Annotated in this window: 189 protein-coding genes, 1 tRNA gene, 1 pseudogene and 1 riboswitch (1 of these 192 only partly in view); of the genes and pseudogenes, 90 read left to right on the top strand and 101 right to left on the bottom strand. The window is 52.0% G+C overall.

Translation table 11 applies throughout. The annotated features are described in order from the left end of the window. Nucleotides 1-221: 221 nt before the first annotated feature. The gene (locus Q4E40_RS12680; RefSeq protein ID WP_303412618.1) at nt 222-1,442 is read right to left on the bottom strand and encodes an NAD(P)-dependent oxidoreductase; all 1,221 of its coding nucleotides are present in this window, start codon (nt 1,440-1,442) and stop codon (nt 222-224) included. 256 nt (nt 1,443-1,698) lie between these two features. Here Q4E40_RS12680 and gcvP point away from each other — a divergent pair, with 256 nt between their 5' ends. Together gcvP and Q4E40_RS12670 are read left to right on the top strand one after the other, a co-directional pair. After that, entirely contained in the window at nt 1,699-4,617 is a 2,919-nt protein-coding gene (gene gcvP, locus Q4E40_RS12675) for an aminomethyl-transferring glycine dehydrogenase (protein ID WP_303412616.1), read from the top strand. Nucleotides 4,618-4,847: 230 nt separating this feature from the next. Next, nucleotides 4,848-5,435 (top strand): DUF4136 domain-containing protein, encoded by a 588-nt coding sequence (locus Q4E40_RS12670; RefSeq protein ID WP_303412614.1) that lies wholly within the window; start codon nt 4,848-4,850, stop codon nt 5,433-5,435. Nucleotide 5,436: 1 nt separating this feature from the next. Here Q4E40_RS12670 and Q4E40_RS12665 read toward each other — a convergent pair whose 3' ends face one another. Next, nucleotides 5,437-7,737 (bottom strand): TonB-dependent receptor domain-containing protein, encoded by a 2,301-nt coding sequence (locus Q4E40_RS12665; RefSeq protein WP_303412613.1) that lies wholly within the window; start codon nt 7,735-7,737, stop codon nt 5,437-5,439. Between the two features lie 177 nt (nt 7,738-7,914). On the opposite strand from Q4E40_RS12665, the gene Q4E40_RS12660 reads away from it, so the two are divergent. After that, nucleotides 7,915-8,220, top strand: a complete 306-nt coding sequence (locus tag Q4E40_RS12660) for a hypothetical protein (RefSeq protein WP_303412611.1) — start codon at nt 7,915-7,917, stop codon at nt 8,218-8,220. 99 nt (nt 8,221-8,319) lie between these two features. Here the strand turns inward: Q4E40_RS12660 and Q4E40_RS12655 are convergent, their stop codons facing one another. The 9 genes from Q4E40_RS12655 to Q4E40_RS12615 form a co-directional block, all read right to left on the bottom strand. Further along, entirely contained in the window at nt 8,320-10,302 is a 1,983-nt protein-coding gene (locus Q4E40_RS12655; protein ID WP_303412610.1) for an OmpA family protein, read from the bottom strand. 18 nt (nt 10,303-10,320) lie between these two features. Next, the gene (locus tag Q4E40_RS12650) at nt 10,321-11,256 is read right to left on the bottom strand and encodes a PorP/SprF family type IX secretion system membrane protein (RefSeq protein WP_303412609.1); all 936 of its coding nucleotides are present in this window, start codon (nt 11,254-11,256) and stop codon (nt 10,321-10,323) included. A gap of 31 nt (nt 11,257-11,287) precedes the next feature. Then, entirely contained in the window at nt 11,288-15,346 is a 4,059-nt protein-coding gene (locus tag Q4E40_RS12645; RefSeq protein WP_303412607.1) for an ice-binding family protein, read from the bottom strand. A gap of 496 nt (nt 15,347-15,842) precedes the next feature. Next, the gene (gene lipA / locus Q4E40_RS12640; protein WP_229733858.1) at nt 15,843-16,745 is read right to left on the bottom strand and encodes a lipoyl synthase; all 903 of its coding nucleotides are present in this window, start codon (nt 16,743-16,745) and stop codon (nt 15,843-15,845) included. 134 nt (nt 16,746-16,879) lie between these two features. Then, nucleotides 16,880-17,608 carry a hypothetical protein gene (locus Q4E40_RS12635; protein ID WP_303412605.1) on the bottom strand — a complete coding sequence of 243 codons (729 nt, stop codon included), beginning with the start codon at nt 17,606-17,608 and terminating at the stop codon, nt 16,880-16,882. A 169-nt stretch (nt 17,609-17,777) separates the two neighbouring features. Next, on the bottom strand, nt 17,778-18,119 hold the full coding sequence (ytxJ, locus tag Q4E40_RS12630; RefSeq protein ID WP_303412603.1) for a bacillithiol system redox-active protein YtxJ: 342 nt from the start codon (nt 18,117-18,119) through the stop codon (nt 17,778-17,780). Nucleotides 18,120-18,135: 16 nt separating this feature from the next. Beyond that, nucleotides 18,136-18,483, bottom strand: coding sequence for a hypothetical protein (locus Q4E40_RS12625; RefSeq protein ID WP_303412602.1), 348 nt, complete (start codon nt 18,481-18,483; stop codon nt 18,136-18,138). 54 nt (nt 18,484-18,537) lie between these two features. Then, on the bottom strand, nt 18,538-18,741 hold the full coding sequence (locus Q4E40_RS12620; protein ID WP_303412601.1) for a hypothetical protein: 204 nt from the start codon (nt 18,739-18,741) through the stop codon (nt 18,538-18,540). Between the two features lie 36 nt (nt 18,742-18,777). Then, nucleotides 18,778-20,757: an alpha-ketoacid dehydrogenase subunit alpha/beta gene (locus Q4E40_RS12615; RefSeq protein ID WP_303412600.1), complete on the bottom strand. Its 1,980-nt coding sequence runs from the start codon at nt 20,755-20,757 to the stop codon at nt 18,778-18,780. Between the two features lie 297 nt (nt 20,758-21,054). Here Q4E40_RS12615 and Q4E40_RS12610 point away from each other — a divergent pair, with 297 nt between their 5' ends. The 9 genes from Q4E40_RS12610 to Q4E40_RS12570 all read left to right on the top strand — a co-directional run bounded on the left by Q4E40_RS12610 (nt 21,055) and on the right by Q4E40_RS12570 (nt 30,347). After that, nucleotides 21,055-22,320 carry a M16 family metallopeptidase gene (locus tag Q4E40_RS12610; protein ID WP_303412599.1) on the top strand — a complete coding sequence of 422 codons (1,266 nt, stop codon included), beginning with the start codon at nt 21,055-21,057 and terminating at the stop codon, nt 22,318-22,320. A gap of 165 nt (nt 22,321-22,485) precedes the next feature. Beyond that, the gene (locus Q4E40_RS12605; RefSeq protein WP_303412598.1) at nt 22,486-22,938 is read left to right on the top strand and encodes a PepSY-like domain-containing protein; all 453 of its coding nucleotides are present in this window, start codon (nt 22,486-22,488) and stop codon (nt 22,936-22,938) included. 246 nt (nt 22,939-23,184) lie between these two features. Beyond that, on the top strand, nt 23,185-23,625 hold the full coding sequence (locus tag Q4E40_RS12600) for a PepSY-like domain-containing protein (RefSeq protein ID WP_303412597.1): 441 nt from the start codon (nt 23,185-23,187) through the stop codon (nt 23,623-23,625). A gap of 109 nt (nt 23,626-23,734) precedes the next feature. Next, nucleotides 23,735-24,184, top strand: a complete 450-nt coding sequence (locus tag Q4E40_RS12595) for a MarR family winged helix-turn-helix transcriptional regulator (RefSeq protein WP_303412596.1) — start codon at nt 23,735-23,737, stop codon at nt 24,182-24,184. 58 nt (nt 24,185-24,242) lie between these two features. Continuing rightward, nucleotides 24,243-25,070: an aldo/keto reductase gene (locus Q4E40_RS12590; RefSeq protein WP_303412595.1), complete on the top strand. Its 828-nt coding sequence runs from the start codon at nt 24,243-24,245 to the stop codon at nt 25,068-25,070. A 214-nt stretch (nt 25,071-25,284) separates the two neighbouring features. Further along, nucleotides 25,285-26,385 carry an alkene reductase gene (locus tag Q4E40_RS12585; protein ID WP_303412594.1) on the top strand — a complete coding sequence of 367 codons (1,101 nt, stop codon included), beginning with the start codon at nt 25,285-25,287 and terminating at the stop codon, nt 26,383-26,385. A gap of 199 nt (nt 26,386-26,584) precedes the next feature. Continuing rightward, nucleotides 26,585-27,070, top strand: a complete 486-nt coding sequence (gene ispF / locus Q4E40_RS12580) for a 2-C-methyl-D-erythritol 2,4-cyclodiphosphate synthase (RefSeq protein ID WP_303412592.1) — start codon at nt 26,585-26,587, stop codon at nt 27,068-27,070. 34 nt (nt 27,071-27,104) lie between these two features. Then, the gene (locus Q4E40_RS12575) at nt 27,105-28,760 is read left to right on the top strand and encodes a M28 family peptidase (protein WP_303412591.1); all 1,656 of its coding nucleotides are present in this window, start codon (nt 27,105-27,107) and stop codon (nt 28,758-28,760) included. Between the two features lie 210 nt (nt 28,761-28,970). Next, nucleotides 28,971-30,347, top strand: coding sequence for a LutB/LldF family L-lactate oxidation iron-sulfur protein (locus Q4E40_RS12570; RefSeq protein WP_303412590.1), 1,377 nt, complete (start codon nt 28,971-28,973; stop codon nt 30,345-30,347). 869 nt (nt 30,348-31,216) lie between these two features. Here Q4E40_RS12570 and Q4E40_RS12565 read toward each other — a convergent pair. Further along, nucleotides 31,217-32,170 carry an asparagine synthetase A gene (locus Q4E40_RS12565; RefSeq protein WP_303412588.1) on the bottom strand — a complete coding sequence of 318 codons (954 nt, stop codon included), beginning with the start codon at nt 32,168-32,170 and terminating at the stop codon, nt 31,217-31,219. Nucleotides 32,171-32,324: 154 nt separating this feature from the next. On the opposite strand from Q4E40_RS12565, the gene Q4E40_RS12560 reads away from it, so the two are divergent. Continuing rightward, the gene (locus Q4E40_RS12560) at nt 32,325-32,789 is read left to right on the top strand and encodes an Lrp/AsnC ligand binding domain-containing protein (RefSeq protein WP_303412587.1); all 465 of its coding nucleotides are present in this window, start codon (nt 32,325-32,327) and stop codon (nt 32,787-32,789) included. An 87-nt stretch (nt 32,790-32,876) separates the two neighbouring features. Here the strand turns inward: Q4E40_RS12560 and Q4E40_RS12555 are convergent, their stop codons facing one another. The 3 genes from Q4E40_RS12555 to sdaAA all read right to left on the bottom strand — a co-directional run bounded on the left by Q4E40_RS12555 (nt 32,877) and on the right by sdaAA (nt 37,115). Beyond that, nucleotides 32,877-34,133 carry a pyridoxal phosphate-dependent aminotransferase gene (locus tag Q4E40_RS12555; RefSeq protein WP_303412586.1) on the bottom strand — a complete coding sequence of 419 codons (1,257 nt, stop codon included), beginning with the start codon at nt 34,131-34,133 and terminating at the stop codon, nt 32,877-32,879. A gap of 486 nt (nt 34,134-34,619) precedes the next feature. Next, the gene (locus Q4E40_RS12550; RefSeq protein WP_303412584.1) at nt 34,620-35,795 is read right to left on the bottom strand and encodes a DUF4407 domain-containing protein; all 1,176 of its coding nucleotides are present in this window, start codon (nt 35,793-35,795) and stop codon (nt 34,620-34,622) included. 411 nt (nt 35,796-36,206) lie between these two features. Further along, nucleotides 36,207-37,115 (bottom strand): L-serine ammonia-lyase, iron-sulfur-dependent, subunit alpha, encoded by a 909-nt coding sequence (gene sdaAA, locus Q4E40_RS12545; protein WP_303412583.1) that lies wholly within the window; start codon nt 37,113-37,115, stop codon nt 36,207-36,209. 203 nt (nt 37,116-37,318) lie between these two features. Between sdaAA and Q4E40_RS12540 the strand changes: the two genes are divergently transcribed. From Q4E40_RS12540 to Q4E40_RS12525, 4 genes are all read left to right on the top strand, one after another. Continuing rightward, nucleotides 37,319-37,606: an acylphosphatase gene (locus tag Q4E40_RS12540; protein WP_303412581.1), complete on the top strand. Its 288-nt coding sequence runs from the start codon at nt 37,319-37,321 to the stop codon at nt 37,604-37,606. Between the two features lie 69 nt (nt 37,607-37,675). Next, nucleotides 37,676-38,791 carry an EVE domain-containing protein gene (locus Q4E40_RS12535; RefSeq protein ID WP_303412579.1) on the top strand — a complete coding sequence of 372 codons (1,116 nt, stop codon included), beginning with the start codon at nt 37,676-37,678 and terminating at the stop codon, nt 38,789-38,791. A gap of 4 nt (nt 38,792-38,795) precedes the next feature. After that, nucleotides 38,796-39,347, top strand: coding sequence for a Crp/Fnr family transcriptional regulator (locus Q4E40_RS12530; RefSeq protein ID WP_303412578.1), 552 nt, complete (start codon nt 38,796-38,798; stop codon nt 39,345-39,347). Nucleotides 39,348-39,434: 87 nt separating this feature from the next. After that, a complete protein-coding gene (locus Q4E40_RS12525) occupies nt 39,435-39,992 on the top strand; it encodes a DinB family protein (RefSeq protein WP_303412577.1) in 558 nt (185 codons plus the stop codon). A 27-nt stretch (nt 39,993-40,019) separates the two neighbouring features. Here the strand turns inward: Q4E40_RS12525 and Q4E40_RS12520 are convergent, their stop codons facing one another. Beyond that, nucleotides 40,020-40,700: a hypothetical protein gene (locus Q4E40_RS12520; protein ID WP_303412576.1), complete on the bottom strand. Its 681-nt coding sequence runs from the start codon at nt 40,698-40,700 to the stop codon at nt 40,020-40,022. Nucleotides 40,701-40,730: 30 nt separating this feature from the next. Continuing rightward, complete coding sequence (locus Q4E40_RS12515; protein WP_303412574.1) at nt 40,731-41,366, bottom strand: hypothetical protein; 636 nt, start codon at nt 41,364-41,366, stop codon at nt 40,731-40,733. Nucleotides 41,367-41,594: 228 nt separating this feature from the next. On the opposite strand from Q4E40_RS12515, the gene Q4E40_RS12510 reads away from it, so the two are divergent. Further along, nucleotides 41,595-42,227 carry a YczE/YyaS/YitT family protein gene (locus tag Q4E40_RS12510; RefSeq protein WP_303412572.1) on the top strand — a complete coding sequence of 211 codons (633 nt, stop codon included), beginning with the start codon at nt 41,595-41,597 and terminating at the stop codon, nt 42,225-42,227. Between the two features lie 526 nt (nt 42,228-42,753). Here the strand turns inward: Q4E40_RS12510 and Q4E40_RS12505 are convergent. Next, the gene (locus tag Q4E40_RS12505; protein ID WP_303412571.1) at nt 42,754-44,166 is read right to left on the bottom strand and encodes a thioredoxin-like domain-containing protein; all 1,413 of its coding nucleotides are present in this window, start codon (nt 44,164-44,166) and stop codon (nt 42,754-42,756) included. Nucleotides 44,167-44,365: 199 nt separating this feature from the next. Between Q4E40_RS12505 and Q4E40_RS12500 the strand changes: the two genes are divergently transcribed. From Q4E40_RS12500 to Q4E40_RS12490, 3 genes and pseudogenes are all read left to right on the top strand, one after another. Beyond that, nucleotides 44,366-44,881, top strand: coding sequence for an NADH-quinone oxidoreductase subunit A (locus Q4E40_RS12500; RefSeq protein WP_303412569.1), 516 nt, complete (start codon nt 44,366-44,368; stop codon nt 44,879-44,881). Between the two features lie 85 nt (nt 44,882-44,966). Further along, nucleotides 44,967-45,485, top strand: a pseudogene (gene nuoB / locus Q4E40_RS12495) (NADH-quinone oxidoreductase subunit NuoB); the annotation flags it as partial. Nucleotides 45,486-45,666: 181 nt separating this feature from the next. Beyond that, nucleotides 45,667-46,263 carry an NADH-quinone oxidoreductase subunit C gene (locus Q4E40_RS12490; protein ID WP_303412566.1) on the top strand — a complete coding sequence of 199 codons (597 nt, stop codon included), beginning with the start codon at nt 45,667-45,669 and terminating at the stop codon, nt 46,261-46,263. A 45-nt stretch (nt 46,264-46,308) separates the two neighbouring features. Here Q4E40_RS12490 and Q4E40_RS12485 read toward each other — a convergent pair whose 3' ends face one another. The 6 genes from Q4E40_RS12485 to Q4E40_RS12460 all read right to left on the bottom strand — a co-directional run bounded on the left by Q4E40_RS12485 (nt 46,309) and on the right by Q4E40_RS12460 (nt 50,157). Next, nucleotides 46,309-47,301 (bottom strand): NAD(P)-dependent alcohol dehydrogenase, encoded by a 993-nt coding sequence (locus Q4E40_RS12485; protein ID WP_303412564.1) that lies wholly within the window; start codon nt 47,299-47,301, stop codon nt 46,309-46,311. A 4-nt stretch (nt 47,302-47,305) separates the two neighbouring features. Continuing rightward, on the bottom strand, nt 47,306-47,893 hold the full coding sequence (locus tag Q4E40_RS12480; protein WP_303412563.1) for a hypothetical protein: 588 nt from the start codon (nt 47,891-47,893) through the stop codon (nt 47,306-47,308). 212 nt (nt 47,894-48,105) lie between these two features. Next, complete coding sequence (locus Q4E40_RS12475; protein ID WP_303412562.1) at nt 48,106-48,498, bottom strand: hypothetical protein; 393 nt, start codon at nt 48,496-48,498, stop codon at nt 48,106-48,108. Between the two features lie 153 nt (nt 48,499-48,651). Continuing rightward, a complete protein-coding gene (locus Q4E40_RS12470) occupies nt 48,652-49,104 on the bottom strand; it encodes a GNAT family N-acetyltransferase (protein WP_303412560.1) in 453 nt (150 codons plus the stop codon). 167 nt (nt 49,105-49,271) lie between these two features. Further along, complete coding sequence (locus Q4E40_RS12465) at nt 49,272-49,664, bottom strand: hypothetical protein (protein WP_303412559.1); 393 nt, start codon at nt 49,662-49,664, stop codon at nt 49,272-49,274. A gap of 172 nt (nt 49,665-49,836) precedes the next feature. Next, nucleotides 49,837-50,157, bottom strand: a complete 321-nt coding sequence (locus tag Q4E40_RS12460; RefSeq protein ID WP_303412557.1) for a hypothetical protein — start codon at nt 50,155-50,157, stop codon at nt 49,837-49,839. 228 nt (nt 50,158-50,385) lie between these two features. On the opposite strand from Q4E40_RS12460, the gene Q4E40_RS12455 reads away from it, so the two are divergent. The 4 genes from Q4E40_RS12455 to Q4E40_RS12440 all read left to right on the top strand — a co-directional run bounded on the left by Q4E40_RS12455 (nt 50,386) and on the right by Q4E40_RS12440 (nt 56,745). Then, complete coding sequence (locus Q4E40_RS12455) at nt 50,386-51,591, top strand: NADH-quinone oxidoreductase subunit D (RefSeq protein ID WP_303412556.1); 1,206 nt, start codon at nt 50,386-50,388, stop codon at nt 51,589-51,591. 137 nt (nt 51,592-51,728) lie between these two features. Next, the gene (locus tag Q4E40_RS12450; protein WP_303412555.1) at nt 51,729-52,592 is read left to right on the top strand and encodes a phosphatase PAP2 family protein; all 864 of its coding nucleotides are present in this window, start codon (nt 51,729-51,731) and stop codon (nt 52,590-52,592) included. Between the two features lie 81 nt (nt 52,593-52,673). Further along, nucleotides 52,674-55,088: a DUF5686 and carboxypeptidase-like regulatory domain-containing protein gene (locus tag Q4E40_RS12445; RefSeq protein ID WP_303412554.1), complete on the top strand. Its 2,415-nt coding sequence runs from the start codon at nt 52,674-52,676 to the stop codon at nt 55,086-55,088. Between the two features lie 145 nt (nt 55,089-55,233). Next, entirely contained in the window at nt 55,234-56,745 is a 1,512-nt protein-coding gene (locus Q4E40_RS12440) for an NAD(P)H-hydrate dehydratase (RefSeq protein WP_303412553.1), read from the top strand. Here Q4E40_RS12440 and Q4E40_RS12435 read toward each other — a convergent pair. From Q4E40_RS12435 to Q4E40_RS12385, 11 genes are all read right to left on the bottom strand, one after another. Further along, nucleotides 56,742-57,626, bottom strand: a complete 885-nt coding sequence (locus tag Q4E40_RS12435; protein WP_303412552.1) for a UbiA family prenyltransferase — start codon at nt 57,624-57,626, stop codon at nt 56,742-56,744. The two genes, Q4E40_RS12440 and Q4E40_RS12435, sit on opposite strands and share 4 nt — an antisense overlap. 113 nt (nt 57,627-57,739) lie before the next feature. Then, a complete protein-coding gene (locus Q4E40_RS12430; RefSeq protein ID WP_303412551.1) occupies nt 57,740-58,312 on the bottom strand; it encodes an inorganic diphosphatase in 573 nt (190 codons plus the stop codon). A 46-nt stretch (nt 58,313-58,358) separates the two neighbouring features. Further along, a complete protein-coding gene (pafA, locus tag Q4E40_RS12425) occupies nt 58,359-60,071 on the bottom strand; it encodes an alkaline phosphatase PafA (protein ID WP_303412550.1) in 1,713 nt (570 codons plus the stop codon). Between the two features lie 169 nt (nt 60,072-60,240). Then, complete coding sequence (atpG, locus tag Q4E40_RS12420) at nt 60,241-61,128, bottom strand: ATP synthase F1 subunit gamma (RefSeq protein WP_303412547.1); 888 nt, start codon at nt 61,126-61,128, stop codon at nt 60,241-60,243. Nucleotides 61,129-61,196: 68 nt separating this feature from the next. Beyond that, nucleotides 61,197-62,777, bottom strand: a complete 1,581-nt coding sequence (gene atpA, locus Q4E40_RS12415) for a F0F1 ATP synthase subunit alpha (RefSeq protein WP_303412546.1) — start codon at nt 62,775-62,777, stop codon at nt 61,197-61,199. Nucleotides 62,778-62,779: 2 nt separating this feature from the next. Beyond that, nucleotides 62,780-63,337: an ATP synthase F1 subunit delta gene (gene atpH, locus Q4E40_RS12410; RefSeq protein WP_116544052.1), complete on the bottom strand. Its 558-nt coding sequence runs from the start codon at nt 63,335-63,337 to the stop codon at nt 62,780-62,782. A 52-nt stretch (nt 63,338-63,389) separates the two neighbouring features. After that, nucleotides 63,390-63,884: a F0F1 ATP synthase subunit B gene (locus Q4E40_RS12405; RefSeq protein ID WP_303412545.1), complete on the bottom strand. Its 495-nt coding sequence runs from the start codon at nt 63,882-63,884 to the stop codon at nt 63,390-63,392. Between the two features lie 132 nt (nt 63,885-64,016). Further along, on the bottom strand, nt 64,017-64,280 hold the full coding sequence (gene atpE, locus Q4E40_RS12400) for an ATP synthase F0 subunit C (RefSeq protein WP_007653345.1): 264 nt from the start codon (nt 64,278-64,280) through the stop codon (nt 64,017-64,019). Between the two features lie 37 nt (nt 64,281-64,317). Further along, the gene (gene atpB / locus Q4E40_RS12395) at nt 64,318-65,352 is read right to left on the bottom strand and encodes a F0F1 ATP synthase subunit A (protein ID WP_303412543.1); all 1,035 of its coding nucleotides are present in this window, start codon (nt 65,350-65,352) and stop codon (nt 64,318-64,320) included. Nucleotides 65,353-65,396: 44 nt separating this feature from the next. Then, complete coding sequence (locus tag Q4E40_RS12390) at nt 65,397-65,780, bottom strand: hypothetical protein (protein ID WP_188500942.1); 384 nt, start codon at nt 65,778-65,780, stop codon at nt 65,397-65,399. A gap of 5 nt (nt 65,781-65,785) precedes the next feature. Continuing rightward, nucleotides 65,786-66,016, bottom strand: a complete 231-nt coding sequence (locus tag Q4E40_RS12385) for an AtpZ/AtpI family protein (protein ID WP_303412539.1) — start codon at nt 66,014-66,016, stop codon at nt 65,786-65,788. 315 nt (nt 66,017-66,331) lie between these two features. On the opposite strand from Q4E40_RS12385, the gene porW reads away from it, so the two are divergent. From porW to uvrC, 3 genes are read left to right on the top strand one after another with little or no spacing between them, the layout of a single operon-like run. Next, nucleotides 66,332-69,208: a type IX secretion system periplasmic lipoprotein PorW/SprE gene (porW, locus tag Q4E40_RS12380; RefSeq protein ID WP_303412537.1), complete on the top strand. Its 2,877-nt coding sequence runs from the start codon at nt 66,332-66,334 to the stop codon at nt 69,206-69,208. A gap of 1 nt (nt 69,209) precedes the next feature. Continuing rightward, the gene (locus Q4E40_RS12375) at nt 69,210-71,516 is read left to right on the top strand and encodes a penicillin-binding protein 1A (RefSeq protein ID WP_303412536.1); all 2,307 of its coding nucleotides are present in this window, start codon (nt 69,210-69,212) and stop codon (nt 71,514-71,516) included. 12 nt (nt 71,517-71,528) lie between these two features. After that, nucleotides 71,529-73,352, top strand: coding sequence for an excinuclease ABC subunit UvrC (gene uvrC / locus Q4E40_RS12370; protein ID WP_303412535.1), 1,824 nt, complete (start codon nt 71,529-71,531; stop codon nt 73,350-73,352). A gap of 337 nt (nt 73,353-73,689) precedes the next feature. Here uvrC and porN read toward each other — a convergent pair whose 3' ends face one another. From porN to lipB, 9 genes are all read right to left on the bottom strand, one after another. Continuing rightward, nucleotides 73,690-74,547: a type IX secretion system ring subunit PorN/GldN gene (gene porN / locus Q4E40_RS12365; RefSeq protein WP_303412534.1), complete on the bottom strand. Its 858-nt coding sequence runs from the start codon at nt 74,545-74,547 to the stop codon at nt 73,690-73,692. A 25-nt stretch (nt 74,548-74,572) separates the two neighbouring features. After that, nucleotides 74,573-76,171, bottom strand: coding sequence for a type IX secretion system motor protein PorM/GldM (gene porM / locus Q4E40_RS12360; RefSeq protein ID WP_303412533.1), 1,599 nt, complete (start codon nt 76,169-76,171; stop codon nt 74,573-74,575). 51 nt (nt 76,172-76,222) lie between these two features. Then, nucleotides 76,223-77,023: a type IX secretion system motor protein PorL/GldL gene (gene porL, locus Q4E40_RS12355; RefSeq protein WP_303412531.1), complete on the bottom strand. Its 801-nt coding sequence runs from the start codon at nt 77,021-77,023 to the stop codon at nt 76,223-76,225. A 76-nt stretch (nt 77,024-77,099) separates the two neighbouring features. Then, a complete protein-coding gene (gene porK, locus Q4E40_RS12350; RefSeq protein WP_253401808.1) occupies nt 77,100-78,119 on the bottom strand; it encodes a T9SS ring complex lipoprotein PorK/GldK in 1,020 nt (339 codons plus the stop codon). A 225-nt stretch (nt 78,120-78,344) separates the two neighbouring features. Beyond that, nucleotides 78,345-79,304 carry a PorP/SprF family type IX secretion system membrane protein gene (locus tag Q4E40_RS12345; RefSeq protein WP_303412530.1) on the bottom strand — a complete coding sequence of 320 codons (960 nt, stop codon included), beginning with the start codon at nt 79,302-79,304 and terminating at the stop codon, nt 78,345-78,347. A 143-nt stretch (nt 79,305-79,447) separates the two neighbouring features. Then, on the bottom strand, nt 79,448-80,239 hold the full coding sequence (locus Q4E40_RS12340) for a uroporphyrinogen-III synthase (RefSeq protein ID WP_303412529.1): 792 nt from the start codon (nt 80,237-80,239) through the stop codon (nt 79,448-79,450). Between the two features lie 62 nt (nt 80,240-80,301). Beyond that, the gene (locus tag Q4E40_RS12335) at nt 80,302-81,468 is read right to left on the bottom strand and encodes a DUF4271 domain-containing protein (RefSeq protein WP_303412527.1); all 1,167 of its coding nucleotides are present in this window, start codon (nt 81,466-81,468) and stop codon (nt 80,302-80,304) included. A gap of 30 nt (nt 81,469-81,498) precedes the next feature. Next, the gene (locus Q4E40_RS12330) at nt 81,499-81,903 is read right to left on the bottom strand and encodes a hypothetical protein (RefSeq protein ID WP_303412526.1); all 405 of its coding nucleotides are present in this window, start codon (nt 81,901-81,903) and stop codon (nt 81,499-81,501) included. Then, nucleotides 81,904-82,641 (bottom strand): lipoyl(octanoyl) transferase LipB, encoded by a 738-nt coding sequence (gene lipB / locus Q4E40_RS12325; RefSeq protein ID WP_303412525.1) that lies wholly within the window; start codon nt 82,639-82,641, stop codon nt 81,904-81,906. A 147-nt stretch (nt 82,642-82,788) separates the two neighbouring features. On the opposite strand from lipB, the gene Q4E40_RS12320 reads away from it, so the two are divergent. Next, entirely contained in the window at nt 82,789-83,151 is a 363-nt protein-coding gene (locus Q4E40_RS12320; RefSeq protein ID WP_253401796.1) for a YraN family protein, read from the top strand. Nucleotides 83,152-83,209: 58 nt separating this feature from the next. Here the strand turns inward: Q4E40_RS12320 and Q4E40_RS12315 are convergent, their stop codons facing one another. From Q4E40_RS12315 to htpG, 3 genes are all read right to left on the bottom strand, one after another. Next, entirely contained in the window at nt 83,210-83,494 is a 285-nt protein-coding gene (locus tag Q4E40_RS12315) for a hypothetical protein (protein WP_303412522.1), read from the bottom strand. 73 nt (nt 83,495-83,567) lie between these two features. Continuing rightward, on the bottom strand, nt 83,568-84,470 hold the full coding sequence (locus Q4E40_RS12310) for a toxin-antitoxin system YwqK family antitoxin (RefSeq protein ID WP_303412520.1): 903 nt from the start codon (nt 84,468-84,470) through the stop codon (nt 83,568-83,570). Between the two features lie 229 nt (nt 84,471-84,699). Then, nucleotides 84,700-86,523 (bottom strand): molecular chaperone HtpG, encoded by a 1,824-nt coding sequence (gene htpG, locus Q4E40_RS12305; protein ID WP_303412519.1) that lies wholly within the window; start codon nt 86,521-86,523, stop codon nt 84,700-84,702. Nucleotides 86,524-86,839: 316 nt separating this feature from the next. Here htpG and Q4E40_RS12300 point away from each other — a divergent pair, with 316 nt between their 5' ends. The 4 genes from Q4E40_RS12300 to Q4E40_RS12285 all read left to right on the top strand — a co-directional run bounded on the left by Q4E40_RS12300 (nt 86,840) and on the right by Q4E40_RS12285 (nt 91,196). After that, entirely contained in the window at nt 86,840-87,166 is a 327-nt protein-coding gene (locus Q4E40_RS12300) for a hypothetical protein (protein ID WP_303412517.1), read from the top strand. A gap of 295 nt (nt 87,167-87,461) precedes the next feature. Further along, the gene (locus Q4E40_RS12295) at nt 87,462-89,747 is read left to right on the top strand and encodes a TonB-dependent receptor (RefSeq protein ID WP_303412516.1); all 2,286 of its coding nucleotides are present in this window, start codon (nt 87,462-87,464) and stop codon (nt 89,745-89,747) included. A gap of 52 nt (nt 89,748-89,799) precedes the next feature. Further along, nucleotides 89,800-90,369 carry a hypothetical protein gene (locus Q4E40_RS12290; protein WP_303412515.1) on the top strand — a complete coding sequence of 190 codons (570 nt, stop codon included), beginning with the start codon at nt 89,800-89,802 and terminating at the stop codon, nt 90,367-90,369. A 260-nt stretch (nt 90,370-90,629) separates the two neighbouring features. Continuing rightward, complete coding sequence (locus Q4E40_RS12285) at nt 90,630-91,196, top strand: hypothetical protein (RefSeq protein ID WP_303412514.1); 567 nt, start codon at nt 90,630-90,632, stop codon at nt 91,194-91,196. A gap of 210 nt (nt 91,197-91,406) precedes the next feature. On the opposite strand, the gene Q4E40_RS12280 is transcribed toward Q4E40_RS12285, so the two are convergent. After that, on the bottom strand, nt 91,407-92,042 hold the full coding sequence (locus tag Q4E40_RS12280) for a YdeI/OmpD-associated family protein (protein WP_303412513.1): 636 nt from the start codon (nt 92,040-92,042) through the stop codon (nt 91,407-91,409). 49 nt (nt 92,043-92,091) lie between these two features. On the opposite strand from Q4E40_RS12280, the gene Q4E40_RS12275 reads away from it, so the two are divergent. After that, nucleotides 92,092-92,415 carry a DUF4286 family protein gene (locus Q4E40_RS12275; RefSeq protein WP_303412512.1) on the top strand — a complete coding sequence of 108 codons (324 nt, stop codon included), beginning with the start codon at nt 92,092-92,094 and terminating at the stop codon, nt 92,413-92,415. Between the two features lie 147 nt (nt 92,416-92,562). On the opposite strand, the gene Q4E40_RS12270 is transcribed toward Q4E40_RS12275, so the two are convergent. The 5 genes from Q4E40_RS12270 to Q4E40_RS12250 form a co-directional block, all read right to left on the bottom strand. Beyond that, a complete protein-coding gene (locus Q4E40_RS12270; protein ID WP_303412510.1) occupies nt 92,563-93,036 on the bottom strand; it encodes a GNAT family N-acetyltransferase in 474 nt (157 codons plus the stop codon). Between the two features lie 469 nt (nt 93,037-93,505). After that, nucleotides 93,506-94,258 carry an acyl-[acyl-carrier-protein] thioesterase gene (locus tag Q4E40_RS12265; protein ID WP_303412508.1) on the bottom strand — a complete coding sequence of 251 codons (753 nt, stop codon included), beginning with the start codon at nt 94,256-94,258 and terminating at the stop codon, nt 93,506-93,508. Between the two features lie 120 nt (nt 94,259-94,378). After that, a complete protein-coding gene (locus tag Q4E40_RS12260; RefSeq protein WP_303412506.1) occupies nt 94,379-94,822 on the bottom strand; it encodes a DUF5362 family protein in 444 nt (147 codons plus the stop codon). 150 nt (nt 94,823-94,972) lie between these two features. After that, a complete protein-coding gene (locus Q4E40_RS12255; protein WP_303412505.1) occupies nt 94,973-97,168 on the bottom strand; it encodes a prolyl oligopeptidase family serine peptidase in 2,196 nt (731 codons plus the stop codon). Between the two features lie 84 nt (nt 97,169-97,252). Continuing rightward, a complete protein-coding gene (locus Q4E40_RS12250; RefSeq protein ID WP_303412504.1) occupies nt 97,253-98,254 on the bottom strand; it encodes a sugar phosphate nucleotidyltransferase in 1,002 nt (333 codons plus the stop codon). A gap of 1,051 nt (nt 98,255-99,305) precedes the next feature. On the opposite strand from Q4E40_RS12250, the gene Q4E40_RS12245 reads away from it, so the two are divergent. From Q4E40_RS12245 to Q4E40_RS12230, 4 genes are all read left to right on the top strand, one after another. Next, nucleotides 99,306-99,884 carry a LemA family protein gene (locus Q4E40_RS12245; protein WP_303412503.1) on the top strand — a complete coding sequence of 193 codons (579 nt, stop codon included), beginning with the start codon at nt 99,306-99,308 and terminating at the stop codon, nt 99,882-99,884. A gap of 90 nt (nt 99,885-99,974) precedes the next feature. Then, complete coding sequence (locus Q4E40_RS12240) at nt 99,975-100,412, top strand: TPM domain-containing protein (RefSeq protein ID WP_303412501.1); 438 nt, start codon at nt 99,975-99,977, stop codon at nt 100,410-100,412. 6 nt (nt 100,413-100,418) lie between these two features. Then, entirely contained in the window at nt 100,419-101,180 is a 762-nt protein-coding gene (locus Q4E40_RS12235) for a TPM domain-containing protein (RefSeq protein ID WP_303412499.1), read from the top strand. A gap of 101 nt (nt 101,181-101,281) precedes the next feature. After that, entirely contained in the window at nt 101,282-104,002 is a 2,721-nt protein-coding gene (locus Q4E40_RS12230; RefSeq protein ID WP_303412498.1) for an ATP-binding protein, read from the top strand. Between the two features lie 638 nt (nt 104,003-104,640). Here the strand turns inward: Q4E40_RS12230 and Q4E40_RS12225 are convergent. From Q4E40_RS12225 to Q4E40_RS12215, 3 genes are all read right to left on the bottom strand, one after another. Beyond that, nucleotides 104,641-106,020, bottom strand: coding sequence for a sigma-54-dependent transcriptional regulator (locus Q4E40_RS12225; protein WP_303412497.1), 1,380 nt, complete (start codon nt 106,018-106,020; stop codon nt 104,641-104,643). Between the two features lie 206 nt (nt 106,021-106,226). Then, nucleotides 106,227-106,802 carry a hypothetical protein gene (locus Q4E40_RS12220; RefSeq protein ID WP_303412496.1) on the bottom strand — a complete coding sequence of 192 codons (576 nt, stop codon included), beginning with the start codon at nt 106,800-106,802 and terminating at the stop codon, nt 106,227-106,229. A gap of 205 nt (nt 106,803-107,007) precedes the next feature. Further along, nucleotides 107,008-107,634 carry a hypothetical protein gene (locus Q4E40_RS12215; protein ID WP_303412495.1) on the bottom strand — a complete coding sequence of 209 codons (627 nt, stop codon included), beginning with the start codon at nt 107,632-107,634 and terminating at the stop codon, nt 107,008-107,010. A gap of 233 nt (nt 107,635-107,867) precedes the next feature. Here Q4E40_RS12215 and polA point away from each other — a divergent pair, with 233 nt between their 5' ends. Next, nucleotides 107,868-110,717 carry a DNA polymerase I gene (gene polA / locus Q4E40_RS12210; protein ID WP_303412494.1) on the top strand — a complete coding sequence of 950 codons (2,850 nt, stop codon included), beginning with the start codon at nt 107,868-107,870 and terminating at the stop codon, nt 110,715-110,717. Between the two features lie 108 nt (nt 110,718-110,825). On the opposite strand, the gene Q4E40_RS12205 is transcribed toward polA, so the two are convergent. Then, nucleotides 110,826-112,268: an SGNH/GDSL hydrolase family protein gene (locus tag Q4E40_RS12205; protein WP_303412492.1), complete on the bottom strand. Its 1,443-nt coding sequence runs from the start codon at nt 112,266-112,268 to the stop codon at nt 110,826-110,828. Nucleotides 112,269-112,286: 18 nt separating this feature from the next. Continuing rightward, nucleotides 112,287-113,525: an OmpP1/FadL family transporter gene (locus Q4E40_RS12200; protein ID WP_303412491.1), complete on the bottom strand. Its 1,239-nt coding sequence runs from the start codon at nt 113,523-113,525 to the stop codon at nt 112,287-112,289. 232 nt (nt 113,526-113,757) lie between these two features. Between Q4E40_RS12200 and Q4E40_RS12195 the strand changes: the two genes are divergently transcribed. Further along, nucleotides 113,758-114,666, top strand: coding sequence for an NAD(P)/FAD-dependent oxidoreductase (locus tag Q4E40_RS12195; protein WP_303412490.1), 909 nt, complete (start codon nt 113,758-113,760; stop codon nt 114,664-114,666). Here Q4E40_RS12195 and Q4E40_RS12190 read toward each other — a convergent pair. After that, a complete protein-coding gene (locus Q4E40_RS12190; RefSeq protein WP_303412489.1) occupies nt 114,663-115,508 on the bottom strand; it encodes a cyanophycinase in 846 nt (281 codons plus the stop codon). The two genes, Q4E40_RS12195 and Q4E40_RS12190, sit on opposite strands and share 4 nt — an antisense overlap. 343 nt (nt 115,509-115,851) lie before the next feature. On the opposite strand from Q4E40_RS12190, the gene Q4E40_RS12185 reads away from it, so the two are divergent. Genes Q4E40_RS12185 through Q4E40_RS12175 form a run of 3 tightly spaced genes read left to right on the top strand, consistent with a single transcriptional unit; the run spans nt 115,852 to nt 116,473 of the window. Continuing rightward, nucleotides 115,852-116,028 carry a hypothetical protein gene (locus Q4E40_RS12185; RefSeq protein ID WP_303412488.1) on the top strand — a complete coding sequence of 59 codons (177 nt, stop codon included), beginning with the start codon at nt 115,852-115,854 and terminating at the stop codon, nt 116,026-116,028. A gap of 51 nt (nt 116,029-116,079) precedes the next feature. Continuing rightward, nucleotides 116,080-116,256, top strand: coding sequence for a hypothetical protein (locus tag Q4E40_RS12180; protein WP_303412487.1), 177 nt, complete (start codon nt 116,080-116,082; stop codon nt 116,254-116,256). Between the two features lie 52 nt (nt 116,257-116,308). After that, nucleotides 116,309-116,473, top strand: coding sequence for a hypothetical protein (locus tag Q4E40_RS12175; RefSeq protein WP_303412486.1), 165 nt, complete (start codon nt 116,309-116,311; stop codon nt 116,471-116,473). A 175-nt stretch (nt 116,474-116,648) separates the two neighbouring features. Here Q4E40_RS12175 and Q4E40_RS12170 read toward each other — a convergent pair whose 3' ends face one another. Together Q4E40_RS12170 and arfB are read right to left on the bottom strand one after the other, a co-directional pair. Continuing rightward, nucleotides 116,649-117,296: a hypothetical protein gene (locus tag Q4E40_RS12170; protein WP_303412485.1), complete on the bottom strand. Its 648-nt coding sequence runs from the start codon at nt 117,294-117,296 to the stop codon at nt 116,649-116,651. Between the two features lie 324 nt (nt 117,297-117,620). Continuing rightward, nucleotides 117,621-118,037: an alternative ribosome rescue aminoacyl-tRNA hydrolase ArfB gene (gene arfB, locus Q4E40_RS12165; RefSeq protein WP_303412484.1), complete on the bottom strand. Its 417-nt coding sequence runs from the start codon at nt 118,035-118,037 to the stop codon at nt 117,621-117,623. Between the two features lie 265 nt (nt 118,038-118,302). Between arfB and Q4E40_RS12160 the strand changes: the two genes are divergently transcribed. The 3 genes from Q4E40_RS12160 to Q4E40_RS12150 all read left to right on the top strand — a co-directional run bounded on the left by Q4E40_RS12160 (nt 118,303) and on the right by Q4E40_RS12150 (nt 122,809). Further along, nucleotides 118,303-119,283 (top strand): TIGR03885 family FMN-dependent LLM class oxidoreductase, encoded by a 981-nt coding sequence (locus Q4E40_RS12160; protein WP_303412483.1) that lies wholly within the window; start codon nt 118,303-118,305, stop codon nt 119,281-119,283. 87 nt (nt 119,284-119,370) lie between these two features. Beyond that, on the top strand, nt 119,371-120,450 hold the full coding sequence (locus tag Q4E40_RS12155; RefSeq protein ID WP_303412482.1) for a site-2 protease family protein: 1,080 nt from the start codon (nt 119,371-119,373) through the stop codon (nt 120,448-120,450). Between the two features lie 187 nt (nt 120,451-120,637). Continuing rightward, a complete protein-coding gene (locus Q4E40_RS12150) occupies nt 120,638-122,809 on the top strand; it encodes an IPT/TIG domain-containing protein (RefSeq protein WP_303412481.1) in 2,172 nt (723 codons plus the stop codon). Nucleotides 122,810-122,864: 55 nt separating this feature from the next. On the opposite strand, the gene Q4E40_RS12145 is transcribed toward Q4E40_RS12150, so the two are convergent. Beyond that, the gene (locus Q4E40_RS12145) at nt 122,865-124,106 is read right to left on the bottom strand and encodes an IS4 family transposase (RefSeq protein WP_303412480.1); all 1,242 of its coding nucleotides are present in this window, start codon (nt 124,104-124,106) and stop codon (nt 122,865-122,867) included. Nucleotides 124,107-124,256: 150 nt separating this feature from the next. Continuing rightward, on the bottom strand, nt 124,257-124,730 hold the full coding sequence (locus Q4E40_RS12140) for an Hsp20/alpha crystallin family protein (protein WP_303412479.1): 474 nt from the start codon (nt 124,728-124,730) through the stop codon (nt 124,257-124,259). A 601-nt stretch (nt 124,731-125,331) separates the two neighbouring features. On the opposite strand from Q4E40_RS12140, the gene Q4E40_RS12135 reads away from it, so the two are divergent. From Q4E40_RS12135 to Q4E40_RS12115, 5 genes are all read left to right on the top strand, one after another. After that, a complete protein-coding gene (locus tag Q4E40_RS12135; RefSeq protein ID WP_303412478.1) occupies nt 125,332-126,225 on the top strand; it encodes a DUF3667 domain-containing protein in 894 nt (297 codons plus the stop codon). An 18-nt stretch (nt 126,226-126,243) separates the two neighbouring features. Beyond that, on the top strand, nt 126,244-127,614 hold the full coding sequence (gene dgt, locus Q4E40_RS12130) for a dGTP triphosphohydrolase (RefSeq protein WP_303412476.1): 1,371 nt from the start codon (nt 126,244-126,246) through the stop codon (nt 127,612-127,614). 10 nt (nt 127,615-127,624) lie between these two features. After that, complete coding sequence (locus Q4E40_RS12125; RefSeq protein ID WP_303412475.1) at nt 127,625-128,830, top strand: hypothetical protein; 1,206 nt, start codon at nt 127,625-127,627, stop codon at nt 128,828-128,830. A 191-nt stretch (nt 128,831-129,021) separates the two neighbouring features. Then, entirely contained in the window at nt 129,022-130,359 is a 1,338-nt protein-coding gene (locus Q4E40_RS12120; RefSeq protein WP_303412474.1) for a M16 family metallopeptidase, read from the top strand. Between the two features lie 10 nt (nt 130,360-130,369). Then, on the top strand, nt 130,370-132,454 hold the full coding sequence (locus Q4E40_RS12115) for an insulinase family protein (RefSeq protein WP_303412472.1): 2,085 nt from the start codon (nt 130,370-130,372) through the stop codon (nt 132,452-132,454). Nucleotides 132,455-132,554: 100 nt separating this feature from the next. On the opposite strand, the gene Q4E40_RS12110 is transcribed toward Q4E40_RS12115, so the two are convergent. Both Q4E40_RS12110 and Q4E40_RS12105 read right to left on the bottom strand, forming a co-directional pair. Further along, the gene (locus Q4E40_RS12110) at nt 132,555-132,728 is read right to left on the bottom strand and encodes a hypothetical protein (protein WP_303412470.1); all 174 of its coding nucleotides are present in this window, start codon (nt 132,726-132,728) and stop codon (nt 132,555-132,557) included. A gap of 138 nt (nt 132,729-132,866) precedes the next feature. Next, a complete protein-coding gene (locus tag Q4E40_RS12105) occupies nt 132,867-133,778 on the bottom strand; it encodes a DUF72 domain-containing protein (protein ID WP_303412468.1) in 912 nt (303 codons plus the stop codon). 318 nt (nt 133,779-134,096) lie between these two features. Here Q4E40_RS12105 and Q4E40_RS12100 point away from each other — a divergent pair, with 318 nt between their 5' ends. Beyond that, a complete protein-coding gene (locus Q4E40_RS12100) occupies nt 134,097-134,741 on the top strand; it encodes a septal ring lytic transglycosylase RlpA family protein (protein WP_303412466.1) in 645 nt (214 codons plus the stop codon). A 135-nt stretch (nt 134,742-134,876) separates the two neighbouring features. On the opposite strand, the gene Q4E40_RS12095 is transcribed toward Q4E40_RS12100, so the two are convergent. The 5 genes from Q4E40_RS12095 to Q4E40_RS12075 form a co-directional block, all read right to left on the bottom strand. Next, nucleotides 134,877-135,584, bottom strand: coding sequence for a DUF4097 family beta strand repeat-containing protein (locus Q4E40_RS12095; RefSeq protein WP_303412465.1), 708 nt, complete (start codon nt 135,582-135,584; stop codon nt 134,877-134,879). Nucleotides 135,585-135,611: 27 nt separating this feature from the next. Further along, a complete protein-coding gene (locus Q4E40_RS12090) occupies nt 135,612-136,469 on the bottom strand; it encodes a DUF4097 family beta strand repeat-containing protein (RefSeq protein WP_303412464.1) in 858 nt (285 codons plus the stop codon). 47 nt (nt 136,470-136,516) lie between these two features. Continuing rightward, complete coding sequence (locus Q4E40_RS12085; RefSeq protein WP_303412463.1) at nt 136,517-137,308, bottom strand: HEAT repeat domain-containing protein; 792 nt, start codon at nt 137,306-137,308, stop codon at nt 136,517-136,519. Beyond that, nucleotides 137,295-137,807, bottom strand: coding sequence for an RNA polymerase sigma factor (locus Q4E40_RS12080; protein ID WP_303412461.1), 513 nt, complete (start codon nt 137,805-137,807; stop codon nt 137,295-137,297). The genes Q4E40_RS12085 and Q4E40_RS12080 overlap by 14 nt, the downstream gene beginning before the upstream one ends. A 114-nt stretch (nt 137,808-137,921) precedes the next feature. Next, entirely contained in the window at nt 137,922-139,604 is a 1,683-nt protein-coding gene (locus Q4E40_RS12075) for a S41 family peptidase (RefSeq protein ID WP_303412459.1), read from the bottom strand. 331 nt (nt 139,605-139,935) lie between these two features. Between Q4E40_RS12075 and Q4E40_RS12070 the strand changes: the two genes are divergently transcribed. The 12 genes from Q4E40_RS12070 to Q4E40_RS12015 all read left to right on the top strand — a co-directional run bounded on the left by Q4E40_RS12070 (nt 139,936) and on the right by Q4E40_RS12015 (nt 154,087). After that, nucleotides 139,936-141,582 (top strand): TldD/PmbA family protein, encoded by a 1,647-nt coding sequence (locus Q4E40_RS12070; protein ID WP_303412457.1) that lies wholly within the window; start codon nt 139,936-139,938, stop codon nt 141,580-141,582. A 149-nt stretch (nt 141,583-141,731) separates the two neighbouring features. Further along, the gene (locus Q4E40_RS12065) at nt 141,732-143,048 is read left to right on the top strand and encodes a TldD/PmbA family protein (protein WP_303412456.1); all 1,317 of its coding nucleotides are present in this window, start codon (nt 141,732-141,734) and stop codon (nt 143,046-143,048) included. A gap of 91 nt (nt 143,049-143,139) precedes the next feature. After that, nucleotides 143,140-143,643, top strand: coding sequence for a hypothetical protein (locus tag Q4E40_RS12060; protein ID WP_303412454.1), 504 nt, complete (start codon nt 143,140-143,142; stop codon nt 143,641-143,643). A 57-nt stretch (nt 143,644-143,700) separates the two neighbouring features. Then, a complete protein-coding gene (locus Q4E40_RS12055; protein ID WP_303412452.1) occupies nt 143,701-144,318 on the top strand; it encodes a DUF4159 domain-containing protein in 618 nt (205 codons plus the stop codon). Between the two features lie 130 nt (nt 144,319-144,448). Further along, complete coding sequence (locus tag Q4E40_RS12050) at nt 144,449-145,444, top strand: AAA family ATPase (RefSeq protein WP_303412450.1); 996 nt, start codon at nt 144,449-144,451, stop codon at nt 145,442-145,444. 81 nt (nt 145,445-145,525) lie between these two features. Continuing rightward, nucleotides 145,526-146,065 carry a hypothetical protein gene (locus tag Q4E40_RS12045; RefSeq protein WP_303412448.1) on the top strand — a complete coding sequence of 180 codons (540 nt, stop codon included), beginning with the start codon at nt 145,526-145,528 and terminating at the stop codon, nt 146,063-146,065. Between the two features lie 12 nt (nt 146,066-146,077). Further along, complete coding sequence (locus Q4E40_RS12040; RefSeq protein ID WP_303412446.1) at nt 146,078-146,977, top strand: DUF58 domain-containing protein; 900 nt, start codon at nt 146,078-146,080, stop codon at nt 146,975-146,977. Between the two features lie 58 nt (nt 146,978-147,035). Continuing rightward, nucleotides 147,036-147,803: a class I SAM-dependent methyltransferase gene (locus tag Q4E40_RS12035; RefSeq protein WP_303412444.1), complete on the top strand. Its 768-nt coding sequence runs from the start codon at nt 147,036-147,038 to the stop codon at nt 147,801-147,803. 30 nt (nt 147,804-147,833) lie between these two features. Continuing rightward, nucleotides 147,834-149,372: a BatA domain-containing protein gene (locus tag Q4E40_RS12030; RefSeq protein ID WP_303412442.1), complete on the top strand. Its 1,539-nt coding sequence runs from the start codon at nt 147,834-147,836 to the stop codon at nt 149,370-149,372. Next, nucleotides 149,372-151,549, top strand: coding sequence for a DUF4175 family protein (locus tag Q4E40_RS12025; RefSeq protein WP_303412439.1), 2,178 nt, complete (start codon nt 149,372-149,374; stop codon nt 151,547-151,549). Before Q4E40_RS12030 ends, Q4E40_RS12025 begins: the two co-directional genes overlap by 1 nt. Nucleotides 151,550-151,594: 45 nt before the next feature. Beyond that, the gene (locus Q4E40_RS12020) at nt 151,595-152,254 is read left to right on the top strand and encodes a hypothetical protein (protein WP_303412437.1); all 660 of its coding nucleotides are present in this window, start codon (nt 151,595-151,597) and stop codon (nt 152,252-152,254) included. A 30-nt stretch (nt 152,255-152,284) separates the two neighbouring features. Then, on the top strand, nt 152,285-154,087 hold the full coding sequence (locus Q4E40_RS12015; RefSeq protein WP_303412435.1) for a hypothetical protein: 1,803 nt from the start codon (nt 152,285-152,287) through the stop codon (nt 154,085-154,087). 58 nt (nt 154,088-154,145) lie between these two features. Here Q4E40_RS12015 and Q4E40_RS12010 read toward each other — a convergent pair whose 3' ends face one another. Next, entirely contained in the window at nt 154,146-154,967 is an 822-nt protein-coding gene (locus Q4E40_RS12010) for an alpha/beta fold hydrolase (RefSeq protein WP_303412433.1), read from the bottom strand. Nucleotides 154,968-155,491: 524 nt separating this feature from the next. Beyond that, nucleotides 155,492-157,657: a sensor histidine kinase gene (locus Q4E40_RS12005; protein WP_303412431.1), complete on the bottom strand. Its 2,166-nt coding sequence runs from the start codon at nt 157,655-157,657 to the stop codon at nt 155,492-155,494. Between the two features lie 282 nt (nt 157,658-157,939). Between Q4E40_RS12005 and Q4E40_RS12000 the strand changes: the two genes are divergently transcribed. The 5 genes from Q4E40_RS12000 to Q4E40_RS11980 all read left to right on the top strand — a co-directional run bounded on the left by Q4E40_RS12000 (nt 157,940) and on the right by Q4E40_RS11980 (nt 165,037). Next, complete coding sequence (locus tag Q4E40_RS12000) at nt 157,940-158,695, top strand: LytR/AlgR family response regulator transcription factor (protein ID WP_303412429.1); 756 nt, start codon at nt 157,940-157,942, stop codon at nt 158,693-158,695. 383 nt (nt 158,696-159,078) lie between these two features. Next, nucleotides 159,079-160,635, top strand: a complete 1,557-nt coding sequence (locus Q4E40_RS11995; protein ID WP_303412427.1) for a sodium:solute symporter family transporter — start codon at nt 159,079-159,081, stop codon at nt 160,633-160,635. Further along, nucleotides 160,613-161,647, top strand: a complete 1,035-nt coding sequence (locus tag Q4E40_RS11990) for an alpha/beta fold hydrolase (RefSeq protein WP_303412425.1) — start codon at nt 160,613-160,615, stop codon at nt 161,645-161,647. Before Q4E40_RS11995 ends, Q4E40_RS11990 begins: the two co-directional genes overlap by 23 nt. A 38-nt stretch (nt 161,648-161,685) precedes the next feature. Beyond that, complete coding sequence (locus Q4E40_RS11985; RefSeq protein WP_303412423.1) at nt 161,686-164,187, top strand: TonB-dependent receptor; 2,502 nt, start codon at nt 161,686-161,688, stop codon at nt 164,185-164,187. A gap of 82 nt (nt 164,188-164,269) precedes the next feature. Then, nucleotides 164,270-165,037 (top strand): 3-hydroxybutyrate dehydrogenase, encoded by a 768-nt coding sequence (locus tag Q4E40_RS11980; RefSeq protein ID WP_303412421.1) that lies wholly within the window; start codon nt 164,270-164,272, stop codon nt 165,035-165,037. A 385-nt stretch (nt 165,038-165,422) separates the two neighbouring features. On the opposite strand, the gene Q4E40_RS11975 is transcribed toward Q4E40_RS11980, so the two are convergent. The 8 genes from Q4E40_RS11975 to Q4E40_RS11940 form a co-directional block, all read right to left on the bottom strand. Next, nucleotides 165,423-167,414: an OmpA family protein gene (locus tag Q4E40_RS11975; RefSeq protein WP_303412419.1), complete on the bottom strand. Its 1,992-nt coding sequence runs from the start codon at nt 167,412-167,414 to the stop codon at nt 165,423-165,425. A gap of 19 nt (nt 167,415-167,433) precedes the next feature. Continuing rightward, nucleotides 167,434-168,387, bottom strand: a complete 954-nt coding sequence (locus Q4E40_RS11970; RefSeq protein WP_303412417.1) for a PorP/SprF family type IX secretion system membrane protein — start codon at nt 168,385-168,387, stop codon at nt 167,434-167,436. Between the two features lie 26 nt (nt 168,388-168,413). Further along, a complete protein-coding gene (locus Q4E40_RS11965) occupies nt 168,414-172,610 on the bottom strand; it encodes an ice-binding family protein (protein WP_303412415.1) in 4,197 nt (1,398 codons plus the stop codon). Between the two features lie 468 nt (nt 172,611-173,078). Further along, entirely contained in the window at nt 173,079-174,038 is a 960-nt protein-coding gene (locus Q4E40_RS11960) for a PorP/SprF family type IX secretion system membrane protein (RefSeq protein ID WP_303412413.1), read from the bottom strand. 5 nt (nt 174,039-174,043) lie between these two features. Further along, complete coding sequence (locus Q4E40_RS11955; RefSeq protein WP_303412411.1) at nt 174,044-177,700, bottom strand: Ig-like domain-containing protein; 3,657 nt, start codon at nt 177,698-177,700, stop codon at nt 174,044-174,046. A 596-nt stretch (nt 177,701-178,296) separates the two neighbouring features. Then, nucleotides 178,297-179,700: a hypothetical protein gene (locus Q4E40_RS11950; protein WP_303412410.1), complete on the bottom strand. Its 1,404-nt coding sequence runs from the start codon at nt 179,698-179,700 to the stop codon at nt 178,297-178,299. A gap of 183 nt (nt 179,701-179,883) precedes the next feature. Next, a tRNA-Met gene (locus Q4E40_RS11945) sits at nt 179,884-179,956 on the bottom strand. Nucleotides 179,957-180,039: 83 nt separating this feature from the next. After that, the gene (locus Q4E40_RS11940) at nt 180,040-181,839 is read right to left on the bottom strand and encodes a BamA/TamA family outer membrane protein (RefSeq protein WP_303412409.1); all 1,800 of its coding nucleotides are present in this window, start codon (nt 181,837-181,839) and stop codon (nt 180,040-180,042) included. Nucleotides 181,840-182,050: 211 nt separating this feature from the next. On the opposite strand from Q4E40_RS11940, the gene hemW reads away from it, so the two are divergent. From hemW to Q4E40_RS11920, 4 genes are all read left to right on the top strand, one after another. Further along, nucleotides 182,051-183,178: a radical SAM family heme chaperone HemW gene (hemW, locus tag Q4E40_RS11935; protein WP_303412408.1), complete on the top strand. Its 1,128-nt coding sequence runs from the start codon at nt 182,051-182,053 to the stop codon at nt 183,176-183,178. An 80-nt stretch (nt 183,179-183,258) separates the two neighbouring features. Beyond that, entirely contained in the window at nt 183,259-183,678 is a 420-nt protein-coding gene (locus Q4E40_RS11930) for a hypothetical protein (protein WP_303412407.1), read from the top strand. Nucleotides 183,679-183,681: 3 nt separating this feature from the next. Next, nucleotides 183,682-184,452 carry a cyclase family protein gene (locus Q4E40_RS11925; protein WP_303412406.1) on the top strand — a complete coding sequence of 257 codons (771 nt, stop codon included), beginning with the start codon at nt 183,682-183,684 and terminating at the stop codon, nt 184,450-184,452. A 30-nt stretch (nt 184,453-184,482) separates the two neighbouring features. Then, complete coding sequence (locus Q4E40_RS11920; protein ID WP_303412405.1) at nt 184,483-184,662, top strand: hypothetical protein; 180 nt, start codon at nt 184,483-184,485, stop codon at nt 184,660-184,662. A 59-nt stretch (nt 184,663-184,721) separates the two neighbouring features. On the opposite strand, the gene metF is transcribed toward Q4E40_RS11920, so the two are convergent. Both metF and metH read right to left on the bottom strand, forming a co-directional pair. Beyond that, entirely contained in the window at nt 184,722-185,678 is a 957-nt protein-coding gene (gene metF, locus Q4E40_RS11915) for a methylenetetrahydrofolate reductase [NAD(P)H] (RefSeq protein ID WP_303412403.1), read from the bottom strand. Nucleotides 185,679-186,010: 332 nt separating this feature from the next. Further along, a complete protein-coding gene (gene metH / locus Q4E40_RS11910; protein WP_303412402.1) occupies nt 186,011-189,727 on the bottom strand; it encodes a methionine synthase in 3,717 nt (1,238 codons plus the stop codon). A gap of 70 nt (nt 189,728-189,797) precedes the next feature. Beyond that, nucleotides 189,798-189,907: riboswitch (SAM riboswitch) on the bottom strand. A gap of 513 nt (nt 189,908-190,420) precedes the next feature. Between metH and Q4E40_RS11905 the strand changes: the two genes are divergently transcribed. Further along, complete coding sequence (locus tag Q4E40_RS11905; protein WP_303412401.1) at nt 190,421-191,053, top strand: hypothetical protein; 633 nt, start codon at nt 190,421-190,423, stop codon at nt 191,051-191,053. 73 nt (nt 191,054-191,126) lie between these two features. Here the strand turns inward: Q4E40_RS11905 and rpmA are convergent, their stop codons facing one another. Both rpmA and rplU read right to left on the bottom strand, forming a co-directional pair. Continuing rightward, on the bottom strand, nt 191,127-191,396 hold the full coding sequence (gene rpmA, locus Q4E40_RS11900; RefSeq protein WP_303412400.1) for a 50S ribosomal protein L27: 270 nt from the start codon (nt 191,394-191,396) through the stop codon (nt 191,127-191,129). A 68-nt stretch (nt 191,397-191,464) separates the two neighbouring features. Continuing rightward, entirely contained in the window at nt 191,465-191,773 is a 309-nt protein-coding gene (rplU, locus tag Q4E40_RS11895; RefSeq protein WP_303412629.1) for a 50S ribosomal protein L21, read from the bottom strand. Between the two features lie 646 nt (nt 191,774-192,419). On the opposite strand from rplU, the gene Q4E40_RS11890 reads away from it, so the two are divergent. The 3 genes from Q4E40_RS11890 to Q4E40_RS11880 all read left to right on the top strand — a co-directional run bounded on the left by Q4E40_RS11890 (nt 192,420) and on the right by Q4E40_RS11880 (nt 197,269). Continuing rightward, nucleotides 192,420-193,379 (top strand): ribonucleoside-diphosphate reductase small subunit, encoded by a 960-nt coding sequence (locus tag Q4E40_RS11890; RefSeq protein ID WP_188500856.1) that lies wholly within the window; start codon nt 192,420-192,422, stop codon nt 193,377-193,379. 351 nt (nt 193,380-193,730) lie between these two features. Then, nucleotides 193,731-196,109, top strand: a complete 2,379-nt coding sequence (locus Q4E40_RS11885; RefSeq protein ID WP_303412398.1) for a ribonucleoside-diphosphate reductase subunit alpha — start codon at nt 193,731-193,733, stop codon at nt 196,107-196,109. A gap of 137 nt (nt 196,110-196,246) precedes the next feature. Then, nucleotides 196,247-197,269 (top strand): hypothetical protein, encoded by a 1,023-nt coding sequence (locus tag Q4E40_RS11880; protein ID WP_303412397.1) that lies wholly within the window; start codon nt 196,247-196,249, stop codon nt 197,267-197,269. Between the two features lie 378 nt (nt 197,270-197,647). On the opposite strand, the gene Q4E40_RS11875 is transcribed toward Q4E40_RS11880, so the two are convergent. Further along, nucleotides 197,648-198,079 (bottom strand): hypothetical protein, encoded by a 432-nt coding sequence (locus tag Q4E40_RS11875; RefSeq protein ID WP_303412628.1) that lies wholly within the window; start codon nt 198,077-198,079, stop codon nt 197,648-197,650. A gap of 643 nt (nt 198,080-198,722) precedes the next feature. Continuing rightward, nucleotides 198,723-200,183, bottom strand: a complete 1,461-nt coding sequence (locus tag Q4E40_RS11870; protein WP_303412396.1) for an Ig-like domain-containing protein — start codon at nt 200,181-200,183, stop codon at nt 198,723-198,725. A 474-nt stretch (nt 200,184-200,657) separates the two neighbouring features. On the opposite strand from Q4E40_RS11870, the gene Q4E40_RS11865 reads away from it, so the two are divergent. From Q4E40_RS11865 to Q4E40_RS11840, 6 genes are all read left to right on the top strand, one after another. After that, on the top strand, nt 200,658-201,044 hold the full coding sequence (locus tag Q4E40_RS11865; RefSeq protein WP_303412395.1) for an Hsp20/alpha crystallin family protein: 387 nt from the start codon (nt 200,658-200,660) through the stop codon (nt 201,042-201,044). 822 nt (nt 201,045-201,866) lie between these two features. Beyond that, on the top strand, nt 201,867-202,172 hold the full coding sequence (locus tag Q4E40_RS11860; protein WP_303412394.1) for a hypothetical protein: 306 nt from the start codon (nt 201,867-201,869) through the stop codon (nt 202,170-202,172). 39 nt (nt 202,173-202,211) lie between these two features. Next, the gene (locus Q4E40_RS11855) at nt 202,212-202,961 is read left to right on the top strand and encodes a hypothetical protein (RefSeq protein WP_303412392.1); all 750 of its coding nucleotides are present in this window, start codon (nt 202,212-202,214) and stop codon (nt 202,959-202,961) included. A gap of 8 nt (nt 202,962-202,969) precedes the next feature. Next, entirely contained in the window at nt 202,970-203,668 is a 699-nt protein-coding gene (locus tag Q4E40_RS11850) for an alpha/beta fold hydrolase (RefSeq protein WP_303412391.1), read from the top strand. A gap of 38 nt (nt 203,669-203,706) precedes the next feature. After that, a complete protein-coding gene (locus tag Q4E40_RS11845) occupies nt 203,707-204,111 on the top strand; it encodes a septal ring lytic transglycosylase RlpA family protein (protein WP_303412389.1) in 405 nt (134 codons plus the stop codon). Between the two features lie 117 nt (nt 204,112-204,228). Then, nucleotides 204,229-204,588 (top strand): hypothetical protein, encoded by a 360-nt coding sequence (locus Q4E40_RS11840; protein WP_303412388.1) that lies wholly within the window; start codon nt 204,229-204,231, stop codon nt 204,586-204,588. 192 nt (nt 204,589-204,780) lie between these two features. On the opposite strand, the gene Q4E40_RS11835 is transcribed toward Q4E40_RS11840, so the two are convergent. The 6 genes from Q4E40_RS11835 to Q4E40_RS11810 form a co-directional block, all read right to left on the bottom strand. Continuing rightward, nucleotides 204,781-205,536, bottom strand: coding sequence for a ZIP family metal transporter (locus tag Q4E40_RS11835; RefSeq protein ID WP_303412385.1), 756 nt, complete (start codon nt 205,534-205,536; stop codon nt 204,781-204,783). Nucleotides 205,537-205,542: 6 nt separating this feature from the next. Next, nucleotides 205,543-206,277 (bottom strand): class I SAM-dependent methyltransferase, encoded by a 735-nt coding sequence (locus tag Q4E40_RS11830; RefSeq protein WP_303412383.1) that lies wholly within the window; start codon nt 206,275-206,277, stop codon nt 205,543-205,545. A gap of 163 nt (nt 206,278-206,440) precedes the next feature. Then, nucleotides 206,441-206,743: a hypothetical protein gene (locus Q4E40_RS11825; RefSeq protein ID WP_303412381.1), complete on the bottom strand. Its 303-nt coding sequence runs from the start codon at nt 206,741-206,743 to the stop codon at nt 206,441-206,443. A gap of 101 nt (nt 206,744-206,844) precedes the next feature. Further along, complete coding sequence (locus tag Q4E40_RS11820; protein WP_303412380.1) at nt 206,845-207,426, bottom strand: hypothetical protein; 582 nt, start codon at nt 207,424-207,426, stop codon at nt 206,845-206,847. 51 nt (nt 207,427-207,477) lie between these two features. After that, nucleotides 207,478-208,335, bottom strand: coding sequence for a carboxylating nicotinate-nucleotide diphosphorylase (nadC, locus tag Q4E40_RS11815; RefSeq protein ID WP_303412379.1), 858 nt, complete (start codon nt 208,333-208,335; stop codon nt 207,478-207,480). Between the two features lie 66 nt (nt 208,336-208,401). Then, nucleotides 208,402-208,824 carry a DUF4783 domain-containing protein gene (locus tag Q4E40_RS11810; RefSeq protein ID WP_303412378.1) on the bottom strand — a complete coding sequence of 141 codons (423 nt, stop codon included), beginning with the start codon at nt 208,822-208,824 and terminating at the stop codon, nt 208,402-208,404. 317 nt (nt 208,825-209,141) lie between these two features. Between Q4E40_RS11810 and gpmI the strand changes: the two genes are divergently transcribed. The 3 genes from gpmI (at nt 209,142) to Q4E40_RS11795 (ending at nt 212,881) form a co-directional block, all read left to right on the top strand. Further along, entirely contained in the window at nt 209,142-210,674 is a 1,533-nt protein-coding gene (gpmI, locus tag Q4E40_RS11805; protein WP_303412377.1) for a 2,3-bisphosphoglycerate-independent phosphoglycerate mutase, read from the top strand. Between the two features lies 1 nt (nt 210,675). Continuing rightward, nucleotides 210,676-211,251, top strand: coding sequence for a hypothetical protein (locus Q4E40_RS11800; protein ID WP_303412376.1), 576 nt, complete (start codon nt 210,676-210,678; stop codon nt 211,249-211,251). A 136-nt stretch (nt 211,252-211,387) separates the two neighbouring features. Further along, a complete protein-coding gene (locus Q4E40_RS11795; protein WP_303412375.1) occupies nt 211,388-212,881 on the top strand; it encodes a M43 family zinc metalloprotease in 1,494 nt (497 codons plus the stop codon). 13 nt (nt 212,882-212,894) lie between these two features. On the opposite strand, the gene Q4E40_RS11790 is transcribed toward Q4E40_RS11795, so the two are convergent. The 4 genes from Q4E40_RS11790 to prfA form a co-directional block, all read right to left on the bottom strand. Next, on the bottom strand, nt 212,895-213,320 hold the full coding sequence (locus Q4E40_RS11790) for a secondary thiamine-phosphate synthase enzyme YjbQ (RefSeq protein WP_303412373.1): 426 nt from the start codon (nt 213,318-213,320) through the stop codon (nt 212,895-212,897). A gap of 299 nt (nt 213,321-213,619) precedes the next feature. Next, complete coding sequence (locus tag Q4E40_RS11785; protein ID WP_303412372.1) at nt 213,620-214,990, bottom strand: hypothetical protein; 1,371 nt, start codon at nt 214,988-214,990, stop codon at nt 213,620-213,622. Between the two features lie 41 nt (nt 214,991-215,031). Continuing rightward, nucleotides 215,032-215,427 carry a hypothetical protein gene (locus Q4E40_RS11780; RefSeq protein ID WP_303412371.1) on the bottom strand — a complete coding sequence of 132 codons (396 nt, stop codon included), beginning with the start codon at nt 215,425-215,427 and terminating at the stop codon, nt 215,032-215,034. A 125-nt stretch (nt 215,428-215,552) separates the two neighbouring features. Further along, nucleotides 215,553-216,626, bottom strand: a complete 1,074-nt coding sequence (prfA, locus tag Q4E40_RS11775; protein ID WP_303412369.1) for a peptide chain release factor 1 — start codon at nt 216,624-216,626, stop codon at nt 215,553-215,555. A 136-nt stretch (nt 216,627-216,762) separates the two neighbouring features. On the opposite strand from prfA, the gene Q4E40_RS11770 reads away from it, so the two are divergent. From Q4E40_RS11770 to Q4E40_RS11760, 3 genes are all read left to right on the top strand, one after another. Continuing rightward, nucleotides 216,763-217,437, top strand: a complete 675-nt coding sequence (locus tag Q4E40_RS11770; RefSeq protein WP_303412368.1) for a Tll0287-like domain-containing protein — start codon at nt 216,763-216,765, stop codon at nt 217,435-217,437. Between the two features lie 152 nt (nt 217,438-217,589). Then, nucleotides 217,590-217,910: a thioredoxin domain-containing protein gene (locus tag Q4E40_RS11765; RefSeq protein WP_303412366.1), complete on the top strand. Its 321-nt coding sequence runs from the start codon at nt 217,590-217,592 to the stop codon at nt 217,908-217,910. Nucleotides 217,911-217,913: 3 nt separating this feature from the next. After that, entirely contained in the window at nt 217,914-218,156 is a 243-nt protein-coding gene (locus Q4E40_RS11760) for a DUF6952 family protein (protein ID WP_188500833.1), read from the top strand. 82 nt (nt 218,157-218,238) lie between these two features. On the opposite strand, the gene Q4E40_RS11755 is transcribed toward Q4E40_RS11760, so the two are convergent. From Q4E40_RS11755 to crtD, 3 genes are all read right to left on the bottom strand, one after another. Beyond that, nucleotides 218,239-218,847 (bottom strand): TetR/AcrR family transcriptional regulator, encoded by a 609-nt coding sequence (locus tag Q4E40_RS11755; RefSeq protein WP_303412363.1) that lies wholly within the window; start codon nt 218,845-218,847, stop codon nt 218,239-218,241. Nucleotides 218,848-219,012: 165 nt separating this feature from the next. Continuing rightward, the gene (locus Q4E40_RS11750) at nt 219,013-219,696 is read right to left on the bottom strand and encodes a carotenoid biosynthesis protein (RefSeq protein ID WP_303412361.1); all 684 of its coding nucleotides are present in this window, start codon (nt 219,694-219,696) and stop codon (nt 219,013-219,015) included. Then, nucleotides 219,689-221,185: a 1-hydroxycarotenoid 3,4-desaturase CrtD gene (gene crtD / locus Q4E40_RS11745; protein WP_303412360.1), complete on the bottom strand. Its 1,497-nt coding sequence runs from the start codon at nt 221,183-221,185 to the stop codon at nt 219,689-219,691. The genes Q4E40_RS11750 and crtD overlap by 8 nt, the downstream gene beginning before the upstream one ends. A 167-nt stretch (nt 221,186-221,352) precedes the next feature. Here crtD and Q4E40_RS11740 point away from each other — a divergent pair, with 167 nt between their 5' ends. Further along, nucleotides 221,353-222,021 carry a SanA/YdcF family protein gene (locus Q4E40_RS11740; RefSeq protein WP_303412359.1) on the top strand — a complete coding sequence of 223 codons (669 nt, stop codon included), beginning with the start codon at nt 221,353-221,355 and terminating at the stop codon, nt 222,019-222,021. A 1-nt stretch (nt 222,022) separates the two neighbouring features. Here Q4E40_RS11740 and Q4E40_RS11735 read toward each other — a convergent pair whose 3' ends face one another. Then, nucleotides 222,023-222,463: an SRPBCC family protein gene (locus Q4E40_RS11735; protein ID WP_303412357.1), complete on the bottom strand. Its 441-nt coding sequence runs from the start codon at nt 222,461-222,463 to the stop codon at nt 222,023-222,025. 687 nt (nt 222,464-223,150) lie between these two features. Continuing rightward, a protein-coding gene (locus Q4E40_RS11730) for a DEAD/DEAH box helicase (RefSeq protein WP_303412356.1) crosses the window boundary here: on the bottom strand, nt 223,151-225,757 show its 3' portion. The gene runs 330 nt beyond the window's last position; the window shows 2,607 of its 2,937 coding nt (coding positions 331-2,937); its start codon lies off the right edge, out of view; its stop codon occupies nt 223,151-223,153.

The raw sequence follows: 225,757 nt of genomic DNA, 5'->3' as shown, positions 1-225,757 counted from the left end.
CCCGCCGCCCCCGGGCGGTTCCGCCTAACTGTCTGTGTGGCACCACCGAAATCTTTCAAATAATCTCAAAGTTTTTTGTTGTAACTTCAGTCGACCTCTTATTAGATCGTTTTTTACAGCTATTCCCTGTTTTCACCCTCTCTTTAAAACAAAACAAGGTATAGACTTTTGCTTTGTCTATACCTTGCCTGCTATAACTCTATTATATAGAGTCTCACTTCTTATACTGTTGCTGCCTCCGCATATTCCTTCAGATACTTATACCTTTCAGTCAGTTTTCCTCCTTTCGCTATGGTAGCCCTTTCCAGCATACCGCCTTCATCTTTATTAAAGAACTGCGGGAACACATAATCTATAATGTTTCGGCCGAAGTCGCGGGAGGCGTTGCGGGGTAACTCGCAGGGCAGGTTGTCGACGGCCATTACGGTGATGTTGTCTTTTCTACTATAGGCGGGCTCGATCCCTCCTGTTTCCGGGTTGTAATCGTAGGCGGGCTCAGGTATGGTGGTTGCATGCTTGGTAGTGGGTATAGAGCCATCCACGTCGCAGGTGATATCGGCAATGGTATCGATTTTGAAATCGGGCTGACGTGTGTCTTCTTCCGTGAACAGCTTCGGCGCACGCGGATGCCAGTAGGCGCAGGCCAGCAGCAGGTCGGTTACTTTGGTAAACTTGCGGAAGGTGGACTGGTATAGCTCCGGGTGAGCGTAGAAATCCGGCGAGTCCCATACCTCTACATCGGGGCGGTTGTTGTAGTCGCCGGAGTGCAGCTGGGCGTACACGGGCTCGTTGAACTGCTTGTACAGGTAGTCGAAAACGCTCACCTTTCTTATTTCCATTTTGTCGAGTACTTCCATGGCACCGCCTGCCACACGTCCACCGCCAGTCACGGCGATCTTGATTGGCGGCAGCTTCACCTTAAAGTATTCTTCCTGCATGTCTTCCATCTCGTGGCAGAGGTAGGCGGGCTTCAGATCGAAGAGCTTCCATTTTTTGCCATAGGTGAGGATGCCGTTATATGCGCCCACTATACCTGCATACCTGCCAAAGGCCACCACGCGCTGCCCCTGTGCATTGGTCAGGAGTTCATAGTCTATCAAGGTGATGTTCTTGTCGAGCACCGCCCGCAGAAGTTTGGCGTTGTGCGGCTGCTTCTTGATGGTATGCGAGAAGAAGAAATAAGTCTTGTCCGGGATCAGCTGGTCTATCGGCACTTCCTTTACGCCCATCAGCGCGTCGCAGTCGCTCAGGTCCGGCTGCAGGGCTATACCTAGCTCGGCATACTCTTCGTCCGTAAAGCAGCGCACCTCGCTGGGCTGCACCACTACCTCTGCCCCCGGAAACTCCTGCATGGCCTCTTCACACTTCTTAGGAGTGAGCGGCACGCGCTTGTCCACTGGTATTTTGCCTTCTCTGATAATGCCAATCTTAACTTTTTCCATCGATGCGTCTTTCTGAATTCTTCTGTCGAATTTTGTGTTTGTCAGTCTGGGGAATGTTGTCAACTACACCTTATATATAGACAGGTCATTTGTACCACCCTTTAAGGTCACTTACCACACCCCGAACTATTTAGCTTTCAAGCTTCAATATAATAAACAATTACTATTACTTTTGTAGAAATTATTGAAAGAGAGCCTTTGGCTTGTCTTCCACTGGAAAGTTAAAACCCAAATTCCCAATCAATACTTCATCATTATGATTCTTAAAACAAAACCTGCTGACACTTTTAAGGAGCGCCACAACGGTCCTGACAAAGAGCAAATGCAGGACATGCTTAAAACCATCGGGGTGAACTCGCTGGACCAACTGATTGAGGAGACCGTACCGGCCGCCATTAGACTTAAGAAGCCGCTGAACCTGCCAAAGGCTCTTTCTGAAACCAACTTCCTGAAGAAATTCGGTGAGATTGCCAGAAAGAACAAGGTATACAAATCGTATATCGGCTTGGGCTACAACGACACCATCATGCCACCGGTAATCCTCCGCAACATTATGGAGAACCCGGGTTGGTATACTGCCTATACCCCGTACCAGGCGGAAATTGCGCAGGGCCGTCTGGAGGCGCTGATCAACTACCAGACCATGGTGATGGACCTGACCGGTATGGAGATCGCCAACGCCTCTTTGCTGGACGAAGGCACTGCTGCCGCTGAGGCCATGGGTATGTTCTTTGCACAGCGCAAAGGCGCACGCAAGAATGCCAACCGCTTCTTCGTGTCGAACCTGGTACTGCCGCAAACTTTGGATATCCTTACTTCACGCGCTATACCTATCGGCATTGAGCTGGTGATCGGCGATCACCGCGAGGTAGATTTTTCTGACGAGACATTGTTTGGTGCCCTGGTGCAGTACCCTGCTGCCGACGGTGCCATTTTCGATTATACTGACTTCATCAGCAAAGCGCACGCCCAGGATATCCTAGTAGCTGTAGCGGCTGATATTCTTTCTTTGACATTGCTCACACCTCCGGGTGAAATGGGCGCCGACGTAGTGGTAGGTACTACACAGCGTTTCGGTGTGCCAATGGGCTTTGGTGGTCCGCATGCGGCTTACTTTGCTACGAAGGATGCCTTCAAGCGTGTGATCCCGGGCCGTATCATCGGTATTTCGGTGGACGCCGCCGGCGACAGAGCCTACCGTATGGCGTTGCAGACACGTGAGCAGCACATCCGTCGTGAGAAAGCTACTTCGAACATCTGTACCGCGCAGGTACTGCTGGCGGTAATCGCCGGTATGTATACCGTGTACCATGGCCCACGTCGCCTGAAGTACATCGGTCTGAACACGCACTCTTTGGCGCAGCAACTGGAGAAAGGCCTGAAGGCACTTGGCTTTGAGCAGCTGAACGAAGCTTACTTCGATACGCTGAAAATTGCAGTGGAGAGCGCTGACATGAAAGCAGCCATCCGCACAGAGGCAGAAGCGGCAGGCATCAACTTCCGTTATTTCGAAGAGAACTTCATCGGTATTTCCCTGCACCAGAACACAGAGCTGGAAGACGTGCAAGACATCCTGGCCGTGTTTGCGAAAGTGGCCGGCAAGTCTGCTGACGTGCTGGGTATAGACGAGCTGCCAGAAGAGACAGAGATTACCTGGTCTGAGAAACTGATCCGCACGAGTGATTACCTCACGCACGAGGTGTTCAACAAGCACCACTCCGAGCACGAGATCCTGCGCTACATGAAGCACCTGGAGAACAAAGACATTTCATTGGTTCACTCCATGATCTCTTTGGGTTCTTGCACCATGAAGCTGAACGCCACAGCCGAGATGATTCCGGTTACCTGGCCAGAAATCGGTCAGTTGCACCCATTCGCACCTGCCGACCAGACACAAGGCTATGCCGAGATCTTCAAGAACCTGGAAGCCTGGCTGTGCGAAATTACCCGTTTCGACGCGATGTCGCTGCAGCCTAACTCAGGCGCACAAGGCGAGTACGCTGGTCTGATGGTGATCCGTGCGTACCACGAGTCGCGTGGTGATCATCACCGTAACGTTGCCCTGATCCCTTCTTCTGCACACGGCACCAACCCTGCTTCGGCGGTAATGGCCGGTATGAAAGTGGTGATCGTGAAGTGCGACGAGAAAGGTAACATCGACGTGGCGGACCTGCGCGCGAAAGCCGAGCAACATAAGAATGAGCTGTCTTGCCTGATGGTGACTTACCCGTCTACACACGGTGTATATGAGGAGTCCATCATCGAGATCTGCCAGGTTATTCACGATAACGGTGGCCGTGTTTACATGGACGGTGCCAACATGAACGCTCAGGTAGGCCTTACTTCGCCAGCCCACATCGGTGCTGACGTTTGTCACCTGAACCTGCACAAGACGTTCTGTATCCCTCACGGTGGTGGTGGTCCTGGCATGGGCCCAATCGGAGTTGTGAAAGACCTGGCTCCGTTCCTGCCGGGTCACGCGGTGGTTGACCTTGGTCGTCCGGAAGCGATCCACGCGATTTCGGCTGCTCCCTGGGGTTCTGCTTCTATCCTGCCGATCTCTTATGCTTACATCGCCATGATGGGCGGTGATGGTCTGACAGAGGCTACCAAACTGGCGATCCTGAACGCCAACTACATCAAGGCACGTCTGGAGAAACACTACCCGGTGCTGTATGTAGGGGCTAACGGCCGCTGCGCGCACGAAATGATCCTCGATTGCCGTGAGTTCAAGAAGTTCGGCGTAGAAGTAGAGGACATTGCCAAGCGCTTGATGGACTACGGTTTCCACGCGCCAACCGTGTCGTTCCCGGTAGCGGGCACGCTGATGGTGGAGCCAACCGAGTCAGAAGCACAGGAAGAGCTGGACAGATTCTGCGAGGTGATGATCTCGATCCGTGAGGAAATTCGTGAGATTGAAGCTGGCAAGGCTGACCAGAAAGACAACGTGCTCAAGAACGCACCGCATACCTTGAAAGTGGTGATGGTGGAGAACTGGGAGCGTCCTTACTCTCGCGAGAAGGCAGTATTCCCGATGGCATACCTGCGCGACAACAAGGTATGGCCAACCGTTAGCCGCATCGACAGTGCTTATGGCGACCGTAACCTGGTATGCTCTTGCGCTCCGATCGAGGCCTACAACGAGAATGAAAGTGAGATGGTAGCCATCGGCTAATCCATTTTTAGACTTATACCTGAAAAGCCTGGCCCTCGTGGTCAGGCTTTTTTGTTTTTGGTGGTGTGGGTGTTAAGTCTATCCAGATCTCTCAATTCTTTCGAGATGACAATATTGCTGTTCGCTCCCTAGGTTGACGACATTGCCCCTAGCCCTTCGCCTATACCTACTCATTGCATCATCCCGTATACCTGTTGTAGTCACAATCCTATACCTAAACCAACAGTCTTATGCGAAACGCTATACCTAATCTGAGCCAGTGGCTATACCTTCTACCTGCTTTTTTGATCGGTTTGGGCGGCTGTATACCTTCTATGGTAGCTGACAGTGCCTACGACCGCAGCGTGGATTTCCAGATTTACCGAACCTTTGCGCTCTTGGAGCCGGAGATGGCCAATACCTCTGCCGATCCGAACCTGTACGAACCATTGCTGGACCGGCGGGTGCGCGATGCCATTGCTGCAGAACTGGTCAAGAAAGGTATGACGTTGGATGCTGAGAACCCGGATCTGTTGGTAGCTTATGATGTGTCGGTGGCGCAGGACGCGTCTACTGCTTCGCCTGATTTTGGCTATGCTTATTGGTTCGGCTACCGCAACAACTACAGCACCTCCGACTTTCCCAACTACAGGCCCGTAGGCCAGTATGCGCCCGGCTCCATGCTCATCGATCTGGTATCGGCCAGCACCAACGAACTGGTTTGGCGCGGTGTGGCAGAAGGTGACATACTAGCGACGCAGACGGACGAGCGCAAGATCAGAAGAGCCATCATCAGCATCTTGTCGCTATACCCGCCTAACCAACCGGTCAGAAGGTAAATCACAGCCGATACGACAGACTCAGCCCACCATAATAGTTTCGTGGAGAAGCCGGCTGAAAGTAGCGTCCGCCAAAAGCATTCAGGTCGTTGCCCAGGCTATACTTCTGATCTGTCAGGTTTTCAGCGCCTGCAAAAACATCCAGCGCAAAGTGTCTCCCCAGTTCACGTTTCAGCCCGAGTCGGGCACCTGCTACCACATAGGCATCGGCATACACGGTGTTTTCGTCGGTGAGCGGAATCTCATCCACGTAGTTGGCCGTCAGGTATAGGTATAGCCCGAAGCGGGTGGCCAGGTCAAGGCCAGCGGTTAAGGTGTGCGGGGCCACGCCGGTGAGTTGGTTGCCGCTCAGATCAGCCTCATCTTTCTGGTAATCGCGGAAACGGAAGTGGCTGTAGGTATAGCTGCTCCATACCTTGAGCAAGCTCACTAGCTGTGTGGCATCTTCCAGCAAGGTATAGCCCAGGGCAGCTTCGAGTCCGCTCTGCGAAGTCGCACCCACGTTTCTGAACACAGCTATACTGGATAAGTCCTGCCGGCTTGCAATCGTTTCGCGCAACCGGAAATGAAAGGCCACCACATCAAAGCTCAACTTTCTGCCCAAGGTATAGCCGCGTATACCTGCCTCGTAGTTAATGCCTTTCTCTGCTTCCAAATCCTGATTGAGCGCGCCATCGGAGGTAAGCAACTCTTCTTCGGAGGGTGGTGAAAAACCCGCACTTACGCTACCATGCAACGACACCTGATCGGTCAGGCGCTTGAGCAAGGCCACACGTGGCGAAAGCACCGCGCTGAAATCGCGGGTATACTGGTAGGGGCCACCATCGGGAGCCTGGTGCAGGCGCGTGATCTCATACCGGGTGTCGTTCAGGCTGAGGGCAGCCGTTGCGATCCAGTTGCTGGGTAGCTCGAATTCAGCTTGCGTGAAAAGCAAGCCGGTTTTGGCCAGCACTTCGTCGTCGGTACGCAGCGAATCGGTGCGGCCGCGGTTGTTATCGTATGTGCGGGCAGCCTCAAAGCCGCGCTGGTATTCCCCTCCGAAGGTGATCGTTGTTCCTATATCGCCTAAGTTGGTAGTATACAGAAATCGGCTTCGGGCCCCGTATTCCTGGTTGGTGTTGCGCTCGTAGTCGGTATTGAACGGGTGGTCTCTATATCGGAACAGGCCATACAGGGCGGTCGTGTTTTTCCAGTTGTCGCTAAAGCGGTACTCCTGCGACAGGCCAAGGTTTATACCTTGCTGGTTCATGGAGGCATTTTGTGCCACGCTCCCGAACGTGCCGCCGCGTGCCTGCCGCGGGTTTTGCTCATACTGCTCCCGGGTCAGTCCGCCAGGGAGCTGGTAAAACAGATCGGAGTAAACCAGGTTAGCCTGGATCGTGCTCTTCCCGGATGGATTGAAAATAGAGGTGAGCAGCAGTGTCTGGCGGTCCATGCCCGATTGCTCCCGGTAGCCGTCGAGTCGCTGGCGGGTATACTGCAGGTATAGACTCTGCTTCTCGCCACCCACGCTAGCACTGGCGGTATAGCGTTTCAATCCAAAAGACCCGAAGGTGGTGCCCACCTGTAAAACCCTCTCCCCGGAAGCCGCCCTCCGCGGTTCAAGCAACACCGTGCCGCCTGTTCCCGCTCCGTAAATGCTTCCTGTTGGGCCTTTCAGAATTTCGACGCTATTGAAGTTGGCCGCATCCAGCAGGTTCAGATTCGTGATGCCGTTCGACTCGGTAAACGGAATCTCGCCCAGGTATATCTTCACGTTGCGGATGCCATAAGGCGAGCGTAAACTACTACCCCTGATAGAAAGCCGATAACTGGCCGTAGCCCGCTCCTCCATCCGCACACCTGGCACGGTGTTCACTGCCCGCACCAGAGAACTTTCGTCAAAACGCTCGATTACTTCCCGGTCGATGATACTGATGGCGCCGGCAGTTTCCAGCAAAGGTCGGTTGCTCTCATAGCCTGTTACGACTACTTCCGATAGGTTTGCTGCTAATGGCTGCAGGTATACCTGCAGTGCTATACCTGGCTGTAAGTGCTGCATTAACACCGTATCCGGCTTATACCCGATGTGTGAGATCAAAATGAAAGCCGCCTGGTCTTCTACAGTTAAATCAAAGCGACCGGAAGCGTTGGTCAGCGTTTGTTCGCCGCTACTGGCCGTGATGGTCACTCCTTCCAGCGGCTGTCGGGTTTGGGCGCGCAGTACCTGGCCCGTGACCTGCTGCTGGGCATAACTCAACAGGGGCAACAGCAGCAGGATAGTCAGGAAACAGAGGCGTAGCGGGAGTAGCGTTGGGTTCATGGGTGCAAGTTAGCTGCTAACAAAACGGCTTATACCTGTAAAGGGTTAAAATTATGCAGGATTTGCTAAGCCTTCCCATTTACAACCATCATAACTGGCGTTCGGTTAATTCAAATCACCAATCATTTTCCTGAATTTAATCGAATAAAGATCATCTGAAAAATACTTACGACTGCCTTGGCAACGGCACTCACCCGCACTTCAGCCTTTGATCAGGGAAGTGAGAAACTAGTCAGCGCATCCGTAGAAGGCCATACCTTTAAACAAGCCCGGCCTGAAGCGACCGATGCGCACGTGAAACAACTTAGTCAGCCAAAAGAGTTTGTAGATTTTGTGACGGCCTTTTTGGTAGATGACACCGAAGCGCAGTTTGGACGAGTGGTTGGACGAGCTGCCCATAATGACGATTCACTCCTGATCACCGACAACTCAAATGGAGTCATATATTGGGTGGTACATAGTGCAGCTGGCAACAAACGTTAAATCATCAGGAAGCTATAAATGAAAAAAGGCTCCGTAGAATCTGCGGAGCCTTTCCAAACTATGAAAGCTAATGAAATTAAATTCTGTTAAAGGGAGTCCTTACCTGATTCGGAACTCGGTTCTTCTGTTCTGCTGATGCATTTCCTCCGGACAAGACACGCCATCGGTACATTTATTCACCAGCTTGGTCTTACCGTAACCTTTGGCTGTCAGCCTGTCTTTGGCTATACCTTTCCCGATCAGGTAATCCACGGCGGCCTGGGCTCTGCGCTCTGAAAGCACCTGGTTGTAGTTCAAACTTTCACGACTATCGGTATGCGAGCTCAGCTCAATCTTGATCGTCGGGTTTGCCACCAGCACTTCGGCGAGTTTATCCAGTTCTTTGGCAGCATCCGACCGGATATCCCACTTGTCCAGGTCGTAGTAGATATTCTCCAGCACAATGGCTACGTTCTTCTCGTCACGGTCAAACACCATGGCTACCTGCAAGGTATCCGGAGCGGTTTTGGGCACCACCACCAGCGCGTGCTGATTCAGGTAGCCTTGCTTGGAGCCTTGCATGACATATGAGTTTCCTTTGCGGCCATCCATAAAGTACTGCCCTTTTGTGTTTGTCACAACTGTGCTGCTATCGTTCACGTTTTGTAGCGCGATCAGGAGCTGCACCTGTGGCAGCGGGAGTTGCACGTTTTTCTTTTGCGCATTCTGCTTGCGCTCCAGCGTAGTCACAGCGATCACGACGGGCTTCTGCAACACTTTGAAGCTGTAGATATCATCGGTGCCGTTGCTGCTTTCGCGGTTAGACGACAGCAGACCGGTTTCTTCGTCTTCGTTGAACATGATGCCGTAGTCATTCTTCGACGAATTGATCGGGTGGCCCATGTTGTTCACAGCCGTCCAAGCAGCGTGTTTGCCCTCTGCCGCGAAAACGTCCAGACCGCCCATGCCCATGTGCCCGTCAGACGAGAAGTACAGTTTGCCATCCTGGTCCACGTAAGGGAAGCTTTCGCGACCCGGCGTGTTGATCAGGATACCGGCATTCACGGGCTCTCCCCAGCTTCCGTCCGGCTGACGCAAGGTATAGTAGATGTCCGTCTCGCCCACACCACCCGGCATGTCCGACACAAAGTACATGATCTTACCATCAGGCGAAAGGGCCGGATGGCCCACGGAGTATTCTGTCACTTTGTTAAAAGCGAATGGCTTGATCTCTGTCCAGGTAGTGCCGCGTCGTTGTGAGGAGTAAATCTCCAGACGGTTGATGTATTCTTCCACCTGCGACTTGTCTACCCAACTCGTCGGGTCGGCATTGCCGGACTTGCGCTGCTGCACCAGTTGGGTACGGGTGAAGTACAGCGTTTGTCCGTCTTCCGTGGCCGAAGCTGTGGCGTTGTGGTACTGGTCGTTGATCATTTCGTGCAGCGCCGTGGGTTTGCCCCAATTGCCGTTGCCATCGCGACTGGCCATAAAGAGCTGCAGATAGGGGCGACCGGTCCAGCCGTAGGTGCCGGTAGTTTTTCCCTCCTGATCTACCCCACGGTCTGATGTGAAAATGATCGCGTCTTTGCCGTAGTTCATCGGGCTGAAGTCAGAGAAGCCTTGGGCGTTCAGTCCGCTCAGGCGCTGTACTTCGGCCAGTGGCATTTTCTGGTTTATCCAGTTCATGGCTTTGTCGCAGGAGGCCATCAGGTATTGCGCGCGTTCCTCTGCAGCCGGCACTTCCTCGGCCCACAACATGTACTGCTGCTTGGCTTCGTCGTAGTTGCCATTGCTGCGCAGCGCCTCTGCATAATGGTAAATGTTCTGCGGATCGCGGCCCGGCATGGCCACCACCTGTGCATACCAGCGCTCCGCTTCCACGGTCTGGCGTGTCAGGCGGTAAGAGTCGGCGATGCGCTCGGCTGTTTTTACATCCGGCTTGCGCTTCTCAGCTGCTTTTTTGTACTGCTCTAGAGCCAGCGCAAATTCAAACTTTTCGTAGTGCTTGTTTGCCTTGCGAAGCTCCTGCTGCGCTTCGGCCACAGGGGCTGCGCTCAGGATCAGAGCAGCAGTAAGGTATAAGGGTATATGTCTGAAATTCATATGCGGTAAGAGCTAATATTAAAAGTATTGCGGCGTCAGCATTTTCGTGTCCTGCTTCTTGAAGAAGTAGTAACCCACTGAGATCTCGTGTGAGTGAAAACCATTCAGGTCGTTGAGCATGCGGTCGTAAGAGTAACCCAGGCGCAAGGCATTGGTCACCTGCAGTTCTGCGATCAGGGCCATGGCCGTGCGCTTCGTCACAGGATCGGCTTCCTCGTTCTTGTTGAACAGGTTCATGCTGGTGCGGTAAGAACTGCCCAGCCACAGGCGGTCGCCCAGTAGCACAAAACCGTTCAGGTCCACATTGGCAGGGGCATTGAAGTCCTCCTTGATCAGCACGCTTGGCTTCAGCTTCACAAAGCTGCTCACGTCAAACACATAGCCTGTTGTGAAGTAGTAGTGGCGAACCGGCTCGATCTGGAAAACGTCTTTGTATTGGATCAAATCGGAGGCGGATATACCTGCGTAGAAACGCGGCGTGTTAAAGTACACACCCAATTTCACATCCGGGCGGTAGAACACATCTTTTCCGGCAGGTATGCTCGGATCATCCACTATACCCAGCTCTGAACCATCCACCACGCTCTGCACTACACCAGCTGCTATACCCAGGCTCAGCGTTCCACGGGCGCTCACCGATACACGGGCCGCCGCATTGGCATAAGCCGAAGTGGTGGAATAGGCGCCGATCTTGTCGCGGGTGAAGTTCAAGCCCAGGCCCAGGCGCTCGTGGCTGGTCAGGCCATCCACACTCAGGGCCTGTGTCGTAGGCGCTCCGTCTATACCCGTCCACTGCGAGCGGTGGAAGGCGTTGATGTTGAGCACACCTTTGGTGCCAGTATAAGCCGGGTTAATGGCCATACTGTTGAAGATGTACTGCGAGTACTGCGGGTTTTGCTGGGCGTTCGCGGCAAAGGTGAAGAGCAGCGCCAGCAGGGTATAAAGTATTCTCATGGTAATAAAATTTTCAAATGAATGCACTCGCTTATCGGAAGATGGTCACGTAACCGGTGTAGTCCTGGTACTTGCCATCGCATAGCTTCACCCTTACTTTGTAGAAGTAAGTACCTTGTTCCAGTCCCTTGGCGGCCCAATCGTTCTTGTAGTTCTTCTGCTTGAACACCTCAGACCCCCAGCGGTTGAAAATCACCATTTCATTGTCCGGGAACTTGTCCAGGTTCTTCACCAGCCAATCGTCATTCTTGCCGTCGCCGTTCGGGCTGAAGGCTTTCGGGAAGTCCAGCTGTCCATCGGCTACCTTGGCATCCATGTCGATGCTAAACTCGGCCGAGCCTGCGCAGCTGCCGTTGTAGGCAATTACACTCACGCGGCCTGTTGCAGTCGGGCTGCTGGCTTTCACCTTAATAGTAGTAGTACCTTGACCAGACTCGATGGTGAAGCCCTCTGTTACCGTCCAGGTATAAGAAGTAGCTCCCTGTACCGGATCAGCGGTATAGATCAGGCCTTCGCACACGCTGCTGTTGTCCGTGATGCGGGTAACAGGAGCAGGAGGCATGGTGATGTCGATGTTCAGGCTAGACCAGTCGCTCATACCGCAACCGTTGATGGCACGTACACGCACGGTACCGCCTGTTTCAGCCGCTTTCACTGTAATGCTTGTGCCGTTGCTGGCTCCTTCTATCGTCAGGCCGCCGGTCGTTTCCCACTCGTAAGTGGTAGCGCCATGTATAGCCTCGATGCTGAAGGAGTTGCCGGTACTGTTAAGGCACACGTTTAGGTTGCTCTTGATCGCGCCAGGTGTTGCCGGCTTCAGCGACGGCGAAACAGCTAGCTTCGTTACAGCACCCGCACCGCAGTTTTTCACCGTGTTGGTTGCGTATACCTCAATATCGCCGCTTGTCTCACCTACTGTTACAATGATGCTGGTACCCGTCAGTTTGTCGGCGCTCCAGCCCTGCGGCACTGCCCAGGTATAGGCCATGCCTACTTCCGGGGATGCGATGCTGAACGTGAGCTTAGCGCCGATACAGCCGGTAGTTGCCGTGTTGGAAATAGATGGTGCTACTGGTTTCAGGGTCACTTTCACAGGTACACTGAGGGCTGCACTTGTATTACAGTCATTCCCGGTTTTCACCGTGATCTGATCTCCTGTTTTACCAACTTTCACTTTTACTACTCTGCCATTTTCCTCTTTACTTACAATGGTCCAATCAGCCGGGAAGGTCCAGGTATAGCTGGTGGCACCTGTTACTATTGGCGTGCTGAAAGTCGTTTCCTCGCCTTCGCATAAGTCCAGGTTACCTGTGATGATTTTCGGTATAGCCGGTGTTGGCGTCACGATCAGCACCTTCTCGGTGGTGGTGCTAAAGCCGCAGGCATTGGTCACCGTCAGGTATACCTTGCCGCCCAGCAGGCTCTGTCCTTTCGGACGAACACGCACGCTGGTGCCGGCATCGTTAGTACCTTCTACAAACTCGAGGTTGCTGTCCAGCGTCCACTTATAGGTAAGCCCTTCCACAGATGCGGCGCTCAGCGCTATACCTGTCGTGCTGTTGAAGCAAATGAGAGCCTCTCCGGTAATCGCTACTCCTGTTGGTTCGCCGGTCACATTCACAGTGGTTTCGGCAGTCTTGTTAACATCCTTACACTGGGTGTTCACGGTTACTTTTACCGTCTGAGCGTTCAGCGTGGTGCCCGCCGTAACGGTTATGGTGCTGCCGTCAGCTGATTTGCTTACCGTTTTCCAGCCTGCTGGCAGTGACCAGGTATAGGTACCCCCGATCACATCCGACGTTGCTTTGAATGTAAGCTCCCCGCCACGGCATACCGAAGTGGGCGCATCTACAAATGACAGCGTAATGTTTGAACTACATTTCACCTCCGGAATCACTACCTCGTCTTCGTCGTTGTCCGGGTCAGAATCATCAGGGTCGCCCGGGTTATCTGGATCGTCAGGGTTGTTCGGATCATCCGGGTTATTTGGGTCCGTAGGAGTTGGTTTATCTTTGCTGATGATACGGGCAATGTTGCGCACCTGGCCAGCCTTCATTAACTGAGCATTAATCACAAGCACGGCCGTTGCTTTTGCCTCCAGCGAAGGAACTTTGAATGCGCCGGTTGCCGGATCATACGAAGTGCCATTGCTAACATTGAAGTCTACCAACCGAAGGCCTGCAGGCAATTTCTCGCCGACCACGATATTCTTCTCTACTTTAGCACCGTTGTTAGTCACCACAATGCGGTACTGCACCATTTCGCCTACCATGTATTCTGCCTTGGCATTTACCAGTTCCTTGGTCACGCCCAGGTCTGGCAGGATGATCTCCACCTCGTCTTCGTCGTTGTCCGGGTCTTTGTCATTGTCCGGCGTGCGGTCGATGATCGTGGCCACGTTACGGATCGCTCCCGTGCCCACAATTTTGGCGTAAACAATCAGTGTCGCCGTGGTTTTTCCGGCCAGCGTTGCAATGTTGAGGATACCTGTTTTGGCATCGTACGTGGCACCACTCGTAACGGTATGTCTTACATACTCCAGCTCCTTCGGCAACTGCTCACGCACATTTACATTGGTCTGAGGTGCAGAGGCGTTGTTTGAAACCTTGATCTCAAAAGCCAGCACGTCATTTACTTTGTAATTTTCCTTCGGATCAATAAGTTTCTTAGTCACGCCCAGGTCAGGCAGGACGATCACTACTTCTTCTTCGTTGTCATCCGGATCCTTGTCATCCGGACGGTCGATGATCGTGGCCACGTTACGGATGTTGCCCGTGCTTATGATCTGGGCATACACGATGAGTGTAGCATATGCATTGCCCGCCAGGGTGGGGATGTTATAAATGCCTGTAGCCGGGGTATAGGTGGTGCCCGCAGTCGCCTCGTGGCGCACATACTTAAGCCCGCTTGCCAGCTGCTCGCTAACGTTTATGTTCTTTTCCTCTTTGGATGACGTGTTTACGATCTTGATCTCGTAGGCAATCACATCGCCCAGGTTATAGCTCGATTTCGGATCGACAATGCGTTTGGTCAGCCCTAAATTTGGCAGCACTATTTCTTCCTCGTCTTTATCATCATCAGGATTAGGATCCGGGTTATCTCCGATAATGATTACCTCGTTTGTGATATTGCCGGTACCGGTTACTTCAAATACCAGGCGGAGGCTTTGCTCTTCATACACCCCCATATCACCAATCACCCATTCGTTCTTCACCTGGTCGTAAGTTCCTTTTGTAGCAGGCTTTACTTCCACCAACTTCAACCCGGTTGGGATGCGCTCCTTCACTGCCACGTTGCGGGCTATACCCGGTCCGTTGTTGATGGCCGTAATGGTATAGGTCACGCGCGAGCCCAGCGATACGTTTGTGTTGTCAACATTCTTCTTGACATACAGGTCGGCGTTCGTCACGTTCTGCAGCACCGTCGGGTTGTTCTCGAAATAGATGGTGCCTCCCAGTGAGATGGCCCGACCATACAGCGAAACGCCTTTGCCAAAGGTGATGTCGCCTGTGGCAATGATGTTGCCGTACAGGCTGCTTGGGGCCTGAATCTCTACGTCACCGTCGACAACCCAGTAGATATTTTTAGTTTCAACACCTACGCCAGAAAGGCTGAGAGCGCCCGGGTTTACTTTCAGGTTACCGCTGATCTTAAACACGAAAATAGGAGAGCTGCCATCCTGTGTCACCAACAGCGAAATACCACTGATCGTGGCATTGCCCGTGATGCTGTAAACACCAGGGTAGATCTCGCGTCCATTGCCCAGGTCAGGGTTTAGGTTCTCGATCTCCTGAAGGGCGATCAGTTCCTGATACAGCCTGTTCGCGTCAGCCATCGCCTCCGCTGCTATTTCAGTACCTTTCTCTTTCTTGCCGGTTACTTCAAGGAATTCCTCTCCGACAATGACCTTGCCGGGGCTGATGCCGATGTCGCCGCGAATCCATGTTTTGTCGGGGCCTTTAACGACGATCTGTTCATTGGCCAGCGCAATGAACCTGTTAACGCGGCCTAAGTTGATTTCTGACTGCCCGAAGCTCAGGGTGGTAGCAGTAGTCAGAAAAAGGGTGAGAAGCAGTAGAATTCTACTCATAGGGAATATGTAAAAAAGCGTAATGAATCAGGCATAAATATAAACGTATTTCCATAAATTTTTACTATATCATGATACTTATATATTGTAAATAAGTTTAGTACAATATAAAAAATACAATATATAGCTTCTAATAGAATGTTATAACAGCAATTGCATAACATTATTCCCAGATCGTCCAGGTAAATATTTTTTTCAATAAAGTGGATTTACAGTACAAAGATTCGAATATGGGCATATAGCGTTGCACCACTACTTGAATATCTGGATATACTAATTAAACGCCCTTTAGTTGCAGGAAATGCTTATTTTATACACCTTTTGTTACTGAAGTGGGCAAAGGAACTGAAAAAATCTTAAATAAAATAGGGAAATTTAGGGAAGGAAAACAGTGCAATAAAAAAGTGCCCTATCGGCTTTTGCATACCAATAGGGCACTCGGAGAATTAAAATAAAACTTTCTAAAAATTCTTTAAAAGTTTATATAAAATTCTGGCTATACATTTACGTGACGTTCAGCGTGGTACGATGAACGCACCAGTGGGCCAGACTCTACGTATTTGATCCCCCGCTTCAGGCCTTCTTCCCTGTAGTGCTCAAACAGATCCGGGTGAATAAACTCAGCCACCTCAATATGAAGCTTGGTTGGCTGCAGGTATTGGCCCAGTGTCAGGATGTCGCACCCGTTGGCAGCCAGGTCATCCATGGCCTGGTATACCTGCTCGCGTGTTTCGCCCAGGCCCAGCATAATGCCGGTTTTGGTGCGCTTGCCATACTCCTTGGTGCGGCGGATCTGCTCTATGCTACGCTCGTACTTTGCCTGCGGACGTACACGGCGATAGAGCTCTTTCACGGTTTCGACGTTATGCGAAACCACTTCCTGGCCCGGCGAGATCATGGTGATCAGCGCATCCCAGCTGGCTTTCACATCAGGTATAAGGGTTTCGATGGTAGTGGCAGGAGAAAGCTCTTTTACCATGCGCACGGTCTCGTGCCAGATGGCGGCACCGCGGTCTTTTAGTTCGTCGCGGTTTACAGAAGTGATTACGGCGTGCTTCACGCCCATCAGCTGTATGGCTTCGGCCACACGGCGCGGCTCGTCTACGTCGTATTCGTTAGGGCGGCCCGTGGCCACGGCACAGAAAGAGCAGCTGCGCGTACACACATTGCCCAGAATCATGAAAGTGGCTGTGCCGGCTCCCCAGCACTCGCCCATGTTCGGGCAGTTACCGCTCTCACAGATGGTATGCAGCTTATACTCGTCTACGATGTTTCTTACCTTCGCATACTCTTTCCCTACCGGCAGCTTCACGCGGAGCCAGTTTGGCTTGCGGGGCTGACCCAAAGCATTGAGCCCCTCGGGCTTAGCGTTGGGTTGTATTACCGGAAGTGTCATCATTTCATCCATGCTGCAAAGATAGGTATAATGCGTTAAGACTTCAGCAAATGCACCAGGAAATTAAGGCAACACCGCCTATGCCCGGGGCACTTCCTTCTCAACAAACGGTTGCATGGAAATGTTCTTGGCGCCGCTTATTTGCGACGGCCGTAGTAGATGTTCAGGTACACGGAGGTGAAGGTGCTGTAGTTTTCGGTCTGCGGGATCATGACCATGTCTTTGAAGAACTTCTCCACCATAAACCCAGCCTCTATACCTGTGATGCTCTCGCGGTAGCGGCCATATTCGAAGCTAAGGCCTACCTTGGCATGCACGCCCAGGTTAACGTTGGTTTCGCCCAGACCGGTAAGCACGTTGGCATTACCCAGAGTGTTCTCAAAGCTCAGGTGCTTGTTCGGATCATAGGCCTCCGTGCGAACGTCGTTGCCCAGGCCGCTGCCATAGTCGTAGCGGATGTAGTAAGGTATAAGCAGGCCCAGGGAGGGGCCGACTGCGCCCAGGGCGTTCACCTGCACACCGCTCTCGGCAGCCTTGCGGAAAAGCACGTGCTCCAGACCGTAATGCGGGCGCACCGAAAAGAAGTGGTTTTGCTTGCCTGCTATGAAATGGTCGCCGGAGCCCGGGTTATACAGCCTGTTTTCTTTCGGGTGCTTGATCTCCACGATCTCGAGTCCGCCGAAACGGTAGAGCCGCTCTTTCATAAACCAGGAGCTGCGCACAAACGCGCCACCCAGCAAACCACCGTTCGAGTTCAGGTTGATGCCGTAGCTCAGCTCATTGCTGAAGTCATCGTCAGACTGAGCTGTTGCCGGCAATACCAGCAGCAGCGTCATAGCAATTGTGAGTACCAGGTTTCTTGCCACCTTTATACAGTTTGGGTTAGGTATGTTCTATCAAAAAGCCAGATCCAAAAGCAGGCAGGTATCAGGCATTCGAAGCCACACAGCCCGGCAAAAAACCCCAGGCAGGTAGGGCCGCTTATAAGGAGTATTACGAATTATCGGTGTGGCCTGTCTTCTGCGCGACTTCGCCTCAAACCGCCAGGCTCTTTTTCATAGAATCGATGCTGATGCCTAAATGCGAGGCGTCATACGTGCACATACCGTCCTGGATAAGCAACAACTGGGGCGATTGGTGCTGTACCTGAAACACTTCCGCTATTTCGTTCGAAACCGGGCGGTAGCGCAACAGGTCGAGGTAGTAAGGCTTTATATGGTCTACACTGGCACCGTCCCACTGGCGCTCCAGCCTGCTCTTGGCAGTGGAACTGATAGAACAGGACGTACTGTGCTTGAATATCACCACCGGGGTGTGCTTTGACTCTTCAATTATGTTATCTAACTGTTCTGCGCTTGTAAGCGGATGCCAATTCATTGCTATCTGGTTAGGTTTACTTCTCCTTCTTCCGGAAAAGCCTGAGTTTCTTTTTCTCACGGTCAGCCTGCCCACGCTGCACAGCATCTTTGCTACTGTGCCTGGACTTGAAGAAACCCGAACGCTTACGCACTTTGCCGGATTCGCCCTTCTTCAAGGTATAGGCTTCCATGTTCAGGTGGGTTTCCTTGTAGGTGGCGGCCTCTACCTGGTCGGCATCGCGCAGGGCCTGACGCATCAGGCGCCCGTGCTTGTCCGTCATGGTATAGGTAATCTGACCGAACGCAGGAAAAACTGCCAGAAGCAGCATACCTGTCATTACCACCAAACATTTCGTTTGTTTATCAAATCCCAGCTTCTTCATAACAGCTTTCCGTCTACAGTTGTTATACTGAATTCGGGAATAGGGGTTGCTCCCTTAAAAAATTCCCATGCGCTTCTTCTTCACACGGCCGTTCTTGTCCATGCTCACCTTCACCGACTCCAGCCCGGTGGCGTTCTTGCCCGACACCTTGGCCGTCTTACCCGGCTTCGGACAAGGTATACCCTTGCGCTGGCAGCCCGTTCCGAATAGCAGTGCTATGCACAGCAGGCCTAGTACCCAATATCTACTTTTCTGCATCACACTGCAATATAAGTTTATCTAAGCTAATCTCCGCTAAAATGCCATGATGCTCTCCACCTTCTCGCGCAGGCGCTGCTTTGGCAGGAACTCCTGCTCCAGCGGCGGCGCAAACGGCACAGCCGTATCCAGGCTGGCAACCCGTGTTACCGGGCCATCGAGCAGCTCAAAGCAATGCTCGCCGATCCAGGCCGCTATCTCACCGCCTATGCCGCCCGTCATGGTGTCTTCGTGCAGTACAATAACGCGTCCGGTGCGGGCCACGGTGTCGCGCACGGCTTCTTTGTCCCAGGGCAGCAGCGAGCGCAGGTCGAGGATGTCGAAGCTGATGTCCGTCATTTCCTGCTGCAGTTGCCTGGCCCAGTGCACGCCCATGCCGTACGTGATGATCGAAATATCAGACCCTTCGACCACCAATCTGGCCTTGCCGATCTCGACAGTATAGTAATCGTCCGGAATCTCCTGCGAAATGGAGCGGTAAAGCATCTTGTGCTCAAAGTACATCACCGGGTTCGGGTCTTCGATGGCAGCATTCAGCAAGCCTTTGGCATCGTAAGGGGAGGACGGGTACACAACCTTCAGGCCCGGGGTATGGAAGAACCAGGCTTCGTTGCTCTGCGAGTGGAATGGACCAGCGGCCGTACCGGCTCCTGTTGGCATGCGCACCACCACATCGGCGTTCTGGCCCCAGCGGTAGTGGCTCTTGGCCAGGTTGTTCACGATCTGGCTGAAACCGGCGCTCACAAAGTCTGCAAACTGCATTTCCACCATGCTCTTCTTGCCCTTCACCGACATACCCAGGCCTATACCTAGAATCGCCGATTCGCAAAGCGGGGTGTTGCGCACGCGGTCTTTGCCGAATTTATCCACAAAGCCTTCTGTTATTTTGAACACGCCGCCGTACTCGGCAATGTCCTGCCCCATCAGCACCAGTTCCGGGTAGCGCTCCATGCTCTGGCGCAAGCCATCCGAAATGGCGTCGACATAGCGTCGCTCGGTTTTGGCTTCCGAAGCCGGTTTGATCACTTCCTGCTCGAAAGGACGGTACATGTCCTCGATTTCCTCCTCGCGGTTAGCCTCTGGCATCGGCGTGGCAAAAGCGGTCTGCAGTCCTTCTTCGATCTCGGCCTTTATCTCTTCGCGTATACCTTCAATGGCTTTGGGTGTCAGGATCACTTCATCCAGCAGGTACTTTTCGAAGTTCTCCACCGGGTCTTTCTTGGCCCACTTCTCAAACAGCTCCTGTGGCACGTACTTGGTACCACTGGCCTCTTCGTGGCCGCGCATGCGGAAGGTGATCGCCTCGATCAGCATCGGACGCGGGTTCTTGCGCATGCTGTAGGCGGCCTGGCGTACCGTATCGTATACCTCTACAATGTTGTTGCCGTCGATCTGCAGGGCGTCTATACCGTAGGCCGGGCCTTTGTCAGTGAAATGCTTGAACTTGAATTGCTCGTTGCTCGGTGTGGAAAGTCCGTAGCCGTTGTTCTCGATCATGAAAATAACCGGTAGGTTCCAGACAGCCGCCACGTTGAGCGCCTCGTGAAAGTCGCCCTCCGAAGCACCGCCGTCGCCGCTGAACACCAGCGCCACTTTCTCCTTATTATCGAGCAGATCGGCCAAGGCTATACCGTCGGCCACCGCCAACTGCGGACCCAAATGCGAGATCATGCCCACGATGTGGTGCTCGTTGGTGCCAAAGTGGAAAGAACGGTCGCGGCCTTTGGTAAAGCCGGTCTTCTTGCCCTGGAATTGCGCAAAGAGTCTGTCCAAAGGCACTTCGCGGCTCGTGAACACACCCAGGTTGCGGTGAAGCGGCAGGATGTACTCGTCTGATTCCAGCGCCATGGCAGAGCCTACCGAGATAGCCTCCTGGCCTATACCTGAAAACCACTTGCTCACTTTGCCCTGGCGTAGCAGCACGAGCATGCGCTCCTCGATCATGCGGGGTTTCAGGATACCTTTATATAAGGCGATCAGTTCGTCGTCAGAATATTCTTTGCGGTTATAGTTCATCTTGTGATGCGAAAAATTCGTTGTGGTATGGCAGCATAACGTTTGCTTAGGCCACCGATTATGGTGCTAATTTATAAATTTGTTCGGTACTTCGTGCCTTACCGGCCCCGGCATACGCAACAAGCGGCGTCCGAAAGCCCGTAAAGAGAGCAAAAGCTACAGAAAACCTGTCAGGCCTGCAAGTGTTTGCCGGTTTTGATTGAACAGGGCACAAGCTATACCTGTTGAAAAAGAAATGACAGGAAAGAAATCAGGCAAAGGTAACACGGGTTGCCACCCTTTAAAGAGAAGAAGATTATGATACATTTCGAGGAATTTACGCTGGATAACGGCCTGCGTGTGATCGTGCACGAAGACCACACCTCTCCCATGGCCGTGCTGAACGTGCTGTATGACGTGGGCTCCCGCGACGAGGTAGAGCAGCATACCGGCTTTGCGCACCTGTTTGAGCACCTGATGTTCAGCGGCTCCAAAAACATACCCGTATACGACGAGCCCCTGCAGCGTGTGGGCGGCGAAAACAACGCCTTCACCAGCCCCGATATCACCAACTATTACCTCTCCCTGCCGGCCCAGAACATCGAGACGGGCTTTTGGCTGGAGTCGGACCGCATGCTGGACCTGGCTTTCAGTGACAACGGCCTGGAAGTGCAGCGCAAGGTGGTGGTAGAGGAGTTCAAGCAGAACTACCTGAACCAGCCCTATGGCGATGTGTGGCTGAAACTGCGTCCGCTGGCCTATGAGCAGCACCCCTACAAGTGGGCGACCATCGGCAAGGAGATCGCCCACATCGAGGACGCGACCATGGACATTGTGAAAGCGTTCCACAGGAAACATTACTCCCCAAGCAACGCCATCCTAGTGGTAGCTGGCAACGTGACCTTTGACAAGGCGAAGGAGCTGACCGAAAAGTGGTTCGGCCCTATACCTGCCGGCGAGAAATACGAGCGCGCTATACCGCACGAGCCGAAGCAGCAGGCGCCGCGTGTACTCGAGACCAGTGCCGACGTGCCGCTAAGCGCCATCTACAAGGCTTATCACATGCCGCACCGCAATCACGAAGACTACTATGCTGTTGACCTAATCAGTGATATACTGGGTCGTGGCAAATCGTCGCGCCTGTACGAGCAACTGGTAAAAGAGCAGAAGCTGTTCAACTCCATCTCCGCCTCTGTGACGGGTTCCATCGAGCCGGGCTTGCTCATCATCCAGGGCAAACTCAACGAAGGCGTGGACCTGCAGGAAGCCAATACTGCCATCGAGGCCATTAATAAAGATTTGATGGAGCAGCTAGTGGAGGAAGAAGAACTGAACAAAGTAAAGAACCAAGCCGAGACCTCGATCGTCTTCTCGGAGATCGAACTCCTGAACCGCGCCATGAACCTGGCTTACGGCAAGCTGCTGGGCGACGCCAACTTCGTAAACACCGAGGGCGAGAAGATACAGGCCATCACGCCGCAGGACATCCTGCGCTGCGCCAGGCAGGTACTCGACCCGAACAACTGCTCTACTTTGCTTTACAAGGCGGAGAAAAAGCAACAAGTAGTGGAGCAGGAAGCGTAGGGAAGGTATAGCCCCGGATTAAAACATTAGAAAAGCGACTGTCAGTTATCCGGTAGTCGCTTTTTTATTCCCGCTAATTCTCAAAAAACCCCACCCCTTCAGATTTCCTTCAAAATCGCTCAGTAAATAGGTATAAGTAATTTTTTAAACATAAAACTTAATACCATGAGAGCAACCGCTTTTGCATTCCTTTTAATGACCGGGACCTTACTATCTTGCGATAACAACGACGATGACATAAAGATCGAGGATGTGCCTGCCACTGTGCGTGAAGCATTACTGAGCAGCTTCCCGAACGCAACAGGTATAGACTGGGAGAAGAAGGGAGAAGACTTCGAGGCTGACTTTGATGTAGACAGAGTGGATTACAACGCCATGCTCAATGCATCGGGCACTGTGCTGAAACACAAGTACGACATACCTGAAGCCGAACTTCCGGAGGCCATCCGGGCAACCATCAGCCAGAATTACGCCGATCACAAAATAGACGACCCCGAAGTGCTGGTGCAGGATGGCGACACCTTGTATCAGGTAGAACTTGACCATATGACCAGCACGGACGAAAAACTCGTTTTCTCTGCCGATGGTCAGAAGGTAGACCAAGCCTACTGGGATTAATTACCTGACGGATACTTTTTAAAGAAGGCCCGGGGCAATACGCCTTGGGCCTTTTTTAGATTTATACCTGCTCTATTGTTGCCTGTCCTGTTCCTGTACTTTTTCTGCCCGCCTTTTTACCTCACCCATCGACCTCAAAGGCTTCAATTACTTTAAAATTAGCATTCTACAAATTTTCTTCAGATTTGCTTTGTAATCTTAGCCCCAATTACCTACTTGTCCTTTATTCTTTATTATAGCTCACTCATGAAGCAGCAACTCATCACCATCGTTCTGTTGTCAGCAACCCTGATTTCCTGTGATGACGACGTCATGCCTGAGAAAGTACCGCTGGAAGTGCGAAAAAATTTACTGGCCACCTTTCCGCTTGCCTTCGACATAGCCTGGGAAAAAAGCGGGAAAGACTACGAAGCTGACTTTACGGTGCATGCCGCAGCGCACAGTGCCCTTTTCCAGCATGCAGGAGCACTGACGCAGTACAAGCGCGCTATACCTGCAGCGCAACTACCAGAAGCCGTCGCTAATTCCATTGCCAAGAAATACCCGGGATATCAGATTTCGGAAGCAGAGGCTTTCGTAAAAAATCACAACACTTCTTTCCAGATCGTCCTTAAAAACCAGACAGCAGAAATGGAGGTTGTTTTTTCAGCAGATGGCCAGCAACTCCAGCAACCTTTCTGGGACTAGGGAAAACCCCTTTCTAATCTGGAGTCAGACAAATGGCCAGGTGCAACTTTTCAGGCATAACATTTGTATATACAAACAATGACATTAACTTTGCACCTACATTCAGCCTATGCGGATAGAAGACGAAATACAGCAGAAAGACTTTAAGGACGATCATCGTCGGATGGTGATTAACCTGTTGTTCACGAACAATTGGCTGAATCAGCAGTTTATACCATTCTTTAAGCAGTTTGGCCTCACGCTACAACAGCACAACGTGCTGAGCATTGTGCGGGGGCAGCACCCGAAGCCCGTTTGTTTTGGCGAGATGCAGGAGCGTATGGTGGACCGCAACTCCAACGTGACCCGCCTCGTGGACAAGCTGATCGAGAAAGGCTACGTGACCCGCGACATCTGCCAGGCGAATCGCCGCATGATCGAGGTGAGGCTGACCCCGAAAGGCACCGATTTTCTGAACCAGATAGACGAGCAAATGCCCGCCTTCTTTCAGCGCTTCCATAACCTGACAAAGGAAGAGGCAGTGTTAGTAAGCCAATTGCTGGACAAGCTCAGGGGCTAAGCTTTTTTTTACACTAATATTTGTACACACAAATAATGTACATGCTGAAATTAAAACTATGAAGAACATCACCATAAAGAACGCCACTATACCTGCTCTGGGCCTGGGCACTTTCCAATTAGAGAACGATTTGGCCCGCAAGATAACGGCCGCTGCCATCTCGGAGGGCTACCGCCACATCGATACGGCGCAGGCATACAAGAACGAGGCTGGCGTTGGCGCGGCCATCAAGGATTCAGGTATAGCCCGCGACGAGATTTTCCTGACCACGAAGGTGTTCCGGGAGCGTCTGTCAAAGAAGGATTTTATGCCATCGGTAGAGGAAAGTCTGCGCGGGCTCAAAACAGATTATGTGGACCTGTTGCTGATCCACTGGCCGAACCGCAACGTGCCCGTGGCCGAGTACATGGACCAGCTGATGGAGGCGCAGCGAAAAGGCTACACCAAACACATCGGCGTGAGCAACCATCCCACTGCCCTCCTCGACGAGGTGCTGGCCACAGGTGCCGACATCATCACCAACCAGGTAGAGTATCACCCGCTTATTAACCAAACCAAGCTCTATACCTACCTGCGCGGGCATGGCATTTCGCTGACGGCCTACAGCCCGATCGCGCAAGGCAAAGTGCTGGGCAACGCTGTGCTGAAAGGTATAGGCGAGCAGTACGGCAAGAACGAGGTGCAGGTATCGCTGCGCTGGCTCGTGCAGCAGGACGGCGTGATGGCTATACCCAGAACTTCAAAAACTGAGCGCCTGAAAGACAACCTGAACATTTTCGACTTTGAGTTGTCAGCAGAAGACATCACCCGGATCGACCAGCTGAAAAAGGATCACCAACGCGTGGTCAATCCGTCTTTCGCTCCGGATTGGGACCAGGGAAGTTAGAAAGTTTAGAAGGTAGAAAGTTAAAAATCTCTCAATAACGCACACGCCTGGGAGTCGAGCGAGGGCAGTGGATTAGCTTGGCATTTTCAGAAATCCTGAAGATTCGACAAATCCTGATTGATACAGGATATGCAGGCGCAAATCCCGACTTACCCGAGTCATGCACCCAACAATTTAACAATCAACAATTCATATAATCAACAATTCATATAAAATGTCACAACCACTTTTAAGACCGATAAAACTCCACGATTTAGAACTGAAGAATCGCGTGATCATGGCACCCATGACGCGCAGCCGCGCTGCCAACGAGGGCAACGTGGCCAACGACCTGATGGTGACCTACTATAGCCAGCGTGCGAGCGCCGGATTGATCATCTCCGAGGGGTCGCAAATCTCAGAGCAGGCTGTTGGCTACATCAACACGCCCGGCATCCACAGCGCCGAGCAGGTAGCGGGCTGGAAGAAAGTAACCAAGGCCGTGCATGCCAAAGGTGGAAAGATCTTCGCGCAGCTGTGGCACGTGGGCCGTATGTCGCACCCTGATTTCCATGGCGGAAAGCTGCCGGTTTCCGCATCGGCCATCAACCCGAATGACAAGGCCTTTACGCCGGAGGGCTTCAAAGACACCGTAACGCCGCACGAACTGACCATCCCGGAGATCAAGCAGATCGTGCAGGACTTTAAAATGGCCGCCCGCAACGCCATCGATGCCGGTTTTGACGGTGTGGAAGTACACGCCTCCAATGGTTACCTGTTGCACCAGTTCTTTGTGAGCACGGCCAACGTGCGCACCGATGAGTATGGTGGCTCTGTCAAGAACCGCGCCCGCATCCTGTTCGAGGTGTTGGATGCCATTAAGGAAGTAGTGCCGCAGCACCGCATCGGCGTGCGCCTGAACCCTAGCATGCACGGTGGTTTCGGCATCACGCTAAACGAGGACACCATCCCGACCTTCGACTACATTGTAGAGCAGCTGAACAGGTATAGCCTGGCCTACCTGCACCTGACCGAGGCCTCGCCGGCCAACAAGGATGTGCCCCACATAGAGCCGCAAGTGGCCAAGCGCTACCGTCCGATATATAACGGCAACCTGATCATCAACGGGGGCTTTAACCAGGAAACCGGCAACCAGGTGATTGCCGATGGCGACGCTGACATGGTGGCCTTTGGGGTACCGTTCATTGGCAACCCTGATCTGGTGGAGCGCTTTGCCGAGAATGCCGAGTTACAGCAGGCAGACCCGAGCAAGTTTTACGCTCCCGGTCCGGAGGGCTACGTGGATTACCCTACGCTGGCAGAAGTGGAAGCCTAAGGCGATCCCATAAATCAGCATACCCAAGAGCCAGCCACCTTAACCGGTGGCTGGCTCTTGCTTTTTAAACCTTTCTGTTTGATTTGAGTCTATACCCTTTAAAAATGCTCCTGCCCATTAATGACAAAAGCGTAAAAGAAACTATATTTACTTTTTATACCTGCCGTATAAGGCATGCGCTATACCTTCAACTCGCACTATGAAATTTAAAATAAGAACGGGCTTCGGCTACGACGTGCACCAACTGCAGGAAGGGCTGGACTTCTGGCTCGGTGGCATCAAGATTCCACACACGCACGGCGCACTGGGCCACTCCGACGCCGATGTGCTGACCCACGTCATCTGCGACGCCCTGCTGGGTGCCGCCAACATGCGCGACATCGGTTTCCACTTCTCCGACCGCGATCCGCAGTACAAAGGCATCGACAGCAAGATTCTCCTCAAAGAAGTCATACACCTGCTTTCCCGCGAAGGCTACGAGATCGGCAACATCGACTCGACCATTTGCCTGCAGGAGCCAAAAGTGAATCCGCATATACCGGACATGAAGGCCTGCCTGGCCAAAGTGATGGGTATACCTGAGCACGACATTTCCATCAAGGCCACCACCACCGAGCACCTGGGCTTTGTGGGCAAAAAAGAAGGCGTGGCCGCTTTCGCCACGGTACTCATCTATAAACAATAACAATCACTAACCCTTTTCTTCACCTAACACAGACATGAAGTATAACAAGTTTTATGTGTATGCGCTGGCTGCTTTCCTGACCACAGGTTGCGCCCAGACGCCTACCACCACAAGTACCACCACTACAGCTGAGGCCCCGGTTGCAGATGCTAACCGCCTCAGCGAAGCTGCTCCTAAGTATGCGGCCACTATTACGGCCGCCGATCTGTCCAAGCACCTGCACATACTTGCTTCAGACGAGTACGAAGGCCGCGACACAGGTTCTAAAGGTCTGCAGATGGCAGCTGAGTATATCTCCCGCGAGTTTAAGGAAGATGGCCTGGTTGGTCCGGTGAAAGACAACGCCAACCCATACTATCAGCCAGTAAATCTGGAGCGCAGCCAGTGGGGCGAAGGCTACCTGATGGTGGGCAAGCAAAAGTTCATGATGGGGCAGGACTTCTTCGTGCTGGGTGCTTCGCCATACCAGACCGAGCAAACTGCTGAGGTCGTGTTCGCGGGCTACGGCATCGATGCGGACAACTACTCTGACTACGCTAACCTGGATGTGACCGGCAAAATGGTTGTGGTGCTGGGCGGTGAGCCGAAAAGCGCCGACGGCAAGTTCCTGATAAGCGGTACTGACAAGGCTTCTGACTGGGGCAACGACTTCCGTACCAAGCGCAATGCTGCCACCAAGCGCGGAGCCAAGAGCGTGCTGGTGGTAACAGGCAACAACGCGGATGAATTCAAGACCATGACACAGCGCTACCGCAATTTCCTGACGCGTCCGTCTATCGGCCTGAAAGGCAATGGCGCACAAGGTGGAGCTACGGCAGCCATGATGGTATCCCCACAGGTAGGCGCGGCTCTGCTGGGTACCACGCCTGAGAAAATGCTGGCCTACGCCAACGCAGTAGCCAAAGCAGGCAAACCAACTGCAGGTACCTTTACAGCTGTAAAAGACGTGAAGGTGAAGACCGAGCGTAACAGCACAGCGCTTCCATCTGAAAACGTGCTCGGCTACATCGAGGGCACTGACAAGAAAGACGAAGTGATTGTGGTAACCGCTCACTACGACCACGTAGGTATAGAGGACGGTCAGATCTTTAACGGTGCCAACGACGATGGCTCAGGTACAGTAGCCGTGATTGAACTGGCTGAAGCTTTCGCGCAGGCTAAGAAAGACGGCATGGGCCCACGTCGCAGCATTTTGTTCATGACCGTGACAGCCGAGGAAAAAGGCCTGTTGGGCTCTGAATACTATGCTAACAATCCGGTTTTCCCACTCGAAAACACTGTAGCGAACGTAAACATCGACATGATCGGCCGCATGGACTTCGACGCTGAGAAGACCAACGACCAGAACTACATCTACGTGATCGGTGCTGACAAGCTTTCTTCTGAGCTGCACCAGATCAACGAAGAAGTAAACCAGAAGTACGTAGGGCTGCGCCTCGACTACAAGTTCAACGACGAGAACGACCCGAACCGCTTCTACTACCGCTCTGACCATTATAACTTCGCCAAGCACGGCATTCCGATCGTGTTCTACTTCAACGGGGTACACGCCGACTACCACAAGGAAAGTGACACAGTAGACAAGATCATCTTCGAGAAAGCCGAGAAAGCCGCCCGTCTGGCGTTCCACGTGACCTGGGAGCTAGCCAACCGCGAAAACCGCATTGTAGTGGACAGCAATAAAAAATAGGTTTTTTGAGTTAAGAGTTATGAGTTAGAAGTTAAGAGTTGGGCAGCGCGGACTTATCGACACCCATACCCTCCACTTTTAACTCATAACTTTCAACTCTCAACTAATTATATTGGTTTTGAGGAAAACACCCTAACTTTAAGGGTGTTTTTCTTTTTACAGCACTTCCTGAAATCAGCCATTTTCGGGAACGACCATAGGGTTTAACTTATGAGTAGACTAAAACAGTTTCTGCAGGACGCCGAAACGAAATCATTTGACCTGGGCCACCGCTCCACTATTAAGTTTAACATCGGCAAGTACAACGCCGCTGTACAGCGAGGCCTCACCCAATACAGCGATCACGAGCTCGCCCGCGAACGGGCTTCTTTTATAAAAACGAACGCCATCAACAACCTGGACAAGTACCTGATGGAGTTTGAGTCGAACTTCACGTCCCGTGGCGGCAAAGTGATCTGGGCCCGCAACGCTGAAGAGGCCCTGAAGGAAATCGGCCAGATCATGAAGCGCAAGCGTGCCCGTTCGGTGGTGAAGTCGAAGTCGATGACGACGGAGGAGATTCACCTGAACAACTTCCTGGAGAAGAACGGGATCGAAACGGTGGAGACGGACCTGGGCGAGTACATTGTGCAGTTGGCTGAGCAGCGGCCCTACCATATTGTGACGCCCGCCATGCACATGTCCAAAAAGGACATTGCCGACCTCTTCGTGAAGAAGCTCAATATAGCGCCAACCGACAGCGCCGAAGAACTGGTAGCCACAGCTCGTCGTTTGCTCCGCGCCAAGTATACCGAGGCTGAGGTAGGTATAACGGGCGGCAACTTCCTGCTGGCTGACATCGGCGGTGTAGCCATAACCGAAAACGAAGGCAACGGCCGTTTGTCCACCGCCTTCCCGAAGACACATATCGCCATAGTAGGCATAGAGAAGATCCTGCCCTCCGTGATGGACCTGGACCTGTTCTGGCCATTGCTGAGCACCAGCGGCACCGGTCAACAAGTGACGATCTACAACACCATCTTTACAGGTCCGCGCCAGGCAAACGAGAAGGACGGTCCGGAGGAAATGTATGTGGTGCTGCTCGACAACGGACGCACTGAGTTGCTGGCTTTGCCTGAGAAGCGCGAGGCACTCAACTGCATCCGCTGCGGTGCCTGCCTGAACGTGTGCCCGGTATACAAGAACATCGGCGGCCATACCTACGAAAGCACCTACAGCGGCCCCATTGGTTCTGTGATCACGCCGCACTACAATGGCATGGCTGAGAACAAGCATCTGAGTTTTGCTAGTTCACTTTGCGGCGCCTGCACCTCGGTGTGCCCGGTCAAGATCAACATCCACAACCTTCTGCTGCTCAACCGCCGCCAGAGTGTGGAGCAAGGCTACACAGAAAAGAGCGAGCGCACCACCTTTAAGCTGTGGCTGAAGGCCATGAAGAGCCGCAAGCTGCTGAACATGGCACCCGCCGGCGTGAAGAACTTCGTGTTGAAGCAGGTGTTGAAAGACACGTGGAGCAAACGCAGAGAGCCGCTTCAAGTAGCGCCAAAGTCGTTTAACCAACTTTGGAAAGAGCGGGAGGGGAAGTAGTCCGAATCAGGATTGACAGGATTCCAGTGCATGGTTATACCTGCCCTTCCTGAGAGAGGAATCACCTCCCCTAGCCCCTCCTAAAAACAGGAGGGGGATTTGCGAACGATTGTCATCCCCCTGCCCCCTTCTTTATAGAGGGCCCCTACCCCCAAGGGAAACTCTTCTTTAATAGTGCTTTAAAAGGTATAGCATCTTAGCAACTGCCTTTAATCACTCCCACAGATTATACCCACCCCTGCCCCTCCCGAGAGGGGAATCTCGGCAGCCGCCAACTTGCAGGTATAAGCTTTGTAGTTTCTGTTTTGCTAGACCGGGTCCAACCACCCCTAACCCCTCAGAGCTAGGCTCGCTACTTTCGAACTCTCGTTCTCAGCAGTCCAAGGAGGGGAGCCTGCTACTGCACAATTCAAAGGCAAAAGCCTTATAGTGACTGTTACACACCGCTGACAGGTATTGAAGTACTAACTTGCACCAAACCTACAAAGCAGAAAGCTGTGCCAGGTGCACAAAATGATTACCCACTGTTTGAGCGTTCAGCGAGTTTGGGGAATCTTGACTTTTTTGCCTACTTTTTGTGTCAAGACAAAAAGTAGGGCCCGCCCGGCCAGGGCAAGCTATAGAACAAGTTCGCTTAAAGCATAGAATGCCTGAAGCTACGCTAGGTATAGGTATAGACATCCCACGCTAGCAATACTTGGTACGGGCCAGAGGCCCCACCATATTAGACACGAACGAAGACACTCGCGCTATGCAATAGCTACAAAAAGCAAAAAGGCCTGCAAACTCAGTGTTGCAGGCCTTTTACATTCCATTGCGTGCCCGGTCTCCCAGGCAATTATTATTACCGTCGTCCATACCTTATACCTTTAAAAAATGGCAGGTGTGCAGGGTTTGCGCGAGAAGACCGTTACTTCACTCACATCTTTCAGGCGGCAGATAAAGCGCGTCAAACGCTCCACGCCGAAACCGGCACCGGCAGTTTTAGGCAGCAAACCCGCTTTGGCAATTTCCAGGTAATGTCTGAAAATCTCCTTGTTAGAGCCCACTTCCTCCATCCGCTTCAGAATCTGCTTATACTCATGTTCACGCTCGCCACCGGACAAACCTTCGCCGAAGCCCTCCGGCCAGATCACATCGTAGTTCAGGTAGGTGCCGCGACGGCTCGGATCTTCTTTGTCGTAGAACTCACGCTTGTGGTTGATCAGCCAGAACGGCTCTGTCGCCTCCTCGGATTTAATCGCTTCATAGTCCGGGCCTAGAGCAGCTTCCAGCTTTTCGGTGCGGTATACCGACCACTTTTCGTACTGTGGCAGCAACTCGCCACGCAACTCTATCAAAAGCTCAGGAATATCTTTGTTCAAACTCGCGAAGATGTGGTTAACCAGTTCCTCCATAAACTCCATCACAAAAAAGCGGTCTTTGCCACGGAACTCGAAGTCTACCTGCGTGAACTCGAACAAGTGGCGACCTGTATTGGCACGATCCGAGAACTCAAGGCGTACGTTGGGCGACACAATGTAGAGACTGTCCAGTTCGGGGTTCACCAAAGCCAGCTGCTTGTGGAAAATCATCGACTTGGTGAGGCTCCAGCGCTGGTCCGCATACCCGATAGAGGCATCTACCACGCCGTGGTTGAGCGGATCGGTGATGGGCGAGAGCATGAGCGGCATCAGCTGCGTCAGGCCTTTTTTGAACATGAAGTCGTGCGTGGCACGGATAATCCCCTGCTGTACCTTAAGCACTTTGGGAAGGGACGGGCGGCTCAGGTGCTTCATCGTAGCTTCCAGGGCTGTTGGTTCTGTGAGTGTTTGCAATTCCATTCTATCTAATTATTAATGAATTGGTGTATTGCAAACTTACTTAATCATTATTTTTATTGAAAATCATTTAACATTTAAATACATTTGTTGAAAATAAGACAATATATAGCATTCGTTTTTGCTGAACCTCTAAAAATTAGCTTTTATTAAGGGAATGGATTCACAAATTGATAAACTCGACCGCCAGATTCTGCACCTGCTCATGCAGAATGTGAACCGCGCTTACACAGATATCGCGAAAGAACTAGGCGTTTCGGGTGGCACGATACATGTGCGCCTCAAGAAAATGACGGAGATGGGCATTGTGCAGGGAGCACAACTGCTGATAAACCCAGCAGCCATAGGCTATGATATCTGCGCCTTTATCGGGGTGTTTCTGGAGAAGGGATCGGCTTACAAAGAGGTGGTGGAGAAGATGCGCCTTATACCAGAGATTGTAGAGCTGCATTACACCACCGGCGAATACAGCATGTTCGTAAAGATCATCTGCCGTGACACGAAACACCTGCGCGAGGTGCTCAACGAGAAAATGCAAGGTATAGCGGGCGTGCACCGCACCGAAACGTTCATCTCCCTGGAAGAGAGCATTACGCGGCAGATTTCGGTTGGGGTAGAGTAGGTATAGCAAAGCCGCTTCGAACTGATCCAAAGCGGCTTTGCGTTTATCCGGGCTTTATGTTTTGCTACTTTCGTATTGAGCTATACCTTATCTCAACTTCTGCAGTGCTTCCCTCAACCTGCCCAGCGAGTCTTTGATGCTCTCCAGCGAGGCACCCCCTACCGACAGTCGGAACCAAGCCAACTCGGGAGCGGAACCGAAGGCGGAGAAAGGTACGACAGCCAGTTTGGCCTCTTCAAGAATATAAAAGCTGATGTCTTTGCTGGTTTGCAGTAGCTGCCCTGATGGGGTGGTTTTACCGGCCAGGTCGAGTTTGGCGGAGAGGTAAATGGCACCCATCGGCTCGATGGCGTCCACGTTATAGCCTTCGTTTTTCAGGTCTTTGAAAGCGTGGTAGAGCATGTCCAGGCTCGCGCGCACATCATGCTTGAATTCGTCCAGGAACACATCCACTGCATCGGTCTGGTGCAGGAAGCGTGCGGTTGCCATTTGCTCAGCTTTCGGCGCCCAGGCACCCACATGGCCGAGTATCGCCTTCATCTTGTCGATCACCACCGTCGGGCCGAACGCGTAGCCAACCCGAACACCGGTAGCGGCGAAGCACTTGGAAGTGCCGTCGATGTAAATGGTATAGTCGCGTAGCTCGGGGCGCAGGTTCACCGGATCGTAGTGCTGGTGTTCACCAAAAGTCAGCATCCAGTAAATTTGGTCATAGAGGATGTAAAGCGGCTTCTCGCCTGCTCCACGGCTTTTGTTTTCGGCAATCACCAGGTCGCAAATATCCTCAAGGTCTTTTTTGGAGAACATCGTGCCCGTTGGGTTAAGTGGTGAGCACAAAGCCAGCAGGGTCGCACCTTTCAAGCTGGAGGCTACATCGGCAGCGGTCGGCATGAAGTTGTTGTCCGGGCTGGTCTCAACCATCACGGGTGTTGCGCCCGAGAGGTGGCAGTAATGGTTGTTGTTCCACGATGGCGTCGGAAAAACCACTTTGTCTCCCGGGTCCACAAGGGCCAGGTAGGTCGCGTAAATCAGCGGACGAGAGCCACCTGCTATCAGAATATCATTCTCGGAGTAAGCCAGGCCCAATCGGTCGCGGGTGAAGTCGGCTACAGCTTTGCGCAGCACGGCCACCCCGTTAGCGGGTGGGTAATTGGTATGCCCTTCGGCGTAGGCTTCGGCAATGCCAGCCCGCAGTTCGCCAGGTATAGGGTATATCTTAGGGTCGAAGTCGCCGATGGTAAGGTTGCAGATTTGATCGCCCTTGGCAATCATTGCGTTGACTTCACCGGCGAGTTTGATGATCTCGGAACCGATGAGGTTTTGGGCCATTTTTGAAACAGTCATGCGCCAGTAAGTTAGTACGCAACAAGATACTAACTTCTGGAAAAAGTATGGCCCAAACGCGCTACAAAAACTGATTTTTAGCTAAGGAGGTGCTATTGGGCTATACCTTATGCAGTGTGATCACACAGCGGAAGCTAACTATCCCCTTGAGGGGATTATAGGGGTGTGAACTCGGTGGCGAATTACCATTAGCAGGCTTCTTTACGATTTTTCCGCAACCAAGACACCCCTCTACGCTCCCCTCAAGGGGAGAATTTCCTGGAATGAAACAAACCCATCCCTCAAGGGGACAGTTTTGGGTTAATGCGAAAGGCTAATACTCAAAGGGACAGTTGCTCGACGGCGATGCATTTAAATAAGAAATCTGGGAGAAGACACAGCATTCTCGCTTGTGCTCTAAGTACAGAACCAGTACGTAAATCCTATACCTTACTCAGATAAGAAGAGCACCAGCAAAAGCTATCTAAGATAACTTCAAGACCTTGCTTACCACTTATAGTAACTGCTCTCCTCACCGTCATTCAAAATATCGGCGGCGGTGTTAGGACTGCGGCTGATATCGGCCAGTTTGCGCTCGCGCCACACGGCGGCTGATTCGCGGACCACGTCGAGGTGGGCGTCTGACTTCAGGCGTTCTTCTTCCCGCTTGGCTTCGATTTCAAACTCCTGACGGGCGGCAAATTTGGCTTCGGCTACGGCTTGGCGGGTATCGTACTGCTTCTGGCGCTCCTGCACCCGGTGCATTTCCTGCGTGGTGCGCTCGTGCTCGAGCCCTTTCAGAATATCATCGTAAGGGCCTTTGCTGGTGATCAGCTTGGTAAAAATAGGTGCTGTCTCCAGACAGATGAACAGCAGCGTGATAAAGAACACCGGTAGCCACGGCAACGTGTTCAGGGCGTCGATCCGGGCCATCAGGCCATCGTAGTTCGAGAAGCTTTGCTGTCCTTCGGCCACGGTGCTGTCGTACTGCTTCATGAGGTCGGCAATGCGCTGCTCTTTTACCAGAATCCGGTCGGCGGCGCTCGCTTGCAGGAGCTTTAGTTCTTCGTCCACCTTGTCGTACTGGCGCTTTTTCTCTTCGTAGATAGGGCCTCTGCCTATTTTACCGGTGCCACCCGTGCCATCGGACTCAGCGGCCACCATTTCGTAGAGTTTGTTGCGCTCCTGTATTTTGGCTTCTATCTCTGCCCGTATACCTGCAATCTCTGACTTCACGGAATCCACCTCGGCAAACTGTTTGTTCACCAACGATTTGTGCTGAATAGCGAGCTCTGCCTGCTTTTCCTTCAGGACGGCCTGTATCTCTTTGTCAAAAATTTTCAGCTCCAGTGGTTTGGATATAACCACGGCTAGCACCAGTGCCAGCAAAATTCGGGGCGTCACCATCAGCAGCTCTTTCCAGAATTTGCCTTCTTTGCGGATGGTGGAAACAATGAAACGGTCGAGGTTGAAGATAACAGCGCCCCACAACAGACCAAAGCCTACTGCCATCGGCACGGAATCGAAGACGGTATAGAGGGCATACCCGCCCGACAAGCTGGCCAGCACACCTGTGAATAGAACGGTCGCGCCAACACCGGCATATTTAATGTGCTCCGACTTAGAGCACTTTTCGAGTATAGTGTCGTCGGCACCGGCGCACCACCAAAAAAATTTCTTCATGTATGATCCTGTACAGGTTAAAACTGATGCAAAGGCAGCATGCAATAACAACGCCTAACTTACTGGCTTTAATACTTTTATCCTTTAAAATGTGACGAACCACCCCTAAAATGTGATGAACTCGCGCACTAAAGCGGCAACAGCAATTGTACTTGGTTAAGTTCAGCTGATTGATGGGACGTTATACCTGCTTTATATTTCAGGAATACAGGTATAGCCATTGGTCTGAATCATCCGACAAAGCCACCAGATTTAGGGATTTCAGGTATAGGAATCGTGGCCAGAGTAAAGGCGACAAGGCACCAGGTATAGGTATAAAAAAGAGGCAGCGACCTCTCCAGCCACTGCCTCTCCATACCTATCAGCTAGAAAACTTTCTAACTTTATACTTTTCTACCTTATTAACTTAAATCAGCTGTTCTCGTCTTCGTCCGGCAGGATCTCCACGTCCTGCACCAGCACGAACTTTTCTATTTCGCGGGCTCTTGGGGTGTTGGCGAGTCCGCCGAGGGCTGTTTCTTTGTACTTACGTTCCATGCTCTCGCCTACCTCGCCGAGGGCCGCCACGCACTGGTCAACCGGGATAACAGCATTCACACCGGCAATGGCCAGTTGCGAGGAAGAATAGGCGATAGCGGCCGCGCTGGCGTTGCGCACAATGCACGGCACCTCTACCAGACCCGCTACCGGGTCGCATACCAGGCCCAGCATACACTGGATCGTAATGGCCACCGCCGTGAACACCTGGTCCACGTTACCGCCCAGGCAATACACAATGGCGCCAGCCGCCATGGCTGCTGCACTGCCCGTCTCGGCCTGACAACCGCCCACGGCACCGGCCAGCGAAGCGTTCTGCTCAATGATCAGCGCTATACCTGCTGCAACGAGCAGGCCTTCATGTATGCTGCGGTCATCGAGTCCGTGTAGTTCCTGCAGCGTGGTGAGCGTACCGGGCAGTATACCGGAGGCACCGGCTGTAGGAGCGGCCACTACGCGGCCCATGCAGGAGTTCACCTCTTTGGCTCCCAGCGCACGCGACACCAGCATCTGAAACTCCGGCGACAGCACCGTCACCGGCGACTTAGCCACTTTTTTGGCGCTGTTGTTCACCATACCTGAGCGGGAGGTCATGTCTTCGGTAAGGCCCGTGTGCACGGCGTCCTTCATCACCTCGTAGGCTTTGGCGATGTTCTCCCAGATAAACTCCTCTGTGCGACCTTTTTGCTCTATTTCGTAGTCCAGCACAGGCTGGTATAGTGGTTCGCCGGTTTCTGCGCAATGCTTTTCCCAGCTCTTAAAATCGTTGAATAGTAATGACATATCGTATGGCTTATACCTGCCCTGCGGCCTAGGCGCAGGGACGTGTTAAAGTTAATCTAAATTTCAGGAATCAGCTAGACTCCCGCTCCATTTGATAACACGGCTCACGGGGTTAAACGTTCTGTTTCAACTGATGCTTCTGGTTATCCTAACCTATACCTGCCGCCTCCGTTTTCTGAGTAGACGAGCTATACCTATACCTGATGGAAAACAAAGACAAAAAGCGTGTGGCCATGCGCATACATGGCCGGGTGCAAGGCGTATTTTTCAGAGCCAGCACCCAAGGCAAAGCATTGGAGTTGGGCCTGTACGGCTTTGTGCAGAACGAGCCCAATGGCACCGTATACCTGGAAGCCGAAGGGAAACCCGAGGCGTTGAAAAAACTGGAGGAATGGGCACACCAGGGCCCCGACCGCGCGCAGGTGGAGAAAGTAGAGGTAGAGGAGAAGGAGGGGCTGAAAGGGTTTGACCGGTTTGAGCAGAGGAGGTAAAAGAATGCCAATTTTACATTAAAATCTATATATTATTGTATACTTTCACGTGAGACAATGATCTTGATTATGGCATACTTTGTAAATCTTTTCTCACCTGACACACTTGAAGCTTTTAATAAATCAGACCAGACTATATCAGGTTTTAGAGAAGGCCAGAAATCCGCTGCCTCTAAAATCAAAGTTGGGGATAAGTTGATTTGTTACGTAACAAGACTTTCGAGATGGATCGGCATACTAGAGGTTACAGACAAGTTCTTTATAGATGATTCTCCCATCTTTCAATCTGAGGATGACCCATTCATATTGAGGTTCAAAGTAAGGCCTGTAGTATGGTTGCCCCTAGACTTAGCTGTTCCGATTTATGAAGACATTTGCTGGAACAACCTTACATTCACAGCTAATCAGCCGAAAACAAGCAGCAAATGGACAAGTATGGTCCGAGGTAGTTTAAGAAAATTCGATGATTTTGACGGGCAATTTTTAGAACAGTTACTTTATAAACAGACTCAAAAGCCTACTGATTTTCCTTTAAGCGATAGCGATAAGAAGAAATCGAAAGGACCTACTGTAAAAACACAGCATAATAAAAAAGTTACTGTATCCATTCCTGAGAATGATGAGACTCCGATTTCACCAGAACAACCTTCACAAACTCGCGATTCTATAAAAATTCAAGGCTTACTTGCCGGGATTGGTGAGCGTATGAATTATAAGATCTGGATTCCCAAGAATGATAGAAGTAGAGTACTTGAGGTCTGGAGCCCTGTAAAGCAGGGCTCTGTATTACAGGACCTTCCGCTGAATTACGATAGCGCTACTCTGAAGACTATTGAGAACATTGATATTCTTTGGATTAAAGGGCGGTCTATTATCAGAGCCTTTGAAGTAGAACACACAACTTCTATCTATTCCGGCATTTTAAGAATGGCTGACTTAATGGCTCTTCAACCCAACTTGAAAATCCAGGCACATATAGTGGCTCCAAATGAGAGAAAAGAAAAGGTTCTGCAGGAAATTACCCGTCCTGTTTTTACTTTTTTAGAAAGCGGTCCATTATCTGAGTCATGTACATTTATTTCTTATGATTCAGTTGAAGAGCTCGCCGAAGAGAAAAGATTAGAATATATGACAGACGCCGTTTTAGAAGAATTTTCTGAAGTGGCAGAAGACTCATATTTTTAACCAAATGCCCCTCTCCCTCCTCAGTCAAATCCCCTACCTCACCCCCGACGACATAGCTGCTTTCCTGCCGCTGTGGAAGAAGAAGGTACAGCTGAACCGGTATGACTTTCTGATTCGGCAGGGGCAGGTGGAGCAAGGGCTATACCTGGTGATGAGCGGGGCGCTGCGCATTTACTACCCGCTGCCTGACGAGGAGATCTGCGTCGGTTTCGGCTACCCGCATACCTTGCTGGTGTCGTTCCCGTCCTTTGTCGATGGCAAACCCTCCGACTACTACATACAGGCCCTCCGGAAAAGCGAGCTATTAGGTATAAGCAAAGCCGATCTGATGCAGCTGATCGAGCAGCGGCCGAACATCAGGCGTTTCTGGTACGAGCAGCTCGAGAAGGCGCTGGTTGGCAAGATTGAGCGGGAAGTGGACCTGCTACTGCCCGAATCGGAGCAGCGGCTGCAGCGCGTCATGCAGCGGAGTCCGCACCTGTTCCAGCACATCCCCAAAAAGTACATCGCCTCATACCTGCGCATGTCCCCCGAAACACTGAGCCGGATCAAGTAGTCGCTTTCGTAAATCTTGATGCTCGTCAAGGATTGGGGTTAACCCATCCTATACCTTTGGTGCGTACACTATAAAACGATGAACGCTATGAACACCTTAGAACAAATCTCCCGCACCGTCCACAACCAGAAGCACACTGCCATAGCGGCTTTTGTGCCGCTGGAGCTTTCCCTCCTCAACTACAAACCTGCCCCCGACAGTTGGAGCATACTCGAGTGCCTGGAGCACCTCAACCGCTACAGCCGCTACTACAACCCGGTTTTGGCCAAGGCCATCGCCGCTAACGATGGTGGCAACGCCGGGCAAACGATAAGGTATAGCTGGCTTGGCAAAAAGTCGCTGGATATGGTGCGGCCGGAGAATGGCAAAAAGAGCAAAACCGTGAAGCACATGAACCCCAACAACAGCCAGCTGGGCCGCCAGACGCTGGAGGAGTTTCTGGACCACCAGACTGAACTGCTGCAACTCCTCGACAAAGCCAAAGGTGCCAACCTGAACAAAAAAACTATACCTGTGGAGTTCTTCAAGCTACTAAAACTCTACACCGGAGAAACGCTGGCGTTTGTGGCGCTGCACCAGGAGCGGCATTTGCAGCAAGCCCTCAATGTAAAAAAGCAGCTACCCGTCAACCAGGCAGCTGCTTAAAATATGCTCAACAAGCTTTATGAAAGCCTACAGCGAGTTGTAGTAAGCCACCAGTTTGGCCATGTCGGTGTCGTTGCGCAGGTTCAGCGCGTTTGACTTGATGTAGGTCTCCAGGTAGTCTTTCTTGTCCGGTATGGCAGCCAGCAGGGAGCTTTTCGATTTCTTCACTTTTACCGCCTTGTCGCCTTTGGCAATGTAATAGTCTTCGCTTGCCTGCACCTCTCTGTCGATGGTGGCCGAGCTGTAGTTCTTGCGGTCGAATATCTTTTTGGAGGTACGCTTTAGCAGCACCACATCCCCGTCGGCCAGCACTTCCATAAAGGCATTCGGCTGCACCCCGTCGCCGCTATACCCGGAGCGGAAGGTACGCTCTAGCTGCTTGTTGTTTTCGATGTAGCCGATCTTAAACTCCTGCACCGGCTCCAGCAGCTCCTTCACCTCTCCGTTCTTTGCCTTGAAAATGATGGCGTCCTTCACCTGGTCATACATCAGGTCGATGCCCTGGTACACGGTGCCGTTTTTGAGTGTCAGCGAGCCCTTTGCCCAGTCTTTGAAGAGGTATGGCGAGCCAATCATGGTGATGGTGTTGTACTCGTGCACCGGGCGTGCCTCCATGTCGTTGGTGTGCGTATACTGCGCCTCTGCACTTGCACTGAACAGGCAGATGGCCAGCATAGCCAGACTAAAACGTAATACAACTGTTTTCATATACCGGAAGATTATAAATAAGACATTCGTTTACAAAGAGTTATAATAGATCACCAGCTTTACCATGTCCTGCTCCTGTCGCAGGTCCAGGCGGTTGTCCTTCACGTAGGTCTCCAGTTCGGCGCTTTTACCAGGCAGTGCAGCGAGCAGTGATTTTTTGTCTTTCTTTACTTTGGTAAGGCTCAGGTGAGCGGCTGTCACATAATAGTTCTCGTTCGCACGGATCGACCTCACTTTGGTGGCAGCGTTGTAGGCCGCTTCCTCAATTATTTTTTTACTTGTCCGCTTCAGTAGTTCGGTCTTTCCCTCTACCAGCACTTCATAATATGCCTCGGCCGTAGCACCATCTGTCGCAGGATATCTCCTGCGGAACGTCCGGTCATTGATGGTAAACTCCGTTACCGGCTCCGCGAACAGCATCTCTTTTCCGGACTCGTTTAAAAACATCAGTTCGTCTTCCACCTGATCATACCTCAGTTTCACTCCACTAAATGATTTGCCGCTTTGCAGCTTTACAGCACCATTTTCATAGCCATCAAAGAGATAAGGTGTGCCTTTGGTATCAGTGTAGCGTTTCTCAAAAACCGGGCGCCCCATAAAGTCAGACATAAGCCCCTGTGCTGATGCCGTTGTGGTAACACCCACACTACTAATAAATAAGAGCAAAACAGCCGTTTTTAAAGTTGTTTTCAGGTCCATCGGGCAATATGGTTTTTATGTGTGAATATAATAATTTTTCATCAAAAAAATAACATAGCGCTTCCGGTCACATACTAAGACTGCCTTAATCTTGCACTGGCTGAAATTATACCTGCAATTTCCGGCCGATTTTAACTTTCTTGCGCCCGAATTTGTTCTTAGCCAACCTCTGTTCTGAAAAGGGGTTACCATATTATGCGCGAAAAAGTAGTTAGTTATAGTTTTTTTTTCCTTGGATTGCTTCTGTTCGGCTTTGCCAACGCCATTGCCGTGAAGGTGAAGTACCTGGGCCTGCACCCCTGGGAGGTGCTGAACGTGGCGCTGTTTCAACACATGGGCTTCACGATCGGTACCTGGAGCGTGCTGGTGGGCTTGCTCTTCGTCATCATTTCGTGGTTCGTTAACCGGAAGTACATCAACGTGGGCACCTTCCTTAATGCGCTCCTCATCGGCCCCTTCATGGACATGTTCCTTTGGCTCGACTTCCTGCCATCGGCTACCAACACGTCGCTAGATTATCTGAACCTGGCTGCTTCTGTTATTATAGGAGGTATAGCCGGTGGTCTGTATGTCGCAGGCGGTGTGGGTGCCGGTCCGCGCGACGGGTTCATGCTGGCTTTGTCGGAGCGACTGAACACGTCTGTGAGCCGTACCCGCATGGTGGTGGAGTGCGCGATTCTGGGTATAGGCTATCTGCTGGGCGGCCCGATCTTCATCGCCACTTTCTTCTATACCTTCATCATGAGCCCGATCTTCCAGGTCACGCTCCGCTTCTTCCAGCGGATGCGCAATAACCTGATCGAGGCGAAAGTGACGGTTAAGGTATAGCTGTTCATCCACGATTCTGACAGGTCGCGACCTGCCTCTGCAAACGAATATTTCTGTAAGGCTCTCAAAGGCTCTTCGGGATTTATCAATCCCGAAGCAAACGGTCGGGGATTTCCTAATCCCCGTGTGTCAGTTATAGCGCTCTTTCGGACATCCGTGTCCGAAAGTATTCCTGCCGGGGACATCCGTGTCCCTGTATACCTGTGAACATGAGCACGGGGATGTAGACATCCCCAACAGATGGCTTCCGGACATGGATGTCCGAAAGAGCATTTGGGTGCATTCGAGTGCATCTCGACATCTGAAAAGAGTATCTGGGAAAGCGGCCAGAGTCCGCCAGATAGCTCACACTCGCGGGACGCGAGCGAGGGAGAAGGTGGAGCGGTTCAGACAGCTTTGACCTGTCCCTACAAAAAGTTCTTTATCTATACCTATCTCAAGCCGTTCGCTATCCCACCACAACATTACAGTATAACGTCGCTACAAACACACCTTTTCTAACTTTCTAACTTCCAGACTTTCTAACTTAAACCACTTTCACTTCTTCTTTCGCGCCTGTGTGCAGATCGACCAGGAAGAGTTGGTGGCTGTTGGTGCTGGTGACCCACAGGCGGCCGTTCAGGTATAGCACATCGTTGGGTTCGCGCAGACCGGCGGTAAGGGTGCGCACGCGGTGATGCTCCATGTCGAGCACCTTGATCTTGCCGTTGTAGGTGTCGGCAATGTACACGTCGCTGTCGATTACCTGCAGTCCGACGCAGTGCTGCAGCAGGGCATCGTCCACGTGGCCGTCCACATCGCCAAAGTCGAAGAGGCCACGCCCAAGTGGAGTAAGCACCATACCTGTTTTGAGGTTGACGGTACGGATGGCACTGGCCTCGGCATCGGCCACATAAAGCACTTCGCCCCGGATGGATAGTCCGCTGGGCTGGTTGAAGGCGGCTTCGTCCAGCAATCCGTCGGTGAGGGCTTCGCGACCGCTGCCCGCAAATCGGTATACCTGCTCGGTTTCCAAATCCATGCGCAGGATCTGATGGTTACCGGCGTTGGCGATAAACATGCTTTTGCCATGTATGAGCAAATCCCAGGGACTGTTGGGGTTCACGGGTTCGCTGCGCTTGTCGTCGTGGAAGTAGTATTCCAGTTCGCCGGTTCCGGCGGCGGTGCTCACCATCCGGTGCCGCAGGTCTATTTTGCGAATGGCGTTGTTCTTGGCATCGGCCACATACAGCACATCGTCATGCAGGGCCAGCCCGTGTGGTTCGTTAAAAGTAGTATCGGCATAGCCGCCATTGTTGAAGCCCCTTTCGCCACTGCCGATCACCTCCAGCACCTGTCCCTGCTGGTTCAGTTTCAGGATGCGGTTGTGCCCGCTGTCGGACAGGTATAGGTTGCCTTCGGAGTCGTTGATCAGCTTGGAGGGGAATGACAGAGCACTTTCATCTTGCTTCTCAGGCTGCACAGGTATAGGTGTCTGGTTGAGTTCGTCTAGGAACTCCTCTTTCATGCGCTGGATGTAGGGCCGCACGGTGTCGTACACGTTCTCTCCGGCATGCTGCCCCACCACTTTTCCGTTCGGGTCGATGAGCACGGTCGTTGGCCAGGCTTTTATGCCATACAGGTTCCAGATGGCAAAGTCGGCATCGTTCACCACCGGGTGCTCCACCCCAAATTTCTGAATGGCCTGCCGGATGGTTTCGCTCTGCTTCTCGGCATCGAACTTGGCGGAGTGTACACCGATCACTACCAGAATGTCGGCAAATTCCTCTTCCAGTCGGTTCAGGTCCGGCACGATGTGCTGACAGTTGATGCAGCCAAATGTCCAGAAATCCAGCAGTACGATCTTGCCTCTGAAGTCTTTGATAGACCAGCGCCGGTCGGTGTTGAGCCAGCCGTGCGGGGTATTGATCTCTGGTGCATTAACGCGTCCGGTGAGCATTTGCTTTTGGTTTAGTGTGGATTCTCTCGTACAGGTATAGATCGGGAAAGGTTGTTGGTATAACGCTGGCAGAGTGCTTTTGGGTATTTGTGCTGTAGCCGTCTTGCTATACCTGTGCGTGCCCTTTGCCTGCAGCCATAACAGGGCTTATGCCAAGAAGTTATTTTATCGTAAATTTGTGTAAAACTGCTTCGGCACTATGGAGGAAACCTACCTTTCTGACTTCGGAACCATCCTGCTCTTCCTGATCGGGGGAGCTATTTTCGTGGTGATCGGTCTGTTTACCGCCCGGCTTATACGCCCTAGCCGGCCTAACCCCGAAAAGCTAACCACCTACGAGTCGGGTGAGGAGCCGATCGGCAATTCCTGGGTGCAGTTCAACCCGCGGTTTTATGTGGTAGCGCTTATCTTCATCATTTTTGATGTGGAGCTGGCCTTCCTGTTTCCGTGGGCTACCGTGTTCGGTCGCCGCGACCTGATCGAAGCCACCGACGGCGTATGGGGCTGGTTTGCCCTGATCGAGATGTTCATCTTCATTGGCGTGCTGGCGCTGGGCCTGGCTTATGCCTGGGTAAAAGGCCACCTCGACTGGATCAGACCAAAGCCTGTGGTGCCGCAAAGCCGATCGCGTATACCTAAGGAGGTGTACGAGCGCTTAAACGAACAGCGAAAAGCCAATAGCTATAACAGTAAACAATCTGACAGTAATCTGTAAGCAATAGTCGGCAAGCACAGGTCATTAGCGTGAAATCCATGTATTACTCACTATTCATTCGTCATTAATCACTAATCATTAACCATTGAACATTCCACAGGACAAGACGGGAGAAGGCGGTGTGATCATCACCAAACTGGACGACCTGCTCAACTGGGCCCGACTGACTTCGCTGTTCCCGATGGGTTTCGGCCTGGCCTGCTGCGCCATCGAGATGATGGGGGCTTACGCTTCCGGCTACGACCTCGACCGCTTCGGCATTATACCGCGCGCCTCGCCTCGTCAGTCGGATGTGATGATCGTGGCGGGCACTGTGACCTTTAAGATGGCTGACCGCGTGCGCCGCCTCTACGAGCAGATGCCGGAGCCGCGCTACGTGATTTCGATGGGCAGCTGCTCTAACTGCGGCGGCCCTTACTGGGAGCACGGCTACCATGTGGTGAAGGGTGTGGACCGCATCATACCGGTAGATGTGTATGTGCCCGGCTGTCCGCCAAGGCCGGAGGCGCTCATCGGTGGCTTCCTGCGCCTGCAGGAGATCATCCGCCAGGAAACCATCCGCGAACCAAGAGCCGTGCAGCAGATTATGGCGAAAAGAATGAAGGGAGGAATGAATAATGAAGAATTAATAATGACTAATGAGGAGCCAAAAATAAGTAATGATGAATTAGGTATGAATAATGATCCATCCACTTCGGATGATCAGCAAAACCCGGTCACTTAAAGCGATTGTTCATTAATCATTGATCACCACTCAGTCATTATTCATTACTAATTAAAAAGCTATGCTTTTCGGAGAGTTAAGAGACTTTATAGCAGCGCAGTTTGGGGCAGAGGTGATCGTATCGGAGAACGCCGACAACCTGCAGCCCTACCTGGTGCTACAAACAGAGCGCCTGGCGGAGGTATGCCTGGAGCTGCACGACAACGAAGCGACTTATTTCGACTTCCTCTCCAGCGTGACAGGTATAGACAACGGTCCCGAAGCCGGCACCATGGAAGTGGTGTATAACCTCTACTCCATACCGTACGACCATCACTTGATGCTCAAGGTGATCGTAGCGCGCAACAGCACAACAGCAGAACCTATACCTGTCGTGCCAACCGTGAGCCACATCTGGCGCACCGCCGACTGGCAGGAGCGCGAGATCTTCGACCTGGTGGGCATCCTTTTTAAAGACCACCCCGACATGCGCCGCATCCTCTGCGCCGCCGACTGGGAGGGCCACCCGCTCCGCAAGGACTACCAATTGCAAGACTATTACCACGGCATTAAGGTGCCCTACGACCAGCACAACGAAAACAGCGGCTTCCGGGGTGAGCCTGTCAAGTTGATCTCGCATGAAGATCCGTTTACGGACAAGCGGGAGAAACCGGAGTAATCAATCTGCCTTGTAAACGACCTGTTGTGGCTAGCTTATAATGTCCTAAGGCAGCGTGATGATCACATTGCCAACTTTCTGCCCTGTCTCGACATACCGGTAAGCATCCACGATCTGCTCTAAGGTATAGCGCCTGTCCTCTACAGGCTTAAACTCCTTGCGCTCCACCAATTGCTTCAGGAATTCCACGTCTGCTTTGCTGATGGTAGGTATAGGGAACAGCACCTTCTTGCCCTTTCCCAGCAGTGTTAGAAGTGGCAGGTAGACATTCTCCCAGTTTTTGCCGAGCTCCGTGGAGATGTAAATGCCTTTTTCCGCCAGGACAGGTTTGCAGTGCCCAAAAGACGTTTTCCCGACGGCATCCAACACCACGTCATACCTGTGGCCAGCCTGGGCATAATCTTCCTGCGTGTAATCGATGACCACGTCAGCCCCCAGCGATTCGACAAGTGCTACGTGTTTGGTAGAACACACTGCCGTTACGTGTGCCTCGAAATGTTTGAGCAGCTGCACTGCCGCCGACCCGATAGCACCCGTCGCCCCATAAACCAGCACAGATTGCCCGCGGGCGACTTTTGCTGCCCGAATATGGCCCAACGCATAGTGCGCGCCCTCGGTTATCGGGGCAGCCTCTTCGTAGGTCAGGCCTTCGGGTATAGTCGTGAAAGGGTCGTTTTCCTCCAACGTGATGTACTGACCGTGCCCGCCCCATTTCTTGTCGTTAAATCCGAAAACCTTCGCCCCGACCTTTGCTACTTTCACCTCCTTGCCCACCGCCTCTATCTCGCCAGCGAACTCACAACCAAGTATTTGGCACTTAGGTCGAAGCAGGCCGCTCCAGAACCTCGAAATGAAATATTCGGCACTCCGGAACCCGCTGTCGGTGCGGTTAACGGTCGAGGCGTAGACCCGGATCAGTACCTCATTGTCTTTGGGCTCCGGCTTGGGAACCTCCCTGATACTGACGACTTCGGGTGGTCCGTACCGGGTATGTACAGCTGCTTTCATGGTGACGATGGGAGACATATCGCTTTTCATCTGCTTACTGATGGGGTTTCTCTTTACTCAACGATGCCAGGAACGCGATCTTTGGCAGGACATATAGGATGGCCGGCCGGACGATGCGGTAGAGCACCAGGCCCATCAGAACCAGGAATGACCCAAATGCAGTTGGAAGCACGGCCCCGAAAGTAAAAGTCATGGCCATGACAAACCCTAGCAGACACTCGGCCCGATAAAGCGGAAACAGGATGGCAAGCGGAAGCAGCCCTAACACCAGGTAGCCCGTCACATCATTGTACCCCAATGTAAAGAGAACGGCAATCAGGACTCCGAATAACAAAGCGCCAGCAAACCTGTAGACCACGTGCCGCAACGCCCCAGGAATGGCAGAGGAGTCAACTTTGGCACCAAACACCCTTCTTTGGATGCGGTGCAGCAGCACCCAGGTCAGCAGCGGAAGCAAAAGAGCGCCCCACCAATTAGAAATCGCGGGCATGTCTTTATCTGCCGCGATGTGGTGGCTCGGCACGCCTCCTTGAAAATGGTCCCAGGCCAGAAGCGACCAAATAGCCACTGTTACCATTGCTGTGAAATACAGCCGGATTTTAAAGAATCTCTTTTCGTTCATAGTTTCTGCATTGAATTTAACTCCATAGTTTATAGGCTTTGGGTCAATTTCTGACCTTGATGTTCACGGTAATCTGAAGGCAAAAAACTCCGGAACTCCCGCCCTAGGGATCACTTGTTCCTGATTACAGTTCCTACGCAAGCTTGCAGTTCGCACCTGCCATTATGTTCTTAGAGTAAGCGTAAGCTACTGGCTCGCACTAGCAGGACCTTTTAGAGAAACAAAGCCTGTGCGGATGGAATTTCCCAGAAGGGCATGTACTCTGTCCAGCCGCAGCAGAATGAAAAAAAGATGTGTATGAAAGGTGCCGAGAGAAAGCTCAGAACCAGGTATAGGATCGTTTTGGTTTTTCTCAGTTTCAGGACGAACGGTGGCAACAAGACGGTCATCAGCATGGGAGCCGGGTAGTAGATCCACCAGGGCAAGCCCCAGGTCGCGCCGTACTTGCCAAACAGCATCCCGACAACCACTACCCAGAGGGAGAGCACCACCACCGTATACTTTTTCTGCAGAAACTCCTGCCCCGGCAATACCGCCCGGATCACGAGAAAGAATACAAGCAGAGAGGCGACAATCATCACCAGGAAGTGCCATTCTGTGTTCATGGGTTGAGCCGTTTTAGTATGATGCATTAATAGAGTTCCACCCAGAAGCACCTAACGATAACGAATAAGGCGGCTCCCGTGGTAAGCGTGTGCAACTGACCTCTTCCGAAAATTCCTTACTGGAGAAGCCGGAGGTATAGCAAAGAAGGCAGTTTAGTGTAGCACTTTCTCAAAGCACACGCTGTTCTCCACACCAACATACTGCCCATAGTTCGGGATCAACTGGTAGCCACTCTTTTTGTAGAGTCCGATCGCTTCCGGCTGCTTCAACCCAGTTTCCAGGATGCACTTTTCAAAAGAGAGTTCTCGTGCCCAGGTTTCCAGTTCCAACAGCACCCGGCTCGCTATACCTTTATTCCTCCCATCGGGCAGCACGTACATGCGCTTCACTTCCATGGTGCCCGGCACAAATTCCTTTATCGCCCCACAGCCCAAAGGCTTTTCGTCTTCGTAAGCCAGCACCACATGCTTTATCTTGTCGATCCTGTTGTACTGTGCATAAAAGGCGTGCTCTTCTCCATCCCTGATAGCCAGGTCAGCGTCGAGCAGTTTTACCAGCGCTACAAAGTCAGAATCATCCGAATCGGTTCTTTTCAGGTATAGCATGCGTTCAGGAGGTGTTAGAAGTCAATCTGTTTGCTTAGTTCTGGCTAAAGAATCTGATCTGCAGCACATACGCCATAGGTATAGCCTGTCTATTTAACTGGTTGGTACATGAGGTGAGCAAAGTATAGCCAAAGCTTGGCTTATGTGCTGGGCTAGCCAAAGAGATTCTATTCTATAGCTTCCTGTTTATTTATCTGGCGAAATTTCAGAAATGTTGCGATAACTCCAGCGGCTGCAAATGCCATGAATATTTTATTCACAATTCCCCCTGGCTCTACATAAAGTAGCTCAAAGTAATTCGAGTTACTGCTTCTGATTATTTCTATTGTTATGCTGAACAAGGCCAATGCAGAGAAATAAAACAGAGCCCCATAAAACATCTTTTCTTTTTTCCTTTCAATCTTAACTGCTACATACCTTATTGTCAAGCCGATCATTAGTAGGGCGAAGGGTATTCCAATCATTTGTCCCCCATGCCCATAGGCTGTCCAGATATACCCGAAGCGAAGACAATAAAGGACTGATAATATTGTCAGTATTGATAAAGTGAGGCCTTTCATTCTATAACTTTCATTTTGCCTAACGGACTGGGCTTTGCTGTGGCGTAGTTACAGTAAAGGTGTGGTTAACAAATGTTTTACTCTATTACCAGTTTAACCTCTTCCGCATTTATTTTGAAGGTCTGTCCACCTCGGAAAATGATAATCATATCATCATTTTCATAATCTGGCTTCACACCAAAACTTTCCATATCCTCCCGCATTTCTTGAGGTAGAAACCCAATAGCATCAACACATTGTCCTCGCTGACAGGCATTTCCCTATCCCTTTCTTGTATCTTCAGGAAGTTTATCCCACTAAAGTATAATTTTATTTTATCTACATTATTTGAGATGGATTCTTTACAATCTAATTTATGCCATTGCATTTCGAGTACTTGAGAGGATATTGAATACTTGAATTCATAGAAGTTATAATCATTATGAAGGTCCACGTACTTTCCTGCATAACAAAGTGTAACTGTATCCTCTAACTCGAAATTTGCGAGTTTCATAAATACAAATAAGTGCTAACTAACTACTAAACGGAATAAACATCCGGTTTTCTGTCGCTTTTAACAGATAACCGTGACTAGACTACCGAATATACTATATATTATTTAAAATATATACTTTTTAAAACGACATTCTCAACCTAAAACAATCCCCTCCATAATTCCCCCATTTTTCCGAACTTTGTATAACGCATAACTTTTAACTCTCAACTCTTAACTAACTCCCCCTTGTCTACCACGCACAAAGAATACCTGCTGCAGTCGGAGCCGAACAAGTTCAGCCTGGAACACCTGCGGGCAGGCGAGATGATCGTGAACATGGGGCCGCAGCACCCGAGCACGCACGGCGTGCTGCGCCTGGAGGTAGTCACAGATGGGGAGATTGTGCAGGAGGTGGCGCCACACATCGGCTACCTGCACCGCTGTTTCGAGAAGCATGCCGAGAGCATGGCCTATAACCAGACCATCCCCTACGTGGACCGCATGGACTATCTGGCTGCCATGAACTCCGAGCACGTGTGGTGCATGGGCGTGGAGAAACTGCTGGGCATCACCGACCAGATACCGAAGCGGGTAGAGTATATCCGGGTGCTGGTGACAGAGCTCAACCGGCTGGCCTCGCACTTTCTGGCCATCGGCACGTACGCCATTGACATAGGGGCCTTCACGCCTTTTTTGTGGCTGCTGCGCGATCGCGAGCACATCCAGCGCCTGCTTGAGTGGACGAGCGGTGCCCGCATGCTGTATAACTACATCTGGGTGGGGGGCTTGTACTACGACCTGCCCATTGGTTTTGAGGAGCGCTGCCGCGAGTTCATTAACTACCTAAAGCCTAAGCTCGACGAGCTCGACACCATTCTGCTCACCAACAAGATCTTTATTGACCGCACGGCCAACGTAGGCGTGCTGCCGCTGGATGTGGCCATAAACTACGGCTGCTCTGGCCCCATGCTGCGTGGCTCCGGCCTGCGCCACGACCTGCGCCGTGTCGATGGGTACAGCGTATACCCGGAGCTGGAATTTGAGGTGCCGATCGGCGAAGGTATGATGGGCAGCACCGGCGACTGCTGGGACCGCAACTATGTGCGGGCGCTCGAGTGCCGCGAGTCGGTCAGGATCATCAGCCAATGCCTCGACAGGCTGCTGGGCGAGCACAAGCGTACCCCCGACTTCGATCCTCAGGCGGCCTGCCCCAAAAAGATGCGCATGACCGGCACGCAGGAACTCTACTTCCGGGGCGAAACCCCGCGTGGCGAGCTGGGCTATTTCTTCCGCACCACCGACCGCAGCGACGTGCCTTTCCGCTGCCACGGGCGCGCCCCAAGCTTCGTGAACCTATCCGTACTGCCCGAAATCAGCCGCGGCTGCATGGTGGCCGACCTCATTGCCATTGTGGGCTCCGTGGATATCGTGCTGGGTGAAGTGGACCGGTAAACGACCTGTGACCTCTAGCTTGCGTCTGTGCAGGGCTATACAATGTAGCTTCCTTTTAAAACCCATGGCAATAGTAGCCGTTAAAATTCACTGATGTGCTTTTTTGCACTCCGAGTGTCAGACGAATTTACTGTAGCATGCATATTAGACTGAATCAGCTGTTAACGATACACCTCCTTTGGATTAGTATACTTTTTGGGCCTGCCACCTCCCTGGCGCAGGTACAGAAGCACCCGCAACAGAAGCCGAAGGCAGATACGCTAAGGAGTGTAGGTGATGACTTCTTCACACTTCCCGCCGACACTGTACTTCCCGGCCAGAAACACCCATTTACAAAGTCGCAGCGGCTGGAGGGCGACAACAAACGCTACCTCAAGCGGGCCGTTATACCTGCTGTTGTGCTGATCGGTGCCGGCGTCTATACCATTGGGGGACATGGCATCCTGAACAGCGATGATGTGTTCGACTACCGGCACCGGGTATTCCCTAAGTTTGCAACCAATGCGGATGATTTTGCCATGCTGGCACCGCTGGTGGGGTTGTATGGTTTCAACATCATATCGTCGCAAAACAGGCACGAACTCGGGCGCCAGACCTTGCTGCTCCTTTCCTCGGGGGCATTGGCATCGGCTATCGTCTGGCCCACCAAGAAACTGACAGACAGAGACCGGCCCAATGGCAAGCCCTACGCCTTTCCTTCAGGCCACACGGCCTACGCGTTCACCATCGCTACTTTCATGGATAAGGAGTTCCGGCACAAGAGTCCCTGGGTAAGTGTGGTGAGCTATGGTATAGCCGGCGGCACCGGTGTACTGCGTGTGCTGAACGATGCGCATTGGCTCTCTGATGTGCTGGCCGGCGCTGGTGTAGGTATCCTATCCGTGAACACGGTCTACTGGATACATGCCAAACTCACGCAGGGAGGGGGCTTGAACACAGCCATGTACCCGGTTGTGTTACCCAACGGACAGATGGGTATGGCCATGTCCCTTACCTTTTAACCCAACATGATTTCACGCAAGGTATAACCTGGCGCCTTCTGCTCTGTGAGGAGGCGTCCATTCTTTTTATATCTTTACCACATGCCCATACGCCGCCTGCTCTTTTGCTTATACCTATACCTACAGGTAAGCCTTGCCGCTGCGCAGGTATACCAAGTACAGGGCACGGTACGTGATGCCGTCTCACGTGAAAAGCTACCATTCGTGAGCATCGTGGTCAACAACGGCGAGACAGGCACCACCTCCAACCTGGAAGGGCAGTACCAGCTCCGGCACAACCAACCGATCACCAGCCTGCGCTTCAGCTACGTGGGCTATACCCCGCAAACCGTTCCCGTCGATTCGCTTTCGCAATTTGACATTGCCTTGCGGCCTTCTGCAGCCCAACTACGGGAAGTCGTGATTCACTCCGGTATCAATCCGGCGCACCGCATCATCCGGCTGGCCAACCAAAACCGCGAGCGCCACCGCCTCGACAACATTCCGGCCTATACCTACCGCACCTACAACAAATTCATCCTGACGGCCAACGCTCCCGATGACCTCGACCTGAGCGATACCCTCCGCCTTTCTGAAGAGGACTCCTCCACCTTGCGCATGCATCACCTGCTGGCCAAACAGCACCTCTTTATGATGGAGAGCATCACCGACTTTGCGCAGCTGGGCAGCAACCTTTCAAAGGAAACCATCCTGGCTACCCGGGTATCGGGGCTGCGGCAACCCAGCTTTGGAGTAGTGGCAGCCGAGGCGCGGGTGTTCTCGGTGTACGACGACATGCCTGTGTTCTTTGGCAAACGCTACCTGAGTCCCCTGAGCAATGGCAGCATCAGGCGCTATGACTTTATGCTGCAGGAAACAGCGGTAGTGGGAGCAGACACGGTCTTTATCATTTCGTATGCGCCACAGCCTGGCAAGAATTTCAATGGCTTGAAAGGTCTGCTATACATCAACAGCGACGGTTGGGCGGTGCAGAATGTAGTGGCCGAGTCGCACGCTGATGACAAGCGCGGCCTGAAGCTGCAGCAGCAATTTGTGAAAGTGGGTGGTCGGCAGTGGTTTCCTTCGGAGCTGGATGTGGAGATAACCGTGCAGCAGATCTACATGCGGGGGCACCAACCTTACGGGCGCATCCGCACCTACATTACCAACGTGAACCTGAACCCACCGCTGCGGCGCAGCGATTTTGGGGTAATTGCCCTGGAGCAGCGCCCGGATGCCTGGCGACAGCCGGAGCAGCTCTGGCAGCAGTACCGCCCCGATTCCCTGTCACTGAAAGAGCAAACCACCTACCAGCGCCTCGACAGCGTGGGCCAGGCGCAAAAGCTCGACCGCACCATCCGCACCATGGAGTACCTCATGGCAAAGCAGCTGCCCGTTGGCCCCATCAGCCTGGACCTGAACCGGCTGCTGAAGGTGAGTCGCTTTGAGGGGATGCGTATAGGTATAGGCGCCCACACCAACAACCTGCTTTCAGAGCGTTTAACGGTAGGCGGCTACTGGGGCTATGGCCTGCGCGACAAGGAGCACAAATACGGGGCTGATGCGGCCGTTAAACTGCACAAACCTTCTGAACTCACCCTTTCAGCGGCTTTTGCCGAAGACGTGGAAGAGCCGGGTGGCCGCCGCCTCCCTTTCCAGGAGCGCGCACTGCTCCGCAATCTGCGTCCCGCCCTTTTGCCCCACCTGGACTATACCACCCAGCGCAGCGCCGGCCTGAGCGGGCGCATGTTGCGCTACGTGCAGTGGCAGGCAGGTATACGGCAGGAACAACGCCGCCCCACGCTGCCACTTTTCACGCCGGAGCCAGGTATAGGTATGCCGGAATTTAACCTGGCTGAAGTGACGGCAGGCCTGCGTTTTGCCTATGGCGAGCAATACATGCAACTGTTCAACCGCCTGCTGCCCATGCCAAGCCGCTACCCTGTGCTCTGGCTCCAATACGCCAAAGGCATTGACGCCCTGGAAAGTGACGGCTATACCTACAACAAGTTCGATTTGCGTGCTGAGGGTGCCATCCGGCAGCGCAGCCTCGGCGAAACCAGCTTTGTGTTGGCCGGCGGCTGGGTGCAGGGCGAGGCACCTTTCGTGACTCTCTACAATGGCTACGGCAGCTACAGCTCCAATTACAAGGTATATGCAGGCGAAGGCTTCGAAACCATGCGCCCTTACGAGTTCTTCTCGGACCGCTACGTGGCGCTGTTCCTCCGCCAGGACCTGGGCAAGCGCCTGCTCAACACCAAACTCTTTAAACCAGATCTGGTCCTTGTGCAGAACATGGGCATCGGCGACCTGCGTCAGTCTATACCTGAGCTACAGCCCCTGGCGTATGCCAACATGCGCAAAGGCTTTTTTGAATCCGGACTGATGCTCAACAACGTCATCAGCTCGGCTTTCTCGGGTGTTGGCGTGGGTGCCTTTTACCGCTACGGCCCTTATGGCTTGCCACGGGCTAAAGACAACCTCAAAATAAAGCTGACGGCCACCCTGGCGTTTTAACCTGGAAGGACTCTATCTAATCAAGCCACTTACTTTCTTTTATACCTGATTTCTGTTGCTGCTATACCTTGAAATTTGCGTTACCCAATATGTGCCGTAAAATTGCGTACAACTATCTCAGGTTTAAGAAGTATAAAAACAACGTATGAAAATCCTATCCGATCGACAAACCCGCGAAGCCGATGCACAGACCATCAGCGAGGAAGGCATTGCTTCGGAAGAGTTGATGGAACGGGCAGCACGGGCATTTGTAGGTTGGTTTGAAAACAAGTTTACACCAGAGTGCCCTGTCTGTATCTTTTGCGGCCCCGGCAACAACGGCGGCGATGGCCTGGTGGTAGCCCGGCTCCTGCACCAGCGCCTCTACGATGTGCAGCTATACCTGGTTAACGACGGAAATGCAACTTCCCCGGATTTTCAGATCAACCTGGAGCGCCTGCCACACGAGGTGCCTCCACACCACATCAGTAGCAAAGCCGATCTGCCTGCTATACCTGAAAAAGCCTGCGTGATCGATGCGCTGTTCGGCACTGGCCTCTCCAGACCTGTCACCGGACGCTATGCCGATGTGGTCAACTGGCTCAACGAACACAGCCCCTGCACCGTTGCCATGGATATCCCTTCGGGCTTGTACACCGACAAACAAACGCCTGCTGAGGGAGCCATTGTGCAGGCAGATCACACGGTGAGCTTTGAGCTGCCCAAGCTGGCCTTTTTTCTGCCGCAGCATGCGCACTATGTTGGCGACTGGCATATCGTCCCCATCAGTCTGAGCCCGGCATACCTGGCAGAGGCGAACTCGAGCTTTCAGTATGTGACGCAGCATGAGATGCAGCAACTGATCAAGCCACGGAGCAAATTTTCGCACAAAGGCACCTACGGGCACGCGCTCTTGCTTTGCGGAGGCTATGGGAAAATCGGGGCGGCGGTGCTCGCGGCTAGGGCCTGTCTGCGAAGTGGCGTGGGTTTACTCACCGTGCAGGCACCTGCCATTGGCTACGATGTGTTGCAAACAGCCGTTCCGGAGGCCATGCTCATACCTGACAGCAACCGCAAGCATTTATCCGGGCTTCCGGACTCTATGGAAAAATACGACGCCATCGGTATAGGCCCGGGCATTGGCACCGAGCGAACGACCAAAACCATGCTCGGCCAGTTGCTGGCCACCACGGATCTGCCGCTCGTCATCGACGCTGACGCCATCAACCTGATCGCCAGCAGCGACAAGCTCAAAGCACAGCTCCCAAAAGGAAAGGTCATCTTCACACCGCATCCCAAAGAGTTTGAACGACTCGTTTGCAAAAGCCATAATGAATACGAAAGGCTGGAAGAGCTGCGGGAGTTCTGTAGGGTATACCAATGCTACATGGTGCTCAAAGGAAGTCACTCGGCCATCGCCACGCCCGAAGGAGACATCTACTTCAACACGACCGGCAACGCAGGCATGGCCACGGGCGGCACAGGCGATGTGCTGACCGGCATTCTGACAGCGCTGGTAGCCCAAGGCTATATCTTAAAAGAAGCTTGCCTGCTGGGCGTATACCTGCACGGACTCGCCGGCGATCTGGCTAAAAGTACGGTGGGAGAGATCGCACTGATCGCCTCGGATGTAATACAGCATTTGCCACAGGCTTTTCAGCAGCTGCGCCGCTCTTAGCTGACGGCTAGGTATACGAACGCAAAATGCACCAGCATCGCTCCATCGGCCAGCAGCGCATAATAGATGCGGGGCTTTTCTTCCGAGGCATTCCACACGATCAGGCCAGCCACCAGGGCAGCGCTCAGTAAGCTGACCAGCACCTCGCCTTCTTCCGTTAGCAGCACTAATAGCAGGTATAGCAACAGGAGCCCCAGCGACAGGAACCGGGTATAGTTCTCGCCTAGCAAGCCGGGGAAGGTCAGGGTGCGGGTGCGGCGGTCGTAGGTATAGTCACGGATGTCGAACAGCAGGGCCAGCGCCAGGATAAAGAGGAAGCGCCGAAGCCAGAGCAACATACCCGAACTGTCTAACGCAACCGCAGCATCAATCAAAGGAAACAGCACGGTGACGGCAGACCAGACCAAGGCGATCAGGAAAACCTTGAGTAGGGGCACGCTCCGGAAAGGCTTGAGACGGCTGCGCGCCAGGGGTACGGTATAGCCTACCGAAATCAGTGCCAGGACCAGCACGAACCACAGGTTGATCCGGAGTTCATACACAAAAAACAGCACAACTGCGCCTGCCAGACTCAGCAAAGCCAGCACCGCCAGTTCCCGTTGATGCCGGATGTTCCAGGGCTGCCCTGCTTCGCCAGCTCGCCAGCCGCGCCACATGCGCTGCAAACTGCTGGTGTTATAGGTAAAGAGCGTCGCCAGAAACACAAAGCCTGCCATCGGTAGCGACACCTGGTTACCTGTCAGTAAGTACGTTTCTACCGTTAGTCCGAAAGCGCACAGCGAAATGAACACACTGCTGTAGAGCAAGGCTTCTATACCTGCTCTGACCCGATTGGCCAGTGGTTGCTGGCTTTGTATCTCGCTGTGTTCTTTTTCTAACATCCTTCTCTGCAAGTTCGCAATTCAGAAACGGCTTTCAAACCCCGGTCGGCCGTAAATAAAAAAGCCTGACACAGGTTTTACCCCACATCAGGCTTTACAGGAAAAGTAAAGTTTTAGATGGTGCTCTTTGGTTCGATTTCGCCAAAGGTTGTGTCGTACAGTCTGATGCTCTCCCTGATGATTTCGTAAGCCGGCTCACGGCCCAGGAACTGCTCTACGATCACCTCTTTGTGCTCCAGTTTCTTGTAGTCCTCAAAGAAGCGGCGCATCTCCAGCAAGGTATGTGGAGGCAGCTCAGAAATATCGTTGATGTGACGCACCGACATGTCGTTGTTTGCCACGGCGATAATTTTGTCGTCTTCTTCGTTGTTGTCGATCATGCGCATCACACCGATCACTTTCGCGTCGATCAGGCACATCGGCACCACGTCCAGCGAGCAGATCACCAGGATGTCCAGTGGGTCTTTGTCGTCGCAGTAAGTCTTAGGTATAAAGCCATAGTTGGCAGGGTAGTTCACCGAAGAGAAAAGTACACGGTCGAGTTTCAGCATGCCGCTCTCCTTGTCCAACTCGTACTTTGCTTTCGAACCCTTTGGAATTTCAATGATAGCAGTAACGACTGCCGGGGCCTCCTCACCGTAGCTCACGCTGTGCCACGGGTTATTCTTTTCTAAATTCTCCATCATATATTCATCTTAAAAACTGTCGTTTGTATCGTCCCGACAGGTATTGTTACTTCATTAATTCTTGCAAGGGGCGCCCCACGCTGCCGTTTGGCTCTTGTATGTATAGCCAGGAGGCAATGGTAGGGGCAATATCTGCTACAGCGGTTTCAGCGGAGCTTTCGCCCGGCTTCACTTTCCAGCCATACCATACCAGTGGCACGTGTGTGTCGTAGTTGCTGTACGAGCCGTGCGTGGTTCCTTTTTGCGGTCCACTGCCATAGCCTTCAAACCAGCCTGGCTGCAACACCACGATCACATCGCCCGAGCGCTGTGCATTGTAGCCACTCGCAATGCGCGACATCATACCGCCAGCCCAACCCGCACGCTGCACCGCATCCGCTGAAATGGCTCTTGCCACCCCTTCGAAGCGCACGACATAGTTGGCTGCCGCTTCCTGCACATCTGCTCTCTTCAGCTTTTTGCCTTCAATAGTTTTATGGTCCAGGTATACCTGTTGGTTCGTGTAGCGCTCCACCCAGCGGCCTTTACCAAATGTCTTGTTTAAGTGCAGCTCGAGCGAGTCGCGCAGGACGCCAGAGTTGGCTGTGCCCGCCGGTATCTTCAGCGACTCCATATAAGCCGGCACGTGCGCTGCGCCATGGTCTGCTGTCAGGAAGATCAGGACATTGTCTTTGCCTATTTCCTTTTCGAGCAGGTTGATCAATTCTTCTATTTCTCGGTCGAGGCGCAGGTATACATCCTGCACTTCAATGGAGTTGGGCCCGAATGAGTGCCCGGTATAGTCTGGTGTGGAGTAGCTCAGCGCCAGAAAATCAGTGTGGTTTCCTTTGCCCAGGTTCTCGCCACGCAGGGCTGCCTTGGCAAACTCCGTAGTCAAGGTGTTGCCGGCAGGTATAGAGCGGATCAGCTCGTAATCTTTGCCACGGAGGGCAGGGATGTTGTGCGGGAATACCGGTCTTTCTTCGCCAGGCAGGGCACGCTCCCAAGGCATATCGTCTGCTGTGCTTTCGGTGTACTGTTCAATTGGCAGGAGTGTGTTCCAAACTTCACCCAACAGTTTATCCGGATGCTTTTGGTTGTTGAACTCCTGTACCCAGCTTGGCAGGGCGTTCGCGTAGAACGTGCTCGTGATCCAGTTTCCGGATGGCGAGTCAAACCAATAGGCGCCATTGGCAGTATGGCCGGCTGGCAAAATAGATCCTCTGTCTTTCAGGGCTATACCTATTACTTTGGACTGCATGTTGTTGGAAAGGCGCAGTTCGTCTGTAATGGTGGTCGTCAGCAGGTTCCGGGGCGACATCAGGCCGGCATCGGAGGTACTGCCTACCGTTTTCACGGTCTTATCCTCCACACAGTAAATAGTCTTCCCTGTGGTGCGGTCGTACCAGGAATTTCCGATGATACCGTTCAGGGCAGGTACGCTACCGGTATAAACGGAAGCATGGCCTGGACCGGTATAGGTTGGTACGTAGCTGTATTGGTTGTTCTTGAAGTTGAAGCCCTGCTTGACCAGTCTTTTAAATCCGCCCTCGCTGTACTTGTCCCAGTAGCGGTACAAAAAGTCGTAGCGCATCTGGTCTACCACGATGCCTACTACCAGTTTCGGCCGGCCTTCTACGCCCGGCACTTGCTGGCTTTGCTGCTCTTTTGCAACGACTGGGTTATTGGCTGTATTAGCTGTCGTACAAGCCTGCACAGTAACTAAAAGTACTGCCGCAACTAAAGTCTGGATGCCGGATCTTAAACCGCTTAACTTCATGTGTATGTTGTTGAGTTTCTCAAATATAGGCAACACTTCCCAGCTTATCGGCTAGCGTACGGTCCTGCATTCGATGTTTTAACAAAAATATAACACACTGTATTATATCCCCAAAAAAAGAACGCCCACCTGGTGTGATGGGCGTTGCTTTTATGTCTGGTAATTCAATCTATTTTGCAGCAAGCGCCTCTGCACCACCCACGATCTCGAGAATTTCCTTCGTGATGGCCGCCTGACGCGTCCTGTTGTAGGTAAGCTTCAGTTCTTTCAGCAGTTCGCCTGCGTTTTCTGTCGCTTTGTCCATGGCAGTCATTCGGGCACCGTGCTCGGAGGCATTCGACTCCAGCACCGCTTTGTATACCTGAATCTTGAGCGACTTAGGTATAAGCTCCTCGATGATCTGCTCTTTTGATGGCTCAAAGGTATAGTCAGACACCATGCTGTTGGCTGTTTCCTCTACAGGCTTATCTTCAATTGGCAGGAACTGCTCGTTGCGTACAATCTGTGTCGCCACGTTTTTGAATTCGTTGTAGATGATGTCAACCTGATCAAACTCACGGGCAACGAAACCATCCATGGCACGCTCCGCGGCAATGCGAACGGTGTCAAAAGAAAGGTTTGCGAACGTGCCAGTGTAGTCACTGATCACTTTGTAACCACGCTTACTCAACGCTTCAGCACCTTTACGACCAATTGTCAGGAAGGTAAGGTTACCGGCCTCTTGCTGGCTGCGGTATTTGCCTTGTGCCAGTACATTGGCTGCTTTAATGATGTTTGAGTTAAAAGCACCCGCCAGACCACGATCAGACGTTACCACGATCACAAGCACTCTGTTCGCTTCGCGCTTTTCAGAGTATTTGTTCGACACAGAACCCTCTGTCAGCTGAGACAGATTAGCCAGGATGCCACTCAGGCGCTGCGCATAAGGGCGCATGCGCAGAATGTTGTCCTGAGCACGTCTCAACTTGGCAGCCGCCACCATTTTCATGGCTTTGGTGATCTGCTGTGTCGACGAAACGGATGTGATGCGGCTTCTAACCTCTTTTAAACTTGCCATATTCTATATGTTATGAGCATAAAGTTAGAGACCACTTTTATCAGCAGTCTCTAACTCATAACCAAATATTACTTTTTGTAACGGGCAGAAAGCTCTCTGGCTACCTGCTTGATAACACCTGTCGTCTCGTCGTCCAGCTTGCCGGCCAACAGTGCGTTCAGGGTGTCCTGGTGCTGGGCACGCATCGTGCGCAGGAAGTCTTTCTCGAACGTTCTAACCTCGTTTACAGGCACGTTGTCCAGAAGACCGTTTGTAGCGCAGTAGATGATCGCTACCTGCTCAGAAACTGATACCGGAGAGAACTGTGGCTGCTTCAGGATCTCGAGGTTACGACGACCACGCTCAATTGTCAGCTTAGTCGCGGCATCCAGGTCAGAACCGAATTTGGCAAACGCTTCCAGTTCACGGAACTGCGCCTGATCCAGCTTCAGGGTACCAGATACTTTCTTCATCGCCTTGATCTGAGCGTTACCACCCACACGTGATACCGAGATACCTACGTTGATCGCAGGACGTATACCGGAGTTGAAAAGGTTGGTTTCCAGGAAGATCTGACCGTCTGTGATCGAGATCACGTTCGTCGGGATATAAGCAGAAACGTCACCAGCCTGTGTCTCGATGATCGGAAGAGCCGTCAAAGAACCACCACCTTTTACTAAGTGACGGATTGACTCTGGCAAGTCGTTCATGTTACGGGCGATCTCGTCAGAGGCGTTTACCTTAGCGGCACGCTCCAATAAGCGGGAGTGCAGGTAGAATACGTCACCAGGATAAGCTTCACGCCCTGGAGGACGACGCAGCAGCAGAGACACTTCGCGGTAAGCAACGGCCTGCTTGGAAAGGTCGTCATAAACAACCAGTGCAGGACGGCCGGTATCGCGGAAGAACTCACCGATAGCCGCACCAGTAAATGGAGCAAAGAACTGCATTGGAGCCGGATCAGAAGCAGAAGCCGCAACGACTACTGTATAATCCATCGCGCCACCTTCTGTCAGTGACTTCACTACCTGGGCTACTGTAGATGCTTTCTGACCTACGGCCACATATATACAGAACACAGGCTGTCCTTTTTCGAAGAACTCGCGCTGGTTCAGGATGGTGTCAATCGCAACGGCAGACTTACCTGTCTGGCGGTCACCGATGATCAGCTCACGCTGGCCACGGCCAATCGGAATCATGGAGTCGATCGCCTTGATACCCGTCTGCATTGGCTCGTTTACCGGCTGACGGAATACCACACCTGGTGCTTTACGCTCCAGTGGCATGTCGTACAGATCACCTGCAACAGGACCTCTACCGTCGATTGGCTGACCCAGTGTGTTAACCACACGGCCGATGATGCCATCACCTACTTTTACAGAGGCGATACGGTTTGTTCTTCTTACAGTGGCGCCCTCTTTGATTTCGCTGTAGTCGCCCAGCATTACGGCACCTACGTTGTCTTCTTCCAGGTTCAGAACAAGCGCCTGAAGTCCGTTCTCAAACTCTAATAGCTCTCCAGACTGTGCTTTGGAAAGGCCATAGATACGAGCGACACCGTCACCCACTTGCAGTACTGTACCTACTTCTTCCAATTCTGCCTCAGAACGGAAGCCAGATAGCTGCTCTCTTAGTATGGCTGATACTTCGTCAGGTCTTACTTCTGCCATGATTATAATTTATTGATATAGGGGTTGTCTTTAAATTTATTTCTCAGCTTGTTCAGGTTATACTTCACAGAGCTGTCAATCTGCTGATCGCCCACGCGGAGCACGAAGCCACCAATGAGGGTCGTATCAATCTTTTCTTCTAATTCTACGCGCTGACCAGTCTGTGCTACCAGGCGCTGGCCAAGTTCGTTGCGAAGTTCTTCTGTAAGCGGCACTGCCGTGGTTACGCTGGCTGTTGTGATGCCTTTGTACACATTGTACTGCTTCGTAAACTCAGGAGCAATAAACACAAGCACCGACTCACGGCCTTTTTGGGCCACGATCTTAAAGAAAGCCAGGGTAAGGTCGTTTACTTTGCCTTTGAATACCGCATTGATAACGGCCAGTTTCTTGTCTGACTTCACGACCGGGTTACGCATCAGGAGCTTCAGTTCTCTGTTCTGGTCAAGTACTTTGGCGAACATATCCATGTCCTCCTTCACTTGCTCCAGCACACCTTTTTCCTGTGCCAGCTCAATCAGTGACTTTGCGTATCTCGAAGCAATTCTAATTTCTGACATATTGCTTTATTATGGCCTCCTCACCAAGGGTGACAGGGCTATGTTGATACGATTAGTTAAGCGTTACTTCTTTGATGTAATCCTTGGCAAGCTCATGCTGCGCCTGTGGGTTACTCAGTTCTTTGCGCAGGATGCGCTCCGCGATGTCCACTGAAAGCACGGCAGCCATGTTCTTCACTTCCGTGATAGCGGCACGCTTTTCGTTTTCAATAGCCTCACGCGCCTGTGCGATCATGCGCGAACCTTCTTCGTTTGCCTTTTGCTTTGCTGTCTCAATCAGGGCATTGCCGGCATCAGAAGCTTCTTTCAGGATCTTGTCACGCTCCATGCGGGCTTCGGCCAGCAGTTTCTCGTTCTCAGCCTTCAGCCCCTGCATTTCCAGCTTTGCTTTCTCGGCAGCGCTCAGTGCATTCTCGATAGAAGTTTCACGCTCATTCAGGGCGTTCATGATTGGCTTCCAGGCGAACTTGGAAAGCAAAAACAGCACGATGATGAAAGTCACCGTCTGCCAGAAAATTAAACCTATACCTGGGGTTACTAATTCCATTGTGTATGAATTTGAATAATTAGGTTTTAATCAGTTCACCGGCTCTCACCGGCAGTGCTTTTAACTATTTAACTATTTTTAATCTCTCCGTCCGGACCATGCGTCCGGACGAGAGACCAAATACAAAGGATATTAGCCTTTGAAAGAGATTAGCAAGCAAACTACCACACCGAAAAGTGCAACACCTTCGATAAGGGCAGCCGCGATAATCATAGCAGTCTGGATTTTACCACCAGCTTCTGGCTGACGCGCGATAGACTCCATGGCTGAACCACCGATTCTACCGATACCCAAACCAGCGCCAAGGGCAACCAGACCAGCACCGATACCGGCACCCATGATAGCCAAACCGAAGTCGGTTGTAGCTGCTACTGCTTGAAGCAAAATTGCTAACATAATTATAGTTATATATAGTTAAAAAATAAAAAACAGATTAATGTGCTCCGTCGCCGTGACCGTGATCACCTACATGGTCGTGCTCCTCTACCGCGCCACCGAAGTACATCGCTGACAGCAGGGTGAAGATGTACGCCTGCAGCAGGGCCACGAACAACTCCAGGAAGAACATGAAGATGGCGAAGGCAACACTCAACGGCGCCACGAAGATACTCTCGAAGATAAAGATGAGGCTGAACAGCGACAGGATGATGATGTGACCCGCCGTGATGTTGGCGAAAAGTCGAACCATCAGCGAGAACGGCTTTGTCAGGATACCGATCAGTTCAACAGGGATCATGATCGGAGCCAGCCAGGTAGGAACACCCGGTGTAGCAAAGATGTGCGACCAGTAGCTCTTATTGCCACTGAACACCGTGATCAACAATGTCATGGTAGCCAAAACCAACGTTACCGCGATGTTGCCTGTCAGGTTGGCACCGCCCGGCATCAAACCAAGCAGGTTGTTGAACCAGATGAAGAAGAAAATGGTCAGCAGGTAGGGCATGTAGCGCTCGTACTTCGGACCAATGTTCGCCTTGGCGATTTCATCACGAATAAAGATGATGATCGGCTCAAAGAAAGACTGCAGCCCTCTTGGCGCCTTGCCACGGCTTTTATTATAGCTGCCAGCAATCGTGAAGAACACCAGCAGCAGCAGGGCCACACTAATGAAAAGCGAAGCCACGTTCTTTGTAATAGAGAAGTCTAAAAGAGAAGACTGGTCAGCAGCCTGCTGGCCATTGGCATCCGCACGGTAGATGTGACCGTGACTCAGCACATAGCCTTCGTAAGGCACCAACGCATGATTCTCGTCATAGAAGTTACTCGATGAAAACACCTTTGGAGCACCGTTATCGATCAGGATAACAGGAAGGTATAGCGTTACACCATCGGCAAAATGCCAGGTATAGTCATCGGCGATGTGATGGGTGATCATATCGCCTGGCTTGAACTCGCCGCCTTCCGCCGCAGCCTCCACATGAGCAGAGATTGTCAGGAAGGAAAACAGTAAAATAAATAACTTCTTCATTAAGAGAGATTTAGAAGCAAAGTTAAAATCTACAAAAGCTATTTCTAGCTTTGCTTTTTCAATTGCGGTGCGAAGTTAGTTATTAAGCTGTAGATTTCAAACCCGGTAAATAGAAAATATAACGCGAAGAAGTTGAAAACGAACTGCAGCTCATTTTCGGAGTACATGTAGATGTAAACAAATATGACGGCGATGCTGAGGATCATCCGGAAACCCATTGAGCCAAAGTAGTACAGCTGAAAGTTATCCGGGTCGTAGCCCACGCCCAGCCGCGACACATAAAAGGCCAGCGCCGTAACAAAGACCATAAAACCTAAAATATACCAGATAAGCGGGTGAAGGAGTGCCGTGCCTGTATAAAATGAGAGCAGGCCGATGCCAATGCTCACGACACCTGTGAAAATGAGGAGGTTCTTAAAGAATTTCAATGCGGTTACTTTTTGTTTAAGGATACTATTACCAACACCATGGAGGCCACCACAGCTACTACCAGCAATATGATCGTCATCCACGGATTTTCGTTGCCCATGCGCTCGTCCAGCGCCGAGCCGGCCCAGGCGGCCAACACCATCGCTCCGATCATCTGGAAGGCCAGCCCCGAATACTTCAGGTAGCCTTTAAAAGAGTCCTCGCCCTTCGGCTTCTGTTCGTCTGGCTGTGCCATGCGCTGGGTTGTTTTTCAATGATTTACAAAATTACGCTTTTTTCACGGGCTTCTGTGCAAACCGACATTATTTCGCCAGCTTTTTAGGTTGTCCACGGTGCCTTCTGAGGCCTGAAACCATTTCTTATTTTCTATAGTTCAATAGCGAGCTTCAGGCTTTATCCCGAGGCCCTTACATAATTGGCATATTATTGTATTTTTGTAGATGGTTTGCAGCTTGCGCGCCGTTTCAGCTTGGATACTTTCAGGTATAGCCGGGCCGTTATAAGGTGATAAGCGCAGGGCTGGCCATTTATGCGGCACATTTTCGATACTTTGAGCAAAAACTCACCATACCTTCTCTTCGTGTTGGCCTGCCTCTTACTGGCAGGTTGTTCTGCCGAGCGCAACAATCCGCTCAGCAAGGCCTACCATAACACAACGGCCCGTTACAATGGCTACTTTTTAGCGAAAGAGAAGCTGGATGCGATCGAGAAGAGCATACAGGACCAGACCGTGTACGATTACAACCGGCCTCTTCCCATCTTCCCGCCCATTGACTCGGCTACCTACAAGGCGCACGCCGCCGACCTGGAGGATGTCATCAAAAAGGCCTCTTTCCCGATACAGTACCACCCGAACAGCAAATGGATCGACGACAGTTACCTGGTCATCGGCAAGGTGCGCTTTTATGAACTCAACTTTCCGGAGGCTGCCCAGACATTCCGGTATGTGAACTCCACCGGCAAAGACCGCCACGTGAAACACGAGGCGCTGGTTTGGCTGATGCGCGCATTCCTGAAGCTGGGGGAGACGGACAATGCCTGGCAGGTATCGGAGTTTTTGCGCAAAGAGCGCCTGAACCGCGACAATGCCCGCGAGCTATACCTGGCCCGCGCCGAGTACCACCTCATGCAAGGCGATACCGCTGCTGTGATCGAGAACCTGGACCTGTCGCTGCCGAACTTTACGGAGCGGGATGACCAGTCGCGCGTGCGCTTCTCACTGGCCCGGCTGTATCAGGACCGCGGCCAGAGCAAGGAGGCTTACCAGCAGTACAGCCGCATTTTGCGCCGCAACCCGCCTTACGACCTGGGCTTTTTCAGTCGGCTATACCTGGGCCAGGTGTCGGAACTGGACGATGCACAAGATCTGAACCGCATTGCGGGCTACTACCAGAAAATGCTGCGCGACGAGAAAAACACCGAGTACCGCGACAAGATCTATTACGAGATGGCAGTGTTTGAGCGCCGCCAGCAGCACTTCGACAAAGCACTGCAGAACATTGAAGCTTCTTTGAAAACACCCGGCACTATACCTAACCAGAAAGCCTATACCTACCTGCTGGCCGGTGAGATCTATTTCGAGAACCTGAATAAGTACGACCTGGCACAAGCCTATTACGACAGCGCCGTGCAGGTATACCCGCAACAATCCTTGGAGTACGAGCAGGTGCTTGAACGCCGCAACGTGCTGGCTGACTTCACAAAGCAGTACAACACGATCCAGTTGCAGGACAGTCTGCAGCGTTTGGCAGCCCTAAGCGAAGGCGAGCGCCTGACTTTTGTGCAGAACCTGGTGCAGCAGGAAGAAGAAGCCCGCCTGCAAGAACAGGCCAAGCAACTGGAGCAGGAAAAGCAGCGCCAGGGCCGCCGCGCCCAGGAACAACAGGCAGCCGTAACCGTTGGAGGCCGCAATAATCCGGATGCAGCAGCAGGAGGCAACAATACAGGAGGTGTATTTTACTTTGATAACCCGGCGGCCATGGCAACAGCCCGCTCTGAGTTCGTGAGGCGTTGGGGCGACCGTCCGCTGCAGGACAACTGGCGACTTCTGAGCCGTGGAGAGACCGTAGGAAGTCAGGAAGAAGTGGTAGCGATGGAAGCGCCCACCGACACTGCAGCAGCTGAATCCGAAGAAACCCGCTCTGCCCGTCTGCAGGCCCAGGTTGAAACTTATCTGCAGAATATTCCGTCTACAACACTGGCACTGCAGCAGTCCGAGAAATTGCTGGAGGACGCCATGTTCCGCCTGGGCAACATTTATGCGCAAAAGCTCAACTCGCCCGAAGATGCGACGGTGACTTACGAGAAGTTCCTGCAGCGATTCCCGCAATCCGAACATGCTGCCGAGACACACTATAGTCTATACCTGATCTACAGTCGGGCAGGCAGCGAGCAGAAGGACACGTATTACACCAGGATCAAACAACAATTCCCGAATACGATCTATGCCAAGTTGGTAGACGACCCGAATTACATGAGTCAGAATGCACTTGACAACATCAAAGCGCACACACTTTATGACTCAGCTTTTGCGCAGTATGAATCGGGAGAGTATCAGCAGGCGACCACTATCCTCAAAGAACTGAGCCAGGTATACCCGCTCAACGATATACCTGACAAAGTAGCCTTCCTGCACGTCATGATCACTGCCCGCTCCGAAAAACCGGAATTGCTTCGGCAGCAACTGCTGGCGTTTAAGCAGCAGCATCCGTCCAGCACGCTGACCTCGCGTGCCGACGAATTGCTGAAGCGCTACCAGGACCTGGAGAGCAAGCAACAACTCCGTCAGGAGGCACCTGCGCCACCCACAGCACAAAAGCTGGACGAGCGCACGCCGGAGCAACGGGTTAGCAACAGCATCGCCCTGGCCTCGGCACGTGGGCGAAACACGGTACCACAACAGCCACGCCCGCTTAACCTGAATACAGCCCCTGATACGGCCACTGCCAAACCGAATACAGCAAACACCGCTCAGATTGGCACGCCTTTGGATACGACAGCTACAGCACAGGACACCGCAAAGGCTCAGACACCAGAAGTACAGCCATCTGCCGTTGATCCGCTGGCTTATACCAGCGCCCCTGATTCGGCTTATTATTTTGTGATGCTATACCCTACAGAGCATGCCGCTTTCAAGGACATCGGGGCCAAGTATGAGAAGTATAACAACACCTACTTCCGCAACCAAAAGCTGGCTTTGGAGCAGCAGCCATTTGATGGCAACAGAGGCATGCTGCTGCTGCGGGCTTTCCCTAACCTGAAAGAGGCACAGGCTTATACCATAAAACAAAAAGCGCCGCAATCCCCGATAGGCAAAATTCGAGGCGTAGAATTCATTACCTTTGCAATATCATCCGAAAACTGGCAGAAGTTGCTTCAGAAGAAGGATGTAGAAGAATATCTGAATTACTTCAGAACGAATAATTAACATGGCAACAACCACCCGCCCAAAACCAAAAACGGTATTCCCCAAGATCATTTCCACACTCTGGCTGCTTTTCCTGAGTGGCCTGGCTGTGTTCATACTGTACATTTATGCGGTCAGCATCAACTTCCTGAATTTGTTCGGGGACCTGCCAAACATGCGTTCGCTCGAGAACCCGAAAAGCGCCCTTTCTTCCGTGCTTTACTCAGCCGACAACAAGGAACTGGGCAAGTACTTCCGTGAAAACCGCACCCCGATTGAGTTTGCGGACCTCCCTGAGAACTTTGTGCACGCCCTGATGGCAACAGAGGATATTCGTTTTGAGGAGCACTCCGGTATAGACCCTGAGGCGATGGCACGCGTGGCCGGCTCTCTGATGATCGGCTCTTCAAAAGGTGGTGGCAGTACCATTACACAGCAGTTGGCCAAAAACCTGTTCCGCACCCGTGGCGAAGAGCTCAACAACGGCTACCTCAACGACAAGCCGGGTTTCCGTACGCTGATCCATAAAACAAAAGAGTGGATCATGGCCGTGAAGCTGGAGCAATCCTACACCAAGCAGGAGATCATGACCATGTACCTCAACATCTTCGAGTTTGGTAGCAACGCCTTTGGCATACAATCGGCTTCGAAGACGTTTTTTGGTAAGGATGCAAAGGACCTGGAGGTACAAGAGTCGGCTGTGCTGGTAGGTCTGTTCAAGAACCCCAACTTCTATAGCCCGAAATTCAACCCGGAGAACTCGAAGCATCGCCGCAACGTGGTGCTTTCGCAGATGGTGAAGTACGGCTATATGACGCAGGCTGAGTTCGACAGCCTGAAGGAAACTGATATCGCACTAAAGTACCGTGTTGAAAACCAAAACGTGGGGCTGGCACCTTATTTCCGTACCGAAGCCAGTAAATTTTTGCTGAAGTGGTGCCGCGAGAACGGTTATGACCTGTATGCAGATGGTTTGAAAATCTATACCACCATCGACTCGCGCATGCAGACCTATGCCGAGCAGGCAGTGGAGGAGCACATGAAGGATCGTCAGAAAGAGTTCTTCTCCCACTGGAAAGGCCGCAACCCCTGGATTGATCGCCAGGGCAAGGAAATCCCGAACTATCTGCAGACTGCCATTAAGCGTACGGACCGCTACCGTAACCTGAACAGACAGTTCGATGGCAACCAGGATTCCATCAACTATTACCTGAACAAGAAAATCCCGATGACCATCTTTACTTATGATGGTGAGAAGGAAGTTCAAATGAGTCCACTTGACTCGCTCAAGCATTATAAGCACTACCTGCAGACTGGTTTTATGGCTATGGAGCCGCAAACGGGCCACATCAAGGCTTGGGTAGGCGGTATCAATTACAAGCACTTCAAGTACGACCACGTGAAACAGGGTGCCCGCCAGCCAGGCTCTGTTTTTAAGCCATTCCTGTACACGGCCGCTATCGAGAATGGCTACTACCCGTGCTACGAAACGCTCGACACACAGGTATGCATCCCTTTGGGTGATGGCACGATGTGGTGTCCGAACAACGCCGACAATAAGTTCTCCGGCGAGAAGTTCACGCTGCGCAATGCGATGGCAAAGTCTATCAACTCGATCTCTGCCTTCCTGGTGAACAAGCTGGGAGCTGAAACACTGGTTAAAACGGCCAAGCGCATGGGTATCACTACACCGCTGGAGGCAAATCCTTCGCTTGCACTGGGTGTAAACGACGTGACTTTGTTTGATATGGTGGGTGCTTACGGTACTTACGTGAACAGCGGTACCTGGATAGAGCCGAACTTCATTACCCGTATTGAAGACAAGCACGGTAACGTGCTGCACGAATTTGTGCCAAAGACGGTTGATGCGCTCAGCGAAGAAACCGCCTATATGATGGTGCACATGCTGAAAGCGGCTGCTGAGCCGGGAGGTACTGCCTACTACGGCCTGCGCCACCGCAACGGACTCAAAAACGAGATTGGTGGTAAGACGGGTACGACCCAAAACTACTCGGATGCCTGGTTCATGGGGATCACCCCGGATCTGGTAGCTGGTGCCTGGGTGGGCGGCGACGACCGCTCTATTCACTTCCGTACCATCGCGTTGGGCCAGGGTAATAAACTGGCAATGCCGATCTATGGTAACTTCATGCAGAAGGTATACGCCGACAAATCGCTGGAAAGATCAAAAGACCCATTCCCTAAACCTTCTACGCCTTTATCGGTAGAATTAGATTGCGCTAAGTATAACAACGGCATGCCGGTAGACTCTTCGCAGCAAGATGAGTTTTATCAGGTTCCTGCCCCGATCGACTTAGATGCTTTCTAATGAAAATGACGCATGGCTGCAAACGAGAAGCTGCGGGAGAAGATTTCCCATTTACCACATAAACCGGGCATTTATAAGTTTTTTGATGACGAGGGCATCATTTATGTAGGCAAAGCGATTGATATCAGGAAGCGTGTCAGCTCCTATTTCAATCGCTCTGCCCAGCATAATAAAAAGACGCTGAAGCTCATCTCCAGGATCAAGGATATCGAGTTCACCATTGTGGACACGGAGGCTGATGCTTTTTTGCTGGAAAATAACCTCATCAAGCAGTACCAGCCCAAGTACAATATCCTGCTCAAAGACGGGAAGACTTATCCCTACATTTGCATTGTGAACGAGCGTTTTCCGAGAGTGATCAGCACGCGGAATAAGATCAATGATGGCTCCCGCTACTTTGGTCCTTACCCAAGTGGCACGACCATGCACATCGTACTGGATCTTATCCGGACCTTATACCCTTTGCGTACCTGCACTTATAACCTGTCGCCAGAGAATATTGCCGCCGGCAAGTTTAAGGTATGCCTGGAGTATCATATCGGCAACTGCAAAGGTCCATGCGAGGATCTGATCGACGAGACAACTTATAACCAATACATTTCTCAGATCAGAAACATCCTCTCAGGAAACCTGTCCATCGCTAAGACTTATTTCAAAGAACGTATGGCCGAGGCAGCGGCGGATTATCAATATGAGCAGGCACATCGCTACAAGCAGAAGCTTGATCTACTGGAAGACTACCAGGCTAAGTCCACCGTAGTAAGCAACACGCTTTCGAACATCGATGTCTTTTCGATCACCTCTAATGAGAAGTGCGCTTTTGTGAACTACCTCAAAGTCATGAATGGCTCCATTATTCAGACGCAATCCTTAGAGCTACACAAGAAGCTGGATGAAAGTGATGAAGAGCTGCTTGCTACTGTCATCGTGCAGCTGCGGCATGAGTTCGAGAGTACCTCTCGTGAGATCATCACCAACATTGAGCTAACGCTTCCGCTGGATAACATTACAATCACGCAACCTCAGATAGGCGATAAGCGAAAGCTCCTGAACCTTTCGCTGAAGAATGCCATGTACTTGCGCAAAGAGAGGGAAGGCCGACAGGAGCAGAATAAAGGTCTGAGTGAGCAACGCGAAGTTCGCGTGTTAGAGACGTTAAAAAAGGACCTTCGGCTGACAGAACTTCCCCGCCAGATCGAATGCTTCGACAACTCCAACTTTCAGGGGGATAATCCGGTTGCATCAATGGTGTGCTTTAAAAACGGCAAGCCAAGCAAAAAGGACTACCGCCACTTTCATATCAAGTCTGTCGTTGGTCCCAATGACTTTGAGTCGATGTACGAGATTGTCACCCGTCGCTACAAGCGACTTATAGAAGAGAACCAACCACTGCCGCAACTGATTATTATCGATGGTGGTAAAGGCCAACTCAGTTTTGCCGTGAAGGCGCTGAAAGACCTCGATCTTTGGGGTAAGATAGCGATTGTAGGTATAGCCAAGCGGCTGGAAGAAATCTTTTACCCGGGTGATAAATTGCCGCTTTACATTGATAAAAAGTCAGAGTCCCTTAAACTGATTCAGCGCCTGCGTAATGAAGCACACCGTTTTGCCATCACCTTCCACCGCTCCCGCCGTGATGCAGGCACACTTAAGACGGAGCTGACAGAGGTGAAAGGTATAGGCCCCACGACTGCCGATGCACTGCTTCAGAAATACAGGTCCGTTAAGAAGCTCAAAGAACTCTCGCTGGCAGAGTTAACAGTGGAGGTAGGCCAGCGCAAAGCGCAAATTCTTTTTGACTATTTTCATGGTTCGGGGGAGACAGCCAGTTCATAAGAGGATTCTTGAATGAGCTATCTTCTCTTTTTATACCTTAATGAAACCTCAGGTATTTTTATAGATAGCTTCTTGTTCTGCCTCTCATCCTAAATTGCTCCACGATTTTCCGGCACCACTTTCTGACAGCTTTATTTCTCTTTTAGAAGGATCACTCCATTAGCTATACCTGACCAGCATTGATTAACATCTTGCTCTGGCCTAAGCTGGCAAATATAGACGCGATTCATTTCCTATAAAACAATTTCCACCTGTTTTGTAATTTCCAGGCTCTTGGCCTGAAACAAAAAAGGGGGAGATCTTTTCAGATCTCCCCCTTTTTATGATTGTCTTACAATTAGTAGCTCCACAGGCTGTACTCGTACTCAATCAACGCTTCAAGCGCTTCCTGAGCGGCTAACAGGCCTTTTTTACCGCCACCATAGATATCACCCAAAGCTCTGTCGTTCGGGTTAGATATTTTAGTGATGTAAGAGCTGAACAACCACAGATCGAACGCATCAGCCAGGTTCTTGTGCTGTGCATCGTTCTGCGCGTTGTACCAGATAGCAGTCTCCGGATTGTTTCTGAAAACTTTCACCAGATCGCTCATTTTAAAGCTACCTACTGTCTGCTCAAAACCCAGTGGGTTAAGCGTTGCAGGAACTTTAATGCTGATCGTCTGAATGTCGTGGTACATACGGGAGCGCTTCTTGTCGAACACAACGTTCTCTTTCATCTCCAGCAGGTATAGCTGCTTTGCAAAAAATTCGTTGCTTACAGGACCAGTCTCTTGTGTAGCAGTTGTACCAAGGGCAGCACCCCAGGCATCATCGTCTTCCTCTTCCTGACCGAAACCAGCTGCGATTTCCTCTTCTGTCAAACCACCGCCCATGTCTTTGCCGGTCATGTTTGCGAGGAACTCCTCTCTGGATAACGGTACATTTACAGAGTCTGTCTTATAGGCCACCAACTCGCCGCTTTTTACAGCATCGATCAAAACTTTGGTGATCTCTCTGTTTTCAGAAAACAAAGGTCTGTTTTGTTTTTCGCGCAAGTCGATCTTACGCCAAACCGTTTTCTTAAACAATACATCAGACTCCGGAATAGGTCTTGCTGATGGATTACTGGACTGCGTGGTAGACACTTGCTGTGCTACTGCTCCGTAAGAGAGCATCATACCAGCTGCTACACCTATTACTTTGATAAGTTTCATACTCCTTGTAAGCTTCTAATCTTGATTAGTTAAGTGGTATAGTGAAAATACCGTCGCCTGTCGGTTTCGCATCAACTGGCGATCCCTGATAGTTCAAACGCTTCACTTCCAGTACCTCGATGGTTACGCGGTCGCCTTTACCAGCTTTCGCTGCAAAACGACTCAGGTCGCCAGTTGGGCTTGAGAATTCAGCCTGGTCTACTGGGTTTGAACCTCTAACCAGGAATGCTCTCCACTTCGTTACTCTATAACGTGCTTCTTGTGGCAAAAATTGCTTGAAGCCTTCGTCAGCGATCGCCTGTATCTCAACTGATCTGATGCCCTGAGCTGGCAAACCTCTCTTCTGGTCTACTGGTCTGCCATTCACTACAGTTTGCAGAGATGGTCTTGGCACCGGACGAACTTTGAATGTTTCAGAACCGATTGCATTACCACCGCTGCTTACGTTAAGCTTCACTTCAGTAGTAGTTGGAATAATCGTTACCTGACCTTTCTTAGCTCCTTTGATGGCAGAACCACCAGAAGCAGAGAAGCTAGGATCGTAAACAGCACCCAGTGCTGGCACCTGCACGTTCAGTTCGTTCGCACAACCCAGGTATAGGGCCTGCACTGCGGCAGACTGTACCTGAATAACTGGCTTCGCTACGATGTACTCTTCTGTTACGTCCAGTACTTCCTGCTCACCGTTTTTGTCGATGATCACCTGACCTTTCCAGGTCTGCTTAGAGTTACCGTCAGCGTCGTAGTTGTTAGCGGCAGCTGTGAATTCAATCTGACCTTTGCCGTCTACTACGTTGATTGGCTTACCCTGGAATGTCATCTTTGGCGTGATAGCGTCAGATGAAGCAGCGATAAACATATCAGCCTTATACTTGGTACCAGCAGCTACTGTCTTTGACTCAGCACGTGCCATCGCGAAGATCTTCTCGAACTTGATGATGTCAGCACCAACTCTCTGGGCCAGGTTCTGCAGGGCATCGGCTTCGTACTTCAAAACTTCGGCTTCTTTCTGAGAAAGTGTTGCCAGTGCTGCTACCAGTGGGGTAGCTTCGAAGTTCAGCTGAGCGAAGTCTTTGTTGCGCTGGCTACGGTCTTTAGAAGCCATTGGGTCAGTCTTTCCGTCACGTGCCAGGATGGCTGGCATGTTTGGGTTATACTGCTTCATGAACTTTGCGTAGTTGTTCAAACGCTGCTCCAGCTCGTAAGCCGCACCGTTTTTAGCACTAGAAGGTCCAATCATTGTAATAGCAACCAGGTCCTCAGCACTAGGGTTTGCATAACCGGTTTTCTCTTCGTTCTCACCACCTGTTTTCTGAATCAGGGTTTCGCGAAGACCGCGGATATACTCTACCAGTTCTCCTGTCCCTTTTCTAACAGCGTTAGCGCTCGCCAAAACATTTTTGTCTTTGTCTCGGTTACCACCTTCGCTGACCTTGGATTTAATATTCGTTACAACTCCGCTATTGTCAGCTTGCGTTTTATTGTTGACGTCCTTAAGACTTTCATCAATAAACTGAAACTTTAACAGGATAGCAGAGTTCACTTGCAGGGCGAGAAGTGCGGTCAGTACCAGGTACATCATACCGATCATCTTCTGCCGTGGTGTCTCTTTTCCTCCAGCCATTTTCTACTTAGTTACTGTTGTTTTCTTGTTGATTTAGGAAATGATGCGCAATTAACCTTTCATGGCTGTCAGCATGTTACCGTACACTGTGTTCAGTGAGTGTAGGTTATGCGTCAGTTTAGAAACCTCTTGCTTGAACTGCTCCGTGTCTTTGCTGGCATCGGTCAGGTTTTCCATGGCCATGCTCAGGTTTCCGTAGAACTTGTTCATTGCTTTCAGGTGGTTGTTAGCATCCTGAAGCTCCATTTCGTAAACAGCATTTAAAGCACCTAAGTTTCTTGTCATGCTCTGTACCTGGGTATGATACTCTTGTGTATCATTGGTAGCAACTGCCATTTTAGACAGTGCATCTGCTGTTGCAGAGTAAGCCTCGGTGATGCGGCCCAGCTCGTCGCCGGCAGCTTTCACGCGTACGCCATACTCATTAGTAGCAGCTGTAGCCTGGCTCAGGTCAGCCATTTGTGCAGCTGTTTCGCTCAGTCTGTTCAGGCCTAGGCCCAGTGTGTTGATAGTGGCTGGCGTAATGTCAGCGTCACGCATCATTTTGTCAAGCTCCTTTGTAACGGAAGTGTTGTTGTTTGAAGCTGTTGTTGGGATAAGTGCCTCACCTGAATAGTCATCAGCCAGTTGTGGGTATACTCTTGCCCAATCCGGATCGTGTGGCTGTGGCTGGAATGCACTCAGCGCGAAGATCACGGCCTCTGTACCAAGACCTACGATCAGCATGATGTCGGCACCTGGCCAGTGCTGAATTTTAAACAATGCTCCGATAATTACGACTGCGGCGCCAAGGCCATACACTTTGGGCATCAACACGTCGTACAAGAAACTGCGACCTCTAGCTTTGCTCATTTTGTTTTCAAAAATTAAATGTGAACGATTGGGTATTAAATTGTTAAGTTTTTAACTGTCAGAACACTTCTGTGGACTATCTGAACTCTCTTCCAGAAGAGCGTCCCAGGTAAATCATCGCGTTACGGAAACCGATGTATGACCTGGCTGAGTCCTGATATTCGAAGTTACGGGTACCAGTTTCGAGGAAGTATGCAATATCTTTCCAGGAGCCGCCTCTCACTACTTTGCGAGGCTCGTTATCATCATAGTAAACGGGGTTCAAGTCCCAGGTAATCGGAACAGTAGCGTCAGCGTAGGCGTCTTCGCACCACTCAGATACGTTACCGGCCATGTCGTACAGGCCAAAGTCGTTCGGGAAGAACTGGGCTACAGGAGCTGTGTAGGTAAAGCCATCGCTGTAGTAGTCACCACGGCCCGGCTTGAAGTTTGCCAGCAGACAGCCTTTGGCGTTGCGCAGGTATGGACCGCCCCAAGGGTAGGTAGACATATCACGGCCGCCTCTTGCTGCGTACTCCCACTCCGCCTCAGAAGGCAGGCGGAATTGCGGCATTGGCGCCATGCCATTATCGGCATTGGCCTGGTTCTTATGCTTCGTTCTCCAGTCAGAGAAATATTTAGCCGCAAACCAGTTTACACCCACCACCGGATATTCATCAAATGCCGGGTGAGAGAAATAGTATTCCATCAAGGGATCGCCCATGTGGTAGGTAAAGTCGCGCACCCAAACGGTGGTGTCAGGGTATAGGCTTGTCATCACGAAGTCTTCACCTAGAACATCGATCGAGTCATTGACCATTACTTCAATAAACTGACGGTATTCGTTGTTGGTGATCTCGGTTTCGTCCATATAGAAGCCGCCTATTGTTACCTGCTTGTTGAGGTTCGCCATAGTGGCCGCTATATCCTGATCTGCCTGACCCATGTGGAAAGTTCCGCCCGGAGCGGCAATCATGCCGTAAGGTACAGCCTGTGGATTGTAGTCTGGTCGATCCTCTGCGCCCACTAGGTCGCCTTGCGGTCCTCTTCTTAACCCACAACTCGCAAGCAGTACCACCGCCAAAGCGAAGGAAGACAGCTTTAATAGTTTGTTCATGATGACTTTGGAAAAAGTAAATTTTTTAGCAATTATTAATGCACACTATTTCTGGTGTAGCAAATATATTGAGAATTAGAAATAAAACAAAAACAATTGAAATTCTCACTTATTAATAATTTTCAAACGGTACAATATCAAGAATATTATACCATATACAATTTATTTTAACTGTATTTTTTCAAGAATACAGCTTTTCAGTGATAAATACAATATCCTGAATATTTATTTTGTGAAATTATAGCGAGGGGTTCGCACTGGAGGCCTGAACCGAACAACTGGCTCAGGTAATCGGTAGGATACCATCACTTCGTGTGATGTTGGGGCCTTGGCCGCTTTATTAAATGTCGTGAGATCTAATGCATATCCTACCCGCAGCGCGTTGTCCTGCAACATCGCTATACCCACAAGCGCACTAACAGCTTCCTGATGCCGAAAATTCAATCCGCCCCAATATTTTTCATCAAATGTTACGCGGGCGCCTGCATCAAACGAAAATGTCTCTGTATCATGCTTTAAGAGGGCCGTCGGGGTGAGCACTAACTGGTTGGTGAGCGGCAAATGGTAGCCGCCCGTTAGGTATAGGTGGTTCTCGCCCACCACGCGGCCACTTCCTGTGTTATCCACGTTCATAAACTGGTAGCTTGAACCCAGCAAATTGGTTACGCCGGCACCTGCATAGAACTGCTCGGACTCATACCAGACCCCGGCCCCCATGTCGAACTTCGAGTCGGAGCTGTTGAAGGGAATGTTCGGGTCGCCCTCGTCAATAAAGCGGTAGCTGCCCTTTCTTATATTATTTATATTGCCTTGCAAACCGATGCCCAGTTTGCCCTCGCCCACGTTCAGGTGAAAAGAGTAGGAGATGGCCGCCTGCTGTATGCGGGTGTTGGCGATCTGATCCTGCATCAGTGTTATACCTACGCCGCCCTTCAAAAGCCGCACCGGGGTGTGTGCCGTTAAAAGTAACGTGCGCGGCGAACCGCCATCGTCAAACGAGGCGTCGTAGTTCAGCCACTGGTAGCGGTAGATCGATTGTATTTCCGGTCGGTTGGTTATACCCGCGTAAGCCGGGCTGATATACATGCCGTTGAATCCGTAATGGGTAAATTGAGGCTGTTGCTGCGCCCAGGAGCTCAGGTGGCAGATAAACAGCAGCAAAACGGCAGGTATAATCTTTTTCATAGAATGTTGCAGCTAAGCAAACGTTTACTGGACGTTAAAAAGCCAGAGTTGAACCAAATATATATATTAAACAGTAAAACGCAAAAGCAAGCAGATGGTTGATTCTACTTGCTTTTGCGTTTTACTGTTTTATCCGGCCCCGATTACTTTTTCTGCTGCTGGATATATACCTCAATGGCTCCCGTCATGGAAGGGGCATTCGGCATCGGTGCCTCTATGTCGAGCTCCAGACCGGCATCGCGCACCGCCTTGGCTGTGGTTGGCCCAAAAGCCGCTATGCGCGTGTTGTTCTGCTTAAAGTTAGGGAAGTTGATAAACAGCGAGCTTATACCTGAGGGGCTGAAAAAGGCGATGCAATCGTAGGTCACATCGTCCAGGTCCGACAGGTCGGCTTCGACTGTTTTGTAGATGATGGCCTCTGTGTGCTTGATCTTGTTCGCTTTCAGGAAGCCCGGAATATCGTCTTTGCGGATGTTGGAGCAAGGGTACAGGAAATTCTCATTCTTGTGCTTCTTGATCACCTCAAACAGATCCTTGGCTGTTTTCTCGCCTACAAACAACTTGCGCTTGCGCAGGGTGATGTATTTCTGCAGGTAATAAGCCGTCTGGTCCGAAATACAAAAGTACTTCATGTCAGCCGGCATCTCTATCTTGCTTTCCTGGCAGATTCTGAAAAAGTGGTCCACTGCGTTGCGGCTGGTAAAGATCACGGCCGTATGCGAGAGGATGTCCACCTTGTCTTTGCGGAACTCTTTGAAGGAAACAGGTTCTACCTCGATAAACGCCCTGAAGTCTACTTTAATCCCGTATTTTTCTGCGATAGAGAGATAAGGGGAATTGTCGGTAGTAGGCTGTGGTTGCGTCACGAGTATGCTCCTGATCGGAATACTGTGTCTTTCAGGATTTGCCCAAGCCTTTTCTTTGCTTTCAGCCATAGAGTATGGAAGTCTGTTTATTATAATATTAGCCGCCTGCCGAAACCGTCGATTTTGTGTTTTTAAAAGTTAAACACGATAAACTTCAGCATGATGGTCAACGGAATCACTTCTGTGGCGCAAAGGTAAGAAAATAAATGCAAATTTATCACAGATGTCTGCTTATTTACTGTCACAAACACACGAATAACCGTGATTACCAGCAGCAAAAGCACCGCCATGCTCGAAACTGTGAGTACGGCATCGGGGGCCACGTGGTTAAGCGACAGGTATAGCAGCATGACCACCGGCAGAAAGAGGCCCAGAAACAACAGAGAGCGCAGAAACTCACTGAATTGGACCTGCACAATCTGCTCCAATCCGAAGATATAGCCCATCACTTTCAGGAAAAAGTACTTTAGCAGGACGACTGCAAAGATCAGGAAGGTATAGAACAGCACCTTGGTCGTGATATCGGCCTCTGACACCGGAAACAGGCGGTTGAAGATGCGCACATGCTGCACATTGGTATGGATGGCCGCAATCAGCAGCGCCATCGACATGGAAAAGGCGATGATAAAGAGCATGCTGGACCAGGTGCTGAGCGGTTTGGCCAGGATGCCTTCGTCCAGCGACCGGGTGCGCCAGAAGGACTGCACCCCAAACACCGCCTGAAAGTCGGAGGGGAACGTGGTTTTAAGCCCGCCATACAGCAGCCCGATCAGCAGCGTAAAAATGATGAACGCATTCTGGTTGACGTACTCCCGCAGCCGTACCGAGAAGCTCCCCTGCATGGTTTCGCTGTCGGGCCGTTCTGTCTGCACCCGGTTGCGGAAAGAGCCCACATTGGGGTGCTGCGACGGATGCCACACGGACAACAGGTAGCGCCCGTTCACCGGCTTCACCCGTTTGTTCCACGTGGCCAGGTCGAAGGTATAATTGGAAGTGGAGTCTGCCGTGAAGATCAGTTGGTTGTTCAGAAAAAGGCAGAGGTCCTTCTGGGCCGTAAACTCGATCACGAAGGGCTTGGCAGGTGCCATGGTCACCCATTGGTGCACCGCGCTGTAGCCGCCGTGCAGGTTCGTTGCGTAAGGCACCAAGTCACTGGAGCCGGCATCGTATACCTGCCAGTTGCCATTGAGGGTGTTCTTCTGCTCCAGCGGCAGCACCTGGGCCTGTAGCGGCCCGGTCAGCACGAAAAGCAGCAGCAACAGCCCGAAGCTATACCTTATGCGGTTGGTGATATACACGGTCAGGGTGAAAATTTAGGAGGCTATACCTTATGAATGGAGCACACCCTGCATTTGCAGCATGCTGATATCGATGAGGTGCTCATCGGTGATCGAGTCGGGCACGAAAACAAATCGCTTGTCGTAGATCTTGCCATCGATGTAGTAGCTCACCCAGTACTCGTTGTTGAGCTTGAAGACCGACGGGTCGATGACCTCCACCTGCACAAAGCTTTTGGCCTCCACACGCTCAAACATGTGCCGCAGCACGGAGGTTTTCACCTCTTCGTCCTTTATAACGCCATAGCCTTTAGAGGTGACAAACACGCTGTCGAGGGCCACGCTGTTGTTGTTGATCAGGTATACGTTCCAGGTGCGTTCCTCCGGCGTCTCGCCTGTGAAAGCGATGGCCACGGCCACACCCTGCACCGGGGTGAAATCTATGTCCTTCTTCATTTAATCTTTTGTAATGCTTGCCTCGAAAAGGGTGGCCAGGTGGCCCAGGAGTTTTTCCTCTACTTCTGCCATCGGCAATTCGCGGCCCAGCTCTTTTGCCAGCGACGTTACCTGCTTGTCGGTAATGCCGCAGGGTACGATGTTATTAAAATAATCTAAATCGGTGTTGATGTTGAAGGCGAAACCGTGCATGGTCACCCAACGGCTGCACTTCACGCCCATGGCGCAGATCTTGCGCGGGTTCTTTTGCTCCACGTGGTCCAGCCATACGCCGGTGAGACCCGATATACGGCCCGCTTCTATACCGTAGTCTTTCAGGGTCAGGATGATCGCCTCCTCCAGGAAACGCAGGTACTTGTGGATGTCGGTAAAGAAGTGGTCCAGGTCCAGGATCGGGTAGCCTACGATTTGTCCCGGGCCGTGATAGGTGATGTCGCCGCCACGGTTGATCTTGTAAAAGGTAGCGCCTTTTGCCTTCAGCCCCTCTTCGTTAATCAGCAGGTTAGACTCGTGTCCGCTCTTGCCCAAGGTATAGACGTGCGGGTGGGAGCAAAAAAGCAGGTAGTTTGGCGTCACCTCCTGCGCTTCGGGAGCAGCATTTCGGTTGCGGGACTTCATATCCAGTATACCTGTAAAGAGCTTGTCCTGATAGTCCCAGGCCTCTTTGTAATCGATCAGCCCCAGGTGCTCAAATTGTATGGTCTTGTTCTGTGACACGTCTTTTCTCCCTTCTCTCAAGGTATAGCTCAGGGCTAGCTATGATGCCAACCGATACTCTATACCTCTAGTTTTCAACAAAGATACGGTCGCTTGCGGGCATACGCAAACAACTACTCCGGCTGCCGTAATAAAACCAGCGGCCGCTCTTACAAGTTTAAAGCTCTTATGACGACACCGCAAGCACCACACCTCTCTACCGGCGCCAACGGCGAAGACCTGGCCTGCGACCTGCTGCACCAGAAAGGCTATCACATTTTGCAACGCAACCTGCGCATGGGCAAAGCCGAGATCGATATTATTGCCCGCCAAAATGATGTATTGGTGTTTGTAGAAGTGAAAACCCGAACCAACGACAGCTTTGGCTATCCGGAGGAGTTCGTGAACCGCCGTAAGCAACGCATGATCCTCAACGCGGCGGACGCTTATATCGTGAAAACAGGCTGGCAGGAGGACATTCGCTTCGATATTATTGCCATTACGATGAGCAAACCGCCGGAACTGTTCCACATCGAAGACGCCTTTCATTGATTCAACGACATTGTATCTTGTGCTTCTTCTAAAGTTTCACAGAGCGGCTACTCCCTGCTTATTTCCAGCTATATGCAGCCATGTTCGCAATCTTCCTTACAGCGTCATCAGGCAAGAACGGGTACTGCTTCTTAAGACGTTCTACAGCCAGGTTATAAGCGGTATTAAGCTCCAGCGTCAGCCAAAACTCAGACTGGCTTGCAAAATCATAGATCGATATTATCCCATGCAGTATACCTTGGCCATACTGCAACTCGATTTCCTGCTTCGTCTCCGCTGTCCACCATGTTTTGAGATGCGCACTGATCGCCTCATTGATTCTGCTTTCGTCGGTTGTAGACATGATGTAGTCGAAGTGAACTGGTAGCCGAAAATGGGGAATAACTTTACAGAGAGCAAAAGGCTATACCTATACCTTAGCGACTCGAAGCCCGCTTATCCAGCTTGTCTTTCTCGTAGATGAGAGTACCGTGGCGGTCGTATTGCTTCACCAGGACTGGCTCTGCCTGCGGCTCGTAAGGTGTTTTAGGGTATTGGTACTCGAACTGTCGGCGTGCCCTGAAGTCGAAGTGCTTTACCCAGAGGCCCACTTTACGGCCTTTCTGGTACTGCCCCATCCACTCGAGTTGCCCGTTTTCATAGAAGCGGTAATAAGTCCCCTGCACTTCGCCATAGGCGTAAGGGATCACTTCTTTTATCTTTTTGGTGCCCTCGTAATACTTCACCACGGCATCGCGCAGATAGCCTTTCTCAAAATGCTCCTTTGCCAGCAGTATTCCATCGCGGTTGTAGCGTTCCCAGCGCAGGTGTTTGGTACCCACATAAAAATAGCCTTCTTCGATTACCTCACCGGCCTGCTCTTTCTTATAAGGGCCATGCAGTACTTTGTGCTGCTCCGGGTCAAGTTCGCCGCGGCTTTTGTAGAGTTTGCGACGCTTGGTATCGTAGTAGTATTTTTCGGGAGCATAAGGATCAGGCTGCTGAAACTCTACCAGGTAACTGAAAGACTCGATTACTTCACGGGGGCCACGACCTCCTGTCTTCACGAAGCCACGAGCCACCCTGTCGCCCATGAAGTAACGCTTGTCAGCTTTCTTCTTGCGCTTTTTGGGCTGCTTTTCCTCTACCTTATCCAGCGAATCGCCTATCTGCACAGTAGGCTTGGCGGTATCAGCCAAAGCAATAGCATCAGCTTTTGAGCTCTCTTTTTCAGCGGCCCGGCTCAGGTTGTAGTCGCTATTGTAGGCAGTCGGCTTACAGGCAGCCATACCCAGCACCACAGACAAAATAAGCCCGACAAGATAGAGCGTGTGCCTCATGTGTTTTCGTTCAGATAAATGCGCTTCCGTTGTTTCCAAAAAGCTATACCTTGTTTAAGGTAACGTAAATATGCAGATAAATCATATACCTGCCAACTACCGGTCTGCCAGGTATAGTCCCTATAACTTTAAGCCCGGCGCCTTAGTTCACCCAAAGCCCCTCAAAACGAAAGCGGCACCCAGTCAGGTGCCGCTTTCGTGCTGTTAAGTGTAATTATGAAAAGTACTGTTACTCTTTGTCGATCAAATCCACGCTGCGCTTCACGAAGGCAGTCAGAGCTGAGCCGGAAAGCATGTTCTGAGACAGCAGGGCCAGGTCAAAGGCCTGACGGGCAATGCGCTCCTTGTTATCGTCTTTCGCTTTGAGGATGCGCTGGTTGATGCTGTGGTTCGCGTTGATGGTCACGTTATAAGTATCCGGCATGTTGCCCATGAACATCATACCGCCACCACCGCTCTTGCTCATGTCCTTCATGCGTCGCATGAATTCCGGCAGGGTAATAATCACTGGCGCATCGTCTGGGGCCATTGGCGCTACTTCCACCTGCATGTTCTGATTGTTGATGGCCGTCTCGTAGATCTTCTTCAGGTCCTCTTTCTCGGTATCGTTCAGTACACTCTCTTTGGTTTCGTCTTTCTCGATCAGCTTGCCGATCGTTTCAGAGTCCACACGCTTGAGTGAAGTCTTCTCCAGCTTCTGCTCCAGCATGCCAATAAAGTGACTGTCTATTACCGAGTCAAGCTTGAGCACATCGTAGGCGCGGTTTTGCGCGGCTTCCACGAAGGCGTGTTGCTTATCGGCGTCGGTGGTATAAAGCAGCACCAACTGGTCATTCTTGTCGGTTTGATTGGCCTGCGTCAGCGCCTTATACTCCTCTAAGGTATAGTACTTACCCTCGGTGTTCTGCAGCAGCACGAAGTCCTTGGCTTTTTCATAGAACTTGTCGTCGCTCAGCATGCCGTACTTGATGAACACGTTGATATCGTCCCAGTTGGTCTCAAATGTCGCTCTGTCTTTCTTGAAGATCTCGTTCAGTTTGTCAGCCACCTTTTTAGTGATGTAGGTGTTGATCTTCTTCACATTGGAGTCAGCCTGCAGGAATGAGCGGCTCACGTTCAGCGGAATGTCCGGCGAGTCGATCACGCCGTGCAACAGCATCAGGAACTCTGGCACCACGTCTTTTACCTCGTCAGTGATGAACACCTGCTTCGAGTAAAGCTGGATCTTGTTGCGCTGGATCTCGAAGTCGTTTTTGAGTTTCGGGAAGTATAGGATACCGGTCAGGTTGAACGGGTAGTCCACATTCAGGTGAATCCAGAACAGCGGCGTCTCGGAGAACGGGTATAGCTCTTTGTAGAAGTTCTTGTAGTCCTCGTCTGTCAACTCCGACGGCTGCTTGGTCCAGATTGGGTTCGGGTTGTTGATGATCTCCCCTTCGAACTCCACCGGCACCGGCAGAAACTTGCAGTATTTATCCAGGATAGTACGGATGCGGGCCGTTTCCAGGAACTCCTCTGAATCAGAAGCTACGTTCAGAATGACGTTCGAACCGTGGTCTTCTTTATGCGCCGGGGCGATGGCAAACTCGGTGCTACCGTCGCAGGTCCAGTGGGCGGCTTCCGTACCTTCTTTGTAAGATTTGGTGATGATCTCCACACGGTCGGCCACCATAAAGGCTGAGTAGAAGCCGAGGCCGAACTGACCGATGATCTGGTTCTGCTCACCGGCGTCTTTGTAGCGCTCCACAAACTCGGTGGCGCCCGAAAAGGCGATCTGGTTGATGTACTTCTTGATCTCCTCAGCCGTCATACCGATGCCGTTGTCGGAAATGGTGATGGTTTTGGCATCTTTGTCCACTTTCACCGTTACTTTCAACTCACCCAGGTCGCCCTTGTACTCGCCAATGGCGGACAGGCGCTTCATTTTCTGGGTGGCGTCCACGGCATTACTCACCAGCTCACGCAGAAATATCTCGTGGTCGGAATAAAGGAACTTCTTGATGATCGGGAAAATGTTCTCGGTGTGAATCGAAATATTACCTCTTTCTTCCATGTGCTATACCTTTAAAATCTATCTTTTAATAAGTGATGTCTCTGAAATCGATGCCCACGAAAAGGGCAGCGTAATTCCTGTCCAAGCGCTTTCAAATCCTGTTCCACAGGTATAGCGCCGGCCTAATTGTGACAGGTTGTCAGAAAACATCCGCTATACCTTCTGCGTTAAGCATGGCACAGGCATAAAACTTGTTGTTTTGGCATGATACCGCTGTGCGCTTTGCCAACAGTTTGAACCTGAGCGAGCGAAATGTTCAATTGTTAATACAACAATGGTGAAAAACGACTATCTTTGTTTTAAAGCCTTGCTATAGGTGTACCGGTTCACGACATATATCGCCCTCTTTCTGCTGCTGCTGTTCACGCGCGCCATGGTGCCGGATCAGTTGCTGCTCAGCCTGCACAGCCACGCCCACACGGCGCACAGCCACCCAGGCGATCAGAAAAACGCGCATGTCGAGAAGAAGCACAGCCACTGTCCGGTAGAAGACCTTTTTGGAGCGCCCTACCAGAGCGCTACCGCCGTCTATACCTTCACAGCACCTGTAACGCTCGCCGAGTATACCGCCCGGTATACCCAGTATGCGGCTTTTAATTCTTTTGCCCGCCTCAACCTTCGCGGCCCGCCCGCGCTCGGCTAAACCTTCCGTCCTTTTTTCAGTCTTACGGCGTGTCGCCTCTCCCGGCACCTGCTTATAGACTGGCCTATCAGTTTTGCATACCTGCTGACTCCGTGCGGCGATGGGTGCCTGCTATTGGTGTTCTATTTATTTTCCTGGCATAATGGCTATACCTATACCTGTGGCTGCTTTTCAGCTGGCGGGTTAGCGTTGGGCTGTTGCCTGTACCTTATACCTAAACTTTGCACAGACTGTGTTCAGATCTAAATTCATAATAGTCCTGTTGTGGCAGCTACTCCTCATAGCCCCTATGGCAATGGCACAGGAACAGGTGCACCTGGACGGCGACGATCCGGAGCAGGACTGCGGCCTGACCCTTTCGGGCAAGGTGCTGGACCACGACACCCGTGAGCCGCTGATTGGCGCCACTATTTACATAGAGGAGCTGCAGCGGGGCACTCTATCGGATGAATACGGTAACTACCATTTTCATCATCTGTGCCGCGCCAGCTATACCTTAAAAGTAACCTACATCGGGTACGAAGAGGAGCACCAGTCCTTCAGGTTGAGCACTTCTACCGTGCGTAACTTGTCGCTGCACATCGATGCGCGTCAACTCAAGCAGGTTGTGATTACGGGGGGGCGTCTGCAGGAGCAGGCGCAGGCAACCGAAACGCTCCAGGGCCGTGAGTTGGAGGAGACCCGCGGTCTTTCGCTGGGCGAATCGCTCAAAAAGCTGACGGGGGTAAGCTCTGTACAAACGGGCCCTACTGTTTCGAAGCCTGTCATACATGGCCTGTTCGGCAACCGCGTGGTGATCATGAACAACGGCGTGCGGCACGAGTCGCAGCAGTGGGGGAACGAACACGCTCCGGAAATCGACCCGCTGAATGCCCAGCAGATGCGGGTGATTAAAGGGGCGGCGGGGGTGCGCTACGGCTCTGATGCTATTGGTGGCATTGTGCTGGTAGAACCCAACCCGCTGCCGGACTCGGCAGGTATACGAGGCGAGGTCTCCCTGATCGGGAGCACCAACAATCGCATGGGTACTGTGGCTGGCATGGCAGAGGGCAAGCTTCGGCAATTGCCGCTGAGCTGGCGCCTGCATACCTCTGTGAAGAAAGCGGGCAGTGCGCAGGCACCCAGGTATAACCTGAACAATACCGGCTTTGAAGAGCAGAACCTGGCGGCTACGTTGGGTTACAAGCGACAGCGCTTCGGGGCGGAGTTATATTACAGCTTTTTCCACACAAAGCTGGGATTCCTGTCGTCGGCACACATCGGCAACCTGACGGATCTGGCCAACGCCATTGGGCGGGAGCAACCGGAGGAGACGGGCAGCTTTACCTATACTATCGCCCGCCCTTACCAGGATGTGACGCACCACCTGCTCAAGGCCAAAGCTTTTTACCAGACAGGCGAGGCAGGTGAGTTGCAGTTCACCTACGGGCTGCAGCAGAACGTGCGACAGGAGTACGACAGGCACCGCAACACCGGCGACCGTCCGCAACTGGACCTGGACCTGCAGACGCACACCACCGAACTGGTATGGGAGCACAAGCCGTTTGCCAATATCTCCGGAAGCATGGGAGTTTCCACCATCTGGCAGAACAATACCTACGCTGCCAACACCAGGGCCCTGTTGCCTTACTTCATCAATACCACCATCGGTGCTTTTGCTGAGGAGAGATGGCGGAAGGAAAACCTGCAGCTGGAGGCGGGCATCCGTTACGACAACAAATCGCTCGACATCAAGCGGTGGAACCGTACGGAGGGTGTGTTACGCCCGTCTTATACCTTTCACAACTTTTCGGGCAGTTTTGGGGCTCTCTACGATTTGGGCTATCACGTCACGCTGGGCGCTAACGTGGGCTATGCCTCCCGTGCACCGCATGCTTATGAGCTGTTCGCCAACGGCTTGCACAACAGTGCGGCCTCTTTTGAGCGCGGCAACCCGGAGCTGGTGTCGGAAAATGCCGTGAACACCATGGCCACGATCAACTACCATTCTAACCTCCGCCTGAACGGAGAGCTTAGTCTCTACTACAATACCATTAACAATTACATTTACCTGCAGCTGGCGCCGGACTATGCGCTGGGCATAGGCGGTGCCTATCTGCAGGCCGACTACCTGCAGGCCGATGCCCGGTTCTGGGGAGCAGACCTCAGTTTTGACTACGCCCTGACGAGCCGGCTGACGCTGAACAACAAAACGTCGCTGGTCTATGCCAAGAACCGGGAAACAGACAGTTACCTGCCCTTCATTACGCCTGGCCGCACCGACAACACCCTCCGCTACAGCTTCGAGGACAAGACATCCTCCAGGCTTTCTGACAGCTATCTGGCGCTCGGGGGGTTGTATGTGGGTCGCCAGAGCCGTTCCGATGCGCAGTCAGACCCTGTTTTGGCGGCGCCTGATGCTTATTTCCTGCTGCACGCCGAGGCGGGCACGCAACTGCAGTTCGGAAAGCAACAGGTGGAATTGGGTATAGTGGGCAGCAACCTGCTCAACACCAGCTATCGCGATTATCAGAACCGCCTCCGGTACTTTGCCGACGAGATGGGCCGCATGATCATGTTCCGCATCAAAGTGCCGCTGTAGTCACCTTAACTTTTAGAAATCATTTAATTAAACCAAAAACAGTTTATTTATCATGAAGAAATCATTCAGACCATACCTCGCTTTTCTGCTAACGGGCAGCTTACTTACTTTTTCAGCCTGTAAAGATGAGGCTGAGCCGGAACCAGACCACGAGCACGATGTAGTGACGACCGTGACCCTCACGCTTACACCTGCCAATGGTGGCCAGGCCGTTACAGCTACCTGGGAAGACCTGGATGGCCCGGGCGGAAAAGCTCCGGTTATAGAGCAATTGGTGCTCAGCGCCAATACCACGTATAATGGCTCCATCACCTTTGCCTCCGAGGAAGCACACGGCGACCACCATGACACGCATGACCTGACAGCGGACATCCGTGCAGAAGGAACAGCGCATGAGATTTTCTACCAGGTAACGCCGCAAGGTCTGGTTGCCTTCAGCAAAACCGATAAAGATGCGGGTGGCCTCCCGATTGGGTTGGAAACTGCTGCCACAACCACTGCTGCCGGAGCAGGCAAGGTACGCATCATACTCAAGCACCAGCCAGGCACCAAGAGCAGCACCAGCAACGAGAACACCGGCGAGACGGACGTGGACATCTCGTTTGACACCAAAGTTCAGTAGCTTTCAGATAGCTGCATACCATAGAAAAGGGGTACCAGTCGGTGCCCCTTTTTCATTCAATCCATGGTACAAAGGATTAAGTTGTGAAAAGAGCGGCTTCTGCGCCACTGCGGCCTTTATAACTACATCTTCCTATTTGGCGTAAATCCGCTTAGTCGGCAGCGCACAAATGCCAGATTCCGTGCAGCACCCAATCTTCTGAAGAAAACACTATATTTAGGTCCTGATTGACAGGAAGTATCCTCACGAAACTAAAAAGCATGAACAGACTATTCAGACCATACCTCACTTTTCTGCTGATGGGCAGCATACTTACCTTCTCCGCCTGCAAAGATGACGACGAGCCAGGTCCGGAGGATGAACAGGAGGTGATTACGGCTGTCACCATCTCGCTTACGCCTACCGGCAAAGGCCAGGACACGGAGGCTACCATTAGCACCCTGACCGGCACGCCGGTACAGAACGCACCGCTCACGCTACGGCCCGGCACTGAATACACGGCTGTAGTGACCATGACCGACGAAAGCAAGAACCCGGTAGCCGACATGACGGCAGAGATACGCAACGAGCGTGACGAGCACCTGCTCGTGTATACCTTTACGCCGGATGCAGGCAGCAATGCAACGGTGAGTGTGAACATTACCGACATGGACCAGAACAACCGCCCTGTCGGGTTGGAATCGACTGTGACGACCGGGGCAGGTATAGGCAATGGCAAGCTGAAAGTGGTATTGAAGCACCAGCCGGGCGGCCTCAAAACAGGCACTAACACAACTGCCGGCGAAACCGACGTGGACGTGAGCTTCAATGTGATCGTGACCAACTAAGCACTCTCTTAGAAATCATAAAAAAGACCGCAGCAGGTATAACCCGCTGCGGTCTTTTTTATGGTGTCAGGTATGGAACGCGATCTTTATCTATTGTTGACTAGCGCCATACCTGTTCGAGGTTAGCTGGTTTATACCCAACTGCCAGCACTAGTCGGCAAACTGCATCAAATCGAATTAAATACCCTCAAAATTTACGTTATACCTGCCTTAGCGGCCGAGCAGCTGTTGCCCCATCAGCATCTGAATGGTTTTGCCGATACGGTTGGCCCGGGTTTCAGGTCGTTTGGCTTCCTGTATGGCCAGCACATGCTCTTTGCGGTGCGTGAAGGCCAGTTTCTCAAATGTCTCCAGCAACCCAGCCGATTCCAGTGCTTCGCGCAGGTCCTGCGGTATTTCAACAGTCCTATTCTTTCGGTCTATACCTGGCGCATCGACCCCAAACTTAGACAGCTCGCTTCTTTCGGATTCGTGTTTGAATCGCAGCGAAGACCACGTTTCATCTACCGCCACCTGCCTTACCGGCGCATAACCCAGACCTGTTACTGCCTCCCAACCACTATCACGGTTCAGGTCCGATTTTATACCTGACGATTTTTTGGGGTAAGCCACCCACAACAGCCCCTTGCGCTTGAGGGCGGGTTCGGCCAGCGGCACATAATAGTTCAGTTCACGGCTATCGGTCGCAAAGATCTGCACAGCATCGTATGCTATACCTGCAGCGGGCGTGGTATGCACTTCTATACCCTGGGTCGTTAAGGCCTCGGCTATACCTGCCTGCGCATTGTGCACGAGCACCTGCCACCCTGATTTTAAATTTAACTTTTTGGCTATGCCCTGCATCATCGTATACCTATTGGAACTCTAAACTAACAGAAAAATCGTAATTTTGAGTATGATCATATACAACGTAACCATCAATATCGACAACAGTGTGGCCGAAGAGTGGCTGGACTGGATGAAGAACACGCACATACCGGAGGTGATGGCCACAGGCTATTTCCTGAATAACCAGATAGCCCGCCTGCTGCACGAAGAGGACAATGGCGGCACCACTTATGCCGTGCAGTATACCTGCCGCAACCTGGAGGACCTGGAAGAATACCAGCGCGACCATGCGCCCGCCCTGCAGGCCAAGGTACAGGAGCGTTACCCGGAGAAATACGTCGCTTTCCGCTCTCTGCTGGAAATCGTTGGCCGGGATGTGGAACGAGAGTAGCAAGCAAATGCTAAGGATGAAAAAAAACAGGCCCACGCTCAAGTATAGCGTAGGCCTGTTTTTTTTTAATGCTATGTATGGCCAGAGAATTGGTGTAAGGTATAGCTTCCGCGGTCAACACTCCGGCAGGGCATAAACCATCACCTTTTAGTTGGGACGGTAGGCCTTGATCTGGTCTTCGTTGAAGGTGCAGTTGAGCCACTCGCTGCTTAGGTCGGCCCCTATTTTTTTATAGAAAGTAATGGCGGGCTCGTTCCAGTCCAGCACCTGCCACCTCATACGCTTGGCGCCAATTTCTTTTGCTTCGTGGGCGACGGCGTTGAACAGCAGTTTGCCGATGCCGCTGCGGCGCAGGCGTTCGGTCACGATCAGGTCCTCCAGGAAAAGCATCTTACCTTTCCACGTGGAATAACCGATGTAGTACAAGGCTATCCCTACAATTCCCTCTTCGGTCTCGGCCACGAAGAACTTAAAAATCGGGTTTTCCCCGAAGCCATCCCAATGCATGTCCTGAACGGTGTTGGTCACTTCATCCGGTGCTTTCTCGTAAACAGCCAGTTCTTTTATCAAGCCGTGTACCTGCGGCAGGTCGTCTATGGTTCCTCTTCTGATGTTGATCATATTAGTTGATGAGGGCTAAATTGTTAAATGGTTAAATTGTTGTTGTGTGCACGATAATTTCACTCCTGCATCTCCCGAGAGGGGAATTCCGGTAATTCTGAATAATACAGGTATAGGCCTTGTAGATACTGTTCTGCTTCTGCTAGTCTAGCCACTCCTGCCCCAATGACGCCAGTTTAAAGATTATTCTATCATTTCGACTTTTGGGAGAAATCTGAAATGTAGTCAAGGTTCTGAATCAATCCAGATCTCTCAATTCTTTCGAGATGACAGTTTAGATTGACTACTCCTGAAGTTGGCAGCATTCCTTCCTGCCCCTAGGCGAAATTTTTCGTGCGCGATTGGACAGGTCGCGACCTGCCCCTACAGGTGATTCGGTTTTTGTTCCTGACCACAAAGTCGTTTCCCATCCAACCACGACGTTACACTGCAACGCCACCACATTCCAACTTCCTACCTTACAAACTTCTCAACTTTCTAACTTAGAAAACCTGGTCTTCGCCTGTACCAGCTCTTTGCCCGATTCGGTGCTGCTGAGTTTGTGGAGGAACGTGTTGGCCTCGTCGGCTGGCCCCGCAGTGGCTGCTACGGAATCGCCCAGGGTGCTTTCGGCCTTAAAGATAATGTCTATTTCCTGTAACTGCTGCTTTTCGAGTAAATCGGCTGGCAGCGTTTCGAGCACCCATTGCAGGTAGCGGGTGTTGGTGACGTGGCGGTTCAGATCAATGTCGTGCCAGCGCACGGGCACTAGCTGCTCATACTCCACCTGCTCCAGTTGCGGTAGCTTACCTTTGGCAAAAGGCAATGGCTCCTGTCCCGGCACTACTTCTATGGCTGTAATAAAATTGGGCACCGACACCAGTTGGCGCTTCACCACATCCATTACCAGCCATACGCTCGTTGCCTGCCCCAGGAGCTCGCGGTCGGCGCCGTATACCCTGAAGTCGCGGTGCAGGAACACCCGTTCACGGCCCGAGGCCCAGGTCTCGACACTTATACCTTCGCGGTGCTTCGGGTAGCGGAACATCTCCACGCGCATGCGCTGCAGCACCCAGGTCAGGCCACGCTCCAGCAACTCGTACATCGAGATGCCCATGGTAGCCGTGTTATCCCAGGCGGCCTCCTGCATGTAGCCGACCAATGCTGGCAAGGTCGCTTGTCCGTTCAAGTCTGACTCGGTGGAGCGGATGGTAAACGCGCTCTGTCCTGTCGTTGATATCATAGCGTATGGGATAGATCGTGTTGCAAGGTACGCAAGAATCGGGTTTGGGGCTTTTAGGTATAGGTATAAAAAAAGCACATCACAAGGATGTGCTTTCCTAATTTTAGAATAAAGGTTGATTTAAATTGAGGACCCAATAGCTACACCAAAGAACATGGCAAACAACACTAGTGCATAGAAACCAAGGAAGATGATGGTGAAGACACCCATAAATTTAAACAGGGACTTTAAATTCTTGAATGATGCTGCTATTTTCTCCTCATCGCCTGTTGCGAGGCCGGCCTGCATACTGCTAGAGAACCTGTACAGGTATAAAACCGGCAACAAATAAAGCGCCCCAAACAGTAGATAAAACAGACTCAGGAAGGCCCCACTGATCGCTCCACCGCCAAGGCTAGTGTCCATGAATAAAGCCATAATCCCAAACAGGACCATTAGGCCAACTCCTACAAAACCAACAATGGCTAAGAACCTGCCCCACCTCGCCGTGTTCTGCAAGAAATCTCTTAACTCTAAATTAATGCTTAACCCTTGAGGCTGCTCGTTGTAAAATTCTGTATCCATTCAGTTATCATCTAAGGTTGGTTGATTATCTGAACATAACAATATTGCTATAAAAATGAAACAGACTTCCTGACCGGCACCGAAACAAAAAGCCAGCACCGCATCGCTGCAGCACTGGCTTTTGTTTATCTCAAATCTCAGCTATACCTGTTATGGCTGCTGCTTGGCATACGGGTTCACACCCATGTTCTTGTACATGAACGCCCAGGTATCGGCCCACTCCTGAATAACGAGTGAAGTCGGCTTGCCGGCACCATGGCCTGCACGCACATCGATGCGGATCAGGTATGGGTTGCCTGGAGCGCCTTTGTCCTGCAGCTCAGAAATGAACTTAAAGGAGTGCGCCGGCACCACGCGGTCGTCGTGGTCGGCGGTTTTCACCAGTGTGGCTGGGTATTTCACGCCTTCTTTGATGTTATGCAGTGGTGAGAAACCGTATAGGTTTTTGAACTGCGCTTCATCTTCAGAAGAGCCGTACTCCGGCACCCAGGCCCAACCGATAGTGAACTTATGGAAACGGAGCATGTCCATTACGCCCACGGCAGGAAGGGCAACCTTTGCCAGTTCCGGGCGCTGCGTCATGAAGGCACCTACCAGCAAACCACCGTTCGAGCCACCGCCCACGGCCAGTTTCTCACTCGAAGTATACTTGTTGTCGATCAGGTATTCGGCTGCCGCGATGAAGTCGTCGAACACGTTCTGCTTGTTAGGTGTCATACCGGCTTTGTGCCAGTCTTCGCCGTACTCGCCGCCACCACGCAGGTTCGGCATCGCGTATACGCCACCGTTCTCCAGCCACAGCATGTTGGCAATGCTAAAGCTTGGCGTAAGTGAGATGTTGAAGCCGCCATAAGCGTACAGGTAAGTCGGGTTGTTGCCGTTCAGTTCCAGGCCTTTCTTGTGCACGATGAACATCGGCACTTTGGTACCGTCCTTGGAGGTATAGAACACCTGCTTGGTTTCGTAGGCTTCGGTGTCCACGTCTACTTCGGTTTTGCGGAACAGCGTTACTTTGTTGTTCGGCACATCATAACGGTAGATGGTCGGAGGATAGGTGAAGGACGTGAAGGTAAAGAAGGTCTCTTTGTCGTCTTTCTCACCGCCAAAGCCGCCAACTGTACCAATCGACGGCAGTTCTACCTTATTCAGCTGCTTGCCGTTGGTATCGTATACCACCACTTCGCTGGCGGCATCTTTCATGTAAGAGGCAATGATACGGCCACCCACAAAGGAAACAGTATTCATCACATTCTCATTCTGCGGCACTACTACTTTCCAGTTCTGCTCCTGTGGTTTTTTCGGATCGATGAGCACGAGGCGGTAGCGTGGGGCATTCTTGTTGGTGCGCACCAGCAGCTTATCACCAATATTGTCCACCACGTTGTACTCCGACTCGAAATTATCGATGATCGGCTTGATGGTAGACTTTGGATCTTTCAGGTCACGATAGTACAGGGCGTTGGCACCGCTGGCACCTTCCGACACGTTCAGGATCAGGAAGCGCTCATCGTCGGTGGTTTGGCCGTAGTAGTTACGGAGTGGCTTGGTCTTGTCTTCGTAAACCAGTTTGTCCTGGCTCTGCGGCGTACCGATCTTGTGGTAGTATACCTTGTGGTACTCGTTCTTATTGGCCAGTTTGTTGCCTTCGGTCGGGGCATCGTAGCGGCTGTAGAAGAAGCCGTCTTTGTACCAACTCGGGCCGGAGAACTTCACCCACTCCACTTTGTCGTCGAGCTTCTTGCCAGTGGCTACTTCCATCACTTCGTAGGTGTTCCAGTCGGAACCGCCGCTTGAGGTACCGTAGGCCACATACTTGGCGTCTTTGTCGAAGGCCAGCGCGGTGAGGGCCACCGTACCGTCAGAGGAGAATTTGTTCGGGTCGAGGAACACTTTCGGCTCACTCTCCAGGGAGTTTTGCACATAGAGCACGCTCTGGTTCTGCAGACCGTCGTTTTTATAGAAGTAGTACTTGCCGCCTTCCTCGAACGGCGCACCATAGCGCTCATAGTTCCAGATCTTGGTCAGGCGATCTTTGATCTGGTCGCGGAACTCGATGCCATCCAGGTAATTGAAGGTCACTTTGTTCTGTGCCTCTACCCACTGGTCCACTTCCTCGTTGTGGGTTTCGAGCCAGCGGTAAGGGTCGGCCACCTTCGTGCCGAAGTAATCGTCGGAGTGGTCTACTTTTTTGGTTTCAGGGTAAGTTAGTTGGGTTTCAGCCGTTGCGGTGGCTTCGGTTGTGGTTTCGGTATTCATGCCAGTGGCGGTATTCTCGGTTTGGGTGGATTTGCAGGCCGAGACGGCGGTCAGGCCGCCTGCCAGTAAAAGAACAGTTGTTTTTTTCATATGACTATACGATCGTGTTTAAAACTGATAGCTTTAACAAAGTATAAAGATACGTAATTTGAGGGAAACGTTGGCTCAGCCGGCTTACTGCGCAAAATTAATCTCGGTGCTGTCTCCAATATTCAGGCTATGGCTGAGACCTTTGAAACTGGCGTCCGAACCAATGATGGAGTCGTGCATCACAGCGTTTTGCAGCTCGGAGTAAGCCCCGATAATAGAGTTGCTCAGCGAAGAGCGCGAAATGGTGGTATTGTCGCCGATCGCCACATTGGGCCCGATGATGGAATGCGTAATGTTACAGTTGGCACCGATGCTCACAGGCGGAATGATGATATTCCCGGGATACGCGTCCGCGTAGTCCATCTCCCGAAAGCGTGCGTGACTCAGGAGCCTGGCATTGGCTTCGAGCAGGGTTTCTTTGCGGCCACAGTCAAACCAGTTGTCCACGTTCCAGGTTACCATTTTCTCACCCTGCCGGATCATGTGCATGAGGGCGTCAGTGAGGTGGTACTCGTTGTGCGTACGTACATTTTCGGTGATGATGTGCTCCAGCGATCGCACCAGTTTTTCCGGCTGCATGATTTTATAGAGGCCTACCAGGGCAAAGTTAGACTTCGGAATCTTCGGCTTCTCCACCAGCTTCACGATGTACTCATCGTTCCCAACTTCGGTCACGCCGAACAGGGAGGGCTTGGCCACCTTTTTCACGCCCAGCACTGATTTAGGGGAAGCGATGATAGCGGGCAGGTCTGCCTCTACAATGTTATCGCCCAGCATAATGAGCACACTGTCTTCGTGGCGGTAAGTCTCACGGGCAATCCAGAGGGCATGGCCCAATCCTTCGCGAGGCTCCTGCACCACGAACTCCGCCCTTATCTGAGGATATTGCTGCCGCACATAATTTTCGACCTTGTCGCCGAGGTAGCCGATGATGAACACATAATCCTGCACGCCAGCTTGTATGAGCCGCTCCACAATGTGGCCCAGTATCGTATTGTCAGCCACCGGCACCAGCGATTTGGGCTGGGTATGCGTGTGCGGACGGAGTTTAGAACCAACACCAGCAACAGGGATCACGACTTTCATATACTACACTTTTGCAGCAATATAGTAATTTTTCATCAGGATTTAGAGGATAAAAGGGAAGAAAAGAGAGGAGTGTAGGTGAAGGAGGCTTCCAGGCCTGCCTATGTCTGGTGGCAGGTATAGCTTGTCTGAATCAGGATTTACGGGATTAAATGATTAACAGGATTATTGTGCACGATTGGCACACCCCTGCCCCTCTCAAGAGGGAAATTGCGCTGGTCACCTATACCTAGGCATAAGCTTCGTAGCTGTAGTTTCATGTGCGCAAATGACATCCCTTTTCCCCCTTCAAAGGGGGACTTTTCTGCTGAGTCCGCTTCACAGGTATAGTGTTGTAGCTTCTGCTACTTATGTTCCCACGGATTATACCCACCCCCGCCCCTCCCGAGATGGGAATTTCTGCCGCTACCAACTTACAGGTATAGGCTTCGTTGCAACTTTCTAAACAATACCGGGTCCAACCACCCCTAGCCCCTCCTTATCCATTAAGAGGGGCCTCTGCCCCAGGCGGGGAACCTAGAACTGCAATACAACTGATATAGGCGCTGTAGCAAGACTAACTTGCCCCGGAAACTATGAAACAAATAGCTGTGCACGGTGCAACAATGACGATTTTGTGTTTGAGCGGTCAGCGAGTTTAAAAGCGTCTTGACTTTTTTGCTTACTTTTTGTGTCAAGACAAAAAGTGAGTGCCCGCCGCACAGGCGAAGCTATAAAACAAATCAGCTTAAGGTATAGATAGGCTGACACTACGCCAGTTGCAAGCTGGCCGCATGTGCCACCACAAGTTGCGCTTCGCTAAACTTGCGGTATGGTAAACCTTATACCTATACTTAGGCCAGAGGCTCCACCATAGCCGTCACACGCGTGGACGCTCGCGCCCGCGCCATAATACCACACGCCCGCCGCACAGGCGAAGCAACAAAGCATTCGCTATACCTACAGCAGCTACAACCCCAAAACCAATTTTACAACGTCATCCTATGTTTTCCGTAATCATATCGCTTAGCTTTGTACTTATATCGTATACAAACTATACCCCTCAATAAACATGAAAAAAATCTTCCTCTACCTGATCGGCTTCCTCATGATCAACTCACTATCGTCTTGTGGTTACAATACGATGGTGCAGAAAGACGAAACCGTGGAAACGGCCTGGGCAAACGTGCAGAACGCCTACCAGCGCCGCGCTGACCTTATACCAAACCTGGTGAACACCGTGAAGGGCGCCGCTAACTTTGAGCGCGAAACCCTTGAGAGTGTGATAAACGCCCGTGCTAAAGCGACTAGTGTTCAACTTAGTGCTGATGATCTGACTCCGGAAAACCTGCAGCGCTTCCAGGCCGCTCAAAACGAACTGGGAGGCGCCCTGAGTCGCTTGCTTGTGTCGGTGGAGCGCTACCCGGAACTCAAAGCGAACCAAAACTTCCTGGAGCTGCAGGCGCAGCTGGAGGGCACTGAAAACCGAATATCGGTGGAAAGGCGCAAGTTCAACGAGGCCGTGCAGGACTATAACACGACAGTCCGATCCTTCCCAAACAACCTGATGGCAGGCGTTTTCGGCTTCGAACGCAAAGGCCACTTCCAGGCTGACCCAGGTGCCGAGCGCGCTCCTACCGTGCAGTTCTAAACTTTACTTTGCTACATGGTTAAATTGTTAAATGGTTGGCGTACCAACGATTTAACAATTTAACCATGCAACCATTTAGCCATCAACAACATGCCTAAAGATACCATAACCGACGCGGACGAAAAGGTGATCATGGAGGCCATACAGCAGGCGGAGCGCAACACCTCCGGTGAGATACGCGTGCACATCGAGAACAACTGCAAAGGCGACGTGCTCGACCGGGCCACCGAGGTCTTTGCCCAGCTACACATGCACCTGACCAAGCAGCGCAACGGCGTCCTGTTTTATGTGGCCGTTAAAGACCATCAGTTTGCCGTGCTGGGTGATGCTGGCATCAACGCTATCGTACCTGACCACTTCTGGGAAGACATTACAAAAGAGGTGATCTCTCACTTCAAAAAACAGGAGTATGCTGCGGGTCTTGCCAAAGGCGTGATTATGGCGGGTGAGCAACTCAAATCGCACTTCCCTTACGACGACAAAGGCGACCTTAACGAACTGAGCGACGATATCTCGTTCGGAAAATAACACACCATGAAACGATCTGTTCTGTTCCTATACCTTGTTTTGTGCAGCACCCTGGCTTTTGCGCAAAGCAGTGATTTTCCGCCACGGCCTAACCCACCGCGCCTGGTAAACGACCTGGCCGGCATCCTGAGCCAGGGAGAGAGACAGGCACTTGAGCAGAAGTTGGTCGGCTACAACGACACGACCTCTACCCAGATCGCGATTGTCACCATTAAATCCATTGGCGACTACGACGCAAACCAGTACGCTGCCGAACTAGGCGAGCTCTGGGGCGTGGGCGGTAGCAAGAACGACAACGGCATTATTATTCTGGTGTCGCTGGAACCGCGCCGGGTAGCCATCCAGACAGGTTACGGCATGGAGCACATCATTCCGGACGCCATTGCCAAACGCATTACCGAGCGCACGCTCAAACCGAACTTTCAGCAGGGGGAATTCTACAAAGGCCTGAACGAAGCGACCAACCTGATCATCAGCCTGGCCAGTGGCGAGTACCAGGCCGACCCACAGGCTAGCCAGGGAGAAGGCGAAGGCCCGTCACTGATGGCGATCATCCTGATTGTGATTGTGCTGGTTTTCATCATGTCGCGCTTTAAGGGCGGCGGAGGCAGAGGAGGCCGTGGCGTACGTACGCTCGGAGGACCGATTCTGGGTCCGGGCGCGTTTGGCACTTTCCGTACCGGAGGCGGCATGTTTGGAGGGGGCGGAGGCTTCGGCGGATTTGGCGGCGGTTCCTTCGGCGGCGGCGGTGCCAGCAGTAGCTGGTAGAACGTGTTGCCATGAACATATGATTCTGGCTTTCTTGTCGTTACAGAAAGTATAGCTCCCCAAAAATCCGTACCTTTGCAAATGGAGGGGCATCTGCGCGTATGAAGATAAACAACGAAAACATTAAATCGAAAGTAGTCATCGGCTTCACGCTGGCGCTTTCGGTGGTGGTTTTTGCCATATACCTTACCTACAACAGCTTCACGCAGTTACTTAGCTCCGTCAATGTGCTGGCGGAACCAAATGCCAAGCTGGCCAAGCTGCAGCACACCCTTGCCGACATCGCCACGGCAGAGAGCGCTATCCGCGCCTATACCCTCACCACCGAGGACAAGCACTTCCGGGAATACCTCGACAACCTGGGCAACATCAACAGCCAACTTGACTCGCTCTGTACCCTGATGCAGGACAATCCCGCTGAACTGTCTCAGATTGACTCGGTGTCTGCCTTGCTGCTGGCTCAGCGGAAAAGCCTGGAGGAGCACGTGAACAAGAAAAAAGAGCAGCGGGGCAACAACGCCTATACCGACAAAGCCTTGAAGCAGATCGCCTCGGCGGCTTCCAAACAACCCGCGACCACCACCATCAACCAGCGCACCAAAACAACCATATCGGATAGGCTGACCTACAATACAGATACGATCACTGCCTCCCCCTCACAAAACGAACAAAAGAAAGGCATTCTAAATAAGCTCTTTGGCAAACGCACCGAGCCTAAGCAGCAGGAGCCGCCGCTGCCTGTTGTCGTACCTCAACTCAATGTAAAGCAAGAGTATAGTGCTGATACCAGTAAGGCTGCGCCAACCAACATGGCCTCCATTGCCAAAGTGCGCATCGTGCTCAAAGACGTGGAGCGCGAGCTACAGCAGCAGCAACAGGCCATGGTTGCGAAAGAACTGGCTCTCCTGCAACAAGATAAACAGATCATGGATCAGGTGCGCCGCATGGTGTATGACCTGGAGCGCTATGAGCTGCAACAAGCTCACCAAAATGCGACGCGGGCACAGAAAGTAGCCAAAGAAACATCGCTTGTGCTTTTGCTGGTCGGTGTGTTCGGCTTGGCAATTGGCATCGCCTTTATTTTGATTATCCTACGCGACCTCACCCGCAGCAGCAAGTATAAAGTTGAACTGATGCGCTCCCGCAAAGAGGCCATCCAACTGGCTCGCGCCAAAGAGGCTTTTGTAGCGAACATCAGCCACGAGATTCGCACGCCACTCAACGTGGTACTGGGTTTCTCTGAACAGCTGGGCCATACCCAGTTACAGGAGCAGCAACACGAGCATCTGCAAGCCATACACGGGGCAGGGCAGCACCTGCTGCATATTGTAAACGACGTGTTGGACCTCTCCAAGATCGAGGCGGGCAAGCTGCACCTGCACATGGCGCCTTTCGAGATGAAGCAGCTCCTGGCGGAGGTGGAACGGACTTTCCGACTCAAGGCCAGCACCAAAGGCATTGGCTTCAGCTGCACGCTGGACGATCAGCTGAACGGTTACCTTTCAGGCGACTCGCTGCGACTTCGGCAAGTGCTTTTCAACCTGGTAGATAACGCCATCAAATTCACCCACGACGGGGAGGTGCGCGTAGCGTGCAAGCTCAAGTCGCAGCGCCGTAACCGCGCCGTGGTGCTGATCGAGGTATCCGACACAGGTATAGGTATACCGATGGAACAGACCGCACACGTGTTCGGTGAATTCAATCAGGCCGATGACTCTATCATCCGGAAGTATGGCGGCACCGGCCTGGGGTTGTCCATTAGCAAGAAGCTGGTGGAGATGCAGGAAGGCTCGCTCACCCTGCGCAGCGTACCGAACGAAGGCACCACTTTCAGCATTGTGCTGCCAATGTTACGGGTAGCGGCACCCGAATTGGAAGCTATACCTCAGCCGCAACTTTCTGTCACCGATGTACTGGCCGGCAAAGCGGTGCTGGTGATTGACGATGATGCTTACAGCCGTACCCTGTGCCAGCTGATACTGGGCCGCAAAGGCATGCAGGTGACGCTGGCCAACGACGGACAGGAGGCGCTGCAGCTGATCAAAGAAAAGAAATTTGACATCGTACTCACCGACATCCAGTTGCCGGGCATGAGCGGAAAAGCCGTTGCCAGGGCCATCCGGAAAGAGAATGCCACTATACCGATCATGGCGCTCACGGCCAACATCATGAGCAGTAATAGGCGCTTTTTCGCCAAAACAGGTATATCAGACCACTTGCTCAAGCCTTTCACAGAACAGGACCTATACCTGAAGCTTAGCAAAGCTTTAGCAGCTCAAGCTATACCTGAGCCGGCGCCTGCACTTGAGTCTACTATTGAGAGTGAGGAGGTAGTAGAAACATCAGGTATAGCGGCAGCACCAAGTATGCCCATACCTACAGGTATAGCGGATACTAAGAGCAAATCAGGTATAACTGCACCAGCAGCACAACAGGCAAACGAGGCCATACCTGCCGTATATACCCTGGACGAACTGCGCACTTTCGTGGGAGATGATGAAGAGGCGCTGTGGGAAATCGTGGAGGTGCTGGTGTCAGATAATCTGCACTCCTTGGCACAGCTGGAAAACGCAGCGGCAGCGGCTAACTGGCAGCAAGCGGGTGAACTAGCCCACAAGATGAAAACCGCTTTCCGCCACCTGCAGGCCCATACCGTGCTGCCCGCCCTTGATGCGCTCGAGCAAGTGCTCCACCAGCCAGAACTGCCAACCGACAACCTGCCTGCCACAGCAACACAACTGCAACACGAAGCTAGGCTTGTGCTCACAGCACTTGGGGCTGAGCTTAGCAAACGTAAAAAGACTGAGGAAGCTGCAGCTTAGGCTTCGATGATTTCCCTTTAATTAATGACCCTTTCGGATTGAAAAAGCTTTTCGGGATTTATCAACCCCAAAGTCTTATCGAGGGATCCTCCCCCCACGGTTGGGGATTTTCTAATCCTTATGTGTAGGTTTTGCAGGTATACGGGGACAAGGATGTCCCCTGCAGAAATACTTCCGGACAGGGATGTCCGAAAGAGCTTACAGATCATTCTTCAAGAAGTTCAAGTATCCCGCTGGTCAAGGGACAAGCAGAAGTGGGGTTAGGGGCAATACCGTCAACTGAAGCAGTTGCTCTTTCGGATTTATCAATCCGAAAGGTGGGCCTTGGGGATTTCTCAATCCCCGTTTCTCTATATACGCGGGTTGGGAGACCCGCAACAGTTGGGCGTAGGAGCAATGCAGTCAACTAAAGGCTTTTTTGTCATTTCGACCCGGGGGTAGGGGACCCTCGTTTTGGGAGAAATCTGAATGGTGCGAAAATTTTGAAATAATCCAGATCTCTCCAATCGTCGAGATGACAGCGTGAGTTAACCATGGCTTAGGTTGACGGCATTGGGGATGAGCCCGCCCCCTACCAGATTCAGGTAAATACACCCGCGTCAGCCTTCCTTAAATGCTCGGGTTGAGAATACAGCCGCTTAGGCCTCAATGTTATACTGCCGCATTTTGTTGTAGAGCGTTTTGCGGTCGATGTTGAGGAGGCGGGCCGCTTTGGACTTGTTGTACTTCACGCGCTCCAGCATTTCGATGATCAGCTCTTTTTCGCTACGCTCGGTTGCGGTGCGCAGATCCGTGACAGGCATGGCTACCTGCGTAGCATCCGGCTGCGCCACAATGCTGGTCGGCTCAGGTATGTGGTAGGCGATTTCGGGAGGCAGGTCGTCGAGCGTAATTTCGGAGCCTTTGGCCAGCAGCACCGCCCGCTTCACCACATTCTTCAACTCTCGCAGATTTCCCGGCCAGCTATATTTCTCTAACGCCATCATCACAGCCGCATCAAAGCCTGACACGCTGCGTTCCAGTTCGTGATTGGCCACTTGCAAAAAGTGATCGGCAAACTGTATGATGTCTGCCGTGCGGTCACGGAGCGGGGAGATGTTGATCTTGAACTCGTTGAGGCGGTGGTACAGGTCTTCCCGGAACTCGCCATGGCTCACGGCCTGCACCAGGTCCTCGTTGGTGGCCACGATAATGCGCACATCCACGTCAAGGTCGGTGTTGCTGCCGATCTTGCGCACTTTGCGCTCCTGTATGGCCCGCAGCAGTTTCACCTGTATTTCGTAAGAGAGGTTGCCGATCTCATCCAGAAAGAGTGTGCCGCCGTTAGCTGCCTCAAACTGCCCTTCCTTATCGGCCATAGCCCCTGTAAACGAGCCTTTCACGTGCCCGAACAGTTCGCTGCCGGCCAGCTCTTTTGATAAAGCACCACAGTCGATGGCCACAAAGGGCTTGTCGTGGCGCTTGCTGCGCTGGTGTATCTTGCGGGCTACGTACTCCTTGCCAGTCCCGCTCTCGCCCTCTATGATCACCGACATGTTGGTGGGCGCGATCAGGGCGATGTATTCCTCCAGTTGGTTGGATTGGGGGCTGGCACCTTTCACGAAAGTGAAGCCACCCTGCGCAGGTATAGCCGGCTTCGTCGCAACATGGCCTTCTCGCCCGAGGGTCAGCGCCTTTCGGATGGTCAGCAGCGTCTCGTCCGGATTGATCGGCTTGGCCAGGTACTCAAAGGCACCCATTTTAATGGCCCTCACGGCTGTGCGGATGTCGGCGTAGTGCGTCATCAGGATAACGGGCACCTGGGTATCGAGCACTCGGATTTGCTCAAGCAGTTCCAGCCCGTTTTTATCGGGTAGCCTGAAGTCGGTCAGGATCAGGTCGAAGGTATCGGCTTTGATGTGGCTGAGGCCCTCGCCGGCGGTATAGGCGGTTTTTACCTCATACTGCTGCCGTTTCAGGAACGTGCTCAGCATCAGGCAAAAGGTAGGATCGTCGTCGATTAAGAGTATTTTGGGCATAATCATAAGCAATATACACAACCGCGGGGCAGGGGGAAAATGTTGCCCTAAAATAACGTGCTCGGCCGGGCATTCCGACTGTTTACCGAAAAGCGGCGCTTAAGGTTGGGTATAAATGCAGCGGGAGGGGTATAAAACAGAAAAGCCCCCGCTGGGCGGAGGCTCGTTCCATGATACTAGGGTCGCTAGTATGCAATCTATGTGGCTTATTTTTGGTCTTGGATAATGTTGCCTTTTTCATCGATGCGAACTTTAGCGCTCTGCTGCTGCTCGTTGGTGAAGAAGATCTCATACATTGTTTTGGCACCCTGGCCTTGCGCATTAGCCTGTGCGTTAACATTCTGCGCATTTTGGTTGGCCTGCTCGGCACGGTTTTCCATGCCCTGGGCATTGGCGCCGGCGGCATTGGCGTTAGGTGTTACGCGGAACACTTCCACAATCTGCCAGCTGTTAAATGCTTCGGCAGTCAGCGCCTGCTTTACAGGCTCCGGAAGCTCTTCCTTCGTGATGGCTTCGCGCTTGGCGTTGTCATCCTGTGCTGGAGTCTGGGTGGCGGTTTGTGTCTGCGTTTGGGTTGTAACTTGTGTTTCAGTCTGCGCCTGCTGCTCGTAGTTTACCTGATTTCCAGTTTCAGCCTGCGCTTCGGTTTCTACTTCAGTGGTTTGCTCTACTTTCTCCTTCTTCTTCGACTTCTTTTTGTTCTTGTCAGTCTGTGCGTTAGCATCAAGTGAGGCAAAGCCAAAGAATGCGATGGCGGCTGCCAGGTAGGTTATTTTTTTCATAGTTTTATTCTGTCGCTCAAATTTAATATTTCACAAAGCCTAGTAGTCAAAACTGTGCCAAAACTATATATTGTAATTAAATTGCTGAAAGACAACACATTGCACAAAAAAGCAAAACTCCCCAAACTGTGGAATTCGCTTTGTAGTGGGGCGAAAATTCCACAGTTTGGGGAGTACAAACTGGGTAATGAGGTATAGGCCGTGCTTATGCGCCTAGCATAAGCGCCAGGGCAATGAGGGAACCAAAGCCTATTCCGAAGCCTGCCGCAGCCTTGCCCACTTTGCGTTTGTGAGCCTGCTTTTTAAATGAACTACGGTAAACGGGCTCTTTCATCAGCTGATAGTTCGGGTGTAACAGGTCGTCAACATTAGGCGGTATGGCGGCCGTTATGATGCCTGCCACCAGACCAGCAGGGGGAAGCAGGAAGGTAGCTCCGGCAGTACCCCAAAGTGGCCCCTGCCCTTTGTAATACAGCAGCGCATCATATCGGCCCTGGTACATCAGTTCTTCCTGGGTATAGGTACGCGAGGCTGTTGCTCCTGCAGGTATAGCGGAAGTAGTCGCGTACTCGTCGTTGCCTTGCGGCAATTGGCTGAGCTGGCGCTGCGCGGGCTGGGTGGCAAACTGCATGGAGGCCACATCGCCCCGGAGCACAAACCGCATAGGGCCTTTCTCTTCGCTAAGCATGCGGTAATGGATGGTGTCTTCCCCCACTTTCACAATCTTCCCGATTAACTCTTCACCGCTCTTCTTAACGATCAGATCTTGGCTGTAGCCAAAGGTAGCGGTCAGTACGAAACATACGCTTAGTACCGCTCTTTTCCATGTCATGAGGTGCATCATCCTGCTCTTGTAATTTAAGTTTTGTTTATTTTCAGTCTTGGATTAGGAAGATACAAAGACTATTCCATTTATTGTAGAATCTATATATTTTATTTTTAGGGTGAAAATAAAATCCCGACAAGGTAGTTCCATGTGGCGTATAAAGTCGGAATGGCACAAACTTACCCGCTGCACACTTCTGGAAATTTGCAAAGGAAGCCGGCAGCCTATACCTTTATACTATGAGCGAACCACGTAAAAAATTATTCCTGCTTGATGCCATGGCCCTGATCTACCGGGCGCATTTTGCCTTCAGCAAAAACCCGCGCATCAACTCCAAAGGCATGAACACCGGCGCTGTGCTCGGCTTTACCAATACCTTGGTGGAGGTGCTTCAGAAAGAGCGCCCTACGCACATCGGCGTCGCTTTCGACTCAGCGGCCAAAACGTTTCGCCACGACAATTTCGCTGCCTACAAGGCCAACCGACAGGCCATGCCCGAAGATATTTCGCTGGCTATACCTTACTGCAAAAAGATTGTAGAGGCTTTTAACATACCGGTACTCATCATGGACGGCTACGAAGCCGATGACATCATCGGCACATTGGCCTGCCGCGCCGAGAAGGATAATTTTGACGTGTACATGATGACGCCCGACAAGGACTACTGTCAGCTGGTGACCGAGCACGTTTTCCTGTATAAGCCCGCTTTCCTGGGCAATGCCGTGGAAGTGTGGGACGTGGCACGGGTGCTGGAGAAGTTTGAGATTGAGCGCGTGGAGCAGGTGATCGACATACTCGGCCTGCAGGGCGACGCCGTGGACAACATACCCGGTATACCGGGCATCGGCGAGAAAACCGCCAAGGCCTTGATTCAGCGCTTCGACTCTGTCGAAAATCTGATCGCAAACGCTGACCAGCTGAAAGGCAAGCAGAAAGAGAACATTGTGAATTTTGCCGACCAGGGCATCATGTCCAAAGAATTGGCCACCATCCACTGCGACGTGCCGGTGCCGTTCAGCGCGGAGGCCCTGCACTACGACGGGCCCAACGAGGAGCAATTGGCCGAGCTGTTTGCCGAACTGGAGTTCCGACAGCTGATGCAGCGTGTGCTGGGCATTTCGATGGCGGAGGCGCCAGCTGCTAAAACCGCTGTAAGGCGCGGCAAACCCAGCAACCAGCAACAGACCTCGCTCTTTGATACAGCCGCAGCTACCGCCACTGCCGTGGATTCCGAAGAAGCAGGTATAGCTACCGAGCATGTGCCGTTTGCGCGTTTCAACAATACAGTACAAGACTATCACCTGATCGATACACCGGCGCTGCGCCAAAGCCTGATTCGCTACCTGCAGAAGCAGCAGGAGATTTCCTTCGATACCGAGACCAGCAGCATCGACCCGATTACGGCCAAACTGGTGGGCATGTCGTTCAGCTACCTCCCGGGTGAGGCCTATTATGTGCCCGTGCCACCTGATAACGAAGCGGAAGCCGTGCGCATCACTGCTGAGTTTAAAGATGTGCTTGAGAACCCCAGCATCGCCAAGATCGGCCAGAACATCAAGTACGATATCCTGGTGCTGAAAAACTACGGTGTAGAGGTGAGCGGCCCCTTGTTCGACACCATGCTGGCCCACTACCTGTTGGAGCCCGAAATGCGCCACAACATGGACGTGCTGGCCGAAACCTACCTTAACTACAGCCCTATCCCTATCACCGACCTGATCGGCCCGAAAGGCAAGAACCAGATCACGATGGCCGACCTGAAGCCGGAAGAGGTGAAAGACTATGCCTGCGAGGACGCTGACGTGACGCTGCGTCTGAAGCACTACTTTGAGCCGCTGCTGCAGGAGCAGGGCTTGATGAAGCTCTTCAACGAGGTGGAGAATCCCTTGGTGCAGGTGCTGGCAGGTATAGAGAAAGAAGGTATATCGATCGACGCCAATGCGCTGGCCGATATTTCGTTGCTGCTCGAGCAGGAGATCAAAGGCATAGAAACCCGCATCTTTGAGCTGGCTGACACGGAGTTCAACATCGGTTCGCCGAAGCAGCTCGGCGAAGTGCTCTTCGACCGAATGGGGCTGCACGGCAAAGCCAAGATCAAAAAAACCAAAACCGGCCAGTATGCCACCGGGGAGGAGATTCTTTCCAAGCTGTCAGGGGAGCACGAGATCGTGCGCCTGATCCTGGACCATCGGGAGCTTTCCAAGCTAAAGTCGACGTACGTGGATGCGCTGCCGCAGCTGGTGTGTGCGCTCGACAATCGCGTGCATACCTCTTTTAACCAGGCCGTGACGGCTACGGGACGCCTGAGTTCAACCAACCCGAACCTGCAGAACATCCCGATCCGCACGGAACGGGGACGTGAGATCCGCAAGGCCTTTGTGCCGCGCGACAACAAGCACCTGATCATTTCGGCGGACTACTCCCAGATCGAACTGCGCATTATGGCCGATTTCAGCGGTGACCCGACCATGAAAGAGGCTTTCCGCAACGGGCTTGACATTCACTCCTCTACAGCCAGCAAGGTGTTTCACGTGCCACTCGACCAAGTGGACAGCGAGATGCGCCGCAAAGCCAAGACGATCAACTTCGGCATCATTTACGGTATTTCGGCTTTCGGCCTTTCCGAACGCTTGCGTATACCGCGCCGTGAGGCCGCTGATATCATCGACGCTTACTTTCAGGAATTCCCAGCTGTGAAGGAGTACATGGACAGTGCCGTTGAGAAAGCACGCGAGCATGAGTATGTGGAAACCCTGCTGGGCCGCCGCCGCTACCTCCGCGACATCAACTCGCGCAACGCCACCGTGCGCGGCTTTGCCGAGCGCAACGCCGTAAATGCCCCAATCCAGGGCACCGCTGCCGACATCATCAAGATCGCGATGATCAACATACACGAATACCTGCGCCACGAAAACCTGAAGACCCGCATGATTCTGCAGGTGCATGACGAACTCCTCTTCGACGCTCCGAAGGAAGAAGTGGACATCGTGACGCCCAAGATCGTGGAGCTGATGACAAACGCCCTGCCGCTGAGCGTGCCGATGGAAGTGGGCTTAGGCGTAGGCAAGAACTGGCTGGAAGCGCACTAAGGTATAGCTGGCTATACCTGCCGCTTATACCTGTTGCTATACCTGATAAAAAGAGAAAGGCGCCTTCCGCAATGGAGGGCGCCTTTTCTGTGTTTGAAGTGCTATACCTTACTGCTGTGTAGGGAAAAGCACGGTACGGTATTGTGTTTCGTCAACAGTCGGCACATTTGCGTTATACTTACTGTTAATGGCTCTGATCATTTCGCTCGCTACGAAGGCATAGCCACGCGGCGTAGGGTGTACCCCATCCAGCGAGAACAAATTACCTGTGATGAAAGCAGGAGAATAAGCGACACCGTTCTTACCAAAGCCTGTTTTGACATTATTAAAGTAGGCATTCGCATCGAATAAGGCCAGTCCTCTAGCATCAGCTTGTGCTTTGATAATGTTGTTGAATGCCTCTGTAGCTGTTCTTACGTTTTGCTGTTCTGCTGCATCCAGTATGAGAGCACTTGGTATCGGATTACCGGCAGAAAGGCCGAACATGGCCGTGGTGTCAACCTGGTAAGCGAGCAATAAACCAGCTAAAGTACCTCTTACGGCAAGCGGATCTTGACTTGCACTTACCTGTCTGGCCAAATCTCTCCAGTACTTGCCTGTACGCTGTCCTACCAAAGAGGCGTAAGCAGAAGAGGTCAGCAGGAAGTATACTCCGTTCTGTGCAGCATTAATCTGAGCAGGGGCAATTTGAATTCTTGAACTGCCAGAACCTGTAAGCGCTACCAAACCCGGTATGTTGTTAGCGGCCAGCAGTTGCTGTACAGAAGGGCCAACTGTTGTAAAGAACGGAATGGCTGTTACGTCCGGAATCGTAGCAACAACACCCTTCTGCCCGCCAGCTGTCAAAGCGGTTAGCAATTCTGAATAGTTAGCGTCAAATGTTGCAGTAGGCGTGATCGTTCTTGAATTAGAGTTCAACGCGCCACCAGAGAACGCAGCGCCTGAAGTTGCATAAGACAGCACGTCGTTGTTGCCTATCCACATGCTGAAGAATGTGTGGTCTGTGCTTTGCTGAATACGCTGCAAGTAAGTCTGAGAGGAATTGTTATCAGGTGTAATACGCTCAAAGTGCGGGTTGCCCTGCGTAGATCCGTAGCCTGCAGTCTTCACGTCCGCTACTTTAATATCAGGAACAGCCAGGTTGTTAATGGGCTCCAGATACTTAGTATACAAGCGTGGGCTTACACTTCTTATAGCCAGAGCCTCGGTAACATTAGCCGTAATAGGAGATCCCTGAGCGGTGAAGCCTGCCAAACGTAAATACCCAGTACCGTTGCGCTGCTCTTCTGTGAAGAGTGGTTGCGTGAACTCGCCACCACCCACAGTTTTGAACTGCTCTGCCATAATAGCAGGGTAAGAGTTAAGCTGTCCTTCGCGGTACACGCCACCGTCACCCTGCCCGGCTGTAAGGGAATTACCAATAGCGATGTATTTTGCAAAATTAACTTCTCCAGCACTTGATGACGGTGTGTCAATCTCCGGATCGCAGCTTGTCAAGAACATACCAGCCATCAGGGCCAGTACACTCGATTTATAGAAAAACTTTTTCATATGCTTTGCTAAAGAAAATTAGAATTTGAAGTTCAGACCGATACCAGGGATATAGGCGACCGATTTATAAGTGCCCGCTATACCGCTAGACAGGTTGGCTGCATCCGTTCTTTCTTTTTTGTTGATATAGAGGAAAGAAGCGTCAATGCTGAAGTTTTCAGAAACAGAGTAACCTATACCTGCAGAAAGACCGCGTGAGTCTGAATCCGGCGTCTCTGGCGTCAGGTAGCCGTCCTGTACAGGGGTTTTGTCGAGGTAAGCGCCGGCACGGAGGGCCAGGGCGTCTGTTGCCATGTACTCACCACCGATGCGGTAGATGAAAGCGTTCTCGTAGTTACGTGCCGCCTCAGACGAAGGGCTGCCGGCCACGTTCTGGCTGAAGTCGAAGCGCAGTTTCTCGTAAGCATCCCAGCCTACATGGCTAATGTCAGCAGCCAGCGTCAGGCGCTCGTTTGGCTTAAAGCCTATACCTACCGAAAGGGTGGAAGGCATTGGCAGCTCCGCGTTGAAGGTGGTGCCATCAGGGAAGTTGCCGCGGGCAGCCGCCGGGATGTTGCTGAACATCACGTCGCCACCTTCTACTTTCAGGTCTACTCTGGAGCGGTAGTTCACACCGATTGAGAATTTCTCTGTTGGCTGGAAGAAGATGCCTGCGTTAAAGCCGAATGCCGACTCAGCGCCGCCATCCAGTTCGATACCGCCTTCCGTGCCGTCCTGGTTCTGCACTGGCACCGAACGCTGCAAATTAACGCTTCCGATTACGTAAGAAAGGCCTATACCTATACCTAGCTTCTCGGTAATGGCGTAGCTAACGGTAGGCTGCACATAGATCGCCTGCAGTTCCAGCTGGTTCAGCCCATAGCGGCCGCTCCACTCGTCACCCCAGTTCACGGTGCTGCCAAACGGGGTATACACACCCAGACCGGCAGAGAATTTTTCGTTTATGTTGTACACGCCATACACCTGGAAAGGAGTGCCTAGTGGGTTATCCGTACGAGCCGTAACACCGTTAGACTCAGGAGCAGAATGGGCAATTCTGGAGACGAGCGCACTACCGCCTATCGTCACGCCACTGTAGCCTAAGTGACTCATGGCACCAGGGTTAAAGAAAATGCTGGACGTGCCTGTTACCAGACCCGTCCCCGTATGGCCCATACCGATCTGGCGCTGGCCAGCCAGGTTCACCTGGTATCCGCCGGCCATGGCTGTACCCGAAATCAGGGCGCTACCTAAAAAGGCTAAGATTTTGCTTTTCATAAAATGCGACTTGTTTAAATGAAGGGTGTTAATAAGGTTAAACAAATATATAAAACATTCATACTTAAAAAGCGCTTGCCGCTCCTTTTTTCAAATAATATCTGACATTGGTCGAAAAACGCACATCCATCCCCCATAGTGTGCCTTTAAAAGGCTATCGTGGCATTTTTTTCTCTGCCGTCCCACCTCCCGCAGGCAATCTACGTTTACATACTCTCAATAGAATAAACCCATGAAGGAAACATATGACGTGATTATCATCGGAGGCGGCCCTGCAGGGCTTAACGCCGCCATGATACTGGGCAGGTCCCGACGCAAGGTACTTTTATTCGACAGTGGCGAACCCCGCAACCGCTGGTCCAGGAGCATGAATGGCTTCCTGTCAAGCGACGGCGTGAACCCTGGCGATTTTATCCGGAAAGGTCGGGAAGAACTTAAGAAATACAACATACAGATAATAGACCATCCGGTAGGCACCGCCACCTACAGCAAAGGCACTTACGTGGTAGAATCCAGCGAAGGGCATGTATACCACTCCCGCAAACTGCTTTTAGCCACGGGCCTGAAGGACAAGCTGCCGGAAGTGGAAGGTATAGAAGAGCTCTATGGGCAAAGCGTGCACCACTGCCCTTACTGCGATGGCTGGGAGAGCCGCGACAAAGCCATTGCGGTATATGGCAAAGACCGCAACGGGATAGGCCAGGCCCTGGCCATGAAAAACTGGAGCGACGACGTAACCCTCTACACAGACGGCACCAGGAAGCTCAACAACAAGGACATAGAGCTGCTTGATCTGAACGGGGTAAAAGTATGCACCGATGCCATTGCCCGCGTGGAGGGAAGTGATGGCATGCTGGAGCACATTGTATTGCGAAATGGGCAGTCGAGGCCGCAGGGGGCCCTTTTCTTTTCCGGGGAAACCAGGCAGCAGTCGGATATTGGTGAGCAGTTGGGCTGTGAGTTTACCGGCAAGGGTGTGATCAAGACGCGGCGCCTGCAGCAGGCCAACATACCGGGCCTCTACGTGGCCGGCGATGCAGCCCGTGACATGCAGCTCGTGATTGTGGCGGCAGCTGAAGGCGCCAAGGCCGGAGTGGCCATCAACATGGAGTTGCAGCAGGAAGACAGAGTAAAACCTTAGGCTATGTTGGCAGTAGCATCGCTGGCCTCCTGAGCGGGGCTGGGCAGATGCTGCTCCACCGGCTGGAACAGGTGCTCCTCCAGGCAGTAGCGGTAACCCTCCACCAGCATGTGCATGATCAGGTGCTCCACGGCAATGGGCTGGTTCTCGGACACCTGCCGTGTGTTGGTGAACCGGATCTTGCTGGCATCGATGATCGTCACGACTCCCGTCCCGAACACTTCAATCTTGTTTCCTTCTTTGATGATGATGCCGGTCTCTTCGCTCAGGCCAACACCGACATAGGCCGGGTCGTGCGCCACGGCATGGGCCAGTCGCCCGAAGCGGCCGCGCTCCACAAAGTGCGTGTCGATGTACAGATGGCTGATAAAGCCGAAGCCGATGGTCGTTTTCATCTCCCCTTTGATAAGCGAGTAGTGGCCGTAACCGTCGTAGATCATGCGATCTGACATGATGGCGGCCCCTGCGCTGGTGCCCGCTATGATGATGGGCTCGTGGTGGTAGCGGCGGCGCATGATCTCCAGGAGCTGCGTGCCGTTCAGGAACTCAATCAAACGGACCTGATCGCCCCCTGTAAAGAAAATCACATCGGCCTGCTGGATGCGGCTGATGTACTCGGGCTGGTCTGCAGCGTGGTTTTCATCGATCAGCATGAACTGCACTTTGTTACAGCCCAATTCCTCGAACGCCTCTTTGTAAGCCAAACCGGATTCCTGCGGCTCGGTAGCCGCCGTTGCGATCACTTCTATGTTGGCATGCACCGGGCATATCTCAGACCTGATTAGCTTGATCAGATCATCGTCATACCCTCCTCCGAGCGCTATTAAGGTTCCTTTATACATGGGTATTCCAAATTATTTGGTAGTTCCGCTCACCGTACAGAAAGCGGCTGTATACTTTACAATTAAGTATCCGAAAAGATTTAAGACAGCACGGAAAACCGCTCTATTCATGTTCATTTTCGAACAAACACCTGTACGCTATTGGACGGTTTTAGGAGAAGGAATGGCGATTTAAATTCGCAAGACACTGATTTACAGACAGTTGCAACAATGGCACATAAACTGCAATATGCTCATTATAAATAAAAAATAATTTAGAAGCACCAAGCAACCTTTTACCTAACAACACTATCTATTAAGTACTTACATCATGAAACTCAGAAACTTTTAAATCCTTACAATTATGAAAATCATCATCTTATTAATCGCCCTGGTACTTGGCTTCGGAGCCACCTGCAAAAAAACAGCAAACGACATTGAAGTAGCCGCCGCCAAGCACAAACTGCAGCAAGAACAAAGAGAATTGCGCAGCTACCCTAACCTGTTGCCAGAAGTGCTGATCGTAGCGCCAAAGGCCTGACACCCTGACTACATACAACCCTTTTACACATCATCCTAAAACTAAATCACTATGAAAATCCTAATCCTTTTGTTCGGACTTACAGCAGCTTTCGGCGCCGCAGGCAAGAAAACTGCCAGCGATGTAGAAGAGATCAAGCACCGCCAGGAATTGAGAGAACTGGAGCGCTATCCAAACCTGCTTCCTGAAGTGGTCATTACCATCTCACGTGACTCCCTGATAAAGTAGCATACCTGATTTTACCGTTTCCTTAACCCCGCCATTAGTACCAAATAAAACCATGAAGATTATCATTCTTTTATTAGCACTGGTAGCCTCTTTTGGCTTCGCCTTGAAAAAAACCATTGACGAGCGTGTGTTGTTGGCTGAGCGCCTGCAGCAGGAGCGCGTTACCCTGCTGTATAGCACCGAAAACCCTGCTTCCCAGCCTGTGGCCATGCTGTAGCAGGCCGCCTTACCAAGGGCCAAATGCCAGCTGTAACATGACCTATACACCGGCCCAACACTTCTCCAGGTTTTATCTACCACCAATATCACGCTCACGTCTAAGCTGAGCGACCACAAAAACACTGCCCTTATAACAGCAATCGCCCGGCCTGAATGGGGCCGGGCGATTGTTGCTAGTTTTCCTTTTTCTTGAATATCTTGTTGAGGTCGATGCGCTTCTCAGGCTCTGGTTCTGGCGCGGGCTCTTCCTTTTTGCCGAAGGGCCATACCTTCTTTTTAGGCGGCTCCGGCTCTTTCTTTTTGCCAAACGGCCAGCCCGACTTTTCCTCTTCTTCCTGCTGCTTGCCAAAAGGCCAGATCTTCTTTTTCTCTTTCTTCTCCGGCACAATCACATAGCGGATCGAGATACCTGTGGCCAGGTTCACCCAGTCCTCGTGGTTGAAGTGTAGCGCCGGTTTTACGTCAGCAGAGACCAGGAAAGGCAGTCCGTTTACCTTGTACTCTACACCCACAATGGCATCCAAGCCCGTGAACACGCCCTGGTCTTTGAGGTTGCCGATGTGTCCGCCGCCGCCCAGGTAGTAGTTGAAGCGCTTGCCCAGCATGGGCCAGTGGCGCTGGTAGAGCACCGTGCCACTATACTCCCGCGAACCGACCAGGGCTATACCTTCGAGGGTGCTTTTCTCCGCGACCCGCTGTTGCAGGGTAGCCCCAAACTGGTCGCCGCCCAGGCGTATACCTGCCGCTGTTCTGTATTTCTGCGCCTGGCTGGCCGTAGCCGCCCCCGCCACCACTAGTATCGTAAAAATAATCTTCTTCATGTGTTGTCTTCGGAGTCTGCCCCTTGCCGCGGCAAAGATCTTACCTATTCTGCAGAAAAGAGCCAACCTGCCCCGCCTGGGTACTATCTTTTTTGAAAGACGATGCAGCAAGGTATAGCGGACAGTCTTATCGGAACGTATCTGGAGCGTAGCCTGGTATACCTGTGCTGAAAGAAAGGTGCTATACCTGAATAACTGCTTCAGAATATGTTGCTGAAAACCAACCTCCGTAATATGCGGTCTGCGCTATACCTTAGTAACTGCTCTTGAAACTTTTAAATGGCCCGCGAATCAAACGCGGAGACCAACTGGCACTACCATACCTTAATAATCGCTTTTAAAACCGCCTCGGCTGGCTTTTTTGTCAGATTGACGGCGCTTGCCCTCCAGGCGCTTGCGCACCGAGGCGCGGGTGGGTTTGGTGGCCTTACGCTTCTTCTGGCGGGTAAGAGCCTGCCGGAGCAGCTCGTAGAAACGCTCGATGCACTGTTCCTTGTTCTGCAATTGGCTGCGCTCCGCCTGGCAAACCACCTGCAGGTAGCCCTCGCTGTTGATGCGGTTCCCCAGCTTTTCCTGCACCAGCGCCTTTTCCTCGTCTGTCAGCAGTTGCGATTCTGCCACATGAAAACGCAGCTCGACTTTGCTGGCCACTTTGTTCACGTTCTGCCCACCGGCCCCGCCACTCCGCGAAGCCTGAAAGCTCAGCTCCCGCTCAAAATCACGTTCTTTGATGTCTGCCATACCTGTGCTGCGCCAAAATAGAGAATTAGAAATTCAAAATTAGAAATAAGCTAACGAAGAACGCACTTCAATCTGCCAACAGATGTAAATGATAAAAGTCAAATTGGCTGCGCATGCTTTAAGCTCTAAAGATCAAAAAATATTTCAATACTTAAAAAAGGCGGAGTTTTCGGAAGCCCGCCTTTTCTGTGCCTTTGCCTCTTACGAAACCAAAGCGCAAAGTGTAGCCGTATGCCTTACTACTTAAAACCAAGCGGCTATACCTATGAAGCAACAAGACAGCGCACTCCGCATCGGCTACCACGCCTCGCACGAGCAGTTTAAACCAAGCGAACTCCTGAAGTTTGTGCAACAGGCCGAGCAGGCGGGCTTTAACGCCGCCATGTCCTCGGACCACTTCGCACCCTGGAGCCTCGACCAGGGTGAGAGTGGCTTTGCGTGGTCCTGGCTCGGAGCGGCCATGCAGGCCACCAAACTGCCCTTCGGCATCGTCAACGCACCCGGGCAGCGCTACCACCCGGCCATCATTGCGCAGGCCGCCGCCACGCTGGCCGAGATGTTTCCAGAACGCTTCTGGGTAGCCATGGGCAGCGGGCAATACATCAACGAACAGATTACGGGCGAGCACTGGCCCGTGAAACAGGACCGCAACAACCGCCTGAAAGAGTGCGTCGACATCATCCGGGCGCTTTGGGACGGCGAAACCGTCACGCATCATGGCCTGGTGACAGTGGAAGAAGCCAAACTTTATACCCGCGCCAAAGTAGCGCCCAACATCATAGGAGCCGCCATAACCGAGGAGACCGCCGAATGGGTGGGCGGCTGGGCCGACGGCCTGATCACTGTATCGAAGCCACCAAAGGAACTCAAGAAAATGGTGGATGCTTTCCACAGAGGTGGTGGCGAGGGTAAACCGATGTACCTGAAGGTGCAACTCTCTTACGACAAGGACGAGAAAAAGGCACTGCAGGGTGCCCATGACCAGTGGCGCTCCAACATCTTCCCGAGCGCCGTGCTCTCCGACCTGCGCACGGCCAAACAACTCGAGCAGACGGCCATGTTCGTGCGCGAAGAGGACCTGCGCGAGCATGTGCGCATCTCCTCCGACCCAAACCAGCACGTGGAGTGGCTGCAACAGGACCTAGACCTGGGCTTTAGTCAGCTGATTCTGCACAACGTCAACCTGGAGCAGGAGCGCTTCATCGAGGTGTTTGGCGACAAGGTGGTGCCACAGCTTTTGGGCTAAGGTATAGCGCTGCCGCAAAGCCCGCCTGGCTGTTAACTTCTAGCGTATAAGCACGTTACAGGTATAACCGATATGTAGAAACACCCTATGAAATGGTCCCTTAACCTTGGCAGAATAGCGGGTATCAAGATTCTGATGCACTGGACATTCCTGATCCTGATCGGCTGGATCGTGTTTTCGGAAATACAGCGCGGCTCCGACCTGATGGCTACCCTCCTGTCAGTTGCTTTTGTGCTGACCATTTTCCTGTGCGTGGTGCTGCACGAACTGGGCCATGCCCTTACGGCAAAGCGCTATGGCGTAGACACCAAAATGATTACGCTTTTGCCGATCGGCGGTGTGGCCAGCCTGGAGCGTATACCTGAAAACCCGAAGCAGGAACTGTTGATCGCTATTGCCGGCCCCGCCGTGAACGTGGTGATTGCCTTCATCCTCTGGCTGGTGCTCCCGCCGCTGCGCGAACTGCCGGACGAGTCGTTTTTCGCCCGCATCACCCCAGCCAACTTTCTATACCTGTTGTTCTTTGTCAACCTGATGCTCGTCGTCTTCAACGCTATACCTGCCTTCCCAATGGATGGCGGGCGTGTGCTACGAGCGCTGCTGGCTTTCAAGTTGGGCAGGGTGCGGGCAACCCAGATAGCGGCCAACATGGGCCAGATGCTGGCCATCTTCTTCATGTTCATCGGCTTTTTCTACAACCCTTTCCTGATCCTGATCGGCATCTTCGTGTTTTTTGGTGCCTGGTCTGAGAACATGGTGGTGCAGCACCTCGACTTTTTGCGCGGGCACCTGGTGCGCGAGGGCATGATGACCAATTTCGTGACCCTGGCACCCTCCGAAACGGTACGTGATGCCCTGGGCAAACTCCTCAAAGGCTCGGAACACGACTTTGTGGTAGAGCAGGACGGAGAGGTAATGGGCACGCTCACCCGCATGCAACTGATACAGGCCGTAAAAGAAGAGAAGATCGAGCGCCCGGTGTCTGAAATCATGACGCAGGAAGTCAAGGCCTTTAACGTGCAGGACAAGCTGGCCGAGGCATACACAGAGCTGCAGAAGACCAAGGTGCCCCTTTTCCCGGTACTCGAAAACGGGCGGCTGGCCGGTGTCATCAACTCCGACAACATCAACGAGTTCATCCTGATAAAATCCGCGCTGGCACACTAGCGCTCAAAACTGCTGCTCTCAGACGAAAGCTATACCTGACTTACTTCACCCGACACACAATTTTATTATATTTGGCAGCAAACCGCGCATACCATGGCACATCCTTTTCCGTAATAGTACGTTATGGCCGCTTTGGAATGCGACACTCTAATTTTATCGATAGCTAACTGACAATCCGCACCAGTCTATGACCACCATACTCCTAACACCTGACCGCTTGGGGTCGCGAAGCACTGCCATGTTGTTGGCACTCCTTCTTTCGGTGATTTCCTTTGCAGCGCATGCCTCTGAAGACCTGCACATGGTGCCCGTTTCGCTTGAGGAGCGCATCAAAGCAGCTGACATTATTGTAGAAGGCGAAGTGGTGGCCCAGCGCTCGTTTTGGGATGCCCGAAAGGAGCTTATCTATACCGCGCACACGGTCCGGCTTTTCAAGGTATTCAAGGGAGAGTTGAAGGAGCGCCAGGTGGAAGTGATCACGGATGGTGGCACAGTCGGCCTGGCGATGCACACGGTCTCGTCGGCCTTGCAGTTGAAGAAAGGGCAGCAGGGTATGTTTTTCCTGACCAAGGGCGCGCCTGCAGGTATAGTGGCCAGCGCGGCTGCTGTCATCACCAAACCATACGCCAGCCGGCAGGGTTTTGTACGCTACGATGTGGAGCGGGGCACCGCAGCCGATCCGTTTAACCAATACAAATCTGTGCAGGAGGTATACCAGTCCGTGACATCGCGCATGGGGCAGCAATACAAAACAGTGGTAGCCAATGATAGACTGGAGTCAGGTATAAAGGCCCAACTGAAGCAGGAGAGCACCCAGGCGACGCAAGCTCCGACTGTTCTCGGCATCAGTCCTTCGCGCACCAGCGCCGGCACAGGAGCCGTGCTCACCATAACCGGTACCGGCTTCGGCAACACCCGCGGCAAAGGATTTGTGGAGTTCCCCAACGCCGATGACGGCGGTACTACCCTGGTGCGCCCCTACGCATCTGACTACGTGTCCTGGACCAATACCCAGATCAAAGTGATGGTACCTTCCTATACCGAAACAGGGGGCACAGCCGGAACAGGCCGCGTAAAGGTCACCGCCGATGACGGGACTTCAGGTACGAGTGCCGGGACGCTCATCATTGAGTTCGCCTACTCCAACGTAGTGGCCGAGGGTGGCAACACGCCATTTCAGCCCGCCCTGGTTGATGTCAACCAGAAGGGCGGCTACACCATACAGTTCGCGCCCAGCCTGCAAAGCAGAGCCGCCGCTCAGGAGGGCTTCAGACGCGCCGTGAACAATTGGGTGTGCACCACAAACGTAAACTGGACAGTTGGAGCGACCGCCACATCGGAGAGCTCCGCCGACGACGGCCGCAGCATTATCCGCTTCGCACCTCCATCCGTAACAGGCCAGAGTGTGCTGGCCCGCACTATCAGCAAGTACAGAGGTTGCGTATCGATAAACGGTACCCGCCGCGACACGGTCTTCTGGCTCACCGAGTTTGACATGGAGATCAACAGCAACATCACCTGGCAGTATGGCCCGGGAGGCCCAAGCGCCAACCAGTTCGACTTTGAAACCGTGATTCTGCACGAGTTAGGGCATGCGCACCAGCTTGGCCACGTTATTCTGCCGAACACCCTGATGCACTACAATATTGGCCGCCAAAAGCAGATCCGCGACCTGACACCGCCTGATATAGCGGGCGCGAATCTGGTGCTGAGCCGCAGCCTGAGCCCGCTGGTATGTGGCGGTCGCTCCCCAATGACACCGAAGCTGGATGGCGATTGTAACCTAGCTTCCGAGGTCTTCACCTTTGACGCTTCCTTTTCGAGTGCTGGCGCCGTGAATGTGATCTGGACGACCAGCACAGAACAAGGTATAGCCCGCTTTGTGGTGCAGCGCAGTCAGGATGGGCAACAGTGGGAAGACGTAGGCGAGGTTCCTGCCTCCGGCCAGGGCCGCGACTATACCTTCACGGACAGCGATCCATTGCCGCGTCGCAGCTATTACCGCCTGCGCGTGGTCTACTCGGATAACACGGAAGCTTTTTCGGGCAGGGTGCAGGTGCTTAACCCAAGCGATCTGCGTGTTTTCAAGGTATACCCGAATCCGATCGGCCTCACTACCAATGCCGATGGCACCCCTGGCGAAACCATACGCATCGAATACCTGGTGCGCAGCTCATCCGACCTGAGCATGCAACTCTACGATTTGCAGGGCAGGATGGTGCGCGACGTGACAGCCACAGTGACCGACGGCACCGACGTTGTCGAGATCAATGTCGCCGACCTGGCATCGGGCACTTATGTGCTGCGCTGGAGCGAGGGCTCCAGCAGCGGCGTCACGAAAGTGGTTAAAGTGCAATAAACAGAAAAGGGAGGCTTTCGGCCAGGAGTGGTCGGAAGAAATTCCGACCACTTTTTTATGTTTTGAAGAGTTTGTCCAGGTCCCCACCGCACTCTGCCACGATGATGGCAATGGCCAGATTTCTGACTTCCATCGCAAACCTGCGTTTAGCTGTTTTATACCCGATGGCGTTGGCATGTTTGTAGATAAGCAGCAGCATGGCCACGATCAAGGTCATGTAAAGCATCACCCTGATGCCGTTCTGGTTGAGCGAAACCAAATGGCTCAGGTGCAGCTCCTGCTTGAGGAAGCGAAAGAACACCTCACTGTCCCACCTTTGCCGGTAGGCCTTGGCCACCTCTTCTGCGGGCATCTGCAGGGCATGGGTCAACAGCCAGTAGCGCCGCCCCGGGTCTTGCTTGCTTTCCACGATGAGGAGGCGGAAATCCTGCTCCAGCAGGCTTTCCCGGTAATGGACATTGCCTTCCTTGTTTTGGATGCGCTCCCCGCAGTAAAGCCTGACCAGCTCATCGCTCAGCAGCACTCCTTCTCCCAGATCTGTCTGCTGGTCTTCCCCAAGCAGGTTGGACCTGAGCTCATACTTGCGGTTTTCCTTTACCCGGCATACAAAGCGCACCTGCTGCGCCTCAAAGGCCTCCAGGCTTTGGGCCGATTGCAGGCCCCGGTCCAGCACATACAGGTTCTGATGGCCCGCCTCCTGCCGGACATGCTGCCAGACCGGGTGAGGCAGGGCCACCGCTTCGCTGTTACAGCTACGCTCGCTGAAAGCCTGGGCGCTGCAGGGCAGCACCCCATCAAAGGCCATGGTGTATTTGACTGCCTTCTTGCCGCTTGTATGCCCGATGCTGCTTGTATGCCCGATGCTGCTTTGCAGCTTGCCGGCTGTATCACTCACCAAGGTGCTGTCCACACGGATCAACAGGTGCTTTTGCCGCTCACGCGCTGCATACAAGCCGGCATACTGCTCATAGATGCATTCATAGATCTGGCTGAAGAAGTGTGCATCTCTCTTCGGGAGCCGCTCTGAAACAGAGCTCCGTCGGACGCTTTCACTGGCATCTAGGTGAAAGAGCTGCTTGAAGAACGGGTCATGGAAGGTGTCTTCCAGGCTCCGCTGACTGAGCCGCTCGTTTTCCAGCATCCCATAGAGCAGGAGGTAGAACATCTTGCGGCCATGGAGTACTTTGGCATAGCGGTCTACCCTGCTTTGAAGAGGGAGTTGCTCCAGGTATTGCTCGGGGATAAGCGCCAGCAACTGGCTCACACTCATCTGGTGGTCTTTGAATATGCGCATCATCTTTAGCTGTTAGCCTGTTAAGACAACAAACAATAGGAGCAGACAGGTCAAGGAAGTGAAAAAATAGCCCCGAAACAAAAAATGGCCGGAAGATTTAATCTTCCGACCATTCCTGGCTTTCGGCCTCCCTTTTCTGTTTTGCCCGGCACCTTACTCGATGCTGACGCGTTTGCGGTTACTGTTGTTTGCCTGCTCTTGCTTCGGCACAGTTATTTTGAGCACGCCTTCCTCGTAGCGCGCCTTTATTTCCTCTGGTCTTACAGCATCGGGCAATTTGAATGAGCGGCTGAATGAGCTGTAATTATACTCCCGGCGGGTATAGTTATCGTCTTCTGTTGTGTTATCCTGCTCTTTCTGACTGCTGATCGTCAGCATGCCCTCATCTATGTCTACCGCAAAATCCTCTTTCGCCATACCTGGGGCTGCCAACTCTATGGTGTACTCCCTTTCGTTTTCGCGGATATTGGTTGCGGGCATATTCCGCATGATCTGCCGCCCGATTTGGGCCGGCATGCGTAGCAGATCGTTCTCGAAAAAACGATCTACGTCGCTGAAAAAATCTGTGAAGAACGACTTGGGAGCGAGACTTTCACCTCCTGTGCGCTCTTTTCTCATTGGTTTCATAGTGGTACCTCCTTTTAGTTATGGTTAAATATTCAGTGCAATCCTCCTTGTAGGATAGGAATCTCCACTAATTTCTACGCCTTGATTTCCTTATAGTTTAACCCTGAATACAAATAAAAAAAGCGACCAGGAACAAATGAATGATTCTGGTCGCTTTTCAGGATTAAGGTTTGTTTTCAGATGTCAGGACATACACTCCAGGAGTGTAAGCGTATACCCGACGCAGGGTTTTGTCAGTAGCTCGCGTGTAGTTTTCATGGCTTGGAAAGGGACAGTCTGTTTTCCATCGCTCGGAATAGGCTCGAGTAACTGTACAAATGTTGCAAAACATCGGCTGTACGCAAAGGAGACTTTCCAATAAAAGGTAACCAGCAGATTACACCAATTACAGTATAACTTTAGCGTGAAACAGGCCCTAGTGATGGATACAACGACATACAACTTATTCGAACACAGCAAAAGGTAACATCTTAAAACATGGCCATGTTGTTATAACAGCGAATTATTATTGTCTCCTGAAATTGCTTAGAGGCAAGGAATGGTATTATTATAGTGAGTATACTATATTTGACAGGTTAAGCGCACTGCTTGATTGATGTCCATGGCGAAGAAAAGACGAAAGTTTGTACAATGCCCGAACTGCGGCTATACCTTTGAGGAGGTAAACAACTACTGCCCCAACTGCGGACAGGAAAACCATGACCTGAATGTGCCGGTCAAGCACCTGGTAGAGGAGTTCTTTGAGAGCACCCTACACTACGACACTAAATTCTGGCGCACTTTCAAGTACCTGATCACCCGCCCCGGTTACCTGACAGAAAAATTCAATATGGGCCAGCGCGTAGCTTACGTTCCGCCATTCAGGCTTTATGTGTTTGTCAGTATCTTTTTCTTTACCACTATTGCTCTGTTTGCCTCGGAGAACCTTGTGGTGAATGATGGGGAGGGGGCAATAGAAAAGCTCGAGGCCACTGATCCAGACGCAGCCGCCCGGGTCATGCAAGCTGACTCCCTGGCCAGGTCACGGGCCGGCCTGACTCTTAGCGACACTTCATCTGTCATGCTAAATGAGGACTTGGATAATAAGTTCAGAAACTTTCTCAAAAACGAAGAACAGTCCCGTCAGAAGCTCCTAAAGAACATCTCCTTCATGATGTTTGTGCTCATGCCCTTTTTCGGATTCATCCTATACCTGTCTTACCGGTCTCAGCGCCGTAATTACGTGGAGCACCTGATGTTCTCTGTGCATTTCCATACCTTTGTTTTCCTGCTGATTATATTTGCCACGCTCACAGAGGTGGTTTTCAGCAGTTTCGATACCAATGGATGGGTGATCCTGATCAGCATGGCTTATTTATTCTTTGCGCTGCGCTATGTATACAAGGAACCGTACCTGCGCACGGCAGTCAAGTTGATCCCGATCGGTTTAACTTACATGATATCATTAGGCATATTATTTCTAGCTACTCTCGGCATTAGCGTGCTGCTCAGTTAATTTATACCACGTTACTACATGAACCTTTCTACCTCCTGGGAACGCTTAATATCTAAGAAACGCTTCGAAACGACCGACAGCAAGTATACCTCAGACGAATCGGTGCGCGGTGAGTTCCAGCGCGACTACGACCGCATTGTGTTCTCCTCGGCCTTCCGACGCCTGCAGAACAAGACGCAGGTGATGCCCATGCCGGAGAGCGACTTTGTGCACACCCGCCTCACGCACAGCCTCGAAGCATCGGTGGTGGGGCGCTCGCTTGGCCGTATTGTGGGCAAGAGCATACTGGAGCGCTACCCGGAACTAACTGGTGACAAGAACATACAGGAAGCCGACTTCGGCGACATTGTGGCGGCGGCCTGCCTGGCGCACGACATCGGCAACCCGCCGTTTGGACACTCGGGCGAAGACGCCATCTCGGCTTACTTTCTGAGTGAGGAGGCACAGCCCTTTCTGACGAACCTGACAGAGGCACAAAAGGCCGACCTGCAGCGCTTTGAAGGCAACGCGGCCGGTTTCCGGGTGCTCACCTATACCTACCCGGCGCACTGCAACCTGCCGGGCGGCCTTAGCCTGACCTATACCACACTGGCTACATTCACCAAATACCCGAAAGAGTCGCTGCCGGAGATAGCAGGCACCAAACACACCAGCGAGAAGAAGTACGGCTTCTTCCAGACAGAGAAAGCCTGGTTCAACTCCATTGCGCAGGAGTTAGGCTTGCTTAAAAAAGGAACTGGCGACCAGGTGTTCTATCACCGCCATCCACTCGCTTTTTTAGTAGAGGCTGCTGATGACATCTGCTACCGTATCATCGATTTTGAAGACGGCCTGAAGCTTGGCCTGGTACCGCACCAGCAAGGTATAGCCCTGCTGCGCCAGATTTTGAACGACGCACCCGACCGGGTCTCCAGCCTCACCTTTTATGATTGGCGTGAAGAAATCGGCTACCTGCGAGCCCGCATCATCGGTAAACTCATCAACGAAACCACCCGGATTTTTCTGGCGCACGAACAGGAGATACTGGCCGGCACCTACGACAAACCGCTCATCAACGAGCTCAGCTGCAAACCCGTGCTTGACGAGATCAAGAGCCTATCCATTGAGCTAATCTACCGCAACAAACCCGTGCTGGAGATAGAAGCAGCCGGCTTCGAAGTGCTGGGCGGCCTGCTGGATGCCTGCATGAAGGCTGCCTTCCGCCAAGACTCTAAACATCACCGCAAGATAGCCGACCTCATTCCGCCGCACTACCTGCAGCTCCCCGAGGGCTCCTCCGACTACGACCGTATCATCCACATCACCGACTACGTCACCAGCCTCACCGACCAGGCCGCACTTGGACTTTATCGGAAAATCAAGGGGATCGAGTTGCCGAGGATGTATTAGGGGTTTGGGTATGCTTGAAGAAAAATTAAGAAGGGCAGACGTGCTTTTATTACTGCTATACCTGCTTACAGTCGCGATTATTATCTTTCGAGTAAATGTTGAAGGAACAGGGTATACAACACCTGATTCAATTGCATACCTAGATGCTGCCAGGAATTTAAAAGATGGGCATGGTTTTTATGAAACAGACGCAGCAGGCAATAAGACCCGGCTTTTTACTAAGTGGCCTATAGGATATCCAGTACTGATTTTCATAACATCGAGCATAAGTGGACTTGATGTATTCTGGGCCTCAAAAATCCTTAACCTTCTCTTATTGGCTGGCCTATTTATATTTTTACGTGGTATTAGTCGTACGTATTCTTTTGTACTAGCCTCAGTCTGTTCTAGTTATACATTTTTGGAAATATATAGCTTCACGTGGTCTGAAGCGCCAGTTTTGTTACTGCTTCTACTGCTTGCATACTTGATATTACAAATATGTAATGGTTTAGCAATTCCGCGTAATGCTGTGTTTATCTACTTTGCCTGTCTCGTCTTGTTCCTGCTTCGCTATGCAGGTATTTTCTCATTAGGCATTCCTGTCATATTGTGTTTACACTTTTATCTAAATAGAAACCACAAATACGCAAAGATTTTCTTCTGCACTTCGGCGTCATTGGCTTTTTCGTTTGGAGGTTATTTGCTTCTCAACTATAAACTCAGCGGATTTGCTACAGGCCTTGATAGACTTGAAACCGAAACCGAATCAGGAGTATACTTTATACTCATGTCTATCAAAGGCCTCCTCAACGAGTTCCTTATCATCCGCGAATTCAGGCCGCAGAACCAGCCAGACTACTTGCTCTACGTCACAGCCATCGTCCAGGCAGGGGTTCTAGCTTTCATAGCTGTTAAGGTAAAGCGGCATTTCAACTTTTGGCATGAATTGAAGCAAAATAGCTTTTCGATGATATGCATAGGTATAGCCTTTTTATACCTGGATGCTATTCTAGCGATGCGCTTTGTATCGCATTTCGACGCTCTTGATTACAGGCTGCTGGCGCCTTTCAGCTTTCCTTTACTCATTGGATTGGTTTACACCTTAGTCTCCCTTCCAGACAAACATAAGGACATCATCCAGGCAAAGTATGTGCTTTTTGCCTTCTTCCTGCTGTCGCTCTTCCTCAACCTGCCCAAGAAATTCATCTTACAACAGCTACAGCAGATGATGTGAGCTATATCTAAGCAATACTCAAAAAACATCCCCTTAATTCCAATGTTTATCTGCCTGACCACCCCGTTAGTAGAGCAAACATAGGCATTCAGCTATTTGTGCAAAACTCCTGCAGAGTTTATACTAATTTTATAGACTTTATAACATAAGTCGTGCGATAGAGCATGACCATTCCTAAACCTTTATTCTTTATGAAACGAAAGCTTCTCCTTTGCCTTGTATGGGTCGCATCGGGCTTCACAGCCTTTGCCCAGACCAAGAGCAATAAGATTGAATTCACGGAGTATACGCTCCCCAACGGACTGCACGTGATTCTTCACCAGGACAACTCCACGCCTAACGTGGCTGTGTCGGTGCTGTACCATGTGGGCTCCAAAAACGAAGTAAAAGGCCGCACGGGCTTTGCGCACTTTTTCGAACACCTGATGTTCGAGGGTACGGAGAACATTGAGCGTGGCCAGTACATGAACATGGTACAGGCTGCCGGTGGCTCGCTTAATGCCAATACCTCGTTTGACCGCACTTACTATTACGAATTGTTGCCTTCTAACCAACTCGCGCTTGGCCTGTGGATGGAAGCAGAGCGTATGGTAAGCGCCAAAGTAGACGAAGTAGGTGTGGAAACGCAGCGCAAAGTGGTGCAGGAAGAGAAACGCATGCGCGTGGACAACCAACCATACGGTACTATACTGGAGAACACCTTCGGCCTTGCCTATACCGAGCACCCCTACAAAATCACGCCGATTGGTACATTCGAGGACCTGAACAACGCCAAGATCGAGGAATTCCGTGATTTTTATAAGACCTTCTACGTGCCGAACAACGCCACACTTTCTATCGCCGGCGACATCAAGATCGACGAGACGAAGAAACTGATCGAGCAGTATTTCGCAAAAATCCCGAAAGGCACCAAGGAAGTTCCAAGACCAAACGTAGTGGAGCCGGCCCAGACCGAAGAGCGCCGCAAGATCGTGTATGACAACATCCAGTTGCCAGCCGTTATTCAGGCCTACCACATTCCGGCACAGGGTACTGAAGACCATTATGCCCTTTCTATGCTGACTACATTGCTTTCTGGCGGCAAGAGTGCCCGTATGCCAAAGGCCATCGTGGATAAGCAGCAGAAAGCGGTTGCCGCACTTTCTATTCCTTTCCCAACTGAAGACCCGGGCCTGTTCCTAACCTATGCCATCGCCAACATGGGCGTGGATGTAAAGGACCTGGAAGCGGCGGTGGACGCAGAGATTGTACTTGTGAAAAAAGAGTTGATATCAGAGCGTGAGTTCCAGAAGCTGCGCAACCAAATGGAAAGCCAGTTTGTGCAGCAGAACAGCACCGTGGCGGGCCGTGCCGAGAACCTGGCCAACTACCACGTGTACTACGGCGATGCCAACCTGATCAACAACGAGATTGACCGCTACATGAAGGTGACGAAAGAGGACATTCAGCGCGTGGCCAACAAGTACCTCACCAAGAACAACCGCGTGGTGTTGCACTACCTGCCAAAGTCAGCTCAACAAAGCAATTAATTAGATTATCATGAAGAGAATATATAACATACTCCTGTTGATGCTGGCGCTCACTACGGTGGCCACAGCACAGACAAAGCAAACGCCTCCACCGGCTGGTCCGGCTCCAAAAATTGAGCTAGGCAAGTACGAGCACTTCACCCTGAAAAACGGCCTGAAGGTGTACGTGGTGGAAAACCACAAACTGCCCGTGGTGAACATGTCACTGGTGTTGGACCGCGACCCGGTTTTGGAAGGCGACAAAGCAGGCTACGTGAACATGGCGGGCCAGATGATGCGCACCGGCACAAAAACCCGTAGCAAAGACCAGTTTGACGAGCAGGTGGACTTTATCGGCGCGAACCTTTCATTCAACTCAACCGGTTTTGGCGCTTCTTCGCTTAAGAAGAACCTGCCTACCCTGCTGGATCTAACGGCTGATGCCCTTCTGAACCCGAACTTCACGCAGGAAGAGCTGGACAAGGTGAAAAAGCAGATGCTGGCCAACCTGGCTTCTGAAAAGGACAACCCGGATGCCATTGCCGGCAAAATCCGCAATACCCTGCTTTTCGGCAAAAACCACCCGAACGGCGAGCTGACTACTGAGAAGTCAATTGAAAACATCACGCTGGCTGATGTGCAGAATTACTACAACACGTACTACCGTCCGAATATCGGTTACCTGGCTGTAGTGGGTGACGTGACGCCAAAGGAGATGAAAAAGCTGCTAAACAAGTCGTTTGGCAAGTGGAAGAAAGGCAATGTACCTAGCCACAACTATGACCTGCCGAAGCACGATGGCAAAACACAAGTAGTGATTGTAGACCGCCCAAGCGCGGTACAAAGCGTGCTTTCTTTCACAAACCCGGTACAGATGAAGCCAGGTGCAGAGGACTATGTGGCAACTCAGGTGATGAACACCATTCTGGGTGGCGGCAGTACAGCCCGTTTGTTTATGAACCTGCGCGAGAAGCACGGCTATACCTACGGCGCGTACTCTACGCTTTCTTCTGACAAGATCCTGGGTCGTTTCAATGCCTCTGCCAGCGTGCGCAACGCCGTAACGGATAGCGCCACGGCAGAGTTTATGAAAGAATTCAGCGACATCAGAACCAAGCAGGTAACGGACAAGGAACTGGCCTATGCCAAAGCCTACATCACCGGTAACTTCGCCCGCGGCTTGGAGAATCCGGGTACTGTGGCCATGTACGCCATTTCGACTGCCCGCTACAACCTGCCTGCTGACTATTATGCCAACTATCTGAAGAAAGTGGAGGCTATCACGGCAGCTGATGTGCAGCGCGTGGCCCAGCAGTACGTGCGCCCTGACCAGCTTTACATCCTGGCCGTTGGCAATGCCAAGGACATCGCTGACAAGTTGGTGGCTTTCGATAAAGATGACAGCAAAATCGCCTACTTCGATGCGACAGGCGAGAAAGTAGATATGGCGACTGCCAAAGCAGTTCCTACGGATGTGACAGCAGATCAGCTTATTTCGAAGTATATCCAGGCCATTGGTGGCAAAGCGAACATCGAGAAAGTGAAGGACGTGACAGTGACCATGAATGCCAGCGTGCAGGGTATGGCACTTACTTTTAAGCAACAGCAAAAAGGCGCTGACAAAATGCTGATCCAGATCCTGATGAACAACAGCCCGATGCAGCGTGTGATCATCAACGGTGACAAAGGCAAGATGGAAGCTCCGATGCAAGGCCTGAACAAAGACATGACTGCCGAAGAACTTGCTTCTTCTAAAGCTGAGTCTGACATGTTCTCCATGACCCGATTTGAGAAGTTTGGTATCAAGACGGCTGTAACCGGTCAGGAGAAAGTAGATGGCACAGACGCTTACATCGTGGAAGCGACGGCCAAAAACGGTCAGAAGACACTGCATTACTTTGACAAGGCAACAGGCCTGCTTTTGAAAGATGTGAAGAACATGCACACGCCGCAGGGCGCTATCACTCAGACCAAGAGCTACAAGAACTACAAAGAGGTAGATGGCGTGAAATACCCACACGTGATCGAGACCGTTGTTGGTCCGCAGGTGATCAAAGCCGAAGTTCAGAGCGTGGAAGTGAACAAAGGTATCAGCGACGACGCCTTCAAAATCTAATACCCTTTACCCAATAACCCAAAGCAAAGCGGCGTGTCCAGGTGGGCACGCCGCTTTTTTGTTTCAGCTATACCTGTTAACAAGCAGAAACCTATCGGGATCAGGTATAGGAAGTGTAGGGCCTTGTAAACGCAGGTATAGCAAGTTCCAGCACCTTGCCGCAAGACCAACGAATCAGGTATACCAGCACTGAAAATATAGGTACAGCAAACACGGCAGGTATAGCGAGAAGCTTTATAAGACAGGTATAGTAGAACCCTTCAGATGCCAGCATAATGCAATAACTCCAGGTATAGCAGATGCTTGAAGAGCAGGTATAGCAGCATTTACTCTTGGTATAGCCTACCGCTTTTTACAACAAAAATGAGCTGTTTAAGATAAGCACTCGCTATACCTGCCCTGATATGGCCGGCTAAAACAACTCCCCCTGCACGGCCTGCACAAACTTCTTTGGTGGCTTTACATCCAATCCGCATACCTTGTTAAGCTGCTCGACCAGGTAGGTGGCCAGCTTGGGCGAGGCAGTGTTGTCGGGCTCGTGTACGAAGAAGTAGAGTTCCTGCAGACCTGCCTCCAGCCATACCTGGATTCTTGCCACCCAGTCATCGATGCGGGTATAGTCGGTGGGGTGCAGGCCATTGCCTACGAAGCGCACCATGGCGGTAGGCGTGGTCAGACGCATGTGCAGCACGTCGCGCCGCCCTGCCACGTCGGTCAGCACGGTGCTCACCCGAAACTTCTCCAGCACTTCGAACAGCTCCAGCGAAGCTACATTGTCTACAAACCAGTCGGGGTGGCGCAGCTCCACGGCCAGCGGCACACTTTCAGGTATGTACTGCACAAACTTTTCCAAATCTTTCAGCTGATTCGGCCCGAAATAGGGTGGCAGTTGCAGGAAAGAGCAGCCCAGTTTATCCTCCAGTCCGGCGATGGCTTCGCAGAAGGTAGCCGTGAGGTCGAGCGCGCTCACCAGCGTCCCTTCGTGGCTGATGAGCTGCGGAAACTTGGGGCAGAAGGCAAAGCCCTGCGGCACGGAGTTTCGCCATCGCTCGATGGTGTCGGGACCCGGAATGTGGTAGTGCGTGCTGTTGAGCTCGATGGTGTTGAACTGCTTGCCATACCACAACAGCGACTCTTTCTCTTTCATACCTACAGGGTAGTACTCGCCTACCCAGGCCTTGTTCACCCATACCGGCAGACCGATGTATACCCTGGGCTTTTTGTAGCGCTTGCTATACCTGTTTAACAGCGGTAAGGTGTCAGGATGGTCAGGTGGCAAGGCAAAGTCAACACGACTAATATCCGAGAGTTTTCCAAAGTCCATGGTACTATGCTTTTATAAAGTATACGCTTTGGCAGAATATTGGGCTCAAACAAAATATACCACCAAAAGTTCCCGTTTAAACTCCAGCGATGCGTGAAAAACAAAATAATTTTTCATGAATAGCAAATTAGTTGATCGCTATAATAATATATGAAAATATGCTCATATAAGCTAAAAAGAGACATTTTGCCTTTACAGCACTTATAGCGATTATTTGAGGCAACGCGTATCCCCCTATAACCAAGGCCGTGATATGGCGTATAAGGCCTCATTTGAAAATATTTCCGTATCTTTGCGGATTCACCAACCAAAAACTATATGAAGAACGATAGAAAGTGCATTCTCTTAACAGTAATCATTTTTCTATTTATCGGAGTTAGTCAACCAACTTTCGCACAAAGCAACGACAAAACCCAAGTGGGAGCTGCCTCCTGGTATGGCAGCAAATACCACGGCAGAAAAACCAGCAGCGGCGAGCGCTACAACAAGAACGAGATGACCGCCGCGCACAAAACCCTTCCTTTCGGCACCATGGTCAAAGTGACCAACCCAGCCAACGACCAATCTGTCATCCTGCGCATCAACGACCGCGGCCCATTTGTGGGTAAACGCATTATCGATGTATCGGAAGCAGCAGCCCGCAAACTGGGAATGCATTCGGAAGGAGTGGCCAAAGTAAAGGTAGAGGTGCTCGACAAGAGTGACCTTGCAGCTGCGACAGCAGAAGCAAAGCCAGGAGCCTATACCATCCAAACGGCTGCCAACCAACAGCAGGCCGAGGTACTCAGCCGCAAACTCAAAGCCTTTGACAAGCACCTGCCGCTAGAGATGGCCGAGGAGCGTGTAAACGGCCGGAAAGTAGTGCTGCTGAAAGCCGGCAGATTTAATAGCAGAAACGAAGCCGAAGCCTTCAACGAGTTACTCGAAGAAGAAGGCCTGGCCGGAAAGGTTAGCGAAGCCTAAACGACTAATAGATTACTGATAAGCAAAAAGCGGGATGCCATGGTATGGCATCCCGCTTTTTGCTTTGAAGAGACTATTCGATCTCAATCGTTGCCTCACAAGTGGTCTTTGGCCTGATGAATCAGCTGTCTATACCTAGTCCTTTTTGCGGAGGTAAATGTCGTTGCTGATGCTTTCTAACTTAATAGGGGAGCCGCCGCCGCTCACGTTGCCTTTCAGCTCATACCCTACCATAGGCGCTTTTTGCTTCTTACCTGCCAGGTCGATGGCCAGATCAGAGTACACTTCGCCTGTGATGGTTTTCAGGGCCACAACAGCGCCTTTGTTCGGAGCCCAGTTCATATCCACAAAACCGCTGATGGATTTAGCGTTTACCGGTCCAGTAAGTCCTCTTATCTCGATGTTGCCATTAATGGTTTCCACGGTCAGGTCAGCGTTGGCTGGCAGGAAGATCTCGTAATTGATCTTGGCACAGATAAAATTGCGGTCGCCATTCTTGCTGACATTGTATTGGCTGTAATTATTGTCCGGACAATCGCCTGCCTGGCCATTTTTCGTGAGTTCCTTATCCAGGTCCACATTTACCCGGGCGCTGGCATCGTCGCTCTTGAAATTCAGCTGCAGGGCCTCGTTCAGCTTGCCGCTGTTTATCTCGTAGGTTACTTTGATAAAGGCCTCTTTCTTGTTCCAGGCACTGATCTTGATGTCTTCACCGAACTTCAGGTTCAGTTCCACTTTGTTATTCGCGGGAACGGCCAGGGTGCGTTCCACCGTCTTGCTCTGGGCCTGCACACTCGCTGTTGCTATCAGCCACAGCAGGGCTATTGTCCATATCTTTTTCATAGTCCGGATAATTTATTTTGTCTTTATCTATTTGCTCTTGCGGATGTACATGTCGCCGCTGATGGTGTACAGGTTCATCTCGACGCCACCGCCATTGGTTTTGCCCTCGATGTTATTGCCGCCAGTCACACGCGGCAGATTGCTCTTGGAGTCCCGGGCTATGTTCATATCAAAGTCTGAGTAGATCTCGCCCTGGATGGTTTTCAGTTTGAAGTTCGCCTTCGTGTTGGCTGGCAAATGGATGTCAACGGTACCTGCCACGGTGGAGATGGCGCTCGGCTTGGACTGGTTCAGACTCGAAAACTTGATCACCATGTCACTGCTGGTAGCGTTGGCTACGATTGGGCCCGTGATATTGGAGAGGGTGGCATTTCCGTTATTCATTTTAAGCTCGATCTCACCCTGCATGTCAGCAATGCTCAGGTCTCCGCCCATCCAGTTTGTCTCTTCATACACGACAGCAGCGTTCTTGGGTACCCGAATGGTATACTTACCATCCTGTCTGGACGCTTTCGTAACGGTCAGTGTGTTGCCTTCTTTTGCCACAGACAATCCCATTCCCGTGTTATCCTCGGCCTGGTTGTACAGTGGTTTCAATCCGGCAGCACGGGCAGGCGGGGCCTGATAGCTGGCAGCCTCTATCACCACCTCGTCTGAGTTGTGCCCGATTACCTTTACATCGCTGTTGTGCATCATGATGACAACCTTGTTGCCCTTGCTGTTGCCTAGCTTGCTTTTGTAGACAAGCGGTTTGTCCTGCAGGGTCCCTTCCGGATCGATTGTCCCGGCTACTGTCGTGGTATGGGTTACATTTCCTTCATGCGCATGTGTTGGCGCTGCGGATAGCAGAAGACAGGCAACTACTACGAGTGTTAATCTTTTCATATGGCTCTAGTGGTAAGTAATATCTTTTGTTTTGATAATGTGTCTTGTTATATCAGGATGCCCAGTCCTTCTGCGGCCTTGCTTTTCACGATCGGGAGCAGGTCTTTCCGGTTCGCCATTTCCTCCAGCTCGCCAACTGCCTCTTTCTCTTTGATGTTAACCAGCATGTCGATCAGCGTAAGTTGCATGATCGGGTCTGTCTGCAGTTTCAGCGACTCAGCCAACGCCTGGCGTACTACTTTTTTGTGGCTGAACTTATAAAGCGCTTCTGAGGCGGCCACCCGCACATTCACGTTCGGGTCCTGGTTCATCGTCGTGATCAGCACCTGGATGATCTCGTCGGGCTGCTCGGTGTCAAACTCCTGGCTGACCAGCTGGATGCGCTCACTGGCGGAGGCGCCTGTGGTCATCGCCAGCTTCATCTCCTCTACTTCCTCCCTTAAGGCGGCTATTTCAGCATCCTGCGCTGGCGCTATACCTTGGTTATAAGAGCGGCCCAGCCAAAAGGCTCCCAGGATGAAGATGATACCAGCCGCTACTCGCCAGTAGGTAGCATATTCCTGCAGGATCGGGAAGAACACCTGTCTTCCTTTTGGCCCCTCGGGTTGCTTTACCTCCTCCTGCGCGATCTTCTCAAACAGCCAGTCGTCCGAAAGCACTCTAATGGATTGCTGTTGCTGCTGTTTGGCGTAGTACTGAAATGGGGCAGCATGGGCCTTCAGGTGCTCGGGCAGGTCTGCTGTTTCGGTAAAGAACGCCTGCAGCTCCTTTTCTTCGGCCACTGTGGTTTCGCCTTCGTAATACTTCTGCAGCAGTTCTTCTATGTTATCCAATTTCATAATTCTCTAGTTTTAAAAAGCCGTCCCGTACGCTTTTGCGGGCCCGTGACAGGATCACCCGCAGGTTGTTTATGGTCAGGCTGGTAATCTGCTCTATTTCTTCGAAGGAGTAGCCTTCCACATCCCGCAGGTGCAGCACCAGTTTCTGCTGTTCGGGCAGAGCTGCCAGCAGCTTCTGCACATTGCCCATGCTGTCTGTCAACTCCGAGTGCTGGTAGGGGTTCATATCTCCTGAGCTTAGGTCTATGCCTGTCACGTCGACCATTTGTTTTCGCTTGCCAGCCTTCAGCTTATCCAGACACAGGTTCTTGGTGATAGTCATCGCAAAGGCCTCTACACTATTGTAAGCATCCAGCTTGTCTTTTTGCGTCCAGAGTTTGAGGAATACATCCTGCAGGATATCCTCCGCTTCCTCTTTGTCGTGAAGCAGGAACAGCGCAAGCCGGTAGAGCTTTTGCTTCGCAGGAAGTACCTTTATTTTAAACTCTTGCAGATCCATTCAATTACAAAGACGACCTAGTGTAGGAAACATTACAGCATATTATCAAAATTTCGCCTGTTCAAGGTATAGCAGCATCTTCTTTATTTATAAAACACTGCTTACCAACGTGTTTCATCCTTTTGCTGGCACTTTTTTTATCGTCGCCAACAGTTCTTTCGCCTGCTTATTGGCAGGTTGTAACTGAATTGCCTTCTCCAATGCAACAGTCGCCTTTTGTGGTTCCTCGCTCAACAAGTGCGCCTTTGCCAGCCCAATCAATGGCCAGGCCTCTTCTTTGTAGCGGCCGCTGATATGGCTGTACCAGGCGATGGCATCCGGTGATTTCTTGGCTTGCAGCAAATATTCCCCGAAATTCTTCTCTGCCTGATCGATCGCTTCGCTATCAGCGCGGGCATCTTGCACGGCCCGGAAGTAGACCCAGGTGGCCGAGCGAAAGCCTGCCTTTTCGTATACCTGCTGCATCACATCCGCCAGGCTGATGTGCTGGGGCATCCGCAGTACTGCTTCCAGCGCAGGGTCTTTTCCCGACAGGTAGTCTTTTGAGGTATAGCCGACCGGTATATCGGGTGCTGTCCAGGGTCGCTTTTCGTCTCCATCCCAGTCGCGCCAGTAAATAGTGGACACCCGTATGGTCAGTTTGCTGTTGGGTAGCTGCATTTTCCTGGAGTCGCCGTAGGCGCTGGGCGAAGAACCGGAGGGCTCTCCTACAAAGAGGGTATTGGTGTAAAATTCCAGGTCATTGGCCAGCATCTGAGCAGCCGAAAAAGTCTCCCGTCCGATCAGGGTATAGAGTCTCCCAAACCGGTTGATCTGCTCCGACCGTGCCAGGGCCAACACCAGGGAGCGGTTCAGATGATTGTTCCCGCCCGGGTTATACCGCAGATCGAGCACCAGCTTCTCCACTGGAAACCCGGTGACGATGCGCTCTATTTTGGCGACAAAAGCGGCCAGCGATTCATCGTCTTTGTCGTTGCTTTCATTGAGTTGCACGTACAGCGTCTTCTCTTTCTCCAGCATATGGAACCAGAATTTATCCTTCCTGTTCCATTGGCTCATAGGCGCTGCTATATCGAGCGCCTCACTTGCCCCGACAAAATATACCTGCCTGAATTGCGGGATTGAAGAGAGCATAACCTCCGCGGCAGCTCCTTCCCGTGTCTTTATTTTGAACATTACCTCCTCCGGATCATCGGCTATACCCAGTGCCGCCAGAAATTCAGGTACTACCAGAAAGGTGGGGGCCAGCTGTTTGAAGCCCATCTCGTTGTCATAATGTACGACAGGCCTGACTTTTTCCAGCGCCTCGCTTGCGGTTGTGTTTCCAATCTGCAGTACCTCTGCTCCCACCAGGTACATTAGGTCAGGTGTTGTTTCCCGGATGAACAGGCCATCGTCGAAAAGGGCGAATTTTACAGGCAGGTGGTTCAGATACAAACCGGAGTCAGCGGGAGGAGGCGTGGAGGAGTGCGCCCGGCTATAAGCCACCGCCATGTCCTGCGGCAGCGTCAGTCGGGTATGGCCATCACCGATCATGGCGACCAGACGGGTGAGCCCCACTATAATTTCATGATCCTGTAGTTTGGGCACCTGTGCGTGCAGCCGGGCTACGGCACTGTCAAATTCCTGCTGCGACACTTTATTATAAGGAGACCGGTGCATTTTGGGCATTTGCTCAGCCAGTGCCCTGACATCCTGTTGCCATTGGGCCACGCTCAGCACCTTGGGCTGGGCCTGAACCAAACTATGGGCGAGCAGCAACAAAACGCCGCAGCCGGTTAAGAATCGATTCTTCATAGTAACAAAGTCAGGTATAAACGCAAGGCACAGAAACCGCCGCTGACCCTCCAATGACAGAGACGACTCAGGCCTGGAAACATTACACATTCAGTTGCCATACCTGTCAAATCCTTTCTCTGCCGACTATGCACGACGTAGCGCGATTAAACCTTCTTCACTCTTCTCCTTCTAAGAACCTAGTAAAGCTTTCGTAGAGGTATACACCTGCTTTATCTATTAAATTCTCCTATATAGCTTTTAACCAGTACCTATACTTTGATTTAAGCGTGCAAATGCCTAAACTTAGTTACCTAAAACTAAACTTCTCTAAACCTTAACTTAAAAGAACTTGAAAAGACGTCATTTTATCGAGCTATCGGCGCTCGGGTTCGGCGGGCTCATGATGCCTTCCATACCTGTCTTCGGCGATATCATCTCACCCGAGAGAGCGCTGGAACAGGTAGACCCGGCCCTGAAAAAGCGACTGGCAGATGTAGCCCTGAACGCAGCCAAGTCAAGCGGCGCGTCCTATGCCGATGTGCGCATAGGCCGCTACCTGCAGCAGTATGTTTTCACGCGTGAGAAGCAAGTGCAGAACATCGTGAACGCCGAGTCTTATGGCGTAGGTGTGCGTGTGCTGGCCAACGGCACCTGGGGCTTTTCTGCCACCTCCGACGTGACTGACAAAGGTATAGCCAAAGCTGCGCAGGAGGCCGTAGCCATTGCCAAAGCCAACGCCAAACTGCAGAAAGAGCCGGTAAGACTGGCGCCAGTGAAGAGCTACGGCGAGGTAAGCTGGAAAACGCCAATCGAGAAAAATGCCTTTGAAGTGCCCATAAACGAGAAAGCTGACCTGCTGCTGGCCGCCAACGCCAAGGCCATGGAGAACGGGGCCAGCTTCGTGAACTCAGCTCTCTTCCAGGTAAACGAGCAGAAGTATTTTGCCTCCACCGACGGCTCTTACATCGACCAGGACATCCACCGCATCTGGCCAAACTTTACGGTAACCGCCGTAGACAAAGCCAGCGGTAAGTTCAGAACCCGTGAGGCCCTGAGTGCCCCAATGGGGATGGGCTGGGAGTACATGGTGCCAAAAGCAAGCGAGAAGATAAAAGGACCGGAAGGCACTGGCCTGATGGGCTACCGCTATGCCTACGACATGCTGGAGGATGCCGCCCTGGCCGCCAAGCAAGCCAAAGAGAAACTCACAGCCAAATCCGTGGCAGCTGGCAAGTATGACCTCATACTGGATCCGAACCACCTCGGCCTGACCATCCACGAATCAGTAGGTCACCCACTGGAACTTGACCGTGTACTGGGCTACGAAGCCAACTACGCCGGTACTTCCTTCGCGACACTGGACAAGTGGAAATCCAAGAACTTCAAATACGGCTCCGACAAGGTGCACATCTTTGCAGACAAGACCCAGAAGGGCTCGCTTGGCCTGGTAGGCTGGGACGATGAAGGCGTGAAGACCAAGCAGTGGGACCTGATCAAAGACGGTATACTGGTGAACTACCAGGCCATCCGCGACCAGGCGCACATCATCAATGAGCCGGAGTCGCATGGCTGCTGCTATGCCGACAACTGGAGCTCGGTGCAGTTCCAGCGCATGCCAAACGTGTCGCTGGCACCGGGCAAGCAGAAGATGAACGTGGACCAGCTCATCAGCGGCGTTGACAAAGGCATCTACATTGCCGGACGCGGTTCTTACTCGATCGACCAGCAACGCTACAACTTCCAGTTCGGCGGCACGGCGTTCTACGAGATCAGCAAAGGCAAGATTGTGGGCATGCTCGAGGACGTGGCTTACCAGAGCAACACGCAAGAGTTCTGGAACTCCTGCGCGGGTTCTTGTGACGAAAGCGATTACCGCCTGTTCGGCTCGTTCTTCGATGGCAAGGGTCAGCCAAGCCAGGTAAGCGCAGTATCGCACGGCTCTGCCCATACCCGCTTCAATGGCGTGAACGTGATCAATACAGCTCGTAAAATCTAACGATTTTAAGTTCAGAGTTAAAAGTTATGAGTTAGGAGTCTGTAAAATGGACTCTTGCTCAGTAAAAAGCCTTGTTCATAGGTATAGCTATACCTGTTATTGCTTCTCAACTTTTAACTCTCAACTCATAACTCTTAACTAAAAATAAGATGGCAATATATACAAGAGAACAAGCAGAGGCTTTGCTTAAAAAAGCGCTGGCTTACTCAAAAGCCGATGAGTGTGAGGTCACGCTGACCGGCAATAATGGCGGCAACATCCGCTACGCCCGAAACGAAGTATCTACCAGCGGGGCCGAGGAGAACGTGGCCATGTCGGTAGAGTCGCGCTTCGGAAAACGATCTGGCGTAGCGACGATCAACGAGTTTGACGATGCCTCTTTGGAGAAAGTGGTGCGTCGCGCCGAGGAGATTGCGCGCATCGCGCCGGAGAGCCCGGAGTACGTGCCCATGCTGGGGCCTCAAAAGTACATCACCACCAAAGCGCACTTCGACAGCACTGCCAAAATAGACGCCGCCTACCGAGCCGATGCAGCTGCCAAAAGTATAAAAGCGGCTGCCGACAAAGGCCTGACCGCCGCTGGCTTCCTGGAGCACTCGACCAGCTTCATGTCGCGACTCAACTCCAAAGGGCTTTTTGCTTACCATCCGTCTACTATAGTCGACTTCTCGGTGACCATGCGTACGGAGGATGGCACCGGCTCCGGTTACGTGACGCAGGACTTCAGCGATGTGAGCAAGCTCGACACAGGCGCTGCCTCCCAGATTGCGGCCAGCAAGGCGGTGAATTCCCGCAATGCAAAAGCACTGGAACCAGGCAAGTATACCGTCATTCTGGAGCCAGCTGCTTCCATCGATCTGCTGCGTAACATGTTTGGCAACATGGACCAGCGTAATGCCGAAGAAGGCCGTAGCTTCCTGAGCAAGCCCGGTGGCAAGACCAAGTTGGGAGAGAAATTGGTGGACGAGCGCATTACCGTGTATTCTGACCCGGCACACCCTGAAATTCCGTCTGCTCCGTTTGCCGGCGATGGCCGTCCGCGCGAGAAGACCACCTGGATCGAGAAAGGCGTAATCAAGAACCTGTACAACTCCCGTTTCTGGGCGGAGAAAACTGGTGCCAAATCGGTTCCCAACCCAGGCGGCATGGTGATGGAAGGTGGCAACCAGACACTGGAAGACATGATCAAGAGTACCAAGCGCGGCATCCTGGTGACGCGCCTGTGGTACATTCGCTCTGTAGACCCGCAGACACTGCTCTACACCGGCCTTACCCGTGACGGTACCTTCTACATCGAAAATGGCAAGATCCAGTACCCGGTAAAGAACTTCCGCTTCAACGAGAGCCCGATCATCATGCTCAATAACCTGGAGGCTTTGGGTCGTCCGCAGCGCATCGACGGCAACCTGGTGCCTCCAATGAAAATCCGCGACTTCACCTTCACCAGCTTGTCTGACGCGGTGTAATCAGCTACCGTATACCTTGAATGCCGTATGCAAATTTGTGTACGGCATTCCTTTTCATACCAAGAGATTATGAATGACAAGCTAACTCACTATGAAAGCAGTGCTATCATTAATATTCATAAGCTTTTTGTCCTTAACCGCTGCTTTTAGCCAAGAGGTCAGAATTATAGAACTGGAATATAGTACTGCAGTCAGACCGGATAATGCTCGTGTTAAAGTCCACATTTCCCGCGATACGCATACTAGCTATAGTGTAAGAGTAGAATCTGTATCTACGTGGTTAGAAATAAACCCTAATTCTTTAAAACCGGAAACCAAGCCAACGGAGAAGAGAATAGCAATAACAGAAGGGCAGTTTCAGGCGCTTGTCACCTCACTGCAGAAAATAAGGCCAACAGACATTATTGGCGGCCCGCACCCTTCACTTTTAGATGGAGCTTCTTGTTCCATATATTATGGAGCAAATGGCACAGGCATTACTTATCATGTGAACACACCAGACTATGAAACTGAAAAAAGGAATTTGAATGAATTTTTAGATGCCTACAAACTTATTCTTAAAACAGCCGATCTAGACCCGGAGAAGATCCTTTGATTTAGTTTATTACCAAGCAAATAAACGCTTAAAGTATAAAACCCTAAACTATCCAAATTGCAACCTTTCACCTTCGTCCGACTGCAGTACCGCTCCGGCAACTGGGATACCGACCCGCGTATGCCGAGTAATCTGCTGCATTCGCTCATCGAGTACACGACGGTGAAAGTGAACGAGCAGGAGAAGGTGATTCCGCTGGACAGTGCCGAACTGTTCAATTATCCTTTCAGCTATATGAGCGGCCACCGGTTGGTGCAGTTCAACCAGAAGGAGCGGCAGAACTTTGAGACCTACGTGCGCAACGGCGGTTTCGTGTTCGTGGACGACTGCAACCACGACATCGACGGACTGTTTGCTCGCTCATTTGAGGAGCAGATGAAGCAGATATTCGGACAGAGTGCACTCAAGAAGATTCCGAACAACCACAAGGTATATAACAGCTTTTTTACTTTTGACGAGGGCCCACCCACCACATCGTTCGAGCTCAACGGCTGGGGCGACGACCTGGTGCACGACTACCTGAAGGCGATTGAGGTAAACGGCAGGATCGGGGTGCTCTACAGCAACAAAGACTACGGCTGCGAGTGGGACTACGACTTTAGGAACAAACGCTGGCTGGCAGAAGATAATACCAAGTTTGGCGTGAACATCATTATGTATGCGCTGACTAGTTAATGAATAATAGTGAATGAGTAATGACTAATATCCCTGTAAAGGATTCTTCACACGACCATTCTTCAGTAATCCTCTTGAATAACTATTAATTATTAATCATTATTCATTCGTCATTAATAATTAGAAACCCGTGACTGAACAAGACTTAAACCAACTCCTCAGCAAGCTGCCACAGCTCAAGCAGGAGATACAGAAAGTGATCGTGGGGCAGGAGGAAGTGCTCGACGAGGTGCTGATTACGCTTTTGGCGGGCGGACACGGCTTGCTCGAGGGCGTACCGGGTCTGGCCAAAACCCTGCTGGTACGCACTTTATCCAACGCCATGGACCTCAGCTTCCGTCGCATCCAGTTCACGCCAGACCTGATGCCGACAGACATCCTTGGCACAGAGGTGCTGGAAGAGGACCATGCTACCGGCAAGCGATTCTTTAAGTTCAATGAAGGACCGATCTTCGCTAACATCGTGCTGGCCGACGAGATCAACCGGACGCCGCCCAAGACGCAGGCTGCCCTGCTGGAGGCCATGCAGGAGTACGAAGTAACGTATGCGGGCACGACCTATATCTTGCCAAAGCCCTTCTTCCTGCTCGCCACCCAAAACCCGATTGAGCAAGCCGGCACCTACCCGCTGCCCGAGGCGCAGCTGGATCGCTTCCTGCTCTACATCAAAATAAAATACCCGACCGAGCTGGAGGAACTCAACATCCTCACTAGCACCACCGGCACCCGAAAGGAGCAGGTATACCCGGCCATTTCGGGTGAAGAGATCCTGCAGTTGCGGCAACTCGTGCGGGAGGTGAGCATCAGCGACGACCTGCTGACTTACGTGAACCAATTGGTGCGTGCCACCCGTCCCGATACCACCTCGAGCGAACACATCAAAAGCTACGTACGCTGGGGCGCGGGCCCGCGGGCAGGACAGGCGCTTATTCTCACATCCAAAGCAAGGGCATTACTGCAGGGCCGCTTTGCCGTGACGACCGCTGACGTACAGACAATGGCGTTCCCGGTGCTTCGCCACCGCATACTGGTCAACTTTACGGCCGAGGCTGAGCGCATTACGCCAGATAAGGTGGTCGAGGAATTACTGCAGCACATAAAATTACCCAAAGCGGTCCTGGTATAGGGGGTTGCGATAGTTGGGCTACGACTGCAGCACGAGCGCCTGATATTGCAGCTCAATATGGCAAACTGAAACTGAAAACAGATGCAAGAAACAGAAAACGTAAAACTGACGGACGCAGGCACGCAACTCCTGAAAAGGATTGTAGGAGAGCGCATCTGTTATTTCTTCACTGACCATATAAAAATAAAGGCCACTGGCGGCAAGGTCACCTACTGGGCGCCTGAGTTTGCTATTGGCCTCACCAAAAACAAGCAGGACCACCGCTTTATCAACATCAGTGCAGACTATAAGCTGACTTCCCGCTCCTCCACAACGTTTTACGAGTTTGAGATTGAGGAGAGCCGGATGCCGCTTCGGTGCGAAAAACTCCTGCAGTCGGGGCAGCACTCCGAAATACGCGTGTTATCAACCCCTGTGCTGCTGATCGAGGTTTACCAGGATTGGAATCAGGAATTTGACGAGCCTATACACTACGATGCAGCCATTGTGCTATACACAGACACGCAGAAGTATATGCTTAGGGTGCGCCAAGAGCTAATTGGTGGAGTGGATATTCTTTTGGATGAAGCCACGATAGAGGCAGAGCTAGTTAATCTGAAACTACGTCAGAGCCTGGTTTAACTTCACTGTTATATGTCACAAACAGGGCACAAGTTCATCGACCCAAAGGTGCTGGCCACGATCAAGGACCTGCCACTATTGGCTAAAACGGTGGTGGAGGGCTTTTTGAGCGGCCAGAATCAGAGCATCAGGCGTGGAGCAGGACTGGAGTTCAGCCAGTACCGCAGCTACCAGCCCGGCGACGACCTGCGCCAGTTGGATTGGAAGATGTTTGCCCGCTCCGACCGCTACTACATCCGGGAAGCCGAAGTAGACACCAACATTACCGTACGCTTTATTGTGGACGGCAGCGCTTCGATGGCGCACGAGGACGAGAACGGCCTAACGAAGATGGACTACGCCCGCTTTCTGGTAGCATCGCTCGCCTACCTGGCCACTACGCAAGGCGATGCGGTGGGCCTGTACGTGTTGCATGAACAGCAGCTGATCAACCTAACGCCCCGCTCCGACAACATGCACCTGCAGCGCTTCTGGCACCAGCTCGCCGAGATCAAACCAACCGGACGCTTCCCTGATGCCCAGACAGCTGCCAACCTGTTCTCGGGTCGCCGGCAGAAGGAACTGACCGTGTTTGTAACCGACCTGTATGAGCACGAGCATGAAATAACTGACCTGCTCTATAAACTGGGCGCGCAGCGGCACGAATTGCTTTTGTGCCACTTGATGAGTCGGAACGAACTGGATTTTAGGTTTGAAGGCACCCTGACGTTCGAAGATCTGGAAACGGGTCAGACCATGCAGGTAGGAACCGCTGAGCAACGCAAAAGCTACCTGACCAAACTGCAGGACTGGCTTCAGCAAACCGAAAAAGCCATGCGCAACCGCCAGATCGCCTACGATCGCTTCGTGACCGACGAGCCGCTGGACAAAGCCTTGAGAGCTTTTTTGAAGAACAGGCTGTTGTTAAGTTAATGACTGATTGAGTGGATGAGTGATTTTTGAATGATTGAATGAGTGAATTTAAGATGGAGTGAATACTAGAAGAATGGTGAAAGACAACTTTTCAGGACATGCCGCTGACTATGCCAGGTATAGGCCCACGTACCCTCAAGAGCTAATGACACAGTTGGCCGGTTTAGCGCCAGCCCGGCAGCTGGCTTGGGATTGCGCCACGGGTAACGGGCAGGTAGCGGGTATGCTTGCCCCACTTTTCAACCAGGTAGTAGCTACTGACATCAGTGAGAACCAGCTGAAGAATGCTGCGCAGCTGCCCAACATTAGCTACAGAGTAGAGCAGGCCGAGAATTCCTCGCTACCTGACCAGTCTGCAGATCTGATCGTGGTGGCACAGGCGGTACACTGGTTTGATTTTGATCGATTTTATCAGGAGGTGAAGCGGATACTCAAGCCCGATGGTGTGATCGCTGTGATCGGGTATGGCTTGCTTAGCACGCATCCCGCACTGGATAATGTAATACAACACTTCTACAACAAAGTGCTCGACGGCTACTGGGATCCGGAACGCAACTACCTCGACGAAGGCTACCGCACCATTCCATTCCCCTTTCAGGAATTGGAATTGCCGCAGTTCAGCAGCCGCTATACCTGGACGCCCGACGACCTGATCGGTTACCTGAACACCTGGTCAGCGGTGAAACACTACGAGAAGCAGCAAGGCTACAATCCGGTGCAGCTGGTCGAAAAGCAACTTCGGGATGCTTTCGAAGGAGAAACCACAACGGTTACGTTCAACATTTTAAGCAGAGTAGGCAAACTACCCAATTCCCAACCTTTCTAACTTTCCACCTTTCTAACTTTTTCAACTTCCTTGACTTTCCTTTCCCCATACTGGCTTTTGGCAGCGTCGGCTGTACTGGTTCCGATCGCGATCCACCTGTGGAACAGGCGGCAGGGGAAGACTGTGAAGGTAGGAAGCCTGCGCTGGCTGGAGCCATCGGCGAGCAAACGCTGGAGCAGTATCCGGTTAAGTGACATCTGGCTTTTGGTACTTCGTTGCCTGATTCTGCTGCTCTTAGCAGTGGCATTGGCAAAGCCGGTGTGGGAAGGCGCTCCGACTACGCAGCAGGCTCGGAAAGCTATCTTTATCAGTCCTGAACTGTTACATAGCACCGCCCTCCGTAGCATCAAACCAATAGTAGACGCCCTGTTGCAACGTGGCTATACCTTGCACCGCTATACCCCAGCTTTTGAGGTTATACCTACTGAAGACTGGCAGGTGCTGAGTAACAACCCGACAGACTCTATTGTGAGCAGTGGCAACCATTGGGGGCTACTACCCGCTCTGGCACAGCAGTACGAGCAGGCGCAGGACAGTGTCTGGCTGTTCACCTCCGATCAGCAACGCCATTTTCAGGGTATACCAGCTCCACTTCAGGAGAACATCCGCTGGGTTCCGGTGGCCTTTGAAAGCAACACCCATTGGGTTCAGGCTGCCTATACCTTGAGTATTGACAGTCTCTTGCTTATCACAGGCCAAAGCACTCGCGAGGGCACTAAATTTAATGCTGTGAAGGTGGCTGCTCTTGCCCGGGAGGCGAATATTAACGGCAAATCCGTGAGACTAGCCATGCAGAGAGATTCTCTTACAGCACAGTGGGGTAACAGCGCTCCGCAAACGGTAGCCATTCAGAAAGAGCCACTCCGCATAGGTATAGCCCACGACAAAGCGCAACAAGCAGAGGTGCGCTACCTGCAAGCGGCCGTGCAGGCAATAAGCCCCTACACCGGTGTCCCTATCGAAACACATATAATCACTACCACCACTCAACCCGACACTGCTGCCACCTGGTTATTTTGGCTGAACGGTGGAGAGGTACCCGGCTCGTGGTTAGGGCAGGTGCAGGAAAAAGGCACCAAATTGTGGGTGCAATCAGCTTCGGAGCCTGTGCCTATTACAGCTCAGCTAGCTGCTTCAGGTATAGAGAGAATCAGGATACACCAGCTTGCAGCAACAGGTATAGCCAACAGCAAGGCAGGTATAAACCCAGGCGAAGCGAGCACCGTGTGGCTGACAACTGCCGGCGAGCCTTTGCTTGTCGTACAGCCACTGGGTTTGGGCAAGATCTATCAATTCAGAAGCGGTTTTAATCCGGTCTGGAGCCAACTGGGACAGAGCGCACAACTGCCGGAACTCTTGCTGTCTTTGCTTCTGCCACAGCAAGCCGCCTCCAACTACGACGCCCGTGCCCTGGATGAAACACAACTGAAGTCAACCGTCGTGCAGCCGCTCAGCAAAAAAGATAAGTCGGAGAAGCAGCAGTACAGCCTGATCCCCTGGCTCGTGTTTCTGGCTTTTCTGCTATTTTTAGCAGATCGATTGATCACCAGCAAACGAAAAACCGCCTGATGCAGGACAGCCGCCATACCTTACAGCAAATTCGCCGGGAGTATATCCGGGCGAAGGGAGGATTGTATACCTTGCAGGCGCTAGCTGTGGCGCTGGTGGGAGCTGCCATCCTGTACAAGTGGGGCCTGGAAGTGCCTTTGCTGGCCGGCCTGGCCATTCTGATGATCCTGGGTGCTTTGCTATACCTTGGCTGGACCTGGCGCCAACTCCGGAAAACCAGTCTAGAGCAGGTGGCCCGACACCTCAACCGCACCTATCCGCAACTCGAAGACAGCGCCGGACTTTTGCTTCGACAATCCTCCGACCTCAACCTACTGGAACGCCTGCAGCAGCAGCGGGTGGCCAGTCAACTGCAGACCGCTATACCTAAAAAGCAGTCGGTTTTTCACCTGCACAAAAAGCCAACTTACCTGGCGTTAGGTATAGCCGTGCTTGTAGCGGCAGGTATAGCGGCATTGCCGGCCGCCTCGGTGGCCGACGCGGCAATCGCAGTACCCCTTCAACTCGACTTCCCTGACACACCTGCAGCAGTTGCCGACACTGCTGTGACCATTCAGAAAATCGACATCACCATCACGCCGCCTGCCTATACCGGCCGCAAATCCTATCAGGCTGGGCAGCCGAACCTGCGGGTGGAGCAGGGTGCACGCGTAACGTGGCGCATCAGCACTAACCGGCCCGCCCGAAGTGTGGCACTGGTGCTGAACGAAGGAAAACCTGTTGCGCTCACCTCCCAAAATGGAAGCTATATCATGTCGCAGGCATTTACAGAGCCGGCGCTCTATCATATGGCTGTTAACGGACAAAAGTCGGCTTACTATACCCTGGAGATCATACCGGACAAAGCCCCGACCATCCAAATCACGAAGCCGGAGCAGTATACCGAGATCCTGTTCGGCGACCCGCAGCGCGTAACTATCCGGGCCGAGCTCTCAGATGACTACGGCCTGCGCGATGCCAACATGATCGCCACTGTGGCAAAGGGCACCGGTGAGGCCGTGAAGTTCAGGGAAGAGAAGATCAGCATTGGCTTTAGCGGACAGCGCCGCAATTTCAGCGTGAACAAAACCATCGACCTGCAGAAACTGGGCATGACTTACGGCGACGAGATTTATTTTTATGTGCAGGCCTGGGACAACCACCGCGGATACACCCGCTCCGAGACGTACTTTGTGCAGATCGAGGACACCACCATCGTGGAGAGCATGGACGACCTGACCATGGGCGTAAACCCGGTGCCCGAGTATTTCCGCAGCCAGCGCCAGATCATCATCGACACCGAGAAGCTGATCAAAGAACAGAAAACACTGAGCAGGGCTGTGTTCGAAGAGCGCGGCAACAACCTGGGCGTGGACCAGAAGCTTTTGCGCTTGCGCTATGGCAAGTTTCTGGGCGAGGAGTTTGAGTCAGGTATAGGACCGGGCGGCGGCATACCGGAGGGAGAAGAAGGTCACGAAGAAGAGCACTTCGCAGGTGATGGTCACGACCACCCGGAGTTTAAGGACCAGACCAGTGTAGAGGCCTTGCTCGACCCCTACCTGCACAAGCACGATCAGGAGGAGGCGGCCACTTTCTTTGAGCCCGCCGTGAAAGCCAAGCTGAAAGGCGCATTGGCACAGATGTGGGAGGCTGAACTGCGGCTGCGCACCCATCGCCCGAAAGAGGCGCTGCCTTACGAGTACAAAGCATTGCGCATGCTCAAGGAGGTGCAGCAAAGCACCCGCGCCTACGCCGCCAAAACAGGATTCGATCCGCCGCCACTCAAAGAACCCGAAAAGCGACTGACAGGTGACTTAAGCAAGATAAAAGCTCCGACGGAGCGCCGGACGATAGAGGCCGAAACCAAACTCCCAAACACCCGCAACGCGTTAAAGTGGCTGGAACGGCAAAAACAAGGCAACAGGTATAGCCAGCAGGACGTGGCGCTACTCGAGCGGGCAGGACGGGAACTGGCCCAGGAAGCACTGGCCAAACCGGGTCGCTACCTCCGCGCCATGCAGGACCTCCGTACCCTTATCGCCAATATCAACGCCGACCGTCCGCTTTGCAACAATTGTCTGATAACGGTAGAGCAGGCTTGGTACGAACTTTTGCCGCCAGCCAAGCCATCGTCTCAGAAGCAGGGCACGACGAAGAGCAGACTGGGGAGAGAGTATCTGGAGCAGTTAGAAAAATAGAGATTTAAAAAATTTATAATCAGTAGTTTATCAAACAACATTACCATGAAGATCATCCTGCTAGCCCTTGGTACTTTACTCTTTCTTGTTGGTTGTAGCGATAAAAAACAGACAGTCGCCGAAGAGTCGGATTCTGTTACTGCGCCAGAAATCAGGGAAGCTTCGCTCGCAGATTACAGGTCGTATTTCAAGTACACAGATCTGGATAGTTTTGCCATAGACAGTTTTAACTGGGAGAACCGCATAGGGCAGTACAAGGAGCTTGATAGCACGTCCTTTAATCTGGTGTGGCAAAATAGCAAGCGGGTCTTTTTAGGGCAGGACTATGACCGCGACTACTTCCACTCCTGGCAGAACAGAAACCCGGATTTTACAGAATTTACCGTCCTGACACAGGATGAATCAAGTTACTGTGACCTGCTACACTATCTGATTTACGATAAAAACGGAAAGGCCATTGATAGCTTTATAGCCGCTGCTGGCTGTGGAGATGGTGGCTGGGGTTTATACTCTTATGGCAAGTTTATATCCAAAGACACCTACGAAGAGACAACGGTTGAAACAGAAATGGTGGAGATCGATTCAGTTACTAACACAGAAGTTGTGGAGGGCGACTCCACAGTTACACATTACACCATTGGGCCGGATGGACGGGTTACTCAGAAAGAGATTTCAAAGACGCCCATACGACGCATCTATAACTAAAGCAGCTGCGCGATAAATGATTATCAACCAATGACACTATACCTTCCATACCTGTTTGCGATCCTAGCCGTGCTGTTGCTCGGCTGGCTGGCGTGGCGACGGCCTGACCGCAGGCGGCTGGTGTGGCGACTAGTAGCCAGTGCGGTGGCAGGTATAAGTCTGGTGCTGTTGCTTTTTCCTCCAACTTATCAGCGGGCGCTTAATCCGGGTACTGCTATTTTACTGACTGAGGGATACGAGCCTGACTCGCTTCGTGCGCTATTGCAAAAATTGGAGCCAAGTCCGCTGGTCTATACCTATAAAACCGAAGCCCCAAAAGCAGCCGCTATACCTGACTTGTATACCTTCCGACAGCAACAACCAGAGGTACAGATGGTGCATGTTTTGGGTTATGGTTTGTCAGAGCAGGAACTACATGTGCTGCAAAACACTACTGTGGTACCGCACCTATCCGACTTGCCCACAGGTATAGCGGCTATCACGTGGCCGGAGAGAATTACCCTTGGAGAACAGGTTCAAGTAGCGGGGCGTTATACCCAGGCAGCTGATCAAACAACAACCCTATACCTGCAGGCCGCTGGACAGGCGCAGGATTCTGTTACTTTCAAAGAAGCCGGCCAGCATACCCTCCAGCTGCGCAATTCCCCGAAGCAGGAAGGCCGCTATACCTATGCCTTGGTGGCAAAGTCAGCAGATAAGAGCGATACGCTGGGCCAGGTGCCTATACAGGTATATCCGGCCACAAAACCAGCTGTATTGCTGGTGTCGTCTTTCCCGCTGTTCGAGTTCAAATTCCTGAAAAACCATCTCGGGCAGTTGCAGCATAAAGTAGCCCTGCGCAGTACGGTTAGCAAGGGGATGCACCAGAGCGAATGGCTCAACATGCCCCAAACCGACCTGAGCCGTATCACGCCCAAGTTACTGCAGCAGTTTGATGTGGTGATCATAGAGCCGCAGGCTTTGCAGGAGCTCAGCAGCGCCGAGCGGACCGTCCTGCAACGGGCCGTTACCGAAGATGGATTGGGTGTGCTGACCGTCGCCGGTGAGCAGCTGGGTAACCGCTCCACCGCCTTCTTCACTAGTTTCCAAAGCAAGCGCCTATCGCAGCAGGACACCCGAAATGCCCGGGCAAACTGGACAAACGGTGCAGCTGCCGCTATACCTGTGTCGCCTTATACTTTGGTGAGCAGCCAGGTGGTGACAGGGCTGATAGAAGAGCAGAACAACAACCTCCTGGCAGCCGGCCGAAAAGCAGGCTGGGGCACGGTGGCGCTTTCGGTGGCGCCGCAAACGTTCAGTTGGCAGCTCGAGGGCAAGCAAGACACCTACGCCAGCTACTGGGCGCACTTGCTTTCGTCGGTGGCCAGGCGGGAAGTACGGGAAAAGTTCTGGCAACTGGCCAAACCGCAGATACCGCAGGTGCACCAGCCGCTCACCTTAAAACTTACCGATCATACCCTAACCAATCCGGATGAAACTCCTAAAGCCACTGTCAGAAGCACTGCCGACACGACACAGACAGGTATAGCTTTGCAGCAAGGCATACACCAGCCAGAGGTATACGAAGGGACTTTTTGGCCAAACCGTCCGGGCTGGCATGTGGTGGAGTCAGCAGGTATAGAGCCGTTTTATTTTCTGGTGCAGGATACTGCCGCATGGCACCATCAGGGTATACAGGCCAGACGGGAAGCGACATTGCAGTTTGCGGCGCAGCCACGAAAAGCGGAAGCAACCGACTCGACGGCCTATGCCCAGGAGCAGGTTCCTGTAATCTGGTTTTTCCTGCTGTTTGTGATCAGCAGTGGCTTTGTGTGGCTAGAGGAGAAGCTGTAAACTTTCTGCAGAACCCGTGCCTGGTGTGATCTGTAATGCTGCAGGCCGTTTTGGCTATTTATCTTTCGACAGGTATAGGCTTCGCCGCAAAAGTATCCAGCAGCTGGATCAGATCCGGTATGCACTCCAGGTTCAGGGTATGGCCTACGTGAGGCAGAATCTCCAGCTCACCGTGCGGCAGTGCCTGGTACATGGCGCGTCCCATCTCTGGGGTGCAGAGCATGTCCTCTTCGCCGTGCACCACCAGCACCGGTACCTGCACTTTCCTGAGTTCTTCCAGGTAGTTGCCGCTTTCCTCGGTGGCGCGCACCAGTTTGAGCAGTCGCTCCGGGGTGGGGCTTTGGCTCGTTTTGCTGTTTTTGAGGTTCTCTATGGTAATGATCGGGTTCAGAAAATAGCTACGGCCCAGCACAAAAGGCAGCATCACATCAAGCATTAGCGGGTAGCCGCCTGCCAGCAAAGCCTGTTTCCAACTGGCCCCAATGGCGTCGAAATAGGCGTCTTTGTACGGGAAAGTGGAGAGCAGTACGCCCCGCTGAACCAGTTCCGGATGATTCACCAGAAAACGCTGCGCCACCGCACCGCCGTAGGATATACCCACCAGTATGGTGTCAGCTGGCAGCTGCAGGTTCTTAAGCAATTCGGCCACATCGGCAGCGTGCCCTTCAAAACTGCGGTGTTCCGGCGCTTCACCTGACTGCCCCTGAAACAGCAAATCGACCAGCACCAGCCTGTACTTTTTGCCCAGCGCGTGCACCAGCCCCGCCCAGGCCGCTGTCGACTGCGACAGTCCGTTCAGGAAAACCAACGCCTGGGTGGCGTCATTGTTTCCGTGCAGTTCGTAGTGTAGTTCCAGTCCGTCGGGGAGGCGATGTCTCATAGTACTATGGGTTTAAGATGGAGGGATGAAGGCCAAATCTAAAGGAAAGTTCCGAAAGGCAACGTGCGAGGTATGGCCAAACCGTACCTGCATCAGGTGTAGGCACAAATTTTCGTGGTGAACTTCTTATGAAAACCGGCTGTCTATACCTAAGCTATTTGCCCTGCCTATATAACTGGTGGGCTTTCGCAATGCCAATGGCAACCAACCTATACCTCATGCTCCTTGGACATTGCTCTTCCGGATTTCCGAATCCGGAAGCAAACTACTGGGGATTTTCTAATCCACGTGCCCCGTAAAACGCGAATTACAAATCCGCGACAGGTACATTTCAGATTTATCAATCCGAAATAGCATTCGGTACGACACCGCTGGCGCGAGCTCGCAGCTCGTGTCTGAACCTTTCTATGCAGCTCTACCTTCAGAAATTAACTGTGCGAGATGCAAGCTCGCACTAGCGGAGCACAGACTGAGGCAACCAAAGTCCGCCAGATAGCGCACTCTCGCGGTACGCGAGCAAGGACTTAACAAATCTCGCCTTCCAGCTGCAGTTGCTTATCCGTGGCCTGTTCAGGTATAACCAGCGGCACGGTAAAGTAAAACCGACTGCCCTGGCCTAATACTGTATCTACCTGTATAGTGCCCCCGTGCCGCTCCACAAAATCGCGGCAAAGCAGCAATCCCAGGCCCGTTCCTTTCTCGTTCACGGTGCCTTTAGTAGCCATAGCAGGCGTCTCCAGTTTAAAGAGCGTCGCCAGCACATCGGGACCGATACCTGTGCCCTGGTCGGTCACGGCAATCGTCACCATGCTGCCAGCGCCTTCTTCAACATCTACTTTTATAAATCCACCCGGGTACGAGAACTTGATGGCATTGTGCAGCAGGTTCCGCACCACGAAGTCGAGCATGTGGGCGTCGGCGCGCACTTGCAGCGCGGACGGCACCTGTACCTGCCAGGTAATCTGTTTGGTATCGGCCGTATCTTTAAGCAGGGCCACGTTGCGGTTCACTAGTTCTGCCAGCGGCAGTGCTTCCGGCTCAAAGCGCACATGGTGGCCCGAGGCTGTCTGGGCCGTCGACCATTGCAGCAGGTTTTCGAGCAAGGCCTGCAGGTTGCGTACCGATACCTGCGTGTGGGTGGCCAGTTTCTGCATCTGGTCCGGCTTCATCTTGTCCGAGAAGTTCACCAGTATGTTCAGGAAAGACTCCAGTGTGGCCAGCGGCGTGCGGATGTCGTGCGAGATGATGGAGAAGAAGCGGTCTTTGAAATAGTTGAGCCGGCGCAGCTTGTGCTCCGAAGCCTTGAGCTTGCGCACTGTGTCTTTCAACTCCTGCGTACGGTGTCGGAGGGCTGCCGTGCGGTTGGCCACCATCACTTCGAGCTCGTTTTTCTGTTGCTCGATCAGCAGCTTGCGCTCCGTTTCCTTTTCACGCTCCAGTCGCTCCTTTTCGAGCACTTTGGCATTCAGCTCACTTGTTACAGTGTTCAGCCTGTAGGCCAGACCGAGCGAGAACAATACCACCTGCGCCACTATACCTACCTGCGCTGCATACACCGTTACGATGTTGTCCGGCACCAAATGGTTCTCTTTCAGGATGAAAAGCAAAGCTCCCACTACGAAAAATACGTTGGCGATCAGGAAGTAAAGTGCCGGCCTATACCCCTGGCGCAGCGATTGGATGCTGGTCAATACCATCGCCACCAGCACCAGGCCACCGATAATGCCGATCAGACTCACGCAGGCCTGCAACAGGTCGAGCGGCGTGAGGTACGAGAGCAGGCCCATCCCCACCGGCAGCATGTAGAGCAGTGCCAGCAGCGTCAGCATTTTGTCCCAAACGGGCATGGTGCGCTGGGTGTTGAGGTAATGCCGTGTGAAGAGCACCCGGAACAGGCCGTTGAACGTGACAATGAACGGGAAGCTGTGCGCATTCCAGAGCGGGGCGTTTGGCCAGAGCAGCTCTAGCGCAAAACCGTGGTAGAACATAAAGTACAGCCCCGTGCCCAGCAGCGCCAACACGTAGTACAGGTAACTGCGGTCCCGCACCGAGGCAAAGAGCACCAGGTTGTAGAGCGTCATCACGAGGATAATGCCAATGAAAATACCCTGCCCGAAAAGCCTGTCGCTGTTGGTGGCACTCACCTGATCCGGTGGCAGCAGTTGCACCCGCAGCGCCTGTGGTTTGTAGAGATTGATGTCGCCCTGCAAGCGCAGGTATAGCGTGGTAGTGCTGTTGGGCAGCAACTCCAACCGGAGGTAGGGTTTGTAAGAAGGCACGTCCCGCTCCCCGATGGGTAAAAGCTGGCCTGTGCGCTTTAAGGTATGGCCTGTTTCGTTTTGCTGATAAAGCTCCAGGTGGCTCCAGTCGCCGGCATAAAGCAGGCGCGTCTGTTCGCGGTTGGTAGCGTTGCGCAACACCACCCGCACCCAGTGCACTGTCCTGCCCGACTGCAGCACGGCATCGGTATCGTTTGTTGTAAAGCGTTTCGTTTGAACCTCGTCAACCGTCAGTGCCGCGCCCGGGTCGTGGTATACCTGCAGTGCCTCCGCTATGCGCTGCTCCGAAGCCATCACATCCACCGTATCGGGCGCCTGCGCACGGGCCTGCAGCGCTGCCAACAGAAAAAACAGCAAGGCGAGCACCCTGAAAAGGCGACGCGAACAGCAGGTGGAGGAAGGCGCAAGCATACGTCAATTTACAAAATAATCTCAGTTCAGCTATACTTAGGAAGTATAAGAGGCTATTTTGATTTTATTCATTGAGCTGCAAAGATCTTTCGGAACCTGGATTCATCTCTTTCCCGCGCCATAGCGCTGCTATGCCACTCAAAAGGAGCCCCCCCGGAACCCTGAATACCCTTTTTCGCTTCCAACAATAAAAGCAATACAGCCTTATAGAGATTTCGCCAATGGAAACCTTTTGCTATATTGAGGAGCTATACCTGACTGATTTTACTCACACCTATACCTATGGCCCGGCTCAAATTACTGATTGCAGAAGATGATGTGGTCATTGCCCAGAACCTGTCGCTTTCGCTGGAGTCAATGGGCTACCAGGTGTGCCAGGCGGTGAGCTCAGGCGAGGAGCTGCTGCTGCAGGTACACCAGCATCAGCCAGACCTGATCATTCTCGACATTACCCTGGACGGCAAGCTCGACGGCATCGAGACCGCTGCCATGTTAGCGAAGGCCACCAAGGTGCCCTTTATCTTTATGACCGCTTTTTCGGATAAGGACACCATCGACCGCGCCAAGCAAACCAACCCACACGCTTACCTGGTGAAGCCTTTTGATGCCCGCACCCTGCAAAGCAGCATCGAACTGGCCATTCACAACGCCGGCACCCGGCAACTGCAGCCCACAGCTATACCTGCCCTGCCCACCGATACTGTGGAAGCCGATAATTTCCTGCTGCACGACGCGCTGTTTGTGAAAGTGCGCAACCGCCTCGAGAAAGTGATGCTCGAAGACATCATATGGGCCGAAGCACAGGACATCTACTGCAACATCAAGACCCGCACGCACCTGCACCTGGTCAGCCAGAGCCTCAAAAACCTGGAGCAGCGCCTGCCCGCCAGCCAGTTTATGCGCGTGCACCGCTCCTACATCGTGCAACTCACCGCCATCGAAGCCATCGAAGACAACAACATCCTCATCGGCGGCAAGCAGATCCCGATCGGCAATACCCACCGCGAAGCCTTGCTGAATCGATTGCAAATATTGTGAGTTAGAAAGGTAGAAAGTTAAAAAGGTAGGAAGTGTATCTGAAGTGCCGTTACACGGTAATGTCGTGGTACTACGCAGCATGGCAGTTCTTGTAGGGATGGGTCGCGACCTGTCCGAACCGTGCGCAAACAACTTGACAGTGATCAGTCACTAAATAAACCATCAACTACCAGCAATCAACAATTTAACAATTCACTCATCCCCTCAATAACTCATCCCCAAACTCACTCATTCACCAACCCACTCAATCACTCAATTAAAATCCACCTTCCCCTCCTCCAATTTCACCTCGAAAAAAACTGATTTGGCAAGTATAGGCTTCTGTCAATGTTTATTATTAGCTAAATTAATTCAATATTTCCTTAGCAATAATACCATCAAGCATGAATAGTCTGGCATCATCGGAGCTTGTTACGGCTGGTTGGGTACTCGTACTCGCCTACGCAGGCATTATCCTGTTTTTTGTGATACGTGGGGCGCTGCGCATCCGCACTATCTCTGACTATGCGCTTGGCAGCGTGGCTTTCTCCCCGCTGGCGGTTGGGTTGGCGCTGGCTGCTTCCATGACGAGTGCTGCCACCTTCATCATCAACCCGGGTTTTGTGGCGCTGTATGGCATCAGTGGGGTTATCTCTATGGCCATTGCATTGCCTGTCGCGGCGCTGGTGTCGTTGGTGGTGCTAACCAAGGGTTTTCGCAAAATGGGCACTGCCGTGAAAGCGCAGACCATGGCCCAGTGGATGGGATTCACCTACAAAAGCCGCGGCTATGCCATGTTCTTCGCGTTCCTGTCGTTGCTGCTGATCACGTTCATCGTGCTCATCTGCGTCGGGCTTACCAAGGTGCTGGCCAGTGTGCTCAACGTGAACGAGCTGCACATGTGTGTCGGCATTGTGGTGTTCGTGTTTGGCTACATGATGTTCGGGGGCGCCAACTCCATGGTGTATACCAACATGATCCAGGCGGTGTTGATGCTGATCGTAGCCTTTATATTGCTGGGTTCCGGCTACGAGCACTTCAGCAATGGGGTGCACGGCTTCCTGGACAAGCTGGCGGCCATCGACCCTTTGCTGGTGTCACCCACCAACCCCGAAAGCTTCCTCTTCCGCGATAATTTTGAGATCATTTTCTGCCAAATGATTATCGGCGTGGCCATCGTTTGCCAGCCACACATCATCACCAAATCGCTGTTGCTCAAGAATGAAAAGGATGTCAACCTATACCTGCTGACGGGCTTGCTCGCGCAGGGCCTTTTCTTCCTGGTCGTGTTCGCCGGCCTCTACGCCCGCCTTTCCTTCCCTGACCTGACGGTAAATGGCCAGGAGCTGCCCGTGGACAGCATCATGTCTGCCTACGTGGTGCAGGAGTTTCCGGTATACATGGGCCTGCTGGTGGTGCTGGGGCTGATCTCGGCGGGGCTCTCTACTTTAGAAGGCCTTATCCAGTCGCTCTCTATCACCATCACCTCCGACATCCTGGCCCCGATCGTGGGTGAAGGTATCACCAAAAGAGGCGTTGTAGTAAACCGACTCGTGATTGTGGTGCTGGCGGCTGTCACCATCTGGCTGACATTTGACCAGTTGCAGAACCCGAACCTGAGCGTGGGCATTTTCGCGCAGAACGGGGTATACGCCTACTTCTCGGCCGCCTTCGTGCCGGTGCTCTTTGGCATGTTCCTGCGCCGGGTACCGCTTATTGCCCCGGTAGCGGCATCCATCACGTCGGTGATCGTGCATTTTGGCGTGTACTACGGCGGCCTCACCACCTACATGCAGGCACCGGTGCGCAACCCAGGTATAGCCGCCGCATTGGCCATACTGGCTTCGGTGGTGGTGGGCCTTATCTTTTACTACGCCTTCCGAAAGCCAGCTACTGCGCCGGCAACAGAAAACACTTCACTTTTAACAGAACCGACTTATGAAAGTGAACTCAAAAACTAGGCTAATATTGGCAGCTTTTGGCTTGCTATACCTGCACACGGCCTGCCAGTCAGCGCAGCCTGCCGCCACCGCGACAGGTATAGACAAGGCCACCGGTATGGCAACAGCCAGCACCGAAGCGACTGCCGTTGCCCCCGCTGCCGACCCTGTGTTCGAAGGATTGAGCTACAAATATGCGGTCAAAAAAGTAACGTTACCCAACGGCACCAAAGTGGCTTATACCGACCAAGGCAAGGGTTCCGAAACGCTGATCTTCATTCACGGACTGGGCAGCTACCTGCCTGCCTGGGACAAGAACGTGGCCGAGCTGAGCCAGCACTACCGCTGCATCGCCATCGATCTGCCCGGCTACGGAAAGTCCGACAAAACAGGTATAACGGCCGGTATGGCCAGCTACGCCGACAATGTGCTGGCCCTGATGGATGCGCTTCAACTGGAGCAAGCTACCCTGGTCGGACACTCCATGGGCGGACAGATCGCCCTTACGGCCGCTCTGAAGGCACCGCAGCGCATCAAACACCTGGTACTGGCCGCACCGGCAGGTATAGAAACCTTTACCGAGCAACAGAGACAACTCTTTAAGATGACCGTGACGCCGGAAAGTGTGCAGAAGACCACACCCGAGCAAGTGACGACTAACTTCAAAGTGAACTTTCACCAGATGCCTGCCGATGCACAGTACATGATCGACGACCGTCTGAAAATGGCTGAGTCAGCTGAGTTCGGGGCCTACAGCAAAGCCGTGGCGGGCAGCGTGGCGGCCATGGTCGACGAGCCAGTGTACGAGCAGTTGCCGCAGGTGCAGGTGCCAACGCTACTCATTTTCGGCGCACAGGATGCCCTGATACCCAACCGTTACCTCAACCCAAACCTAACCACACAGGCCGTAGCCGAAACCGGACGCGACCGCATTCCCAACAGCCAGCAGGTGATCTTACCCGAAGCGGGGCATTTCCTGCAGTACGAGCAAGCTGGAGCCTTTAACAAAGCCATCCGGGATTTTCTGAAATAGCATCTAAACCTTAACCTTAATTATCTAACCTAATTATCATGAAAAAAATTTACTCACTCCTGTTCGCACTCCTGGCAGTGACACAGGTAGCACTGGCCCAGAGCGGCAGTGTCAAGGGCCGCGTGCTCGGGGCCGACACCAGGGAGCCCCTGACGGGCGCCACGGTGCTGCTCGAAGGAACCACCAAAGGCACCTCTACTGATGCTGCCGGCGAGTTCAGTATCATGGATGTGCCAGCCGGCACTTATAACATGCGTATTTCCTATGTAGGCTATACCTTCCCAAGGCAGTCCGTAACGGTTACGACCGGCGGTACCACCGACATCGGCACCATATCGATGAACACCACCAATGTGGTAGGCGAGGAGATTGTGGTAACCGCTTCCCGTCGTCCTGAAAAGCTGACCGAGGCGCCTGCCGCCATCAGTGTGATATCCTCGCGCGACCTGACCGAGCTACCGTCTTTCAACGTGGGCGAGTTGCTCAACAAGGTACAGGGTGTGGAAGTGGTTCGCTCTGGGGTAGCTGGTATCGGTATCAATGCCCGTGGCTTCAACAATGCCTTCAACGTAAAGATGTTCCAGCTCACCGACGGCCGTAACTCCATGCTGCCGGGTGGTACAGGGCTTCCGGCCGGTGTTTACAATACCGTGATCAAAGAAGACATTGAGCGGGTAGAAGTGATCCTGGGCCCGTCTTCGGCGCTGTATGGCCCGAACGCGCACAACGGTATCATCAACACGATCACCAAAGATCCGCGTCTTCACCCGGGCACTACTGTCACGATCGGTGCCGGTAACCAAAGCGTACTCTCGGCCCGTGCCCGCCATGCCGGGGTAATCAACAGCAAGTTTGCCTACAAAGTGAATGCAGAATACACGCAGGGCAAAGACTTTGAATTCATCGACACTGTTTACAACGCCACACTGGGTGCTTTGCCTGAGTACGATGTGGACTTTAACTTCAACTTTAAGCGTGCCAGCGCCGCCGTGTATTACAGCCCGACCCAAAACATGGACGTGATCCTGGACTATGGTATCGGACAGGGCTCGAACATCGGCGTGACTAACAACGGCCGCAACCAGATCGATGGCTGGACCTTCCAGTACCTGCACGGCCGCATCGTAACGCCACGCATTTTCGCGCAGGTATACAACACCTGGAACGATGCCGGCGATACCTACCAGATCAACGCCCGCACGAATAACTACTATACCTTGCGTGCCCTAGGTCAGTCGCAGGAAGTAGCACACGAAAAGTCCAAGACAGGTGCTGCCAAAGGTGAGCTATACCCTAACTCTCCGGCCATCGCTTTCCCGGGCTTCATCGACAAGAGTCACCGTTTGAACGGAGAAGTGCAGTACAACAACAGCTACGGTGGTTTTGATGTGATCACGGGTCTTAGCTTCCAGCGCGACGTGGCCTACAGCCGCCAGACCTACCTCGATGACCGCAACGGAGACATCATCCTGAACCAGTACGGTGCTGTTGCCCAGATCGAGCGTGCCCTTGGTGACCGTGTACGCGCTGTGCTAGGTGGACGCATCGACCGCCACGACAACTACGGCACGCAGTTCAGCCCGAAAGCCGCCCTGACGCTCAATGCATTGGCCGGTACTTTCAGAGCCACTTACGGCCGCGCCTATGCGGCTCCTTCCATCCAGTTCCAGGAGTTTTACCTGAACAACGGTGCCCTGGCCATCCTGGGTAGCGGCGCCGGCCTGACCATACAGAACACCGAGACTGGTGCCACCCGCGAGATCCCTAAACTGGAGCCGGAGCGTGTGCAGACCTTCGAACTGGGCTACAAAGGCACCCCGACCGACAAGTTTTATGTGGACCTAAGCACCTGGTATTCTATGTCGGAGGACTTTATCTCGCCACTGACTGGCATCACCCCACTTATGGGCAAAGAGAAAGTGATTCGCAAAGGCAGCGAAGATGTAACAGAAGCGGCTTCTAACGCACTGAATTACTACCTCACCTACCTGAACTATGGTAATGTGAACTCGTGGGGTACCGACCTCGGCCTGAACTATTACCTGAACAACAACTTCAGCATCGGCGCCAAGTACTCCTACTTCAACTCTGATATTACAGACCGCGACAACCTGGACAACGACGCGAATGGTGATGGCAAAGTGGTTCCTGCCGAAAGCAGCCTCAACGCACCAAAGCACCGCTACAATTTCAACTTCACGGCCCGCGACCTGTTCAACAACAAGTTCTTTGGCTCGGTAAACGTGCGCATTCTGCCAGAGTATAACTTCTACTCCGGTTCGCAGGTAGCTGCTAAAGAAAACCAAAATAAGCGCGTGGCACCGCTTCTCTATAATTACGGACCGCTGGGCGGCTTCACTTCTGTGGACCTGAGCGCCGGATACAAATTCACACAAATGATCACCCTGGGTGCCAGCGTAACCAACCTGTTCGATACTGAGCAGCGTGAGTTTGTGGGTTCGCCAGTAATCGGCCGCCTCTACTCAGCTGAGCTGCGCTTCGACTTTGGTGGCAAAAAGAACAAAAACGACGTTAGGTAGATTAGATTAAGGTGAAGGCAGGGCGCCCCGCAAGGGCGCTCTGTTTTTTTGCGTTAAGTATTCAACTCTCAGGTTTTCACACATGAAGAATGCAATCATTACAGGGGGCACGAGTGGCATAGGCTTAGGTATAGCTCGTCTTTTTGCCGCCCAAGGGTATAACTTACTCCTGAACGGGCTGGAGAAAAATGGCCAGCAGATCGCCGATGACCTGGCACAGGAGTACAAAGTAAAGGTTATGTTTTCGTCCGCCAACATGCAGCAGCCCGAGCAGATCCGGGAGATGGTGCAGCAGGCAGAACAGGAGTTTGGGCAAGTCGATGTGCTCATCAACAATGCAGGTATACAATATGTCGCTCCAGTCGATGAATTTCCGGAAGATCGCTGGGATGCCATCATCGCCATCAACATGTCGGCCACTTTCCATACTTCCAAAGCCGTTTGGCCAGGTATGAAAGCCCGGGGATTCGGGCGCATCATCAATATTGCATCGGCGCATGCGTTGCGTGCTTCCGAGTTCAAGGTAGCCTATGTGGCCGCGAAACACGGAGTGGCAGGTATAACGAAGGTGCTGGCGTTGGAAGGTGCCCCGCACGGCATTACGTGCAACGCAATCTGCCCAGGCTATGTACGCACCCCGCTGGTAGAGGCCCAGATCGCTGCCCAGGCGCGCGCCCACCAGATGTCGGAAGCCGAAGTGATTGAAAAGGTGATGCTCAAAAAACAACCCATCAAGCAATTTGTAGAAGTGAAGGCACTCGGCAACCTGGCGCTATACCTAGCCTCTGAGTCTGCGAGCCAACTGACAGGCGCCATGCTGCCTGTGGATGGGGGGTGGTCTGCCCAATAAGAGACAGCATGGCGCTATACCTGCTAATCTCAAAATCAGGTATAGCACCTCTCAACAGCAATGCTATACCTGCTTGCGACAGGGAAAGTACCGGGTAAGAGAACTTTAGACAAAAGACGGATTCGTAAAGCATTTTGATTCAGCAAACGATCTGCAACAGCATGGTCTGTTATACTTCAAATTAATTCTACTTGGCTGTACTAAAGCATTGTTATACCTTGTCAAGGCGGCTATACCTTATCTCAAGCCATAACCTGCTCAAAGCAAAGGCCACATGCAAAACGTAACCCGCGCATGATACAGGAGATTCCGATCTTATGCCAGTTGCAAAACAAAAGCCCCGGCTCTCTCAGGAGTGCCGGGGCTTTTGTTTAACCTTAATTTATTACTTGCTGATAATCTTGAACTCGGTACGACGGTTTACCTGATGGTCTTCCTCCGAACACTCCACAAAGTCAGCACACTTGTTACGCAGCCTGGTCTCGCCGTAGCCTTTTGCTACCAGTCGTTTACGGTCTATACCTTTCGACACGATGTAGTCTACGGCAGCCTGGGCCCTGCGCTCTGACAGATCCTGGTTGTACTTGCGGGTCTGGCGGCTATCGGTGTGCGAGCTCAGCTCGATGCGAATCGTTGGGTTGGCTTTCAGGATACGCACCAGTTTGTCCAGTTCGATGGCGGCGTCCGGACGAATGTCATGCTTGTCGAGGTCGTAGAAAATGTTTTCCAGTACGATCGGCACGTTCGGCGTGTCGCGGTACATAATCATCTCCACCAATAGCGAGTCGATGCTGAAACGGCAATCCGGTGTGAAGAGGATCGTCTGCGTCAGGTAGCCTTTCTTACTGCCACGGATCGTGTACTGCATGCCCGCCTCCACTTTGTAATTGAAGTTACCAGTTGAGTCGGAGTGTGTCTCCACCATTGTACCCATGTTCTCTTCGAACAACTGAAGGAGCACATTGTCCACCATCACGCGCTTCTTGATATGTGTTCCCGGCTGATCGACCGTTTCGTAAGTCTGGCCCACCAGCGTACACTCCACGTTCACCTCCCTGAACTTGTAGATATTGTCGTAGCCCTTTTCGCTCGTTCTGCCTGATGACAACCACCCATTTGTTCCGGAGCTATCTACTACTATACCTAAGTCATCGCGTGAGGTATTAAGTGGGTACATTAGGTTCTGCACGCGCGTCCAGCTGCCGTGCTCGCCTTCTGCTCTGAAGATGTCAAGTCCGCCCAGACCCACGTGCCCGTCAGATGAGAAATAAAGTTTGCCATCGCCTCCGATGCTCGGGAAGCTTTCGCGGCCGCTCGTGTTGATCACTTCGCCTGCGTTCACCGGCTCGCCCCAGTTACCGTCCGGCTGGCGCTCGCTGTAGTAGATGTCTGTTTCACCCACCCCTCCCGGCATATCCGACACGAAGTAGAGCAATTTTCCGTCTGGCGTAATGGCCGGATGACCAACCGAGTACTCCTGCGGCTTGTTGTACTTAAAGGGTTTCACATCAACCCACTCATCGCCATTGCGGCGTGCCATAAAAATCTCATGGCGGTTAATGTTACCGCCTTTACCATCCCCTCTATTTACCCAGCTGGTAGGGTCTGTGTTTACTTTGCTCTGGCTGCGCTTTACACTGTTGGTTCTTGTAAAGTAAAGCATGTTTTCCTTCGGCAGGAAGGCCGCCGGTCCGTTGTGGATGTCTGTGTTGATCTCCTTGCTGAGCGGGCTTGGGTCGTTCCAGGTAGAGTCTTCGTTCATGCTGGCGTAGTAGAGCTGCACGAAACCATTGCCCGTCCAGTTAAAGCGCTCCTTTTGCTTGCTCTCGTCAGTCGAAAGCCTGTCCGAAGAGAAGACCATGTCGCCGTTTGGCAGCTGGATTGGGCTGAAGTCGACACCGGAGGAGTTCAGTTTTTGCTCAACAGCAATTTCGTAGGAGAGTGGTCTGTTGGTCCAGAAGTTGGCTGTGTCGCAGGAAGCGGCCTTTTCCATGGCCATGGTGGCCTGCTCCGGCACGCGTCGGGCGTAGGTGGTATAGAGTTCTTTTGCCTTCTCGTAGTTACCGTTGCGCTTGGCCGCTTCGGCATAGTGGTAGATGCTCGCTGGCGTTACATTCTCAAAACCGGCCGCCTGGGCATACCAGAACTCGGCCTCCTTGCTGTTGTTCATCAGGCGATAGCTGTCCGCAATGCGCTCGAGCAGGTAAGCGTCCGGCTCTTTGCGCTCCATTAACTTTTTGTAGGCGTCGAGGGCCAGCGCGTACTCGAAGCTGTTGAAGTACTTATCGGCCTCCTTCATCTCTTTTTTCTGCGCCGCAAGGGGCTGCGCGCATAGTGTTGCCAGAAGAATCAGTAGGTATAGGAATCGTAATCTCATGTCTGCTTTCTGGGTGAATTTAGAAGTATCGTGGGGTCAGCATTCGGTTGTCCTGCTTCTTGAAGAAGGAGTAGCCCAATGAAATCTCGTGGCTGGCGTGCTGGCGCAGGGCGTTCAGGCTCACATCGTAAGAGTAGCCCAGTCGCAGCTTTGGCGTTACATACAATTGCGCGATGGCAGCCCAGGCGTTACGGCGGTCCAGTTCGTACTCGTCGGAGAAGTTGTTGTGCACTTTCACGGCAGTACGGTACGAGCCGCCCAGCCAGATGCGCTCTCCCAGCAGGAAAAAGGCATTCAGGTCCAGGCTGGTCGGGCTGTTGAAATCCTCTTTCACCAGGAAACTCGGCTTGAAGATAAGCGTCGATGAAAGATCCATTACATAGCCCGCTGAAAGGAAGTAATGGCGGTTCGGCATGGTTACCTCCGGGTTGTCACCCCCCGTGTTCACCAGGTTGGCTACTGAAAGACCTGTATAAAAACGCTCTGTGTTAAAAAAGGCGCCAATACGAAAGTCCGGCATCAGCTCCGAAACTTTACCCGGGTTGATCGCCTGGTCAGGGCGTGTGTTGCCCGTGTTGAGCTTGCTGCCATCGAGGGTATACTGTGCCAGTCCGGCTGCAAAGCCGAGGGCCAGCTTCGCGGTTTCGCTCATTCGCAGGCGCACGGCCAGGTTGCCGTGCAGACCCATCTGGCGCTGAGCCCCCAGCTCATCGTTCATGGCGTTGAGACCGAAGCCCAGCAGCCCGCTGCGCGAAGAACCGTCCACGCTGAAGGTCTGCGTGGTGGGTGCCCCCTCTATACCTACCCACTGGCTGCGGTGGGTCAGGTTGGCGTTGATAATCTCTTTGCTCCCCGCGTACGCCGGGTTGATGATCAGCTCGTTGAAGATGTACTGTGTATATTGCGGTGCCTGCTGCGCATAGCCCTCCCAGGACAACAGCAATAACACCAGAAGTACCCCTAATTTTCGCATGGTAATCACTTAATTCGTTTGTTTTCTTATCGGACGATCATCACATAACCCTTGTAGGTCTTCTCAGAGCCATCGCACAGCGTAAGGCGAATTAGGTAATAGTAGGTACCCTCCGCCAATTTGTCTCCGTTCCAGTTGTTCTGATAAGCTTTGCTCTTGTATACCTCATTGCCCCAGCGGTTCACGACCACTACCTCGTTATCCGGGTAGTTTGCCAGGTTTCCGATCACCCAGGTATCGTTTTCGCCATCGTTGTTCGGCGTGAACACATTCGGCATAGTCAGGTTGGCCTCACGCATACTTGGGTCTGAGATCATCGTTACCGGATCGCTCTTACACTCGCCATTATCGGCTACCACTGTGATCTCTCCCCTGTTATTACCCTGCATCACGGTGATGACGCTGGTGCCCTGACCTGACAGGATTTCCCAACCGGTTGGCACTTCCCAGGTAAACAGAGCGGACGGGCTGTTCGACTCAAGCTCGAAAGTGGCTATATCCGAGCAGGCAAGCGTGCGGTCTACTATGCGGCTGATCACCGGAAGTGGTCTTGCCGCGACTGCCAGTTTCGTTGCGGCGCTGTTGTCGCAGTCGTTCACGGCTTCTACACTTACTTCGCCTGAGCCTGTGCCTATCTGTACTGTGATCTGCGTGGTGCCATGGCCTGAAGTTATGGTCCACCCGGCCGGCACTTTCCAGGAATAGGAAGCTGCATTGGCAACGGCGTCGATGGAATAAGTGGTGATGCGGGTTGCGCAAGTCAGCGTCTCGCCCTTGATGGCAGTAGGAGCCAGAGGCGGAGACGTCACTACTTCTACCGTCAGCTTCGCATCGGCCGTGGTGCCACAGGCGTTCTGAGCTTTAACTATTAGATCGCCTCTACCCGTTATTTTTACCCTTATGCTGTTGGTACCTTCTCCTTCCAGTATTTCCCAGCCAGTTGGCACTGTCCAGAGGTACGTTTCGGCACCGCTGATAGCAGGTATGGAATAGACGGCATCGGTTCTGCCCACACATGCCAGCTCCGGCCCCTTGATAGCTTCCGGGTTCATGAGCGGACGCTGAGGCTCCGTCAGCAGTTTAACGCTCTGGCTCTTTCCGCAGGAGTTTACAGCGACTACCGATACTTCGCCGCCACCCGTTCCGGCTGTTGCTTTTATCTGCGTTGTACCTTGCCCGGAAGTAATCGTCCAGCCTTGTGGCACTACCCACTCATAGCTAACCGCCGTTGGAACAGCAGCGATGTGGAAGTTAAGGCCCGTTGCATTGCCGCAGTACGATTTGTTGTCGCTTACGATGGCAGATGGTGTGGGAGGAACTGAACCTACCGACTGCACGGTCAGACCGGTAGCAGTGCTTCTGGTTCCGCAATTGTTAACGGTAGCCACGGTCACCTTACCCTGTGTTGCACCGGCTTTCACGGTGACACGTGTTGTGCCCTGTCCTTCTACGATTACCCAGTCTGCACCCGGGAAACTCCAGAAGTAAGATTTTGCACCCTGCACTGGGTCCACAGAATAAGTTTGGTTAAGTCCTGCGCAGTACTGTGCATTCCCGGTTATCGGTCCTGCTTGTGGAGCAGGCACATCAGCCACGGGTGCCACGCGCAGTTTGGCAGGCATACTGTTACCGCAAGGGTTAGAGGCCGTTACGGTAATTTCACCAGCCAATGTACCTACATTCACCACGATTTCCGTGGTACCCTGACCGGACAGGATGGTCCAGCCGGATGGCACGGCCCAGATGTACTCCAGGGTATGGTCTACTGGTGCCAGGGTATAGACAACCTGACTCTGTCCTCTGCATACCTCGTCCGGACCATCGATGGCGAATGGCGTTGCCGGCACTGTTGGGAATGGCCTTACGGCTTTTGTTGCAGGTTTGCTCTCACCGCAAGAGTTTCTCGCAATCACGCTCACATTGCCTGATTGGCTACCGATCGTTACCGTAATGCGGTTTGTGCCCTGTCCACTGTTAATGATCCAGGTTGGAGGCAGTGTCCAGGTATAGCCTTGTGCACCTGCTATCGGATCTATTTCATATACCGTGGTTCTAGCGGTACAGCCAAAATCTTCTCCTTTTATAGCAACAGGAGCGGCAGGAGCGCCCGTTGCAGTTGTTACATCTTTGCGTGTGATACCACTTGCGCCGCAGTCATTAACCGCCTGCACGCGCAACTGACCACCGCTGGCATTCTCGCTCAAGGATACGGTGATTTCGTTTGTGCCCTGGCCTGCCGTGATCGTCCAGCCGTCTGGCACGTACCAGGTATAGCTCGTGGCACCCGGCACCGGCGCTACGGAATACTTTGTACCGACACTGTTCTGACAAACCGGGAACGCACCTGAGATATCACCCGGGTTAACCGGCGGGCCTGGAGTAGGCACCACACTGAATGTTCGTGATGGACTGGTTCCGCAGGCATTTATACCTTTCACGGTTACGGTACCACCTACTCCGTTCGGGTTAAACGTAACGGTGTTTGTTCCCTGTCCTTCGATTAGTGTCCACTCAGTCGGGTACTCCCATACATAATCGGCCACATCGCCGCTGGCTGTCACGCTGAATGTCACTCGCTCTGTGGATACGCAGAAAGGCAGAGTCCCTGACCCGGAGATATTGGATGGCTGGTTTGGTGCCTGCAGGAATGGCTTCACCTCAAGCTCAGCTGCATTCGGGCTCTCGCCGCAGACGTTCTTCGCCTTTACAGTTACTTTGCCGGCTGTCGTTCCTACGCTCACAGAGATTTGCGTGGTGCCCTGTCCGGACACGATCTTCCAACCCGTAGGTACTGTCCATACATAAGAGGTAGCATCCTGAACAGGTCCTATTGAGTAAGTTGCACCTTCTCCGGCACAAACCCCTTCGTTAGCCGTAATAGGCCCAGGTGTCGCAGGTGGATCGGGGTAATTGTTTACTTTCAGGCGGCTGGGAGGGCTGGCGCCGCAACTGTTGTTCACCGAAACCTGTATGAAGGCCTCATCGTTACGTCCGGTTGCCTCCACAGTGATTTTGATAGTTCCCTGACCGCTCGTGATTTTCCAACCGCTTGGCACGTTCCAGGTATAGCCGGTGGCTCCTACTACCGACTCGATGCTATACTCCCCGACAGTTCCTACGCAGAGCTCCACAGCCCCTGTGATAATGCCGGCATCCGGAAGTACTGCGCAAAAGTTAATGTCAACCGTGTTGTTCTGCTGTATTTCGTCTTCGGCCGCGCCTGATATTGTACCGCGCACAAAGCCCGGGCCTGTTTCGTTGATCGTGGCTGTAAGTGTGAGTGTGTAGGTTTGTCCTACTTTCAGGCTCCCGATGTTCCACACCCAATTGTTGTTCACAAGTGAGAAGGTAGAGTTGGGAGCGTCTGTTGTAAAGGTGTGGTTAACGCCTGAGAAGAGAATGGGGGTTACCCGTACGTTTTGGTCATCTACCGGACCCTTGTTGGTGACAGTGAAGGTATAGGTGATGGTCTGGCCCACGATATAGCGGTCAACACCAGCGCTGCCTTCTGTTTTCTGTATCTTGATCTCCAGGTCGGTTGGCAGAAAGAAGTTGTTGTTGTTGAGCCTGACTTCACTTTGCAAGGAGGCAACGCGTCCTCTCACAATCGTACCGTCTCCCAGCGTTACCAGCTGCTTTGCCAGGTATTGACCTTTTATTTCCGCACCATTAGCTACTGTGAGTGCATCCTCTACTACCCAGAACACATTGCCAATTTTAGCATCCCGCATCAACTCGATGTCTACTCCCGCCCCAATGTTGAGGCTGCCTTTGACAATGAAGATGAAAACCGCGTTGGGATTGTTGTTACCATCCAGTGTAATGTCGTTGGTGACAGTGGCATTGCCATTAAACAGGTATACACCCGCGGTATAGGTACGGCCGCCGAGTTCTGGATTGGTTAGTGTTGAAGTGGGGGTTGCCGCAGCAGCTGTGTTGTAAACCGAAGTGGCTGCAGCAAGCGCCGCGTCAGCAGCGGCATTCACGTTCTCGATGCCACGCCACACGGCGCCTGCGTTAAAATTCTGGGCCGGACTCCTAACTGAAGCTACTTTTGCACGAACAATTGTATTCGTACCGCTCTGGTTGAAAACCTTATCGCCAGCTACTACGTTATAGTCGTAAAAGGCCCCCAGTGCGGGCGCTTGTTGCGCATGTACGCCAAATGCAACCAGCCATAAGCCTAGCACTAAGAGCAGGGCTCTACTTAAAAAGCTTGTCATGAAATCAATGAGTATAAGTTTGTTATAGAACCTGGCGTTTAATATTCAACAATTTGCAGCTACGGACGGCCATATCCGAAGCGCTTTTCCTACCATCCCACTTAACCAAATAACCTGCAAGTATATACTTTAAAAAGTACATTACGAAGCTTCAAAAGTATATTGCATATATTTGGGGCTATATTAAGCTCTAAAATTTAACAAAATTTGTTAAGCACCAAATTTTAAGTTAAAGTTTAAACTTAATTACGGCAAAGTCCTATCTTAATTATTTAATCCTGAAACTTGTGTCAGTACAACCCCGCGCCTAGGCGGACTATGCTGATTCAAGCCATTTCAAAATAGTATTTTTTAGACTTGGCTGCAAAAGTAGGCACAATCAGGCACACTCTGTATCAGCAACATAAAAAAAATATTCCTTTACAGTCCCTCCCTGAATTGTATTAAACCGAAAAAATGCGCCTTACCTTACCATACCCATTGCGGACAGATGATACGGCGGTCGTTGAGGAGCTTAAAACCTACTACTACCTCGTGGGTTCCGGCACTTACCCGGTTGAGGCCTGATGTAGTGGCATCATAAGAATATGAGATGTCGATCAGCGGACTAACGTACACGCCTACCATCCCTACTACGGCATCGTTGTGACGGTATGAGGCTCCTACCCAGAAGCGCTCATCGTACAGCGCGCGCAGGTTCACATCCACCGAGAGCGGGCTTGGTGCGGCCAGCTTGAACATGACAGAAGGAATGAGGTCGATGCTACCTCCGGGCGCAATGCGGTAACTACCCGTCAGGAAGTAATGTCGCTGCAGGTCGAGGGACACGTTGTTTTCCTCTGAGGAGCGGAAGGTGCCTGCGTTCTCGAGCAGTTGCGCTCCTGCAAGTCCTACCGAGAAGTTACGGGAGTACACCCACAGTCCCAGCGAAAGATCCAGCACATTCTGATTCACCCGGCCACCACCTATCAGCGGCTCTGCCGGGTTGGTAAACTCCAGCTCCGAACTATTAACAGTATTACGAATAAGGCCAGCCGCCACGCCCGCCGATACATTGATGGTGCGCGTAACAGGCAGGTGGTACGCATAGGTACCCGACAGCCCTGTTCTGCGCAGCGGGCCTGTCTTGTCGGTATGCAAAATAACACCTGCCCCGTGATGTGCCAGCGCCTTCGCATACTTGGTGCTGGCTGCGCCTTTGTTCAGTGGCATATGGGCGGAGACATAGTAGGTAACGGGAGCTCCGTCAAGCCCCACCCACTGCTGCCGGTTACTGATGCGTATGTCAGCGTAATCTTCTATACCTGACAGGGCGGGGTTGAGCAGAAAGTTATTGACCATGTACTGGCTATACTGCGGGCGCTGCTGTGCGAAAGCCTGCGTAACAACACCTACCAATACAACCAACAGGAGAGACAGCTTTTTCATAGTCATTATCTAATAATGGTCACATGCCCTGAAATCGGTTTTTCGGAGCTGTTGAGATAAATGATGTAGTAATAGGTGGCCACTGGCAGCGACTCACCATTGTAGGTGCCGTCCCAAGGATTCGCATAGCCGGTTGAACTGAAGATCTGGTTCCCCCAGCGGTTGAAGATCTCGATGCGGGCATCCGGGTAGTTCTGGATGTTGCCGATCTCCCAGACATCGTTCACCCGGTCTCCGTTTGGCGAGAAGGCGTTCGGCGCCGTGATGGCAGGTATAACCGTCACGGTCACTTCATCGGTCGCCGTACAGCCCTCTTCAGTGGTAATAGTGACTGTATAAGTGGTGGTCACGTCGGGCCTGGCCACCGGATTGGCTACATTGGCATTGCTCAGGCTCTCTGCCGGCTCCCACGCATAGGTCACTCCGCCGGTGGCGCGCAACTCTGCCGGACGGCCTTGAATGATCTCCACATCCGGACCGGCATCTGCTACCGGAGTTACGATGGTTACGCTTACAGTTGTGCGGGTTGCGTTGGCGCAATTGTTATTGTTCCTGGCCTGCACATAGAACGTGGTATTGCGGTCGGGCGCTGGTGTAACGAAGGTAGTACCTACAAACAGGGGTGATCCGCCAGTAGGAGCATCATACCACTCAATGGTATTGCCGTTGGCATTGGCGACGGTTAATGTGGCAGGTTCACCCACACAGGCGCGGGCATTTTGCACGGTCAGGATAGGCGCATTCGGCAGTGGCAACATCGAGATCAGCACTGCCTCTGAGGGATTCTCACAACCGGCCGAAATGGCCACCCGGCGGAACCAGGTATCGCGGGTGAGCACAGGAGGAGCATATCCCGCACCCGTATTCTGACCAGGCGCCGGATTGAAGCCCGCACTCGGCCCGCTGATGCTACTCTCCCAACGATACGTAAATCCACCGCTGCCACCAGAAGGCGTGGTGCCCGTTAAAGGAGCCGGCTGTGTGCCTGAGCAGATCTGCTGTGCTGCTGAAACAGCGTTGCCTGTTATAGCAGGCCGTATGCGTATCTCGACCACATTGCTTTCGTTAGGTGTGCACTGGCCGGATCGCACCACGCGCTGGAAGAAGGTGTTTTGCGTAATAGCGCCTGGGGTATAGCTTTGCTGGTTGTTAGTACCCGGCGCTGGCACGAAACTACCGGCCGTACCTGTACTGCTTGTAAGCCATTCGTAGGTATAGTTACCGCTGCCGCCAGATGGGGCAGAACCCGTGATAGCCCCAGGCGCAGCACCTGAGCATTCGTCCTGGGTGGGCGCTGTGATGGTGTTGTTGGCCAGGGCCGGAAAAACAGAAATCTTGATTGCCTCTGACACTACTGTACAGCCTCCTGACGTAACCGATCTTCTGTACCATGTATCCTGAGATAGGGCGGACGCGAAGGTATAGTTCTCACCGGCACTGTTGCCTGCAGCCGTCACAAATCCAGTATTAGGACCCGTTGTACTCTCTTCCCAAAGGTAGGTATAAGGTTCTCCGCTACCCCCTGTAGGCTTTGAGCCAACTAGTTGGGCTGGCACTTCGCCGCCGCATATCTCCTGGTTGGAGCTGATGGTATTATTCTCGACACGCGGCACCGTTTGTATCTGTATGACATTACTGATGCTTGGCTCACAATCTCCCTGCCGAACGACACGCCGGAACCAGGTCGTGGCGCTGATCGCCTCCGGGCTGTAGTCCTGGTTGTTGTTTACTCCGGAAGCTGCCGTAAAGCCATCATCTGCGCTGGTCGTGCTGATTTCCCAGGTATAGGTATAGTTCGTGTTACTGCCTCCTGTTGGCTCGCTTCCCTCCAGTGTTGCAGGACGATCGCCTACACAGATACCCTGGTCTCCGGTGATGGTATTATCGGCTATACCTGGCACCACATTCACCACAACCGTGGCACGCGGACTTACGCATTGATTTGAATTGACACCTTCCACGTAAAAGTTGGTGGTGGAGCTAAGTGGCGGCGTCGTAAATTGCGCGCCCTCAAATATTGGGGTACCTCCGCTAGGCTCTGTATACCAGCGATAAATGAGGCCAGCTACCGGCCCGGAGGCACGCAAGGTAGTAGTACCACCGATACAAGCTGGCGCAGGCGTAGGCACAGTAGGCGCTGTAGTTAGCGGGGGCAAAACAATAACCTCCTGTTCTGTGGGCCCCTGGAAATCAGATCTGCCGCATTCGTTCACGCCAAGCACCCGCACCCGCCAGGTGCCTATCTGGTTAAAATTTACCGTCTGGTCTTCCCCCGTCCTATTCGACACAGAACCGTCTGGAGCCGTAATTGTCCAGCTCACAGTGAACTCGTTGCCAAAATTCCGATCAAAAAAGGAGTTAGTACTGTTGAAGGAGAACTCATCTGGTCCGCAGAACGGGCCTACAGGCGGTAGCTGCACCTGCGGGTAACCTACTACTACGCTTTCAGTTGCCTCATCTGTACCGCAGGCATTTTCAACCGTCAGTTTTATCTGATATACGCCATTGTCAAAAAACAACACCTTCAGGTCTTTTTGCTCCAGTCCGCCTTCTACTATCTCATAAGGCTTCACGCCTGGCGGGGACGTTATTTCCCATTTGTAGGTCAGGCCACCTCCTGTAGACTCCTTGGCCTCCTGGTCCTCGGTCTCCTCAGTCTCCGTCATGGTGACATAAACCGGTCGACACCCTATACCTGGTTCTATTTCGGCAGGCTTTTCAGGGTCGTTTTTCGCAGGGTTAAAGCCAGCTTTGGGCTTCTGTAAAAACTCGAATACTTCTTCGTAGATCGTGGAGCAACCGTTGCTGTTGACCGCTCTGATCCGGATAGGGTAAGCGCCCAGCTCTTCGTACACGGGACCTTCAACAGGAAAAGTAGTGACACGCTGCTCTTCCTCGTCTTCACCAAGCCCCCAGGTAATGAAGTATTCTCTAATGTTACCAAGCTGCGGGGATTGCGGATTCGATACCACCGCGCGCACTTCGGCTTCGGCAGGGTCATCTTCTTCCGGAAGGCACTGGTCAAAGGCCTCCCCATCTTTGTCTTTCCCCTCTATGGTATAAGAGACCTCTGCCTGCTGTTGTACCGATACAGGAACTCGGGCAGTAGGAGAAGAGCAGCCGCCTGACTTGCTGATGGCTATGACTGTCACGTCAAAGGCTGCACCGCCTGTTCCAAAACTCTCATAGCTATGTTTTACGGTCGCAGTGCCTCTGGCTATTACATTGCCGTCGCCGAAGTCCCAGTCAAACGTATAGTCTGCATCCGAAAGGTTGGTCACGTTGAAGGTGAACTCCTGCCCAGAGCAGATGGGACGGTTAGGGTCAACAACAATGGTAGGAACGGGAGGGGCTGCAGATACAATAACCGGATTGGTGCGTAGCGGTGTTGTGTTATCGCAGGCGCCGGGCGCAGGTGTAGCGATGGCGTAGTAGGAGCCGGGCTCGCTTACGGAAAGGGTGTTGGCATTCGGGGCCCCGGCAATCAACACGTCATCTTTGTACCACTGCCAGGTTGTTACTGTAAACGTTGCGTTTGCTGTAATCACCGCTGGCTGACTACCCAGGCATACATTTACATTATTGTCTATTGTCGCAGTCGGAGAAGGGCAGTCGGCCACACTTCCAGACGCTTGCTGGACTATGGCGAGGAGTAAGAGCAAGAACCAGGTAAAAGTCTTATACGAAGTGAACCGCATCAGGAAAGCTTTAAGGGTGAAATTGGACTGCGCCTAAACTATAACGATATAATCTTTCATTATGATTTATCAGAGCATGACTTTAAAGCAAATAGTGCTTAAATATAAGTAAAACAATTAAATAACAGTATATATACCCTAATTAGTGGTCGATATATTCACTCCCGGAATTGGCTTACAAATGAAGTGCATTAATGTTTAGGCTTTGCGTCGATAGTTCATCATAGTAGAAGACCTTTGTTTACGACAAGAGGTATAGTTCTGTTCAAATATATACGCAGTAATATTTAAGCTGACGGAGCAATGCATTTGAGAGAGGGTGGGAGTAAGCAGGTAGGTATGCGTCAGGTCCAAAATGCAAGAACCATGACCCGCTGTTGACATAAACCGGACAAATAAAGAGACCTCCTCCACCTTGGACAATAAGCCCCGGATGGAAGCAACAGCTTGCGCGATCTCTCAAACACGCCCGCTTGCTTTAGGTAGCTGGCGCGTTAGTGCGGGATTAAATGTGCAAGAAAAGTAGCATTCCGTTTTCTTCTGAAAGAAGACTATTGCGTCTATCGCTGTAGCAGCACTTTCTTTTTCAGGTATTGGTCGGGTGTGTGGAGCAGGAGCATATAAATGCCATCAGGTAATCGCCCTAAATCCAGCGCCACTGGTTTGTTCAACTGCAGTATTTCTTTTCGGTATACCTCGCGCCCCTGAAGATCTGTCATCAGCAGCAGTGCCTTTGGCAGCGCTTCCTTAGAAGACAAGATCAGCTGTCTTTCGCCTGGCCGCAGTGCTATGTTAACTCCGTCAGGAATAACTTCTTCCGGCTGCACATCTTCCTCCTCTTTTTGCTGCACCACTTCCAACGCATCAGATAAAACAGAAGAGCATCCCTCGGAATTTTGTACCCGCACAGTGTAAGTCCCCGCTTTTACTATGGTGATGATCTGCGTCTGCTGCTCCAGCAACACCCCGTTGAGCCACCATTCGTACGCTGCTCCTGCCATAGACGCCTTTAACTCCTTATCGCCTAGTTGCTCGATCGCCGGCTTTGCCGGGACAGGCAGCACTTTCACCATGATGGCATCGCTGATGTGCTGGCAATCTGCAGATACCACCTTGCGCCTAAACCAGGTGGTTTCAGTTAAGGCACCCGGCGGGTAGTTCTGCTGATTGTTGGCGCCAGCTGCAGGTATAAACCCCTCGGCGGCACCTTTTGTACTGCTTTCCCATAAATAGGTATAGATACTCTCGCCGCCGGAAGGAACGCTGCCCGCCAAGGTTTGCGGTTGCTGTCCAGCACATACCGCTTGGTTGCTTTGCACCTGGTTATTACTCACAGGCGGGTAGGCTCTGACAGCTAAACTGGATGAAGTGCTCTGCCCGCATGAGTTGGCGGCAATTACCTGTATTATTCCTCCTCCGGCAGCTGCCACCACCTCCACTTCGGTTGTTCCCTGACCTGATACAATCGCCCACCCGGCCGGAATGTTCCATGTGTACGATCTGGCTCCTTGAGCTGCCTCAACTTTGTACTTGACACGGCTTCCCGCACACAGGCTTGCAGGCCCAGCTATAGCGCTGGGCTGTATAAGAGGTTTTTCCAGTTGAGCTTCCAGCTCGCGGGCTCCGCTTTCACCATCGTTATTTGCAGCTCTTACGCTAATGATGCCACCATTACTACCCGCCGTAACAGTTAGTTGCCTGGTCCCTTGCCCGGCAGTAATTACCCAGCTATTCGGCACGAACCAGGTATAGGAAATAGCACCCGCGACGGCCTCCACACTGTAGATGAGATCCTGACCTGAACAAACCTTTGCAGATCCAGCGATAGCCCCCGGAGTGGCAGGAGGAGCCCATGCTATACCTGTTGGATTCGCTATAGCGGCATGGCTCCGGCTAGGCGACAACAGCGTGAGGAGGATAAGCAGGAGGGCAGCGAGAAGAAAACGGAATGGCGCTGGTGTCATGTGGCAAAGGAATCATATATTATATTTCGAATATAGTAACTTTACTACATATGATGATGCTCCTTTGCTGGATACTTCGAGCTAATGTTCACCAACAACCAGATAGAAACGATCAAGCCAACTCTACTGAGGGAATAAAAACAAAGAAGCCTGACTCATTTCTGAATCAGGCTTCTTTTTAGGTAGCGGGAACAGGACTCGAACCTGTGACCTTTGGGTTATGAGCCCAACGAGCTACCAACTGCTCCATCCCGCACTGTTATTGTGTTACAAAAGTAGTATAAACATACTTACTACGCAAGCTTTGGTTACTAAAAACCTTAAAAAAATTGTGAGCGGCTAGAATTTACTCGTGATCCCGAAATGTATCTTCGAGGTTCTCAGCGACATAGGCTGCTGCTCTGATTTCCCGACAGAGTACACCAATTGAAAAATTCCCGCGCCGGTGCTGAAGCTGATGCCTCCGCCGACCCCGAGTGGCAGCCCTTCGGTCTTCGACTGCTCCAGGTCGCTGCGGTAATAGCCCTGGTCGTAGAAGAGCAGCACATAGGAGTCTTCGGCCGTGAACAGGCGGTACTCCAGCGTGCCGATGCCGTAGGTGGAGGCAAAGAAAAAGTATTCGTCGAAGCCCCGCAGGGAGGACAGTCCGCCAATGCGGTACATGTCATTGAGTAAGATCTGGTCGTTGAGCAGTGCCTCGCCTCGGATTCGGGCCAGCAAGGCGCTGTTTTTCCCCACTCTGAAGAAGTTCTCCAGACGCACGCCCAGACTGAGCTGGGTGGTATTCACCTCCAGGGTGTCGTAAAACTCCTTCTCCAACTTAGGGTTGCGCAACAGCTTCTTGCGACCTGCTGCCAGCTGCAGCTCTACCAGGCGACCCTTACGCGGGAAATAGAAGTCATCCAGGTTGTTCCATAGGTAGTTCAGTCCGTAGGTGTTGGTGCGGGCATCAGCCAGATCGAGGGCCCGTAGGCTTTGCGGACTGGCCGTAGAAAGGATGCGGGAGTTACGCCACTCCGTGAACACACTGAAACGCCCGTACCGGATGGTGTTGTAGGCCAGCTGCACCCGTGGTTGTATGGTAATGAAACTGGAATCCTGTTTGAGCAGTCCGAATCGCGTGCCCAGCTCAAAAGGAGTCCCGAAAAGGTTGGGATGCAGGTACTCCCCGTTCAGGATCACGGAGCCTTTATTTACCCGACGCCACTGCAAGCCCAACTGCTTGCCGCTGCCTTTGATGTTACGGATGTTCATGTTGGCCTCACCTGTAATGAGCAGCTTGTTGCCGGAGCGACTCGGGTCAGGCAGAAAGCCCACTACGCCATCGATCTGGCTCGTCTGCCGGTCTTCGAGGAAGTAAATCACTTTTGCCTTATCTCGCAGGAACTGCACCTGTGGCGGACGCACCACCTTCAGGTATGGCAGCGTGGTGAGCATGCGCTGCGAAGCTTCTACCTGGTCCTGGTTGTAAGGCTGGCCAGGGTATAGCTGCAGGTAGCGCATCAGGAATTTGGGTTGTGTTTTGCTTCCTCCCATTACTTGCAGTGTATCGTAGGTGACCACAAAGGCTTTTTCCACCATCAAAGCAGCCGATATTTTGTTGTCTTTTATCTGAATGGAATCGAGCCAGACGGAGGCGAAGGGATAGCCGTTGCGCTCGGCGTAGTCGAGGATGCGCTGCTGCAGCCGGGCGTACTCGGCTGGCTTAAAGGGCACGTTGCGGTAAAACTTCTCCCGGAAACCCGACTCCACCAATATACCTTCGCTCAGGTTGCCGTTTCGCAGTTCGGCCCAGTCGAAGCGCATGCCGATGTGCAGTTTCACGTGGAGCGTATCATTGCGCTTGTAAGAGCTGTCGGCCGACGCGAGCAGGTAGGCATCTTGGTGCAGACGATGCACCAGTGCCGTTACCTCCTTGCGCGCCTCCACGGTATCGGTCAACTGCGTGCGGTAATTGTACTGCCGGAGCACCTGCCGGTCAGGCCCCGCTGTGTATACCCGGAGCGCGGCCGTTGCCTGGTTAGCCAGCTTAGGCGCCGGTGGCTGTAGCTGCTGCGGTGGCACAGGTGGCTTGTCCTGCGCCTGCACCAGGGGCAGCCACAGGAATAAGCACCAGACTAAGACCGCGATTTTGTACATTTGTACTCTGAATGGTTGAATTGTTTAATGGCTAAATTGTTTCTCTATTAACATAAGGCCCGTGCTTGATGAGGCCTGTGCTTGCAAACCAGTCTGCAAAGGTAGAATTGCCCGAACGGATTCTCGCATCATACCTTCACATATTGCACGAGCTCAACAACAATTTAACCATCAGCAATTTAACAATTAAAGAAATTTAACAATTAATAACTTGTCCGGCATCTACCTCCATATTCCCTTCTGCAAACAGGCCTGCCACTACTGCGACTTCCACTTCAGTACTTCCATGGGGCATAAGGAAGCCACCATACAGGCCATTGCCCGGGAGCTGGAACTGCGTCGCGACTACCTGCAGGGACAGGAGGTACGCACCATCTATTTCGGTGGCGGCACCCCCTCACTGCTCTCGCAGGCGGAGCTATACCTTCTCCTGCAAACCATCAAAGGTTTATTTATAGTTTCGGTGGAAGCAGAAATAACACTGGAAGCCAATCCCGATGACCTGTCGCCGGAGAAACTGCAGGAGCTGAAAGCGGCAGGTATAAACCGCCTGAGCATTGGGCTGCAGTCCTTCCATGAGCCACACCTGCGCCTGATGAACCGTGCCCACAACGCGACGGAGAGCCTGCAGTGCGTACGTGACGCGCAGGCGGCCGGCTTCGACAACATCACCGTAGACCTGATCTATGGCATACCCGCGCCGGACCACAGCATCTGGCTGAAGGACCTGGAAACACTCTTCTCCTTGAACGTGCAGCATGTTTCCTGCTACGCCCTGACCATCGAACCCGACACTGCCCTGGGGCGCTGGAGCAAAAAAGGCACCTTTAAGCCTTCGGAGGACGAGTTCACGGCGCAGCAGTTCGAGATCCTGCTGGAGCAGATGAAGGCGCATGGCTATGTGCAGTACGAGGTCTCAAACTTCAGCAAGCCCGGCCATGAGTCGAAGCACAACAGCAACTACTGGCGTGGAGTGCATTACCTGGGCGTGGGCCCGAGTGCGCACTCCTTCAACGGCCACAGCCGCCAGTATAATGTCGCCAACAACCGGAAGTATACCGCCGCCCTGGCTGAAGGCGCTATACCTGCCGAGGTAGAAGAGCTTACCCCAGCCGACCAGGCCAATGACTACCTGCTCACCACGCTCCGCACCATATGGGGTTGCGACCTGAACCTGATGCGCGACAGGTATAGCCACGACGTGCAAACACAACACCAGCTATACCTGCAACAGCTTACTGAAAAAGGATTGGCCCTAGTTGAGTCGGATGTGCTATACCTGACCGATAAGGGCAAGCTGCTTGCCGACCAAATCACCCTGGATCTCATGGCAGACTAGCCACATACACAGGATACTATATATCAAATTTATTCGTAGATTTGAAGTAGGCCGGAACAAAGCCCCGTGCCCTACCTACTATGCAGCTATTGGAAACACTTTACCAGAACGACATCAGCCGGATTGCCACAGACCGTGAGCACGGTATACTGACAAATACCTGGTTACGCCCCGTGGAGCATGACGAGATGCTTGAGATTGCTGAAAAGTTAGGCCAGTTTCTAGAGGATTCCGGGCATGATAAACTGCTCCTGAATGCGCTGGTCATTGGCAAGCTGCTGCCCCATACCAAGGAGTGGCTGTCTACTACCTACTACAAGTCACTTTCGGACCTGGGCGTGAAAAAACTGGCCCGTGTGCTGCCCGAAAATGTTTTCAATAGGCTCTCGTTTGAAGCTGCTATAACCAGAGCAGAAGCAATGGGCGCGTTGGCCTTCGAAGTAAGAAACTTTACGAATGATGCTGATGCCCTGCGCTGGCTGCGGGGTTACAGCAGTTAAGCTATGCAAGCCTCCATCACATACCGCGACCAGCCCTATACCTTCGACCCGACCCAGCCGCTGGACATTTCGATGCCGCTGCACAACTGGCAACCGCAGCCTGAGTGCTTCTGGGCCGAGCCGGTGGCTTTTGATGTGATCCGGGTAGGCGATTTTGTGGGAAGCGTGGCAGAAGGAGGCAGCACCAATTACAAGCGTGTGCACCTGACGCCGCACGGCAACGGCACCCACACCGAGTGCTATGGGCATATCTCCGCCGACGAGCACGCCACCATCCACAACTGCCTGAAGCGCTTCCTGTTCGTAGCGCAGCTGATCACGGTTACTCCCCAAAAGCAAGAGAACGGCGATGAAGTGGTGCTATTGGAGGATGTGAAAGCCAGGCTGCAAGGTATAAAGTGCGAAGCGCTCGTCATCCGCACGCTGCCAAATACAGACAAGAAACTCACCCGCCACTATTCCGGCACGAACCCACCCTACCTGGAGCACACGATTGGCCAATACCTGGCCGAAAAAGGGATCCAGCACCTGCTGCTCGACCTGCCCTCTGTGGACCGTGAACTGGACGAAGGCAAATTGCTTTGTCATCATGCTTTCTGGCAGTACCCCAAAAACACCCGCTGCGGCGCCACCATCACCGAGCTGATCTTTGTGCCGGACCAGGTGGACGATGGGCTATACCTGCTCAACATCCAGATTGCCAGTCTGCAGCTCGATGCCAGTCCCAGCAAGCCGGTGCTCTACAAGCTGTCGCCTGTTTTTCCGACCTTATAGGGTATCGTTATACCTGACCCAGACCTCGCAGTGTGCGCAGCTCCTGCGAGTGTCTCACCCAATAGCCGCGGCTATACCTATACCTATACCTATACCTATACCTATACCTATACCTATACCTGTCTGGCCAAAGCCGATCTGTTAGACGCTCGTGGCCCTAAGCCACCGCGAGGTCATGCCACAGGTATAGCTATACCTGTCAGAAAATAAAAAAAGCTGAAGCCAATGGCCCCAGCCTTAAGGTTAGGTTTAGTTTAGTTGTGGTTTCTTTAAAACAGCGCCTCCGCCACTTTCCGCACCGACTCCGACTTGCCCATCGAGTAGTAATGCAGGCAGGGCACGCCAAATTCCATCAGCTCTTTGGACTGCTGTATCGCCCACTCCACGCCTACCTGTGCGGCTGCCTTGTTATCCGGGCAGGACTCGATGGCATCAGCCAGTGCACACGGAATTTCGACATGAAACAGACTCGGTAACAGGGTGAGCTGCGTCTTGGTGGTCATCGGCTTCAGGCCCGGAATGATCGGCACGTTGATGCCCTCGGCCCGGCAGCGATTCACAAAATCGAAGTACCGCTGGTTTTCGAAGAACATTTGCGTGACGATGTACTCGGCGCCGAGCTCCACCTTCTTTTTAAGCCAGCGCAAATCGGAGGTGATGTTAGGCGCCTCGAAATGCTTTTCCGGGTAGCCCGCCACGCCAATGCAAAAATCAGTGCCATTGTGGTATGCCTGCTCATCATCCAGGTAACAGCCTTGGTTCATGTTCACGACCTGCCCGATCAGCTCCGTTGCATAGGTATGGCCGTCCGGCTCCGGCACGAAGCGCTGCTCGCTCTTCACGCAATCACCCCGCAGTACCAGCACATTGTCTATACCTAAGAAGTGCAGGTCGATCAGGGCGTTTTCCGTCTCCTCTTTACTGAAGCCACCGCAGATCAGGTGCGGCACTGTGTCTACTTTGTAGTGGTTTTGGATGGCCGCACAAATGCCCACCGTACCCGGCCGTTTGCGTGTGCTGCGCTTTTCCAACAGGCCGTTCTCCCGCTGCTTGTAGATATACTCTTCGCGGTGGTAGGTCACGTCGATAAAAGGCGGCTTGAACTCCATCAGCGGGTCGATGTGGCTGAACAGGGTTTTCATGTTCTCGCCCTTGAGCGGTGGCAAGATCTCAAAGGTGAACAGCGTCTTGCCATTGGCGTTCCGGAAATGCTCGGTTACTTTCAAGGTATAGGTGAATTGTTAAATTGCTGTATTGTTAACTGGTTGGTTTGCTCTACCGGGCCCAACTGCCCCTGACCTCAACTAAGGAGGCCGCTTTAGTTAACGCCCTCGCTCGTCTCTGGCGAGTGTGAGTTATTTGGCGGACTATGGCCGCTAGTGTCTGTGCTCGGCCCTGCTAACTTTTCTACCACTGCGGAAGCATTGACCAATACTTTGTAGCTTCTGCTTAACCTCCCTTCCCACAAGATCCTTACAGGATGACAAAAGGCAGGAGCAGGTTTAAGCTGCAGTATCAGGTATAAGCTCCCTCTCCTGTTTTGGGGTAAGGGCCCTCTTTAAGAGGAGAGGGTTGAAGCAAGGTGTGGCTTTGGCTCATAGTTCAGGTTTGGCGAGAGCCAGCGTTCCAGCTCCTCCTTGGCCATACCCTTGCGCCGGGCAACGTCAGCTACCTGGTCTTCACCGATCTTGCCGAGGCCAAAGTAGCGGGAATCCGGGTGCGAGAAGTACAGGCCGCTCACCGAAGATGCCGGATGCATGGCCAGGTTCTCCGTCAGGATCACTCCGGTTTCTTCTGCCTTCAGCAAATTGAAGAGCGTGATCTTTTCGGTATGGTCGGGGCAGCCGGGGTAGCCGGGAGCGGGGCGTATACCTTTGTATTGCTCTTTGATCAAGCCCTCGTTGTCCAGTTGCTCGTCCGCTGCGTAGCCCCACAGCTCCTTGCGCACTTTCAGGTGCATGAGTTCGGCGAAGGCTTCAGCCAGGCGGTCAGCAAGCGCTTTGACCATAATGCTGCGGTAGTCGTCGTGCTCCGCTTCGTACTGCTCCAGCAGTTTCTCGATGCCAAACCCAGAGGATACCACAAAGCCGCCGATGTAGTCGGCTATACCTGTTTCTTTGGGCGCCAGGAAGTCGGAGAAGGCGAGGTTGGGCACGTTCGCCCCTTTCTTGCCCTGCTGCCGCAAGGTATGGAACTCGGTCAGCAGGTTTTCACGTGAATCATCGGCGTATACCTCGATCGTGTCGTCGGCTTCCACGTTGGCAGGATAAAAGCCAACTACGGCGCGGGCTTCGAGCAACTGCTCGTCCACAATTTCCTGCAGCATTTGCTGGGCATCATTGAACAGCTTGGTGGCCTCTATACCTAACTCCGGGTCGTTCAGGATCTTCGGGTACTGGCGCTTGAGCTCCCAGGTATGGAAGAAAGGCGTCCAGTCGATGTAAGGCACGATCTCGGAAAGTGGGTAGTTCGTGTATACCTTGTTGCCGATAAAGCCCGGCTTGGTCACCTCCGTGGCAGACCAGTCTACTTTATACTTGTTGGAGCGGGCCTCCTGGATGCTGGCGAAAGCACGGTCTTTGGTGCGGTTCAAATGATCTGCTCGCAGCTTTTCATACTCTGCCCTCACCTCAGCGATATAGCTGTCGCGCTCGCTGCTGAGCAGGCTGCTCACCACGGTCACACTACGCGAGGCATCGTGTACGTGTATCACCGGGCCGCTGTACTGCGGCGCGATCTTCACAGCTGTGTGTACCCGGGAAGTAGTGGCCCCGCCGATCAGGAGCGGAATCTTCATGCCGCGGCGCTCCATCTCCTGCGCCACGTACACCATCTCATCCAATGATGGGGTAATCAGGCCGCTCAGGCCGATGATGTCTACCTGGTGCGCTTCGGCTTCTGCCAGGATCTTGTCCAACTGCACCATCACGCCCAAATCGATCACCTCATAGTTGTTACAGGCCAGCACTACACCCACAATGTTCTTACCGATGTCGTGCACATCGCCTTTCACGGTCGCCATCAGGATCGTACCCGCGGTTGATTTCGAGGTGTCGGATGCCAGCTTCTCCTTTTCCATGAACGGCAGCAGATAAGCCACGGACTTCTTCATTACGCGGGCACTCTTCACGACCTGCGGCAGAAACATTTTGCCGGCACCAAACAGATCGCCTACCACCGACATACCTGCCATTAACGGTCCTTCGATCACGTCCAGGGTCTTGGTTGCCTGCTGCCGTGCCTCTTCGGTGTCTTCGTCGATAAAGTCTACGATGCCTTTCACCAACGCATGCTTCAGACGCTCCTCCACCGGGGCCTCCCGCCAGGAATTATCAGCGGCTGTGGCTGTTTTGCCCTTGCCTTTGATGGTTTCCGCGTAGGTCACCAGTTTTTCGGTAGCGTCCGGATGGCGGTTGAAGATCACATCCTCGATCAGGTCGCGCAGTTCCGTCGGAATTTCGCTGTACACGCCCAGCATGCCGGCGTTCACGATGCCCATGTCCATACCTGCCTGCACGGCGTGGTACAGGAACACGGTGTGCATGGCCTCCCGCACGATGTCGTTGCCCCGGAAGGAGAAGGAAAGGTTGCTCACGCCACCGCTCACCTGCGCATGCGGCAGGCTGGCCTTGATCCACTTTACCGCCTCGATGTAGTCCACAGCATAGTTGTTGTGCTCCTCTATACCGGTGGCGATGGCCAGGATGTTCGGGTCGAAAATGATGTCCTGCGGCGGGAAGCCCACTTCGTCGACCAGAATGCGGTAAGAGCGTTCACAGATCTCTTTTCTACGCTCCAGCGTATCGGCCTGACCTGTTTCATCAAATGCCATCACCACCACAGCGGCACCATACTGGCGCATTTTGCGGGCAAGTTTTTTAAATGCTTCTTCTCCTTCTTTTAAGCTGATAGAGTTAACGATCGATTTACCCTGCACACATTTCAGCCCCGATTCAATCACACTCCACTTAGAGGAGTCGATCATGATGGGCAGCTTGGCGATGTCGGGTTCGGAGGCGATCAGGTGAAGGAAGTCAGCCATGGCCTGCTCGGAGTCGAGCATACCTTCGTCCATGTTCACGTCGATGATCTGGGCGCCGCCTTCTACCTGCTGCCGGGCAACGGAGAGAGCTTCTTCAAATTTGCCGTCCACGATCAGGCGGGAGAATTTCTTGGAGCCGGTCACGTTGGTGCGTTCGCCGATGTTTACGAAAAGGGTATCGGAGGTGATGGTGAGGGGCTCGAGGCCGCTGTAGCGGGGGAGCGGGGCTACGGGCGTGGGAACGTGCGGTTTATACCTGCGCACCAGGTCTGCAATTACTTTAACGTGTACGGGCGTCGTGCCACAACAACCACCCAGTACGTTTACCAGCCCTTCTTTCAGGTATTCTTCTACGATGGCCCCCATCTGCTCGGCTGTCTCATCGTAGCCGCCAAAAGCGTTTGGCAGACCGGCATTCGGGTAGGCGCTGATGTAACAGTTAGAAATGCGCGAGAGCTCCTGAATGTGCGTCTTGAGCTGACGCGCGCCCAGCGCACAGTTAAAGCCCACGCTTAGAATAGGCACATGCGAGATCGAGTTCCAGAAAGCCTCCACCGTCTGGCCCGACAAGGTACGGCCGCTGGCATCGGTGATGGTACCGGACACCATGATCGGCAGCTCTTTGCCGCCATCATTTACAAACTGCTGAATGGCAAAAAGAGCCGCCTTACAGTTGAGCGTATCAAAAACCGTTTCCACCAACAGCAAATCGGCACCGCCGTCCACCAGACCACGCACCTGCTCATAGTAGGATTCCACCAGCTGGTCGAAGGTGATGGCGCGGAAGCCGGGGTTGTTCACATCCGGGGAGAGGGAGGCCGTGCGGTTGGTCGGGCCGATGGCGCCTGCTACGAAGCGCTTATGGGCCGGATCTTTTGCTTCCGCTTCATTTGCAGCTTCGCGGGCTATCTTGGCCGACTCATAATTCATCTCGTACACCACATGCTCCAGGCCGTAATCCGCCATCGCGATGCTGGTGCCGCTGAAGGTATTGGTCTCGATGATATCGGCGCCGGCCTCCAGGTACTCGGTATGAATGGCTTGGATGATATCCGGGCGCGTGATGGAGAGCAGGTCGTTGTTGCCTTTCAGGTCGGATGGGTGATCCTTGAAACGCTCGCCGCGAAAATCGGCTTCGGAGAGCTTGTAACGCTGGATCATGGTGCCCATGGCGCCGTCGAGCACGAGCACGCGCTCCTGCAGTAAGGTATGAATCGGATGTGATGTGGTCATGTTGGTATTCCCCTCCTGGTTAAGTCTGTGTAAGCGCTTATCAAGAAGGACACCCTAAGGCAGGTATACTCTCTTATCTTTTCCCGGCCAAGGTATGGCTGAGAAGGGAATTAGCACCAAGCTGGTACAAGGTTGCTAAGACGTCATCGGGCCCTGTCCCTCGGTCTTTCTTGATAAGAAGCTGTAAAGATACATACTTATCCGCAAAAGGCGAATTTTTGTTGCCAAAGAATAGGAAGATAGTGGCAAGGAGGGCGGAAACGGGGCGAAGGACTGCGGAAAAAAGGTATAAAAACAGAAAGGGATACCATAAGTATCCCTTTCCTAAAAGAGTTTAATTGTTTTCACTCTATAACTCTTTCTATTTAGGTATACGAGGGGCGTTGCGGGCTTGTTGTCTTTTTCTGAATAAAACTTTGGCATAGTGTGGTTTCCCCCTCAAAGGCAGCGGCGCTTCATTTTTAAACCTGCTCTAAATGTTCCATCATTCTGTTAAGAAACCTGGTCATAGAGGGGTTAAGCTGAGGCTACTTACTACCAAGCTCCTTTCAGGATGACAAAAAAAGTAGAGTGAGAAGTCCCTGCTAAGGTATAGCTCATCGTCTATAGAATTAGCCGGTTGGTATAATTTCCTGTGATAGATTTATAAAAGACTATACCTTAATACCTTAGAACATCATGGCGGGCAGAAACATGAACTACAAAACATTCACGCTCAACGGCGTCAGCGTTTTTCTGGGTCTTATCTTCTTTACGGCAGGTATGGCGAAGATTTTCTATGAGCATCGGTTCCCGGGCCTGATCGGTCCGGTGTGGCTGGAGGAGAAACTGGCGGAGTTCGGCCTGGGGCTCTTCGCCCGCTTCATCGCCTACTCCCAGATTGTGGTGGGGTTTATGCTGCTGACCCTCCGCTACCGCACGCTGGGGGGCATTGCTCTGCTCCCCATGCTGCTGAACATCCTGCTGGTTACCATATCGCAGAACTGGAAAGGCACTCCCTATGTGCTCGCCTTGTTCCTGCTGCTTAACCTGGTACTGCTGGCGGCGGAAGCTCCCAAACTCCTACACCTGCTCGGGTTCAGGGCGAATTACTCCCCCTCAGTGCATGCGCCCATACGCTATGGTTTGCTTTGGCTGACCGGCCTTAGCCTGGTGCTGGGCAGCATACCGCTTTCCTTCCTGAGCCTGACCGCGGCTTATGTACTTTGCGCTGCAGGTATAGCTGTCGGGCTCTATACCTACTGGAGGGGTGGCCGGGCAGGGAAGCAGGAGGAAGCACCCCTGTCTATCCCTGAGGCCATGACCGCCCCGAGGCAAAAAGCCTAGAAAACAGAAAAGGGATGCGATGGCATCCCTTTTCTGTTTTGCCACCCAAGGGTGGCGGTATAGGCTGTAAAGCTTACGCTTCTGCTTCTACCTTAGGTACTACAGAAACGTATGAACGGTTCTTAACACCTTTTTTGAATTGAACTACACCGTCAACCATAGCGAACAGTGTGTGGTCTTTGCCCATACCCACGTTGTTACCTGGGTGGTGTGCAGTGCCTCTTTGTCTTACAATGATGTTACCAGCGATGATATCCTGGCCACCGTAAATCTTAACGCCAAGTCGTTTAGAATGCGACTCACGACCGTTGTTAGAACTACCAGCTCCTTTTTTGTGTGCCATTTTGTTTAACTATTTACTCAGGGTGATGAAACACCTGAAGAATTCAACGTTTAATTTCTTCTTACTGCTTATCCAATGCTCTCGATCAGGACTTTCGTGAAGTGCTGGCGGTGACCATTCTTCTTACGATAGCCTTTTCTTCTCTTCTTTTTGAAAACGATTACTTTGTCGCCTTTCACGTTGCCAAGGATTTTACCAACCACTTTAACACCGCTAACGAAAGGAGCACCTAAAGTAATAGTGCCATTATCATCAGTAAGAAGAACATTGGCGAACTCAACGGCGTCACCATCATTGCCGGAAAGCTTGTTAGCGTAGATGAACCTTCCGGCCTCTACTTTGGTCTGTTGACCTGCGATTTCTACAATTGCGTACATCAGCTTCAATGTATGATTTAAAAAATTTTAAGTCTGCAAAATTAGCGGTCTTATATTTAATATGCAAATCATTGCTCCTTAATTCTTTCTGTTTTTCCAGACCTTATGCACAACTATGTGGATAACGCTGTTGAAATCTCCACTCCATATTTTTGCACCCTTTAAAAACAAGCATAACACGCTAGTCCGCAACACTTTGACAGCCGCCTCCGAAAACCGCGTTTTCCACAGCAGCCAGAAAATCCAGACAGCACCCATCTCCTGCAAAGGAGCTCAAATGGCAAACTTTTGGATTTTACCCCGCTCACAACGCCCCAAATACCCCAGTATGCACTCGGTGGTTGCACTTTCCTTCACTTAACAATGAATTAATATTTCATTTGCTATATTTAGGACATTATATATGTTAACATTATCATGTTAACAAGGCTGTTGATTTCGACCCAATTTTCAGAAAATCAACTACTTAACAAAGTGTTAATAAATTGAACAACTTTAGCCCGCCAATTCAAGTTCTTATCCCTATATTTGAAATCCTGTTATCTCAAACGCATGCATCACAAGGTGCACTGTCTATTGAGTTTGACATCAGATAAAACAGCAACGAAGTGTCGCTGTAAGTTTAAAAACATTAAAGTTTACGAGCATGGAGCCAATACTACAAGAGAACCCAAATCGCTTTGTTTTATTTCCGATACAGCACGACGAGGTGTGGCAAATGTATAAGAAGGCAGAAGCCAGCTTCTGGACTGCCGAGGAGATTGACCTGTCGCAGGACCAGAAAGACTGGGAGAACCTGAACGACGGTGAACGCCACTTCATCAGCCACGTACTGGCCTTCTTCGCCGCCTCCGACGGCATCGTAAACGAGAACCTGGCCATCAACTTCATGCAGGAGGTGCAGCTTCCGGAGGCGCGCTGCTTCTATGGCTTCCAGATCATGATGGAGAACATCCACGCGGAAACCTACTCCCTGCTGATCGACACCTATATAAAGAAGCAGTCAGAGAAAGACTACCTGTTCAATGCACTGGAGACGGTGCCGTGCGTGAAGAAAAAAGGCGAGTGGGCCCTGAAGTGGATCAACAGCGAGAACTTCACCGAGCGCCTGATCGCTTTTGCAGCTGTGGAAGGTATCTTCTTCTCCGGTTCTTTCTGCTCTATCTTTTGGCTGAAGAAGCGTGGCCTGATGCCTGGTCTGACGTTCTCGAACGAACTGATCTCCCGCGACGAAGGCCTGCATTGCGACTTCGCCTGCCTGCTCTACTCTATGCTGAACGAGAAATTGCCTGAGAGCCGTGTGCTTGAAATCATTGGCGACGCAGTGGAATTTGAGAAGGAGTTCGTGACGGACGCACTGCCGGTAGATCTGATCGGCATGAATGCCAAGCTGATGAGCCAGTACATCGAGTTCGTAGCCGACCGCCTGCTTGTGTCGCTGGGCTGCAGCAAGCTCTACAACGCCACCAACCCGTTCGACTTTATGGAGATGATCTCGCTGCAGGGCAAGACCAACTTCTTCGAGAAGCGCGTGGGCGAGTACCAGAAAGCCGGCGTGATGGGCGACAAAGACAAAAACGTTTTTTCGCTCGACGAGGACTTTTAAGAATCTGAAATACTTAGTAAGTTTAGGAAATAACAGGGAGCCGGGCGACAGGTCCGGCCCTTCCCGAACTACCTTATACCATCCGGACGCAGGTATAGCCGCCCGCGCCAGTGCCTGCAACCCCGGACCCTATACCTGGCAACAAGCGCCGGACGGAGCATTCGCCTCCAAGCTTGTGAGAGCAATTGACTTTAGCTTTTAAACTATAGTATTTCAACGGATTGCGTATATATTAACGTATTTCCCTATGAAAATATTAGCATGTATCATCCCGCTATACCTGTAGCGGATCTCTTATACCTATACCTTATAATTAACCCGGGCATTTGACTCCCGCTAAATGTATACGCTATGTTAGTAGTTAAACGAGACGGCCGACGCGAATCCGTCAAATTCGACAAAATTACCGCACGCATCGAGAAGCTGTGCTATGGTCTGAACATGGACTATGTGTCGCCGATTGAGGTGGCCAAAAAAGTAATTGACGGCATTTATGACGGCGTAAGCACGATAGAGCTGGACAACCTGGCGGCAGAGACGGCTGCGTCGCTCACCACCAAGCACCCGGATTATGCAGTGCTGGCCGCCCGTGTGGCCATCTCGAGCCTGCACAAGGTAACGAGCAAGTCGTTCTCCAACACCATGAAGCGCCTCTATACCTACGAGGACCCGAAGACGGGCGAGAACGCTTCCTTGCTGGCCAAGGATGTGTACGAGATCATCCGCAAGCACGCCAACACGCTGGACTCGACCATCATCTACGACCGGGACTACAACTACGATTACTTTGGATACAAAACGCTGGAGCGCTCATACCTGCTTCGCCTTGATGGCAAGATCGTGGAGCGCCCCCAGCATATGTTGATGCGTGTGGCCGTGGGTATCCACAAGGAAGACATCGAATCTGCCATCGAGACTTATAATCTCATGTCTGAGAAGTGGTTTACGCACGCCACACCAACGTTATTCAATGCCGGCACGCCAAAGCCGCAGCTGTCCTCGTGCTTCCTGCTCACCATGCAGGACGACAGCATACCAGGCATCTACGACACACTGAAGCAGTGCGCCCAGATCTCGCAGAGCGCCGGCGGTATCGGCCTGAGCATCCACAACGTGCGTGCCACGGGTTCTTACATCAAAGGCACCAACGGCACCTCTAACGGCATCATCCCGATGCTGAAGGTGTTTAACGACACGGCCCGCTACGTGGACCAAGGTGGTGGCAAGCGCAAAGGCGCTTTCGCGATCTACCTGGAGCCATGGCATGCCGACATCTTCGAGTTCCTGGACCTGAAGAAGAACCACGGCAAGGAAGAAAACCGCGCCCGCGACCTGTTCTATGCTCTCTGGACGCCAGATTTGTTCATGAAGCGTGTGGAGCAAAACGGCGACTGGAGCCTGTTCTGCCCGAACGAGGCACCTGGACTGGGCGACACCTGGGGACAAGACTTTGAGCGCCTGTACGAGAAGTACGAGCGCGAAGGCCGTGCCCGCAAAACGGTAAAAGCACAGGACTTGTGGTTTGCCGTGCTGGAGTCTCAGATCGAGACAGGCACACCGTACATGCTGTACAAGGATGCTGCCAACAGCAAGAGCAACCAGCAGAACCTGGGCACTATCAAGAGCTCCAACCTCTGCACCGAGATCATGGAGTACACCAGTCACGATGAAGTGGCGGTGTGTAACCTGGCTTCCCTGGCATTGCCACGCTACGTGAAGGAGGAGAACGGTCACAAGGTGTTCGACCACCAGAAACTGTTCGACGTGACCTACCATGTGACGCTGAACCTGAACAAGGTAATTGACATCAACTACTACCCGGTACCTGAGGCGAAGAACTCCAACATGCGCCACCGTCCGATCGGTTTGGGTGTGCAGGGGCTTGCCGATACTTTCATTGCGCTGCGTATGCCGTTTGAAAGCGACGAAGCCAAAGGCCTGAACACAGACATCTTCGAGACGATCTACTTTGCAGCTATGACGGCTTCCAAGGATCTGGCCAAGAAGAACGGTGCTTACGAGACATTCAAAGGTTCGCCACTGTCAGAAGGGAAATTCCAGTTTGATATGTGGGGTGTTACACCAAACAGCGGACGTTGGGATTGGGAAGAGCTGCGTCAGGAAGTAGTGAAGCACGGGGTACGCAATTCCCTGCTGCTGGCTCCAATGCCGACTGCCTCTACTGCGCAGATTCTGGGTAACAACGAATCGTTTGAGCCTTATACTTCTAACATCTATGTGCGTCGCGTGCTGTCAGGCGAGTTCATGGTGGTGAACAAGCACCTGCTCAAAGACCTGATCGGCCTGGGTCTGTGGAATGACAAGATGAAGAACGCCATCATCGCAGCCAACGGTTCGGTGCAGGACATCCCGAGCATCCCGCAGAACATTAAAGACCTGTATAAGACGGTATGGGAGATCAGCCAGCGTACGGTAATCGATATGAGTGCTGACCGCGGTGCTTACATTTGCCAGAGCCAGTCGCTGAACCTGCACGTGATGAACGTGAACTTCGGCAAGCTGACTTCGATGCACTTCCACGCCTGGAAGAGAGGCCTGAAAACAGGTATGTACTACCTGCGCACCAAAGCCGCTGTAGACGCTATCAAGTTCACAGTAGAGAAACAAGCCGCTGAGACGCTGGAGCCAGTTTACAACCAGGATCAGAATCGCAGCGACATGGCCTGCAGCCTGGATGACCCGGACTCTTGCGAAGCTTGCGGATCGTAACATAACTGAAGAAGGAGGGCTTAGTGTCCTCCTTCTTTTTTGCTCTAATTACATACACCCTGTGTTACCACTGGCTCTCCATCAGTGGGTAGAATACTGATGTCCCAATCTAACGAACTAATAAGTAAATAAAACGGATGAAAATAGTATGCTTCATAGGGAGCGGATTTAACAATATGGCGGCAGGCATAGTTAAGTCACAAAATATTTATACAAAAGAAGGTATTCCCCTTCATGAAGAGATTAGCAGATTAAATAGGCTTTGGGGTCACCTTGACCTGCTTCTGTCTCCATTCAACAATATTATTACTACCAAGCACGGAGAAGAACTTCTAGAAGCAGTAGTTGGCATTCAAAAAGCATATAATAAATTTATTGGAAGGGGAGATGATAGTCCAATTGATGCTGCTGAGTTCTCCGCTCGAATTAAAGGAAGGATGCAGGAAGTCGGGGAGCAATTTATAAAATTTGAAGCTAGCGGCGGTTATTCATATATACACAATGCACTACCTAATTTGGGAAGATCTATTCAGTACTTGCTGAAGAACAGAGTTGAAAATTTATATTTATGCACTACAAACTATGATGGAATAATTGATAGCTTATTCACATATTACTGTAAAGATGAGTCAAAAAGAAAATTTATACTGAAAGATGGGTTTATACACGGACGCTTTGATGATTGGCTTTTCAGAAAAGCGAATTGTAAAATAGCTCATTTACATGGTTCATATAGATACTTTAGAGATATCGATAGTACCCGAAAATTAGATAAGGGTGTCGCTAATCATAATCCAGTAATGATCTATGATGATCCTAATTGTAAGGAAGCAGCCATCATAGAGGACCCTGTACTCTCAGCAAACTTTCTGGAGTTGGAGCGTCAACTAAAAGTATGTGACAAAGTTATCACAATAGGAAATTCCTTTAAGACTGAGCCACATCTAAAACGGCTTCTCCGTACTCATTTCAATAGACCTAATACGCAATTAGTAGTGTGTTCTAACAAGCCTAGTGAGGTGGCTTCGGTTTTAGAGACTTGCTACGACTATCAAATTAGTCAGTACTCCACAGAGCACGTAAAATCAGAAAAAGACTTAATAAAGCTGTTTGATCAACTATTGATTAGTGCAGGCGAAAATTGGCTTGCTACAGCATGATTTGCATCAACACAAATCCCACAGACGTCGCGGCGTCTTTACACCCCACGGACCCACAAGTGTCTGACCCCACCAACTACCTTTCCGCGAAGCAACAGCCTTTCCACCAGAAGCTCGCGGGACCTTCGGAAACCGCGAGGTCTTTTTGAGCCAAAGTTCCTACTGACGTATAAGGCTAAGCTCTTACCTCTGTCAATATAAATTAAAGCATAGTGGTGACCTGAAATCCACAATCAGACTTTATCACCCCCATATACTACCTCTGCTATCATCCTTGCTAGAATCTACTGTTTGGCCGTTAGCCACATGACCCAGCGATTAAAAACCAAAAGCCCCTGACAAATATCAGCGGCTTCATGACGAATAGAGCTTACAGGACTAAATAGAACTGGCAGCAGCTGACACCCGGGAGGGCTCCAGCAACCACTTCATCGCTTCATTTTCATCTTCAAAATCCCGAAGCTCCAAAGGGGAATCAAACGTGTATCCTTTGTTAATCATAACCCCAACAGCCTCGCGATTTGTTTCGTACTTTGAAGGTATACGGGCTAAGCGCTTCAAAGAACTTTTAGCCATTTGCGGGACATGCACTTCCAGGCTCCATTTTAGGTCTGCAGGCGATATATTATCCATCAGGCGATCATCAGCCAGCCACTTCGTCAGTGAAAAACGGTTAATCATATCATGGCAAAGCAGGTAAGCTTCTCTGAGCTCAGCGCCATGCAGACGGCCAAACCATTCGGCTTTACCAAGCCTATTTGCCCTGTCATAAGAAAGCTTGACAAAGCTGTTTTGAAAGTAAAGTTGCATCAAGAGAATTCCCTCTCAGGTAGTTAGTTAGTATTGTAAATAAGGCTTAGAGCGGCTGAGGTTTCAGATAATAGCAGGGAGAGGTTTGCTCAAGTTAAGCTTACTTTAGCAGAGGCCGCGTTTCTTGCAGCCAAGCCGTAGCAGCTCCAGCACTATCATAACCTCTTAGCATCCTGTTTACCAGAATTACCAGGTCGTTCTGAAAGTGACTGACCATTAGTAAGCCTTCCCTTCAACTGCATCTGAGTTGCAAATATACTCAGTTACTGTATACAAGCAATACCTGAAATTGCACTTTTGCTTTGGCTCGAACTCACAGACATATACTATGGTGGAGATTGTCGATTTGGCAAACCAGTAAGAGCTTCAGGGCATGGCGCATAAAGACTGATTACCAAGCATAAAATAAGGTGTACAAGTAACGAATTGCCCATATGAAGTACCGGGCACCTGTGTGGGGATAAAAAAATTGTATAGTAAAAATATAATTATGCCTGCATTTCCTTCAATTACCCATGCTGTCTGTAACAAGTGCACCCTTATGCAGTCTCCCTGGTGACCATGCAAGATCCCACCTCCTAGCAAAACAAAAGGGACCAGCCTTACAGGCCAGTCCCTTCATTATCGGCAGGTAAAACTTAAATTAGCGCTTCACGAAGCGGAACACTTCTTTTTGTGTGCCGGAGATCACTGTGACAAAGTAAATACCTTGCTGCAACTGCTGCACAGGCAACACTACCTGGCGCTCTGACGGATTATTAACTGTCAACAGCTGCTTTCCGGCCATATCCGCCACGGCAATTGTCACCTGCTCGTCAGAAGAAGCCAGTCTTACTGTAATATCACTGGTGGCCAAAGTAGGGTATACAGTTGAAGAAGATACTAGCGTCAGGTTCACAGCTACGGTTTTAGAGTATTCAAATGCTCCATCAAAGTCAATTTGCTTCAGGCGATAGTAGTTTGTGCCACTTGTTGCTTTTGTATCAAGGAAGCCATAGTTCTGTGTGAGTGACGTAGTACCTACCTTGCTTTCCACGAAAGCTATCTTCCTGAAGTTTTTGCCATCAGTTGACACTTCTACTTCAAAGCCTTTGTTATCCAGCTCAGAAGCCGTCTTCCAGCTAAGCTGAACGCCATCTTCGGTAGATTGTGTCTTGAAAGAAACCAGTTCTACGGGAAGGGAGACGATCTCCTGAGAAGTTACGAAAAGAGATGACTCATCATAGCATACAGTGGCATTAGGGATGATTGTAGCCTGAAAGTACGTATCACCTCCAGGCATGGATGCTATTTGAAGTGATGCAGGTGAAAGCACAGGAGCTTCGGTAACTCCTAATTCAGTAACCACACCAGTAACCGCGTTCACGGATTGCCATTTTATACTCACAGCATGCCCCTTGTCGATAACTTCTGAGTTGACCTTAATTATACCTGGCTTACCTGGTTCGTAGCTTTGCTTTACAAATTCCGTGTTTGCAAAAGATTTTTGCAAGAATACAGCTGTTACAGGCATGCGTGTAGTTTCGCACCCGCTCGGAGTAACAATAGAAACATAATAGGTCCTAGCTTCTGTTGCAGTGTAGCTTGACGTCGTAGCACCTGCGATAGGCTGTCCTCCGATGGACTCTCTATACCAGCGGTAGCTGCCTCGGGCAGGAGCTCCCGACGCAGTCATTGTAGCACGGTTACAACCAGGAGTCGATGAAATAGACAAAGGCCCCACAACCGTAAGCCCGCTTGCTTGTGAGTCCTTATTTGCTGTAGTCGTAACAATGTCAACAGTACCTGCAGTTGCTATCAAGCTAGCAGGGACTGTAATCTGCATTTGGTCTTTTGTATAGGAGTTTACGGCAATTGCTTGACCTTTTACAGTTACCAAGGTGCTTCCATTAAAGTCATTTCCACTAATTCTCGTAATGACCAAATTTAATGGCTGATTTGCTAATGTACACTTAGGTTGTATATCTATCACATCCTGACCCTGAGCAAATGCACCTAGACTAGTTAGCGTTAATGCACACAGTATTAATACCTTCACGAGTTGTAAAGATTTAACTTTGCTAATCGTGAATAGGATGTTGGTAAGTGGGTAAATGTATTTCATAACTTGCTTTCTTATATCCCTATATATGAAAGAAGTATGCCAGCCTATTATAAAACTATTTATTTCTAATAAAGTCCAATAAAATAGGAAACTGGGCACTACCTCTAAAGCGTAAATGAATGTGGATCAATACATTACTAGAAACCATCGAAAAAGTGATCTTTATCATCTATCATAATGGTCCTCAGCAAATAGCCATACATAAGCCGGAATATTTCCATAAATGGGAATAATTGCACCGTTATGGGATAAAAGCCCATCCAAACAACATCGTATTTATTGTATCAAATTTTAGTCACCACAGACTCGCTATACCTGAACCGGTACCACAACATTCATTGAAGTAGAAGAGCTGAAAAGGCCATTTTGACATATGAAAGGCACTTTCCTAGAGGTTTATCAGCCAATTTGACGTTGCAGGCTATTGGCACCTCTTTTGCATCAGTATTCTCTGAAAACTTAGAGAAGAGAGAGATGAAAATTATAAAGGATAAAGAGTTTTTACGAAACATCGCTCATCACATCGACTTACTTAACACAGTAGGTGGCGGTGTGAGCGAGACATATACTGAGATTAGAAAGAAAAAGAAAAGTGCTGTCATCAATGTTTGGGCTGCCAGTGTCAATCCGGAGTCGTTCAAAGTGGTACTGCACCAGAACCAGCTCACTATATTCTCTGTATTGCAGAGTCAGGATAATCCCGAGGTAGCAGTGCCAATGTTTAACCGCATTTTCATGTTGCCTCCACAGATTGACCTGGGCCGCATCGAGGCTTTCTACAAGGACGGTGAGTTGCGGGTTAAACTGCCTTACCATGACGCGGCGCTCCATCCACGACAGATTGATATCCAGCAACTATAAGCTTGTTATCGACGCGGATGTTCATGCCGCCAACCCACCACAGCGGTGATGCCCCACACTGCGTAAAAAGGAGCAAAGACTGACGCCAAATAGGGGTCTACTGCTAATGAGATGATTAATTGGGTTATAAAGGTTAGTACGGCTCCCCAAAAGGCAATTCTGTAATACTTATTCCATTTGTTCATAGTTAGCTGTAAATGAAAATACCCGGCTTCAGGGCCGGGTATTCATTAATCTAAACGCTTCCGCGCGCGATATCTTTTTTTCGACTATAAGCGGCGGGTCGTCTTCCTTCGATATTACTAACGTATAGTTGTTGTTGTTGTCCTGATAATAAATAAGCGTCGTGAGGTCTTCATAGCCTATGCTAAAGATCTTACGAGTCTTGTCACCGTAGTTAAAATAGTGATTGTCTAATTTAATATTCCTTAATAACCTCATAGCCCTACATTCATCTGGTATTTTAACGGGTTCTCACCCTGAAATTGTTTCACATTATAAAAGATGTGCAAGCATATTCTTTTAATCTTACCATAAATTGCACTAATTAGAAACATCTTTACAATGCATTTGGCAACCATATCTATATATGTGCCTGTTAATTAAGGACAAACAGCATGCCAAAACTCATATATACTATCTTAGCAATATGATTAAAGTTTGCCGGACTTAGCAACCGAAGTATACGCGCAATTCTAAATCGCGCTGCGCATGGCAACATATCTGCTTGCTGTTGTTATATTTAAGTGAAGAAGCACACAACCCGGCTACAGCCGCCCACTGCTTCTGAAAGCTAGCTTTTGTATACCTAAATTCGGCAAAATGGCTGAGCAGAAAAGCGACAGGCTTTATGGTCTGTTTTTCTTTATAGTGTTCGAAGTTGTGGTGTTTTTCCTGCTGCGCTATCTGGTGTCCGGCATGGGCATGGATGACCAGTATCAGGCGGAAAATACGATAGTGCCGAATTGGGTAAAAGCCGTTACTTTTATACTATTGTATATATTATGCGTATTGATAGCCGTTGTATTGGTGAGCAATATTGTGCCCAGCAAGCATAGGGGCCAACTGATGAGTTGGGTATACCTGGCACTGGCCGGAATGCTCGTGATGCTCGTGGTTATTTTCTGAACAAGCCTATTTTGAATTACAGCTGAAATCACCCTATACATGAACAAGACAATCTTTGCCCTTTTTGCCTGCTTGTTTTTAAGCCTTGGCCTGCAAGCGCAGGAATACTCTCAGGAAAACTACCAGCCGCAACGCCAGAAGGGCCGGCACTTTCTGCAACTGCGCAACGGCCAGGTGGTATACGGCAACAGGGTCCAGTACAAGTCGCCTATTTTTAAGCAGGATTTCTTCCTGGTTGACGATACGCTCAAGTATTCCCCGGAGCTGGTGGATGTGTATCAGAACAATGATGGCTATTTTGCCAGAGTGGCTGCCGGCAACCGTTTCGACTCTTTTGCCAAGCGAATCATGGAGGGACCGCGCGTCTCTAAGTTCTACACCACTACGATCGATTATGCAGCCATGGGCTACCAGCCGTACGGGTACGGCATGCCACGCACCAGCCGGCGCCGCATTTACTTCTTCTCCAAAGACAACGGCCCCCTGATGACTTTCAACCAGCAGAACCTGGAGCAGGCCTTGGCGGACAACGCTTCCAGCATGGTGCTGATCCAGCGTCACAAGCGCGAGAAGACCATCTCGACAGTGGTAGGTATAGCCGGCGCGGGCCTGCTGACGTACGGTTTGCTTTCGTCTTCCCAGAGCTCTACTAATCCGAATTCTGTTAATGTGTCGCCGGCAGTGTATGCGGGAGCCGGGCTCATAGCCGTGCCGCTGGTTATTCAGCTTTTCCGCAAAGACAAGCTGACACAGGCAGTAGATGTCTACAACTACCAGGTAAAGCATTAACACAGCTTATGCCTGATCTGCTCTTACTCCACGGTGCCCTGGGCGCAGCCAGTACCCTGCAGCCCCTGCAGCAGTTGCTCGCGGCAGACTTTAGAGTGCATACCCCCAACTTCCAAGGGCATGGTGGTAGCGCATTGCCTCAAGGGCCTTTCCGTATGGAGTTGTTTGCAGCGGATGTGCTGCGCTACCTGGACCAACACCAACTGCAGCAGGTCGACATATTCGGGTATAGCATGGGTGGTTACGTAGCGCTATACCTGGCGCTTCAGTACCCGGATCGGGTAGGCCGCATCTTCACACTGGCAACTAAATTTGCCTGGAGCCCTGAAGCAGCTGCGAAGGAAGTCAAAATGCTGCAACCGGAGAAGGTACAGGAAAAAGTGCCTGCTTTTGCCACTGTTCTCGCCGGGCGTCACCAGCCTAACGAATGGCAAGAGGTCATGCGCCGCACAGCCGACATGATGCAACACCTGGGTAGCCAGCCTTTGCTCACTGAAGAAACGCTGTCGCGCATACCTATACCTGTTCGCATTAGCGTCGGCGACCGCGACAACATGGTCAGTCTGCAGGAGACAGCCTGGGCCTACCAGCATCTCCCTAACGCCAGTCTGCAGGTGTTCCCGAACATGCATCATCCTTTGGAAAAGGTTAACTTAAACCAGCTACAGCACGAGATCAGGCAATTCTTTGGGAAAGATGCCGTTTAGGTTTAAATTAAGCTGATCTATACCTATTGCGAATATCTATGCGCTTACAACATTTCTGCGGCACTTTGCTTATTGCTTTTACTTTGTTCACTGCGGGAGCCTGCACTAGCACAAAACCCGCTGCGGGGCAGCGCGGCTATACCGAAGCGGGCAAGGCATCTTACTACAGCAACAAACTGCATGGCCGTAAGATGGCCAACGGAGAGGCCTATAATCGCAGGAAGCTTACAGCAGCCCACCGCACGCTTCCCTTTGGCACTAAAGTGAAAGTCACCAATTTGCAGACGAAGAAATCCGTGAAGGTGAGCATCACAGACCGGGGGCCATTCGTAAAGGGCCGTGTGATAGACCTGAGTGAGGCCGCAGCCAAGCGCCTGGACTACATTAGTGCAGGTATAGCACCGGTAGAGGTGAAGGTGGTGAAGCCAGCCCCTCTACGTTAGCACATGATGTTTATACACTGACCACCTTTGAGACGTTACTTACTGTAATTTTTGAAAAAGCCCCAAATATTCCTATTAATCATTTGGAATACTGTATTTTAAATCATAATTTCGGGCATGCTTAAAAAGTGGAAATCCCTTTCAGTGACAGCTGGTCTTGCAACAATCTTGTTGTTGGGTGTAACTATTACGCCTAGTGCTGCCAACCTGAACAACGGGAAAGCCACAGCTGAAGCAACTACAGTTGGAGCACCTGGCGCCAGCACTACCGCTAGCACAGACGACACAAAGCCCGCTACTCCTAAAAAGCAAAAATCGGTTTTGGATGCTGATGTGCTGGAGAGTCCGCTTTCTTTCTTCAACGACCTTTCTTCCGGATCGGAAGAGGAGGAATCATCTGACCTGACAGTGAAGTCGAGCACGATCGTGCTGGCTCTGAAAGCGCTCGCGGCTACCCTGCTTTCCACCATCATGTAATTTTTCTTTAGACCTCATTGAAGACAGGCTGATCTAGATCAGCCTTTTTTGTTTTTAGGCCGGCGCTATACCTGCCCGATCGCGGCACTAAGCACCAGATGGCCTATCTGCCTAGGGTATAGCATACCCTACCTGAGTTCATTAAACCTATACCTGTTGTAAGACCGCTCTACCTCCTGGCATCAGCTATACCTACATCAGATCCGTGAGCAGGGCCAGGCCCAGCCCAAACAGAGTTGCCAGCAGTTTGTTGCGGTTGAAACGGTGGTCGGGGCTCGTTTCGAAGAGAATGGTGGTAGAAATGTGCAGGAAGTTACCGGCTACCAGGCCTGTCAGCGCAGTAAAGACCAGTTCACCGCCAACATTATCTTTTATGATGTAGTTGCTCACCAGTATACCCAGTGGCGCCCCGATGGCAAATATCAGCAGCCACAAAAAGGCCTTTCGGAAAGAGCCGATGCGCGACATCAACACAGACATCAGTGCAAATGCAGCCGGTATGTGGTGGATGGCTATACCTAGCAGCACCGCATAAAAATTCTCCCCCCCGTGGTGGTGCCCCCCATGTTGCTCGCCACCCTCTACGAGTATACTGCCCTCCAGAAAGGAGTGAATAAACAGCGAGCCCAGCAGCAGAAAAGGCATGGTGCCGGCATGCGCGTGCCCATTGTGGTTGGTATGCATATGCCCGTGCTCCACCCCATGCGAGAAAAGCTCCAGCACCAGCTGCAAAAAGAAGCCGGCCAGCACCCAGTAACCAACACGATGCGGGCTTGCGTTGCCAACCAATACATCGGGCAGCAGGTGCACGATGGTGATGGTGAACAGATAAGCACCACTGAAGGCGAGTGCCATCTTTAGCCAACGGCTGTTGTCTGGCGGAAATACCTTGACGAGGAAGCTGGAAAGCACCACCGTGAAGAAGAGCACAAGTATAGCTATGATCATACCGCGTTATTTTTTTAGCACGAAAATGATGCGCTCACTCTTTTCCGGGTCGAAAGGCTGCAGCTTGTAGTCGCCAAACACCTCACCTAGGCGCAGCTGCGCAATACGGAAGTACTCCATAAAGTTTTCCTGGCGCAAGGCCCGTACACGCTCCTCAAAGCAGTAATCACGACCCTTGTCCTCAAAGCGAATGGTCTTTACTATAAAGTCGTGCTCCACCTTACGGCTGATATCAAACAGAATGCCCTGTATCTCTTTCTGCTCATGCGACACCAGGCGCTCGATGGTACGGTCGGTGTTCATAAAGTCGATGACCAGTTTGCCGCCGTGCTTCAGGTTGGTGGCAGCGGCTTTCAGGGATACCACATTTTCGGTTTCGCTCTCGAAGTAGCCAAAGCTCGTGAACAGGTTCAGCACAAAATCGAATGCCTCGGGTTTGTATACCTCCCGCATGTCGTGCACATCGAAGTGCAGCCGCTCGTTCCCGTACTGCCGGGCGTAGGCAATGCTTTTCTCTGACAGGTCTATACCTGTTACATCGTAGCCTAACTGGTTCAGATAAAGGGAGTGACGGCCTTTGCCACAGGCAAGGTCCAGAATTTTGTGTTGGGGTTTTGGGTGCAGGTAAGCCAGCAGGTTATCCATGAACAGCCGGGCATCGTGATCGTCGCGGTTGCTGTAAAGGATATGATAGTAAGGGGAGTCAAACCAGGTGCTGAACCATTCTTCCTGTTGGGCCATAGGAGCTGCGCAATAGCAATAAGGATGCAAATATACTCTTTTATTTTCGGAACATGGGTATACGCAGCCAACGTTGGCAGGTATAGCAGCCCCTAAAAAAAGTCTGCCGCCACTGCAATGACAGTAGCGGCAGACTTTCTCTTATCAGCGTAAAAGCGATTACTTATTGCTTATCGGCGCCTGCTGGTGAATTCGTTACAGCACCTTCGCGAACGCTGTCGCCTGGCTGTATTGTTTTGGCACCCTGGTCGTGGTTTGGCATAACCTCTTCTTGTGCGCTGTGGCCCTCAGTACCATGTGCGGCAGCCTCACCACCGGCATCAGACACGTTGTAGGTGCCGCGCGTCCCCGGAGGAACTGTATCATTAGACACCTTCGCCTCAGGGCGCAGGTCTTTTGGCGTATCGCACGAAATCATAAACAAACCACAAACTGCGGCGAATACTGCAAGTACGTTCTTATTCATCTCTATTTATAGGTTATAGGTCCTTATTTTAAAACTCTACTGCACAGCGCAGTAGCAAATCCTTTAGTACGACAGGTATACAGGCTTTGGTTTTGAAACCACTAGGCAAGCAGCTCCTTGCGGCGCAGCATCGACTCCAGCAATTTGAGGTCGTTCGGGTTGTTGAAGATGCGGAATGGCATCATTACAAATACCGGCGCCTGAAAGTTTTTGGCCAGCCAGCCTCTCCAGCCGCCAGGCAGTTGCGCAGCTGTAGGAGGCTTCAGCCACAGCAGGTAGGCCTGCCCCTTGCGCTCCACCGACCCGATCATGTCCCAGGTCAGGGCCATGCCTTCGCGCTCGTTGCGCTTCAGCAGGATCTGGCGGGAGTCAATCTCGTAGCTCAGTTTCTCGAACAGCGGATTGCCCTGCTCCATCTGTGTCACACCCATCACCTGAGCCGAACGGAGCAGCACAAAGATAAGCGTAACCAGGATAGCACCTGCTACCCACCACCAGGAAAAGCTAAACACAGCCGGCAGCAGAAACAGCACCAGCGGAATAAGGGCCATCCACCAGTCTTTGCGCCATACCTTGGCCAAAGCTATACCTGTAAAAGTATTTTTCTCCAGTTGGTACTTTTTGGTACGAATGGCATTCGGAGCAGCACCTGACTGCATCCGGTAACGTTGATTCTGTTGCATAAAGAATAAAAAAATAAGCGCCTGTCCTTTATCGGACAGGTATAAGTTCAATTAATAAGCCTTCAGGCTCAGGTCCATGCTCTTGATGGAGTGCGTAAGCGCGCCCACCGAAATAAAGTCAACGCCGCATTTGGCCACCTCTGCGATCGTCGCCTCTGTAATGCCGCCCGATGCCTCGGTTTCGAAGCGATCACCGATCAGGGCCACCGCTTCGCGCATCATCTCCGGCGTCATGTTGTCGAGCATGATGCGGTGGATGCCTCCGGTCTCGAGAGCCTCCTTCACTTCGTCGAGGTTGCGTGTCTCTACCTCAATGCGCAGGTCTTTGCCTTTCTCCTTCAGGTAACGCTGTGTGGCTTCTATCGCTTCGCGTATACCGCCCGCATAGTCCACGTGGTTGTCTTTCAGAATGATCATGTCGAACAAGCCGAAGCGGTGGTTCACGCCGCCGCCAATCAAAACGGCCCACTTTTCCATGATGCGGAAGTTCGGCGTGGTCTTGCGGGTGTCCAGCAGTCTGGCCTTCGTGCCGGCAATCAGCGAGTTCAGGTAGTGGGTATAGGTGGCGATGCCGCTCATGCGCTGCATGCAGTTGAGCACCAGTCGCTCGGCCGTGAGGATGGATTGTGCCTTGCCTTTTACGGTGAGGGCCACATCGCCATACTTCACTTCGGCACCGTCCTGCAGCAGCACTTCTATCTGCAGGTCAGGGTCTACTTGCTTGAAGATATAACCGGCCAGCTCCACGCCAGCCAGTATGCCGTCACCCTTCACCAGCAGCCTCGCCTGGTTCCGGGCATCGTTCGGAATAGAAGCCAGCGACGAGTGGTCGCCATCGCCTATATCCTCGGCCAGGGCGCTGGATATAAACTCGGCTATGCTTTTTTCTGTCAGGTATGATGCTTTCACGGTGCAAAAATAAAAAAAGGCCCGGTATATACCCCGAGCCTTGCTAAAAATATCACTATTATCTTCTTAATCTTTAATGAAATCGATAGAATGTATCAGGAATTTGCCTCCTGCTTCCTTTACACGGATCAAAGTGGTGTAAGAACCGTTGCGATGCGTGTAGGTACCGATCACATAACGCTTGTCTTTTCTCACAGATTCACTCGGCGTCGGGAAGTTGTAGGCAAAGCCGGTAGGCGGGTTTTTGCTGAAAAAGTTCTTCATCACAAACTCTGCCTGGGTCTTGCTGTAGTCGGTAGCCTTCTCATCGGCAAACGACAGACTTACCTTGCTGTCGAAGTGCTTGGCCAGGTCCTTGGCAGAGCCCGCCTTTAGAGCTGCCTCCACTCCGTTGAACACGTCTTTCTGGGCCACAGCCTGTCCGGAAGCGAATAAGGTGGTGACAAAGGCCAGGAAAAGTACTACAGCAATGTTTTTAAAGTTTTTCATAAGGTGTATAAGTAATCTCGCCTCTCTATCTGCCAAAACTATGCCAACAAAAGTCATCAGCAAGTACCTAAATATAAAAGGGATAATCAATATATTCCGATGTAACGGTATAATTATACCTGACGTTACAAAGGCTTGGACTATGCCACGTGCGTTCACCAAATTCGGAACAACAAATCAGCGTTTGCCAGTTGAAGTGAGACATTATTGCTGACGTATGTTACAATTTAAGCATTTCCTGGCAGGCTTCCCAGCATCAAACCACAAATCAGCTTTTTAGGCAGATAAGGCACCACAGATTATCTTATATTTGCACCATGGATAAAAAGGTAATGCTCATGATTCTGGACGGGTGGGGAATCGCCACCCACCCAGAGGTTTCAGCTATTCATAAGGCGCACACGCCCTTTTACGATCACATCATTCAGACGTACCAGCATACCACGCTGCAGGCTTCCGGCGAGGCCGTGGGACTCCCGGAGGGGCAGATGGGCAACTCGGAAGTGGGGCACATGAACCTGGGCGCCGGCCGTGTGGTGTACCAGGACCTGGTGCGCATCAACAAGTCTATTGCCGAGCACAAACTGGCCTCTATGCCGGCCCTGGCAGGCGCCTATACCTTCGCTAAAGAAAACAAAAAGGACGTGCACCTGATCGGTCTGTTATCAGACGGTGGCGTTCACTCTCATATTGACCACCTCAAGGCGCTCTGCACCACCGCCTTCGACTATGGCCTGGACAAGGTATACATCCACGCTTTTATGGATGGCCGCGACACGGATCCCAAAGGCGGCGTGAAGTATATCAACGACCTGGAGCAGCACCTCGAAAACACGACCGGCACTATCGCCTCGATAATCGGCCGCTACTACGCCATGGACCGCGATAACCGCTGGGAGCGCGTGAAACTGGCTTACGACCTGATGGTGCACGGCAAGGGCTCGCCTTCGCAGAACCTGATCAAGTCGGTGCTGGATTCTTACAATGCCGGTGTCACGGACGAGTTCATCCAGCCGATCGTCAAGGTAAACAACGAGCAGCAGCCGATCGCGACCATCAAGGAAGGCGATGTGGTGATCTGCTTCAACTTCCGCACCGACCGTGGCCGCGAGATCACACAAGCGCTTACGCAGCAGGACTTCCCGGAGCAGCACATGCACAAGCTCAACCTGCGGTATACCACCCTGACCAACTACGACGACACTTTCGTGGGTGTGGAGGCTATTTTCGACAAAGACAACCTGAACAATACCCTCGGTGAGGTAGTGGCCAAGGCAGGCCGCAAGCAGATCCGCATCGCCGAAACGGAGAAGTACCCACACGTGACTTTCTTCTTCTCGGGTGGCCGCGAGGTGCCTTTCGATGGTGAGAAGCGCCTGCTGTGCCCATCACCGAAGGTGGCCACCTATGACCTGCAGCCTGAGATGAGCGCCTACGACATCCGCGACGCCATTGTGCCTGAACTGCAGAAGCAAACAGCCGACTTTATCTGCCTTAATTTTGCCAACCCCGACATGGTGGGCCATACCGGCGTGTTTGAGGCGGCAGTGAAAGCCTGCGAAGTGGTAGACCGTTGCGCTGAAGCGGTGGTAAACGCAGCTCTTGGAAGCAACTACGATGTGATCGTGATAGCAGACCATGGCAACGCCGATTACATGATCAATCCGGACGGTACGCCCAATACCGCCCATACCACCAACCTGGTGCCTTGCGTACTGGTGAGCAACGACTACAGAGGCACCCTACGACCTGGTAAACTGGGCGACATTGCTCCTACCGTACTCGAACTGATGGGTATAGCGCAGCCGTTGGAGATGACGGGTGAATCACTTCTTCAGAAAGCGCAGTAAGTTGAGCAGCTACCGCATCATCGGACTATTTGCCCTGCTGGGAGGCCTTACGGCTTGTGAGCGGCCTACTCCGCCGCTCGCAGCGGGGAAGGCGCCGGCCTATGACCTGACTGGTTACCTGCAGGAGCAGACGGCTCGTCTGCAGCAGGAGCAGCCACCGGTGCTCAAGTCGGTGATCACCAAAGGGCAGCCGACTGAGACCATTCAGATAGAGGAAATGGACTGGGAAAAAGAACTGGCCATTTTTCAGGAGGTGGACCTGAGTCGCCCAGCCCTGCGAGACTTTTACAGAGAAGAGCGCCATACCTTGCCCAACGGTAGCACGGTGAGCACCTTCACAAAAGATGCCGAGGCGGCCGCCCCTGTCGACCGCCTGCAGCTTACCGTGTCGCCTACTCAGAAGCTGGAGCGCCTCGAAGCGGTAGTGCTGGAAGAAAATCTGCTGTTCTATTCTAAAAGAAACATCAGCCTGACTGCAGAGCCGGGTACAGGCAATCTGTCCGGCTACCGGGTGGAAGGCGTGCAAAAGCTTGTTTTCGGGGACTCCCTGCGGTATCGCGTGGATGCCAATCTGTAGACAGGCCGGTGCAGGCAGTCTCCTTTTGTCTGATTTCTTCTTTAAGGGCTAAATTCCGTATATTGCTCTACTAAGCCGCTCAAGCCATGCACTTTATCTGCGCTTGTGGGCTATTATGCCTGTTTGATCTGTGCGTATGCGTGTTTATATCTTAGCCCTTCTTCTGGTCTTTGCCTCTGTCCGTTTGGCTTTTGCGCAGACGGCTGAACAGGGGCGTAGTTGTAGCACGGAGGCCTATCTGGAGACGCTGAAACGACAGGACCCGGGCTTTGAGGAGCGAAGCTTAAAAACGCAACAGGCTGTGCAGCAGCTCCTGCGCCAGCGACCTGCCGGCCAGGCCATGCAACAGGCCACCATTACCATACCGGTGGTGTTTCATGTCGTGTATAAGACCGGAAGTGAAAACATCTCGGAGGCGCAGGTGCGTTCGCAACTCGAAGTGCTGAACCAGGACTTTCGCCGTCTCAACGCTGACACCACCAACACCCCCAACTACTTCCAACCGTTCGCCGCCGACAGCCGCATCGAATTTTGCCTGGCCATCGTGGACCCGAGCGGCAACCCAACGACAGGCATCACCCGCACGCAAACGACCAAAGAGAGTTTCAGCTATTTTTCTGACCAGATCAAGTCCTCGGCCAATGGCGGCGTGGACGCCTGGGACACCAGGCTATACCTGAACATCTGGATAGGCAACCTGGGTACCACCAGCATCGGCTATGCCTCTTCGCCGGGCGCCTTACCTGATCGGGACGGCGTGGTGCTGCACTATCGCACAGTGGGAGCGGCCCCGCACAACAACAGCCTGTGGGCCTACAACCAGGGACGAACCGCCACCCACGAAGTGGGGCACTGGCTGGGGCTGAAGCACATCTGGGGCAACGGCATGACCTGCAACGACTCCGATGACATAGACGACACGCCTAACCAGTTCACCCAGACGGATGGCTGTCCGGACGGCATTGAGCTTTCGTGCGACAACGGCCCCTACGGCAATATGTGGCAGAACTACATGGATTATTCGGATGATGCCTGCATGAGTCTCTTCACCAAGGGCCAGGCAGCCTATATGCAAGGTATACTGGAGTCGGCACGTGGGTATCTGTTTGCTTCCACCGCCTGTAGCGGTGAGCTGCGTTCGCGCTTTAGTACTGCCCAGCCCCAGGACACGCTGTTAGCCCCCGGCGACCAGGTACAGTTCCTAGGTTCTTTCTCCGGCTTTAAGCCTACACAGTGGCAATGGGAATTTGAGGGCGGAACGCCGGCCTCATCCACTGAGCAAAACCCAACTGTCAGGTATAGCCGCCCGGGCAGGTATAGCGTCACCCTCACCACCTCCAACGAGAGCTCAAGCCACACCCTTACCAAGGAGGACTACATCTACGTGACCTCCGACAATGTGAAGGTATACCCGAATCCGGCGAAAGGCTATCTCATAGTGGAACAGGCAGCCCATCAGCAAATTCAGCTGGTAGAGCTGCTGAACCGCCACGGACAGGTGATACTGCGCGAGCAGGTGGCGGAAAGAGTCATCAGGCTGGATGTGCAGCACTTACCGGCCGGCATCTACCTCCTGCGCACAACCAGCACCAATGGCGTCGCGGTCACAAAGGTGAGTATTGTAAAGTAGCGGTGTCTATACCTTAAAAACCTTCTCCCTGCAGGGTCACCACCACCGTGCGCTTTGAGGCGTGGTTCCGGTGCTCGCACAGGTATACGCCCTGCCAGGTACCCATATTGAACTCCCCTTTTGAGATCGGCACCGTCACAGAGCTTCCCAGCAAAGCAGCCTTCAGGTGCGCCGGCATATCGTCCGGGCCTTCCAGGGTATGGCGGTAATAGGGCGCGTTTTCAGGCACCATCTGGTTGAAGTGACTTTCAAAATCCTGTCGCACGGTGGGGTCAGCGTCTTCGTTGATGCAGAGGCTTGCAGAGGTATGCTTGATGAAGATGTGTGCCAGGCCCACTTTGTAGTTCTCCAATTCAGGTAGCTGCGCTGTGAGTAGGTCTGTGATCAAATGAAAACCGCGTTTCACGGCCGGCAAGCGTATCTCTTTCTGAAACCACATGTCTTTTTGATTGAGTGATTGAGTGATGGAGTGTATGAGTGATTGGGTGATTTTGATTCGTTGATGAGCGAATGGGTGCTTCAGCGATTGATTCTTCTGGATGACTTACTGAATGGGGCGTCCGTTATGGTTCATACGCGAATATAGCATTAGAGTAAATATAGATACAATCTTCCTGCTTCTTTAAGCATTGTATAATTGATCAAACATGCTCTTCCAAAATTCACTCTATCACTCATAATTCGGATAACATCACTCAATCAAAAATTAACAACTCACTCATTCACTAAATCACCAACTCAATCAACCGTCCGCTCAAAAGCACCCATATCCGGCTTGGTGGAACTGCGGTTTATACCTTTGAAGTCTTTGCCTATACCTGGCAAAGGCAGAGCGGCACCGCTGGCAGGGGAAAGGGTGTCGAGGCGGAAGTCCTGCTTGCGCACATCTTTGAACTTGGGGTCGATGTTGAGCAGGTTGCCGTTCGTGTTAAGCGTGTTTTTGTAGGCATCCGTGCGAAGTATGTTCTTAGATACTTCCGCTGAAATATCGCCCTCCAGCAGTACCTCGTTTGTGTAGTTGGAGCCGTCGCTGTACACGATGCTATTGACCAACCGCAGTTGTGTGGGCTGGTTTCGGATATCGGTGCCAGGTATAAAGTCGGCGACGACAAAGGCAGGTGTCTCGCGCTGCAGCTGGTTCTGGTAGTTGACAATGGTGGAGTAGAGCACCTCATACTTGCCACCGCCCAGCCCGCCGAAGCTGTACTGTCCACAGTTCTGGATCAGGGTATTCACTACTTTCACATCCGAAGTAAAGGCCACAATACCGTCCAAGAACGCATGCTGTATCGCGCAGCCTTCTACCAAAGTGCCTCCCTTGCCCGGATTGCCGATCCGGATGCCGCGTATCGTGTTGCGGATATCGGCATAGCGGATGGTGTTGTTCTGGCTGGCTGTGAGGATGCGTATACCTTCCCACTGACCGGGCGCATTGACATAGGCGAGCTCGCGTCGTATACCTGAAAACGTCACCCGCTCCTCCGGGGTGCCTTGCACCTGCAGCGTGCCGTTGATCAGCAGCACAGCTTTGTTCGTGGCGAAAATGCGTGCTCCTTTCTCAATGGTCAGGGTTGCTCCTTCGCGCAGCAGCAATGTGTCGAGCAGCACGTGCGGTTTGCCTGCCGCCCAGGTGGAAGTACCGATCACACCCTTCTGATGAAACACGGCATCCTGGCCATAGGCTATCAGCTTCACGTTCTGCTGGTTTCCGTTTGTGTGAAACAGAATAGAGTCTGCTACCAGGAAGGGCTGGTTCTGGGCCGCCGGATTGATGTTGACACGCACCAGAATGTAGAGGCTGTCCTTGCCGCGCAGCTCAAGGTTATTGGCGATGGGTGTTTCCTGGCCATTGATGATCAGTTGGTAAGGCGAGGCGTTTGCTCCGCCCAGGCTGATACTGCTGATTCGGACGGCATTCTTCTGAGGGTTGTATACCTTGAGGCGACGCGTCACGCTGCCCTGCGTCACAAACACCGTATCAAACAGCACCGTGTCCGCCGAAAAGTGCAGCACCGCATCCGGGTCATTTGTCACGACCTCATCTTTGGGCTCACAGCCCACCATCGAGAGCAGGAACATGAGGGGCAGTATGGCGAGCAGGTATTTCAAATGAGGGTGATGGCTAAATTGTTGAATTGTTGATGGGTGCTCTATTTTTTAAATTTTAAAGATAACAGACTAATACCTGTTGCGAAGCACATAACAATAGTTAGTCCAGCCACTAAAATATACACTGTCCGATCATCCAAATATAGCAATCCACAGATAACAACAGTTAATGCAATAAGATGATAAATAAGCCTACCCTGCTCAATTGAGTTCTTCTTTTTTAAATTTTTAAAGGTAAATATCTCTTTACCTGAAAATACGATCTCAAACAAAGTAAATGCAGCGTAAAAAATAAATACCACTACTGCTGTTACATACAAGCCGTATTTATTAACCCCAACAGGTATAGCAACTGCCGCTAGGCAAAGTATAACGATGTTATCGACTTTGCTGATACCTTTTAGCCCCCCCTGGCTATATAAGATCAAACTCTTCATACCACTTCTTCCTAGTAATTGCTCCCCGTAGTTACTACCAAGTTAAAACAAAAAAAGGAATGCAGCGCAGCTTCCGGCTGCACCACATTCCTAAATATACCTTGGTCAAAAGTGGGCGGGGGTTATTACGCGGTGGCGCCTTCTTTCAGGCGTTCGGCGTTCTCTGCTATACGCAGCTCTTCCACGAAGTCCTCAATACCGCCATCCATTACGTTTGGCAGGTTGTAGACGGTATAGCCAATGCGGTGATCGGTTACACGGCCTTGCGGGTAGTTGTAGGTACGGATCTTGTCAGAACGGTCGCCGCCGCCTACCATGCTCTTACGCTGGGCTCCTTCGGCTTCGTTCTTCTTGGCCAGCTCCACTTCAAAAATACGCGAGCGTAGTACTGCCAACGCCTTGTCGAAGTTCTTAAGCTGTGATTTCTGGTCCTGGCACTGGGCCACGATACCGGATGGGATGTGCGTCAGACGCACGGCTGAGTAGGTCGTGTTCACCGACTGACCACCCGGGCCCGAAGAACAGAACAGGTCCTTGCGGATATCGTTCATGTCGAGCTCGATGTCAAATTCCTCTGCCTCTGGCAGCACCACGACTGAAGCAACCGAGGTATGGATACGGCCCTGCGTCTCGGTGGCCGGTACGCGCTGCACACGGTGTACGCCCGACTCAAACTTGAGTTTGCCATACACGTCTTCGCCAGACACGCCCACAATAATTTCCTTGTAGCCACCGGATGTACCTTCCGTGGCATCCATCAGCTCCATACGCCAGCCCATCTTCTCAGCGAAGCGGCTGTACATGCGGTAGAGGTCGCCTGCAAAGATAGAGGCCTCGTCGCCGCCAGCTCCTGCACGGATTTCCATGATGATGTCTTTGCTGTCGTTCGGGTCTTTCGGGATAAGCAGCTCTTTCAGGGTATCCTCCATCGCCTCACGCTGCGGAAGCAGCTCGTCCAGCTCTTCCTTGGCCATTTCGCGGAAGTCCTCATCCTTCTCCGTCGCAATAACCTGCTTGGCATTGTCGATGTTGCTCAGGATGTTGAGGTACTTCTTATACTCTACTACTATTTTTTCAAGATCCTTATATTCTTTATTCAGCGACTTGTACTTCTTCATGTCACTGGCCACATCTGGCTGGATAAGCAGGTGGCTTACCTCTTCAAACCGCTGATTAATGGCTTCTAATTTATCTAACATCGCTCTGTTATGGTTTTAAGCTGCAAAGATACTAAATTGGCGTTTAAGTAATAAAACATAAGTGCTGGTTGCCGCTGTAATATTACTTATTTATCCTACTACAAATTTGTATCGAAAGATGTTCAAAGCCCGTTCTTTGCTCGCTACTATAACCCTTGGCACAGCCTTTATAGTTTCAGGCTGCGATGTGAAAGTGAAACCGATAGAAGGAGGGAAGGAAATAGCCCGGGAACTGGAGCGCCACAAGATCAAGCGCCTCACCCAGCAGGACATCCTCAATGCCGCCCAGAAATACGGCGACTCCGTGGTGGTAGTGGCGGAGCGTTTGCATGTCCTTCAGCTGACAGAGCACCTGAACCAGGGAGGTGTAGCAGCCGCCATACCTTACTGCCAGCCTGAAAACTTTGAGAAAGTAGAAGCCCTTCAGCACAAGTTCGGGGCCATCTCGCGCCGCTTCAGTGAGCGGCCACGCAATCCGAAGAACCTGGCCAGGGGAGGCACGGCGCAGGCGCTGAACAGGTATAGCAGTGACCAGGAGCGAGAGGCAAAGGTAGAGGCGCTAAACCAGAACGAGATCCGCTATACCTCTCCGATCTACCTGCGCGACGAGACTTGCCTGAGCTGCCACGGCACGGTGGGTCAGGAGCTAAGCGAGTCTGACCACACCCTGATCAAAGAGAAGTATCCGCAAGACCAAGCCACCGGTTACAAAAGAGGCGACCTGATGGGTATGTGGGAGCTCACGTTCGACAAGATGGACCTGGTCGCCTTCCTCAACGACCAACCCAAGAAAAGCCGCCGCCCACGCTAAACATTCCGCTATCAGGCCTATTTTAGAGCCATACAACCGGTTTAAGGTGACATATGTCACTGCATTTTACGCCCAAAAGCCTTACCTTTGCACTTGGTTTGATCGGGTCTTATACCTGGTCTGATGTTTAAACTTTAAAAGATAAATATACTATGGCTGTAATAGTTGCAACCGATAACGATTTCGATAACGTACTTAACTCAAACCAGAATGTGGTAGTGAAATACTTCGCTGACTGGTGCGGCAGCTGCCGTTTGTTTGCGCCTAAGTTCAAGCGCATGTCTGGTGAAGAAGTCTTTGCCAATGTGGCTTTCGTTGACGTTAACGCCGAGACAAGCCCGGAGGCCCGTAAGGTGGCTGGCGTAACAAATCTGCCTTTCTTCGCCGTTTTCAAAAATGGCCAACTGGTAGACACTGTAGCCGCCAGCAAAGAAGAGGCCGTACGTGATCTGATCAACAAATTGACTGTTTAAGAAATGAAGATACCCGTAATCAAAAAACTAGTAGAAACTCAGTCGCTGGACGCCCTGACGGCGGCCGAGGAGGCACTGATGGAGGAGCAGCCACTTGCCATTGAAGTGGAAGGCGACGACGAAGGCGAGCAACTGACGCACGTGATAGCCGCTGCCTGGATCCTGACCTACATGAACGACAACGGCGTGGACTTTAAGACGGCACTGCGTGAGTACACCAAGAAAGTGCGCGTTTCCATCAGCTAGTCTCGTCTGATAATTATAAAAAGCAGCAGGCCCCGAAACATTATGCTTCGGGGCCTGCTGCTTTTTATGGTATAGTTATTACTTACATATTGGTCCTGGAGAAATACTCTTCTGCCAGCTTTCCGCCCATATCGGTACAAATGCCGCGCACATAGTACAGGTAAATGCTGCGGAACACTTCCGACAGATCGTACTTGGCTGGCGGGAAAGACGCCGGGTTGATCATCATGAAGAATTGCTCCAAAATGATCTTCGTAACCAGTTGCAGGTTGATGTCTTTCCGGAAGTAACCCTGCAGTATGCCCCTGTTCAGGATCTCAGCGTTTACGTGCTGGTTGTTATCGATCACATTCTGCATGCTCATTTGCCAGGCCTCCGGATACTTTTGCAGATCAGCAATGTAGATGGGGTTTATCTGTTTGATCGTTTTAGCACCATCCTGCAGGAGCAGCATAATTTCCTCTACGGGGTTGGTAGCCGTGGAGAGCAGCTCCGTTTGCCTTCTATTCTCCAACTCTATATCGTACAGGATTACCTGTTTCACCATATTCTCGCGGCTCGAGAAAAGCTCATGGAATGTTGACTGACGTATGTCGAGTTTCCTGATCAGATCCGCGTCCGAATTCGCCTCTATCCCTTCCCGCTTAAAAATCTGCAGGAGCTCATCTAATATAGTATCTAAAAAAGTCATTGAATAAGGTAGGTCACCAAGCTGCGCTGTTTAGGACAAGTATCTATATACGCACTAACGGGCCCGGTGTATAATTAATTTGCGTTTGATGTCTCGTAAGGAACATGCAAATGTAACACAATAAGTTACGCTCTGCAAACCGCTCCAGGTTGAGACCGGGCAGATTTACAGTAAGGTCCAGATACTTATGAAGAAAACGGATTGGACCAGGTATACGTAGGGTGCCAAACGGTTCTGTTTGTAAATGGGGGCTTTTTGGAAGTATACCTGAAACAGAAAAGACAGCCCCAGCCACCCCAAATAGTTAGACCATGGAATGTGGCCGCCCTGCCAGTCCCAAAAGTCAAAAGCCACCGCTACCGGCTCCAGAAAAAAATCGAGCCCGACCATCAGTAGGGCTGCCACCAGGGCTCTCACAAGCCAGTGCATGTCAATCATGTTTACCAAATGTCCCGTCGTGTAGACGAGCATCAGCCAGTTGAGCCCGATCAGCAAGGGCACGTCCAGAAACTTTATACCCAAAGACTCTCCATAGGCATAGTCTCCGAACAGCAGACCGGTGTGTATCCCTACCACTTCGGCAAAAAAGCCCGCCGCCACAATCACCAGCACGAAAAGCAGAAAGGCCGCGTTCCAGCGCTTGTGGAAAGAAAAGAGCAAGACGTTCGTGAGAATCAGGTTCATAGGCGTAAGCCGCTGAAACTTTTCGGGTTCGCCACTAAACAAGAGCCCCCAAAAGCCCACTGCGTGAAAAATAGCCAGCACGCCCAAGGCCACAGCAAAAGCATAGGGCTTCAGGCGCTGCTGCAAAGGTATAGCCGGCTGGTATGAATGTATGGTTTCAGACATGCTGTTTCGATCGGTTAACTGATGTTACGACGGGCACCAGGTTACCCACTATACGGGCAGAAAGCAGGCAGAGTGGTATACCTCCGCCAGGGTGTACGCTGCCGCCACAAAAGTAGAGTCCCTTTAATCTAGAGTTGAAATTCGGGTGCCGCAGGAAAGCCGCCATGCGGTTGTTTGAGCTGCTGCCATAGAGCGCCCCGGCGTAAGAAGACGTATGCTGCTCGATCAGCAGTGGGTCCAGCACCTGCTCGCAGACAATGGCCTGCCGGAGGTCGGTTTGCAGCATGCGGCTCAGCTTATCTGTTACCGCCTGGCGAGTAGTGCTGGTAAGTTGTTCCCAGTCCTGCCCCTGATGGTGTGGCACGTTCACCATCACAAACCAGTTTTCGCAACCTGCGGGGGCATCGCGTTTTTCCATTTTGGAGGTGATGTTCACATACACGGTCGGGTCCGGGCTGATGGACTTATGCCGGAAGATGTGCTCGAACTCCTGCCTGTAGTCCTGGCTGAAAAAGATGTTGTGCAGGTGCAGTTCCGGAAACTCGCGCGCTATACCCCAGTAGTAGATTAACGCGGAGCTGGAGCGCGGCTGCTGCAGCGTCTGCTCAGGCGCTGGCTGGTCGGGTAGCAAGCGGCGGTAGGTCGGTACCACATCCATGTTGCTCACCACTACATCGGCCTTATACCTGCCGGTGCTGGTTGCTATACCTGTGGCTGTACCGTTTTGCGTGATAATGCGCTCTACCCGCTCGTTATACCTAAAGGCCACGCCCAGTTCTTCGGCCAGCTTCACCAGACTGGCCGCAATACTGTAAATACCGCCTTTCGGATAAAAAGCGCCGATGTTGTGCTCCAGGTGTGGTATCAGGTTGAGAGTGCCCGGTGCCTGGTAAGGGTCAGAACCGTTGTAGGTGGCAAATCGGTCGAGCAGCTGCACAAAGCGCTGGTCATCAAACAGTTTTGAGTTGGCATCATGCATCGTCGTTGTCAGGCCCAGGTCCGACAGGCAGCCCAGCGCCTTAAGCACATCGGCGCTCAGGTAGGTATCGAGCCGGTGCAGGGACTTGTGCAGAAAAGTATCTGCCGTGCCTTGGTAAAGTCGGGCGCTCTTGGCCAGCACTTCCCGTACATCCTGCGCACTTACGCCTAGCTGCTGCTCTGCTTCAATAGCAAAAGCTTCGGCATCTGCATACGCTTTCAGGTGGCTGCCATCGGGCCAGAAGTAGTGCGTAATCGGGTCGAGGCGGGTATAGGTAAAGTAGTCGGAAGGGTTGCGGCCGGCCAGCGTGAAGAGCTCATCGACAAGGTGCGGCAGCGTGAACAGCGAGGGGCCGGCATCGAAGCGATAGCCCTGCAGATCGAACTGGTGCATTTTGCCCCCAAACGACGCATTGGCCTCAAACACGGTCACGTAATAGCCTTTCACCGCCAGCCTGATGGCCGTGGCTATACCTCCTATACCTGAACCGATAATGGCCGCTTTCGTCATACCCGAATTTAAGCAGATTAATACTCTCCTGCACTTAACTGCAAGGGTAGGGCAAAGGTTTTGAGGATTGTCGCTTATACCTTAAAAATAGGCGTATGTCAGGGTTTTAAATATTCACAATTTTATATGTATCTTATACCTGTCTTACACCTCCTATTTACTCAACTATGAAACTCCTTTTTAAGCGGAAGCACCTGATGATTGTGCTTCTCGCCTTTGTAATAATAGCTTTGGCTTGTGCATCTGTCATCACTTTAGTAAAGCGCCAGTCTAACCAGTATACCTTTAGGCAGACTGAGCACGTTCCTGCTTGCTATACAGGTATAATTTTTGGTGCCGGCATTCGCAAGGGCAAACCCAGCAAGTACCTGAAGGACAGGCTTAACGCAGGTATACGATTATACAAGGCAGGCAAGGTGCAGCGGCTGCTTTTGTCAGGAGACAATGGTAGTCGAAGCTACGACGAACTTAAAGTGATGCGCGACTACTGCCTATCAAAGAATGTAAGGGTTGATGATATTTTTCTGGATTTCGCCGGCTTTGATACTTACTCTACTTTATACCGCGCAAAAGAGGTGTTCAAGGTAGACCGGGCCGTGCTTGTTTCACAGAACTATCACCTCGACAGAGCTATTTACATCGGCAGGTCACTTGGGCTGGACAGCTATGGCTACATAGCAGATAAAGGGCACTATGCCGGATATCAGCGCAATTACCTTCGGGAGGTGCTCGCAACTGTTAACGCGATTGTGGAAGTGAACTTAAACCGAAAGCCTAAATTTCTGGGTGAGCCCGTCGCTATCTCAGGTGCTTCAAACGCGCTGCTTCACTACTAAGCTATACCTGCCTGAACACCTTTTTGTAAACCGGCTTCCGCATACCAAAAGCTGCCAGCATGAAAGGGTATAGCATAACATCCAATGCTTTATACCCGGTGCTATACTCGATGATATCATGGATGATGGCGCCGCTGCCGTGCTGCGTGACCAGATGCTTGTGCTGCCAGTTGCGCAGGGGCGGGGGCACTTCCTGGCCTTCGTCTACAAACCACGCTGCCCTGTCTGTTATCTCCCGCTCTGTGATCCGGCTGGTCCACCGGAAGGACCTTATACCTGTCTGCAACTCCACCTCCACCACATCACCAGGCGCGCTCCCATCAAACCGCAACAGTTTCAGCCGGGGGTAGGGCGGCGCCAGCTTCCTGAACAGCTGCTCATCAAAGGCGTGAAACACACTCCGAAAGTCTTGCTGCACGGTGGTTTTCAGGTGAAGGAGCATTTTTTAAATTGTTAAATGGTCGGTTCGCGGGAGATTCAAAAGCCTGACTCGTCAATTTATAACAAGCAACCGTCCTGGCAGAAACGAAAACAAGCCAGCTTCAGGTATAGCTGCGGTATGCCCATACCTTCAATCTCGTCAACTTTAGGATTTTATGTCCTTTCGACCCGGAGTTAGGGGCAATGCCGTTTCATTCTAAAAGAATACTCTTAAAACTTATTGTCATTCTGTAAAGGAACCTGGTTGAAATAGGGGGCCCCTACCCCCGGAGGTTAAGCTTATGCTACTTGCTACCAGAATCCTTCCAGGATGACAAAGCAAAGTGAACGAAATGGCCATGCCTTTAAAGGAGGCAGGGCCCTTGCTTTGGGAGAAATCCGGAACATGGCTGGCACGCTGAAATAACCCTTACCTTTCTGAGCTATGCTCACCCTCTTCCCCTCACGTCTCGGTCACAATCGAGGTGTCAGGTGTTGTGAAGCGTTTCCTAAATTGGTGACATTGAGCTATACCTTAACTGCTATACCTGTTTACTTGCTTAACCATATCAGGAGGCAAATGTTGCTGCGATCTGTTAGCTATACCTATACCTACAAAAAAGCCGCAACATGCATCATGCTGCGGCTCCGGTATAATCATTCACTAGCAAACTAACAATTCAACCATCAACCATTTAAGAATTAACCCCTAACTCAACAGATTGTCGATATCTTCTTTTGTCAGGTTCTTGATGATGTTCTCGTCGGTGCTGATCAGATCGGTTACGAGTTGAATCTTACGGTTCTGCAGCGCCAGGATCTTCTCCTCTACGGTGTCTTTGGTGATGAACTTGTAAGTAAATACCTTGTTCTGCTGACCGATGCGGTGGGCTCGGTCCACGGCTTGCGCTTCTACGGCAGGGTTCCACCACGGGTCTAGGATAAACACATAGTCCGCGGCCGTCAGGTTAAGGCCAACGCCACCGGCTTTCATCGAAATCAAAAACACCTGGATGCCCGGGTTGTTCTGGAACAGCTCTACCTGCTGCTGCCGGTTTTTGGTGTTGCCGTCCAGGTAGGCATAGGTAATTCCTTTCTCATCCAGCGCCTGCCTCACAATTTCCAGGTGCTTCACAAACTGACTAAAGACAAGCACTTTGTGTCCTTTTGCCACGATGCTCCGGGTCATGCGCATCACCTCTTTCAACTTCCCCGACTCGCCTTCGTAGCCCGGGTCCGTCATGTAAGGGTGATTGGCTATCTGCCGGAGCTTCATCAAACCCTGCAAGAGCATAAACTGCGTGTTGCCTGGCCCTTTTTCTTCCAAGCTGGTCAAAATCTTGTTGCGGTAATACGACTTGGTTTCCTCGTAGGCGTGTTCCTGCTCCTCTGTCATTTTGCAGAAGGTGGTGTGCTCTATCTTGGGCGGCAGTTCACGGGCCACTTGCGACTTATGCCTCCGCAGTATAAAGGGTTTGATAAGCGCATGCAGCCGGCGTGTCTTGTGCTCATCTTTTTGCTTCTCAATCGGCTTCAGAAACTCTTTCCGGAAGAAATGCTGATTGCCCAGCAGGCCCGGGTTGATGAACGACATCTGCGACCAAAGGTCCATGGTGCTGTTCTCGACCGGCGTACCGGTCAGGATCAGGCGGTGGCGCGATTTGAGCGAGCGGACTGCCTTTGAGGTATTGGAATCCGGGTTCTTGATGGCCTGCGACTCGTCCAGGATGATGTAGTCGAAGTAGTAGGTCTTGAGCAGCTCCGTATCCAGGCGCACAATGCCGTAGGAGGTCAGCACGAGGTCGTAGTCCTTGAACTGCTCCACGTTCTTGTCTCGGTAGGTGCCGGTATAGGTGAGGATGCGCAGCTCCGGTGTGAACTTCTGCGCCTCGTTCAGCCAGTTGTAGATAAGCGAGGTCGGCATCACCAGCAACGTAGCCGACTCGGCACCGTTCTCTTTGCGGTGTTGCAGCATGGCCAGCGTCTGCACAGTTTTACCCAGGCCCATGTCGTCGGCCAGGCAGCCCCCGAACTTAAAGTCCTTCACAAAATGCAGCCAGTTGTAACCCGCCTTTTGGTAAGGCCGCAACTCGCCCCGAAAGCCCACCGGGAGTGGCTTGTCCTCTATGGCATCAAACTCACGCAGCTTCTCCAGCTTGCGCGTCATCGTCACCTGGGCCAGGTTGCCGTTCTGCAAATCGTTTACGAGCGCCATGTGGTGCTTGCGCAGCGTCAACTGGTGCTCCCCCTCCGAGAAGGCAAACAGCTCGATGTACTGCGTAAACCATTCTTCAGGTATAATCGCTACCTGCCCGTTCGGTAGTAAATACTCGTTGTTGTGGGTCAGGATGTGGTTTTTGAGCCTGATGAACGGTACTTCGAACTCTCCGAAGCGCACCGTCCCGTAAATATCGAACCAGTCGTTGTTTTCGGTGATGCCTACGTTAACAGTTATCTCACCAATAAAGTAGTGCTTGCCACTCTTCTCGGATTGCTCCACCGTGAACCCCAGCTGCTCCAGTGCCTGCAAGTTGTTGTTGAGCCACGAGAAGGCGGCGCCCTTGTCCAGCACGGCCTGCCCGTTCTTCACTTCCAGCTCGCGATTGGCCAGCTCCTTCACATACTGTTTTTCATGCACCGCATCGCGTATCAGCTTATGGAAAATGTAGGAGTCCTCCGTTTTTTCCATGTTCACGCTAATGCGCTTGGCATCCTGCGCCTCCACCAGGTGGTCGCCATACTTGAACGATAGGTTGAACAGGATTTTGTCGGCAGCTGCTGCAGCCTTGTCCGTTTTGCTGGCCTCGCTGCCGCCACTGCTTAGCAGGGCAGACACGTTGGCCGACTTGACTTCGGAGAAATTCAGGTGCGGTTTGGGGCTGAACTGCTGCGGTTTGATCTCGAACCCATTCGGCCTCACGTCGAAGGACTCTACCAGCGAGGTCACAAACTTGCGGTAGTAGTTTTCCTCTACGGAACGCGGAACCAGAATAAACTTCTTATTGAGGAAGGGCTGCAGTTTCTTACCGTCAATGCCGTTCTCAAAACTGTGTATCACCCCATCCACCATCAGCCAGGCAGGCTCGTGGCAGATCAGAGCGGCGTTCCGGTACTGGAAGTTCAGCTTCTCGCCCTTGTATCTGACGGTAGGGTAGTAGTGGGTATTGTCTTCGTTTCGGTGCAGGTGAAATCGTACGGAGGCTTTGTCGGCCGCCACCTGAATCTCCCTCCAGGTTGGGTCTCCGTCTTTGCCAATGATAAATGTGCGACGGTCCTGGAGCATCTCCAGAATCTTGTTCATCCGCACCTGTATGTA

The organism is Pontibacter coccineus (assembly GCF_030546575.1).
Taxonomy (GTDB): domain Bacteria; phylum Bacteroidota; class Bacteroidia; order Cytophagales; family Hymenobacteraceae; genus Pontibacter; species Pontibacter coccineus.
The sequence above is the reverse complement of the archived record's forward strand: the minus strand, read 5'-3'. Positions and strand labels throughout refer to the sequence as shown.

What these genes read in the sequence shown, in the direction of transcription:
- Q4E40_RS12160 (WP_303412483.1), top strand. Translation starts at nt 118,303, where the DNA reads ATGAAGCAACAAGACAGCGCACTCCGCATCGGCTACCACGCCTCGCAC.
- Q4E40_RS12090 (WP_303412464.1), bottom strand. Translation starts at nt 136,469, where the DNA reads ATGAAAAGATTAACACTCGTAGTAGTTGCCTGTCTTCTGCTATCCGCA.
- Q4E40_RS12180 (WP_303412487.1), top strand. Translation starts at nt 116,080, where the DNA reads ATGAAAATCCTAATCCTTTTGTTCGGACTTACAGCAGCTTTCGGCGCC.
- arfB (WP_303412484.1), bottom strand. Translation starts at nt 118,037, where the DNA reads ATGGCAGACATCAAAGAACGTGATTTTGAGCGGGAGCTGAGCTTTCAG.
- Q4E40_RS12665 (WP_303412613.1), bottom strand. Translation starts at nt 7,737, where the DNA reads ATGAACCCAACGCTACTCCCGCTACGCCTCTGTTTCCTGACTATCCTG.
- Q4E40_RS11940 (WP_303412409.1), bottom strand. Translation starts at nt 181,839, where the DNA reads ATGTACAAAATCGCGGTCTTAGTCTGGTGCTTATTCCTGTGGCTGCCC.
- Q4E40_RS12615 (WP_303412600.1), bottom strand. Translation starts at nt 20,757, where the DNA reads ATGAACTATAACCGCAAAGAATATTCTGACGACGAACTGATCGCCTTA.
- Q4E40_RS12000 (WP_303412429.1), top strand. Translation starts at nt 157,940, where the DNA reads ATGGCCCGGCTCAAATTACTGATTGCAGAAGATGATGTGGTCATTGCC.
- Q4E40_RS12600 (WP_303412597.1), top strand. Translation starts at nt 23,185, where the DNA reads ATGAAGCAGCAACTCATCACCATCGTTCTGTTGTCAGCAACCCTGATT.
- rplU (WP_303412629.1), bottom strand. Translation starts at nt 191,773, where the DNA reads ATGTACGCAATTGTAGAAATCGCAGGTCAACAGACCAAAGTAGAGGCC.
- sdaAA (WP_303412583.1), bottom strand. Translation starts at nt 37,115, where the DNA reads ATGTCATTACTATTCAACGATTTTAAGAGCTGGGAAAAGCATTGCGCA.
- Q4E40_RS11850 (WP_303412391.1), top strand. Translation starts at nt 202,970, where the DNA reads ATGCCTGATCTGCTCTTACTCCACGGTGCCCTGGGCGCAGCCAGTACC.
- Q4E40_RS12310 (WP_303412520.1), bottom strand. Translation starts at nt 84,470, where the DNA reads ATGAGGCACACGCTCTATCTTGTCGGGCTTATTTTGTCTGTGGTGCTG.
- Q4E40_RS12280 (WP_303412513.1), bottom strand. Translation starts at nt 92,042, where the DNA reads ATGATGCAGGGCATAGCCAAAAAGTTAAATTTAAAATCAGGGTGGCAG.
- Q4E40_RS12005 (WP_303412431.1), bottom strand. Translation starts at nt 157,657, where the DNA reads ATGCTTGCGCCTTCCTCCACCTGCTGTTCGCGTCGCCTTTTCAGGGTG.
- Q4E40_RS11795 (WP_303412375.1), top strand. Translation starts at nt 211,388, where the DNA reads ATGCGTGTTTATATCTTAGCCCTTCTTCTGGTCTTTGCCTCTGTCCGT.
- atpH (WP_116544052.1), bottom strand. Translation starts at nt 63,337, where the DNA reads ATGTCAGAAATTAGAATTGCTTCGAGATACGCAAAGTCACTGATTGAG.
- Q4E40_RS11755 (WP_303412363.1), bottom strand. Translation starts at nt 218,847, where the DNA reads ATGACTTTTTTAGATACTATATTAGATGAGCTCCTGCAGATTTTTAAG.
- Q4E40_RS12650 (WP_303412609.1), bottom strand. Translation starts at nt 11,256, where the DNA reads ATGAGAATACTTTATACCCTGCTGGCGCTGCTCTTCACCTTTGCCGCG.
- Q4E40_RS11970 (WP_303412417.1), bottom strand. Translation starts at nt 168,387, where the DNA reads ATGCGAAAATTAGGGGTACTTCTGGTGTTATTGCTGTTGTCCTGGGAG.
- Q4E40_RS12440 (WP_303412553.1), top strand. Translation starts at nt 55,234, where the DNA reads ATGAAAATCCTATCCGATCGACAAACCCGCGAAGCCGATGCACAGACC.
- Q4E40_RS11765 (WP_303412366.1), top strand. Translation starts at nt 217,590, where the DNA reads ATGGCTGTAATAGTTGCAACCGATAACGATTTCGATAACGTACTTAAC.
- Q4E40_RS11975 (WP_303412419.1), bottom strand. Translation starts at nt 167,414, where the DNA reads ATGAGATTACGATTCCTATACCTACTGATTCTTCTGGCAACACTATGC.
- atpE (WP_007653345.1), bottom strand. Translation starts at nt 64,280, where the DNA reads ATGTTAGCAATTTTGCTTCAAGCAGTAGCAGCTACAACCGACTTCGGT.
- Q4E40_RS12435 (WP_303412552.1), bottom strand. Translation starts at nt 57,626, where the DNA reads ATGTTAGAAAAAGAACACAGCGAGATACAAAGCCAGCAACCACTGGCC.
- Q4E40_RS12535 (WP_303412579.1), top strand. Translation starts at nt 37,676, where the DNA reads ATGGCATACTTTGTAAATCTTTTCTCACCTGACACACTTGAAGCTTTT.
- Q4E40_RS12230 (WP_303412498.1), top strand. Translation starts at nt 101,282, where the DNA reads ATGAAGATAAACAACGAAAACATTAAATCGAAAGTAGTCATCGGCTTC.
- Q4E40_RS12265 (WP_303412508.1), bottom strand. Translation starts at nt 94,258, where the DNA reads ATGATATCAACGACAGGACAGAGCGCGTTTACCATCCGCTCCACCGAG.
- Q4E40_RS12525 (WP_303412577.1), top strand. Translation starts at nt 39,435, where the DNA reads ATGAACACCTTAGAACAAATCTCCCGCACCGTCCACAACCAGAAGCAC.
- Q4E40_RS12290 (WP_303412515.1), top strand. Translation starts at nt 89,800, where the DNA reads ATGAAGAAATCATTCAGACCATACCTCGCTTTTCTGCTAACGGGCAGC.
- Q4E40_RS12480 (WP_303412563.1), bottom strand. Translation starts at nt 47,893, where the DNA reads ATGAACGAAAAGAGATTCTTTAAAATCCGGCTGTATTTCACAGCAATG.
- Q4E40_RS12175 (WP_303412486.1), top strand. Translation starts at nt 116,309, where the DNA reads ATGAAGATTATCATTCTTTTATTAGCACTGGTAGCCTCTTTTGGCTTC.
- Q4E40_RS12240 (WP_303412501.1), top strand. Translation starts at nt 99,975, where the DNA reads ATGCCTAAAGATACCATAACCGACGCGGACGAAAAGGTGATCATGGAG.
- Q4E40_RS12140 (WP_303412479.1), bottom strand. Translation starts at nt 124,730, where the DNA reads ATGAAACCAATGAGAAAAGAGCGCACAGGAGGTGAAAGTCTCGCTCCC.
- Q4E40_RS12610 (WP_303412599.1), top strand. Translation starts at nt 21,055, where the DNA reads ATGATACATTTCGAGGAATTTACGCTGGATAACGGCCTGCGTGTGATC.
- Q4E40_RS11780 (WP_303412371.1), bottom strand. Translation starts at nt 215,427, where the DNA reads ATGAAGAGTTTGATCTTATATAGCCAGGGGGGGCTAAAAGGTATCAGC.
- Q4E40_RS12250 (WP_303412504.1), bottom strand. Translation starts at nt 98,254, where the DNA reads ATGAAAGTCGTGATCCCTGTTGCTGGTGTTGGTTCTAAACTCCGTCCG.
- Q4E40_RS12295 (WP_303412516.1), top strand. Translation starts at nt 87,462, where the DNA reads ATGGCACAGGAACAGGTGCACCTGGACGGCGACGATCCGGAGCAGGAC.
- Q4E40_RS11735 (WP_303412357.1), bottom strand. Translation starts at nt 222,463, where the DNA reads ATGCTCCTTCACCTGAAAACCACCGTGCAGCAAGACTTTCGGAGTGTG.
- Q4E40_RS12200 (WP_303412491.1), bottom strand. Translation starts at nt 113,525, where the DNA reads ATGAAAAGCAAAATCTTAGCCTTTTTAGGTAGCGCCCTGATTTCGGGT.
- Q4E40_RS12015 (WP_303412435.1), top strand. Translation starts at nt 152,285, where the DNA reads ATGACACTATACCTTCCATACCTGTTTGCGATCCTAGCCGTGCTGTTG.
- Q4E40_RS11820 (WP_303412380.1), bottom strand. Translation starts at nt 207,426, where the DNA reads ATGCAACAGAATCAACGTTACCGGATGCAGTCAGGTGCTGCTCCGAAT.
- atpA (WP_303412546.1), bottom strand. Translation starts at nt 62,777, where the DNA reads ATGGCAGAAGTAAGACCTGACGAAGTATCAGCCATACTAAGAGAGCAG.
- Q4E40_RS12085 (WP_303412463.1), bottom strand. Translation starts at nt 137,308, where the DNA reads ATGAAATTGGATAACATAGAAGAACTGCTGCAGAAGTATTACGAAGGC.
- Q4E40_RS12530 (WP_303412578.1), top strand. Translation starts at nt 38,796, where the DNA reads ATGCCCCTCTCCCTCCTCAGTCAAATCCCCTACCTCACCCCCGACGAC.
- Q4E40_RS12540 (WP_303412581.1), top strand. Translation starts at nt 37,319, where the DNA reads ATGGAAAACAAAGACAAAAAGCGTGTGGCCATGCGCATACATGGCCGG.
- Q4E40_RS12670 (WP_303412614.1), top strand. Translation starts at nt 4,848, where the DNA reads ATGCGAAACGCTATACCTAATCTGAGCCAGTGGCTATACCTTCTACCT.
- Q4E40_RS11750 (WP_303412361.1), bottom strand. Translation starts at nt 219,696, where the DNA reads ATGTCTGAAACCATACATTCATACCAGCCGGCTATACCTTTGCAGCAG.
- Q4E40_RS11965 (WP_303412415.1), bottom strand. Translation starts at nt 172,610, where the DNA reads ATGACAAGCTTTTTAAGTAGAGCCCTGCTCTTAGTGCTAGGCTTATGG.
- ytxJ (WP_303412603.1), bottom strand. Translation starts at nt 18,119, where the DNA reads ATGAATTGGCATCCGCTTACAAGCGCAGAACAGTTAGATAACATAATT.
- Q4E40_RS12150 (WP_303412481.1), top strand. Translation starts at nt 120,638, where the DNA reads ATGACCACCATACTCCTAACACCTGACCGCTTGGGGTCGCGAAGCACT.
- Q4E40_RS11930 (WP_303412407.1), top strand. Translation starts at nt 183,259, where the DNA reads ATGCAGCTATTGGAAACACTTTACCAGAACGACATCAGCCGGATTGCC.
- Q4E40_RS11950 (WP_303412410.1), bottom strand. Translation starts at nt 179,700, where the DNA reads ATGACACCAGCGCCATTCCGTTTTCTTCTCGCTGCCCTCCTGCTTATC.
- Q4E40_RS12095 (WP_303412465.1), bottom strand. Translation starts at nt 135,584, where the DNA reads ATGAAAAAGATATGGACAATAGCCCTGCTGTGGCTGATAGCAACAGCG.
- Q4E40_RS12115 (WP_303412472.1), top strand. Translation starts at nt 130,370, where the DNA reads ATGAAGAGAATATATAACATACTCCTGTTGATGCTGGCGCTCACTACG.
- Q4E40_RS11875 (WP_303412628.1), bottom strand. Translation starts at nt 198,079, where the DNA reads ATGCAACTTTACTTTCAAAACAGCTTTGTCAAGCTTTCTTATGACAGG.
- polA (WP_303412494.1), top strand. Translation starts at nt 107,868, where the DNA reads ATGAGCGAACCACGTAAAAAATTATTCCTGCTTGATGCCATGGCCCTG.
- Q4E40_RS11870 (WP_303412396.1), bottom strand. Translation starts at nt 200,183, where the DNA reads ATGAAATACATTTACCCACTTACCAACATCCTATTCACGATTAGCAAA.
- Q4E40_RS12320 (WP_253401796.1), top strand. Translation starts at nt 82,789, where the DNA reads ATGACGACACCGCAAGCACCACACCTCTCTACCGGCGCCAACGGCGAA.
- Q4E40_RS12500 (WP_303412569.1), top strand. Translation starts at nt 44,366, where the DNA reads ATGGAGGAAACCTACCTTTCTGACTTCGGAACCATCCTGCTCTTCCTG.
- gpmI (WP_303412377.1), top strand. Translation starts at nt 209,142, where the DNA reads ATGGATAAAAAGGTAATGCTCATGATTCTGGACGGGTGGGGAATCGCC.
- Q4E40_RS12060 (WP_303412454.1), top strand. Translation starts at nt 143,140, where the DNA reads ATGAAAGCAGTGCTATCATTAATATTCATAAGCTTTTTGTCCTTAACC.
- Q4E40_RS12475 (WP_303412562.1), bottom strand. Translation starts at nt 48,498, where the DNA reads ATGAACACAGAATGGCACTTCCTGGTGATGATTGTCGCCTCTCTGCTT.
- Q4E40_RS12645 (WP_303412607.1), bottom strand. Translation starts at nt 15,346, where the DNA reads ATGAGTAGAATTCTACTGCTTCTCACCCTTTTTCTGACTACTGCTACC.
- Q4E40_RS12520 (WP_303412576.1), bottom strand. Translation starts at nt 40,700, where the DNA reads ATGAAAACAGTTGTATTACGTTTTAGTCTGGCTATGCTGGCCATCTGC.
- Q4E40_RS11980 (WP_303412421.1), top strand. Translation starts at nt 164,270, where the DNA reads ATGAAGAATGCAATCATTACAGGGGGCACGAGTGGCATAGGCTTAGGT.
- Q4E40_RS12025 (WP_303412439.1), top strand. Translation starts at nt 149,372, where the DNA reads ATGCAGGACAGCCGCCATACCTTACAGCAAATTCGCCGGGAGTATATC.
- Q4E40_RS12505 (WP_303412571.1), bottom strand. Translation starts at nt 44,166, where the DNA reads ATGCTCACCGGACGCGTTAATGCACCAGAGATCAATACCCCGCACGGC.
- Q4E40_RS12485 (WP_303412564.1), bottom strand. Translation starts at nt 47,301, where the DNA reads ATGAAAAGCGATATGTCTCCCATCGTCACCATGAAAGCAGCTGTACAT.
- Q4E40_RS12560 (WP_303412587.1), top strand. Translation starts at nt 32,325, where the DNA reads ATGGATTCACAAATTGATAAACTCGACCGCCAGATTCTGCACCTGCTC.
- Q4E40_RS12575 (WP_303412591.1), top strand. Translation starts at nt 27,105, where the DNA reads ATGAAGTATAACAAGTTTTATGTGTATGCGCTGGCTGCTTTCCTGACC.
- porM (WP_303412533.1), bottom strand. Translation starts at nt 76,171, where the DNA reads ATGGCTGGAGGAAAAGAGACACCACGGCAGAAGATGATCGGTATGATG.
- Q4E40_RS11925 (WP_303412406.1), top strand. Translation starts at nt 183,682, where the DNA reads ATGCAAGCCTCCATCACATACCGCGACCAGCCCTATACCTTCGACCCG.
- Q4E40_RS12330 (WP_303412526.1), bottom strand. Translation starts at nt 81,903, where the DNA reads ATGAAGAAGGACATAGATTTCACCCCGGTGCAGGGTGTGGCCGTGGCC.
- Q4E40_RS12595 (WP_303412596.1), top strand. Translation starts at nt 23,735, where the DNA reads ATGCGGATAGAAGACGAAATACAGCAGAAAGACTTTAAGGACGATCAT.
- Q4E40_RS12215 (WP_303412495.1), bottom strand. Translation starts at nt 107,634, where the DNA reads ATGACATGGAAAAGAGCGGTACTAAGCGTATGTTTCGTACTGACCGCT.
- Q4E40_RS12100 (WP_303412466.1), top strand. Translation starts at nt 134,097, where the DNA reads ATGAAGAACGATAGAAAGTGCATTCTCTTAACAGTAATCATTTTTCTA.
- Q4E40_RS12460 (WP_303412557.1), bottom strand. Translation starts at nt 50,157, where the DNA reads ATGAAACTCGCAAATTTCGAGTTAGAGGATACAGTTACACTTTGTTAT.
- Q4E40_RS11865 (WP_303412395.1), top strand. Translation starts at nt 200,658, where the DNA reads ATGAAAATTATAAAGGATAAAGAGTTTTTACGAAACATCGCTCATCAC.
- Q4E40_RS12195 (WP_303412490.1), top strand. Translation starts at nt 113,758, where the DNA reads ATGAAGGAAACATATGACGTGATTATCATCGGAGGCGGCCCTGCAGGG.
- Q4E40_RS12510 (WP_303412572.1), top strand. Translation starts at nt 41,595, where the DNA reads ATGCGCGAAAAAGTAGTTAGTTATAGTTTTTTTTTCCTTGGATTGCTT.
- Q4E40_RS11825 (WP_303412381.1), bottom strand. Translation starts at nt 206,743, where the DNA reads ATGAATAAGAACGTACTTGCAGTATTCGCCGCAGTTTGTGGTTTGTTT.
- porL (WP_303412531.1), bottom strand. Translation starts at nt 77,023, where the DNA reads ATGAGCAAAGCTAGAGGTCGCAGTTTCTTGTACGACGTGTTGATGCCC.
- Q4E40_RS11860 (WP_303412394.1), top strand. Translation starts at nt 201,867, where the DNA reads ATGGCTGAGCAGAAAAGCGACAGGCTTTATGGTCTGTTTTTCTTTATA.
- pafA (WP_303412550.1), bottom strand. Translation starts at nt 60,071, where the DNA reads ATGAAGTTAAGCGGTTTAAGATCCGGCATCCAGACTTTAGTTGCGGCA.
- metH (WP_303412402.1), bottom strand. Translation starts at nt 189,727, where the DNA reads ATGACCACATCACATCCGATTCATACCTTACTGCAGGAGCGCGTGCTC.
- Q4E40_RS12375 (WP_303412536.1), top strand. Translation starts at nt 69,210, where the DNA reads ATGGCAACAACCACCCGCCCAAAACCAAAAACGGTATTCCCCAAGATC.
- Q4E40_RS12145 (WP_303412480.1), bottom strand. Translation starts at nt 124,106, where the DNA reads ATGATGCGCATATTCAAAGACCACCAGATGAGTGTGAGCCAGTTGCTG.
- Q4E40_RS12255 (WP_303412505.1), bottom strand. Translation starts at nt 97,168, where the DNA reads ATGAAAAAAACAACTGTTCTTTTACTGGCAGGCGGCCTGACCGCCGTC.
- Q4E40_RS12555 (WP_303412586.1), bottom strand. Translation starts at nt 34,133, where the DNA reads ATGACTGTTTCAAAAATGGCCCAAAACCTCATCGGTTCCGAGATCATC.
- Q4E40_RS12590 (WP_303412595.1), top strand. Translation starts at nt 24,243, where the DNA reads ATGAAGAACATCACCATAAAGAACGCCACTATACCTGCTCTGGGCCTG.
- Q4E40_RS12080 (WP_303412461.1), bottom strand. Translation starts at nt 137,807, where the DNA reads ATGGATCTGCAAGAGTTTAAAATAAAGGTACTTCCTGCGAAGCAAAAG.
- Q4E40_RS12565 (WP_303412588.1), bottom strand. Translation starts at nt 32,170, where the DNA reads ATGGAATTGCAAACACTCACAGAACCAACAGCCCTGGAAGCTACGATG.
- atpG (WP_303412547.1), bottom strand. Translation starts at nt 61,128, where the DNA reads ATGGCAAGTTTAAAAGAGGTTAGAAGCCGCATCACATCCGTTTCGTCG.
- Q4E40_RS12465 (WP_303412559.1), bottom strand. Translation starts at nt 49,664, where the DNA reads ATGAAAGGCCTCACTTTATCAATACTGACAATATTATCAGTCCTTTAT.
- Q4E40_RS12450 (WP_303412555.1), top strand. Translation starts at nt 51,729, where the DNA reads ATGCATATTAGACTGAATCAGCTGTTAACGATACACCTCCTTTGGATT.
- Q4E40_RS11760 (WP_188500833.1), top strand. Translation starts at nt 217,914, where the DNA reads ATGAAGATACCCGTAATCAAAAAACTAGTAGAAACTCAGTCGCTGGAC.
- Q4E40_RS12040 (WP_303412446.1), top strand. Translation starts at nt 146,078, where the DNA reads ATGTCACAAACAGGGCACAAGTTCATCGACCCAAAGGTGCTGGCCACG.
- Q4E40_RS12075 (WP_303412459.1), bottom strand. Translation starts at nt 139,604, where the DNA reads ATGAAGAATCGATTCTTAACCGGCTGCGGCGTTTTGTTGCTGCTCGCC.
- Q4E40_RS12155 (WP_303412482.1), top strand. Translation starts at nt 119,371, where the DNA reads ATGAAATGGTCCCTTAACCTTGGCAGAATAGCGGGTATCAAGATTCTG.
- Q4E40_RS12205 (WP_303412492.1), bottom strand. Translation starts at nt 112,268, where the DNA reads ATGAAAAAGTTTTTCTATAAATCGAGTGTACTGGCCCTGATGGCTGGT.
- Q4E40_RS12220 (WP_303412496.1), bottom strand. Translation starts at nt 106,802, where the DNA reads ATGAAAAAAATAACCTACCTGGCAGCCGCCATCGCATTCTTTGGCTTT.
- Q4E40_RS12225 (WP_303412497.1), bottom strand. Translation starts at nt 106,020, where the DNA reads ATGCCCAAAATACTCTTAATCGACGACGATCCTACCTTTTGCCTGATG.
- Q4E40_RS12550 (WP_303412584.1), bottom strand. Translation starts at nt 35,795, where the DNA reads ATGAAGAAATTTTTTTGGTGGTGCGCCGGTGCCGACGACACTATACTC.
- rpmA (WP_303412400.1), bottom strand. Translation starts at nt 191,396, where the DNA reads ATGGCACACAAAAAAGGAGCTGGTAGTTCTAACAACGGTCGTGAGTCG.
- Q4E40_RS12585 (WP_303412594.1), top strand. Translation starts at nt 25,285, where the DNA reads ATGTCACAACCACTTTTAAGACCGATAAAACTCCACGATTTAGAACTG.
- Q4E40_RS12340 (WP_303412529.1), bottom strand. Translation starts at nt 80,239, where the DNA reads ATGGCTGAAAGCAAAGAAAAGGCTTGGGCAAATCCTGAAAGACACAGT.
- Q4E40_RS12260 (WP_303412506.1), bottom strand. Translation starts at nt 94,822, where the DNA reads ATGGATACAGAATTTTACAACGAGCAGCCTCAAGGGTTAAGCATTAAT.
- Q4E40_RS11990 (WP_303412425.1), top strand. Translation starts at nt 160,613, where the DNA reads ATGAAAGTGAACTCAAAAACTAGGCTAATATTGGCAGCTTTTGGCTTG.
- Q4E40_RS12285 (WP_303412514.1), top strand. Translation starts at nt 90,630, where the DNA reads ATGAACAGACTATTCAGACCATACCTCACTTTTCTGCTGATGGGCAGC.
- lipA (WP_229733858.1), bottom strand. Translation starts at nt 16,745, where the DNA reads ATGATGACACTTCCGGTAATACAACCCAACGCTAAGCCCGAGGGGCTC.
- Q4E40_RS12045 (WP_303412448.1), top strand. Translation starts at nt 145,526, where the DNA reads ATGCAAGAAACAGAAAACGTAAAACTGACGGACGCAGGCACGCAACTC.
- Q4E40_RS11840 (WP_303412388.1), top strand. Translation starts at nt 204,229, where the DNA reads ATGCTTAAAAAGTGGAAATCCCTTTCAGTGACAGCTGGTCTTGCAACA.
- Q4E40_RS12270 (WP_303412510.1), bottom strand. Translation starts at nt 93,036, where the DNA reads ATGATCAACATCAGAAGAGGAACCATAGACGACCTGCCGCAGGTACAC.
- Q4E40_RS12125 (WP_303412475.1), top strand. Translation starts at nt 127,625, where the DNA reads ATGCTTGAAGAAAAATTAAGAAGGGCAGACGTGCTTTTATTACTGCTA.
- Q4E40_RS11790 (WP_303412373.1), bottom strand. Translation starts at nt 213,320, where the DNA reads ATGTGGTTTCAGAAAGAGATACGCTTGCCGGCCGTGAAACGCGGTTTT.
- Q4E40_RS12570 (WP_303412590.1), top strand. Translation starts at nt 28,971, where the DNA reads ATGAGTAGACTAAAACAGTTTCTGCAGGACGCCGAAACGAAATCATTT.
- atpB (WP_303412543.1), bottom strand. Translation starts at nt 65,352, where the DNA reads ATGAAGAAGTTATTTATTTTACTGTTTTCCTTCCTGACAATCTCTGCT.
- Q4E40_RS11810 (WP_303412378.1), bottom strand. Translation starts at nt 208,824, where the DNA reads ATGAAAAACTTTAAAAACATTGCTGTAGTACTTTTCCTGGCCTTTGTC.
- crtD (WP_303412360.1), bottom strand. Translation starts at nt 221,185, where the DNA reads ATGACGAAAGCGGCCATTATCGGTTCAGGTATAGGAGGTATAGCCACG.
- htpG (WP_303412519.1), bottom strand. Translation starts at nt 86,523, where the DNA reads ATGGAAGAAAGAGGTAATATTTCGATTCACACCGAGAACATTTTCCCG.
- Q4E40_RS12430 (WP_303412551.1), bottom strand. Translation starts at nt 58,312, where the DNA reads ATGATGGAGAATTTAGAAAAGAATAACCCGTGGCACAGCGTGAGCTAC.
- Q4E40_RS12655 (WP_303412610.1), bottom strand. Translation starts at nt 10,302, where the DNA reads ATGAATTTCAGACATATACCCTTATACCTTACTGCTGCTCTGATCCTG.
- Q4E40_RS12105 (WP_303412468.1), bottom strand. Translation starts at nt 133,778, where the DNA reads ATGGACTTTGGAAAACTCTCGGATATTAGTCGTGTTGACTTTGCCTTG.
- Q4E40_RS11880 (WP_303412397.1), top strand. Translation starts at nt 196,247, where the DNA reads ATGAAAATAGTATGCTTCATAGGGAGCGGATTTAACAATATGGCGGCA.
- Q4E40_RS12680 (WP_303412618.1), bottom strand. Translation starts at nt 1,442, where the DNA reads ATGGAAAAAGTTAAGATTGGCATTATCAGAGAAGGCAAAATACCAGTG.
- Q4E40_RS11960 (WP_303412413.1), bottom strand. Translation starts at nt 174,038, where the DNA reads ATGAAAAAGCTGTCTCTCCTGTTGGTTGTATTGGTAGGTGTTGTTACG.
- Q4E40_RS12315 (WP_303412522.1), bottom strand. Translation starts at nt 83,494, where the DNA reads ATGTCTACAACCGACGAAAGCAGAATCAATGAGGCGATCAGTGCGCAT.
- Q4E40_RS12010 (WP_303412433.1), bottom strand. Translation starts at nt 154,967, where the DNA reads ATGAGACATCGCCTCCCCGACGGACTGGAACTACACTACGAACTGCAC.
- gcvP (WP_303412616.1), top strand. Translation starts at nt 1,699, where the DNA reads ATGATTCTTAAAACAAAACCTGCTGACACTTTTAAGGAGCGCCACAAC.
- Q4E40_RS12065 (WP_303412456.1), top strand. Translation starts at nt 141,732, where the DNA reads ATGGCAATATATACAAGAGAACAAGCAGAGGCTTTGCTTAAAAAAGCG.
- Q4E40_RS12385 (WP_303412539.1), bottom strand. Translation starts at nt 66,016, where the DNA reads ATGGCACAGCCAGACGAACAGAAGCCGAAGGGCGAGGACTCTTTTAAA.
- Q4E40_RS12470 (WP_303412560.1), bottom strand. Translation starts at nt 49,104, where the DNA reads ATGCTATACCTGAAAAGAACCGATTCGGATGATTCTGACTTTGTAGCG.
- Q4E40_RS12190 (WP_303412489.1), bottom strand. Translation starts at nt 115,508, where the DNA reads ATGTATAAAGGAACCTTAATAGCGCTCGGAGGAGGGTATGACGATGAT.
- Q4E40_RS11985 (WP_303412423.1), top strand. Translation starts at nt 161,686, where the DNA reads ATGAAAAAAATTTACTCACTCCTGTTCGCACTCCTGGCAGTGACACAG.
- Q4E40_RS12445 (WP_303412554.1), top strand. Translation starts at nt 52,674, where the DNA reads ATGCCCATACGCCGCCTGCTCTTTTGCTTATACCTATACCTACAGGTA.
- Q4E40_RS12135 (WP_303412478.1), top strand. Translation starts at nt 125,332, where the DNA reads ATGGCGAAGAAAAGACGAAAGTTTGTACAATGCCCGAACTGCGGCTAT.
- porN (WP_303412534.1), bottom strand. Translation starts at nt 74,547, where the DNA reads ATGAAACTTATCAAAGTAATAGGTGTAGCAGCTGGTATGATGCTCTCT.
- Q4E40_RS12605 (WP_303412598.1), top strand. Translation starts at nt 22,486, where the DNA reads ATGAGAGCAACCGCTTTTGCATTCCTTTTAATGACCGGGACCTTACTA.
- prfA (WP_303412369.1), bottom strand. Translation starts at nt 216,626, where the DNA reads ATGTTAGATAAATTAGAAGCCATTAATCAGCGGTTTGAAGAGGTAAGC.
- Q4E40_RS12245 (WP_303412503.1), top strand. Translation starts at nt 99,306, where the DNA reads ATGAAAAAAATCTTCCTCTACCTGATCGGCTTCCTCATGATCAACTCA.
- Q4E40_RS12235 (WP_303412499.1), top strand. Translation starts at nt 100,419, where the DNA reads ATGAAACGATCTGTTCTGTTCCTATACCTTGTTTTGTGCAGCACCCTG.
- Q4E40_RS12275 (WP_303412512.1), top strand. Translation starts at nt 92,092, where the DNA reads ATGATCATATACAACGTAACCATCAATATCGACAACAGTGTGGCCGAA.
- Q4E40_RS12185 (WP_303412488.1), top strand. Translation starts at nt 115,852, where the DNA reads ATGAAAATCATCATCTTATTAATCGCCCTGGTACTTGGCTTCGGAGCC.
- Q4E40_RS12110 (WP_303412470.1), bottom strand. Translation starts at nt 132,728, where the DNA reads ATGCTGGCATCTGAAGGGTTCTACTATACCTGTCTTATAAAGCTTCTC.
- ispF (WP_303412592.1), top strand. Translation starts at nt 26,585, where the DNA reads ATGAAATTTAAAATAAGAACGGGCTTCGGCTACGACGTGCACCAACTG.
- Q4E40_RS11890 (WP_188500856.1), top strand. Translation starts at nt 192,420, where the DNA reads ATGGAGCCAATACTACAAGAGAACCCAAATCGCTTTGTTTTATTTCCG.
- Q4E40_RS11740 (WP_303412359.1), top strand. Translation starts at nt 221,353, where the DNA reads ATGAAACTCCTTTTTAAGCGGAAGCACCTGATGATTGTGCTTCTCGCC.
- Q4E40_RS11835 (WP_303412385.1), bottom strand. Translation starts at nt 205,536, where the DNA reads ATGATCATAGCTATACTTGTGCTCTTCTTCACGGTGGTGCTTTCCAGC.
- Q4E40_RS12405 (WP_303412545.1), bottom strand. Translation starts at nt 63,884, where the DNA reads ATGGAATTAGTAACCCCAGGTATAGGTTTAATTTTCTGGCAGACGGTG.
- uvrC (WP_303412535.1), top strand. Translation starts at nt 71,529, where the DNA reads ATGGCTGCAAACGAGAAGCTGCGGGAGAAGATTTCCCATTTACCACAT.
- Q4E40_RS12120 (WP_303412474.1), top strand. Translation starts at nt 129,022, where the DNA reads ATGAAACGAAAGCTTCTCCTTTGCCTTGTATGGGTCGCATCGGGCTTC.
- Q4E40_RS12345 (WP_303412530.1), bottom strand. Translation starts at nt 79,304, where the DNA reads ATGAAAAAGATTATACCTGCCGTTTTGCTGCTGTTTATCTGCCACCTG.
- Q4E40_RS12020 (WP_303412437.1), top strand. Translation starts at nt 151,595, where the DNA reads ATGAAGATCATCCTGCTAGCCCTTGGTACTTTACTCTTTCTTGTTGGT.
- Q4E40_RS12625 (WP_303412602.1), bottom strand. Translation starts at nt 18,483, where the DNA reads ATGAAGAAGCTGGGATTTGATAAACAAACGAAATGTTTGGTGGTAATG.
- dgt (WP_303412476.1), top strand. Translation starts at nt 126,244, where the DNA reads ATGAACCTTTCTACCTCCTGGGAACGCTTAATATCTAAGAAACGCTTC.
- Q4E40_RS11995 (WP_303412427.1), top strand. Translation starts at nt 159,079, where the DNA reads ATGAATAGTCTGGCATCATCGGAGCTTGTTACGGCTGGTTGGGTACTC.
- Q4E40_RS11885 (WP_303412398.1), top strand. Translation starts at nt 193,731, where the DNA reads ATGTTAGTAGTTAAACGAGACGGCCGACGCGAATCCGTCAAATTCGAC.
- Q4E40_RS11905 (WP_303412401.1), top strand. Translation starts at nt 190,421, where the DNA reads ATGAACTACAAAACATTCACGCTCAACGGCGTCAGCGTTTTTCTGGGT.
- Q4E40_RS11830 (WP_303412383.1), bottom strand. Translation starts at nt 206,277, where the DNA reads ATGGCCCAACAGGAAGAATGGTTCAGCACCTGGTTTGACTCCCCTTAC.
- Q4E40_RS12170 (WP_303412485.1), bottom strand. Translation starts at nt 117,296, where the DNA reads ATGAAGAAGATTATTTTTACGATACTAGTGGTGGCGGGGGCGGCTACG.
- porK (WP_253401808.1), bottom strand. Translation starts at nt 78,119, where the DNA reads ATGAACAAACTATTAAAGCTGTCTTCCTTCGCTTTGGCGGTGGTACTG.
- Q4E40_RS11855 (WP_303412392.1), top strand. Translation starts at nt 202,212, where the DNA reads ATGAACAAGACAATCTTTGCCCTTTTTGCCTGCTTGTTTTTAAGCCTT.
- Q4E40_RS11845 (WP_303412389.1), top strand. Translation starts at nt 203,707, where the DNA reads ATGCGCTTACAACATTTCTGCGGCACTTTGCTTATTGCTTTTACTTTG.
- Q4E40_RS12620 (WP_303412601.1), bottom strand. Translation starts at nt 18,741, where the DNA reads ATGCAGAAAAGTAGATATTGGGTACTAGGCCTGCTGTGCATAGCACTG.
- Q4E40_RS12490 (WP_303412566.1), top strand. Translation starts at nt 45,667, where the DNA reads ATGCTTTTCGGAGAGTTAAGAGACTTTATAGCAGCGCAGTTTGGGGCA.